This is a genomic window from Streptomyces sp. NPDC017940 (assembly GCF_044328435.1).
Lineage (GTDB): Bacteria > Actinomycetota > Actinomycetes > Streptomycetales > Streptomycetaceae > Streptomyces.
In genome coordinates, this window is record NZ_JBIRHJ010000007.1 from 173,014 (window position 1) to 399,144 (window position 226,131).

A 226,131-nucleotide genomic window follows, 5' to 3' on the forward strand; every position below is an offset into this window, starting at 1 on the left:
GGACGCGGTGCGGACGGACAGGGCGAAGCCCGCATCGCGCCAGGCCGTGCGGTCCGACGCGGACAGCTCCCACCACGCCAGTTGGGCGCCGTGCCCCGCCTGGGCCATCGTCTTGCCCGCCGACATGGAGACGTGCGGGTTCAGCCAGAGGACGGGCGCCGCCGGGTCGGGTTCCGGTACGGGGTCCGGGTCGTCGAGCTCGGTGCCGGAGACCTGGAGGCGGGCCAGGTCCTTGGGCCAGCCGTCCAGGGGCACCGGCGGGAAGACACGTACCTCGGCCGACTTGCCGGTGACCGTGATGCCTGGGAGCGCCTCCGCACGCCGCCACTCCGCGCCGCGCGCCCTGCGCACCACCTTGCGGATGCGCGCGTCCTGCCAGTCCCGCATCGCCCGGGACCACACGCCGTCGCCGAGCGACCGCTCGTCACTGAGGATCGTGAGGACCGCGCGGGCCGCCGTCTCTACAGCGTCCGTACGGGCCGGGGGCGCCGCGCGCTCCATGCGGACCACCAGGGGCAGGACGAACTGAGGGGCGTCGTCGCGCGGGTGGGCCGAAGCGGGCGCGGACTGCGCGGGGCGGCTGCCGGGAGCGTTCGGCGGGGCTTCCTCCGGACCGTCCTGCGGGACGCCACCGGAGGCGGTGGAACGGGGCACGTTGCTGGTCACGCGCCCAGTCTGCCAGGGCGCCGGCCGGGTCTGCGGGGTGGCTGCCGGGCGGCCGAGGGGGCGGGGGCGGCCCGGGGGCGTGACCTTCGCGGTCGGAGGACCGGCCCCTGTCCGCCCGCGACGTCAGCCCGAGCACGCCGAGCGCTCCGCCTCCTGCCACTCGCAGACCGGACACAGGGTGACGCCCCGGTACGACTCCGGGTACTCCGTGGGCTTCCGGCACAGCACGCACTCCGCGAACGGCGGGCCGCCGGCCACGGGAGGCGGGACGGGCGGACCCGGCGGCCCCGGCGGGCAGTAACCGTCGGCGGTAGCGTCAACGGCGTCCGTCTCAGCGGTGGCGTCAGTGACGGCGGTGTCGTCCGGAAGCTCGGCCATGACCGCCAGCCTAGTTCGGGGTGGCGGCAGGGGGCCCGGCCGCCACCCCGTCCCGCCGGGCGTCGGACGCCCCCCGCGCGGCGCCGATCTGCTCCGACACCCGGACGAAGCGGAAGCCGCGCTTACGCAGTTCAGGGACGATGATGCGGACGGCGTGCTCGGTCGCGGGCGCGGCGCTGCGGGTGCAGTGCAGGACGACGACCGAACCCGGCCGCACCCCCTGGAGGACCTGCCGCGCCACCGCCTCGGGGTCCTTGGCGAACGCGTCGCCGCCCACCACGTCCCACTGCACCGCCGTCACACCGGTGGGCGCGAGCTCCCGCAGCGCCCGCTGGTCGTGACAGCCGCCGGGGAAGCGGAAGTACGGCACCGGACGCTCCACGCCCGACTCGCGCAAGGCGGTGAAGGTGCGCTCCACCTCGGCGCGCATGCGGTTGGGGGCGACGGTGGGCAGGCCGTAGCAGCGGGGGGTGAAGGCGTAGTGGCTGTACGAGTGGTTCGCGACCTCGAAGAGGGGATCCCTGCCGATGTCCCTGGTCTGCGCCGGGTACTGCTCGGCCCAGCGGCCCGTCATGAAGAACGTCGCGGGGACCTTCAGGTGGCGCAGGGCGTCCACGAGGGGCGGGTTGTCGAAGTGTTCGCCCGCCGCGGCACGCGGGCCCTGGTCGGCCGTCATGTCCGCGTCGAAGGTGAGGGCGACGGTGGGCGCCGCCCTCGCCGAGCCGCGGGACGCCTGCTCGGTGCGCGGCGCGCTGGTGAAGACCGGGGTCAGGCCCTGCGGGCCGGGGGCCAGGGTCGGCGCCTGACGCCCGGCGGGCGCGGTCCGGTCCTTCGGGGTGGCCGCGAGGCGCTGGTGCGGCGTGGGGGAGGGGGCCGCGGTGCAGGCCGCCAGGGAGAGGGTGGCCGTGGCCAGGAGGGCCAGGGCGGTACGGGTGTTCCGGGTCCGTGCGCGAATGATCACGCCGCGAAGATATATGGGTAAATAGGATTAATGGGGTAGGCGGGTCCTCGAACTCACCCGTACACCGGACAGGCCGGGGGCCGGAGCGCGGGCCGTAGCGGTGACGATCCGCCGGCCTCGCCGACCCGCGCCGGCGCGGTGGGGCCGGGTTTGCCAGGGGGGACCGGCTGTGGAATCGTCCTGAGGCGCTTCCCGGTCGCCGCACGTCTCCGGGCCCCGCCCACCGCGACCACCGAGAGGTTGACGAGCCGTCGATGTCCGAGCCCGCCGACACCCCCGACACCCCCGGCAAGGCCGACACCTCCGGCGTTCCCGGCAGCGCCGACGCCCCCAGCAGCGCCGATGCCACCGGGAGCGCCGACGCCCCCGACATCACATGGTCCGAAGACGTCCGTCCCCCGGGGCGGGCGAGGCGAGGGGACAAGGCGGCCCCGGGGGACGGCCCCCGAGACGCCCACGCCGACACGGAAGCCACCCCCGCCCCCCTCACGTACACCGCCCACTGGCACTCCGAGAGCGGACTGCCCGCGTCCCGTCGCGTCACCGTCGCCGACGACCGCATGAAGGCCGCCGTGGCCTACCGCCTCGTCTGTGAGGGCACCGCGCTGCTGTGGCGCGGCGACTACCAGGGCGCCCGGCAGCTGCTGCGCGCCCTCGGCAGCCGCCTGGACCGGCTCGCGCCGAAACCCGGCGCCACCCCTGCCGAGACGTTCCACCGGCACCGGCAGGCCCGCGGCCACCGGGCCAGGGTGCTCGGCATGCTGCTCGTCGTCCTGGAGGACGACCACGGCCTCGCGCTGCGCCGCGCCCCCGACGTGCGGGCGGCCTGCACGGAGGCCTACGGCACGCCGCGGCGGCGCACCGTCGTGTCGCTGCGCGAACTCCTCGGGGTGATCGGCGCCCACGAGTGGCGCCGCAAGGGCGTACCGGTACCGGCGGTCGACGGCCGCATCCACCCGCACTACGGCGTGTTCTCGCCGGTCCGGGGCGAGTACGTGGACCTCGTCGCCGCTGCCCCGCTGCCCCCCGCGGCCCACCGCGCCCCCGCGGCGGCCACCGCCTTCGACCTCGGCACCGGGACCGGCGTGCTCGCCGCCGTCCTCGCCCGCAGGGGCATCGGCCGGATCGTCGCCACCGACAGCAGCCCCCGCGCCCTCGCGTGCGCGCGCGACAACGTGGCGCGGCTGGGCATCGGCGACCGGGTGGAGGTCACGGACAGCGGTGCTCTGTATCCCGCGGGCCGTGCCGACCTGGTCGTGTGCAACCCGCCGTGGCTCCCGGCGCGCCCGACCTCCGCCGTGGAGCAGGGCGTGTACGACCCCGACAGCGCGATGCTGCGGGCCTTCCTCGCCGGGCTCGCCGACCGTCTCAAGCCGGAGGGAGAGGGCTGGCTGATCCTCTCCGACCTCGCCGAACACCTCGGTCTGCGCTCCCGCGACGAGCTCGACGAGGCCTTCCGCGCGGCCGGTCTGCGGGTCGTCGACCGGCTCGACGCCAAGCCGCGCCACCCCCGCGCGAGCGACGCCTCGGACCCCCTGCACGCGGCTCGCGCCGCCGAGGTCACCTCCCTGTGGCGGCTCGCCCCGGCAGGCTGAGCCGCCGCCCCGCACGCAGGTTCCGTGACGGGGCGGCGGACGGACGCTACCTGCGCCAGGGCCCCGTCACCGCGAACGTCGTACCGGGCGTGTAGCAGTTCACGTACATCGTGTCCTCGTCCGGCGAGAAGGTGACGCCCGCGAACTCGCCCCACTCCGGCTTGTCGGGTGTGCCCGTGTTCTGCGCGTTGCGCGCCATCGCGTAGACCTCGCCGCCGCGCGTCACGCCGTACACGTGCTGGATGCCGCCGCCGTCCTCGCACACCATCAGGCCGCCGCCGGCGGCGAGGCAGATGTTGTCCGGAGACTCGCCGGGCAGCTGGACGTCGGTGCCGGGGCCGAACACGATCACGAGCGTGAGGCGGCGCCGCGCCGGGTCGTACCGCCACACCTGGCCGTAGTGGTCGGCGGCCGAGCCCTCCGCGCTGCGCGCGTAGCTGGAGACGAAGTACACGCAGCGGCCGCCCCAGTAGCAGCCCTCCAGCTTCTGCGCGTGCGTGATCCCCTTCGGGCCGAAGTCCTGGTGGCGTACGGGGGTCTCGGCGGCCAGCGGGTCCGGTACGTCCGCCCACGTGACGCGGTCGAACGACGTGCCCGGCTCCTGTACGGCGGACAGGTCCGCGACGCCCGGCACCCGCATCGCCTGGAGCCTGCCGCCCGCGCGCAGCGAGCCCCTGCCGCCCCCGGGCCTGTCCGGCAGGAAGCGGTAGAACAGGCCGAAGGGCCGCTGGAAGGCGTCCTCCGTCTCGTAGACGACGCCGCGCCACGGGTCGACCGCGACCGCCTCGTGCTGGAAGCGGCCCAGGGCGGTCAGCGGAATCGCCCCCGAGCGCCGCGGGTCCACGGGGTCGACCTCGAAGACGAAGCCGTGATCCTTGGTGTAGCCGTTCGTACCGGCCTTGTCCTCGGTCTCCTCGCAGGTCAGCCAGGTGCCCCAGGGGGTGGGGCCGCCCGCGCAGTTGACGGCGGTACCGGCGATGGCGACCCGCTCGTCCACCACCCGGCCGCGCCGGTCGAGCGCGAGCGCCGTGCAGCCGCCCTTGGCCGCCGGGTCGTAGGTCAGGCCCTTGACCGTCGGGACGCCGAGCTTCGCCGTCGCGCGGTTCTCGTGGTTGCGCACCAGGTGCACACCGCCGCGCCGGCCCGCGAACGCGGCCATCCCGTCGTGCGCGCCCGGCACCTTGCCCTCGCCCGAGCGCAGGTCGTCCCCCTCACGGGAGAGGACCCGATAGCGGAAACCTTTCGGCAGATCGAGGAGGCCGTCCGGGTCGGGTATGAGCGGGCCGTAGCCGCCGGTGCCGCGGGTGGCCGCGGTGGCGGTGCCCGTGAAGAGTTCCGAGAGGGTGCCGGTGAAGGCGATGGACGCGGTGATCGCGCCCGTGCGGGCGAGTACTTGGCGCCTTGTGGCGGACGGCTGGCCGGGGGGCCTCTCCGTCGAGGACGTTCCGGTCGCGGACGTGTCGGTCGCGGACGTGTCGGTGTCGGGCATGGCAACCTCCTGCTGGCGGACAGGAACTGGTCGCATGTGTGTACCACGCAGGGCTGCCTCGCACGAGGGTTTGAACGCGGGCCCGGTTCGGGGCGTTCCTTTCGCCTGCGGGCGCGTCGTGGCTGGTCGCGCAGTTCCCCGCGCCCCTTCGGGGCGCGTCCGGTCGGGCCCCGTCAGGGGCGCGTTCGGCCGGGCGGTGGGTGGCGGGCCCCGTCAGGGGCGCGGGGAACTGCGCGACCAGCCTTAGCGGATCCGCACCCGAGGAAGGTGCGCACCTTGTGCCCCTTCGGGGGACGGCTCGGGGGTGGGTCTTTCGCCTGCGGGCGCGTCGTGGCTGGTCGCGCAGTTCCCCGCGCCCCTTTGGGGGCGCGTTCGGCCTGGCGGTGCGTGGCGGGCCCCGTCAGGGGCGCGGGGAACTGCGCGATCAGCCCGAGCGGGTCCGCAGCCGAAAAGGGTGCGCACCATGTGCCCCCTTGGGGGCGCGGGGAACTGCGCGGCCAGCCCGAGCGGGGCCGCAGGTGGAGGAGAGTGCGCGCCCCCCGGGCCGGGGCCGGGACGGGGCCGGGGTTCAGGGGGCTGTCAGGGGCTTTGCGTCGCGTGCCAGCGCGGTCAGGCGGGAGATGGCACGGAAGTACTTCTTCCGGTAACCACCGTTCAGCATCTCCTCGCTGAAGAGCTCGTCGAACGGCACACCCGAGGCCAGCACCGGCACCTCACGGTCGTAGAGACGGTCGGCCAGGACGACCAGGCGCAGCGCCGTCGACTGGTCGGGCACCGGCGTGACGTCCGTGAGGCACACGGCGGTGAGGCCGTCGGTCAGGGCGCCGTAACGGCTGGGGTGCACGCGCGCCAGGTGCCCGAGCAGCTGCGGGAAGCCGTCGAGGCTCGCGCCCCGCGTCGCGTACGCGGCCTTGGTGACCTGCTCCTCGGAGTACGGGGCCGGAGCCGCGGGAAGCCCGCGGTGGCGATAGTCCTCACCGTCGATGCGCAGGGCCTTGAAGTGCGCCGAGAGCCCCTGGATCTCGCGCAGGAAGTCGGCGGCGGCGAACCGGCCCTCGCCCAGCTTGCCCGGCAGCGTGTTGGAGGTCGCGGCGAGCGCCACCCCCGCGTCGACGAGCTTGCCGAGCAGGGACGACACCAGGACGGTGTCGCCCGGGTCGTCCAGCTCGAACTCGTCGATGCACAGCAGGCGGTGCCCACTGAGCGTACGTACGGTCTGCTGGAAGCCGAGGGCGCCGACGAGGTTGGTCAGCTCCACGAACGTGCCGAAGGCCTTGAGCGCGGGCTCGGCGGGAGTGGCGTGCCACAGGGACGCGAGGAGGTGGGTCTTGCCGACGCCGTAGCCCCCGTCGAGATAGACGCCCCGCGGCCCGGCGGGCGCCGACTGCTTCGCGCGCGCGAACCAGCGCCGCTTGCCCGCGCCCGTCGCGTGCGCCCCGCCGAGCCCCTCCGCGAAGCCGCTGAGGACGCGCACGGCCTCGGCCTGGCTCGGCTGTCCCGGGTCCGGTATATAGGTGGCGAAGCGGGCCGAGTCGAACCGCGGCGGCGGCACCATCTCGGCGACGAGACGGTCCGCGGGCACCTGCGGCTCGCGGGCGCTCAGGGACGCGGGGACCGCTTCGGGTACGGTGCTCTGCCCGGCGGCAGGGGGGGTGGCTGACACGGTTCTCCACTGTAGAGCCGTATCGGCGCCGTGTAAGACTGCCCGGCATGCGACGCCTGTTCCCTGTGACCGACCACACACCCGCGCCGACCTCGGCGGAGAGCGCTCCGGACGCCGCGCCCGAGGGCCGCGAGGGGGCCCCGCGCGGCCACGGGACGTCCCGGGACCGGGGCGGACGGTCCCTGGACGACCGCGAGTGGTCCCTCGACGAACTCGCCGACGCCTACGCCTACCCCGAGGCGGGACCGGCCGGGCCCGCCGCCTGGCTGCGCGCCAACATGGTCTCGTCCCTCGACGGCGCGGCCCAGCACGACGGCCGCTCCCAGCCCCTGTCCAGCGACACCGACATGCGGATCTTCGGTACGTTGCGCTCCCTCGCGGACGCCGTGGTCGTCGGTGCGGAAACGGTACGCCGGGAGGGCTACCGTCCGGCCAGGGCCCGCGAGGCCTTCGCGGCGCGCAGGGCGGCTGCGGGCCAGACGGCGGCCCCCGCCATCGCGATCGTGAGCGCCGGCCTCGACCTGGACTTCTCCCTGCCCCTGTTCACCGCCCCGCTCACGCCCACCCTCGTGGTGACCGGCGCCGCCGCGCCCGTCGACCGGATGGACGCGGCGCGGCGGGCCGGGGCGGAGGTGGTGATCGCCGGCGAGGGCGCGGGGGCGGACCCCGGGCGGGTCGTCGGGGAGCTCGGCGCGCGGGGGCTGACCCGGCTGCTCACCGAGGGAGGGCCGCGGCTGCTCGGTCAGTTCGTCGCGGCCGGTGCGCTCGACGAGCTGTGCCTGTCGGTGGCGCCGCTCCTGGCGGCGGGGAGCGCCCAGCGCATCGCCGGCGGGCCCGGGCTCGCGGTGCCCGACCGATTCGTACTGACGTCCGTGCTCGAAGAGGCCGGGTTCCTCTACACGCGGTACCAGCGGGGCGGCCGACAGGACCGGCGGGGCATCTGACAATCGCATCTGACAATCAGCGGAATATCCCGTTCCGTTTCACTTCCGCGGGGCACACTAAGTCTCGCGACCCCGGCCCGGGCGGGAGAAGGATGGTTTCCGCAGGTGCCGGCCGCGCGGCTACGGAAGAGAAGGACGGACGCCTGTCGTGTTCACAAGCGTATTGATGATCGAGAAGGCTCTCACGTCCGCCGACGTGGAGTTCGTCAGCACCCTGCACGGCGACGAGCCGGTCACCTTCCAGGTGCTGCTCCAGCCTCGCGGCGACCAGGCGGACCGACTCCTTCGGGCCATCGACGACGTGGCCCTCGGCGAGCTGGACGAGGCGGTCCGCGAGGGTGAGGTGCCCGAGGGCGAGGACGCCGTGGGCCCCGCGGAGCGGGCGCTCCAGGTGTCGCTGATGGCCCTGCGGGCGACGGGCAGCTCGGCGGAGGGGCGGCTGATCGAGCGGCATCCCCTCGACGTCCTCCAGGAGCTGGTCGACGAGGTGGGCGCGGACGAGGTCATCGTGCTCACCGAGCCCCACCTCGTGGAGGAGTTCTTCCACCGCGACTGGGCCTCGCGGGCACGACACAAGGTGGGCGTCCCGGTCCTGAAGCTGTTCGCACACAGTTCGTAGTCCGGCCGGAGGAGATCCAGTCCAGCCGGGAGCGATCCAGCCCGTCCGGCGTTTGAGGACGAGGCCGCCAGGCCGAAAAGCTTGAGCCTCAGCCGAGAAGGCGGCCACGGGACGGATGGGACGCGGGAAGGACGGGGGACGCGGGCCGGGTGGGCGGCTCGCGGGGCGGGCGGCAGGCCCGGTGGGTGGCCGAGGCGACCGGGGGAGACCCGGTTAGGGTGGGCCCGGTACGTACCGTCGCACCCTCTCGGGAGAGAAACATGGCCCCCGGCCTTCCCACCGCCATGGACCGACCGCACTTCATCGGCATCGGCGGCGCCGGAATGTCGGGCATCGCCAAGATCCTCGCCCAGCGCGGCGCGAAGGTCGCGGGCAGCGACGCGAAGGACTCCGCCACCGCGAACGCCCTGCGCGCCCTCGGCGCCCGCGTCCACATCGGGCACGCGGCCGACCACCTCGCCGCCGACGCGACCTGCGTCGTCGTCTCCTCCGCGATCCGCGCCGACAACCCGGAGCTGGCCCGCGCCGAGGAGCTCGGCATTCCCGTGGTGCACCGCTCGGACGCGCTCGCCTCCCTCATGGACGGCCTGCGCCCGATCGCCGTCGCGGGCACCCACGGCAAGACCACCACCACGTCGATGCTCGCCGTCAGCCTCGCCTCCCTCGGCCTGCACCCCTCGTACGCGATCGGCGGCGACCTGGACGCGCCCGGCTCCAACGCCGACCACGGCACCGGCGAGATCTTCGTGGCGGAGGCCGACGAGAGCGACCGCAGCTTCCACAAGTACGCGCCCGAGGTCGCGATCGTCCTCAACGTGGAGCTGGACCACCACGCCAACTACGCCTCGATGGACGAGATCCACGAGTCCTTCCAGACCTTCGCCGACAGGATCGTGCCCGGCGGGACGCTGGTCGTCGCCGCCGACCAGGAGGGCGCCCGAGAGCTCACGCGGCGGGTCGCCAAGAGCAGGCTCGAGCTGCGCGTGGTCACCTACGGCGAGTCCGCCGACGCCGATGTGCGGATCACCGCGGTGACGCCGCAGGGCCTCAAGAGCGAGGTCACCGCCGTCGTCGACGGCACCGAGCTGCGCTTCACCGTCTCCGTGCCCGGCAGGCACTACGCCCACAACGCCGTCGCCGCGCTCGCCGCGGGCGCGGCCCTCGGCGTCCCGGCCGCCGAGCTGGCCCCGGCCCTGGCCTCGTACACCGGTGTGAAGCGCCGCCTCCAGCTCAAGGGCGAGGCCGCGGGCGTGCAGGTCGTCGACTCCTACGCGCACCACCCGACGGAGATGACCGCCGACCTGGAAGCCATGCGCGCCGCGGCCGCGGGCGCGGGCCACGCCCGCCTCCTGGTGCTCTTCCAGCCGCACCTGTTCTCCCGCACCCAGGAGCTCGGCACGGAGATGGGCGCCGCCCTCGCCCTCGCCGACGCCTCCGTGGTGCTCGACATCTACCCGGCCCGCGAGGACCCGGTCCCCGGCGTGACCAGCGACCTCATCATCGCCGCCGCCCGCACGGCGGGCGCCGACGTGCGCGCCGCGCACGACAAGGAGGCGGCGCCCGCGGTGATCGCGGGAATGGCGGAGCCCGGTGATCTCGTTCTCACCATGGGAGCGGGCGACGTCACCGACCTCGGCCCGCTGATCCTGGCCGAACTGTCGAAGTGAGCCGCCCCGGCCCCCACCGGGGCCGGACCGCACCGGAAGGGGACATGTCCCATGTCGTACGACGTCGAGAAGCCCGACGAGCAGTGGCGTGCGGAACTGACCCCCGCCGAGTACCAGGTCCTGCGCCGGGCCGGCACGGAGCCCGCGTTCCGCGGTGAGTACACCGACACCACCACCAAGGGCGTCTACTCCTGCCGCGCCTGCGGAGCGGACCTCTTCACCTCCGAGGAGAAGTTCGCGTCCCACTGCGGCTGGCCGAGCTTCTACGACCCGAAGGACTCCGACGCCGTCGAGCTGATCGAGGACCGCACCCACGGCATGGTCCGCACGGAGGTCCGCTGCGCGCGCTGCGGCTCCCACCTCGGCCATGTCTTCGAGGGCGAGGGCTATCCGACGCCCACCGACCAGCGGTACTGCATCAACTCGATCTCGCTGCGCCTGTCGGAGGACGGCAGCTGACGCCGTTCAGTCGGCAAGCCGCACGGGCAGTGTCTTGAGGCCGTTGATGAAGTGTGAGACCAGGCGGCGCGGCGCCCCCGCGGGGCGCAGGACGGGGGCCGCTGCCAGCAGCTCCTCGTAGAAGATGCCGAGTTGCAGGCGCGCGAAGTGTGCTCCCAGGCACAGGTGCGGGCCGTCGCCGAACGACACGTGCGGGTTCGGCGTCCGCGTCAGATCGAGCCGGTCCGGCTCCGCGAACACCCGCTCGTCCCGGTTCGCCGCGGCGTGGAAGACCACCACCTTGTCGCCGCGCCGGATCCGGCGCCCGCCCAGTTCCGTGTCCCTGGCCGCCGTCCGCCGGAAGCTCAGCACCGGAGGGTGCCAGCGCAGGAGTTCCTCGACGGCGCCGGGCAGCGGGGCCGCGCCCGTCCGCAGCCCGCGCAGCTCACCCGGGTGCCCGGCGAGCGCGAGGGCGCCGCCGGGCGCCGCGCCGCGCACCGTGTCGTTGCCCGCGACCGTCAGGAGGAAGAAGGACATCTCCAGTTCGGCGGTGGTCAGTCCGGGCGTGGTCGCCAGTGCCGTCATCACGTCGTCACCGGGGTGGCGCCGCTTGTGCGCGGCAAGGCGACCCGCGTACGCGAGCATGTCGGCCAGCATCGCGGGCGACCGCGGGTTCACCGGCCGCCCGTCCCGGCCGAGCACCGTCCCGCCCGCCTCCGCTGCCTCGTCGGGGTCCTGGTAGCCGATGACGCGCCGCGTCCAGTGCAGCAGCAGGCCGCGGTCGCTCTCCGGGACGCCCAGCAGATCCGCGAGGTTCAGGAGCGCGTAGTCGTCGGTGACCGCGGCGACGAGGTCGCAGGTGCCGTCCCCGGCGCGGGCCTGCGCGACGGCGGCGGTCAGCAGCTCCCTCGCGCGCTCGCGCGCGAGGTCCGCGAACCTGGCGACACGGCGGGGCGTGAACGCCCCGCCAAGCAGGGTGCGCAGCCGGTGGTGTCCGGAGGGGTTCCCGCCGTGTGCGCGGGAGCGCGCGCCGGGGCGCGGGTCCTGATTGAGCATCATGCGGCGGATGAACGGCAGGTCCGCCGGGTCCGGGTCGCGGATCTGGGTGGCCCCCAGGTACGAGGAGAACGTCGTCGCGTCCTTGAGTACCGCCGTCACGTCCGCGTGCCGCGTGACCGCCCAGAAGCCGGGCCCGGCGGGCCAGCCGAGCACGGCCGCCTCCGCCTGCCGGGCGACCGGGTGGTGGTCGCGCAGGGTGCGGTAGCGGTCGTACGGGACGGAATCGGCGTAGACACGAGGGTCGAAGACGTCGGGTACGTCGGGTACGGGGACGGTGGCGGGGGCGCGTGCGGGGGCGGCGGCGGAGTCCTGGCCGGGCGTCGGCTCTTCGCCGGGCAGAGGCAGGGGCAGGGGCATGGCGGGTGGGCGCCGGGTCAGGAGGCGTGCCGTGCCGGTGCAGGCTCCGGCGTGCCGTCGTCCGCCCGCAGGAAGTCCTCGACGGCGCGGATCAGGTCCAGCGGCGCCTCGTCCATCGCGTAGTGCCCGGCGCCCGGCAGCTCCACTAGCTTGCCGCGCGCGAACCACGTCAGCCACGTCTGCCGCATCACCTCCGCCGAGAGCACCGGGTCGAGCGCGCCCGTGACGGCGAGCGCGGGCACCCGACAGCCCCGGAGCCGCTCGTGGAAGTCGTCACCCTGGACGGCGAAGACCTTGTGCGCGCCGTCGCCCACCAGTACGTGCGGCAGGATGAATGAGGTCACGTCGGTCACGATGGCCGCGCGGTCCGGGCCGCGCAAGGGCGCGTGAGCGCGGACGCCGCGGACACCACAGACGTCACCGTCATCCGGGGGTGCTCCCCGCGCTGTCCGGCGGCCCGTGCGGGTCCGGGCGCTGGCCTTCCTCGGGGCCCGCGGTGGAGGCGACCACGACCCGGGCGGGGCGCAGCACCTGCCCCTGGTAGCGGTACCCGCGCCGCACCACCTCCAGGACCTCGTCGTCCGCCACGCCGGGCGGTGCGGGGCGCATCTCCACGATCCGGTGGGTGGCCGGGGCCGCGCGCTCCCCGGCCTGCCCGAACACCTCCAGGCCCTCCGCGGAGAGCGCCGATTCCAGCTGCCGGGCGACGAGTTCGATCCCGTGGTGGTACTCCGCCGGGTCCCGCCGGGTCCCGTCCGCGAGCAGTTGCCCGCAGGCGTCCAACGCGTCGGCGCACACCAGCAGCAGCCGCTCGATGTGCGCGCGGTGTGCGGCGTCGCGGGCGGCGAGCGCCTTGGAGCCCTCGTACGCGGCCAGCGCGGCGACCGCGTACGGGACGTCGGGGTCGGGGTCCGGGGCGGGCGGCTCCGGCGGGTCCATCGGGTTCATGGGCCTGCTTCCTGTCACGGGGGGTGTCACCTGCCGACGGCAGGCGGTGACCGGATCCGCAGCCTAGAGGGGGTGTCCGCGCGTGTACCGGAAATCCCCGATCTCTCACCCGTACCGGAGGCACCATGCACTATTTATCCGGAATAGGGCATTCACGGAACTCTGGTGGGAAGCGGGGAGTCTTTCCGGGTGAAGGATGTATTGCAGGGGAAAGTGGAAGCAGGGGAACACGGGGGTGTTCGACCATGACCGACGTCCGCATCGACCCGCACACAGACACCGGTACTGACCCGCACACAGGCACGTACGCAGGCCCATACGCAGACACAGACGCAGGCGCAGGCGCCTATGCAGATTCAGACACAGACACAGACACAGACACAGGCACAGACACGGGAGCGTACGCAGGCACAGGCGTCCGCGAACTCGTGCCGTACGTGGCGCCTCTGACCGTCCCTCCGGTCCTGCGCCCCGCGGGCGGCGACGTGCGGGAGGAGACCGAGATAGCCGTCCGCCCGACCTGGGTGCGCATGCACCCGCAGCTGCCGCCCACCCTCATGTGGGGGTACGAGGGCTGTGTGCCGGGCCCCACCATCGAGGTGCGGCGCGGCGAGCGCATACGCATCGCCTGGACCAACCGCGTGCCCAGGGAGAGCGAGTTCCCCGTCACGGCCGTCGAGGCGCCCCGCACGACACCGCCGCCGAGCACCCGCCCGGGCCGCGACGGCGTCGAGCCCAACAAGGACGTGGCCGCGCTGCCCGCGTGGACGGTGACGCATGTGCACGGCGCGCAGACGGGCGGCGGCAACGACGGCTGGACGGACAACGCCGTGGGCTACGGCGACGCCCAGCTCTCGGAGTACCCGAACGACCACCAGGCCGTCCACTGGTGGTATCACGACCACGCCATGAACATCACCCGGTGGAACGTCTACGCGGGCCTCTACGGCACCTACCTCGTCCGCGACGACGAGGAGGACGCGCTCCAACTCCCGTCCGGCACGCGCGAGATCCCGCTCCTGATCGCCGACCGGAACCTGGACACCGACGAGGAGGGCCGCATCACCGGCCGCCTCCTGCACAAGACCACGATCGTCGACCCCAAGAACGCGGAGACGGGCAAGCCGGTGTCCCTGCCCTTCACCGGCCCGTACACCACGGTCAACGGCCGCATCTGGCCGCACGCGGAGGTGGCGCCGGGCTGGTACCGCTTCCGCCTGGTCAACGCCTCCAACGCCCGTACGTACGAGTTGGTCGTCGTCGACGAGGACAACAAGCCCGTGCCGGGCGTGCTGCACCAGATAGGCAGCGACGGCGGGCTGCTGCCCCGGCCCGTGCCCATCGACTTCGACGCGGCCATGCCCACGCTGACGGTGGCGTCCGCGGAGCGCTTCGACCTGCTCGTGGACTTCCGCAAACTCGCGGGCAAGCGGGTCCGCCTGGTGAACAAGGGCCCGAACGCGGCGCCCGGGGTGCCCGACCCGGCGGGCGACGTGGCCTATCCGCACGTCATGGAGTTCCGGGTGGGCCGGGGCGGCGGCGCGCCCGAGACCTTCCGGCTGCCGGAGGTCCTGTCAGGATCCTTCCGTGCGATCGGCCACGGCGTTCCGCACGGCCACCGCCTGGTGGTGCTGACCCCGCCCGCGACCAGGGGCGGCGGCGGTCACCCGGAGATGTGGGAGATGGTGGAGGTGAAGGACCCCGGCTCCGTGCGGATCCCCGCCGACGGCATCATCCAGGTGCGCGGGCCGGACGGGGTGACGAAGACGTACCGGCGCATCGCCCGTACGTTCAACGACGGCCTGGGCTTCACCGTCGCCGAGGGCGCGTACGAGCAGTGGAGCTTCCTGAACCTCGCGGTGAACCCGAACGTGACCCACCCGATGCACGTCCACCTGGCCGACTTCCAGCTCCTCGGCCGCGCCGCGTACGACGCGTCCGGATTCGACGTGACGATCGGCGGCACCCGCGCCGGGGCCCCGGTCGCCCACGACCCGGCGCCGATACCGACGGCGCCGAACGAACGCGGCTGGAAGGACGTTTTCCGTGTGCCCGGAGGCCAGATGCTGCGCGTCATCGGCAGGTTCGACGGCGCGTACGGCCGCTTCATGTACCACTGCCACCTCCTCGAGCACGAGGACATGGGCATGATGCGGCCGTTCGTCGTGATGCCCAAGGAGGCGCTCAAGTTCGACCACGGCGGACACGGCGGCGGGCACGGCGGCCACGACGGGGGGCACGGCGGCGGTCACTGAGGAACGTTTCGGCGGCGCCCGGGGCCGCGTGGTCCACCGGGAGGTCCCCGGGCCCGCCGACACGTTCGTCGCACGCCTGGACATCACTCTTTCGTGAATCGTCGCGCGGGGTCACGGCGGGTAGAGCTGTGGCCGGAGGCGAGCCATGGAACAGACCGCGTTGCGTCCGAAGCCCCTGCCGGGTCACGAGCCGGGCCCCGGCCGATCACCCGCCACGTCCGCCACGTCCCGTACCCCTCCTGGGGCCCGCGCGTCCGGAAGGGATGCCCGACCGCACGCGGTGAGACGCCGGGGCAGACGGCTCCGCACGTTCCTCCTCGGCGTGGTGTGCGCGACGGCCCTGGTGCTCGTGGGCGTGGGCCTCGGCACCGTGGGGGTCACCGTCATCAGCATGAGCAGACTCGCGGAGATGCAGAAGCAGGCCGGCGCGCAGGGGGTTCCCGGTGCGCACGGCGCACAAGGTGCGCGAGGCGTGCCGAGTGCGCAAGGTGTGCAGGGGGCGCAGGGCGTGCCGGGTGCGCAGGGTGTGCAGGGGGCCGCGGCGCCCGGCCCCGCACGCGGGGCCGCCACCAGCGAGGGCGTCGCGCCCGCCCGGCCGCCCGCCCTCCGCCCCGCCATCGGCGTCGAAGCCGTCGACGCCGCAGGCCGGGGCGGAGCCCGGCTCACCGGCGTGCACCAGCCGGGCCCCGGCCTGGCGGCGGGCCTGGTCCGGGGTGACGTGCTGCTCGTGTTCGACGGGACGCGGGTGCGCTCGGCCGGTGACCTGGCGAAGGCGGTGGCGGCGGCACGGCCGGGCCGGGACGTGGCGGTGACGGTGCGTCACGCGTCCGGAGTGCAGGAGACGGTGACGGTCAAGCCGGGGCTCGTCACGTGACCACGCGGAAGTGCGTGGTCAGCCGCCGCTCGTCGTCCAGGACGTGGAAGGCGAGCCCGGGGGGCGGCGCGAGGTCGACCAGGCCCTCGCCCTCCCACGGCAGACGCAGCGTCGAGACCACCCCGGGCCCGACGATCAGCGGCCGTCCGGCGAAGGTGGTGGCCGCCGGGGTGTGCGCGTGCCCGATGATCAGGCCCACGATCTCCGGGTGCCGCTGCACGAGCGCCGCGAGCGGCCCCGGTTCCCGCAGCCGCCAGGTGTCCAGGCGTGGATGGTGCATCCGCACGGGGTGGTGGTGGAAGGAGAGCAGCACCGGCACGTCGTCACCGCCGCGGGCGATCCGGGCGAGCTGCTCCTCGAGCCAGGCGTACGTCTCCTCGTCGAGCAGCCCCTCGTCGCTGCCCGGCAGGCTGGAGTCGAGCATCAGGATCTCGGCGCCGCCGACGCGGTGGGCGCGGTTGATCGCGGCCTCCGGGGCGGCGGGTTCGGCGCCGGGGGACCCGGAAGCGGCGGGCTCGCTCTCGCCGAGCAGCGCCGTGCGGTAGGGGCCGCGCACGTCGTGGTTGCCCGGGCAGGTCAGGACCGGCCAGGGCGCGTCGGTGAACAGCAGGCGCGCGGCCTCCTTGTACTCGGCCTCCTCGCCGTGGTCGGCGATGTCACCGGTGACCAGCAGGGCGTCGAGGGGCCCTGGCAGCGCCCGCAGGTGGTCGAGGACCCGCTCGGCGCGCTCCGTGGCCCGTGCCGTCCCGTCCAGGTGGAGGTCACTGATCTGCGCGAGTACCAGCATGCCGTACGCCCCTCTGCTCCTCGGTCGATGGCCGGAACGCATCCAAGCATCAAGGCCTGATCGGGGGGAACGGCCACCGGAAGTCCGGTGGCACCGGAACAGGTAGGCGATACGCGCTCGCGCGGGACGGGGCCGACGTGCAGGATGCCGGGGGGAGATCCCCATGCCCACGCACCAGGCTCAGGAGGCCTCATGACCACGCCCGCGCCGGCTCCGTTCACCGCCGACGACTACCGTGCCCGCATGGACCGCGCCGCGCGCGCCGCCGCCGACGCGGGTCTCGCGGGCGTCGTCGTCGCGCCCGGACCCGACCTCGTGTGGCTCACCGGCTACCGGGTCCCCGCCGACACCGAACGCCTGACCCTCCTCGTCCTGGCCGCGGGACAGGACCCGGTCCTCGTGGTGCCGACGCTGGAGGCTCCCGACGCCGAGCGCGCGACCGGTGCGCCCGCGCTGACCCTGCGGGACTGGACGGACGGCGTGGACCCCTACGCCGTGACCGCGCCGCTCCTCGCCGCGGGCGGCCGGTACGGCGTCAGCGACAACGCCTGGGCCCTGCATCTCCTCGGCCTCCAGCGGCAGGTGCCCGGCAGTTCCTACACCGCGCTCACCGAGGCCCTGCCGATGCTCCGCGCGGTCAAGGACGCGGCCGAGCTGGAGCGCCTCGCCGCGGCCGGTGCCGCCGCCGACGCCACGTACGAGGAGATCAAGAAGGTGCCGTTCGCGGGCCGCAGGGAGACCGACGTCGCCGGTGACCTCGCGGACCTGCTGCGCCGCTGCGGGCACGAGCAGGTGGACTTCACGGTCGTCGGCTCCGGACCCAACGGCGCGAGCCCCCACCACGAGGCGGGCGACCGCGTCATCGAGCGGGGCGACATGGTCGTCCTCGACTTCGGCGGCCTGCGGCACGGTTACGGCTCCGACACCTCCCGCACGGTGCACGTCGGCGAGCCGTCCGCCGAGGAGCAGCGCGTCCACGACGTCGTCCGCGAGGCCCAGGAGGCCGCCTGCCGCGCGGTCCGTCCCGGCATGGCCTGCCAGGACGTCGACCGGGTGGCCCGCGCGGTCATCACCGAGGCCGGGTACGGCGAGTACTTCATCCACCGCACCGGCCACGGCATCGGCGTCACCACGCACGAGCCGCCCTACATGATCGAGGGCGAACAGCAGCCGCTCGTCCCCGGCATGTGCTTCTCCGTGGAGCCCGGCATCTATCTGCCCGGCCGCTTCGGCGTCCGCATCGAGGACATCGTCACGGTGACGGAGGACGGCGGCCGCCGCTTCAACACCACCTCGCGCGAGCTGGCGATCGTCGACTGAGCCCGGGCGGTGGCGGCGCGGCGCGCCCGGGCGATGCGACAGCCGGGCGTTCGGCGCACCCATGCGGTCCGTCAGCCGTGCGGCCGCTCGTCCGTGAAGTGGGCGAGCAGGTCGTACGGATACGGCAGCGGCCGCGCGCTGGCCTCCGTCAGGCGCCGCTCCTGCTCCGCCGTCAGCCGCCAGCCCACCGCGCCGAGGTTGTCGGTCAGCTGCTCCACCGAGCGCGCGCCCACGATGGGCGCGGTCACCCCCTGCTGCTGGAGCAGCCAGCGCAGCGCCACCTGCGCGGGCGTGCGCCCGCTCTCCTCGGCGACGGCGGCCACCGCGTCCACGACCCGCCAGGTCTCCTCGGTCGCCCGCGTCTCCCAGTCGCCGCTGCCCCGCGCCCCCGCGGGCGGCGCCGCCAGGTCCCGCCGGAACTTCCCCGACAGCCAGCCCGCCTGGAGCGGGCTGTACGGAATGACGCCGACCCCTTCGGCCGCGCTGAGCGGAAGCAGCTCCCACTCGACCTCGCGGGCGAGCAGGTTGTAGCGCGGTTGCAGGGACACGTACGGCTCCCAGGCGCGGGCCCGGGACAGGTCGAGGGCCCTCTGGAGCTGCGCCGGGCTGACGTTGCTCGTGCCCAGGTAGCGGACCTTCCCGGCGCGCACCAGAGCGTCGAGCGTGGACAGCGTCTCCGTGAGCGGCGTACGGGCGTCCCACACATGGGTCTGGTACAGGTCGATGTAGTCCGTGCCGAGGCGGCGCAGGCTCGCGTCCACCGCCGACAGGATGTGCTTGCGACTCAGGCCGCGCGCGTTGGGGCCCTCGCCCATCGGCAGGAACACCTTGGTCGCGATCACCAGGTCGTCGCGGCGGCGGCCCTTGAGCCAGCGGCCGAGCACCTCCTCCGACACGCCACCGGCGTAGGCGTCGGCCGTGTCGACGAACGTGCCGCCCGCCGCCGTGAACGCGTCCAGCATGCGGTGCGCCGTCGCCTCGTCCGCGCCCCCGCCGAACATCATGGCGCCGAAGCACAGCTCGCTCACCCGCAGCCCGGTCCGTCCCAGGTACCGCTGCTCCATCAAACCGTCCTCCTCGTAGGGTCCGCGTCAGGCACGCTAGAACGTGAAGTGCGGTGCAGGTCAAGGGCCGACGGCGACCCGACGACCCCGCCCCCGGGGCGCCGCCCCCCTCACCCCGAAGCCAGCAGCACCGCGCACGACTCCGCGGGCAGCCGCAGCGCCCCGTCCGCCCCCGGCGCCTCGACCGGCTGCCACGTCGCGAGGACGCGTGCGTGCGGCGCCCCCGTCAGGACCACGGCGTCGGCCCCCGACAGGTTCACGGCGATCCGCAGGTCCCCGCGCCGCACCACGCACCAGCGCGCGGCCTCGTCGTACGTGACCCGCACCGCCGCCAGATCGGGGTCCGTCAGGTCGGGGCGGGCGCGGCGCAGCGCGATCAGGTCGCGGTACCAGGCGAGCACGCGCGCGTGGGGCTCCCTGCGCGGCTCCGACCAGTCGAGGCAGGAACGCGCCCGGGTCGCCGGGTCCTGCGGATCGGGGATGTCGTCCTCCGCCCAGCCGTGGGCGGCGAACTCCCGTCTCCTTCCCCGGCGCACCGCCTCCGCGAGCTCCTGGTCCGTGTGGTCGGTGAAGAACTGCCAGGGCGTGCCCGCCGCCCACTCCTCGCCCATGAACAGCATCGGCGTGAACGGAGCGGTGAGCGTGAGGGCCGCCCCGCACGCGAGCAGCCCCGGGGACAGCGTCGCCGAGAGCCGGTCCCCCTGGGCGCGGTTGCCGACCTGGTCGTGCGTCTGGGCGTAGCCGACCAGGCGGTACGCGGGGGTGCGGGCGCGGTCCACGGGGCGCCCGTGGCCGCGGCCGCGGAAACTGGAGTACGTGCCGTCGTGGAAGAAGCCGTGGGTCAGCGTCCTGGCCAGCGCGGCAAGGGGCGTCACGGCGAAGTCCGCGTAGTAGCCCTGGGACTCACCGGTGAGAACGGTGTGCAGACAGTGGTGGAAGTCGTCGTTCCACTGCGCGTGCAGACCCAGGCCGCCGCTTCCGCCGCTCCCGCGCGGAGCGATCAGGCGCGGGTCGTTGAGGTCGGACTCGGCGATCAGCGAGAGCGGCCTGCCGAGTTCCTCGGAGAGCCCGTCCACGGCCGCCGCGAGCTCTTCGAGGAAGTGCAGCGCACGGGTGTCACGCAGCGCGTGCACGGCGTCCAGGCGCAGCGCGTCGATCCGGTAGTCCCGCAGCCAGGCCAGGGCGCTGCCCACCAGGTACGCGCGCACCTCGTCGGAACCCGGCGCGTCCAGGTTCACGGCCGCGCCCCACGGCGTGTGGTGGGTCTCGGTGAAGTAGGGGCCGAACGCGGGCAGGTGGTTGCCGGAAGGCCCGAGGTGGTTGTGCACCACGTCGAGGACGACGCCGATCCCGTGCGCGTGCGCGGCGTCGACGAATCGTTTCAGTGCCTCGGGTCCGCCGTACGGCTCGTGCACCGCCCACAGCGACACGCCTTCGTAGCCCCAGCCGTGCCGCCCGGGGAAGGGGCAGAGCGGCATCAGCTCGACGTGGCTCACGCCGAGTTCGACGAGGTGGCCGAGGCGCTCCGCGGCCGCGTCCAGGGTGCCCTCCTCGGTGTACGTCCCCACGTGCAGCTCGTACAGGACGGCGTCCCGCAGCGCCCGCCCCGCCCACGGCTCCCGCCATGTGTACCGCCCGTGGTCCACGACCGCGCTCGGCCCGTCGGGCCCGTCCGGCTGCCGGGCCGAACGGGGGTCGGGCAGCGCGGGCCCGCCGTCCACCGAGAAGCCGTACCGCGTGCCGTCGGAGCCCTCCGCCGCCACCGCCCACCACCCCGGGCGCTCCTCGGCACGCGCCATCGTGTGCGCGGTGCCCCCGAGTACCAGATCCACGCGCTCCGCGTGCGGCGCCCACACCTCGAACCTCACGGTTGTCCCTTCGTCGCCCATTGCCGTACGGGGCACCCGTACCCCACGCGCGTGCCGGTCAGTGGGCCGTTCGCCCGGTTGACGCGTCTTCGGCGGACCGCCGTTTTCTGGACACCCGGCCGGACCTGGCCGACAATTGCGGGCGTGACCTCGCCCTTGCCGCTCCCCTCCGAGCCCGCAGCCGTCCCGGCGCGGCTCACCGACGCCGAGCGGGAGCGGGCCCTCGCGGTCCTCAGAGAGGGCGCGGCACTGGGCAGGCTCTCCCACGACACGTTCGTGCGGCGCATGGAGCTGGCCCTCGCCGCCCGGTGCCAGGACGAACTGGCGGCGCTCACCGCCGATCTGCGCACGGAGGGCCGCTGGTCGAAGCTGGTGCTCGGCTCGGTCGGCGCGGTGTCCGGGTTCACGGTGAAGCTGCGCAGGGCCTGGCAGTCCGAGCGGCTGCCCAAGCTGCTGCTCCCGGCCCCCGGCGCGTACCCGCTGCGGATAGGCCGCGACCCGGCGAACGGCCTGCGGCTCAGCCACGACACCGTCTCGCGCGTGCACGCCGAACTGACCTTCCAGGGCGGCCTGTGGGTCCTGCGGGACCTCGGCTCGACCAACGGCACGGCGGTGAACGGCCGCCGGGTGATCGGCGCGGCCGTCGTCAGGGCCGGTGACCAGGTCGCCTTCGGAAGCATCACGTTCTGCCTCTCGACGACCTGAGCGGGGCGCGCGCCCTCGCGGCCCGGCCTCAGCGGAGTGCTTCCAGGAGCACCACCGGCAGTTCCGCGAACAGCTCCGCCACGCGTGCGTTGCCGGTGAACTGACGCCCCGGAGCCAGCAGATCGCGCCAGCCGTCCCCGCCGAGCGGCAGCTCGGTGTCCCCCCAGCCGCCCGCGTCGGCGAGCAGCAGGGACAGCCGGGTCACGGCCACCACCACGTTCCCCGAACGCCGGTAGGCCAGGCAGTGGCCGGCCGCGGCGCCCACCGCGGGCAGCGGCTCGTAGGTGCCCGCGCCGCCGAACAGCTCGGGCCGCCGGGCGCGCAGCCGGAGCGCCGCCACCGTCACCGCCAGCTTCTCGTCGGAGAGCCCCCGGGCCTTTCCGGGCCCGTCCAGCCCCTCAAGGACGGCGGGGTCGAAGGTGACGCGGTGCCGGTTGTCGGGGTCGACCAGGGCGTGGTACTCGCGTTCCGTGCCCTGGTAGAGGTCCGGCACTCCGGGCATCGTGAGGTGCAGCAGGGCTCCGCCGAGGACGTTCGCCCTGATGTGCGGGGCGAGTTCGGCGGCGAAGTCGGTCACCGCGTGCAGCGGCGGCCCGCACGGTCCGGCCTCCAGGAAGGCCGCCACCGCCTGCTCGTACGCCTCGTCGGGCTCCGTCCAGTTGGTGTGCAGACCCGCTTCGCGGACGTGCTTCAGGAGCGCGCCTTGAAGACGCTGCGCGTACGGCCCCGCGGCTTCCGCTGCTCTCGTCGCTTCCGGCGCACCGGCCCCTTCCGCCGCTCCTTCAGCTTCCGCCGCTTCCGCTGCTTCGGCCGCTCCCGTCACACCGGCCCTTTCCGCTACTCCTTCAGCTTCCGCCGCTTCCGCCGCACCGGCCCCTTCCGCCACGCCCGTCACGCCCGCCGCCCCCGTCGACAACGCGGCCGGGGCGAACCCCATCGCGGTCTGCCACGCGGCCCACGCCAGCTGTGGGTCGGGCGCCCGCCTGCCGCCCGCCTCGGTCCTGCGCGTCACCTCCGCGAGGAGCGCCGCCCACCGCGCGGGCGTCTGCGACAGGACGCTCACACCCGCCCGCACATCGGCGCTCCGCTTGGTGTCGTGCGTCGTCATGACGGTGCCCGTATAGGGCCAGTCGCGCTGCACGCGCGCGCAGTACGCGTGGAACTCCGCCACGTCCACGGCGGGACGGTCCGGCGAGCCGCCCACCTCGGCGGCCGACAGGAGCGGCGCGTGCCGGTAGAACGCGGTGTCCTCCAGGGACTTGGCCCGCAGCGCCGCAGCGGTCTGCGCGAACCGGGCCCCGAACGCCTTCCGCGCCCCGTCCACCCCGGCGGGCACGCCGTCCCCCCGCCCCGCGGGCACGAGCCCGAGCACGAGCCCCCGCACGGCGTCCACCGCCCCGGCCTCCTCCCGGACCGCGAACACCGTCTTGGCGTCCGCCGCCGCCCCGGGCGTCAGGACCGTCTCGGGGTCGGCGCCCCCGGTGGCGTACGGACGGTAGACCTCCAGGCGGACGAGCAGCTCGCGCAGTGCTGCCCGCAGGGCCCACGGCGCGTGGTCGCGCAAGGCCGGGTCCGCCGCGCACAGCGCCGCCGCCTCGCGCGTGAGGCGGTCGATCTCGGCGGCCAGCTCGTGCGTGACCACCTTGTACGCGGCCCGCCGCAGCGTCGCCGCCCAGTCGCCGCCGCGGTCGGCGGGCGGGGCGGCGAACCTGCGGTACCGGGCGCGGAGCTCACCGCTCCCGGACTCGTCGGCGAGGACCCCGTCGACGTGCCGCAGCGCGTCGTAGCCGGTGGTGCCCGCCACCGGCCAGGCGGCGGGCAGCCGCTCGCCGTCGGCGAGGATCTTCTCGACGACCGTCCAGCGCCCGCCGGTCGCCTCGTGCAGGCGGCGCAGATACGCCCCGGGGTCGGCGAGTCCGTCGGGGTGGTCGACGCGCAGGCCCTCCACGACACCCTCGTGCAGCAGCCGCAGCACCGTCGCGTGCGTCGCGTCGAACACCTCCGGGTCCTCGACCCGTACGGCGATGAGGTCCGAGATGGTGAAGAAGCGACGGTAGTTGACTTCCGTGCGGGCCAGGCGCCACCAGGCGGGCCGGTACCACTGGGCGTCGAGGAGGCGGTCGAGCGGCAGCTCCTCGGTGCCCTCGCACAGCGGGAACACATGGTCGAAGTAAACGAGGTTGCCACCCTCGACACGCAGGTGCGCCAGCTCACCGCCGAGGGGGTCGCCCAGGACGGGAAGCAGCACCTTCCCGCCGCCCGCCGCCCAGTCGATGTCGAACCAGCGGGCGTACGGAGAGCGCGGCCCCTCGCGGAGCACCTCCCACAGCGCCCGGTTGTGCCGCGGCAGGGCGGCCATGTGGTTCGGCACGATGTCCACGACGAGGCCGAGCCCGGCGGCGCGCGCGGTGTCCGACAGCGCCCGCAGCCCCTCCTCGCCCCCCAGCTCGGCGCGCACGCTCCCGTGGTCCACGACGTCGTACCCGTGCGTCGACCCGGGGACCGCGTCGAGGACCGGCGACAGATGCAGGTGCGAGACGCCGAGCGAGGCCAGGTACGGCACCGCCCGCGCGGCCGCGGCGAACGGGAAGTCCGGCTGGAGCTGAAGCCGGTAGGTGGCGGTCGGCGGCGGCGGAACCACGGATTCGGAGCGCTGTGGCGTCATGCGAACGTACGTACCCTCCTGGCGGTCTTTCGTGCCTTCGACGCGAGCGCGCCCCGGCGGGCCCGCCGCTACCGTCCAACGATGGCTGAGAAGGTACGTGACGGGGGAGCCCGGGACGACGGGGCGCGCGACGCGAACACGCGCCCCCCGGGGACGGCACAGGACGGTACCCGGGCCGCCACCGGCCGTGGGCGCCCCGGGGTGCGGGCCACACCGGAGGTGTACCGGCAGGGGGAGCCGCGCGAACCCCGGCCCCCCGGCCGCTCCCTCAGCCGGGGCGCTGCAACACCGTCAGGCTCCGGTCCACGAGCGTGACCCGCTCACCGGCCCGCACCTTCATCCCCGTACCCGGTGGCACCCCGTCCTCCCGGGCGGTGTCCACCACCACCTGCCACTGCGCCCCCTGGTTGACCGGCACCACGAAGTCCAGGGGGTCGGCGGAGGCGTTGAACATCAGCAGGAACGAGTCGTCGCTGATCCGCTCGCCGCGCTCACCGGGCTCGGAGATCGCGTTGCCGTTGAGGAACACCGTCAGCGCCCGCGCCTGCGCGGCGTTCCAGTCCTCCCGGGTCATCTTCTCGCCCTCGGGCGTGAACCAGGAGATGTCCGAGAGGTCGTCGTGCGTGCCCTCGACGGGACGGCCGTGGAAGAAGCGGCGCCGCCGGAACACCGGGTGGTCGCGGCGCAGCCACGTCATCGCGCGCGTGAACGCGAGCAGCGTCGTCTCGCCGTCCGGCCAGCGCACCCAGGCGACGTCGTTGTCCTGGCAGTAGGCGTTGTTGTTGCCGCCCTGCGTGCGGGCGAACTCGTCGCCGTGGCTGAGCATCGGCACGCCCTGGGACAGCATCAGCGTGGCGATGAAGTTGCGCAGCTGCCGGGCGCGCAGCGCGAGGACGTCGGGGGCATCGGTCTCGCCCTCCGCGCCGCAGTTCCATGAGCGGTTGTGGCTCTCGCCGTCCTGGTTGTCCTCGCCGTTGTCCGCGTTGTGCTTCTCGTTGTAGGAGACCAGGTCGTGCAGCGTGAAGCCGTCGTGGCACGTGACGAAGTTGATCGACGCGAGCGGCCGCCGGCCGTCGCCCTGGTACAGGTCGGACGAGCCGGTGAGCCGGGACGCGAACTCCGCGAGCGTGCGCGGCTCGCCCCGCCACAGGTCCCGCACCGTGTCGCGGTACTTGCCGTTCCACTCCGTCCACAGCGGCGGGAAGTTGCCCACCTGATAGCCGCCCTCGCCGACGTCCCAGGGCTCGGCGATCAGCTTCACCTGGCTGACCACCGGGTCCTGCTGCACCAGGTCGAAGAACGACGAGAGCCGGTCCACCTCGTGGAACTGGCGCGCCAGCGTCGCCGCGAGGTCGAAGCGGAAGCCGTCCACATGCATCTCCGTGACCCAGTGCCGCAGCGAGTCCATGATCAGCTGGAGGACGTGCGGACTGCGCATGAGCAGTGAGTTGCCGGTGCCCGTGGTGTCCATGTAGTACTGCGGATCGTCGGTGAGCCGGTAGTACGAGGCGTTGTCCAGGCCCCGGAAGGACAGCGTGGGGCCCAGGTGGTTGCCCTCGGCCGTGTGGTTGTAGACCACGTCGAGGATCACCTCGATGCCGGCCGCGTGCAGCGCCCGCACCGCCGACTTGAACTCCAGGACCTGCTCGCCCCGGTCGCCCCAGGAGGCGTACGCGTTGTGCGGGGCGAAGAAGCCGATGGTGTTGTAGCCCCAGTAGTTGTTCAGGCCCATGTCGACCAGGCGGTGGTCGTTGACGAACTGGTGGACCGGCATCAGCTCCAGGGCCGTGACGCCCAGCTGGGTCAGATGGTCGATGATCGCCGGGTGCGCGAGGGCCGCGTAGGTGCCCCGCAGCTCGTCCGGCAGCTCGGGGTGCAGCATCGTGAGCCCCTTGACGTGGGCCTCGTAGATGACCGTCTCGTTGTACGGGGTGCGCGGCGGACGGTCGTCGCCCCAGTCGAAGTAGGGGTTCACCACCACCGACGCCATCATGTGCGGCGCCGAGTCCAGGTCGTTGCGCCGCAGTGGGGTCCCGAAGTGGTAGCCGTAGACCTCCTCGCCCCAGTCCACCCGGCCGCTCACGGCGTGGGCGTAGGGGTCGAGGAGCAGCTTGGCGGAGTTGCACCGCAACCCGCTTGCGGGGTCGTAGGGGCCGTGCGCGCGAAAGCCGTACCGCTGGCCCGGCATGACGCCGGGGAGGTAGGCGTGCCGCACGAAGGCGTCGGACTCGCGCAGCTCGACGGCGGTCTCCGAACCGTCGTCGTGCAGCAGACACAGCTCCAATCGGTCGGCGGCCTCGGAGAAGACCGCGAAGTTCGTTCCGGCGCCGTCGTACGCGGCACCCAGGGGGTACGCCTGCCCAGGCCACACCTGCATGTCTAAGACTCTTCCACGATCGCCGCCGATCATGACCGGAGATGTCCCGGAGTCTGCGCGAAAGTGGGGCAACCCCAGTGGAGTCGGAGCCGTCTAACCGACTGTCCACATACTCGACATGCCCCAAAAAGGGGCTGGAACGGGGAGATAGGGGGAGGATGTGCGCAAGCTAGTCAGACGTCACCTGGGGAAGGTGGTCGCCGGCGGCGCCCTTGCGGTTGCCGCCACCGCGACCATGGTGGCCGTCACCCTGCCCGACCAGGCAGGAGCCGGGGACGCAGGGGAGCGGAGCACCGCCGCGGGCACGGCCGCGCAGGACGCGGTGGGGCGTGAGGGCGTGGTGGAGGCCGCTCCCGAGGAGAAGGACCGGGGCATAGGCAGCGACCCGCTGACCGACGCCGAGACCGAACGGGCCCAGAAGGCGGCCCTGAACAGCAACGGCCTGCGCTCCAGCGCGCGGGACGTCGAGGGGGACAGGGGCCCGCAGCGGCTCTCCACGAACCTCGCCGAGAGCGAGCCGGGCGAGAGCGGCGCCGGTGCGCCGCGCCGCGCCCAGGTCGTCTACTACGACTACAAGAAGGACACCGTCGTCACCAAGACGGTCAATCTCGCCACCGGCAAGGTCGAGACGACGCAGCAGGCCCAGAACGTCCAGCCGCCGCCCAGCGCCGATGAGCTCACCGAGGCCGCGAGCCTGCTCATCGCCGACGAGCACGGCAAGGGCCTGAAGCAGGACTTCAAGAAGGCCACGGGCAAGGCGCTCGCAGGACCGGGGGACCTGGAGCTGAGCGGTTTCGTCTTCCGCAAGGAGACGATCAGGAGCGTGCCGTCCGACCTGGCCGAGTGCGGCAAGCACCGCTGCCTCCAGGTCGTGGCGAAGGTCAAGAGCGGGCCGTGGATCGACACCCGGTCCTTCGTCGTCGACCTGAGCGCGCGCAGCGTGGGCCGTCTCGCCTGAATCCGGCAGGACACCACCCGCTCTCCCCGCGAGCACTCTCCCGAAGAGCCCATCTCCTGGAGAGACCCTTTCCCAGCGAGCCACTCTCCTCAAGAAGGAGCCATTTCCGTATGCACGTCTCGCACGGCAAGAGACTGACGCGCGCCCGCAGGGGGGCCGGTACGGCCCTCGCGGTGACCGCGCTGCTCGGGGCCGCGATAGCGGCGTCGGGCCCCGCGTCGGCCACCGACAAGGCCGCACCCAGGGCCGCAGCCAAGGCCGCGCCCAAGGCACCGGCGGCCGCCGCGGCCGACTGTAGCGACGCCTACAAGATAGAGAAGACCGTCGACGGCGGTACGACCTGGCGCATGTGCTGGCACTACAACACGCTGTCGGGCCTGATCCTCGACAAGATCAGCTACCAGCCCAAGGGCGAGGCCAAGCCCATCCCGGTCCTCACCAGCGCCCGGCTCGCCCAGGTACACGTCCCCTACGACGACGGCCAGGCCGAGTTCGACGACATCACGGGCACCGACTTCGGCAGGGCCCTACAGACGCTGAAGACCAGCGAGTGTCCCGGCGGCACCATCAAGACCGTCAAGGTGCCCGACCGGGGGAACGTCTCCGGTCTGTGCGTCACCACGCGCGCGCGGGGGCACGCCTACCGCCTCAACAACGACGCGAGCACCGGCGGCACCGGCAAGGTCTACACCGGCCAGGGCCGGGACCTGCTCGTGTACACCGTGAACAAGGCCTCCTGGTACGAGTACATCACCGAGTGGCGGTTCTCCTCGGACGGCACCATCTCCTCCAACGTGGGCGCCACCGGCAGCCTCTCGCCGTACGACTTCGACGGCGGCGACAGCCGTGGCTGGCCCATCGGCAAGGGCGACCAGGCCAAGGCCGAGAGCCACTCCCACAACGTCTTCTGGCGGATGAACTTCGGCCTCGACGGCTCGCCCAAGGCCAAGGTCGAGCAGTACGACTCCAAGGTCACCCCGCCGCCCGCCGGCGGCGGCAGCCCCACCACGAGGACCACCCGCACCCCGGTCACCAAGGAACTCGCGGGCGACCGCAAGGACATGCGGTGGTGGCGCGTGGTGTCGACGGCGGGAAAGAACAAGGACGGTCACCCGCGGTCGTACGAGATCGTGCCCGGTCCGAGCCAGAAGCACGCGGGCCGGCCGTACACCAAGCACGACGTGTTCTTCACCCAGTACAAGAAGTGCGAGCAGTACGCGAGCAACAACCCCTCCTGCGGCAACAACGTGCCCGCGAGCGTCGACAAGTGGGTCGACGGCCAGACCCTCACCCACCCCATCACCTGGGTGAACATCGGCTTCCACCACATCGCGAGGGACGAGGACCAGCAGCCCATGCCGGTCCACTGGCAGGGCTTCTCCATGGCACCGCGCGACGTCACCGCCATGAGCCCGCTCACTCCGGGTGACCTCGCGGGGCAGAACGGCAAGCCGCCGCTCGGCGGTTGAGGCACGACCCTGTCCATCCGGCTGCACCGCCCGCCGCTCCCGGAGTACCCTTCCTTGATCGTTGACTGGGGAGCGTCCGGGGAGCGGAAGGCGGTGCGTGGGTGAGCTCGACCGGGCGGGAACTGCCCCCTGGTGACGAGAGTCACGAGGGCTCCGCCGACATCCCGGCGTCGGCCGTGTCGCTGGCGCGGCCGGTGGACGCGGGATCCCAGATCGGACCCGAGCTGGACTGGGGGGCCGACGCCTGGCGCGAGGTGCGTACGCGCGCCCAGCGCGCCGGGCGTGCCTATATCTGGCTGAACCTGGTGGAGCAGCGGCTGCGCGCGGTCGTGGCCGCTGTTCTCCGTCCCGTCTACGAGCCCGTCCACGCCGACGAGTGGGTGGTGGCCGCGGCGGGTCCCGCGGGCCAGGAGTGGGTGCAGCGCGCGGTCGCGGTCCGCGAGGTGAGCCGCCGCAAGGGCTATCTGCTCGACCCCGCCGACGACAACGTCCTGAGCTTCCTGACGCTGCCACAGCTGCGCGAGCTGATGGTCCAGCACTGGCCGTGCTTCGAGCCCTACCTCGACGACCGGCGCGAGGTCGAGCTGGCCCTGGACGAGCTGGAGGTCACGCGCAACGTGGTCTCCCGCAACCGCGCCCTGTCCCCGACGGTCCTCGCCCAGGCCGAACGCGCGTCGGCCCGGCTCCTGGAGATGCTCGGCGCGGGCTCCGACGTCCCCTCCGCGCGCCGGCTGCCCGTCGACGCCGTGGAGGAACTCGTCGGCGACCGGTACGCGGACGTGGTCGGCGTGCACAGCGACCGGGTGCGCCTCCTGCGGCAGTTCCCCGCCGAGGACCTGTTCGGCGAGGCCCGGCGCGTCGACGCCATCGGGATAGGCCTGAACCTCCTCGTCCAGAACTTCTCGGGGCGGCGCCTGGTGCGGCTCGCGGAGTCGGGCTGCCGGACGCGCCTGCTCTTCCTGAACCCCGCGAGCAGCGCCGTCAAGCGGCGCGAGCGCGAACTCGGCATGAAGCGGGGCGAGCTGAGCCGTGCCGTGGAGTCCAACATCCTGCACATGCGGCGGGTGCGGGCGCGGCTGCGGGACCCCGGCGCCTTCGAGATCCAGGTCTTCGACGAGACCCCGCGCTTCACCGCCTACCTCGTCGACGGCGACGGCGCGGACGGGATCGCCGTCGTGCAGTCGTACCTGCGCCGCACGCGCGGCATGGAGGCACCCGTCCTGGTCCTGCGCGGCGGCGGCCGAGTCGTCAAACCGGGCGATCACGGCGAACACGGTCTTTTCCCGACGTACCGGGAAGAGTTCGAGACGGCGTGGGCCGACTCGCGGCCGGTGTCGTGAACACCGGCCGCCCCGGGGGGAAACGGAATCCGGCCCTCTGATTGTCAGTGGCGCATGCGATCGTGGGGACAACTGGGGGAAAGCACCACGACGAAGGGGGCGGCCATGGGCTGGCACCGGGAGCTGCTGATCGGCTTCGACCTGGAGACGACGGGCACGGATCCGCGCGAGGCGCGCATCGTCACCGGGGCGGTGATCGAGGTCAGGGCCGGGCAGGAGCTGGGCCGCCGCGAGTGGCTCGCCGACCCCGGCGTGCCGATCCCGCCGGACGCGGTCGCCGTGCACGGCATCACCGACGAGCGGGCCGCCGCCGAGGGCAGGCCCGCCGCGGAGGTGGCCGACGCGATGGCCGGGGTCCTGGTGTCCGCCTGGCAGTCGGGCGTCCCCGTCGTCGCGTACAACGCCGCGTTCGACCTCAGCCTGCTCTCCGCGGAGCTGCGCAGGCACGGGCTCGCGTCGCTGCGGGAGCGGCTCGGCGGCGCGGAGCCCGCGCCGGTCATCGACCCGTACACCATCGACCGCTCCGTCGACCGCTATCGCCGCGGCAAGCGCAACCTCGAAGCGGTCTGCAAGGAGTACGGCGTCGCCCTGGAGTCGGCCCACGACGCCTCCTCCGACGCCCTCGCCGCCGCGCTCCTGGCCTGCGCGATAGGCGCGCGTCACCCCAAGGTCGCCGAACTCGGCGTGGCCGAACTGCACCGCCGACAGGTCCGTTGGTACGCCGAGTGGGCCGCCGACTTCCAGTCCTTCCTTCGCCGCAAGGGGGACGACACCGCCGTGGTGGACGGCACGTGGCCCTTGCGCGACCCGGCGAACGCCCCCGCCTGACCCGGGAGTCCCCGATCGCCGGACGGGTTTCTCCCACCCGCCCGCCCTTTTCTCCACCCACAGGGGGGTGCGAGGAGAAGGTGCGCCCAGCCGGGGCTGTTCAGCCCGTCCGGCGTTTGAGGACGAGCGGGGAGCGCGATTTCGAGCCCGTCCGGCGTGTGAGGACAAGCGGGGAGCGCGATACTGAGCCTGTCCGGCGATTGAGGACGAGCGCGGAGCGCGATACCAAGCCTGTCCGGCGGGTGAGGACAAGCGCGCAGCGCGAAATCGAGCCCGTCCGGCGATTGAGGACAAGGCGCGGAGCGCCGGTGCAGGGACGTCGGGCGGGGGAGGGCGGCCCGGTTAGAAGGGGCGCCAGCGGACGGTGGTGTCCCCGTCCCGGAGGGACGCCACGCGGCGGCGGAACTCGGCCAGCGCAGCAGGGTTGCCCGGCGCATGCTGGGCAACCCACGCACAGCTGGCCGTCTCCCGGGCCCCGCGCAGCACCCCGCACCCCTCCCACTCCCGCACATCCCACCCGTACCCCCGGGTGAACGCGCCATAGGCCTCGTCCTCGAGCCCGTACCGATCCCGGGAGAGCGCCATGACCACCAGGTCGTGCTCCCGCAGGTCGCAGGAGAACGTCTCTAGGTCGACGAGGACGGGACCGTCGGGACCCACCAGGACGTTGCGCGGCAGCGCGTCCCCGTGGACGGGCCCGGGAGCGAGGTGCGGCACCAGCGCGGCCGCCGCCGCGTCGAACCCGTCGCGCCGCTCGCGCAGGAAGTCCGCGTCCTCGGCGTCGACGGCGTCCCCGGCGAGCCGCAACCACCGCTCGACCCCGCCGAGCAACTCCCGCCGCGGCAGCGCGAAGGGCGGAGCGGGCAGCGCGTGCACCAGGCGGACGAGCCCCGCCAGGTCCCCCGCGCCCGCGGGCCGCACCGCGTCGGGCAGGCGGTGCCAGAGCGTCACCGGATGCCCGGCCACCCGCCGCGGCTCCGGCTCGGCGGCCCGCACAGCCGGCACGCCGCAGTCCCGCAGCCACCCGGCGACGGCCAGCTCACGCCGCGCCCGTTCCAGAAGCTCCGGCGCGTCCCTGCCGACCTTCACGACGAGGTCGTCCACGGCGAACACCGCGTTCTCGCCGAGCGCGAGCAACTCGGCCCGGCCCCGGGCGGCCGTCCCGACACCCGCCGCGTCCAGGACGTCCCGCGCCCGTGCCTCGTCCATCCATCGCCTCCGCACTCCCGCGGCCACGCACTGCCGCGCACCCGCACCCTGTGGCCCACCCGCGGCCGGGGCCGGGGTCGTCCGACCGCCGCACAAGTCTCGCATTCGCACAGTCCGGCCCCGACTTCCGGCGTGCGCGGTTGCTTGACGTAGCCAGGTCACATCAGCACGATGACGGGGGCCGCCTGGGCGGCCGCACCCCGAGCAGCCGCCCGAAGGAGCCGATTCCGTGACGTTGGCGACCGCGAAGAAGCGGTCCGGCAAGGGCAGACGCAAGGCCGAGGGCAGGGGCAGGGGCCCCGGGAGCGGTGCTCCGCAGGGCGGGGTGCTCGACCACGGTGCCTGGTTCCTCGTCCTGCCCGCGCTCCTGCCGATCCTCGTGCTGAGCGTCGGCCCGCTGCTCTACGGCATCTCGCTGGCCTTCACCGACTCCCAGTCGGGCCGTACCGAACCCACCGAGTGGATCGGCCTGCTCAACTTCCAGGACCTGCTGCACGACACCCTGTTCTGGGACTCCTTCCGCATCGGTCTGCTGTGGGCGGTCGGTGTGACCGTGCCGCAGTTCCTGCTGGCACTCGGCCTCGCGCTCCTTCTCAGCCAGAACCTCCGCTTCCGCTGGCTGGCCCGGTCCCTCGCGATCGTCCCGTGGGCGATGCCGGAAGTGGTCGTCGGCATCATGTGGCGGCTCGTCTACAACCCGGACGCGGGCATCCTCAACGAGACCCTGCGCGATCTGGGCCTCGGCGACGGCCGGGACTGGCTCACCGGCATCGGCTCCGCGCTGCCCGCCGTCATCGTCGTCGGCGTCTGGGCGGGCATGCCGCAGACGACGGTCGCGCTGCTCGCCGGACTCCAGAACGTGCCGCGCGAACTGCACGAGGCCGCCGAGATGGACGGCGCGGGCGCCTGGCGCCGCTTCCGCACCGTCACCTGGCCCGCCCTGAAGCCCATCGCGCTCGCCGTCACGGCCCTCAACTTCATCTGGAACTTCAACTCCTTCGCCCTGGTCTACGTCCTGACCAGCGGCGGCCCCGGCGGCCGCACCCGGCTCCCGATGCTGTTCGCGTACGAGGAGGCCTTCCGCTACGGCCAGTTCGGCTACGCGGCGGCGATGGGATGCGTGATGGTCGCACTGATCTCGGTACTGCTCGCCGTGTACCTGGTGGGCCGCCTGAGGGGAGGCGACGAGCGATGACCTCCCGTATGAGCCGTAGAAGTGGGAGCCGTGGCGGTGGGAGCTCTACCGGTGGGCGCCGGACCGGTGGAAGCCGTACCAGCGGCCCCGCCCGCGCGGGGCAGTACCTCGCGCTGCTCGCCTACCTCGTCTTCCTCGCCTTCCCCTTCCTCTGGCTGATCTCCACCTCCTTCAAACCGGCCCGCGAGCTGGGCAGCCTGCACCCGACCTGGATTCCCGAGGACCCGACCCTCGCCAACTACCGGCAGGCCTTCGACGAGCAGCCGCTGCTCGAAGCCGCCGGGAACTCGCTGGTCGCCGCCGTGAGCGCGGCTCTCGTCGCCGTGGTCGTCGCGACCCCGATGGCATACGTGATGGCACGGCACCGCACGCTGCTCGCCAGGGCCGCGACCGGCTGGGTCGTGGTCAGCCAGGCGTTCCCGTTCGTCCTGGTGATCATCCCGCTGTTCCTGGTCCTGAAGAACCTGCACCTGATCAACTCGCTGCCCGGACTGATCATGGTGTACGTGGTGTGGGCGCTGCCGTTCGCGCTGTGGATGCTCGTCGGGTACGTCCGCGCCGTGCCGACCGAGCTGGAGGAGGCCGCGGCGGTCGACGGCGCGAGCAGGCTGCGCACGCTCGTCTCGGTGACCGCGCCGCTGCTCGCGCCCGGCATCGTGGCGACGGCCCTGTTCGCCTTCATCACGGCGTGGAACGAGTTCTTCTTCGCCCTCGTCCTGCTCAAGACCCCGGAGAAGCAGACCTTGCCGGTCGTCCTCACGCACTTCATCGGCGCGGAGGGCGCGGCCGACCTCGGCCCGCTCGCCGCCGCCGCGTTCCTCGCGACCCTGCCGTCGCTCGTCGTCTTCGCCGTCATCCAGAAGCGGATCACCGGCGGGATGCTGGCCGGGGCGGTGAAGAGCTGATGGGCGCCCGGGCGCGCGCGCTCGGCGCCGTGGCCGGAGCGCTCGTCCTGCTCCTGGCCGCCTGTTCCGACGGCGGTGGCGACCGCGACTCGGGGGGCCGGATCACGCTGCGCTTCCAGTCGCTCGCCTGGCAGCAGGAGTCGGTCGAGGCCAACAAGGAGTTGGTGGCACAGTGGAACGCCACCCACCCGGACGTGCGGGTGGAGTACGTCCAGGGGAGCTGGACGAGCATCCACGACCAGCTCCTGACCTCGTTCGAGGGCGGTGAGGCGCCGGACATCATCCACGACGCCTCCGACGACCTCGCGGACTTCGCGTACGGGGGCTACCTCGCCGACCTCGGGGAGCTCCTGCCGGGGCGCCTCAAGGCGGACATCCCGCAGGCGAGCTGGGAGACGGCGACCTTCGGCGACAAGGTCTACGGCGTGCCGTTCCTCCAGGAGCCGCGCGTCCTGATCGCCAACGCCACCTGGCTCAAGGAGTCCGGCGTCCGCATCCCGACCCCGCGAAAGCCCTGGAGCTGGGCGGAGTTCCGGGCGGTGACCAAGGAACTGAGCGCGGGCAAGGACAAGTTCGGGGTGGCGTGGCCGCTGAAGGAACCCGTGTCCGCGACGCTCAACCTGTCCCTGTCGGCGGGCGGGAAGCTGTTCCACCGGGGCGCCGACGGCAAGGTCGACATCCGTTTCGAGGAGGGCGACGAGGTGCTGCCGCGCACCGTCCACGACCAGGTCAACGTGGACGGCAGCGCTTCGGGGAGCACCCTCGGCATGGGCGGCTCGGATACGCTGCCCGGGTTCTTCGGCGGCAAGTACGCCATGGTGCCGCTCGGGTTCTCCTACCGTCAGCAGATCGTCCAGCAGGCGCCGGAGGGCTTCGACTGGCAGGTGCTTCCCGCACCCGCCGGGCGGGACGGGCTCACCCAGGGCGTCAGCCCGCAGACCCTGTCGGTGGCCGAGGACAGCCCGTACAAGAAGGAGGCCGCCGCGTTCATCGACTTCTTCCTGCGGCCCGCCAACATGGTGCGCCTCGCCCGCGGCGACTGGATGCTGCCCACCGGCACGACGGCCCTGAGGGATCCGGCGCTGCGTACGAAGCGACACGACTGGGCGACCGGCACGGCCCTCGCCGGGCATCTGCGCCCGGCGCCCGCCCAGTCGGTGCGCGGCTACCCGGAGTGGACGGACAAGATCGCGACACCGGCGCTCCAGGAGTACTACAGCGGCGCGATCGGCATGGACGAACTCCGCGACCGCCTGGTGAAGGACGGCAACCTGGTCCTCAAGCGCTACCAACGCTGAGGCCGCGGCGTACGAAGCCGGGGTCCGGCCCCGGAAAGAGGCTTGCACGAGACGTCTCGTCTCGCTTATGGTCGGGGCATGACCACACGCAAGCGTGCCCACATCGCCATGTTCTCCATCGCGGCCCACGGGCACGTGAACCCGAGCCTCGAAGTGATCAGGGAACTCGTCGCCCGCGGCCACCGCGTCACGTACGCGATCCCGCACGCCTTCGAGGAGAAGGTCGCAGAGACGGGAGCCGAGCCGGTGCTCTACCCCACCACCCTGCCGGGCGCGGACGACGACCCGGAGGCCTGGGGCGACACCCTCATCGACAACATCGAGCCGTTCCTCGCCGACGCGATCAACGCACTGCCGCATCTGCGCGCCGCGTACGAGGGCGACGAGCCCGACCTCGTCCTGTACGACATCACGTCCTACCCCGCCCGGGTCCTGGCCCATCAGTGGGGCGTCCCCCAGATCTCCCTGTCACCGAACCTGGTGGCCTGGGAGGGGTACGAGGAGGAGGTCGCGGCCCCCCTGTACGAGCCCCTGCTCGAGACCGAGCGCGGGCGGGCGTACTACGCGCGTTTCGACGCCTGGCTCAAGGAGAACGGCATCGACGAGCACTGCGACCCGTTCATCGGCCGCCCGCCGCGCTCCCTCGTCCTCATCCCCAGGGCGCTCCAGCCGAACGCCGACCGGGTCGACGAGCGCGTGCACACCTTCGTCGGCGCCTGCCAGGGCGACCGGGCCGCGCAGGGCGACTGGCAGCGGCCCGCGGACGCGGAGAAGGTGGTGCTCGTCTCCCTCGGCTCGTCGTTCACCAAGCAGCCCGGCTTCTACCGCGAGTGCGTCAAGGCCTTCGGTGACCTGCCCGGCTGGCATCTGGTGCTCCAGATCGGCAGGCACGTCGACCCCGCAGAGCTGGGCGAGGTCCCCGCGGGCGTCGAGGTGCGCGACTGGGTCCCGCAGCTCGCGATCCTGCGGCAGGCCGACGCGTTCGTCACGCACGCCGGAGCCGGCGGCTGCCAGGAGGGGCTCGCCACCGCGACCCCGATGGTGGCGGTGCCGCAGGCCGTCGACCAGTTCGGCAACGCGGACATGCTCCAGGGCCTCGGTGTCGCCCGGCACCTGCCGATGGCGGAGGCCGACGCAAAGTCGCTGCGCGCGGCGGTGCTCGCGCTCGTCGACGACCCGGAGGTGGCGCGCCGCCTCGAGGAGGTGCGCGCGGGCATGGCGGGCGAGGGCGGCACGAAGCGGGCTGCCGACCTGATCGAGGAGGAGCTGGTGCGGGCCCCCGGGCGGGCGTGATGTGACGCCGCGTACGGCCTTTCGGTGACCGCCGCGTCCACCCGTCGCCTCGGGCGCGCCCTCGGCTCCTTCGAGGCGCGCGGGGCGGTCGCGGCCGCCAGGCCCCGGCGCCGACCGGGCCCTAGGCGATCCAGCGCGGCCCGCGGTCCCCGCGACAGGGCGGAAGGCCGTCGGCGAGGGTGGCTGCCAGGCGCTGGACGGCCTCGCGCAGGACGGGCGGGGCCGTGGTGTACGGGATGCGCAGGCGCTGTTCGAACAGGCCGGGGTCGGGGGCGAAGAAGGCGCCGCCCTCGATCCGGACGCCGTAGTCGAGGACGCGTTCCGCGAGGGCGGAGGCGATGGGCTCACCGAGGTCGACCCAGAGGGAGAGGCCGCCGGGCGGCGGCCGCCAGGCCCACCCGGGGAGTTCGGCGGCCAGCGCGGCGGCCAGGGCGGCGCGCTGCGCGCGGAGCGCGTCGAGGCGGGGCGGCAGCAGCGCGCCCTCGCGTGCGAGCAGCGCCAGCGCCAGGAGCTGGTCGAGGACCGAGCCGCCCATGTCCGTGGCGACCCGCTGCCCCGCGAGCTCGGTGACGAGCCGGGACGGCGCCCGCAGCCAGCCGATGCGCAGGCCGCCCCAGTACGACTTGCTCATCGAGCCCACCGTGATGACCTTGCCACCCGAACCGGGCGTGCCGTGCGCGGCCAGCGGCGCCGGGGCGGCCACGTCGAGGGCGAGGTCGACCAGCGTCTCGTCGACGACCAGCCAGGTGCCGGAGCGGTGCGCGGCGCGCAGCACCCGGGCCCGTTCCCCGGCCGGCATGAGGCAGCCCGTCGGATTGTGGAAGTCGGGTATCAGATAGGCCAGTTGCGGCACCGCCTGCCGCAGCGTCGCCTCCATGATCTCGACGTCCCAGCCGGTGTCGGTCACCGGCACCGGCACCGTGCGCAGCCGGGCACGGCGCATCGCCTCCAGTGCGTTCGGGTACGAAGGGCTCTCGACCATGACCCGGTCGCCGGGGCCGCTCAGCAGGCCGAGGACGAGCGTGAGCGCGTGCTGCGCGCCGGAGGTCACGAGGATCTGCTCCGGCGTGGTGGCGAGGCCCCGGCGGGTGAAGCGGTCCGCGACGGCGGTTCGCAACTCCGGGAGGCCGTAGGGGTGGTAGCCGGGTGTGTGCGCGTGCTCGGCCAGCTGGGGCGTGACCTCGGCGAGCGCGTCGGCCAGTGCCCGCTCCGGCAGCGCGGGCGCCGCCCTCGCCAGGTCGATGGCGCTGTCCCGCGGCCGCAGCAGCCGGGTGATCCCACGCGGCGTACGGCCCTCGGGCAGCGCGGTCCAGGTTCCCGAGCCCTGGCGGCTGCGGGCGTAGCCGCTCTCCCGCAGCAGGTCGTACACGGCCGTGACGGTGGCCCTGCTGATGTTCAGGGCGGCGGCGAGCTCCCGCTCGGCGGGCAGCCTGACGTGCAGCGCGATCCGGCCGTCGAGGATCAGCGCGCCGATGGCCCGAGCCAGTTGGCGGTACGCGGGCCGGGCCGCCGCAGGATCGGGCAGCAGGGCGGCCAGCGCGCGACTCCCCAGGGCCCGGTCCCTCGGCGCCCGCTCCTCCATACCACTCTCCCCGGATTGGCCGTGTGAGCCAGGCCAAAGACTCTACAGACTCACGCCCATTGGCCTGGCGCTGCCCGGGAACCATGGAGCCCGGAGCACGTAGCCCGGAGCCCGGAGCCCAGAGCCCGTAACCCGGAGCCGGAACCCGGCGCCCGAGCCCAGGCGCGCACACGAGCACCTAGGAGGCACCCCCGATGCGGCAGCACGCCGACCCCCTCGACCTCACCCGCGTACCGCTCGGCGAACGCCCCCTCAGACGGCTGCCGCAGCTCTTCGCCGGGCTCGCCCTGTACGGACTCAGCATCGGGGCGATGGTCCGGGCCGGACTCGGCATCAGCCCCTGGAGCGTGCTCAACCAAGGCGTCGAGCGGCACACCGCGCTGAGCTTCGGCACGGTGAGCGCCCTCGTCGGCGCTCTCGTCCTGCTGCTGTGGATCCCCCTGAAGCAGCGGCCCGCCTTCGGCGCCGCGGCCAACGTCGTCGTCGTGGCCTACGCCTCCGACGCCGGCCTGTGGCTCGTACCGCAGGACCTCGGGCTCGCCGCGAGGGCCGGGCTGCTGCTCGCCGGGATCCTCGTCAACGGCCTCGCCGTCGCCGTCTATGTGGGCGCGCGCCTCGGCCCCGGCCCCAGGGACGGCCTGATGACCGGACTCGCCGCGCGCACCGGGCGTTCCCTGCGCCTGGTGCGCACCCTCATCGAGGTGCTCGTGCTCGCCGCGGGCTGGCTCCTCGGCGGGAGCGTGGGGGCGGGCACCGTGCTGTACGCGCTCGCGATGGGGCCCGTCACCCAGCACTTCCTGCCCCGGTTCGCGTACGGCAGGAGCCCCGAGGACCCGCCGCCCCCCACGTTCCGGCGCCCGCGCGGGCCGGCCGGAATCCGGTCGAGGAGGCTTCGCACCTGCGAGGTGTCCGAACTGTGACGGCGTCCCCTTTTTGGTATTACGGAACCTTGTTGAACAAGTCACAGGCGCAGGAAGGTATTGATCTGCGCCCGTCATTCAGACAAGGTTTCGTCCCAACGCCCGAAGATCTTCAGTTCTTTCGGAGTGAACCGGGTGCCGCAGCCATGGCTGCACAACAGCACAGAGGCTTTGCAACCCCCCACATCCCCCCACAGGAACCACGAGGAGACCCCTCTTCATGGCAACTCACCAGCGCGCCCGCACGATGAAGCTCACCGCTGCGATAGCCACCGCCGCCACCGCGGTGGGCGTGACCGTCTTCGCCGGTTCGTTCGCCGGGGCGACCACCCCCGCCGAGGGCAGGATCTACGGCGCGGACGCCGAGGGCGCCGTCGAGGGCAGCTACATCGTGCTGCTCGACGAGAAGGCCGACAAGGGAGCCAAGTCCGACCTCGCCGAGGAGTACGGCGGCAAGCTCAGCCGCACCTACTCCTCCGCCGTCAACGGCTTCGCCGCCAAGAGCCTCACCGAGACCGAGGCCAGGCGCCTCGCCGCCGACCCGGCCGTCGGCAAGGTCGTGCAGAGCAAGAAGTTCTCCATCGACGCCACCCAGGACGACCCGCCGTCGTGGGGCCTGGACCGCGTCGACCAGGCCGACACGGCCGGCGACAAGAAGTACACGTACCCCGACGGCGCGGGCGAGGGCGTCACCGCGTACGTCATCGACACCGGTGTCCGCGTCAGCCACAAGGACTTCGGCGGCCGGGCCGCCTCCGGCTTCGACGCCGTCGACAACGACGACGACGCCGACGACGGCAACGGCCATGGCACCCACGTCGCGGGCACCATCGCCGGTGCCGCGCACGGCGTCGCCAAGAAGGCGAAGATCGTCGGCGTCCGCGTCCTCGACGACCAGGGCTCCGGCACCACCGAGCAGGTCGTCGCCGGCATCGACTGGGTCACCAAGAACCACCAGGGCCCCTCCGTCGCCAACATGAGCCTCGGCGGCGGCGCCGACGAGGCCCTGGACGAGGCCGTCCGCAAGGCCATCGCCGCGGGCATCACCTTCGGCGTAGCTGCGGGCAACGAGGCGCGGGACGCGAGCCAGGGCTCACCGGCCCGCGTCGAGGAGGCCATCACGGTCGCCTCCTCCACCAAGGACGACCAGCAGTCGGACTTCTCCAACTTCGGCTCCTCCGTGGACATCTACGCCCCGGGCTCGGACATCACGTCCGCCTGGAACACCGGCGACGACGCCACCAGGACCATCTCCGGCACCTCGATGGCGACCCCGCACGTGGTGGGTGCCGCCGCCGTCCACCTCGGCGCCCACAAGGACGCCAAGCCCGACGCCGTCGCCAAGGCCCTGACCGACGGCGCCACCGCCGGCAAGATCTCCAACCCGAGCGAGGGCACCCCCAACAAGCTCCTGAGGATCGTCGAGTGATCACGGCCCCCTGAAGCCGGCGGCCGTCGTGCCCACCCCCACGGGGCACGGCGGCCGCCTTATTGTGTGCGCATGGCGACGAAGACCTACGCGGCACTGCTGCGCGGCATCAATGTGGGCGGCAGCAGAAAAGTTCCGATGCCGCGCCTGCGCGCGCTCCTCGAAGGGCTCGGCCACGGCGACGTACGGACCCACCTCCAGAGCGGCAACGCCGTCTTCACCGCGGACCGCGGCGACGAGGACTCCCTGGCCGCCGGGGTGACCGCGGCCCTGGAGCGGGAGTACGGGTTCACGGTCGACGTCCTGGTGCGCGACGCGGCGTACCTGAAAGCGGTGGCGGCGGCCTGCCCCTTCCCCGCGGACACGCTGGAGGGCAGGCAGCTGCACGTCACGTACTTCTCGGCGCCCGTCGACGCCGACCGGTTCGCCGCCCTCGACCAAGGGGCCTATCTGCCGGAGGAGTTCCGGCTCGGTGATCGTGCCCTGTATCTGTACGCTCCCGAGGGCCTCGGGCGCTCAAAACTCGCCGAGGCCCTCGCGCGCCCGTCGGTCACCAAGGGCCTCGTCGCCACCAGCCGCAACTGGAACACCGTCACCAAGCTCGTGGAGATGACCGATGGCTGACACGCCCGTACCCCCCGGGCGCACGCCCGCCGTCGAAGCCGCCATCGAGAACGAGCTGCGGCTGCTCGACCCGGAGGTGCGGGCGTCACCCGCCCTCTTCGGTGCGCTGCTGCACCCCGAGTTCACCGAGTTCGGCGCCTCCGGGGCACGCTGGGACCGCGAGTCGATCGTCGAGGTCCTCATCGGCAAGCCGGGGCCGGGGGACCGCCCCACCACCACCTCCCGCATGCGGGGCGTCCAGCTCGCCGACGACGTGGTGCACCTGACCTTCGACACCGACACCAACGGCCGCCACGCGCACCGCAGTTCGCTGTGGCGGCGCACCGGCGACGGCTGGCTCCTCTGGTTCCATCAGGGCACGCCGTTCACGCCGTGACGGGCTCCAGGACGACCGTGCGCGTCCCGAGGTAGGTGGCGTGCGAGACGACCTCGCCCGGCACGGCGATGCGCGGGTCCGCGAGGAGCCGCCGCACCCCGTCGGGCCGCCGCGGCGCCGTCGCGCCGCCCGCCGCCGACGAAACGGCCGCCACCGCGTCCAGCAGGGCCAGCTCCTCGTCCGTGACGTCCGCGTCGTCCTTCTCCATCAGGCCCCAGCCGTCCCACGGCAGCGGCTCGACGCCTCCGAGCGCCGCGAGGTCGGCCACCACGTCGGCACGCACCAGGCCGAGGCCCCTGATCTCCGGGACCGTGCTCACCCCGAACGTCCGCGGGTCCGCCCGCCCCTCCCGGCACGCCCGCCACGCGTCCCCGGCGACCAGGAACTGGTCACGCGGTACGTCCATGGGGTCGAAGCGGGCGTGTTCGTACAGACCGCCGAGCAGCTGTGCGTCCGTCAGGACCCACCCGCGCCCGTCCCGCCAGTACTCCGTCACCCAGTGGTTGTCGTGGAAGCCCGGCTCGAAGTACGTGCCGTAGCCGCACCGCAGGCGCGCGGGCGTGCCGGTGGCGCGCAGCAGGGAGCAGAGCAGCAGCGCGAAGTCCCGGCAGGTGGCCACGAAGCGCGCGCCGGGCTCCCGGGGTTCGGTGAGCACCGTGCTGCCGCGCTCGCCGAGGATGCGCAGGGTCTCGCGGACGTACCGCGACTCGGCGTCCCCGTGCAACCGGTCCTCCGGCACGGTGTGATCGAACCTGCCGCCCTCCTCGCGGTGCAGCAGCACACCCCGCACGACGGCGGCGAGCGCGGCCGGGTCGCGGGGGAGCGGGGCCCCGCCGAGCAGGGCGTCGAGGCGGGGGCCGGGGTCGCTGAACGGGCTCTGGGTCAGGTAGTCGCTGTCCATGGCGGGAGCGTGCGGTCTGCCCCAGGGGCAAGGTCAAGGACGGCTGGATGCCGAGGGGGGCCGCCTGCGGAGGCCGGCGACGCGGGCTGACGACGCGGGCCGCCGCGCACGGACTGCCGCGCACGGACTGCCGAGCACGGGCCGCCGGTGATAGCCGCCCGCAACGGCTCTCGAATCCCTGACCGTTCGGTGATCCTCTGTGCGAGGCTCCCCCTATGCGCTACATCATCATCGGAGCGGGGGCCGTCGGCGGCAGTGTCGGCGGGCGCCTCGCGGAGGCGGGGCACGACGTCGTCCTGGTCGCGCGGGGCGCGCACCTGCGGACCCTGCGGGAGCGCGGGCGCACGCTCACGACGCCCGACGGCACCCGCACCCACCGGCTGCCCGTCGTGGCGCGGCCCGCCGAACTCGGCGAGCTGCGCCCCGACGACGTGCTCGTGCTCGCCGTGAAGACACAGGACTCCGAGGCGGCCCTGAGCGCCTGGAGCACCCGTCCCGTCGAGGGCGGCACGACGGCCGCCGAGTCACTGCCCCTCGTCTGCGCGCAGAACGGCGTCGACAGCGAGCGGATGGCCCTGCGCCGCTTCGCCCGGGTGTACGGCATGTGCGTATGGCTGCCCGCGACACATGTCGAGCCCGGCACCGTCGCCGCGGCGGGCGCCCCCTGCACCGGCATCCTGCACATCGGCAGGTACCCGACGGGAACCGACGCCACCGCCCACCGCATCGCCGCCGACCTGGAGAGCGCGAAGCTGCTCTCCCCCGTCGTCCCGGACGTGCTGCGCTGGAAGTACGGCAAGCTCCTCGCCAACCTCGCCAACGCCGTCGAGGCACTCACTGGCCTCGTGGTCGAGGAGGCCGCCCTCGCGGTGAACCGCCTGGCCCGCGCCGAGGGCGAGGCCGTGCTCGCCGCGGCCGGGATCGCGGCGGTCGGCGAGAAGGAACAGGGGGAGGTCCGCGCGGGGCGGCTCGTCCTGAAGCCGCTCGACGGCAGCACCGGCCCGCGCGGCGGCTCCTCCTGGCAGAGCCTGAGCCGCGGCACGGGCACCATCGAGGCCGACTACCTCAACGGCGAGATCACCCTGCTGGGACGGCTGCACGGCGTGCCGACACCGGTGAACGACGTGCTCCAGAGGCTCACGAACACCTTCGCGCAGGAACGCAGGGCTGCCGGGTCGCTGCCGGTCGCGGAGCTCCTCGCCCACGTCCGGCGCGTCACCGGCCCGGACCCCCGCCCCGCGACGTGAACTGGAGCGTCGTCCCTCCGTGGTCCTCGCGCACCTCCCGGCCCTGGGTGTAGCCGAGGCGCTTCAGGACGGTGATGGACGGCGTGTTCAGCGCGTCCACGGTGGCGTGCACCTCGGCGAGGCCGAGGGTGTGGTGGCCGTAGTCCGTGAGCAGGCCGGCGAGTTCCGTGCCGAGGCCGAGGCCCCAGCTGTCCCGGGACAGGCCGTACACGATCTCGTGGCCGTCGAGCCAGGGCTCCGGGGACGGCTTGATCTCGGCGTGGCCCGCGTACCGCCCCTCGTGGCGCACCGCCCACACCGGGAACCGCCGCTCCGCGTACACGATGCCGAACAGGCGCGCGAACAGCGCCCTTGTCTCCTCGGCGCTCCCCGTCCCGTCGCCGAACCAGCGGCCCACGGCGTCGTCCTGGAACAGCGCGACGAAGTCCGCCCGGTCCGACGCGACGTACGCGGAGAGTACGAGGCGCTCGGACCGCAGTTCGGGAGCGAACGGCTCGAGGGTCATCCGCGAGACGCTATGCGGGCCCCGCGAAGCCCCGCAAGCGGTTTCCGGCCGAGGCCCTGAGCAAGATCAGGCCGGGCGCGGGAGGGCGTTCCCGGCCGTGGCGGGCGCGGGGGCGCGGCCCTCGGTGAAGCGGCGGCACGCGTCGAAGCGGTCCAGGAGCACCCGGGCGACGAGCGGCGAGTCACCGAGCACGTCCGCGAGCACGTCGGCGCCGGCCGCCGCGGCGCCCCGGGCGATCCGGTCGGGCAGGAATCCCGGCGCCAGGACATAGGGCGCGACGGCCACCCGCCGCACCCCGGGCTCGGCCCGCAGCAGGCGCACCGCCTCCGCGGTGGAGGGGTGGCCGGTGGCGGCGGCGGAGGCGGACGCAGGCCGCACGGCGCACCAACCGGTGTGCCGCCACTCCCGCGCGATGTCAGCGATCACTGCGCCCGCCTCCGGATCGGTGGAGCCCGCCGAGGCCAGGACGACCCCGGTCGTGGCCCTGTCGGCGGGGTCGAGCCCCGCCTCGTGCAGCCGCCTCTCCAGGGCGGTCAGGAGCAGCGGCGCGGGACCGAGCACCCCCGCCTGCCGCACCCGCAGGCCCGGCGGTGCCTGGCGCAGCACCGCCGGGATGTCGGCCTTGGCGTGGAAGGCGCGGGTGAGGAGGAGCGGCAGTGCGACGACGTCCCGTACGCCCTCGTCGGCGAGGGAGGCGAGCCGGTCGGGGACGGAGGGGGCGTCGAAGTCCAGGAAGCCCACCTCCACCCGCAGCCCCGGCCGCCGCGCACGAACCCTGCGCAGCAGGGCCCGTACGGTCGCGGCGTGCCGGGGGTCGCGGCTGCCGTGCGCGACGGCGAGGAGGACCGGGTCCCGGCCGGTGCGGCCGGGGCGGTGCTCGGCACGCTCGGCAGGGGCGTCGTGTGTGCGGTGGCGCATGGGATCAGCTCTTCACCAACAGGCCGCGGCTGCGCAGTACCCACCGCTCCAGGGGACTGAAGACGATCAGGTCGATGGCGATGCCGACGATCAGGATGAGCAGGATGGCGAGGAAGACCTGGGACATGCTGCTGTTGGTGCGGCCCGCTTCGAGGAGCTGGCCGAGCCCCATCCCGAGGTCGGGGGACTGGGCGATGATCTCGGCGGCCATCAGGGACCGCCAGGAGAACGCCCAGCCCTGCTTCAGGCCCGCGAGATAGCCGGGCAGGGCCGCGGGCATGACGATGTGCCAGGTCCCGCGCAGACCGGTCGCGCCGAGGGTGCGGCCCGCCCGCAGGAACAGCGGCGGCACCTGGTCCACGCCCGCAACCAGGCCGTTGGCGATCGAGGGCACCGCGCCGAGCAGGATCACCGCGTACATCATCTTGTCGTTGAGCCCGAGCCAGATCACCGCGGGCGGCACCCACGCCACCGACGGCAGCGACTGGAGTCCTGACAGGATCGGGCCGATGGCCGCCCGCACGAACTTGATCCGCGCCACGACCAGGCCGAGCGGCGTCCCGATGGCGAGCGCCATCAGGAAGCCGAACATGCCGCGCGAGACGGACGTCCAGATGTACTCCAGGAGCGTGCCCTGCCGCCAGGCGCTCTCGACCTCCTGCCACACGGCGTCCGGCGCCGGCAGCTTGTAGCTGTCGGTCACCTCCGCCCACACCAGGATCTGCCACACCACCAGGACGAGCACGACGGCCGTCACCGGCGGCAGGACCTTCTGCACCAGCGTCTCGCGCAGCGGCGGGCGCCGCGTCTGCACGGTGTCCAGGGCGTCGAGGCCCGCCTCCAGGCCCGCCAGGTCCTGGGTGTCCCGTTCCTCGCCCTTGCGTGGGGCGGGCGTCGTCGTCTCAGTGCTGCCCATGTCGGCGGATCTCCCCACGCAGTTCTTCGGTGATCTCGACGGACAGCTCCGCCACCGCCGCGTCCTCGATGCGGCGCGGCTGCTCGATGTCGACGGTCCACTCCCGCGCCACCCGGCCGGGGCGCGAGGACAGCAGGACCACGCGCTGGGCGAGCCGCACCGCCTCCCGGACGTTGTGCGTGACGAACAGGACGGAGACGCCGGTCTCGCGCCAGATCCGGCTCAGCTCGTCGTGCAGCACGTCCCGGGTGATCGCGTCGAGCGCCGCGAACGGCTCGTCCATCAGGAGCAGCTTGCTGTCCTGAGCGAGCGCCCGGGCGAGCGCGACGCGCTGGCGCATGCCGCCGGACAGCTCGTGCACCCGCTTGCCGTACGCGCCCCCGAGGCGGACGAGCGCCAGCAACTCGTCGGCCCTGGCGCGCCGTTCGGCCTTGGGCAGGCCGCGCAGCCTCAGGGCGAGCTCGATGTTCTTGCCCGCGGTCAGCCACGGGAACAGGGCGTGCTCCTGGAACATCAGGGCCGGGCGGCCGTCCGTAGCGATGGCGCCCGCGGTCGGCCTGTCGAGTCCGGCCACGAGGTTGAGCAGCGTCGACTTGCCGCAGCCCGAGGCCCCCAGGAGGGTGACGAACTCCCCCTGTCCGACGTCCAGCGTGATGTCGTCGAGGACCAGCTGGTGGCCCGCCGGTGTGGCGAAGGACTTCGAGACGTGCTCGATGCGCGCGGCGACCCCGGCCGCGGCCACGGTGTGTGCGGCGCTTTCGGGTGCCTTGGTGAGCGTCGTGCCCATGGTCGTCACCTCCTGAGAACCTGAACTGTGGGCGTGATCCGGCTACTTGACGCCGAGACCGGCGTCCTCGACCGCGGGCTCGCCCGCCGCCTTCAGGACCTTGTTGAGCGGACGGAGGTCGTAGATGCCCTTGAGGTCGGGCTGCTCCAGGAGGCCCGCCTGCACGGCGTGCTCGGCCTCGGAGTCGAGGGTCGCCGCCAGCGGGTCGTTGATGAACTGGATCGACTTCCAGGCCGGGTCGATGACCTTCGCGGGCAGTGCCTTGCCGGAGTGCTGCTTCAGCTTGGCGTTGGCCGCGGCCTTCGCCTTCTCCGGGTTGTCCTCGATGAACTGGTTCGTCCGCACCGCGCCCCTGAGCACGGCCTCGACGACCTTGGGGTGGTCCTTGAGGAACTGCTGCCGCACGATGATGTTGGTGATCACGAACTTCTTGTCCGGCCACAGGTCGGCCTCGTCGAGCAGCACCTTGGCGCCCTCGGAGACCAGCTTGGAGGCGGTCGGCTCCGGCACCCAGGCGCCGTCGATCGAGCCGGACTTGTAGGCGTCCGGGGTGATCTTGTTGTCGGTGCGGACCACGGAGACGTCGCCCTTGCCGCTCTGGGCGTCGACCTTCCAGCCCTTGCCCTTGATCCAGTTGAGGAAGGCCACGTCCTGGGTGTTGCCGAGCTGCGGCGTCGCGATCTTCTTGCCCTTGACGTCACCGAGGGACTTGATCTTCTTCGGGTTCACGACGAGCTTCACGCCGCCGGACGCCGAGCCGCCGATGATCCGCAGGTTCTTGCCGTCGGACTTGCTGTAGCCGTTGATCGCGGGCGACGGGCCGATCCAGCTGATGTCGATGGACTTCGAGTTCAGCGCCTCGATCGCCGAGGGGCCCGCGTTGAACTGCGAGTACGTCGCCTTGGTCGCCCCCAGCTCCTTCTGGAACAGGCCCTCCTGGTCGCCGACGAGCGCGGTGCCGTGGGTCAGGTTCGGAAAGTACCCGATCTTCACCTGGTCCAGGCCCTCGATCTTCTTCGCGTCGGCGGCGATCTTCGCCTTGCCGCCGTCGTCCTTGTCGGAGTCCGAGCCGTATCCGCAGGCGGAGAGCGTCAGCGCGAGCAGGGGCAGGGCGGCTGCCGCGGCCACGCGGCCCTTGTGACGCGCACGGGGAGTACGTGCACCGGGGAGGCCGGGGATGGCGGGAATGCCGGGGATACGGATGGCAGGCACGGGAGGTGTTCCTCTCGTTGGCCCGGCGGTGCGCACCGTCAGGGCGCGGCCGGGTGGATGTCGGCGGATCTTCGTCTGCGTGCGAAGGGACGGCGGGGGGTGAGGGCGCGCGAGCGGTGCGCGTACGTCATCGCACACATCGCGTCACGCCGCCCGAACCCGCCCCGAGGGCGCCGCTGCCGACACGGCCGCCTTCCTTGGCGAACGTCGCGTACACATCGAGGGAGGCCATGGTCAGAAGTCCCAGCCCTCGTCGTCGGCGGGCACCGCGGTGCCGGTGACGGGTTTGGCGAAGGCCTCGCCCGCCATGCCGGCCGCCAGCGTCGTGCCGTCCGCCGGGTCGATCAGGAGGAAGGAGCCGGTGCGCCGCGAGTCGGCGTACGCGTCGAGCGCGAGCGGCTCCGCGGTGCGCACGAGGACCCGTCCGATGTCGTTGGCGACGAGCCGGCCCGGATTCGGGTGCTGGGACAGGTCGTCCAGAGTCAGCCGGGACGGTATCTGCTTCACGATCGCCTTGACCGTGCGGGTGGTGTGCTTGAGCAGCACCCGCTGGCCCACGGTGAGCGGCTGGTCGGCGACGTGGCAGACGGTGGCCGCGATGTCCTGGGTCGTCGGCGGCGTGTCGCTGCTCGGGACGATCAGATCACCCCGGGAGACGTCGATGTCGTCCTGGAGGAGCACGGTCACCGACTGCGGGGTCCAGGCCACGTCCACCGGCTCGCCGAGCAGGTCGATGCCCGCGATCTTCGAGGTCCGCCCCGACGGCAGGACGGTGACCGATTCGCCGACGCGGAAGGTGCCCGCGGCGATCTGGCCCGCGTACCCCCGGTAGTCCGGGTGCTCGGCGGTCTGCGGCCTGATCACGTACTGCACCGGGAGGCGGGCGTGGCAGCTGGTCAGGTCGTGGCTGACGGGCACGGTCTCCAGGTGTTCGAGGACCGTCGGGCCGCCGTACCAGGCCATGTTCGACGACGGCTCCACCACGTTGTCCCCGGCGAGCGCCGAGATCGGGATCGCCGTGATCTCGGGGACGCCGAGGTCGGCCGCGTACGCCGTGAACTCCTGCGCGATCCGGGCGAACACCGGCTCCGCGTACTCCACGAGGTCCATCTTGTTCACGGCGAGCACCACGTGCGGCACCCGGAGGAGCGCGGCCACCGCGGCGTGCCTGCGGGTCTGCTCGATGACGCCGTTGCGGGCGTCCACCAGGACCACCGCGAGGTCGGCCGTGGAGGCGCCCGTGACCATGTTGCGGGTGTACTGCACATGGCCGGGGGTGTCCGCGAGGATGAAGCGGCGCCGGGGCGTGGCGAAGTAGCGGTACGCCACGTCGATGGTGATGCCCTGCTCCCGCTCGGCCCGCAGGCCGTCGGTGAGCAGCGCCAGGTCGGGGCCCTCGCCGCCGCGGCTGCGCGAGGCGTGCTCGACTGCCTCCAGCTGGTCGGTGAGCACCGACTTGGAGTCGTGCAGGAGACGGCCCACGAGGGTGGACTTGCCGTCGTCGACGGAGCCCGCGGTGGCGAACCGCAGCAGGGTGGTCGCGGACAGACCGGCGAGTTCTCCGGCGGCGGTGTCGGTGGTGCTGGTCATGGCTAGAAGTACCCCTCGCGCTTGCGGTCTTCCATCGCGGCCTCGGAGAGCTTGTCGTCCGCGCGGGTCGCCCCGCGCTCGGTGAGCCGGGACGCGGCGATCTCGGCGATCACGGCGGCCAGGGTGGTCGCGTCGGAGTCGACGGCGCCGGTGCAGGACATGTCGCCGACGGTGCGGTAGCGCACCAGGCGCCGCTCGACGGTCTCGCCGTCCTTGGGGCCGCCCCAGTCGCCGGCGGTCAGCCACATGCCGGAGCGCTCGAAGACGTCCCGCTCGTGCGCGAAGTAGATCTCCGGCAGCTCGATGGACTCGCGGGCGATGTACTGCCACACGTCAAGCTCGGTCCAGTTGGACAGCGGGAACACCCGGACGTGCTCGCCGGGCGCGTGCCTGCCGTTGTACAGCTGCCACAGCTCCGGGCGCTGGCGGCGCGGGTCCCACTGGGAGAACTCGTCGCGCAGCGAGAACACCCGCTCCTTGGCGCGCGCCTTCTCCTCGTCGCGCCGGCCGCCGCCGAAGACCGCGTCGAACCGCTCGGCCTGGATCTTCTCGGTGAGCGGCAGCGTCTGCAAGGGGTTGCGGGTGCCGTCAGGGCGCTCGCGTAGCACCCCGCGGTCGATGTAGTCCTGCACGGACGCCACGTGCAGGCGCAGGCCGTGCTGGGCCACCACGCGGTCGCGGTAGTCGATGACCTCCGGGAAGTTGTGCCCGGTGTCGACGTGGAGGAGGGCGAAGGGCACCGGGGCGGGCGCGAACGCCTTCAGCGCCAGGTGCAGCATCAGGATGGAGTCCTTGCCGCCGGAGAACAGGATCACCGGCCGCTCGAACTCGCCCGCGACCTCGCGGAAGATGTGTACGGCCTCGGACTCCAGGGCGTCCAGGTGCGAGAGCGCGTAGGGGCTGTCGCCGGTGTGATTCCCCTCGGAGTCGCCGGAGTCCCCGGAGCCGTTGGAGTCGCCCGCGGCCTCGACGCTTGCGGCGGTCGTCATGCCAGACCCCTCTCGGTGAGCAGCGCGTACACGGCTGCGGCGGACTCCTGCACGGTCTGGTCCTGCGACTCGATGCGCAGATCGGGTGACTCGGGCTCCTCGTACGGGTCGTCGACGCCGGTCAGCCCGGAGATCTCCCCCGCGGCCTGCTTGGCGTACAGGCCCTTCACGTCCCGTACGGAGCAGACCTCCACCGGCGTCGCCACGTGCACCTCCAGATAGGCGGTGCCGCCCGCCTGGTGGCGCTTGCGCACCGCCTCGCGGCTGTCCGTGAACGGCGCGATGACGGGTACGAGGGCCAGCACGCCGTTGCGGGCGAGGAGTTCGGCGACGAAGCCGACGCGCTGGACGTTGGTGTCGCGGTCGGTGCGGCTGAAGCCGAGGCCGGCGGAGAGGAACTCGCGGATCTCGTCGCCGTCGAGCACCTCGACGCGGCGGCCCTCGGCGCGCAGCGTGTGCGCCAGCTCGTGCGCGATGGTGGTCTTGCCGGCGCTCGGCAGGCCCGTGAGCCAGACGGTGGCTCCGGTCACAAGGGTCTCCTGGGATATCTGGGGGTTCGTCATCCGTGCAGCCCGCACTCGGTCTTGGTGCGGCCCGCCCACCGTCCGGCGCGCGCGTCCTCGCCCTCGAGGAGGCGCCGGGTGCAGGGGGCGCAGCCCACGGAGCCGTAGCCGTCCATGAGCAGCGGGTTGGTGAGGACGCCGTGCTCGGTGACGTAGGCGTCCACGTCGTCCTGGCTCCAGCGGGCGATCGGCGAGACCTTGACCTTCTGCCGCTTCTCGTCCCAGCCGACGACCGGGGTGTGCGCGCGGGTGGGCGACTCGTCGCGGCGCAGGCCCGTCGCCCAGGCGGCATAGCCCCGCAGGCCCTCTTCGAGGGGCTTGACCTTGCGCATCGCGCAGCACAGGTCGGGGTCGCGGTCGTGCAGCCGCGGGCCGTGCTCGGCGTCCTGCTCGGCCACGGTCAGCCGGGGCGTGAGCGTGATGACGTGTACGTCCATGACGGCGGCGACGGCGTCACGGGTGCCGATGGTCTCCGGGAAGTGGTAGCCGGTGTCGAGGAACACCACGTCCACACCGGGACGTACGCGTGCGGCGAGGTGGGCGACCACCGCGTCCTCCATCGAGGAGGTCACGCAGAACCGCTCGCCGAAGGTGTCCGTCGCCCACGTCAGGATGTCGAGCGCGGAGGCCTCCTCGAGGTCGCGCCCGGCCTGCTCGGCGAGGGCCCGCAGCTCGGCCGCCGCGGCGGTGTCGAGCTCCTGAGTCGTCGTCATATCTTTTCCCCTCCCGTGTCGTCGCGCCGGAGTCCGCGGGCGAGCAGCCCGAGGAACTTCAACTGGAAGGCCCGGTTGCAGGCCGCGCATTCCCAGGCGCCGTGGCCCTGGTCGCTCGGCCGCAGGTCCTCGTCGCCGCAGTAGGGGCAGTAGAAGGGGGCCGCGCGCTCGCTCACGAGAGGGCCTCCGCCGAGGCGCGCCCCGCCCAGGTGGCGAAGCGTTCGCCGTCCGTGCGCTCGGCCTCGTACCGCTTGAGCACGCGCTCCACGTAGTCGGGCAGCTCGGCGGCGGTGACCTTCAGGCCGCGCACCTTGCGGCCGAACCCGGCCTCGAGGCCGAGTGCGCCGCCCAGGTGCACCTGGTAGCCCTCGACCTGGTTGCCGTCGGCGTCCAGGACCAGCTGGCCCTTCAGGCCGATGTCGGCGACCTGGATGCGCGCGCAGGCGTTCGGGCAGCCGTTGATGTTGATGGTGATGGGCTCGTCGAAGTCCGGGATGCGGCGCTCCAGTTCGTCGATCAGCCAGGCGCCGCGCGCCTTGGTCTCGACGATCGCGAGCTTGCAGAACTCGATGCCCGTGCAGGCCATGGTGCCGCGCCTGAACGGCGAGGGGCGCACCGTCAGATCCAGCGCCTCCAGGCCCTCGACCAGCGAGTCCACCTGGTCCTCCGCGACATCGAGCACGATCATCTTCTGCTCGACGGTGGTGCTGAGCCGGCCCGAGCCGTGCGCGGCGGCCAGGTCGGCGATCTTCGTCAGTACGGTGCCGTCGACGCGGCCGACGCGCGGGGCGAACCCGACGTAGAACCTGCCGTCCCGCTGCCGGTGCACCCCGACGTGGTCGCGCCAGCGCTGCACCGGCTGGTCGGGGGCGGGGCCGTCGGCGAGCTTGCGCAGCAGGTACTCGTCCTCGAGGACCTGGCGGAACTTGGCCGTGCCCCAGTCGGCGAGGAGGAACTTCAGGCGGGCCCGGTTGCGCAGGCGGCGGTAGCCGTAGTCGCGGAAGATCGAGATGACGCCCTCGAAGACGTCGGCCACGTCCTCCAGGGGCACCCAGGCGCCGAGCCGCTGACCGATCTTGGGGTTGGTGGAGAGTCCGCCGCCGACCCACAGGTCGAAGCCGGGCCCGAGCTCGGGGTGCACGACGCCGACGAACGCGATGTCGTTGATCTCGTGCGCCACGTCGAGCAGCGGCGATCCCGAGATCGCGGACTTGAACTTGCGCGGCAGGTTCGAGAAGGCCGGGTTGCCGATGACGCGGCGGTGGATCTCCTCGACGGCGGGCGTGCCGTCGATGATCTCGTCCTCGGCGATCCCGGCGACGGGCGAGCCGAGGATGACGCGCGGGGTGTCGCCGCACGCCTCCGTCGTGGACAGGCCCACGCCCTCAAGGCGCCGCCAGATCTCCGGCATGTCCTCGATGCGGATCCAGTGGTACTGGATGTTCTGCCGGTCGGTGATGTCGGCGGTGCCGCGGGCGAACTCCTGCGAGATCTCGCCGATGACGCGCAGCTGGGCCGTGGTGAGCCGGCCGCCGTCGATGCGCACCCGCAGCATGAAGTACTCGTCGTCCAGCTCCTCCGGCTCCAGGATCGCGGTCTTGCCGCCGTCGATCCCGGGCTTGCGCTGGGTGTAGAGCCCCCACCAGCGCATCCGGCCGCGCAGGTCGTTGGGGTCGATGGAGTCGAAGCCGCGCTTGGAGTAGATCGTCTCAATGCGTGTCCGCACGTTGAGACCGTCGTCGTCCTTCTTGAACTGTTCGTTGCCGTTGAGCGGGGTGAAGTGACCGGCAGCCCACTGGCCCTCGCCACGGTGGCGGCTCGCCTTGCGCCCGGGTGCGCGAGGGGCGGCGGTCGCGGGGTCTTCGGGGTTGGCAGCCATGGGTGTATGTCCTTCACAGCGGGCTGGAAGCGGCTCTGACCTGCACACTCGCGCAGAGGGCGCGGTGGTGTGCGGGGTGGGTCAGACAACGGGGAGGAAGGGGGGAGCGGCGGGGCTGGGGTGCTCAGCTTGCCGGACACATGGCGCTGGACATGCGGCCGAGGTCGACGTGGCGTCGACTCACCAAGGCGGTTCCAGCTCGAGACATGACGGAAGCGTGTCACGCGCCTTTCGGCGCAGTCCACCTACGTCCACAGTGTGGACGGAACCGTCCCGCATCGTGGGCACAGCTACCCTCTGCCGCCCCCCGCCCCCGAGGACTTCGCCCCCTTTCCCCCTTATCGGCCCTCCGGCCCTCGCCCTCAACCACCGGACGGGCTGATTTCCCCACCCACCCGCCCTTCCCGGCCTGACGGCCTTGTCCTCAAACGCCGGACGGGCTATTTGCCCACCCACCCGCCCTTTCTGGCCTGCCGGCCTTGTCCTCAAACGCCGGACGGGCTGATTTCCCCACCCACCCACCCTTCCTGGCCTGACGGCCTTGCCCTGAAGCGTCGGACGGGTGTTTTCCCCCGCCCGCCTTTTCCGGCCTGACGGCCTTGTCCTCAAACGCCGGACAGGCTTTTTCCCACCCGCCCGCCCTGGTGGCCTTGTCCTCAAACGCCGGACGGGCTATTTGCCCACCCACCCGCCCTTCCTGGCCTGACGGCCCTGTCCTGAAGCGTCGGACGGGGTGTTTCCCCCACCCGCCTGCCCTTTCCGGCCTGACGGCCTTGTCCTCAAGCGCCGGACGGGCTGAAATCAGCCCGTCCGGCGTTTGAGGACAGAGGGGCGGGCGGGTGGGGGAAAAGCCTGTCCGGCGATTGAGGACGAGCGCGGAGCGCGATGGAGGGACGGCGGCGCGGTGGAAGGGGGGCGGCGCGGTGGAGGGGGGCGACTGGTGGGCGTCAGGCGGGGTGGGCGTTGGGCCATGGGCCGGGGGGCGGCTGCTCCTGCTGGTGGGAGACCTCCGTGTCGAAGAGACGGAACCCGCGCCGCAGGTAGTTGCCCATGGCGTGCTCCCCGTCGAGGCTGCACGTGTGCAGCCACACCCTCTTCGTGGCCGCCCGCCCGGGCCACCGCTTCGCGAGATCCCACGCGCGAGCAACCCCGTACGACAGGAGATGACCCCCGATGCGCCGCCCGCGGAACGCCGGGATCAACCCGAAGTAGACGATCTCGACGACACCGTCGTCCTGCGGGTCCAGCTCCACGTACCCCGCGGGCGTCCCCCGGTCGTAGGCGACCCAGGTCTCCACGCCGGGCCGCGCCAGGTGCTCGAGCCACTGCCCGTGGCTCAGGGAGAGCCGGTCCACCCAGGTGATGTCGCCGCCGACCGCGGAGTAGAGGAACCGGGAGAACTCCGGCGACGGCACCTCGGCCCGGACGATCCGGACATCGCCCTCGGGGACGGCGGCCGGAAGCAGGTCGGCGGGCGAGGTCTGTTCGAGAGACCAGGTGGTGACAGTGATGCTCATGCCGGTCAGGCAATCACGGGCGGCTCCACCCGGCCAAGGGGGGCCGGGGGAGACGCCGAGGGGAGGAAGGGCCTGGCGCGGACCGGTGCGTGACCGGTGAACGACCGGTGTGACTCGTGTCAGCCGGCCAGGGCGGCCCGGACCCGGTCAAGGCACCGCGGCGGCCCGGGCGCGCACCACCGCGGGGGCCACCGACTGCGGCAGCAGCCGGGACGGTTCGGCGGGCAGGACGAGCTCGACGTCGGCGTCCTCGTGGAAGCGGTACGGGCGGTGCGCGAGCAGCCCGCCCAGATAGCGCCGGACGCGGGACAGCTCCGCGCGGACCGTCACCGTGCGCCCCGGGTCGCCGAAGAGGTCCTCGGCGAGCCCGGCGGCGGTCCGCCCCGCCCGGCTCACCGCGAGGAGGTAGAGCAACTCCGCGTGCCGGGGAGTCAGCTCGTGCGTCCAGCAGCCCGCGCTGCCGGTGACCGTGACCGTCCAGCGGTGCGAGCCGCCGACGTCCACCACGACCCGCGTCGCCACGGGCACCGCCGTCCCGTGCGGCGCGGCGGAACCGGCACCGCCGCCGTCGTCGAAGCGCAGCAGCCAGCCCCCGGGCAGGGGCGCCACCGCGCACCCGCCGAGCGTGGGCAGCCAGACCCGGCCGTCCGCGAAGGACTTGGGCAGCGTGACGCGCCCGGGCGGCGGCATGCCGGTGACCGCGGCCGTCCAGCCGTGGGTGTCCACCGCGACCGCCCGCCCGCCGAGGCGGGCGAGGACCGGCGCGGCCACCGAACGCAGCCGGTCGAGGGCGGTCAGATGCTGCTCGCGCAACCGCGCCTCCGCGAGCTTGGCGACCGAGCCCACTAGGGCGAGGGTCGCCGGGTGCATGGTGTCGAGCGGTCCGCTGATGTCCACGACGCCGAGCAGCTGCCCGTCCCTCGGGTCGGTGATCGGCGCGCCGGTACAGGTCCACAGGTGGTGGGAGCGGACGAAGTGCTCGGCGGAGAAGACCTGGAGGGGCCGCCGGGCGACGAGGGGCGTGCCGATGCCGTTCGTGCCGACGATGCTCTCGCGCCAGTCGGCCCCCACCTCGAAGCCGTGCCCGTCGGCCATCCGCAGCACCGACCTGTTGCCCTCGCGCCACAACAGCCGCCCCTCCGCGTCCGCGACGACCATGATGTGCTGGGCGACGTCCGCGACCGACAGCAGGCCCTCGCGCAGCACCGGCAGCACGTGCCGCAGCGGTGACGTCTGCCGCCGCCGCTCCACCTCGTCGGTGCTGAGCATGCCCGCGCGGTGGTCGTGCTCGGGGTCGACGCCGCTCGCCAGCATGCGGTCCCAGGACGCGCCGATCACCGGCCGGGGGCCGACGCGCGGGGGCCGCCCCGCGATCCTGGCGTCCCGCACCTCACGCAGCAGCCGCGCGGCCTGCGCGGCGTTCACCGCTGTCAGGCGTTCGAGATCGAACGTCGCCTGCGTGTTCCTCACCGGTTCCTCCCGCTCCGAGCCCGCCGACAGAGGGGGACACGTCATCCATCGTGCCCTTCCCCGACGTGCGGAAGGACCTGCTTCCTTCAGGTGGTGCAAACCCGGACCGCGTAGGTCACGCGGGGTTGCAACCTTCTGCAACTCTGGCGAACAGTCGTGCGGTGTTTGAAACTTGGCCGTACGCCGCTCCGCGTGGCGTGCGTCCCGACGGGACCTGAAAACCGGGGGTGGTGCCGTGTCGGCGCGGCACCACCCCTGTGACAGCGCCCCGCACGCCCGGAGCGCTCCCGTACGTCACAGCCGTACGGCGGCCCGCTCCACCACGGCTCCCAGGTCCAGGCTGTGCGGCAGCGTGCCGAACGCCGTGCCCCAGTCGCCGCCGAGCCGGGAGGCGCAGAACGCGTCGGCCACGGCGGGCGGCGCGTACCGCACGAGCAGCGAGCCCTGGAGGACCAGCGCCATCCGCTCCACGAGCCGCCTGGCCCGCGCCTCGATGCCCTCGAGATCGGCGAGTTCCGTGAGCAGCGCCTTGATCGCACCGTCCAGGCGGTGGTCGGCGCCGCGCGCCGCACCCACCTCCGCCAGGAAGGCGTTGAGCGCCTGCGGCTCCCGCTGCAACGCGCGCAGCACATCGAGCGCCTGTACGTTGCCCGAGCCCTCCCAGATCGAGTTCAGCGGCGACTCGCGCAGGAGCCGCGGCATCCCGGAGTCCTCCACGTAGCCGTTGCCGCCGAGGCACTCCAGGGCCTCGGCCACGAGCGGGGTGCACCGCTTGGTCACCCAGTACTTCGCGGCCGGCACGGCGAGCCGCAGGAACGCCTGCTCCCGCTCGCCCCCGTCGTCGTGGGCGGCGGCGAGGCGCAGCGCGAGCGTCGTCGCGGCCTCCGACTCCAGGGCCAGGTCCGCGAGGACGTTGCGCATCAGCGGCTTGTCGACGAGCTTGCCGCCGAACGCCTCCCGGTACGTGGCGTGGTGCACGGCCTGCGCGACCGCCTGGCGCATCAGGGCCGCGGACCCGATGACACAGTCGAGCCGGGTCGCCGCCACCATGCCGATGATGGTGCGCACCCCGCGCCCCTCCTCGCCGACGCGGCGCGCCCAGGTGCCGTCGAACTCGACTTCACTGGAGGCATTCGACTTGTTCCCGAGTTTGTTCTTGAGGCGCTGGATCGCGAACGCGTTCCGTGTTCCGTCGTCGAGGACCCGTGGCACCAGGAAACACGTGAGCCCGGCCTCGGCCTGCGCGAGCACCAGGAATCCGTCGGACATCGGCGCGGAACAGAACCACTTGTGCCCGACGAGTTCGTACGTGCCGTCCTCGGCGAGCGCCCGCGCCCGCGTCGTGTTCGCACGGACGTCGCTGCCGCCCTGCTTCTCCGTCATGCCCATGCCGAAGAGCGCGCCCGCCTTCCGCGCGGCGGGCCGCAGCCCCTCGTCGTACACGGTCGAGGTGAGCCGCGGTTCCCACTCGGCGGCGATGCGGGGGTCGGCGCGCAGGGCGGGCACCGCCGCGTGGGTCATCGACACCGGGCAGCCGTGGCCGCCCTCGGCCTGGGTCCACACCAGGAAGCCCGCCGCGCGCCGCACGTGCCCGCCCGGCCGGTTCCAGGCCGAGGTGAGGCCCGCGGCCACCGCCTTGCCGAGCAGCCGGTGCCAGGCGGGGTGGAAGGACACCTCGTCGACGCGGTTGCCGTACCGGTCGTGCGTGTGCAGGACGGGTGGATTCTCGTTGGCGAGCACTCCCCACTCCTGGGCCTGCGCGGAACCCGCGGTGCGCCCGAGGTGGGAGAGCTCCCCGCGGGCCTCTTCGAGCAGGCCCGGGTCCAGGTGCCGCTCGACGCCTTCTACGAGGGCACGGTCGCACGTGAAGACGTCATATCCCACCAGGGGCGGAGCCTGGTTGGTCACTGTGTGGGTGGTGGCTGCCATGCCGCTACGGTAAGGAGGTGCACCAGGCAAAAGAAACACCCGGGCGGCCACACGGCCGCTGGAACCGGGCCCGCGCGCTGTACCGCAACGTCTCCAAGCGCAGGACCGCCTGGCTGCTGCTGAAGGACACCGTCAACTCCTGCATCGAGTACCGCGTCCTCGGGCTCGCGGCCGAAGCGGCGTTCTTCACGCTCCTGTCCGTGCCGCCGCTGCTCCTGAGCCTCATCGGCCTGCTCGCGTACGTCGACCGGTGGACCGGCACCGACACCATCACCAGCGTCCAGAACAACATCCTGGAAGCGTCCCGCACCATCCTGTCCGACAAGGGCGTCCGCGAGATCGCGCAGCCGATCCTGGAGGACGTCATGAAGGTCGGGCGCCCCGACGTGATCTCGATAGGGTTCCTCTTCGCCCTCTGGTCGGGCTCGCGCGCCGTCAACGTCTTCATCGACACCATCACCGTCATGTACGGGCTCGACGGCGCCCGGGGCATCGTGCGGACCCGGCTGCTCGCCTTCGGCCTGTTCCTCGTCGCCCTCGTCATCGGCTCCGTGGCGCTGCCGCTGATGGTGGCGGGGCCCGACGCGGTGGTGAAGCTCGTGCCGGGTTCGGCGACGGTGGTCCAGGTCCTGTACTGGCCGGTCGTCATCCTCCTGTCCGTCGTGTTCCTGACCACGCTGTACCACGTGTCAGTACCGGTGCGCTCGCCATGGGTGGAGGACATGCCGGGCGCGCTGATCGCCCTCGGCATGTGGGTGCTCGGCAGCTTCCTGCTGCGCATCTACCTCACGAGCACCGTGGAGGGCCCCACCATCTACGGCTCCCTCGCCGCGCCCGTCGCCGTGCTGCTGTGGATCGGGGTGTCGGCGTTCGCGGTGCTCGTCGGCGCCGCGGTGAACGCCGCCATAGACCGGGTGTGGCCCTCTCTCGCCACTGCTTCGGCCAGGGAGGCCAATGAGCGGGTGCGGGAGGCCCGGGCCGCGGAGTTCGTCGCCCGGGCTGCCGCCGCACGGGCCGCCGAGGACCCCGACGATCCCGACATGCCCTCGGAGTTCCCCGAGCGGTGGTCCCGCTTTCTGCCCCCCGACGACGTCACGTCCCGCCTTCGTACCCACCACCACGCCAAGCGCCACGACGACGGCCCCCCAGCCTGACCTCCCGCCCCCACCCGTCCACCAGGAGCTTCTCCACGCCATGCCCGGGTTCGGCGCCGAGCACGGGCGCGGGCCGGGTTCGGCCGAGCTAGCGGCTCGACTCGGGCTTTCCCCGGTGCGCTCAGCGAGAGGCAGTACTGCCGGCGGACTGGCCCAGGAGCGTGAGCAGCCCGGGAAATCGTTTCTCGATGTCCGCGCGTCGTAGTCGGATGCCCTTGCGGTTGCCGTAGTCGATCTCGTCGATGAGGCCTGCCTCGCGCAGGACTCGGAAGTGGTGGGTCTGGGTCTGCTTCGAGATCGGCAGATCGAACGAGTTGCAGCCCCGCTCGCTGTCGCTGCGGTCGGCGGCCAACTGCGTCATCACCGAACGACGGTGCTCGTCGGCGAGGGCGCGGAACACCGCACCCAGATCGAGCGCGTCGACCTCCGGGCCGACCAGGTTCCTCCCGGCCATGCCGCACCTCCTCAGGTATGACTTGCATCGTACCTGAAGGGCGTGCTTCCCTAAGGTACGAAAATGATCGTACCTAGGTCCGGTTGCGCCTTGCCGTGCCGCCGCTCCCTCCGGGCCCGGCCCGACACTCGCCGGGGACCTGGTCATCGACACGCGACTCTCCGAGAGGTCATCGTCATGAAGAAGCCCGAGGTGCTGATAGTCGGTGCCGGGATCGCAGGGCCCGCACTCGCGTACTGGCTGTCCCGGAGCGGATACCGGCCGACGGTCGTCGAACACGCCCGGGAGCTGCGCTCCGGTGGTAGCGCGATCGTCGTGAAGGGGCCCGCGATGCCGGTCGCCGAGCGCATGGGCGTCCTCCCGCAGCTCCGCGGGCTCGCCACCCGCAATCGGTCGCTGACCCTGCTCGACCCGGACGGCAGGCGCATCCTCAAGCTCCCGCTCACCTCGGACAAGGCGCCGACGGTCGAGGTGACCCGGGCCGACCTGTCCGAGGTGCTCCACCGGACGGCGCAGACCGAGGCCGAGTTCTTGTTCGACGATACGGTCACCGCTGTCGACCAGGACGAGGGCGGGGTGGACGTCACCTTCCGGCGGTCCGCGCCACGGCGCTTCGACTTGGTGGTCGGTGCTGACGGGATGCACTCCACCGTACGGCGCCTGGTGTTCGGCCCCGAGCGGCAGTTCGCGGGCGACCTGGGCCTGTACGGCGCGACCGTCCCGCTGGCACCCGACGCCGTCGAGGACCCGACCGAGATGACGATGCTGACCGTGCCGAACCGGATGCTGGTCCTGCACCCCTCGCGGACCACCCCGCTCGCGATCTTCACCTTCCGGGCCGCACCGCCGGCGCCCCACGACCGCAAGAACATCGCCCTGCACAAGCAGACCGTGGCCGACGCCTACGCCGACGTGCGGTGGCGGGCACCGGAACTCGTGGCAGCCTTCCTCGACCACCCGGCCCCGTACTTCGACCCCCTGACCACCGTCAGGGTGCCCTCGTGGTCCCGCGGACGGGTCGTACTGCTCGGGGACGCGGCGGCGGCGACAGCCCTGCTGGGCGACGGGTCCAGCATGGCGATGGCGGGCGCGTACGCCCTCGCGGACGAGCTCGCCGCCCAACCCGGTGAGCACGCCCGCGCCTTCGCCGCCTACGAGTCACGGCTCCGCCGCGAGGTGGGTCCGCGGCAGCGACGCGTCGGCCCGCTCTCCAGGCTCATGGTGCCCCGCACCCGGCCGGGCCTCGCGGTGCGCAATACGGTGGGCCGCGCGGTCGCTCGCACGAACCGGACCGCCCCTCGCGAAGCCGCGAACCGGTAGACCGGGGCCCACCCACCTTTCCCGGCGCTCGCCACGACAAGGCCGCTGCGGGCGCCGACCGGGTCACCGCCGCGTCCAGGTGCCCGCGGTCACCGCCTCGTGGACGAAGTCCACGAACTCCCTCGGGCCCCGCCCGAGCACCTCCCGCACCCCGTCGGAGACATACGCGTTGCGACCGTCGAGATTCGTCTCGAACAGCTCGACGAGGAACGCCACCTCCCCCTCCGGCACCCCGAACCCCCGCAACGCGGCCCCGTACTCCGCCGCGGGCACCGGCACGTAGGAGAACTCCCGCCCACCCGCGCGGGATATCTCGGCCACCGCGTCCCGGAAGGACAACAGCCGCCCCCCACTCACCTCCAGGACCCGCCCCGCATACCGCTCACCGGCCCCGAGCACCGCGAGGACCACATCCGCGATGTCCCGCACGTCGACGAACGGCTCAAGGACCTCGCCCCCGGGAAAGACCAGCTCCCCGCTCTCCCGCATGCCGTCGGCCAACGGCCCCTCGCTGAAGTTCTGCGCGAACCACGCGGCCCGTACGACGGTCCAGCGCACCCCGGCCCCCGCGAGCGCGTCCTCCGTCGCGAGCGCCTGGTGCTCACCGCGCGCCGACAGCAGGACGAGGTGGCGCACCCCCAGCTCCCCGGCCCGGCGGGCGAACGCGCCCACGGCCCCGGCGGCGCCGGGCGCGCCCACGTCGGGCTGGTGGGCGAGGAACGCCGCGTCGGCGCCCCGCAGGGCGTCCGCCCAGGTGGCCGGGTCGCTCCAGTCGAAGAGGACCGGGCCCGAACGCGCCGCGGCCCGCACCCCGTGACCGGCGGCCCGCGCCGCCTCCGCGACCCGGCTCCCCACCCGCCCCGTGGCCCCCGTGACCAGGACCGTCATCGCGCTGCCGATCGCCCCGCCCGCAGCGTCACCCGTCGTACCGTCCGTCGTGTTGTTCGTCATGGCCGCAGTCAACTGCCGCCACCCGCACGGAGGCCATCCTCCAAGGGCTCACCCCCATACGCGCGCGTCTACGCCTACGCATGCGCTTACGCTGCCCCCATGGACGTACTCGCCGGTCTCCTGGAGGGCCCACGGGCGCGCGGAGCCTTCATGATCCGTGCGTGCTTCGAGCCGCCGTGGGCGGTCCGCATCGCGGACGAGGCGCCCGTCTCGGTCATGATCATGGTGCACGGCGAGGCGTGGATCGTGCCGGAGGGCGCGGGCGGGGAGGAGGCCCGGCTGGTCCGTCCCGGCGACGTGGCCGTCGCCCGCGGCCCCGGCCACTACGTCGTGGCGGGCGACCGGAGGACCGAGCCGTTCGCCGAGATCGGGCCCGGCCAGTCCTGCACCCCGCTGAACGGCGCCCCCGCGGGGCACTACGCGGGCCTCGGCATGCGCGCCTGGGGGCAGCCCGGCGGGTCCGTGCAGATGCTGATCGGGACCTACCAGATGCGGGGCGAGATCACCGGGCGGCTCCTCGACGCGCTGCCGCCGCTGCTCGTCCTGCCCACGGACGTGTGGGACTGCCCCCTGACACCGTTCCTCGCCGAGGAGATCAACAAGGACGAGCCGGGCCAGGAGGTCGTCCTCGACCGGCTCCTTGACCTGCTCCTGATCGCCGCGCTGCGGGCCTGGTTCTCCCGGCCGGAGGCGGCGGCCCCCGCCTGGTACCGGGCGATGGGCGACCCCGTCGTGGGGCCCGTCGTCCGGCGGCTCCAGGACGATCCCGCGCACCCCTGGACCGTGGCGTCCCTCGCCGCGGAGGCGGGGGTGTCCCGGGCGGCGCTCGCCCGGCGCTTCACCGAGCTGGTGGGCGAACCGCCGATGACGTACCTGACCGGCTGGCGGCTCGCGCTCGCCGCCGACCTGCTGCGCGACAGCGAACTGACCATCGCCGCCATCGCCCGCAAGGTCGGCTACGGCAGTGCCTTCGCGCTGTCCGGCGCCTTCAAGCGGGTGTACGGGGTCAGCCCCCAGGACCACCGCACGGGCCCGTCGTAGCCTGGCGGTATGGGCGGCGGCAGGAGCGGCGGTACGGCCAAAGGCGCGACGGGCGCGGGCCAGGGGCCCGCGCCCCACGGCCCGCCCGGCGACGCGTACACCGAGCGGCCCTCGCACGTGCTGCCCGGCGCCGTCGTGTGGTCGAAGTCGGCCCCGGCCGCCCCGTCGGCCGCGGGCGCGCCCGTCCTGCCCGACGGCTGCATGGACCTGCTGTGGACCGAGGGCCGACTGTTCGTCGCGGGCCCGGACACGCACGCCTACCTGGTCAGGGCCTCGGCCGGCGGCGCCGCCCGGCGCCACGTCGGCATCCGCTTCGCCCCCGGCACGGCCCCTGCCGTCCTCGGTGTCCCCGCGCACGAACTGCGTGACCGTCGTGTGGAGTTGACCGACCTGTGGAGCGCGGCCCTGGTGCGCCGGCTCACCGCCCGCGTCGACGCGGCCGACGACCCCCTGGCCGCCCTGGAAGCCGTCGCCAGTGAGCGCGCCGCCGACCGGCCGCCGCCCGATCCGCTCCTGGCCCGGGTCGTGCGGTCCCTGAACGCGGGGCACGGCGTCGCGGAGACCGCCGACGCCGCCGGTGTCGGCGCCCGCCTGCTGCACCGCCGCTCCCTGGCCGCGTTCGGGTACGGGCCCAAGACCCTCGCCCGAGTGCTGCGCTTCCAGCGGGCGCTCGCGCTGGCCCGCGCCGGACGGCCGTACGCGGACACGGCGGCCGCCGCGGGCTTCGCCGACCAGGCCCATCTGGCCCGCGACGTGAAGGAGTTGACGGGTATGCGGCTGAGCGAACTCCTCGCCCCGCCCACAGGGTGAGGCGGGGGGCCGACTCAGGCGAGCGGCGCGAACAGGTCGGCGCCGTTGCCGTCGGGGTCGAGCACGGTCGCGTACCGCTGCCCCCAGACCGCGTCGAACGGCTTCAGCTCCGATCGGTACCCGGCGGCCACCAGCTCCTCGTACACCGCGTGCACCCCCGCCGGCGTACCGCAGTGGAAGGCGAGACCGATCCGCCCGGCGCCCGGGACGGGCCGCCAGTCGGGGGCGAAGGAGCGGACGGTCTCCTCGGTGTCCAGGGCGAAGCGCAGGCCGTTCGGCAGGGTGGCCTCGGCGTGCGGCAGGTCCTCGGACCCGGCGGGGAAGTCGAGGCCGAGCCTGCGGTAGAAGGCGAGCGACGCCGCCAGGTCGGACGTGACGACGCCCACCATGTCGAGGCGGGGTGTGACACGGGTCGGGGCGGCGCTGGTGGGGTGCGTGTCGTTGCTGTTCATGCCGTGAGCGTAGGCAGCGGGGCGGCGCGCGGTCTTGAAGGAATCGGACGCGCACGGGCGCGCGGAAGGGGCGCGGACGGTGTCCGTGGCAGTCCCGGACCCCGAATCCTCGCTACGGTGGTGGCACGGGTATCCCTGGCGAGAACCCTCTGGCAGCAGCCGTCGTCGCCCACCGGGGCAAGGTGCTGCTCGTGCGCCGCAGCGAGACGGAGCGGTTCCTGCCCCGCGTGTGGGGGGCCCTGTAAAAAGCTCGAACCGGGCGAGAGCCGGTCGGAGCCGTCGAGGACGGCCAGCTCCGCGTGCAGGGTGCGGTGCGTCGCGGCGGCGAGCGCCGGGAACGGGCCGGGAGCCCGTGCGCGAGCCGTGGGCGGAACCGGTGGCGCCGGGCCCCGCGGCTGTCCGCCGCGCGCCCGGCGCACCGGAGGGCGGCGCGTGAGTTGCCGTCCCTCCCAGTCTAAGGGGCCACCACCGTGTTTCTCCGGGTCAGGAAGGGTCCGTGCCCCGGCGGTCGGGGTCCGCGCCGCCGCCCTCGACCCGCCCTCACCGCTCCCGTGGAGCCGTCGTGAAGGTGAACGCGAACTCCGCGGGGGCCACCCGCAGTTCGTGCCGGGGCAGCACGCCGGGCCCGCACGACTGCGAACCGATGCCGCGCTGCCCGTGGTCGAGGTGCACCCACACCGTGTCCCCCGGCCGCAGATCCGTGCGGTGGGCCGCCGCGTCCAGCTGCTCGGTGCTCCAGGGCCGGGCGGTGAACCAGAACGCGGGGTCGCCGACGATCCGTACGCCCTCCCCGCGGGCGTCCGGGCGCAGCTCGGCCCAGCGCACGTCGGCGCGGGCCCCGTTCTCCTGCGGGCGGACGTACGGCGTCTGCATGTGCTCGACGTCCATGCCCCAACGGGCCACGCAGGAAGCGGAGCTGGTGTCCGGGTACGCTTCCCCGGGGCCGCCGCCGAACCAGTGGGCGTACCCCAGGGACGCGGGCAGGCCGAGGCGGATCCCGAGCCGGGGCAGCGGCACCTGCCAGTCGCCCTCCGGGGTCACCGACACCGCGAGCCGCAGGGCCGTGCCGTCGGACGTCCAGCGGTAGACGGTGCGCAGCGCCAGATCGCGGGCCGCGGGCGCCACCCGGGTGCGGACGGTGAGCCCGCCGTCGCCCGGCTCCACCGCGTCGAGGCGGTGCTGCATCCGGTCCAGGCCGAGTTCGCGCCACAGCGGGCCGTAGCGGACGTCGGGCTGCCAGGGCGCGCCGTCGTCGTTGTCCGTGGGCGCACGCCACACGTCCAGGCGCGGCGCCGCCTTCAGGGTGAGGTCGCCGAGCGCGCGCAGCTCACCGGCGCGGACGTCGAAGCGGCCGGGGCCGACGGCGAGGTCGTAGCCGCTGCGGCGGGGCCGCACACCGTCGGCGACGGGCACCGGCGGGCGCGGCGTGACGGCGAAGTCGGCCCGCGCCACCACATGGTCGAGCGACGTCCAGTTGGTCTCCTCGCAGACCGTCGCGCTCACCTGGAGCCGGGTCTCGGCGCCGCGCGCGGCCGGTGGCGGCTCCGGCAGCTTCAGCTCGACGCTCTCGCCGGGGCCGAGCTCCGGCGGCACGTCGAGAGGCCCCGACACCGCCCGGTCCGGGCCGTCCATGAGGTACGTCCACTCGAACGCGAGCTCCGACAGGTCCGCGAAGTCGTACAGGTTGGTCACCGAGACCGTGCCGGACACCGGGTCGTAGGTGAACCGCACCGGCTGGATCACCTGCTTGTAGTCGAGGAGGCCGGGGGAGGGGCTGCGGTCGGGGAAGCACAGGCCGTCGCAGACGAAGTTCCCGTCGTGCGGCCGGTCGCCGAAGTCCCCGCCGTAGGCGTAGCCGAACTCGGGGTGGCGCAGGCCGTGGTCGATCCACTCCCACACGAAGCCGCCCTGCAACCGCTCGTACCGCTCGAAGAGGTCCTGGTACTCGCGCAGGCCGCCGGGGCCGTTGCCCATGGCGTGCCCGTACTCGCAGAGCACGAACGGCAGCAGCCGCCGCTCCTCGGGACCCTCGTCCTCACCCCGGCCGACGCGCTCGACCTCGGCGTGGTCGGCGTACATGCGGGAGTACATGTCGGTGTCCCGGCAGGAGGGGTCGCCCTCGTAGTGCAGCAGCCGGTCCGGGTCGCGCTCGCGGATCCACGCGGCCATCGCGCGCAGCCCGCGCCCGGTGCCGCACTCGTTGCCGAGGGACCACACGACGACCGACGGATGGTTCTTGTCCCGCTCGACGGTACGGGCCGCGCGGTCGAGGAGGGCCGGGGTCCAGCGGTCGTCGTCGACGGGGTTGCCGCGCCCGCCGAGGGCCGTGAAGCCGTGCGTCTCCAGGTCGCACTCGTCGACGACCCACAGGCCCAGCTCGTCGCACAGGTCGAGGAAGGCCGGGTGCGGCGGGTAGTGGGCGGTGCGGACGGCGTTGATGTTGTGCTGCTTCATCAGCAGGACGTCCGCGCGCATCGTGGCGAGGTCGAGGGCGCGGCCGTGCTCGGGGTGGAACTCGTGCCGGTTCACGCCGCGGAACAGCAGCGGCCGCCCGTTCACGGTGATGAGTCCGCCGGCCAGGGCGACCGTGCGGAAGCCCACCCGCAGCGCGACGCGCTCGCCCGGCGTGGCGAGCACCGCGTCGTAGAGACGGGGCCGCTCCGCCGTCCACGGCTCGACCGGCACGCGCACGTCGACGCCGGTCGCGACGTCCACACCCAGCTCCGGCACCGTGACCCGGCCCGGCACGTCGGAGTCCACCCGGAGCGTGCCGGTGCCGCTGTCGTGGTCGTACGAGGCGTGCGTGAAGAAGTCCCCCGCGGCGCCGTCCGGCCGGTGCAGGAGCGTCACGTCCCGGAAGATCCCCGGCAGCCACCACTGGTCCTGGTCCTCCAGGTACGACCCCGACGACCACTGGTGCACCCGTACGGCGAGGACGTTGTCGGCGGGCCGCAGCAGCTGCCCGACCGCGAACTCGTGCGGCAGCCGCGAGCCCTTGAAGTCGCCGAGCAGGGTGCCGTTCAGCCACACCCGCGCACACGACTCGACGCCGTCGAACCGCAGCACCGCGTCACCGGCCGCGGGCCAGGCCTCCGGCAGGTCGAAGCAGCGCAGGTGGTCACCGGTCGGGTTCTCCGTCGGCACCCTCGGCGGGTCCACGGGGAACGGGTACTGCTGGTTGGTGTAGTGGGGCGCGCCGTGGCCCTGTAGCACCCAGTGTCCCGGTACGACGACCTCGTCCCAGGCGGCGGCGTCGAACCCCGCCGCGGCGAACGACTCGTCGGGACCGCAGCCGCCCGGCGAAAGGCGGAACCGCCAGCTTCCGTTCAGCGACAGCGAGGCGGCGTCCGAACCGGCGTACCAGGCCCGCGGCGGCAGACCGCCGGTGCCGGGGGACACGTCCTCGTGGTAGGGGAGCTCCATGACTCCATCAGAACGTGTACGGGTGGTGCCGCTCAATTCTTTGCGCCGGAGGGTTGTTGGATTCTTGATGAACGGATGGGACGAATGAGGGGCCGGTGGCCCGTTCGGGTGACCCGGGTGGCCGGAACGGTGCACGGGCGGGTGCGGGGCCGCGGGTTGCGGACGGTGCCGGGCCGCCGTCCAAGACGGTTGCCGGGGCGCCGATTAAATAAGTGGCGGGCCCTCGGAGGCGAGGGCTACAGTTCTGATCGTTCCACGGCGGCGCACGACCGCCGTGGCCGGTCGAGCGGATTCTTCGGGGGGTGTGATTCATGGCTGTCGTTGCGAGGGGTGCTGTCCGCATCCAGACGTTCATCCACATCACCCCCGTGGTCTCCGGCTGACCTCTCCTCTTCGCCGCGCCCCTCCGGCGCGCGGGCCGGGGCCACCCTTGTGAAGGGTTCCCCTTGACCTCCTCCGCTTCATCTCCGTCCGCTTCTTCCGAGTCCCGGTACTCCTTTCTCGCCCGCTACGGCTGGGACGAGGAGTGGGCCGCGGCCTTCGCCCCGTACGCGGAGCGCGGACTGCTGCCCGGGCGGGTCGTCCGCGTCGACCGCGGCAGCTGCGACCTGGTCGTCACCGAGGAAGGCATCGTCCGCGCCGACACCACGTACGTCACCCCGCACGACCCGCTCAGGGTCATCTGCACCGGTGACTGGGCGGCCGTGGACGCGCCCGGCGGCGACCCACGCTATGTGCGGGACTATCTGCCGCGGCGCACCTCGTTCGTGCGCTCCACCTCCTCCAAGCGGTCCGAGGGGCAGATCCTCGCGGCCAACGTCGACCACGCCGTGATCGCGGTGTCCCTCGCGGCCGAGCTGGACCTCGGGCGCGTCGAGCGGTTCCTCGCGCTCGGTTGGGAGTCGGGCGCCCAGCCCGTCGTCGTCCTCACCAAGGCCGACCTCGTGCCGGACGCCACCGCCCTGTCGTACCTCGTCGAGGACGTGGAGACGAGCGCGCCCGGCGTCCAGGTGCTGCCGGTCAGCGCCGCCACCAACGAGGGCGTCGACGTGCTCGCCGCCGTCGTCTCCGGCGGCACGTCGGTACTGCTCGGCCAGTCGGGCGCGGGCAAGTCGACCCTCGCCAACGCCCTCGCGGGCGCCGACATCATGGAGGTGCAGACCATCCGTGACGTCGACGGCAAGGGCCGGCACACCACCACGACCCGCAACCTCCTGGTCCTGCCGGGCGGCGGTGTCCTCATCGACACGCCCGGCCTGCGCGGCGTCGGCCTCTACGACGCGGGCACGGGCGTCGGACAGGTCTTCGCCGAGATCGAGGAACTCGCCGAAGGCTGCCGCTTCCAGGACTGCGCGCACGTCGCGGAGCCTGGCTGCGCCGTCCTCGCCGCCCTCGACGACGGCACCCTGCCGGAGCGCCGCCTCGACAGCTACCGCAAGCTGATGCGAGAGAACCAGCGCATCGTCGCCAAGACCGACGCCCGCGTCCGCGCCGACCTGCGCCGCGAGTACAAGCGGCGCGGCGCCGAGGGCAAGGCGGCCATGGAGGCCAAGCGGGGCCGGGTGCGCTGACCGCCGCGCCGGCGCCGGGGCGGCGGGGACGAACGCGACGTCCGATTTCCGCTGGCCCCGGCGCCCGGTGCGACCCACACTGGACGCGTGAGCGACCAGGACACCAGGTACGAGGCCGTGCGCAGCCGCGACGCCCGTTTCGACGGCGTCTTCTTCTTCGCCGTCGCGACGACCGGCATCTACTGCCGGCCGAGCTGCCCGGCCGTCACCCCCAAGCGCCGGAACGTCCGCTACTACCCGACGGCCGCGGCCGCGCAGAGCAACGGCTTCCGCGCCTGCCGCCGCTGCCGCCCCGACGCCGTGCCGGGCTCCGCCGACTGGAACGTCCGCGCGGACGTCGTGGGCCGGGCCATGCGGATGATCGGGGACGGCGTCGTCGACCGCGAGGGCGTCGGCGGCCTCGCCGCCCGCCTCGGCTACAGCGCCCGCCAGGTCCAGCGCCAGCTCACCGCCGAACTCGGCGCGGGCCCCGTCGCCCTCGCCCGCGCGCAGCGCGCCCACACCGCCCGCGTGCTGCTCCAGACCACCGACCTGCCGGTCACGGAGATCGCCTTCGCGGCGGGGTTCGCCAGCGTACGGCAGTTCAACGACACCATCAGGGGCGCCTACGACCTGACACCCACCGGACTGCGCGCCGCCGCGCCCAAGCGGGGCGGCAGCCGCGCCACCCCCGCCGCGGGCATCCCGCTGCGCCTCGCGTACCGCGGCCCCTACCAGGCCGCCGCCGTCTTCGACCTCCTCGCCGAGGAGGCCCTGCCCGGTGTGGAGGACGTCAGCGGCGAGCGCGGCGCCCGGACCTACCGGCGCACGCTGCGGCTTCCGTACGCCTCCGGGATCGTCGCCGTCGAGGAACGCGATCCGCGCCGGGGCGGCGACCCCCACCGCTGCGGTTGGCTCGACGCCCGGCTGCACCTGGGCGACCTGCGCGACCTGACCACCGCCGTGCAGCGCCTGCGCCGGCTCTTCGACCTGGACGCCGACCCGTACGCCGTGGACGAGCGCCTGGCCGCCGATCCCCGCCTCGCCCCGCTCGTCCTGGCCCGCCCGGGGCTGCGCTCACCGGGCGCCGCCGACCCGGAGGAGTTCGCGGTGCGGGCGGTCGTCGGGAGCGCCGCGGCCCGCCGCCTCGTCGTCGAGTTCGGTACGCCGCTGCCCGCGCCGTGCGGCACCCTCACCCATGTCTTCCCCGCCCCCGAGGCCCTCGCCGGGCGGGTGCCGCTGGCCGCCGCTCTCGCGGACGGCGCCGTGTGCCTGGACGCGGGGGCCGACCGCGAGGACGCGGAGCGGCATCTGCGCGCGGTGCCGGGGGTGAGCGCGCCGGTGGCCGCGCTCATCCGGATGCGTGCCCTCGGGGACCCGGACGTCACCGTGCCCGGTGCGGTGTCGTCCGACGGGTGGCGGCCCTGGCGGTCGTACGCCCTGCGGCACCTTCGGTGTGCGCCGCGGGGCGTCGCGGTGCCCGAACCGCCGCTGCTCTCGGCGTGAACCGGTCCCTCCTTCCGCCGCGCCGCTCCGCTGCGGGCCTCGTCCTCAGCCGCCGGACGGGCTGCGGCTTCGCCGTGCCCGCGCCCGACGGATCGCGTACCAGCCCGCCGCCGTCAGTGCCGCGGCGAGCACCGCGGTGCCGGTGACGGGCAGGCCGGTGGACGCGAGGCGGCCGGGTGGGCCGGGACTTGCCCGCGGGGCGGGGGAGTTCGGGTCGCCGGATCTGCCGCCGCCTGAGCCTTCGCCGCCGGAGCCGGAGCCGGATCCGGAGCCGCGGATGTCCACGCCGCGCACTCGCCACGGCCGCCCGCTCACACCGTCGCGCTCGGGCACCGGCCCCTCACCCACCGCCCCCGACCACCACCGCCCCCACCCACGCCCCCACGATCAGCAGGCACGCGAACAGTTCCGCGAACACGTTCCAGCCCCCGGCCCGCAGTGCCGTCCGCACCGCCGTCACGGCCTCGCCGCGCCCCCCGAGCCGTATCCGCTCGGACAGGTAGAGCCCGCCGATGAACCCCGGCAGCGCGCCGAGCACCGGCACCAGGCAGAACCCGAGCAGCGCGCCGCCGCCCGCGAAGACGGCCATGCGGTGGGTCGCCCCCGACTCCCGCAGCCGCCGCGGCGGCAGCTGCCAGCGCACGGCCTGGGACAGCAGCAGCACCAGCGTCGCGCCCACCAGGACGCCCCAGGCGAGCCCGTTCGGGTCCTGGAGCGCCCACCACAGCACCCCGGCCCACACGAGCCAGGACCCCGGCACTCCGGGCACAAGCACTCCGCACAGGCCGAGCAGCACGACAACGCCGACCAGCAGGAGTTCCCACGCTCCCATCTGTTCAGAGTGCAGGAACGGCTACGGAACCGCAGGTCGGCGTCAGTCCCGGGCCACCGCGGGAGCCACCGCGCCGGGTCCCGCACCGGTCGCCTCACGGGCCACCCAGCCCCGCTCGTAGGCGTGCCAGCCGAGCTGGAGCCGCGTCGTCACACCCGCCAGCTCCATCAGCCGCTTCACCCGGCGCTGTACGGTGCGCAGGCCCAGGTCGAGCTGTTTCGCGACGCTCGCGTCGGTCATGCCGGCGAGCAGCAGCGAAAGCACCTCGAGATCGGTGCCGTCCGGTCCTTCGGCGTCGCTCTCGCGCACCGTGCCGCCCTCGCCGATGCGCAGCGGCAGGGCGGTGCGCCACACCGCCTCGAACAGGCCCGTCAAGGACTCCAGCAGGCCGCTCGCGTGCACCACGAGCGCCGCGGGTTCCGCGGTGCGCGACGTCAGCGGCACCATCGCCAGGGTGCCGTCCACGACCACCAGCTTGGTCGGTACGCGGTCGGCGACCCGGATCTGCTCCTCGCGCCGCATCGCCGCCGAGACCTCGAGGAGGCCGGTGGGCGCGGTGAGCACCTCGCGCTCGATGACGACACGGTAGCGCACGCCCCGGCTCGCGGCGCGTTCCTCCGCGTCGTTCTCCACGCCCGTGACCGCGACGGGCCTGCCCGTCACCAGGGCGCACACCTCGCGGCTCGCGCCGAGCTGCAACTGCAAGAAGCGCTGGGCGACCGCGGGGCCGCCGGTCACCACCTCGACCAGGTCGTGCGCGGTGGGCTCGGCCGCCCGGGCCCGGTACTCCTCCGCGAGGAGGGTCGCCGCGAGCTCCGCCTGCTCCAGATCGTGCCGGTGCTGGGTGAGCAGCGCCCCGAGCGCCACCCCGGGGGGCGCCGCCACCCAGCGTCCCGCACGCCCCGAGGCCTGCGCGGCCAGGCCGTGCCGCTCCAGGCGGCGCAGCGCGCGCTCGGTCTCCCGCTCGCCCAGGGTGAGCCGCCGCGCCAGGTCGGGCACGTCGGCCGCGCCCACCGACACCAGTGCCCGGTACGCCGCCTCGTGCGTCTCGTCCAGACCTATCGCTGCCAGCATGCGCAGCCGTCCCTCCCCGATGGCCCTCCCGCGGGCGCGGCCTCCCGATGGTCGTGGCGCGTTCGCCCGCCCGTGGCGGAAAAGAGCCACGGCGTAAACCCGCCGTGAGCATCATCCCCGCTGGACCCGGCGGTCTGCCAAGGTGTCCCCGCGCCGGGCGGTCCTCCCGTGGGGGGTGGGACCGCCCGACGCGTCACCCGCCCCGGCTCGGCCGTGAATTTCCCGACGCACCGTTTTCGTACGGGCTGTGCGGTGGACAATGGGGGGATGAGCCAGCAGGGGGAGAGGCCCACCGGCCACGGAACCGGTTCCGACCGGCCCGACCGGCCCGTCAAGTCCGACCACTCCGACCCCTCCGTTCAGGAGGACGACTGGTGGGGCCAGTTGTACGACGAGTCCGAGGACGACGCGGGCCCCACGGCGGCGGCGGACACCCTGGACGACCGCTTCGCCTCAGCCGCGGGCACGGTGGGCGCCGTGAACACGGCTTCCGGGGGCGGGGGTTCGGCTCCCGGTAGCGCGTCGTACGGGGTTCCACCGCAACGGGACGGGGCGGCGGGCGAGGTGCCTTCCACTCCCGTGGACGGGCCCCGGGACGGTGCCGAGCGCGAGGCCACGGCTAGCCGGGCGGCGGCTGCCTCGGGTGAGGGTGACGGGGTGCCGGGAGGCGGCGACGCTGTTCCGGGGCGTCCGGATTCCGACTCACCTTCCGGGCCGGGTTCCGACTCACCCTCCGGGCCCGATTCCGGGCCGGGTTCCGGTCAGGACGGCTCGGGGCGGCGCGACGTGGGGTCGGGGGGCGGTGGTTCCGCCTCGGGTCGCGGGGACTCCGGGCAGGGTCGTTGGGGCTCCGCATCGGGGCGTCACGGTTCCGTGTCGGGGTGGGTGGGTCCTGTTCCTGGGCAGGCGGAGCCCGTTCCCGGGCAGACAGATCCCGTCCCCGAGAAGACAGGCCCCGTGCCTGAACAGGCGGAGCCCGTATCCAGGCGGACGGAGCCCGTGTCCGGGCAGGCGGACCCCGTCGCATACCGGCGGGACCCCGCCCCCGGCCGACGGCAGGCCCTCCCGGACTGGTTGACGTCACCGGAGCACCGGCCGCCCCCTCCCGTCACCGAGCCTCCACAGCCCCTCGGACCACCACCGTCCACACCGCCTCGGCCCCCGGAGTCGGAGCGTCCGGCCCCGGAATACCCCGGCGAGGCCCCGGCACCCCCCGGCCCGGCCCCGCGGCCTTCGGCCCGAGCCCAGGAGCCCCCGGGCCCCCCGACGGTAGACCCCGGCCCCCCGACGGCCCCGGGGACTCCGCCGCCCCCGCCGCCGTCCCGGGAAGCCTCCCGCCCCTCGGCCGAAACGCCTTCGACGCACCGGCCTAGCACCCCGCCCCGCCCGGCAGCCGCCCCGGCCCCGCCCCTGCCCCCGGCCGCTCCGACCGGACCTTGGCCCCCGGCGGACGCGGCCCGCCCCGAGGCAGGCCCTGCCCAGTCCCCGGCGGACGCGACTCGGCCCCCGGCGGACGCGCCCCGTCCCGAGACGGAGGTGCCCCAGCCCCCGGCGGAGTCACCCCGGCCCCTGGCAGACGCGCCCCGACCTCCGGCGGACGCGCCCCGCCCCCCGGCGGAGTCACCCCGCCCCCCGGCGGAGTCACCCCGCCCCCCGGCAAACACGACCCACCCCAAGGCAAACGCAACCCCGCCCAAGCCCGCCCCCAACCCCCGCCGCCCCGAGGCACCGCCCCCGGGGCCACCCACCGTCCCCGCCCCGCCCGAGGGCTCCTCCCGCAGTGGGCCGTCCCGCCCCGTGTCGCCCGCCCCCTGGCACCCGCCCGCCGAGCCCCCGCTCCCACCCCGCACCTCCGCGACGCCACCCTCGAAGCCACCGAGCCCCACAAGCTCCACCGCCCCCACAGGCCCCCTCGGCCCCCCGGCAGGCACCACCCCCACGAGCCCGACCGTCGCCCACGACGCCACCACCCCCACGGGCCCGACCGTCGCCCCCGACGCCACCACCCCCACCGTCCCCCACAACCCCACCAGCCCCCTGCCCCAGGGACGCCCCGCACCTCACATGCCCGGGACCGGGGTGCCCGGCGCCCCGACCTACCGTGCTCCCGACCCCTGGGCGCCCGCCCACGGCCCGGTGCAGCCCAGGACGTTCCCCGGCGCGCGAAGCGGTGACGCGGGTGGGGTGGCGGTCGGGGGAGGGCAGGTGGCCGGTGCGGGGGGCGCGGCGGGGCGGGGGGTGCCCGCGTATGTGGGGGACGGGCCGCCGACGTACGAGGCGGAGCCCACGGGGCTGGCCGCTGCCGACCCGGACGCCCTCGGCGAGCTGGTCGCGGACACCGTGCTCGACGGCGCCCGCTACGGCACAAGCACCCTGCGGGCGGTGTCCATGCGCGGCGACTCGGCCAGGTACCGGGGCGAGCCCCGCCGCGACGCCCTGCTCACGGCCCGCTTCGGCAGCGGCGACGACGCGCTGCTGCTCGTCGCCATGGCCACCGGCGCCCGCGCCACCGCAGGCGCGCACCGGGCCGCGGCCGACGCCTGCGCCTGGATCGGGCGCGCGGTGGGCCGCAGCCACCACCGCCTCGCCCAGGACCTCCGCGCGGCCCGCCGCGGCGACCTGAAGTCGGGCCTGCACCGCCTCACCGACCGCAGCCTCGGCAAGCTCCGCGCCCGCGCCGCCGAACTGGGCCTGGAGCCGGACGAGTACACGGCATCGCTGCGCTGTCTGCTGCTGCCCGCCGACCCCGAGTGCCGCACCCGGGTGTTCTTCGGCGTGGGCGCGGGCGGCCTGTTCCGGCTGCGCGGCGGCGAGTGGCAGGACATCGAGCCGCGCGTCGCCCGAAGCGCGGGCGAACCCGTCGTCGGCTTCGGCTCCCCGCCCGCCGAGGCCCCCGACGGCGACCGCCTCACCATGGACCTGGGCATACCGACACCCCCGAGCCCGTACGAGCCCGCACCCGCGGCGGCGTCGGGCGCGGGCGCGGGCCCGCACCACCGCGACCCCGCCCGCGACCCGTTCCGGTTCCGGGCCTCCGTCGCCCGCCCGGGTGACACGCTCCTGCTGTGCAGTGCGGGCCTCGCCGAGCCCCTGCGCGGCGAGCCGGAACTCGCACGCCACCTCACCCGCAGGTGGACCGGGGGCGGCCCGCCCGGCCTCGCCGCGTTCCTCGCCGACGCCCAGGTACGGGTCAAGGGATACGCCGACGACCGCACGGCCGCCGCCGTGTGGGAGGCATGAGCGGCGCCCCCGCGCATTCTGTGACTTCATGGACCCCGAGAGACACACCGCACGACATCGTTGACCTCGCATGCTCGAAGGGGTGCATGAACAGATGGGCAAGAAGAACGTCGCCGAGCAGTTCGTCGACATCCTCGTCCGCGCCGGAGTCACACGCCTCTACGGAGTCGTCGGCGACAGCCTGAACCCCGTCGTGGACGCCATCCGCCGCACCAGGGGAATCGACTGGATCCAGGTGCGGCACGAGGAGACCGCCGCGTTCGCGGCGGGCGCGGAGGCCCAGGTCACCGGCTCCCTCGCGGCCTGCGCGGGCTCCTGCGGCCCGGGCAACCTGCACCTCATCAACGGCCTCTACGACGCCCACCGCTCCATGGCCCCGGTCCTCGCCCTCGCCTCCCAGATCCCGTCCAGCGAGATCGGCCTCGGCTACTTCCAGGAGACCCACCCCGACCAGTTGTTCCGCGAGTGCAGTCACTACTGCGAACTGATCTCCAGTCCCCAGCAGATGCCGCGGCTGCTCCACACGGCCATCCAGCACGCCGTCGGCCGGTCGGGCGTCAGCGTCGTGTCGCTGCCCGGCGACATCGCCTCCGCGGCCGCGCCGGACAAGGCCGCCGAGACCGCCCTCGTGACCTCACGCCCCTCCGTGCGGCCCGGCGACGCCGAGATCGACGAGCTCGCCGCGATGATCGACGAGGCCGACAAGGTCACCCTCTTCTGCGGCAGCGGCACCGCGGGCGCCCACGCCGAGGTGATGGAGTTCGCCGAGAAGATCAAGTCCCCGGTGGGGCACGCGCTGCGCGGCAAGGAGTGGATCCAGTACGACAACCCGTACGACGTGGGCATGAGCGGCCTGCTCGGCTACGGCGCCGCGTACGAGGCCACCCACGAGTGCGACCTCCTGATCATGCTCGGCACGGACTTCCCGTACAACGCCTTCCTGCCCGACGACGTGAAGATCGCCCAGGTCGACGTGCGCCCCGAGAACCTCGGCCGCCGCTCCAGGCTGGACCTCGCCGTCTGGGGCGACGTACGCGAGACCCTGCGCTGTCTGACCCCGCGCGTCGCAGCGAAGCGGAACCGCAAGTTCCTGGACAAGATGCTGAAGAAGCACGCCGACGCGCTCGAAGGCGTGGTGAAGGCGTACACGCGCAAGGTCGAGAAGCACGTCCCGATCCACCCCGAGTACGTGGCGTCCGTCCTCGACGACCTCGCCGACGACGACGCCGTCTTCACCGTCGACACCGGCATGTGCAACGTCTGGGCCGCCCGCTATCTCTCGCCGAACGGCAAGCGGCGCATCATCGGCTCCTTCAGCCACGGCTCGATGGCCAACGCGCTGCCGCAGGCCATCGGCGCCCAGTTCACCGACCGCAAGCGGCAGGTCGTGTCGATGTCGGGCGACGGCGGTTTCACCATGCTGATGGGTGACTTCCTCACTCTCGTGCAGTACGACCTGCCGGTGAAGGTCGTGTTGTTCAACAACTCCTCGCTCGGCATGGTGGAGCTGGAGATGCTCGTCGCGGGGCTGCCCTCGCACGGCACCGGGAACCACAACCCCGACTTCGCCGCCGTGGCCCGTGCCGCCGGGGCCTACGGCGTGCGGGTGGAGAAGCCCAAGCAGCTCGCCGGCGCGCTGAAGGACGCCTTCGCGCACAAGGGCCCCGCCCTCGTCGACATCGTCACCGACCCCAACGCCCTCTCCATCCCGCCCAAGATCAGCTCCGACATGGTCACCGGGTTCGCCCTGTCCGCCAGCAAGATCGTCCTGGACGGCGGGGTGGGGCGCATGGTGCAGATGGCCCGCTCCAACCTGCGCAACGTGCCGAGGCCCTGACCCACGCGGGGCGCCCCGGTCCCGCCCCTTCCCGAACCAGGGGGCTGCGCCCCCTGGACCCCCGCTTTATCGGCGCTCCGCGCCTCGTCCTCAAACGCCGGACGGGCTGAAAATCTTCGCCGCACCGGAAGACGCTGCCGCACCGGCGACCATCTGAGCCCGTCCGGCGATTGAGGACGAGGCCGCAGGCCGACAACGGGGTCTGGGGCGGAGCCCCAGGATCGGAGAAGGGGCGGGACCGGGGCGCCCCGCGAGGGCTACGCCGGGCGCAGTCGCAGGGTCAGGATCTGGAACGGGCGCAGGGCCAGGGCCAGACCCGCGCCGGTGGTCTCGGCGGGGTGCAGGGGGCGTTCCAGGAGGTCGGTGACGTCGGCCCGGGTGACGGGGAAGGACGTCGTCAGGACGGCACGGGCCCGCCCGCCCCGGGACTCGTACAGCCGCACCACCACGTCCCCGCTGCGATCCTCGGCCAGCTTGACCGACTCCACGGTCACCCCGGGGTGATCGACCCGCACGAGGGGCGCGACGGCGGGCGCGTCGGCGACCCGCAGGGGGAGGTTCAGGGCGAGGCCCTCGGCGACCGCGTCGCCCGTCTCCGCGCCGGGCAGCAACGCGTACGTGAAGTGGTGGGTGCCGACGTCGGTGTCCGGGTCGGGGCTGTGCGGCGCGCGCAGGAGGGTGAGGCGGACGGTGGTGCCGAGCCCCTCGGCGTGCGGGGTCCGGGTCACGTCGTGCCCGTACGTGGAGTCGTTGAGGACGGCGATCCCGTACCCCTCCTCGGCCACCCGCAGCCACCGGTGCGCGCAGATCTCGAAGCGCGCCGCGTCCCAGGAGGTGTTGGCGTGCGTCGGCCGCTGCACATGCCCGAACTGGATCTCCGCGGCGGACCTCTCCGCCTGCACGTCGAGGGGGAACGCCGCCTTGAGGACCTTCTCCGACTCCCGCCACTCCACCTCGGTGACCACGTCGACGCGGCGGCTGCCCGCGGCGAGCCGCAGCTCCTGCGTGATCCGCGAACCGGCGCCGAAGACGCGGACGACCCGCACGGACGCCCGCAGCGGCCCGTCCTCCACCAGCTCCACCGACTCCGCCCGGATGAGGTCGGTGTGGCGGTGGCGGTAGTGCTTGTCGAGGTCCCAGGCGTCGTAGTGGGTGGGGTGGTCGGGGTGCAGCTGGAGGAGGTTGCCGCGGCTGCCGGGGGCGAGGACCTCGCGGTCGGCGGCGCGGTCGACGACGGAGGCGAGCAGGCCGTCCGAGTCGACGGTGACCCGCAGGTGCTCGTTGGACAGGACGATCTCGTGGCCGGTGCGGGTCGCCGTGGTCACCGCGCCCGTCTCCCGCTCCTGCCCGGCGGCCTCCGCGAGCCCGCGCGCGCCGAAGCCGCCGACGTCCACGTGCACCAGGTGCCCCTCGTGCGCGACGACCTCGCTGCGGGCGTACGGCGACGCGTTGAGCACCGAGGCCTCGCCGCCGCCGAGGTGGCGCACCGCCTCCGCGGTGAGCGTGTCGAGCTCGGCGAGCACGCGCGCGTAGGTGTCGCGGGCCTCGCGGTGCACCCAGGCGATGGAGGAGCCCGGCAGGATGTCGTGGAACTGGTGGAGCAGGACCGTCTTCCACAGGCGGTCCAGGTCGTCGTACGGGTAGGCGTAGCCGGGGTCCTTCACGGCGGCCGCCGCGCACCACAACTCGGCCTCCCTGAGGGCGTGTTCACTGCGGCGGTTGCCGCGCTTGGTGGCGGCCTGCGAGGTGTACGTGGCGCGGTGCAGCTCCAGGTACAGCTCACCGGACCAGACGGGGGCCCGCTCGCCGTACTCCGCCTCGGCCGCCGCGAAGAACGCCGACGGCTTCTCGACCTCGACGCGCGGTGAGCCCTCCAGGGACCGCAGCCTGCGCGCCCGCTCCAGCATCTCCCGGGTGGGTCCGCCGCCGCCGTCGCCCCAGCCGAACGGCACCAGGGAGCGCGTGGCCCGCCCCTTGTCGGCGAAGTTCCGCTCGGCGTGGGCGAGTTCGGCGCCGTGGAGCTGGGAGTTGTAGGTGTCCACGGGCGGGAAGTGGGTGAACACCCGGGTCCCGTCGATGCCCTCCCACCAGAAGGTGTGGTGCGGCATCTTGTTGGACTGGTTCCAGCTCAGCTTCTGGGTGAGGAACCACCGTACGCCCGCGAGCCGTGCCAGCTGCGGGAACGCGGCGGTGTACCCGAAGGAGTCCGGCAGCCAGATCTCCTCGGTCTCGACCCCGAACTCCTCCTGGAAGAAGCGCTTGCCGTGCACGATCTGGCGGGCGAGCGCCTCACCGCCGGGCATGTTGGCGTCGGACTCCACCCACATCGAGCCCACCGGCACCCAGTTCCCGTCCGCGACGGCCTTCTTGATGCGCTCCCAGATGTGCGGCTGGTGCTCCTTCACCCAGGCGTACTGCTGCGCCTGCGAGCACGCGAACACCAGTTCCGGGTAGTCGCGCGCGAGTGCCGTCACGTTGGCGAAGGTCCGGGAGGCCTTGCGCACGGTCTCGCGCAGCGGCCACAGCCAGGCCGAGTCGATGTGCGCGTGTCCCGTGGCCGAGACGCGGTGGGCGCTGGCGTGGGCGGGCCGGGCGAGCACCTCGGCCAGCTCGGCGCGGGCCGCGGCGGCGGTGCCGGACACGTCGTGCAAATCGAGCGTGTCGAGCATGTCCTCCAACGCGCGCAGGATCTCGTGTCTGCGCGGCCGCCCCGCGTCCAGCTCCCGCATGAGTTCCGCGAGGACCTCGATGTCCAGCGTCAGCTGCCAGACGTCCTCGTCGAGTACGGCGAGGTCGGCAGCCGCGAAACGGTAGGCGGGGGCATCGCCCGCCGTCAGGACGTCCCCGAGCGGGGTCGGCTCGAAGTCGTGCAGGACGGCGGGGTTGGCGGCCGCCTCCAGGAGCAGCCGCACCGGCTCGCCGCCGCGCGCGCGGGCGGCCACGGGCACGTGCCGGTTGCGCGGGTGGATGCCCTTCAAGGGCACACCGGACGCGTCGTACACGAGCCCTTCGGCCTGGAACCCGGGCCCCTCCCCGGTGAACCCGGGGTCGATCACCGCTTCGACACGCCGGCCCTCCCACTCCCGCGGCACCTCGCCCTCGAGGCGGAACCAGCTGGTGGACCAGGGCCTTCCCCACTCCGCACCGGTCTCGAAGGGTGCGTACGGCTCCGCGATGGCCTCGGCCACCGGCACCGGCTCACCGGGCGCATGCCACACGGACAGGGTGAGCGGCACCCTCGCTGCGTACTGGGCGGGCCGGATGAACTGCCGCAGAGCGCGCTCCAGGCGCTCCTCCACCAGCAGTCGGTCGTCGTGCACGGCGGCTCCTTCGTGTGGTCGTTCGATGCTCGGCGGTACGAGGCTCCACTTCCCCCCGAGCCATCGGACCATCCTTGTCACCGATTGACGAATGGACATGAGTGCGGCCAGGTGAGGCGGGCATGCATTCCGTGAGCACGTTGGACACGTAGGGCCGGGCGGGGGCTCGACCACAGGGTGGCGGGGGTCATGACGAGACACTTACGAGGTGCCTCCATCGAAACCACGGGGTTCATCGGATCCGCCGGATCCATGGAACCCACAGGATCCGTGGAACCCGAGGGATCCACGGGATTCATCGATACGGAGGCTTCCATTCCGAAACGACCTGACGAGGCGTCCGGGCACGCGGCGGGCACCGGACCGCCGCAGCTGAGCCGCAGGCTCGACCGCCGTGACCTGCGGGCGGTGTCCGAGGTCCGGGGCGCGCTGCGGGAGCTGCTGCGGCACTGGGGGTTGCCGGGGCGCGCCGACACGGCGGAGCTGCTCGCCAGCGAACTGGTCACCAACGCCCTGGTCCACACCGACCAGGCCGCGGTCGTGACCGCCACGGTGGGGCCGGGGCGGCTGCGGGTCGAGGTCCGCGACTTCGTGCCGCGGCGTCCGCGGGTGCGCTCCTCCGAGGAGGGCGAGGGCACCCATGGGCGGGGGCTCGTGCTTGTGCGGTCCCTGGCGGATGCCTGGGGGGTGCGGGTGCGGGGGGTCGGCAAGGTGGTGTGGTTCGAGCTCAACGCGGGGTGAGCCCTGCTCGGGTGCGGGTGTCCTGGTTGCCCTGCACAGGGGGTTGCCGTTCCACCGGGCTCGGGCCCTGTCGGCCTGCGGCCTCGTCCTCAAACGCCGGACGGGCTGAATCATCCTGCCGGGTGGGGTTTGCGGCCTGCGGCCTTGTCCTCAAGCGCCGGACGGGCTAGATCATCCTGCCGGGTGGGGTTTTCGGCCTGCGGCCTCGTCCTCAAGCGCCGGACGGGCTGAAAAAACCTGCCCGGCGGGTTCTTTGGCCTGCGGCCTCGTCCTCGAACGCCGGACGGGCTGAGATATCTGCCCGGCGGGTTCTTCGGCCTGCGGCCTTGTCCTCAAGCGCCGGACGGGCTGAATCAACCTGCCCGGTGGGGTCTTCGGCCTGGGGAGCCGCTCGGGTGGGGGGGTGGGTGGGGGAAAGAGCTGGCCGCAGGCCGATGCGGTGAGTCAGCCGAATTGTTGCTCCAGGTCCTTGAGTTTGCGTTCCAGGGAGTCCAGACGCGGCAGCGTCTGGGTGTCGTCCTCGGCCGTGAGGTCCACGGTCACCGGACCCGCCGCTTCACTCGGCACGGCCTGGAGGGTGGGCCTGGACCGTACGGGCACCTGTTCCTGCGGGGGCGGCGACGGCGGCGGCGTGCCTATGGCGGGGTCCGCGCCGACCTGCGCGGACCCGCCGGAGGACGCGACGGCGGGCACGTCCACCTGCCGCCCGGCGCGGTGATAGCCGCGATGCCCCCGGCTGATGGCCTTGAGCTGGGCCCGGGACAGCTTCTCCTGGTCCCGCCGCCGCGTCCGCGCCTGCTCCTTCTCGCGCCGGTCCTCGCGGACCTCCTCGACGGCCTCGTCGAGGGTGCGTACGCCTTCGAGCAGCATCAGGGACCAGGCGCCGAACGTCTCCCGGGGCGCCCGCAGCCACCGCACGATGCGGATCTGCGGCAGCGGCCGCGGCACGAGCCCCTGCTCGCGCAGCGCCGCCCTGCGGGTCTGCTTCAGCGCGCGGTCGAAGAGGACCGCCGCCGACAGCGACATCCCGGCGAAGAACTGCGGGGCGCCCGCATGCCCGATGCCGCGCGGCGCGTGCACCCAGTTGAACCAGGCGGCGGCGCCCGCGAACGTCCACACGAGCAGGCGCGAGCCGAGCGCCGCGTCGCCGTGGCTGGCCTCGCGCACCGCGAGGACGGAGCAGAACATGGCGGCCCCGTCGAGGCCGAAGGGGACCAGGTACTCCCAGCCGCCGGTGAGGTTCAGGTTCTGGCGGCCGAAGCCGACCAGGCCGTGGAAGGAGAGCGCGGCGGCGACCGCGGCGCAGCAGAAGAGCAGGACGTAGGAGGCGGTGCCGTACACGGCTTCCTTGCGCCTGCGGCGCTCCTCGCTGCGCTCCCACGAATCGTCGCTCGCGGTGGCCGCCTTCGCCTGGGCCTTCCTGCCCCGCGCGAGCACCGCCACCGCCACCGCCATGCCCAGAAGAAGAATGCAGCCGGGCAGCAGCCAGTCCAGCGATATGTCGGTCAGTCTCATCTGCCGTCCCTTGCGTCGCGATAGGGCGTTTTCGGGCGCCATAGTGGCCCACGCCGCACGGCGCCCACGGCGGTTTTCCGGCAAGAGGACGCCAAGGGGGTGGTGAGGGCCGCGCCGAGCGCCGCATACCTCGAACGCACGTAAGAAGGACGGCAAATGAGTTCGATTAAACGGGCACGAACGGATGGTTCAACGCGTGAGGGCGGGGAGGGAAGGTGTCAGGGGTGACCTGAGAGGCCGCCGGGGCAGGGGCGGGCGGGGCGTCAGCTCGCCGCCGCGGCGTCGGCCGTCAGCCGGGCGACACGGTCCGCGTCGCACATGCGCGGGCAGGTGACGCAGGTGTCAGCGGGGCGCAGGGTGTAGAACATGCAGCAGCTCGCCCGGTCCCGGGTGGGCAGCTCCTCGCCGTTCGGACCCGAGAGCGTACGGAACGCGGCCGTGCCGACGTACGGCTTCGTGGCGCCCGGGAGCAGCTGCTCGAGCTCGGCCGTCGCGCGCTGTTCCGCACCGAGCAGATGGGCGACGTACCACAGCCCCTCCACGATCTCGTCGGTGGCGACGGCCCACAGCGCGCGGCCCCGGCGCCGCATGCGCGGCCCGAAGCCGTCGAGCAGCGGGCCCATGTGCTCCGCCACCGCGGCCCGCACCTCACCGCGCAGCGCCTCCTCGTCCGGCACCACCCGGGCGCCGGGCAGCGCGGCCGCAGGGTCGTCGGGGAGGCAGGCGAAGGAGCCGGGGCGCACGGCGAACCTGCCGAGGGCGCGCTGGAAGGCGACGTCCTGGACGGGGTAGCGCGGTACGCGGCGCTGGAGGAACCACGGCACCGTGAACAGCAGGGTGGCTGGCCAGGCGTAGCGGTGCAGGGCGAAGCTGGCGACGACGTCGGGGCGGGCCCGCAGGCCGTAGTCCTCGACGACCTGCGCGTCGTCCCAGGCGAGGAACTCCTCGAAGTCGGGTCCCGCCGCCGCGAGCCGGTCCGCGCTCACCCAGCCACCGCCGCGCGGCAGCTGATCGCCCGCGGTCAGCTCCTGGACGCGCAGCCCGGGGAACACCTCGGTGAGGCGGGCGTAGGCGGCGGTGACGGAGCTCTCGGCGCGCTCCGTACGTCGGGCGCCGCTTTCCAGGGTGGGAACGGACATGCGCGGGGACCACCGAATCACGATCGATTACAGGTAAGCCTAACCTTACCCAAGTTGATCGAGGTTTCAACTGGGGTCCTGTCCGCCTATGGTGCTTCTCGTACGTTTCGGGTCGGTGGCACGCGGCAGCACAGGAGGCGAAGGTGGAGCGGGTGAGCGCACGAGCGGCGGACGGTGCCGCGGGCTGCGCCCCCGTGCGCGTACCGGAGCAGCCCCGGGTGGAGCATGTGGACCGGGTGGCGCGCGGTGCCGCGGTTCCTTCCGGGGGCAGGGGTGACGACCCCTCCGCCCCGGACGCCCCCACCCCCCGCCTCCCCGCCCCCCGCAGGACCGTGCGGCGGTCCTCCGTGCGCGCGCAGGTGCTCGACGCGTTGCGGGCCGCCCTCGTGGGCGGTGACCTCGTCCCGGGGGAGGTGTACTCCGCCCCGGCCCTCGGTGAGCGTTTCGGGGTGTCCGCGACGCCCGTGCGCGAGGCCATGCAGCAGCTCGCCCTGGAGGGCGCCGTGGAGGTGGTGCCGAACCGGGGCTTCCGGGTGCTGCGGCGCGGGGCCAGGGAGCTGGCGGAGCTGGCGGAGGTACGGGCCCTGATCGAGGTCCCGGTGATGCTGCGGCTCGCGCGGAGCGTGCCCGCGGGGGAGTGGGCGCGGCTGCGCCCGCTGGCGGAGGCCACGGTCGCGGCCGCGGCGGTCGGCGACCTGGCCGGGTACGCCGAGACGGACCGCGCCTTCCACGCGGCGCTGCTCGGCCTCTCCGGCAACAAGCAGCTCGTCCACGTCGCCGACGACCTGCACCGGCGCTCCCAGTGGCCCCTGGACACCGGCCCCGTGAGCGGCCGCCGCGCCGACCTGGTGGCCGACGCCGCGGAGCACCTGGCCCTCCTCGAGGCCCTCGTCGCCCGCGACCTGCCGGTGGTCCAGTCCCTGGTGCGGGAGCACTTCGCGGGCGGCGAGGGCTGAACCGGCGGCGAGCGCAAACCGCCGGATCCGCCCGAGCCGACCCCCCCGACCGTCAAGCCGCAGGCGCGGGAGGTGTCAGCTGTGCCGCCAGCCACGCGGGCACCCCGCCGAGCAGCCGGAAGAGCCGCGTGGCCTCCGCGCGGAGCCGGGAGGCCTCCGGCTCGGGCTCGGCGTCCGCGAGGGCGGCGAGGGCCGGGGCCGTGCCCACCAGGAAGCCCAGCTCCTCGCGGAGCCGCAGGGACTCGGTGAAGCCGTGCCTGGCCTCGGCCAACTCGCCCTCGCGCAGGGCGATACCGGCCAGATGGCGCCAGGTGAAGGAGAGCAGGAGCGGGTCGTCGTGGGCGGTGGCGCCCGCGTGGGCGCGCCGGTACGCGGCCCGCGCCGACTGCGGCGAGTCCGCGAGGTGCTCGGCGATCAGTCCGCGCCGGAAGTCGAGGAGGGGCCGCCCGGCCGACCCCGGCGCGAGCAGCGCGGCCGCCCTGCCGAGCGCGGTGCGCGCCTCGTCCGCCCGGTCCCGTACCCCCAACACGGTCGCCGCGTAGGCGAGTTGCCCCCGCTCGCAGGCCGCGGCCCCGCGCGCCTCGTCGTCGTCCGCGACCGCCTCGGCCGTCCGCAGGCTGTCCTCGGCCTCGTCCCAGCCGTCCCCGGTGAACAAGCAGCGCTCGACGAGGAGCGAGGTTCTCTGGACGGCGGCGTCCGCACCCTCCCGGGTGGCGAGCAGCGCTGCCGCGTCGGTCCAGCAGCCGCGCGAGCGCAGCCGCCATACCGCGGTCTGGAGTGGATCGATCCCTGAGTGCGTTCCGGTACCAGACATGGCGGTATGCGCCACGTTGCCCTCCCCTAGCGCGCCGTCGAGCTGTGAGTCGTGGGCGAATCTCAGCACGGATCGGCGGGCCCGGCCAAGGGGATGGGTGAAAGATTTCACAAACGAGGGGGAAGGGGAACGGGCGCCGCACGGGGCGTCCGCGCCGCCCGGGACCCGTGGGCAGGCCCTTTCCGCCTCAGCTCATGCGCAGGGCCAGGAAGAAGTCCAACTTGTCCTCCAGGCGCGAAAGATCACGGCCCGTCAACTGCTCGATACGCCCGACCCGGTAGCGCAGTGTGTTGACGTGCAGGTGCAGCCGCGCCGCGCACCGCGTCCAGGAGCCGTCGCAGTCGAGGAAGGCCTCCAGGGTCGGGATCAGCTCGGCCCGGTGCCTGCGGTCGTACTCACGCAGCGGGTCCAGGAGCCGGGCGGTGAACGCGCGGCGCACGTCGTCGGGGACGAAGGGCAGCAGCAGGACGTGGGAGGCCAGTTCCTGGTGGCCCGCGGCGCACACCCGCCCCGGCCGGGCGGCGGCGACCCTGCGGGCGTGCCGCGCCTCCTCCAGGGCGCCCCGCAGGCCCTCCGCCGAGTGCACGGACGCGCTCACGCCGAGAGTGAGGCGCCCGTCGTCGGCGAGGCCCGCAGCGAGCGGCTCCCGCACGGCGGCGAGCAGCGCGTCGGCGAGCAGCCCCGGCTCGGCTCCCCCGGCCTCCGCGGACATCGCGGGCAGCGGCACGAGCGCGACGGCCTCGTCGCCGGTGTGGGCCACCGCGATCCGGTCCGAGGGGTCGGGCCCCGCCGTCCCCGGGTCGACCAGGATCTCCTCGAGGAGCGACTGGGCCACGGGGCCGCCCGCGATCTCACCCGCCGTCCCGCCGTCCCACTCGACCCGCGCCACGACCACCTGCCAGTGCGGCGCCGCCCCGAGCCCCGGGAGCAGCACCGGCGCGGCGACCCGGAGCCGGGCCGCGATCTCCGCGGGCGCGGCACCCGTCTGGACCAGTTCGAGGACCTCCTGGGCGAGGCGCCTGCGCACCGTGCGCGCGGCGTCCCTGCGGTCCCGCTCGACCGCGATCAGCTGGGTGACGCCCTGGAGCAGGTCGAGGCGCTTTTCGGGCCAGTCGCCGGCGTCCGCCTCGACCGCGAGCAGCCAGTCCGAGAGGACCGTCTCGCGCACGTCCCTGGAGGCGTTCGCCGCGCCCCGGCCGCTGGAGCGGATGGGGAACAGCGAGTACGTCACGCCGTCCACGCCCACCCGGTGCGGGCCGCGGCGGCCGGTGCGGGCGGCGGCCAGGTGCTCCCCCGAGAGGCGGGCGCAGACGGCCGCGGGCAGCGCGGGCCCCGCCGTGCTCGCCCCGGCGATGGGCCGCCCCGCGGGGGAGAGGACCCAGGCCCGCAGGTCCAGGTCGGAGCCGAGCAGGTCGAGGACCACGTCGGGGCCGCCGCCCGCGGGGCCCGACGTCATCAGGCGGCGGTGCCGGTCCACGACGGCCGCGAGGTCCCCGGCGCGCTCGCCGGACACCTGCCGCACGACGTGCTCGGTGATCGTCGCGAACGCCACCGACTCGTTGACGGCGAACAGCGGCAGGCGGTGCCGCGCGCACGACTCCGCCAGGTCGTCGGGGACGGCGCCGAGCTCCGCCTCACCGGCGGCGAGGGCCGCGACCCCGGCCGCCGCGAGGATGCGGACGAAGGGCTCGCTGTCCGCGGCGTCCCTGCGCCAGGCGAGGCCGGTGAGCACCAGTTCGCCGCCCGTGAGGTAGCGGCTCGGGTCGCGCAGGTCCGTGGTCATCACCCCGCGCACCGTGCGGTCGAGCTCGTCCTCGCCGCCGAGCAGCCTGAGGCCGAGGGCGTCGGTGTCAAGGAGTGCGCGCAGCCGCATGGGGTCGTCGCCGCCGATCTGTCTCGATTTCACGTGTGGCCGAGGGCCCGGTCGGTCCGGGGCCGCAGTGGTCCGGGGGGCACCGCGGTTTCCGGGGGGAATCCGCGAGGCTACCCGGGCCCGTTCTTCATACGAATCTACAAGACTTGCAGCTTGGCCAGCCAACTCCTTCATGGTTTCGGTGACTGACCCCTTTGGCGGAGCGGGCGGTGTACTTGGCCCCACTCCGCGTCAACAGCACATGAACGAGTAGTCGAGAGGCGAAGGGCCACCTTGGCCGGAACGTTCGCCCCGGCCCATCAGCCCCATCAGCCCCGGTCGGATCCCCTGGGGGACCCGGCCGTCAGGCACGATCACGAAGAGAGAGCCACTCATGGACTTCCTTCGCCCCGCCAGCTGGGAGGAGGCGCTCGCCGCGAAGGCCGAGCACCCCACCGCTGTGCCGATTGCGGGTGGCACCGACGTCATGGTCGAGATCAACTTCGACCACCGCCGTCCGGAGTACCTCCTGGACCTCAACCGCGTCGGTGAGCTGCGGGAGTGGGAGGTCGGTGCGGACACGGTCCGGCTCGGTGCCTCCGTTCCGTACACCCAGATCATGGAGAACCTGCGCACCGAGCTGCCGGGCCTCGCCCTGGCCTCGCACACGGTCGCGTCCCCCCAGATCCGCAACCGCGGCGGCGTCGGCGGCAACCTCGGCACCGCGTCGCCCGCAGGCGACGCCCATCCGGCCCTGCTCGCCGCCGACTGCGAGGTCGAGGCGGAGTCCGTGCGCGGCTCCCGCCTGATCCCGATCGACGCGTTCTACACCGGCGTGAAGCGCAACGCCCTCGCCGCGGACGAGCTGATCAGAGCCGTGCACATCAAGAAGGCCGACGGGCCGCAGCAGTACTCGAAGGTGGGCACGCGCAACGCGATGGTCATCGCCGTGTGCGCCTTCGGCATCGCCCTGCACCCCGAGACCCGCACGGTGCGCACCGGCATCGGCTCGGCCGCGCCGACGCCGATCCGGGCCACGGCCGCCGAGGAGTTCCTGAACGCGGCGCTCGAGGAGGGCGGCTTCTGGGACAGCGGGAAGATCGTCACTCCCTCGATCGCCAAGCGGTTCGCCCAGCTCGCCGCGGGCGCCGCCAACCCGATCGACGACGTACGCGGCACCGCGAGCTACCGCCGTCACGCCGTCGGCATCATGGCCCGCCGCACGCTCGGCTGGACGTGGGAGACCTACCGCGGCAACGGCCGCACCACGGAGGGAGTCGCGTAATGCGTGTCAACTTCACGGTCAACGGCCGCCGGCAGGAGGCCGACGACGTGTGGGAGGGCGAGTCCCTGCTGTACGTGCTGCGTGAGCGCATGGGCCTGCCGGGCTCCAAGAACGCCTGCGAGCAGGGCGAGTGCGGTTCCTGCACGGTCCGTCTCGACGGCGTGCCGGTGTGCGCGTGCCTGGTCGCGGCCGGGCAGGTGGAGGGCCGTGAGGTCGTCACCGTCGAGGGCCTCGCCGACTTCGCCAAGCAGCGCGCGGAGCACGGCGGTTGCGCGTCCGGCGCCTGCGGCACGTCGCTCCAGGAAGCACAGCGGTGGCGGGCGGACCCGGCCAAGGGGGCGATGGACTCGGGGACCGGCGAGGTCGGCGGCGGCAACCCGGACGCGGCGCTCTCCCCGATCCAGCAGGCGTTCATCGACGCGGGCGCCGTCCAGTGCGGCTTCTGCACCCCCGGCCTGCTGATCGCCGCCGACGAGATGCTGGAGCACAACCCGCAGCCCACCGACGCGGACATCCGCGAGGCGCTGTCCGGCAACCTCTGCCGCTGCACCGGTTACGAGAAGATCCTGGACGCGGTCCGCCTCGCGGCCGCCCGCCAGGACCGTCAGGGACTCCAGGAAGGGGCGGTCTGACCATGGGATCCACACGGACGACCGGCGCACCCACCAAGATCACCCAGGGTTCGCAGACCAAGGGCGGCATCGGCGAGTCGACACTGCGGCCCGACGGGACCCTGAAGGTCACCGGCGAGTTCGCGTACTCCTCGGACATGTGGCACGAGGACATGCTCTGGGGCCAGACGCTCCGCTCCACCGTGGCGCACGCCGAGATCGTGTCCATCGACACCTCCGAGGCGCTCGCGCAGAGCGGTGTGTACGCGGTCCTGACGTACGACGACCTGCCGGCCGAGATGAAGAAGTACGGCCTCGAACTCCAGGACACCCCGGTACTCGCGCACGGCAAGGTCCGCCACCACGGCGAGCCCGTCGCCCTCGTGGCCGCCGACCACCCGGAGACCGCGCGCCGCGCCGCCGCGAAGATCAAGGTCGAGTACCGGGAGCTGCCCCTCGTCACCGACGAGGCGTCGGCGACCGCCCCCGGCGCCGTCCTCGTCCACGAGGGCCGCGACGACGAGTACATCAAGCACGTCCCGCACCCCAACATCGTGCACCGCCAGCCCATCGTCAGGGGCGACGCCGCCGAGGCCGCGAGGAGGGCCGACGTCGTCGTCAGGGGCGAGTACACCTTCGGCATGCAGGACCAGGCCTTCCTCGGCCCGGAGTCCGGCCTCGCCGTGCCCGCGGAGGACGGCGGTGTCGACCTCTACGTCGCCACCCAGTGGCTGCACTCGGACCTGGGGCAGATCGCCCCCGTCCTCGGCCTGCCCGAGGAGAAGGTGCGCATGACGCTGTCGGGCGTCGGCGGCGCGTTCGGGGGCCGCGAGGACATCTCGATGCAGATCCACGCCTGCCTCCTCGCGCTGCGCACCGGCAAGCCGGTCAAGATCGTCTACAACCGCTTCGAGTCCTTCTTCGGCCATGTGCACCGCCACCCGGCGAAGCTGTACTACGAGCACGGGGCCACGCGCGACGGCAAGTTGACGCACATGAAGTGCCGCATCGTCCTGGACGGCGGCGCCTACGCCTCGGCGTCCCCCGCAGTCGTCGGCAACGCGTCCTCCCTCAGCGTCGGGCCGTACGTGATCGACGACGTCGACATCGAGGCCGTCGCCCTCTACACCAACAACCCGCCCTGCGGCGCCATGCGCGGCTTCGGCGCCGTCCAGGCCTGCTTCGCCTATGAGGCCCAGATGGACAAGCTGGCCGCGAGGCTCGGCATGGACCCGGTCGAGCTGCGGCAGCTCAACGCCATGGAGCAGGGCACGCTCCTGCCCACCGGGCAGGTCGTGGACTCACCGGCGCCGGTCGCCGAGATCCTGCGCCGCGTCAAGTCCCGCCCGCTGCCGCCCGAGCGCCAGTGGGAGAGCTCCGAGGGCGCGGACGTCCGCCAGCTCCCCGGCGGCCTGTCCAACACCACGCACGGCGAGGGCGTCGTACGCGGTGTGGGCTACGCGGTCGGCATCAAGAACGTCGGCTTCTCCGAGGGCTTCGACGACTACTCCACCGCCAGGGTGCGCATGGAGGTCATCAACGGCGAGCCCGTGGCGACCGTGCACACCGCGATGGCGGAGGTCGGCCAGGGCGGCGTCACCGTCCACGCGCAGATCGCCCGCACCGAGCTGGGCGTCACCCAGGTGACGATCCACCCCGCCGACACCCAGGTGGGCAGCGCCGGTTCGTCGTCCGCGTCGCGGCAGACGTACGTGACCGGTGGCGCCGTCAAGAACTCCTGCGAGCTGGTGCGCGAGAAGGTCCTCGCACTCGGCCGCCGCAAGTTCGGTACGTACCACCCCGCGTGGGCCACCGCCGAACTCCTCCTGGAGGGCGGCAAGGTCGTCACCGACGGCGGCGAGGTCCTCGGTGACCTGGTCGACGTCCTGGAGGACGAGAGCGTCGAGGTCGAGGCCGAGTGGCGGCACCGCCCCACCGAGCCCTTCGACCTGCGCACGGGGCAGGGCAACGGCCACGTCCAGTACTCGTTCGCCGCGCACCGCGCGGTCGTCGAGGTCGACACCGAGCTCGGCCTGGTCAAGGTCATCGAGCTCGCCGTCGCCCAGGACGTCGGCAAGGCGCTCAACCCGCTGTCCGTGCTCGGCCAGATCCAGGGGGGCACCACCCAGGGCCTGGGCGTCGCGGTCATGGAGGAGATCATCGTCGACCCGAAGACCGCGAAGGTGAAGAACCCCTCCTTCACGGACTATCTGATCCCCACCATCCTCGACACGCCGACCATCCCCGTCGACGTGCTCGAACTCGCCGACGAGCACGCGCCGTACGGGCTGCGCGGCATCGGCGAGGCCCCGACCCTGTCGTCCACCCCGGCCGTCCTCGCGGCGATCAGGAACGCGACGGGTCTCGAGCTCAACCGGACGCCGGTCCGTCCCGAGCACCTCACCGGCACGTGAGGGCGCCGGGGGACACCGTCTCCCGGCACCTTCCTCCCTGTTTCCTCCCTGTTTCCTCCCGTTTTCTCCCCGTAGTTCGCCTCGGGCCGTCCCCCGGGTCGTGCAGCCAACGCACCATCCCAAATCCCGCGGTCTCCACAGGCGCGTACGCGTGTCTGGTGCGGGTGCCCCTATGAACCTTGGGAGTAGGCACCATGACCCAGCAGTCACTGGAGCCGAGGACCACCGCCGAGGACGCGGGCTCCGGCTCGCGCGTCCCGGCCGGGCGGTCCTGGCTCGACCGGTACTTCCACATATCCCGCAGAGGATCGACGGTCGCGCGTGAGGTGCGCGGCGGCATCACCACCTTCATGGCGATGGCGTACATCGTCCTGCTCAACCCGCTGATCCTGTCCGGCAAGGACGCGGCGGGCGACACCATGGGGCAGAAGGCCCTCATCACCGCCACGGCGCTCGCCGCCGCCGTCACCACCCTGCTCATGGGCTTCGTCGGCAAGGTGCCGCTGGCCCTGGCCGCCGGACTCTCGGTGTCCGGAGTGATCTCCTCGCAGGTCGCGCCCGAGATGACCTGGCCGCAGGCCATGGGCATGTGCGTGCTGTACGGCGTCGTGATCATGCTCCTTGTCGTCACCGGGCTGCGCGAAATGATCATGAACGCGATCCCGCTCGCCCTCAAGCACGGCATCACCATGGGCATCGGTCTGTTCATCGCCATCATCGGCCTGGTCAAGAGCGGCTTCGTCCACCAGGGCAAGGCGACTCCGCTGACCCTAGGCCCCGGCGGCGAGCTCCAGGGCTGGCCCGTCCTGCTCTTCGCGGGGACCCTGCTCCTGATCTTCATGCTCCAGGCCCGCGACACCCCCGGCGCCATCCTGATCGGCATCATCACCGGCACCGCCGTCGCCGTCGCCCTGAACGCGATGGACGTCATCGACCCCGAGCAGTGGGCCAACGGAGCGCCCGAGCTGCACGGCGGCGCGGTCTCCTCGCCCGACTTCTCGCTCTTCGGGGACGTCGAGTTCGGCGGCTGGGGCGAGGTCGGCGCGATGACGGTCGGCATGATCGTCTTCACTCTCGTCCTCGCGGGCTTCTTCGACGCCATGGCGACGATCATCGGCGTCGGTACCGAGGCCAATCTGGCCGACGACAAGGGCCGCATGCCGGGCCTGTCCAAGGCACTGTTCATCGACGGTGCCGGCGGCGCCATCGGCGGTGTCGCGGGCGGCTCGGGCCAGACCGTCTTCGTGGAGTCCGCGACCGGTGTCGGCGAGGGCGCCCGCACGGGCCTCTCCTCCGTCGTCACCGGACTGTTCTTCGCGGCCTGCCTGTTCTTCACGCCCGTCACCGCGATCGTCCCGCAGGAGGTCGCGTCCGCCGCGCTCGTCGTCATCGGGGCGATGATGATGATGAACGCACGGCACGTCGACTGGGCCGACCGCGCCACGGCGATCCCGGTCTTCCTGACCGTGGTCCTGATGCCCTTCACCTACACCATCACCACCGGTGTCGCGGCGGGCGTCATCGCCTGGGTCGCCATCAAGATCGCCCAGGGCAGGGCACGGGAGATCGGGGCCTTCATGTGGGGCCTCACGCTGATCTTCCTCGTGTACTTCGCCCTGAGTCCCGTCGAAAGCTGGATGGGCGTCCACTGAGGCGCCACCGTCCGCCCCGTACCGCGGAGCCTCTCGGGGAGGCTCCGCAGACTCCCCGAGGAGACCGACATGCTGGACATCGCCGAAGAGCTGGACCGGTGGGTCGAGCAGGGACGCGCGTTCGCCGTCGCCACCGTGGTGGCGGTCGGCGGCAGCGCGCCCCGGCAGCCCGGCGCCGCCCTCGCCGTCGACAGCGAGGGCACGGTGATCGGGTCGGTCTCGGGGGGCTGCGTGGAGGGCGCGGTGTACGAGCTGTGCCGGCAGGCGCTCGACGACGGCGAGACCGTCCTCGAACGCTTCGGCTACAGCGACGACGACGCCTTCGCCGTGGGTCTGACCTGCGGCGGTGTCATCGACATCCTGGTCGCACCGGTCCGCGCGGACAGCCCCGCGCGGCCGGTGCTCGGCTCCGCGCTCGCCGCCGCCGCCCGGGGGGAGGCAGCGGCGGTGGCGCGGGTCACCGAGGGCCCCGCCGAGCTGATGGGGCGGGTGCTGCTCGTCCGCGCGGACGGCGGCGCCGGACCGGAGGGAGTCGCGCACGGCGACGGCCCCCCGTACGACGAGGAGGCTCCGCACACGGCGGCGGCCGGGTACGAGGGCGGGCTCGGCGGCCATCCCGATCTGGACCTGACCGTGGCCGCGGAGGCCCGGGCCCTGCTCGACGCGGGGTGCACCGGGACCGTCGTGATCGGTGCGCGGGGGTCGCGCTGCGGGGAGCCCCTGACCGTCCTCGTCGAGTCCTCCGTGCCGCCGCCCCGCATGATCGTCTTCGGGGCCATCGACTTCGCGTCCGCCCTCGTACGGGTCGGCAAGTTCCTCGGCTATCACGTGACCGTGTGCGACGCCCGGCCCGTCTTCGCCACCCCCGCCCGCTTCCCCGACGCCGACGAGGTCGTCGTGGAGTGGCCGCACGAGTATCTGGAGCGCACCGGGACCGACGGCCGCACCGTCCTGTGCGTGCTCACGCACGACGCCAAGTTCGACGTGCCGCTGCTGCGGCTCGCGCTGCGGCTGCCCGTGGCGTACGTGGGCGCGATGGGGTCCCGGCGCACGTACCTGGAACGCAACCGCCGACTGCGCGAGGTCGGCGTCGGCGACGTCGAGCTCGCGCGGCTGCGCTCACCCATCGGGCTCGACCTGGGGGCGCGGACGCCGGAGGAGACCGCGCTGTCCATCGCGGCGGAGATCGTCGCCGTCCGGCGGGGCGGCCAGGGGCGTTCCCTCGCCGGGGGGCACACGCCCATCCACCACGAGGGCGGCCCGGTGGTCGCGCTGCGCGCCCGTCCCGAGGCGCCGGACGTACTCCCCACCGCGTCGCGCTCCGCGGGCGTCCTCAAGCGCCGGACGGGCTGAGACCGCCGCGCGTTCCTTCCCGGCCGCCGGTCGGCAACGCGTAGCGTACGTCGGTCAGTTCCTCCGAGAGTTCCCACAACAGGCGGGCGGTCTCCGGATCCGTCGCCCGGGCCGCCAGCGCCACCCGCTCGGGAGCGCCGCGGAGTTCCGCGACGCCGTCGGGCCCGAAGAGGTCACCGCCCGTCGCCTCCGCGGCCGTCGCCGCGTACAGCTGGGGGAGGGCGCCCCGCTCGGGCTGCTGGGCCAGGGGCTTGAGGGGCGTGCCGAAGAGGAGTCTGGGCAGGCCCGTGGGGGAGCTGGTCTGGAGCCGGGTCGCCGTGTAGCCGGGGTGGGCCAGGACACTGCGTATCCCGCTGCCCGCAGCCGTCAGACGGCGGTGCAGCTCATGTCCGAAGACGGCGTTGGCCAGCTTGGACCGGTGGTAGAACGCCATCGGCCTGTACGTGTGCCCGCCCGTGAGGTCGTCCGTGAGGTCGTCGAAGGACAGGCGGGCCTGCCGGTGGTTGACCGACGTCACGGTGACCACGCGGGAGCCGGAGCCGTCCGGCAGCAGGCCGAGCAGCAGGCCCGTCAGCGCGAAGTGGCCCAAGTGGTTGGCCGCGAACTGGAGCTCGTGGCCCTGGGGGCTGAGCGTCCGCGGAGGAGCCATCACGCCCGCGTTGTTGACGAGGACGTCCAGCCGGGGGTGGTCGGCGCGCAGTCCGGCGGCGAACGCGCGGACCGAGTCCAGGTCGGCCAGGTCGAGCCGGCGCACCTCCAGGCGGTCCGCGAGGCGGTCCGCGACGCGGTCGTCGAGGGGGTCGTCGGGGCTGTCGTCGAGGCCTGCCCGTGGCTGCTCCGCCGCGAGCGAGGCGACCGCGGCCCGTCCCTTCGCCTCGTCGCGCACCGCGAGGATCACGTGCGCGCCCCGGTGGGCGAGTGCCCGGGTGGTCGCCAGGCCGAGGCCGCTGTTGGCTCCGGTGACGACGCACACCCGGCCGGTCTGGTCCGGTATGCGGCCTGCGTTCCAGCCGTGCTGCTGCCGTTGCGTCATGCGGCACACTCTGCCTCTGGTGGCATCGAGTGTCAACGCGGCAGTAAGTGTCAACGCGGCAGTAAGCGCCAACCTGGCAGTAAGTGCCAACTTGGTAGTGAGTGCCTATCTGGCAACGAGTGTCATGCGAGGCATGGCGTGTAGCATGGCGCGGTGAGTTCCCGCAGTGACACCAGCCTCGCCGAGCGCAAACGGCAGCTCGTGGCGGACGAGTTGACCGAGGCCGCGCTACAGGCGCTCGCCCGCAAGGGGTTCGACGCCGTCACGGTCGACGAGATCGTGACCGCGGCGGGCGTCTCCAAGCGGACGTTCTTCCGGTACTTCGCGTCCAAGGAGGACGTGGTCGTCCAGTTCCTCGCGGGCATGGGCACCGACATCCGCGCGGAGCTGGCGGCGCGCCCCGCCGCCGAGCGCCCGTCGGTGGCGCTGCGGCACGCGGTCTGGGTGCCCCTCGGGCAGTGCGCCGACCACGGCGAGCGGGCGCTGCGCGTCGTCCGGCTCATCCTGCGCACGCCCGCGCTGTACGCCCGCTTCCTGGAGCGCCAGGCCGAGTGGCGCGACGAGTTGGCTGCGGAGCTGGCGCGCCGCCTCGGCCTCGACGGCGAGGCGGAGCTCTATCCGCGCCTCGCCGCCGCCATGGCCCTCGACGCCTTCGACGCCGTGCTGCACCGGTGGAGCGCCGACGGCGGCGCCGAGGATCCCGCGGCGCTGACCGACCGGGCGTTCGCCGTCGTCGCACCGGCCCTTGACGCGGGCGCCGGACGGGGCGCCTGAGGCGCGGGCGCCCCGGCGGGGCCCGCTCGTGCCCTTTCGCCGGGGGGCCGCGGTCGGGCACCATGAGGAGGGTGGACCGGCAACAGCACGCCAGGCTCGACGAGTTGATGCGCGACCCGTATCCGCTGTACGCCCGCGCCCGGCGTGCCGAAGGCCTCACCTACGTACCGGAGTTCGGCGCCTGGCTGGTCGCCAGGGACGCCGACGTCCGAGAGGTCCTGCGCAGACCGAACGTCTTCTCGTCGGAGAACGCCGTGCGCCCGGACGCAGCCCTCTCGGGCGCGGCCCAGGCCGTCCTCGGCCTCGGCACCGGTGCCCGCCGCCGCGTCGTCATCACCGCGGACGGCCCGGCGCACCAGCGCCTGCGCACACCCATCGTCCGCGGCCTCACCCCGACCCGCGTCGCCGCCGTCCTTCCGTACGCGGCCGAACGGGCCGCCGCGCTGGCCGACGCCTTCGCGGGACCGGGGCGCGACCGGCACGTGGACGTGCTGGACGCGTACGCGATGCGCCTGCCGGGCCAGGTGATCGGGCACGTCCTCGGCTTCGACCCGGCGGACGTGCCGCTCGTCGTGCGCGGCGGCCACAGCATCGAGCAACTGCTGTTCCGGCCGCTCTCCGAGGACGAACAGGTCGCCGCCGCCGAGGACATGGTCGCCCTCCAGCGCCTTCTTGAGGGCTACGTACGCGACCGCCACGCCGCCCCGCGCGACGACCTGTGCAGCGAGATGGTCACCTCGCTCGCGCCCGACGACGGCGAGCCCGACGAGTCCGACCCCGCGGGTGACAACCCGGGCCACGCGGACGCGGGACCCGAACTCACCGTCGGCCAGCGCGGCGAACTCGTGTCGCACCTACAGAACTTCCTGCTCGCCGGGCACCTCACCACCACGGCCCTGATCGGCACGACCCTGCTGCACCTGCTGCGCCACCCCGCGCAGTGGAAGCTGCTGTGCGAGGAGCCCGAGCGGATCCCCGCGGCCATCGAGGAGGCGGCCCGCTTCGACACCGCGTTGCAGGGCTTCCGCCGGATCACCACCCGGGCCGTCACCCTCGCGGGCACCGAACTGCCCGCGGGCGCCGAGGTGCTCGTCGGCTTCGGCGCGGCGGGCCGGGACGAGGCACGGTACGCGCGCCCCGACGTCTTCGACATCACCCGCACCCCGGTCGCCCGGCACGTCGCCTTCGGCCTGGGCGCCCACGCCTGCCCCGGCGCCCTGCTCGCCCGCGAGCAACTGCGCCTGACCCTGGAGCTGTTCACCCGGCGCTTCCCGGGGCTGCGGCTCGCCGGGGACGGGGCGGCGGTGCGGATGCGGCCGACGCTGATCCACCGCTCGCCTGAGGCGCTGTACGTGACGTGGTGAGCGGAGGGGCCCCGTCCGCCGCCGGGTGCGGCCCGGAGCGGAGAGGCCCTAGCGGTAGACCTTGCCCGCCTCGGCCTTGCCGGGGGCGAGCAGCTGCGGCACGGTCACGAAGACGTACCCGCGCTTCTTGAGTTCGTCGATGATGCCGGGCACCGCGGGGACCGTGCCCCGGTAGATGTCGTGCAGCAGGATGATGCCGTCCCGGCTCGACTGTTCGAGGACCCGCTTCCGTATCAGGGCCGGGTCGTTCGTCGTGTAGTCCTTCGCGGTGACCGTCCACAGGATCTCGGAGAGCCCGAGGTCGCGCGAGATCTTGTTCACGGTGTCGTTGGTGCGGCCCTGCGGCGGCCGCATCAGCGTGGGCTTCTTGCCGATGAGCTTCTCGATCGCCTTGTTGGGGCGCTCCAGCTCGGCGCGCGCCTCCGCCGGGTCGATCTTGGTGAGGATCTTGTGCGACCAGGTGTGGCTCGCGACCTCGTGCCCCTCCGCGTCCATCTGCTTGACCAGCTCGGGGTACTTCACGATGTGGTTCTTGCCGAGCGTGAAGAACGTCGCGGGCACGGCTTTCTGCTTGAGGATCTTCAGCAGGCGGGGCGTGTTCTCGCTCGGGCCCGCGTCGAAGGTCAGCGCGATGCACTTGGCCTTGCGGCAGTCCACCGTGCCGAACGCGCCCCGCTCGGCGGGGCCCGCGTGCGCCGCGTCCTTGCGGACGGTGCTGGGGGAGACCGTCTCCAGCTTGGTGCAGCCGGTCAGGGCCACGGTCGCGGCCAGCGCGGACAGCCCGAGAAGGGTCGTACGGCGGCGCAACCTCGGCACGGGCTTCCGCATCTTGTGTAGGGCGAGCATGGGTGCACTATACACAGGGTGTATAGCCGGGATAGCGACCGCTCCCGGGTCCGGACGGGGTGCGTGCGCCGCAGGGGGCGCGTGCGGTGCCGTACCCCGGGAGTGGGTGACGGCGCCACGGGGACGAGGGTGTGAGGCGCGTTCGGCTGGGCACTCGACGCGGAGCGGACAGACAGGAAGATTCCGCCCTATTGCCCCACCGATCCGACCAAGGAGAACCGGAGCGATGAAAGACGCAGGCCGCCCCGACGACCCGACGACCGCCCACCCCCGCCCCGACTTCCCGCAGCAGGAACAGGAGCACCCGGGCTGGACGGGACCCATGGACCCGCCGCCGGACCACGGCGAGGACTCCTACCGGGGCAGCGGCCTCCTGCGGGACCGAGCGGCGGTCCTGACCGGCGGCGACTCCGGCATCGGCCGTGCCGTCGCCCTCGCCTACGCCCGGGAGGGCGCCGACGTGCTGTTCACCCACCTGCCCGAGGAGGCGGATGAGGCGCGCGAGACGGTCCGCCTGGTCGAGGAGGCGGGCCGCACCGCCGTGGCGGTGCCCTGCGACCTGCGCGAGGAGGAGCAGTGCCGGGCGGTGGTGGAGCGTGCCGTCGCCGAGTTCGGACGCATCGACGTCCTGGTCAACAACGCCGCGTACCAGATGTCGCAGCCGGACGGGATCGGCGCCATCACCACCGAGCAGTTCGACCGCGTCGTCCGCACCAACCTGTACGCGATGTTCTGGCTGTGCCGCAGCGCCGTGCCGCACATTCCCGCGGGCGGCTCCATCATCAACACCACGTCGGTGCAGGCCTACAAGCCGAGCCCGCACCTGCTCGACTACGCGATGACCAAGGGCGCCATCGTCACCTTCACGCAGGGCCTCGCCCAGATGCTGGCCGAGGACGGGATCCGCGTGAACGCCGTGGCGCCGGGGCCCGTCTGGACGCCCCTGATCCCCGCGACCCTCCCCGACACCGCGGAGTTCGGCAAGCAGGCGCCGCTGGGGCGGCCCGCCCAGCCCGCCGAGATGGCACCGGCGTACGTCTTCCTCGCCTCGTCCCAGGCCGGGTTCATCACCGCCGAGATCCTGAACGCCACGGGCGGGACCCCGCTGCCCTGACCGGTGCCGTGACCGGTGCCCTGACCGGGCCGACCGGGCCTCCGTCCGGCCGCCCGCCGCCCTCGACGCGCCCGCCGCCCCCGACGCCGCTCGCCCACCCGCTCAGGAGGCGATGCCCAGGGCCTCGGCACGCACCTTGCGGCACGACTTGGTGATGAGGCGCGAGACGTGCATCTGCGAGAGGCCGAGTTCCTCGGCGATGCTGCTCTGCGTCATGTCGCGGAAGAACCGCAGGTAGAGGATGGTCTGCTCGCGCTCGGGCAGTCGGCGCAGACCGTCCCTCGCCCCCTGTCGGTCCACGACCAGGTCGAACCCGGGGTCGGAGTCGCCGAGGGTGTCGGCGAGGCTGTAGCCGTCGTCCCCCGCGACGGTCATCTCGGCGTCCAGGGACAGGGACCGGTAGGCGTCCAGGGCTTCGAGGCCGTCGCGGACCTCCTGGGGGGCCAGCGCCGTGTGCTCGGCGAGCTGGGTGACGGTGGGTTCGGGGCTGCCCGGGGTCTGGGTGAGCTCGCGGCGCGCGTAGCGGATGCGGTTGCGCAGGTCCTGGACGCGGCGGGGCACGCGGACGTCCCAGGTGTGGTCGCGGAAGTGGCGGCGCAGTTCACCGGTGATGGTGGGCACGGCGTAGCTCTCGAAGGCACCGCGCCCCGGCTCGTAGCGGTTGACCGCCTTGACCAGGCCCATGGCGGCGACCTGGCGCAGGTCGTCGAGGTTCTCGCCGCGGTTGCGGAACTTGTTGGCGATGCGGTGGGCCATCGGCAGCCAGGCGGCGACCAGTTCCTCGCAGAGCAGCTCGCGCTCCTGGCCCTCGGGCAGGCCCGCCAGGTGCTCGAAGGCCTTCTCCGTGTCCGGGCGGTCGTCGTGCGGGTGCCGTGCGGCTGTGCCGGTGGGCTTCGCGGCTGAGCGGGTGGGCTCGGGGGCTGTGCCCGTCGGCTCCGTAACCGCGTCAGCGGGCTCCGTGGCTGTGCCGGTGGGCTTCGTGGTGGGCATGGATTGCTCCTCGGCCGTGTCGACGTAAGTGGTGTCGCGGCACGGCCGTGCGCACAGCCCGACAGGGGGCGGTACGCGAGCGGTGATAACCGTCCCGCGAACGCGCCTCCTGTCCGAAGCACAATGATCGCCTGCCCCTGGTCCAGCACGGCAAACGGGTGAGCTTGCCACCGATCCTGAACGTCCGGAATCGCCGCCTCCCGCGTCACCGCCTCACTGCCCACGGGGCTGGGTGAAGCGCAGCATGTTGCCGGAGGGGTCGCGGAAGGCGCAGTCACGGACGCCGTACGGCTGGTCGACCGGTTCCTGGAGGACTTCGCCGCCCGCGGCACGGACGCGCTCGAAGGTGGAGTCGCAGTCGTCGGTCTGGAAGATGACCCCGCGCAGCAGGCCCTTGGCGAGCAGCTCCGCCATGGCCTGCTTGTCGGCGGCGGACGCGTTCGGGTCCGCGACCGGCGGTTCGAGCACGATGTTCACGTCGGGCTGCGCGGGGGAGCCCACGGTCACCCACCGCATGCCCTCGAACCCCACGTCGTTGCGCACCTCAAGGCCGAGTACGTCACGGTAGAAGCCGAGCGCCTTGTCGTGGTCGTCGACGGCGATGAAGCACTGCGAAAGCTTGATGTCCATGCGCCTCACGCTACGGGCGGCGGCCCGGGACGCGCTTCTTCGATCCTGACCGAAGTCGGCTCCTCGGCGCCGGGCGCGGGCGTCCTGACCGGAGGTGGCTCCCAGGCGCCGCTCGGCGGCGTCCTGACCGGACGTGTGTAGATCTTGGCGACGCAGGCCGGGATGCCCGCGCCGTCGCCGTGGTCCCGGGACCGGTACGCGCTCGGGCTCTCACCGACCAGCTCGGTGAACCGCGAGCTGAACGACCCCAGTGACGTACAGCCGACCGCGAAGCAGACCTCCGTGACCGACAGGTCGCCCCGACGCAGCAGCGCCTTGGCCCGCTCGATCCGCCGCGTCATCAGATAGCTGTACGGCGTCTCCCCGAAGGCGGCGCGGAAACTGCGGGAGAAGTGTCCCGACGACATCAGGGCGGCACGCGCGAGAGCCGGCACGTCGAGGGGCCGCGCGTAGTCGCGGTCCATGCGGTCGCGGGCCCGGCGCAGCCGGACGAGGTCCTCGAGCGATGTCACCCGAGCAGGATCCCACAGAGGCTCCAGGCGGTCGCTGGTATCCTTTACTGAGTCATTACGCTCCATTGAGCGGAAGTGCGCTCATTTTGCGAGCGTGCGAGGCGTACGGACGGACGTCCCGTACCGGCGGGTGGAGGGGGCATGGACATGGGGGCACATCTCCCCGTCCTGGACGTCGTGCCCGCGCCCGTCCGCACGGTCCGCCGCCCCGAGGTGCGGACTCCCCGGGCGGTGCGTGCCGACAACGCCGCCCGCGACGGCGTTCCTGAACCCGACGGCCGCGGTCGCCGCATCGGCGCGCGGCGCCGCTGACGCCTCCGGGCTCCGTTCGCGAGGGCTCTACGGCTTGCGGTGCCCGGCGCCGCTGCCCGGTGCCCGGCGCCTTCGCCCGGCGCTCACTGCCCCGACGTCCGGCACCCGTTGCCCGGTCCCCAGCGCAGGAGCGGCACGCGGTCGTACCCGCCCGGGCGGCCGGTGCCAGGCACCCGGCCCACAGCAGCAAGACCGCCCTGCCCGGGGACGGCACCAGGGAAGGCGTGGACGCCGCCGCCGAACTCATCTGTGGAGGAGAGAGAACCCGTGCACGACACCACTGCCATGCTGATCGAGCTCGGGGCGATCATCCTCGGCCTTGGCGTCCTCGGGCGCCTCGCGGGACGGGTGGGCTTCTCGCCGATCCCCCTGTACCTGCTCGCCGGGCTCGCCTTCGGCCACGGCGGCATCCTGCCGCTGCGGGCCAGCGAGGAGTTCACCGCCACCGGCGCGGAGATAGGCGTCATCCTGCTCCTGCTGCTGCTCGGCCTCGAGTACAGCGCCTCCGAACTCGTCGACAACCTCCGGACGCAGTACCCCTCCGGGGCGGTCGACCTCGTCCTGAACGCGGTGCCCGGCGCCGCCGCCGCCCTCGTCCTCGGCTGGGGTCCCGTCGCGGCCGTGGCCCTGGCCGGAGTCACCTGGATCTCGTCGTCCGGCGTGATCGCGAAGGTCCTCGGCGACCTGGGCCGCCTCGGCAACCGCGAAACCCCCGTCGTCCTCGGCGTCCTGGTGATCGAGGACCTGGCCATGGCCCTCTACCTGCCGATCCTCACGGCGCTGCTCGCGGGCGTGAGCCTCGCGGGCGGCGCCCTCACCCTGCTGATCTCCCTGGGCACCGTCGGCGCCGTCCTCTACCTGGCCCTGCGCCACGGCCGCCTCATCAGCCGCGCGGTGTCCTCCGACAACGCCGAGATGCTGCTCCTCGTGGTGCTCGGCCTGGCCCTGCTGGTCGCGGGCATCGCCCAGGAGCTCCAGGTGTCGGCGGCGGTAGGGGCGTTCCTCGTCGGCATCGCGCTCTCCGGCGAGGTGGCCGAGGGCGCGAGCACCCTCCTCACCCCGCTGCGGGACCTGTTCGCCGCCGTCTTCTTCGTCTTCTTCGGCCTGTCCACCGACCCCGCGGACATCCCGCCGGTGCTGCTGCCCGCCCTCGCCCTGGCCGTCGTCACCACCCTGACCAAGATAGCCACCGGCTGGTACGCGGCCCGCCGGGCGGGAGTGGGCCGGGCAGGCCGCTGGCGCGCGGGCGGCACGCTCGTCGCCCGGGGCGAGTTCTCCATCGTCATCGCGGGCCTCGCGGTCGGCGTGGAACCCCGCATCGGCCCGCTGGCCACCGCGTACGTCCTGATCCTCGTCGTACTGGGCCCGCTCACCGCCCGCTTCACCGAGCCGCTCGCCCGCCGCGCCTCCCCCCTCGTCACCGGCCTGGTCACCGGCCGCCTCACCGGTCGCGGGGCGCCGACGCGGTCCGCGGTGGTGGCGGCCGGGAGGCGACGGGAGGGGCCACCGGAAGGTCCGCGGGAGGGTCCACCGGATGGCCGTCCGGTGAAAGAATCCATCCGCTCCCGGGACCGGCGCGAACGCCTGCCGGTCTCGCCCGCGGGTGAGGGAGCGGCAGGCGCAGACGGCAGGAAGGACCGCGAGCATGATTGAGTGGGTGCGGCTCAGTACGGGCGCGAGGGCCGTTCCACAGCCCGTCGCCACCCCCTTCGTCTGGTCGGCGGCGTTCGTCGGCGCCCTCTTCCTGGTCTCCCTCTCCAATCACCTGGGTGGCCACGGAGAACCCACGGCCGCCCTCGTCGCCCTGTCCCTCCTGGCGGCCCTCCTCGGCCTCTGCGCCCGCTTCACCGCCGCCCCCGGCACCGCCGTCCTGTGCTGGCTGTTCCTCAACACCTTCGGCATCCCGCCCGCGGGCCGGCTCACCTGGGCGGGCCACCGCGACACGGTGTGGCTCGCGTGCCTGCTGGCGGCGACGGTGGTGGGGACGGTGGTGGGCCGGTTGATGAACGCGCGGGCCGCGTACCGCAGGGTGAGTTAGGCGTGCCCTGCACCCCGGTGGGGGAGCGGGGGACGTGGTCATCCGACAGGCGGCGCTGAGGCGGGGGAGCCCCGGAAGACTTGGCGGGTGTGCCAGGCGCGGTGGGGCGCGGCGACGGGCCGGCTGCCGGGCCGCGGGCCCAGGAGGGGCCGTCCGGCCAGTGCCGTGACGTGTTCGTGGGCGGCGGCGCTGCGGCCGGCGAAGCTCCGGGAGACCAGGACGCGGTGCTCGTCGCCTATGCCGAGGACGCCCCGGTCGAAGAGCTTGTGGTGCAGGGAGCACAGGCACAGCCCGTTGTCGACGTCGTCCGGCCCGTCGAACGCCCACCAGCGCACGTGCGCGGCCTCCAGGCCGACGGGAGCGGAGTCGAGCACGCCGTCGTAGCCGCAGAAGGCGCACCGGTACTCGTAGGCGGTCAGTACGACCTCCCGCATCCGCCGGTCCCGCTGCCGCCTCCCGGCAAAGGCCAGTGCCTGCGTCTCCGCCAACTCCAGTTCCAGGCCCGCCGCGTCGCACAGGTCCTGGTGCAGGGAGGGCGGGAAGTGCAGGTCGAGCAGGACCCTGGCCATACGGCCCAGCAGCGAGGGGTCCCGCCCGAGCACCGCCCGCAGGTCCGGGGCAAGACGCCCGGCGGCCCCGCTGGCCCGCAGCTCCCGTACCCCCGTGCCGGGGCTGCCGCCACCGCGATCGGTCCGCACCTCCCACACCCCGTCGCTGACCAGGTGGTGGAAGGGGTAGGCGGGCGTGGTCGTGCGCCCAGGACCGTACTCCGCGAGCAGACGCTTCAGATCCGCCTCCACCGCCGTGTACGCCAACTCGCCCTCGGCGTCGGCCTGGAACCGCCCCAGCGCGTACAGCAGCAGCAACGGCTTGTGCGGCGCCCGCGCACCGTCCCGACTCCACTGCCGCAGCCTCGCGACGCGCTCCAGCCAGTCCATGACGGTGATCCTAGACATGGCCGAAGGCGGACGGGCGGGGCGGTGCGGGCTGCCTCCGCCTCCGCCGCTGCCCCCGCCTCCGCCTCTGCCTCCGCCTCGAAGACGGTGCGTCGCCGCCTCGAAGGGACGAGTGCCGTACGTCAGTCAGCGATCCACCCGGAACTGGCGTTCACGCCCTTGAACTGAAGGTAGTACTTGGCTCCGGGCGTGGTGTTCTTGAAGATGACCGTCCACTGCCCCTTGACGGCGCGCTGCCATCCGTGACAGACGCCGGGCCTGCATACGCGCACGTCGCGGGTGTAGTTGGTCTTGATGTTGATGTCGTCGCAGTACCCCAGGACCGTGCTGTAGACACCCCGCGCGGGCCAGTAGGCAGGGTCGTCCGGGCCCGTACCGGGGTACCCCTGGTACGGGGACGCGTGGTCGTAACAGGCCCGGGGGCCGCGGTCGGACGCGGGCGCGTCGGAGGCCGCGTGCGAGGGCGCGGCCAGTGAACCGAGGGCTGCCGCCGTCGCGACCAGCACCGCTGCTGTTCGCCTGGTGTTGCTCACTGTTCCCCCCTGTGCGCCGCGGTGGACGGGGACGAGGATCGCATGGCTTTCTCTCCTGACGTGGTGACCGAGTGGTGGTGCCGGTGCCGGTGCCGGTGCCGGTGCCCGCGTGCCGAGGTACCGGGACGCGAGGGATGACCTCGTACGGCGGCTGGGGCGGCCGGGGCGGCCTTGTGATGCCGGGGCAGCCTCGGCAGCCGGGCAGTTCGCCGTCCGTACCGGCTCGGTTGCTGCCGGGAACAGCGTCCATGCCGTACGGCTCGTACCGCGACGTGATTCGGTCTGGACCGAACCACGACATTTCCCGGAGGATCGACGGGAACGTGCTTCCTGTGACGCGGGAGAGAGCATGGTCTACCGCATCCACTTCACGGTTGAGGACCTGGCGCGCACCCGAGTCGCGCAATCCCCGCCGCCGCTGATGGAACTCGCCGCCTCGGTACGGACCTTGCAGACACGCGGTCACCCGGCTCGCTTCGGAGCGTGGAAACGCCACGTGCGCACCGGTCTCGGCCCCCAGGCGCGGATGGTGCTGGATCTGATCCCGCCCAGCGGCTGGGCTCCCACCTTCTTGACCCGCACCGACGCCGGCAGTCCGAGGGAAGTGCTCCAGCGCGTTCGTGCCACGCCGCGTTCCCAGATCCGCAAGGACCTCGCCCACGTGGCGCAGTCGCACCCGCTCCCGGCGTGGACGAACCACCTGCCGAGCGACTCCACCCTGCTGAATCAGCTCTTCGACAGCTTGGAGCACGTCTGTACCGTGCTGTTGCTCGAGCACTGGCAGCAGATCGTCGGCGATACGTCGGCCGACCGGACGATGAGGATGCGCCAGCTGCTCGACGGCGGTATGGAACGCCTGCTCATGGGCCTGTACCCGCGGCGTATCCGGTGGAACCCACCCGTCCTGGAACTGGCGACGCTCTCCGGCTTCGACGGGGACCTGCATCTGGAGGGGCGCGGTCTTCTGCTCACTCCCTCGGTCTTCGCGCTCGAGTCACCGAGCATCGACATCGACGCCCGCCCCCAGCCCGTGCTGAGATACCCCATCAGCGAGCAGGCATCGGGGTCGTTCCGGTGCGCCTTGCCGGAGTCGCCGCCCGAGCGCCGGGCCCGTACGGCCGTGTCGTCGTTACTGGGACCCACCCGGGCCGCCGTGCTCGAAGCCATCGCGGACCACCCCGGCTGCACCACCAAACAACTCGCCACCCTCGCCCGCATCACCAGCCCCAGCGCCAGCGAACACGCCACCACCCTGCGCTCAGCCGGCCTGATCCATACGACGAGGCACCGCAACACCGCCCTGCACAGCCTCACCACGCTCGGGGCCGCGTTCTTGAACGTTCCGCCGGAGACGACGGGGCAGGGCCGGTGAGGGAGAGCCCCTGTCCACGCCGTCGCGCACCCTGCCGCTACGGTCGCGGACCGTCCTGTGATCGCTACTCCGCGTACGAGGGGGTTCGGCATGGCGGCGGGTGATTCGACTGCGCGACGAGCGCAGGAGGCACGGCGGCAGGAGCGGCTGCTGCGTGAGCACGAGGTTGGCCCGCGTTGCTGTCGGAGTGCCGCCGACTGTGTCCGGAGATGGTCCGTGCCATAGCCGACCATCTGGAACGCGTCTTCCCCCGACTACGAGGGGTCGGCGGTCGAGCAGAGGACGCCGTCGGCGGTGGAGCAACCACAACAGTCGGCTTCCGACGGGCTGTTCGACCTGGAAGGTCTGCGGGACGCGGCCCTGGAGGAGGCACTGCGGGCCCCGATCGAGCAGTGGATGACCTTCCTCCATCCTGATCAGGTAGCGCTGGTGCGCCGCAACTGGTCGGGTCCGGCTCGCATCAGCGGCCCGGCGGGCACGGGAAAGACCGTGGTCGGGCTGCACCGCGCCGCCTACCTCGCCAGGCGTACCGGTGGCCGGATCCTGTACGTCACGTTCGCCAACAACCTGCCCCGCGTGCAGGGAACCTTCCTCAGGGCCATGTCCCCGGCGGTCGCGGACCGGGTGGAATTCCGCAGCCTGCACTCCTGGGCGCAGGAGTTCCTACAGGCGCGGGACGTCCCGGTGCGACTGCTCCGCAGTCAGCTGTTCGTGGCGATGACTCGAGCACGTGACTTGCTGTGGCTGGGCAGTGTGGCTCGGTAGCGGCGGCACGCCCGTGCGGGTCGACCCGGTCAAGAACGAGACATGTCACCGCGCTGCGTCGACTACCGCCTGCGGGGGCCGGTGGCGGAGCGAGTGACGCTGTACACGGCGCCGGAAGGGTGACCGACCTGTCGAAGGGTCGTTCACGGAGCGGGCGACGATCGAGCCCAGAGCCCATGAAGGGGACCCGATGGACACGACCACCGCCAAGCGCCACATCTTCACCATGCTGGACACGGACGGCGACGGAGTCATCTCCCGCAAGGAGTACCTCGCCCGCCCCGAACGTGCGGCGGCCGCGCTGGGGCGTGACGGGGATGACCGTCTTCTCTCCCTCGCCCGCACGGCTCATGAACGGGTGTACGCGTCGATGGACGTGAACGGCGACGGGAAGGTGACCTTCGAGGAGTACGCCAGGTGGGCGGGCGCTGAGGCATTCGATGACGTCTGTAGGCAAGCGCTGGGGTCGTTGTTCGACCTGGCGGACGTCGACGGGGACGGCGTCCTGGACCGGGCCGAGTTCACCAGGCTGCGTTCGGCGCTGGGCAACCAGAGCGAGAACGCCGAGGCGGCGTTCGACGCACTGGACGCCGACGGCGACGGGCTCATCGACCGGGACGAGTACTTGAACTCGATCCGCTCCTACGTCTCTGAGGGAACGTCACCCATGAACGAGGCCCTGCACCACAACCCACGGTGACCACGGCGACCACCGCGCGTCCCGCGCATACCGTCCGCACCCGCAGATTCCTACTGTTATCGGATTCCCCCGACGGACACTCCCGGCACGGCGTACCGTGGTAGAGCGCCCACGAGCACGGACAGAGAGCCCCGGAAGGGGCCTGACCTGGTGATACGAGGAGCTTGGCCATGGTGCCATCAGCACTTGCCTCGGCCGTGGCGGCGGTTGTCCTCAGCGCGGCCGGAATCAGCGCCGGAAGCGCGGGACACAACGCCGGAAGCACTTCCCCCCACGGTTCGGGTAACGGCAAGACCGACAACGTCCAGGTGCGCGCGGAGGGACGGTTCGTGCCACCCGGCGCGCCCACTCCGTCGTCCGCGATCACGTACGTACAGCAACTTGTCCCCGTCGGCTCCTGGGCCCAGGTGTCGCAGCGCAGCGATCAGCGCGGCACCCGCGTCGACCTGCGTGTGAGGGGACTCCAGCCGGGTTACAAGTACGGCGTGCACGTGCACCAGAAGCCCTGCGGTCAGAAGCCGACCGACGCGGGCGGGCACTACCAGAACAAGCCGTCCACCGACCCCCACGACACCAACCCGGACAACGAGGTGTGGCTCGATTTCACCGCCCGGAAGGATGGTTCGGGCAAGGCGTCCGCCTCTCACACCTGGGGATTCCGGCGCGGTGAGGCGGCGGCGATCGTGATCCACCGCGAGCAGGGCGGCGCCGGAGAACGACTCGCGTGCCTCAGCGTGCCGTTCGCCCCGCCCCCGGGGTCGTAACCGACCGCAGACGCCGAGGGCGCCCCCTGCCGGTGCCCGCCGCGGCCCGCGCAACAGCGGTCGCTGGGATTCGTGGCGCCGATGGAGAAGGCGCTGCGATCAGTACGAGCAACTGTCTGGTCCACCCGGCGGGACAGTGCCCCTTGACCGCACTCGGCATCGCAAGGTCACGTCAGTTGCGCAGGTCGGCGCAGAGTCTGTCGATGTGTTCGCCGGTGACGTGCGGCATGGCGATGAGGTGGGCACGGTCGCCGACCGTCAGCAGGTTCCAGCGTCTGCACAGGGCGGCGGTGGGCATGTCGAAGAGCACGGTGTTGCTGCCGGGGGCGCGTTCGGGGTGATGACCCTCCTCGCGCAGGCGTTGTTCGGCGTATTCGGCGGTGGCCAGGCAGTGGGCGACTCGGCGCTGGAGGCCGGTCCGGCCGAGCCTGCGCAGTTCGTACCACAGGAGCAGGGGGGTGAAGGCGTCGCGGGAGCCGGTGATGGTGTCGTCGTCGCTGCCTACCGCGATGCCCGGGCGGCGAATCGCCTCGACGTGTTCGGGCCTGGTCAGGGCGATACCGCAAGGGAAGGGCGCGCCGAGCATCTTGTGCCCGCTCAGGGCGACACTGTCGGCGCCGGACTCGAATGCCCACGGCCTGGGCTCCGGGGCGAGCGCTGCGATCAAGCCGCCGAACGCGGCGTCGGAGTGGATGTGGACCTGGTCGGTCCCCGCGTCCGCGAGCGTCCCGCGTACGCCCGCCAGGTCGTCTTCGGTACCCCCGGTGGTCGTCCCGATCGTGGTCACCACGACCGCGGGACGGCCGCTGTGACAGGAGTGGTGTCGGCGCAGGGCAGCCAAGTCCATCGCACGGTCGTGCCCCACCTCCACGGCGACGTAGTCCATCCGCAGCAGGCGGGCGATCTTCGGCAGGGAGTAGTGAGTGATCTGCGAGGCGTACAGCACGGCTTCGGGGAACCGCTCCCGCCCTACGTAGCAGCCGTAGAGGTTGCTCTCCGTGCCGCCGGTAGTGACGTACCCGAAGGCATCCTCCTGGCCGGCCAGACGGGCGAAGAATGACACCACCGCCCGCTCGAACACCTTGCTGTGCAGCTTGTATTCGCTGGTAGTGGGCGGTCCGCCGACGTTGTTGCCGTGCACTTGGAGAAAGTCCGCCAGCGGACGGTAGTCGAAGTCCATGTTCACCGGGAAGCCGAGCATGTGATCGCGCTCGCCCAGCATCTGCGCGGCCATCTCCTTCAGGAGCGCCACGTCCCGATCGGAGCCACTGCTGCTCCCGGTCGGGTCGTCAGGTATCCGCACGTCGTCGGCCAAGGGGTGGTGCACCATGAGGAATCCTCTCGATCGTGCCTGCTTCTCTGCGGTGGTGGATTCTCTTCTGCTGTTCTGGCGGTTTCTCGGCAGCGGCCCAGGTGCGAGGGCGGGGCTACGGCGAGTGTCGGATGATGCCGCGCCGCATGACGAAGTCGACGGCACCCATCACGTCGATGTCGCGCAGCGGATCACCCGGTACGGCGACAAGATCGGCTTGTGTGCCCGGTCCGATCGTGCCGAGGTCGGGGCGCTGGAGGAGTTCGGCGGCTGGTATCGCTCAAGGGAGCTCCTGCCTGCCGAGAGCTGCCGGACAGCGGACCTCCGGCGAGGAACCACACGCAGAGAGGTTCCTCGGTTCGCCCTGTTCCCTGGAAAACAGGGCGAAAAACGCTCTCACGGCATGACTCATACACTCGCCGTCTGCCTCGCCGGCGGACGCCCGCTCAAGGTCACCGTGCTCGACGATGGCGAGGGAGAACCCGGCGGCGACGAACACGGCGCAGGCGAGCGTGCGGAGCAGGGCCGGGAGCAGCAGCAGGACCTCGGGCACCGTGCCACCCCCGTCCCCGTCCACGTCCACGTAAGGGATGGCGAACCGCTGCGACAGAGGCTGTGAGCCCGTCACACGTCGCGGCGGCGCAGCCTCCGGGCGGCGATGGCCAGCAGGATCAGGGTGTACGTGGTCACCAGCGCGAGCGAGGGCCAGGCGCCGAGGGAGCCGACCGCCTCCGGGCTCGCGTCGGAGGTCTGCGTGAGCTTCTCCAGGGCGGCGGTCGGGGTGGCGCCCGCGATCCACCGCTGCGTGTCGCCGAGGAGCGGGCCGAACAGCGAGGGCAGCAGCAGGACGGCGATCACCGCGGTCACGGCCCCGGCCGAGTGCCGCACCAGGACCCCGATGGCCAGGCCGAGGACGCCCACGACCGCGAAGAGCCCGCCGATCCCGAGCAGCGCGGGCATGGGTTCCCCGCGCCCGTACTCGCCGTCCTCAAGGATCGCGCCGCCCAGCAGGTAGGCCGCCGTGCAGGAGACCAAGGAGAGGCCGTACAGCAGCCCGGCGAGCAGTACGGCCTTCGCGGCGAGCACCCGGCCGCGGCGGGGCACGGCGGCGAGTGTGGAGGTGACGGTACCGCTGGCGTACTCGCCGCACACCGTCAGCGCGCCCACCACCGCGGCGATCATCAGCGACACGACGCTGAGGGTGAGGCTGCCGCCCAGGACCGTGTCGTCGGGCTGGAGGCTGCCGCTGAGCCCCACGAAGACGGCGCCGACCACGGTGGTCGGGCCGATGGCCGCCGTCGTCCAGCGGGTCGAGCGGAGGCTCGCGAACTTCGTCCACTCGAAGGCCAGGGCCTCGCGGAAGCCCGGCCGCCGTGCGGTGAGGATGCTCATGGGATCAGCTCTTTCACGTCCTGTGCGCTGCCCCGGTACTCCACCGAGGCCCGTGTCATCGCGGTGTAGATCTCCTCCAGGGAGGAGAACAGCGGGGTCAACTCGTGCAGGGCGATGCGCTGTTCGCGGGCCAGCTCGCCGATCGCGGCGGGCGCGAGTCCTGCGACCCGCCAACCACCGCGCGCATCGAGCTGCACCGCCGCGCCCGACCGCTCCAGCAGGGCACGCATCCGTTCGGCCTCGCCTTCGGCGGTACGAACGAGCGTGGTGCCCTGCGAGTGGGTCTCGATGAACTCCCGCATGTCGGTGTCGGCGAGCAGCCGCCCCCTGCCGATCACGATGAGGCGGTCCGCGGTCAGCTCCATCTCGCTCATCAGGTGGCTGGAGAGGAAGACCGTCCGCCCCTGTGCGGCAAGGGACTTGAGGAGCGCGCGGATCCAGCGGATGCCCTCGGTGTCCAGGCCGTTGACCGGCTCGTCGAGGATCAGTACCTCGGGGTCGCCCAGCAGCGCGGCCGCGATGCCGAGCCGCTGGCCCATGCCGAGGGACAGCCCCTTGGCCCGCTGGTCCGCCACGTCGCCGAGCCCGACCATCTCCAGGACGGCGTCCACCTGGCCCCGGGGGATGGCGTTGGACCGTGCCAGGCCCAGCAGGTGCTGCCGCACACCGCGCCCGCCGTGCACGCCCTTGGCGTCCAGGAGCGAGCCGACCTCGCGCAGGGGCGCGGCGAGGCGGTCGTAGCGGCGGCCGCCGATCGTGACCGTGCCCGCGCTGGGAGTGTCCAGGCCGAGGATCATGCGCATGGTGGTCGACTTGCCCGCGCCGTTGGGGCCGAGGAAGCCGGTCACGAGGCCCGGCCGCACCGTAAAGGTCAGCCGGTCGACGGCGGCCCTGTCGCCGTATCGCTTGGTCAGTTCCCGTGCTTCGATCATGCCACTGACGCTACGGACGCCAGGCGTACCCGGGCATCTGCCGCCGGGAGTCGGCTGCTGCTCCCACGGGAGTACGAGTCGTTGGGAGTTGGCCGCTGCTCCCACGGGCCACGAGTCGTCGGGAGTTGGCCGCTGCTCCCACGGGAGTACGCGCCGTCGGGAGTCGCCTACTGCTCCCACGGGGGAGTGCGCGCCTCGCCCCGTGCGCTTCAGCCCTCCCCGGGCCGCACCAGACCGGTCTCGTACGCGAGCACCACCAACTGTGCCCGGTCCCGCGCGCCCAGCTTGGTCATGGCTCGGCTGACATGGGTCTTCGCGGTGAGGGGCGACATGATCAGGCGCCCGCCGATCTCGTCGTTCGACAGGCCGCGCCCGACCAGGGCGAGCACCTCGCGCTCCCGGTCGGTCAGCGGATCGAGGCGCTCCCGCGCCTCGGCCTCCGGCCGCTTGAGCCGCGCGAACTCCTCGATCACCCGCCGTGTCACCGCCGGCGCGAGCAGCGACTGCCCGGCCGCGACGGTACGGATCGCGTCCCGCAGATCGTCGGGGTCGACGTCCTTGAGCAGGAAGCCCGCGGCCCCGGCGCGCAGCGCCTCGAAGACGTACTCGTCGGCTTCGAAGGTCGTCAGGACGAGGACGCGCACCCCGTCGAGGACCCGGTCGGCGACGATGCGGCGCGTGGCCTGGAGCCCGTCCGCCCGGGGCATGCGGATGTCCATGAGCACCACGTCGGGCCGTGTGGTGCGGGCCAGCTCGACGGCCTCGACGCCATCGGCGGCCTCGGCGACCACGACCAGGTCGTCGGTGAGGTCGAGCAGGGCACGGAAGCCCGCCCGCACGACGGTCTGGTCGTCGGCGAGCAGCACCCGGATCACGCCCCCTCCAGCGGCAGAACCGCCCGGACCCGCCAGCCCCCGCCCGACACGGGCTCCGCCTCGACGCTCCCGCCCGCGGCCGCGGCCCGCTCCCGCATGCCGATCAGGCCGTAGCCGTCCCCCGTGCCCGCGCTGTCGGCGGGCGGCCCGTCGTCCGTCACCTCCACCACCAGGGCGTTCCAGATCAGGCCGACCCAGATGGCCGCGTGCCGCGCCCGCGCGTGCTTGATCACGTTGGTCAGTGCCTCCTGGACGATGCGGTGCGCGGCCAACTCCACCACCGGGGGAACCGCACGGCCACCTGTGTCCTGGCGCAGCGAGACCGACACTCCCGCCGCCCGCACGTGCTCGGCCAGCTCCCCGAGTTGTTCCAGGCGCGGCGCCGGGTCCTTCCCCGCCTCGCTCCGGTCCTCCCGCAGCACCTTCACCGTCGCGCGCAGCTCCCGCACCGCCTCCTTCCCCGAGGCCCGCACCTGCCGCATCGCCGCCCGGGCCACCTCGGGCCGCTTGTCCAGCGCGTCGAGCGCGAGCCCCGTCTGCACGGTCATCGCCGTCACGGTGTGCGCCACCACGTCGTGCAGTTCCCTCGCGATCCGCACCCGCTCCTGCTGCACCTTGCGCCGCGCTTCGCCTTCCCGCTCCGCCTCGGCGCGGGCCGCACGGTCGGCGTACTCCCGCATCAACTCCTGCCGCCCGCGCACCACTTCACCGAGAAGCAGCGGTACGAGCGGCCAGAGCATCTCCAGCAGTGGCGCCCCCTGCGGCTGCGCCACGTCGATGCCCGCGACGAGCGACACGACCCCCGAGGCCAGGGCTGCGATCACCGCCGTCCGCGACGTCCGCCGCCGATCCCCCTGCACGGCGAGGGCGTACAGCGCCACCATCACCGGCAGATTCAGCAGCTCCCCGATGTGCCCGTACAGCGCCCAGCCCGCACACGCCCCGCCCGTCACCACGCTGACGGCCACCGGCCACCGGCTGCGCACCAGAAGGGCCGCGACGGAGACGCCGTACAGGAGCCAGGTCAGCCAGTCGGCCTGCCGGTGGCCGGGATCGTTGACCGCCGCGTCCGCGCCGGTGAAGACGGCCACGACCGATGCCACGGCCAGATCCGCCAGACGCGGGGGCAGAGGCCACGGAACCCGCCGCGGACGAGGTGCAGGAGTCGTCACCTTCCTCACCGTATGCGGCCGATGCGCGCGACGCGTACGCCACAAGGAGTACACACCCCCGCCGCGCGTTCCCCAGCGGCCCCTCCCGGCCCTGTTCTCCTTCTACAACCCTGTAGACCGAGGGTTCCTGAACATCACTCATACGAAGGAGCGGACGCCACGTCCCGGTCTGCGACCTGGAGGCGATCACCTCAGGCGACGGCACGCCCGGGCCGACGACCGGCTGACGCCCAGGAAAGGGCCCAGCCGCGGAGTCGATAAGAACAGGACGAGCTTTCACCGGTCGGGATTCCGCGGGCCTGTGGTGTGTGAGGCGCGAGGTGCCGAAGGGGGCGAAGGGTTGAACGGCTTCCAGGTCATACCCGGCATATCCAGTACCAAACATGCCAGAGGGAAGCTTCCCTGTAGGTTCAAAAAGCTTCCGTGGCCAACGATTTCGTTGACCCGTCTCCCATGAGCGTGTCAGTCTTCCAATGTCACCTCTGGTAAGGGCTGGCCTCCTTGTGAACAGGACTCACTTACCTCTCCTCCGAAGTCCGTCGCGCGCCAGGAAGAAGCCGACCTCTCATCGGCTACCCGGCAACAGAAGAGGACTCATGTGGACCTGGAACTGTCGTCGCGTATATGAAGAAATCCGAGCGCCGCACGCGTACGAACGAGTCCGCTGCGTTTGGCGCGCGGGCCGTGAATGAATTCCCGCTGTCCGGCTGAGGAATGTGGCGGGGCAGAAACCCGCGACGCCGGGGCACGCCCTATTCCGTGAAAGGCACGCGCAATTCCCGGTCGAGCCGTTCGCCGGCCGGGCGCCCGGCGGCGCGAATACGGTAAGCGCCGGGCGGACGCACGTCATCTGCGTAGCACGTCGTCGCCCAGTGCGGGGTGGGCCCCTCCCGCCATGCCCACAACGCGCTGTCGGGCCCGGTCACCGCACCGCGGTGCACCACCTCGTCCTCCCGTGTGACGCCGTACCCCCCTCACCGACCCGGCCGCGTCCTGGATCGAGGGCGTCCCCGGACCCGTAAGCACACCAGCCGACCGCTTCCCCACCCGAGGCCGACCGCTTCGCACCCGAGGCCGACCGCTTCGCCATCCGAGCCCGACCGCTTCGCCATCCGAAGGGAGCCGGACCATGAGCGAGCCGCTGGAGCGGCACGCCCCACCCGTGCGACACGACAGACGTCCCGCCAGAAGCGCCGTGGAGGTCGGCACCCGTGACTGGGCCCTGCCCTTCGGGCGGCCCCGCCACGACGAGCGCGAGGTCTCCGCGGTCACCGCGGCCCTCCGGGCGGGAGACCTGGCGACCGGGCGGACCACCGCCGAGTTCGAAGCCGCCTTCGCCATGCGCTTCGGCTTCCGCCACGCCGTGGCCGTCACCTCGGGCAGTACCGCCAACCTCCTGGCCCTGGCCGCGGTGGCCGAACGCCACGGGCTGCGCCCCGGGGACCGGGTGGTGGTCTGCGGGGCCACCTTCATCAGCGCGGTCACCCCCGTGGTCCAACTCGGCCTCACCCCGGTCTTCGTGGACGCCGAGCCGGGAGGGGTGAACGTCGACCTCGATCTGGTGGCCGACGCCGTCCGGCAGCACGGCGCGAGGGCGGCGCTCCTCCCGCACGCCCTCGGACAGTCGTTGGACTCCCGGCGGCTCGGCGACCTCGTCCGACAAAGCGGCGCCGTCCTCATCGAGGACTGCTGCGAATCCCTGGGCGCCACCGACGGGCGGGCCCGCGTGGGCACCACCGGGGCGCTGGCCACCTTCAGCTTCTACGCGGGCCACCACCTCACCATGGGGGAGGGCGGCGTCATCGCCTGCGACGACGCGCAGGACGCGGACCTGCTGCGCAGCCTGCGTGCCTTCGGCCGGGACTTCGCCTACAGCGGCGGGCGGATGCGCTACCCGGTGGGCGGGCGCCGACTGGGCGGGGAGGAGCGGTACATCCACCTGCGGATCGGCTACAACGGCAAACTGACGGACTTTCAAGCGGCTTTCGGGCTTGTGCAGTTGACCCGTGAGTCGGAGATGGCCGAGGAACGCAGGGCCGCCGCCGGGGCGCTGTGCGAGGTCCTCGCCGACTTCCCGCGCTGGCAGGTCCTCGGCGACCCCGCCGGCCCCGGCGCCTCGCCGTTCGCGGTTCCGCTCCTCGCCCCCGCCGGCGCGTCCCTGGGCGACATCGCCGACGTGCTCGCCGCCCACTCCGTCGAACCGCGCGGCTTCCTGGGCGCCTCACTGCCCGAGCAGCCCTGCTTCGACGCCGTGGAGCACGTGGTGCACCAGCCCTACGCGCACGCCCATGACCTGGCCGCACGAGGGCTCCTCATCGGCTGCCCGCCCGGCCTCGACCTCACGGCCGCAACGACCGCACTCGCCAAGGCCCTCCGGGAGACGACATGAGGATCACCCTGATCGCCGAGAAGTACCCCCCGGTCGTCGGCGGCGGTGAGACCCATGTGCACCAGGTCGCCGAAGGACTCGTGGCCGCGGGCCACGAGGTGACCGTCGTGACGGAAGCGGTCCCCGCGAGCGGCGAACGGGACCTCTACCGCACCGGGAACGTCGCCGTCAAAGAAGTCACGGGGCTCGTCGCCGCCTGCCGGCGACTCGACTGCAAGGACGCCGTCGCACACCTGCACACCGAGCTGAGCACCACCGACGCCGACATCGTCCATGTCTTCAACTACGTGCCCGCGCTCCTGGTGAGCTGGCTGCGGCCCAGCGTCCGCGGCAAGCTCGTCGTCTCCCTCTTCGAGACCTTCGTCCCGGGCGTGCGCGTCTTCGACCTCTGGGCCGACTACCCGCTGGAACGAGCACTCCAGCGCGGCCTGGTCGACAACCTCCGCCCCGACCTGCTGCTGTGCGGATCGAAGGCCTACGAACGCTGGGCCCGTGAGGCGGGCTTCACCGAACCGGCGACAGTGGTGGAGTTCGGCACCGACCTCACCGCCTTCGGAACCTTCCCCGAGGCCCGTACGCGCTGGCGCACGGAGCGCGGACTCGGCGACGAGCCGGTCTTCCTCGTCCCCGCCCGCCCCGTGCCGCGCAAGCGCATCGAGGACGCCGTCGCCGCGCTCGCCGACCTGCACACCACCCACCCGGACGCCCGGCTCGTCCTGACCACCCCCACGGGCCGCTCCGACTCCGGCTACGTGGACGGCCTCGTACGCCGGGCCGAGGAGCTGGGCGTGGCGCGGCACGTGCTCTGGGAGGAGGGGCTGAGCTGGCAGGACATGCCGACGCTGTACGCGGCGGCGGACGCGATGGTGCTGCCCTCCTCGCACGAGGGCTGGGGCATCGCCCTCACCGAGGGCATGGCGAGCAGCCGCCCCGTCATCACCACGGACGTGGAAGGCCACGACGAGGTGGTGACCCACGGGCAGACCGGACTGCTCTACCGGCCCGGCGACGTCCCCGCGCTCGCGAAGGCGATGCGCACCGTCCTCGACACCGACACCTCCGCGCTCGTCGAACGGGCCCGCAAGGAGGCGCTGGACCGGTTCTCGATCGAGGCGGTCGTACGGAACCACATCCGCGCCTACGCGTCACTGCTCGACGGCGCCTGACCCCGCGGGCGGAACCCTGCCCGGCCCCCGCCCGCCTCGGCCCGAGGAGGTTCGGCCACAGATGAGCACCCGCACCCCGTCCCCCGGCACCTCGCCCACCGGCGCACCAGCCACCGGCCCGCGATCCACCACCGACCCACCCGCCGCCGACGCCTCCCGCGCGGCCTGCGCGCGTGCCGCCGCCGCGCTGAGCCGGTGGCTGGCGTCCGGCGCCACCCAAGCCCCCTCCGGGGCGTTCTGCGGCTGGCGTGACGAGGAGAGCGGGGAACTCTCCGCGCCCTACCCCGAGATCACCGGCTACATCCTGACCTTCCTCGCCGGCGTCGGCCCCACCGCCGCGGCCCGCGCCACCACCGCCGCCGACTGGCTCGCGGCACGGGCCGAAGCAGGTGACTTCTCGGCCCGCCCGGAGAAGACCCGGGGCGCCGTCTACACCTTCGACGTCGCGATGGCCGCGCACGGTCTGCTGCGCCTCGGCCGGACCACCGCCGCACCCCGCCTGGTGGACGCCGGCCTGGCGTACGCCGACGTGCTGGTGCGCGCCGCCGCCCACGGCCCGCTGCCCCCCGTCGTCCCCGGCACCGAGCCGGGACCCCTGCCCGCCGCCTGGTCCACTCGCGGCCGGGTCCACCTTCTGAAGGCCGTCCAGGCGCTGCTGGCCGCCGCGGACGAAGGGCTCCCCGGAGCCATGCGACTGGCCACGTCGCTCACCGACGAGGCACACACCTGGCGGGAGCCCGACGCGTTCCCGCCACCCACCCAGCCCGGCAGCACCCTCGTCAGCCTGCACGCGCTGTGCTACGCCGCCGAAGGCCTCTGGATGTGGGCCGACCGCACCGGGGACGCGCGCGCCCTGGACCGGTCCCGCGCGCTCACGGCCTGGGTGTGGAGGCGGCGTCTGCCGACAGGCGGCTTCCCCGGCTTCGTCGACCGGGCCGAGGGGACCCCCGCACCCGTCGGGCAGCGGCAGTCGGACGTCGTCGCCCAGGCCCTGCGGCTCGCCCTGCTGCACCGGCTGCCCGACGCGGACACCGCCGCCGAGGCCGCGCTGCTCGTCGAAGACCTGCGCCGGGTCGCCGACGGCCAGGCAGCCGTCCCGTACCGACCCGGCGCCCCGGAACGGCACCTCAACACCTGGGCGTCGATGTTCGCCGCGCAGGCCCTCGGCCTCGCCGCCACCCACCACCCCACGATGAACTGGCAGGAGCTCGTGTGACGATCCCTCTTTCCGCGGCAGGCCCCGACCCGTCCGCGCAGGCGGCCGCCCCCGCGGCCCAGACAGCCGACCACCAGGACCGGGACCGCCTGTTCGCCGCGCGCCAGTCCCTCGCGCCCCTGCCCTTCGCCCGTGCCGAAGGCTCCTGGCTCCACCTGACCGACGGCCGCCGCGTCCTGGACGCCGCCAGCGGCCTGATCTGCGTGAACGTCGGCCACGGCCGTCCGTCCGTGGTCCGCGCCCTGACCGAACAGGCCGCCGTCGGGGCGTTCGCGTCGCCGGGAGCACTCCGTCCCGGGCCCCAGGAGCAACTGGCCCGCCGCCTCACCCGCCTCGTGGGACGCCCCGACGACCGCGTCGTCCTCGCCTCCACCGGGACCGCCGCGGTCGAGATGGCCATCTCCCTGGCGCGCCTCGCCCAGCGGGCCCGCGGCGGCCACCGCCGCCACCGCGTCCTCACCGCCTCGCTCAGCTACCACGGCAACAGCGCCCTGACCCTCGGCCTGTCCGGCCACCGCAGGCGCCGCCCCCACTCCGACGACGCCATGGGCCTTGCCCCCGCCTTCGACCCGCCCTACCCCGGCATGCACCGCGGCTGCCGGTACGCCCAGTGCCGCGCCGACTGCGCCGACGCCGTACGGGACGCCCTGGGCGAGGACCCCGAAAGCGTCGCCGCCGTCCTCCTGGAGCCGGTCAACGGCACCACGGGCGGCGCCTACGAGGCACCCGACGGCTATCTCGCCCGGGTGCGGTCGCTGTGCGCGGACCAGGGCGTGCTGACCCTGCACGACGAGGTGCTCACCGGGCTCGGCCGTACCGGCGGGCCGCTGGCCGCCGACCACCGGCCGGGCGCGAGCGCCGACATCACCGTGCTGTCCAAGGGGCTCGGCGCGGGCTACCTGCCGATCTCCGCGGTTCTTGTGGCCCCGCACCTCGCGGAGGACGTCCTCGCCGCCGGGACACCGCTGCCGATGATGGGCACGATGTCCGCCACCCCGCTCCAGGCCGCCGTCGGCCTCGCCGTGCTCGACGTCCTCGAGGACACGGGCGCGCTCACCGACGCCCAGGGCCTCGGCACCCGCCTCGGCAGGGACCTGCGCCGCACCCTCGCCACCGTGCCCGCCGTCACCGACGTACGCGGCCGCGGCCACTACTACGGCGTCGAGCTGGCCCCCGGCACCCTGCACGAGGCCATGCGCCGCACCCGCGAACGGGGCCTGCTGCTGTACCCCTTCAACGGCTACCGGCACGACGGCGGCGGCGAAGGGCTCATCGTGGCGCCCCCGCTGACGGCCTCCGCCGACGAACTGGACTTCCTGACCGAGCACCTGCGCCCGGCACTCGCGAACCTGCCAGGACCGACCGCGCCACCGCCCCCGGCACACCCGGGCCCCGCGACCGTGCCGTCACCGGCCCGCCCAACGACGCACTCCCCAGCGCTGTGAGGGCGGCAGGCATGGAGTGGAGCAACCACCCGGTCCTCGTCACCGGGGCGGACGGGTTCGTCGGCTCCCACCTCACCGAGGCACTCGTCGACCGCGGCGCCCGGGTCACCGCCGTCGTCCGCAGGACGTCGCGCTCCCAGGTCACCGCCCGCTTCCGGAACCTGTCCGAACGCACCGTGGCGGGCCTCGGCGCCCTGCTCCACGTCGACCTCGCCGGACCCGACGCCGTGCCGGCCCTGACCGCGTGCGACGCCCGCACCTGGTTCCACCTGGCCGCGGACGCCTATGTGCCCGCGTCCCTCACCCAGCCCGCCACGGTCGTCCAGACCAACATCGCCTCCACGCTGAACGTCCTGGAGGCGGCCCGGGCGGCGGGGCCGCGACACCTGCTGGTCACCAGCTCCAGCGAGGTCTACGGCACCCACCCCGGACCGATCGCCGAGGGCGACCCGCTGGAGCCCGCGACCCCCTACGCGGCGTCGAAGGTCGCCTGCGACCGCCTCGCCCGCTCCTACCACGACGCGTTCGGCCTGCCCCTGACCATCGTCCGCCCCTTCAACTGCTATGGGCCACGGCACGTCTACGACGTGGTGCCGCTCTTCCTCGCGCGCGCCCTGCGCGGCCGTCCCCTGGTGGTCAACGGCGACGGGGCCCAGACCCGCGACCTGACCTACGTCGCCGACACGGTCGAGGCGTTCCTGCGCCTGGCCGAACTGCCGCCCGAGGGCAAGCCGTACAACATCGGCACCGGAGTCGACCACAGCGTCGCGGACCTCGCCCGGCAGGTCCTCGCCCTCACCGGGTCGGCCTCGCCGCTGCGGCACGGCCCGGCACGGCCCGGAGAGGTCCGCAAGCTCCAGGCGGACGCCACGGCCCTGCGCAAGGCCACCGGCTGGGAGCCACGCCACTCACTGGCGGAGGGCCTGCGGCTCAACCTGGAGTGGACCCGAGACAACCTGGAGTGGCTGTGACGCGCGGGGCCCTGCTGGTGGACGCGGGCGGAATCCTGTTCAACAACGTCACCGAGGAGTCCGGCTTCCTGCCCGAACTCGCCGAACGGTACGGCGCCGACGCCGACCGGCTGCGCGCGGAGCTGGACCTGCGCGACGCCGCGTACGAGACGAACGCGCGCAGCGTCTTCGACGTGCTCCGCGACGCGCTGACGGCGGCCGGGGCACCCCGCTCCACGGACCTCGACCGCGAGCGGATCACCGCCCTGTACCTGGCGGGCGTCCGCGCCCACCGCCCGGTGTTCGACGCCCTGGAGCGCCTCCGCGCCGAACACCCCGGGCTCGTCCTCGCCCTCGCCAACAACGAGGCCGAGGCGTGGGACCGGGCCAAGAACGCCGAGTTCGGCCACTTCGGGTACTTCGACGTGCTCGCATCCTCCTGGAAGCTGCGGGCGGTCAAGCCCACGAGCGTCTACCTGGAGCGCCTGCTGGACGCCTGCGGCTGCTCCCGGGCACAGGCGGTGTTCGTCGACGACAACCCCGACGTCGTCTCCGCGGTACGGGACTTCGGCCTGGCAGCGGTGCACCTGACCGACCCGGCACGGTTCGCCACCGCCGTCCCGGCGGCGCTGCGCGCGCTCGCCGGGCCCGAGACCGGGGCGGGAGCGGGATGAGGGCCGAGGCGCCGATCGACGGCCGGGGCGGAGCGCCGGCCACCCCCGTGGAAACGGACACCGTGCCGTCGAGCGTGGGCCTCGACGGGGAGGTGAACCCGCCCCCGGGGAACGACGGCATAGCGATCGTCCTCGGCACCCGCCCGGAGATCATCAAACTGGCGCCGGTGATAGAGCTCCTCGGCCGCCGGGCCCACGTGGTGCACACCGGCCAGCACTTCGACGCGGCCATGTCCGACCGCGTCAGCCTGAGCATGGGCACCCGCCGCTACCGCCTGCGCCTCGACGTGGGCGGCAAGAGCCGCGGCGGCCAGCTCGGCATGGCCGTCGCCGCACTGGACCGCTTCTTCAGCGGCTGGCGTCCCCGCGCGGTGGTGGTGCAGGGCGACACCACCTCCGCGCTCGCGGGCGCGCTCGCCGCCAACGCGGGCGGCCACCCGCTGGTGCACGTCGAGGCGGGCCTGCGCAGCTTCGACCGGCGCATGCCCGAGGAACACAACCGCGTGCTCATCGACCACCTCTCCGACCTGTGCTGCGCGCCGACGTCGATCAGCCGGGACAACCTGCTCGCCGAGGGCATCGCCACGGACCGGATCGCGGTGACCGGCAACACCGTGGTCGAGGCCGTCGCCAAGGTGCTCCCCGACACCGCCGCGCGTGCGGCCCTCCAGCGCGCGCACGCCGTCAAGGAGAACCAGTACGTCCTGGTGACCCTGCACCGGCCGGAGAACGTGGACGCCGCCGACATGCTGCGGACGCTGCTCACCGAGCTGAGCCGGGCACCCCTGCCGGTGCTGTTCGTGGTGCATCCGCGCACCCGCTCCAGCATCGTCCGCTTCGGTCTCGGCCCGCTGCTCGCCCCCTTGCGGATCGCCGACCCCCTGGACTACCCCGAGTTCCTCGCCCTGGCCTCGGGAGCCGCCCTGCTGGTCTCGGACTCCGGGGGCCTCCAGGAGGAGGCCAGCATCCTCAAGAGGCCCATCCTCGTCGTCCGGCAGAGCACCGAACGGCCCGAGATCCAGGGCACCTTCGGCGCCCTGGTGCCGCCCGGCGACCGGCTCGGCCACACGATCCGGCACTGGCTGTCGACCGCCGAACAGCGCCGCCTGCGCCTGGCCGGCCTCCACTGCCCCTTCGGCGACGGCCACGCCTCCCACCGCATCGTCGAGGAACTGCGCAAACTGCTCCACGACTCCGAGGACGCGGCGCGATGACGGGCTCCACCACTGCCGTGCCGGCGGCGTCCGCGACCGCCGCACTCCTGCCGGCGGACGATGCGAGGAGGACAACGTGAAGGACATCCCCGTGGCCGTGGTGGGCAGCGGAATGAGCGGTGGCGCCGTCGCCGCCGCGCTGGCCCGCGCCGGTGTCCCGGCCGCCGTCCTGGAGGCCGGCCCCGACCGGGGCCGCGGCCACGTGGCGGCGAAACCGGAGTCGGCGGCCCTTGCCGACCCGGAGGCGGACGAGACCTTCGCCCCCTTCTTCGCCCCGGCCCCGGGACCGCACTACGACCGCCGCTGCGGGCTGCGCAGACGCGTCGGCGGCAGGTCCCTGTACTGGCGCGGCATCAGTCTGCCCATCGAGCCCTACGCCCTCGCGGACTGGTCCGCGGCGGTCCGCGGACGCCTGGGCGAACCGGGCGGCAGCGGGCTCTACGGCGAGGTGTGGGAGGAACTGGAGCGATGGACCGGCCGCGCCCTGCTCACACCGCTCGACGACCGTGAGTCCGCCCTGCTCGACACCGTACGAAGCCGGGGATACGGCGACGCGACCGTGACCCCGAGAGCCGTACGCGTCCTCGGCGACGGCCCGAGCGGAGAGTCCGCCTGGGAGGCGTACTCGCCCGTGGGCGGCTTGCCCGCCGCCTCAGTACGCGACCGGTGGCCGGTCGAGGACCTGGTGCCCGCGCCGGACGGAACCGTCGAGGTGCGTGTGGCCGGGGGAGCCGAGAGCGTGCGGGCCCGCGCCGTCGTGCTGTGCGCGGGCACGGTGCACAACGCCCGGCTCCTGGCCGGGGCCGGTCGCCGCGCGGGAGTGGCGGTGCCGGACACGTTCGCCATCGTCGACCACCTCGTCCGCGGCTGGGTCGCCGCGGTGCCGGGTGACGGGCCCGTCGACGCCTCCGTGCTCGCCGTGCGCGACGCCGGTGCGCGCTCCAACGTGATGGTCGAGGCCACCGCCACGGACGGCGTCCGACTGCTCGACGTGTGGGCGATGGGGGAGCAACTGCCCTCACCTGAAAGCCGGTTCGGGTTCGACGGCGAAGGGCAGCGCCCCCACCGCACGGCGGGCCACAGCGTCGCCGACCGTGAGGTGCTGGAGCGTCAGCGAGAACTACTGCGCGCGCTCGCGGACGCCCTCGGCGTGGCCGGCGGCGCGGACCTCGCGGCCGCCCGGGACTGGCCCGACTTCGACACGGCCGTGTCCCGCGCGCGGCGGTCCCCGGGACGTGCGGTCCCCTACGGCTGCCCCCTCGGCAGCCTCGACCACGAGTCGTGCTCCGTGCCGCTCGGCGGGCCGCTCGTCGACGACACGGGACGCGTGCGCGGCCTCGGACCGCTGTATGTCGCCGGACCGTCGGTGTTCCCGCGCGCGGGCGCCGCCAACCCGTCGCTGACCACGCTCGCCCTGAGCCGGTATGTGGCGGAGAACGTCCTGCGCGAGCTGTGAACGCCCCGGCCGGGCCCGGTCGCACCGGGCCCGGCCGGGACGGGGCGTGCCCGTCGGAGCAGCGGAGTCGGTTACCCGCGGGCCCGGGTGAGGAGTTCCGCCACGTCCCGCACACTGACCGACGTCATCAGCTCGAACTGCGCCGGCAGCGGGCCGCCGCTCACTTCTTCGAGCCGGTAGATCAGGGCGATGATCTCCACGGAGTCGAGGCCGAGGGCCCGGTCCCCGTCGTGCGACCACAGCAGGCTGTCCGCGTCCAGGACGGAGCGGTTCACACGGCCTTCGGTGACGGCGACGACGTACTCACAGACCTCGCTGGTCACGGCGTCAGCGGGAGGCGTCGCACCAGTCGTCGCACCAGTCGTCCCACCAGGCCTCGCGTCGGTTGTCGGCGTGGCACCGGTCTGCGTCCCACCGGTCGTGTCAGCCATGTCGGGCTCCCTCCCGCTCGTCGGCCCGGACGGTGCCCGCGCCGTGCTCCGCGTCCGGCGTCCCGGCCTCCGACAGTGCCCCCACCGCGTTCGCCAGGTAGCTCTCGACCCGCGCCTGCGGATAGCGGCCGCTGCTCGTGTACCAGCGGATCTCCAGCGCCCCGGAGTCCAGGACGAAGTCCACCTCGTGCAGGTTGTCCCGCTCACCGCCCAGGGGCAGGTCGTCGCCGGAGGACTCGGGCACCTCGCGCAGCACGGTGAGCCGGGAGGGCAGCCTCCGCCCCACGTAGTTGGCGGTGATGTCACCGATGGGCAGACGGCGGAGCCGCTCGCGCACCCGCGGCTCGCCGAGGTACTTCAGCAGCCCGAAGGTGATCCCGGCCGACGGCACCCGGTCCAGGTGACGCTGCGCCGCCTGGAGCTGGTCGACGACGGGGGCGTTCGTCGCCAGCTCCACCGTCACCGGATACAGACAGGTGAAGTCGCCCACGGTGCCCGACAGATTGGGCATGCCCGGGATGCCGCGACGGCCGCTGCCGATCAGGTTGACGGTGGCCCGCAGGTCGTCCCGGCCCGGGAACAGGGCGTTGAGTACGGCGACCACGGCGACGGCGTTGATGGTGACCCGGGCGCCCCCGGCCAGCGGGCCGAGCAGGCTCCGCACATCCGTCGCCGGGAGCCGGGCGCACGTCAGCTCGGTCAGCCCGACGCTGTTGGGTCCGCCCGCGGGCCCCGGCTCCACAGGCAGGCCGGTACCGACGAGCCGCTCCCACGCCTCGGCGTCGGCGGCCAGCTCGGCCGAGCACGCCCGGTCGGCGAGCCATCGTGTGGCGTCGTGGTAGGAGACGGCCGGGGGCTTGAGCTCCGCCTCCCGCAGCGCGGCGTCCAACTGGGCCTGGAGCAGCAGCCACCCCACCTGGTCGACGACGAAGTGGTGACACAGGAGCAGCAGCCGCGGTGCGCTCGGGTGCGGATAGTGGACACAGCGCAGCAGCGGGCCCTGTTCGAGCACGAACTGCCGATGCAGCTTCTGGGCGTCCGCCGTGACGAACGCGGTCAACTCGTCCGGGGTGAGGCCCGCGGTGTCGCGGACGGTGGCATCGAACCGCTCGTCCGCGGCGAGCAGGGTGTATCCGTCCCCGTCCAGCCGCAGCCGCAGTACGTCGTTGCGGGCCACGACGGAGCGGACCGCGGCGCGGACACGGTCGAAGCCGAGCTCCGGAGGCACCGCGTACAACTGGCTGACGTTCCAGTGGTGCGGCTCGGGCAAGTCGCGTTCGAGGAAGCGCGCCTGTTCCGGCAGGAGAGGGCCCCTGAGCGGACCGCTCGTGACCGACGACGGCTCAGGCATGACTGCACCGGCCCGCGCGCGCCACGGTGACGTACCGCGGGGGCCGGGCGGTGGGCGAGGGCGGACGGGGCGGGCGGGCGGATGTCGGCGGTGACGCGGTGGCGGTGGCGGTGGCGGACATGGACTGGTGACACCCCTTTGCGCGACGTGGCCACCCCACAGGGGGGCCATAGGACAGCAAGGTGTTTCCCTAGATGTGCTCGGTTCTCCTGTGACGGCATGCTCCGCCCGGGTACGGACGGCGCGATCCCTCGCACGATCGGCTGATTCTGTCGGGGAGATTCCTCACCGGGTCGCCGGGAGGTGGCCCTCCGGTGACCGGCGGCGAGCACGGCGGCAACGCCGTACGCCCTTTGTTCGAGGGCGTGTTGACCGTGTCGGAGGTGTCTGCGCGGGCCACTAGGATCGGCGCATGCAGATCACATACGAATGGCGCGGTGACTTCGACGATGACACCCTCAACGCCCTGCACAGTCAAGGGTTCGGTCAGTCCGCGCTGTCCGTCGGCTGGTGGGAGCAGGTACAGCGGCACAGCCTCGGGTGGGTCGTGGCCAGGGAGCCCGGGGGAGCCGGCGAGGGCGGTGCGCCCGGGGCGGCCGAGGCGGCCGGCCGGCTCGTCGGGTTCGTGAACGTCGCCTGGGACGGCGGCGTGCACGCCTTCGTCCTGGACACGCTGGTCGACAAGGAGTTCCAGCGCCGGGGCGTCGGCACCAGCCTCGTCGCCGAGGCCGTACGCGGCGCCCGGGCAGCCGGATGCGAATGGCTGCACGTGGATTTCGACGAGGAACACCGAACGTTCTACTTCGACGCCTGCGGATTCCAGCCGACGGACGCCGGACTCATTGCCCTGTGGCCCGACAGGTGAAACCATCATCTCGTTGGCCATGATCCACGCCGGGTCGCTGGTACGTGCAACCGGATGAAGAGGGAAGTTATCGCAAGCCGGGAGTCCCGGCAGTTTTCCTGTGGCGCGTAATCGCCCTGACGCTCCGTCTTCCCCTTGTGCATCAGGCGTTCGGCCCGGGGCTTCGATCTCGGCGCAAAGAGTGCTGTTATGCGTGGCCACAGCAAGCGACCATCGAACAATGCGACAGCCGACCGCAACTGTGGGGTCCTCGCATACCGCTGACCCCTCCGAGTCCACTCGACACTCGATTCCCCTCATTTTCCTGCGCCACGTGCGGGAGACCCCGCATCACTCCGCACTGATCACCGCGCGGGGACACCTCCTCACCTATCAGGAGCTGGACGAGAAAGCGCGTGCGGTGGCCGCGGCGCTGACGGCGGCCGGCGTGCGCCCCGAGGACGCCGTCGGCGTCTCGGTGACCGGTACGGAACACATGGTCGTCGGCGCCCTGGGCGCCCTGCTGGCCGGCGGCAGCTACGTTCCGCTGGACGCCGGGTACCCCGCGGCCCGCCGAGCCGCGATGATCGGCGACGCCGGAGCCGACGTGGTGCTCGTCGACCCCACCACCTCCGCCGGGTACGGCGACGTGGCGTGCCGTCTCCTGGACATCGACGAGGCCATGACGCACGACCCCGTCGCGCCGGCAGCCGTGCACGACGCCGACCCGGCCGCGCTCGCCTACACCGTGTTCACCTCGGGCACCACCGGCGGCCCGCGCGGCGTGGCCACCACGCACGCCGCCGTGGTGAACATGGTCACCCACCAGCCCTACGCGACCATCGACGGCACCAGCAGAGTCGCCCAGGCCGCCAACCACTCCTTCGACGTCTGCGCGTGGGAGATCTGGGGAGCACTCCTGAACGGCGCCACGCTGGTGGAGGTCGACCGGCGTGACCTGCTCGACCCGGAGCGGTTGCGCGCGGCGCTGCAACTGCGCGGCGTCACGGCCATACTGGTGGTCACCGCGCTGTTCCACCGCCTGGTCGAGCAGGATCCGACCTTGTTCGCACAGGTCGACACGGTGCTCTTCGGCGGCGAGGCGGCCGACCCGCGCCGCGTCGCCGACGTGCTGGCCACCCGGCCGCCCCGGCGCCTTGTCCACATGTACGGACCGGCCGAGACCGCCACGTACGCGTCCTGGCACGAGGTGCGGAACTGTGCCCCCACGGACGACACCGTCCCCATCGGCACACCGCTGCGCGGCTACGAACTGCACGTCCTTGACGAGCGGTTGCGGCCGGTGCCCGCGCCGGGCAACGGGGAGCTCTACATCGGGGGCGCGTTCGCGGCCCGCGGCTATGCCGAGCGGCCCGGCGAGACGGCGGCGCGCTTCGTGGCGGACCCCTTCACCCGCACCCCGGGGGGTCGGCTGTACCGCACGGGTGACCTGGTCAGACGCCTCCCCGACGGGAACCTCGCCTTCGTGGGCCGGGCCGACCTCCAGGTGAAGGTCAGCGGATACCGCGTCGAACTCGGTGAGATCGAGGCAGCCGTCGAGGAGCGGCCCGACGTCGGCGACGCCGTGGTCCTCCAGGACGAGCAGGACGGCGTGCGCACGCTCGTCGCCTGCGTGCGGCCCCGAGCGGGGGGCACGGCCGACCAGGTCGACCAGGACGCCCTGCGCGCCTGGCTCACCGAGGCCCTGCCCGCGTACATGGTCCCCCGTCGCACGGTCGTCCTCGACGCGTTCCCGCTGAACCCCAACGGCAAGGTCGACCGCCAGGCCCTGCGCCGTCGGCTCCGGGACCGGCCGGTGGAGCGGCGCGACGGCGACACCGGCGTGACGGGGCGGCAGGACGACACCTCGGACGTGACGGAGCGGCTGCTCGCCCTGTGCGGCGACGTCCTGGGCGTCGACGCCCTCGACCCCGAGGACTCGCTCCTGGGGGCCGGGGGCCACTCGCTCGCCGTCATGCGCATCATCGGCCGGGTCAAAGAGGAACTGGGAGTGCGCCTGCGCACCTCGATGCTGCTCGATGCGAACACCCCCCTGCGTGATATCGCGCACCACATATCCGAACGCCGCACCACTACGAAGAACCGCACCGCGAGTATTTCCGAAAGCCATCCCGCCTGAGCGCGTGCGCCCGAAAGAACACCGCTTCCGTTCCGGCCGTCATCCGCGTCGCCCCACCCGTTCCCGTCCTGCCCGCCGTCGCTTTGCGCGCCGCCGTCTTCCGCACCTCGAGTCGCGCCCGCAGGAGAACTACCGCTGTGCGGGCGGCGATTGCCGCCGCCCGCCCGTCGGACACGCCGCAAGCGCTTGAGGGCGATCACCCTGCCGTGGAGAGGACCGTTCCATGAACAGCCCGTTACTTGTTTCCCGGATCGGTATTCCGTGCTGAACCTCACCGAGATCGAACAGCAAGCCCTCGACGCCCCCATCAACCTGTCCGACGGCCACGCCAGACAACAGCCGACACCGGCCCAGAGCGCGCTCGTCGCCCGCCTGCCGCAGTGGTTCGCGGAAGTCCGCGACGCGCCGTTCGAGGAACTCGAACGCAGGGCCCAGACCGCGTTCCTCTCGGCCCTGCACCAGGACCGGGCCCCCGTCACGGCGGGCCGGGTCCTGAGCGTCTACTCGTCATCCGTGGCGACCATGGCCGTCGGCCGGCTGCTCCAGCGCAGGTCCGGCCGTGTCGCGCTGATCCACCCCACGTTCGACAGCATCGCCGACCTTCTGCGCGGCCATGTGGACCTGGTGCCCATCGCCGAGCAGGTGCTCGCGGAAGGCGACTGGGAGCGGGCCGTGCCCGCCGACGTCAGCTGCCTGTACCTGACCGTCCCCAACAACCCGACCGGCTGGCGGCTCGACGAGGCGGCCCTGAAGGACCTGGCACGCTGGAGCGCCGAGCGGGATGTGCTGCTGTGTGTCGACACCTCCTTCCGGGGGTTCGACCAGCGCACGCAGTACGACATGTACCGGGTCCTGGAAGCCGCGGACACCGACTACGTCCTGTTGGAGGACACCGGGAAGCTGTGGCCGATGCTGGAACTCAAACTGGGCTTCCTCGCGATCAGTCCGCGCATGGAGCGGCCCATCAAGAAGATCATGAGCGAGGTGCTGCTGAGTGTCTCGCCGCTGGTGCTGCGCCTGGTCGAGGAGCTGTCCAAGGACTACGCGGCCGGTGGCATGGCCCAGTTGCACGACCTGATCGACACCAACAGGCGCCTGGTCGCCGAGACGGTCACCGACCTCGACGGCGTCACCCTGCTCGACCCCGACTCACGGGTCAGCGTCTGCCGGCTGCGCCTGTCGTCCGCCGACAGGAGCCTGTCCGCCCGGCGGGCCCTGAGGGAGAGCGGCGTGCATGTGCTGCCCGCGGGCCAGTTCTACTGGGCCGACCCCTCCGCGGGCACGGACCAGGTGCGGATCGCCCTGGCCCGCGACCCGCACGTCCTCGCCGAAGCCCTGAACCGTATGTCCGACGTGTGGGCGGGACAGCGGCAGCGGCAGCGGATGCACGTGCTGGACTGACCCATGATCACCCCGGACCCACGGACGGCGTGCCCCATCGGCGGAACGCCGGGCATCGCGCAGGTCGAGTCGGACGACGGACTCGACCTCCGCGTCGGCCAGCCCGCCCCGGCACTGCTCCCCACGGACCTCGTGGCCCGGCACCAGGCCGTCGCGCTCGACCGGTACGGTCCTGCCGCGCTGGCCTACGGCGCCAACGCGGGGCCGCTGCCGGCGCGGGAGGCCCTCGCGGCCTGGACGGCGGGCGCCGAGGACGGCCACTGGACGGCACGGGACGTCTTCGTCTCCGCCGGTGCCAGCCACGCGCTGGCCCTGCTGTGCGAGGAACTGGGTACCCCGGACGCCCGCGTCCTCGTCCAGCGGGCGAGCTACAGCGTGGCGCTCGACCTCTTCCGCCGGCACCGTCTGCGGCCCCTGCCCGTCGGCGCGGACGACTGCGTGCCCACCGCTGCCGAACTCACCGCGGCGGTGCGCGCCGCCCGCCGCGCCGGTGAGCGGATCGCCTTCGCCTACCTCCAGCCCACCTTCCACAACCCGACCGGGCGGACCTGGACCACCGCCCAGCGCCAAGCCGTCGTCGAGGCCTGCGCGAACCTCGGTGTGACGGTCGTCGAGGACGACCCCTACCGCGAGGTGCACTTCGGGGACCGGCCCCCGCCCTCGCTGGCCGCCCTGGGGACCCTGGGACCCGTCATCGGTGTACGGACGCTGTCGAAGGTCCTCGCGCCGGGGCTGCGGGTGGGCTGTGTCGTCGGCGGTGCCGCGCTGAGGGCCCGTCTGGAGCGGGCCCCGCTGTTCGCCAGCGGCGGCGGCATGGCCCATATCGGCGCGCTGACGGCGGCCTCGCTCCTGGCGTCGCCCGCCTTCCCCGCCCACCTCCGGCACCTGCGCGTCGCATACCGCGAGCGACGGGACGCCCTGTTGGGCGCACTGGCCCCGGCAGCGGGGGCCGGCGCCCGCTGGGAGCGTCCCGACGGCGGCTTCTTCGTGTGGCTGCGGCTCGGCGGCGGCGTCCTCGCCGACACCGTCGAGAAGCTCTCGGTCCGGTACGGCACCCAGGTGCTGCACGGCGCGCCGTGCCGGGCCCGCCTCGGCGACGGCCGCCAGGCGGTCCGCGTGTCCTACTCCATGCACCCCGTCCCCGCACTCACCACCGCCGGGCAGGCCCTCGCCCGGGCCGTCACCGAGGCATCCGGAAGGAACCCCAGCCGATGACCATCGCACCGAACGGGCAGCAGACCGCGGCGGCGGCACGACGCCCCGAGGCGACGCCCCCGACCGCCGGGCTCGCCACGGCCCCTGACGGGCCGACGGGCTACACGCTGCCGCTGTCGCCCGACGGCCGCTCGTCCCTGGTGCCGTCACCGCCGTGGCACTTCTCCGGCGACGTGCTCTACGTCGCGTTCCGCACCGACCCGGAGGTGGTGCGCGCGTTCCTGCCGCCCGCGCTCCGGCAGGGAGAGATCGACGGCACGGCGGCGGCCGTCTTCGGCGACTGGCAGTCGTGCTGCGACGACGGCGCGGAACTCGAGGACCCGGTGCGCGCCCAGTTCCGGGAGTTCTCCCTGTTCGTCGCCTGCACCTGGCGGGGCAGGCCTGCCGTGCGCTGCCCCCTCGCCTGGGTGGACGCCGACTTCTCCCTCGTACGCGGCCTCGTCCAGGGATATCCCAAGAAGCTCGGGGACATCGCGATGACCCGCAGCTTCGGCATCGGCAGGGCCGGGGCGCCGCTCGCCGCGGGCACCGCCCTCGCGGGCACCCTGGCGGCCGGGCACCGCCGGCTGGCCGAGGCCCGCGTGGTCCTCGACCGCCCCGCCGACCTGCCACCCCTGATGACCCACCCGATGGTGCACACCCGCCGCTTCCCGGCCTGGACCCCGGACGGGCCGGGGGAGACGGAGCTGGTGACCGGCGGCAGCACCGACCAGACGTACGCCGATGTGTGGGCGGGGCGGGCCGAACTCGCCTTCTTCGACTCCCCGGTCGGCGACCTGGCGGCCTTCGCGCCCCGGGAGGTGCTCGGCGGATACCGGTTCTCCTTCGCCGAGACCCTGCTGGGCGGAGAGCGGGCCGAGGCGTGACACCGGTCGGGGCGGCCGCCGTCGGCTCATGTCACCAGGTCGCCGACGACCCGGGACACCGTGTCGAGGTCCAGGTCGGTGAAGCGCGGACCGCGCCGTGGCCGCATGGGTTCCACCCGCACCGGGCGCGTCCACCGCAGCCGGTCGCGCAGCCCCGCCTCGTCCTCGGTCACCACGACGACCCGCGTGCCCTCGGGCACCACGTCGGGGTCCCGCAGCGGTGCGCACCCGGCATTCGCCTCCCAGACCCGGTACATGCCGTGCACGATGCGGGCCGCGGCGTCCTCGCCCACGCCCTTGCGGCGAAAGACCTCGGCGAGCCAGGCCAGGCGCGTCGCCCGGTCCGCGGCCCGGAACATCGGCCACGGCGGCCGGTGCTGCTCGGGGATCTGGTCGAAGGCGAAGGCGGCGACGTTGTCATCGCCGCTCGGCTCGTCCGGGCCCGGGTCGATGAGGACGAGCGCGGCGAAGCGCTCCGGGGCCCGGGACGCCATGGCAAGGGCGATGCCGTACCCCATGCAGAAGCCGAGGGCGACCGTCGGCCGCGGCGGCCCGGCGGCGTCGAGCTCATCGACGTAGCGGGCGGCCATGGCCGGAAGGGACGTGTCGGGCGCGCCGCCGGACAGGCCGTGTGCCTGGAGGGTGAGCAGTGCGGCCGACCGCGGCAGCCGGCCGATCAGGGAGCGCGCGAACAGCGACACCCCGCCGAAGGCGTGCGGCACCACCACGGTGCCGGTGCCGTCGGGCGGGGAGACCAGGAACGCCAGCGAACGCAGCATCGCGGGCGGGGTCCGCGCGGCCGCGGTGTTCGCATCCGCGGTGGTGCGGTGCTTGCGGTGCTCCTCCGCTTCGGCATGGGATCCGTCGGAAACCGGGATGTCCGTCGTCATGTCCTTCGCTTTCTGCTGGGTTTCGCCGGTCTCGCGGGACATTTCCGTCCGCGCTTTCCGCCCCCGCCCTCCGGCCGCTTTTCCCGTGCCTCTTTTTTCCGCGCCCTCCGAGAGGCCGTCACCGCTCTCCGGGACGCCGACATCCATCATTGCCGAGTTCGTTGGAACAAGCACGTAGAATGTCAGCCATCTCTTACGGATATATCGGTGGCGTGTCGTCCATGCCACGTACACGTGCATGAACATGCACATGAACACGCGTATGAAAAGGGAGCAGTGTGCCCCGCGTCCTGGCGGCTCGAACCGGATGGCGGAAAATTGACGAACTGCCCGCACCCTTGTCCTTGTTCCGCGGAGCCGCATAAACTCCGACGTAAACTCCGCCCCCGAGTTGTGGCCACCACGCGGGCCCTCATCGGTCCGCACAAGCGAAGGTAAGAGCTGTGTTATCAAGAACGCTGATCGATTACGGCTGGCAGCCGTCGCGCGACGGCGAACTCCTGGAGGACCTCACGCCCGGCCGCGTGGTCGCCGTGCACTCGGGCGCCTTCGACGTGGTGACGGAGGACGGCACCATCCGCACGCGCCTGCCGCGGCGGCTGCTCAACGACGGCGTGGACGTCGCCGTCGGTGACTGGGTCGGCATGGGCGAGGAGCTGATCCGGCAGGTGCTGCCCCGCACCTCCGCGATCGTGCGCAACGCGGCGGGCCGTGCGACCACCGCCCAGACCCTGGCGAGCAACGTGGACATCGCGTTCGTCGTCACCTCGCTCGGCCCCGACCTGGAACCCAGGCGGCTGGAACGCTACCTGGTCGCCGTGTGGTCCAGCGGCGCCGTGCCCGAGATCGTGCTGACCAAGGCGGACCGCTTCGACGACGTCAGCGAGATGCTCGCCGGAGTCGCCGAGGTCGCCGTCGGCGTCCCCCTGCACGTCATCAGCTCCCACACCGGCCTCGGCTGCGAGGAGTTGCGGGCGCGGATCGAGCCCGGCACCACGGCCGTGCTCCTCGGCTCCTCCGGCGTCGGCAAGTCCACCCTCGTCAACCGCTTCGCCGGGCGCGAGGTGATGGCCGCCGCGCCCACGCGTGCCGGCGGTGACGAGGGCAGGCACACCACCACCCACCGCGAGCTGCTGCTCCTGCCCGGCGGCGGCCTCCTCATCGACACCCCCGGCCTGCGCGAACTGCAACTGTGGGACGACGAGGGCCTCGACGACGCGTTCGCCGACATCGCGGAGCTGGCCGAGGAGTGCCGCTTCCGGGACTGCACCCACACCTCCGAGCCGCACTGCGCGGTCCTCGGTGCCGTGGACGGCGGCACGCTCACCTCCGAGCGCCTGCGCAGCTGGCGCAAACTCCAGCGCGAACTCCTGGTGGCGCGGGCGCGGCAGGACGTCCGCCTCCAGCACGAGGAGAACCGCCGCTGGGAGGAACACCGCCGCGAGGCCCGGGCCAAGGCCAGGCGCCGCTGACCACGGCCGCACCCACCGGGTCGGCACACGCGTCGGGTGGGCGGCCGCCGAGCCGGCGCCCGCCCACCCTCCCGCCAAGGCCTCGTCACGCCCGACAACTCCTCATCACGCCCACCGAGTACACGCACAGCGCTGCCAGGGGCACCGGCGTCGATCCCCGCTGCCTCGTGTGACCGGACTGCGAAAGAGGTGCTGCGCCATGGCCGTAGATCCCGAGGACCCTCCGGTGGAGCACGTGGCTCCCCTCACCGGCGTACAGGAAGGGATGTGGTTCCTCTCCCAACTCGAAGGACAGCCCGCCTACATGTTCCAGGCCTGGCTGAACCTGCGCGGGCGGCTCGACCGTGACGCGCTCCGGCGTGCCCTGGACGAAGTGATCCGCCGGCACTCCGCACTGCGCACCACCTTCGCCACCGACCAGGGCCGCCCCCACCAGCGCGTGCACGCCCCCGTACCCGCGGCGATCGAGGTCCGATCCGTGGCCGGCCTGAGCGAACGGGAGCGGCAGGACGCCTACGACCGGGCCGTGCGCGAGGTCGTCACCAGGCCGTTCGACCCCGCCCGGCTCCCGCTCATCCGCTGGACCCTCTTCGAAGTGGCCGAGGACGAGCACCGCCTGCTCCAGAGCGAGCACCACCTCATCCACGACGGCGGCTCGTTCGTCATCTTCGCCGACGAGTTCGTCCGCCTCTACCACGCCTACAGCCACGGGGACCCCGACCCGCTGCCGCCGCCGAGCACCCAGTACTGGGAGTACGCCCACCAGGACCGACAGGAGCTGGCGGAGCGACTGCCCGAGGGCCTGGAGTACTGGCGCAAGCAGCTCAGCGACCTGCCCGGTAGCCTCGCCCTGCCCCTCGACCGGCCCCGCCCCGCGGTCCAGCGCTTCCACGGCAGCACCCACGACTTCGTCATGGATCCCGAACTGAGCCGCCGAATACGCGAGTCGGCGAAGGACCGGCAGGTCACCCTGTTCGGCTACATGCTCGCCGCCCTTGCCGTACTGCTGCGGCGCTACAGCGACGAGACCGACCTCGTCATCGGCAGCGGCGTCGCCAACCGTTCGGACCCCGGCGCGCAGCGCATGATCGGCATGCTGGTCAGCACCGTCATGCTGCGCATACCCCTGGCGGACGACCCGACGGTCGGAACGCTCCTGGAGCGCACGCACACCGTGCTGTGCGACGCGCTCGACAACCAGGACATCCCCTTCAGCAACGTGGTGCGCGACCTGCGGATCAGCCGCAGCCTCTCCGTCAACCCCGTGACGCCGGTGCTGTTCAGCTTCCACGACCTGCCCATGGCGCGGATCGACGACGACGCCCTGACCATCGACGTCCACGAAGGGCTGAACGCGGGCGCCGCCAAGGTCGACCTCGACATCGTCGTCATCCCCTCCACCCGGCGCCGCATCCTCGGCCCGCCCACCGACGAACCGGACAGCATCCGGCTCATCTGGGACTTCAGTACGGAACTGTTCGACCGCACCACCATCGAGCGGATGGCCACCCACTACTGCGGCATCCTCGCGCAGATGTGCGCACTCGGCCCGGACGGCCGCGTCTCGGGCATCGCCCTGCGCGATGCCACGGTGGAGCAGGCCCTCACCGACTTCAGCGGTACGAGCGTCACGCGCCCCGAGGGCCGCACCGTGGTGGACCTCTTCGAGGCCCAGGCCGCCCGCACCCCGGACGCCGTCGCCCTGGAGAGCGGTGCCCGCCGCGTCACCTACGCCGAACTGAACCGCTGGGCCAACCAGCTCGCCCGGGAGCTGCGGGCCCGGGGGGTCGGCGCGGAGGACACCGTCGGCGTCTGCCTGCACCGCTCTCCCGAACTCGTCCTCGCCCTCCTCGGCGTGCTCAAGGCCGGCGCCGCGTACGTCCCGCTCGACCCCTCGCTGCCCGGTCAGCGCCTGACCTGGCTCGCCGCGGACGCCGCCGTGAGCGCCGTCGTGGGGCGGGCGCCGGGCGAGGCACCGCTGACCCCGCCGCGGGGCGCGGTGTGGGTGAGCCTGGACGACGAGGCCTGGACCACGCACGACGGGGACGATCTGGACGGGCCCCGCTACGAACGCGCCCTGTGCCACGTCCTGTACACCTCCGGATCCACGGGCACCCCGCGCGGCGTCGGCATCGAGCACCGATCCCTGGTGAACTTCGTCGAGGCCACCGCCGACGACTTCGCCATCACGCCCGCCGACCGCGTCCTGCACATGGCGTCCTTCGCGTTCGACACCCACGCGGAGGAGATCTTCGTGACCCTGACGCGGGGCGCCACGCTCGTGCTCGGGGTCGAAGCGGCCGAGCCCCGCACCTTCCTGCGGCAGGTCGACGAGGCCGCCGTCACCGTCATGGGCCTGCCCACCGCCTTCTGGGGCGAGATCGTGCGGTCCCTCGACGCCACCGGGGCACCGCTGCCGGAGCGGGTGCGGCTCGTGCCCGTGGGCGGTGAGGCGGCCAGCGCCGTGCTCGCGGCCGCCTGGCACCGGGTGACCGGGGGCCGGGTGCGCCTGCGCAACGGCTACGGGCCCACGGAGACCACCGGCGTCGCCACCGCCACCGACCTCACCGCCGACGACCTCCTCTGCGGGCGACGGCCTCCGATCGGACGGCCGCTGCCGAACGTGCGGGTGTACGTGGTCGACGACGCGCTGCGCGCACTGCCGGTCGGCGTCCCCGGCGAACTCCTGATCGGCGGCGTGGCCGTCGCCCGGGGATACGCGGGCCGCCCCGGCTGGACCGCCGAGCGGTTCGTGCCCGACCCGTTCGCACCGCGAGCGGGGGAGCGGGCCTACCGCACCGGGGACCGCGCCCGCTGGCTGCCCGACGGGCGGCTCGAGTTCCTCGGCCGCAGCGACGACCAGATCAAGATCCGCGGCTACCGCATCGAACCGACCGAGGTGGAGAAGGCGCTGCGCGAGGGCGGCCTGGCCGAGGACGCGGTGGTCGTGGTCCGTGACGACGACCGGGGACAGCGCCGCCTGGTGGCGTACCTCCTGGGCTGGGACGGGCAGGCGCCCACCGTCACCGAGATCCGCGACACCCTGCTCACCACCCTGCCCAACTACATGGTCCCCGCGGTCTTCGTCCCCCTGGAGCGGATCCCGACAACCGTGCAGGGCAAGACGGACCTGCGGGCGCTGCCCAAGCCCCCGACCGACCGGCCCACGACCGAGCGCGTCGCACCGGAGTCCGATCTCGAGGCGGCCCTGGTCGGCATCTGGCAGCGCGTCCTGGGGGTCGAGACCGTCGGCTGCACCGACAACTTCTTCGACCTGGGGGGCGATTCGCTGCTCTGCATGCAGATGATCGCGGCGGCCGACGACCACGGCATCAGCCTCACCCTCACCCACGCCTTCGAGCACCAGACCATCAGGGGCCTCGCGACGGCGGCGTCACGTCCCTGACACCGGCGCGACGAGAGCGGTGGGCGAGGAGTGCGCGGGGTTCTCCCGACGCTGCCGCCACCTGCGTTCTCCCGCCGGGCAGTCGCGCCCCGAACCGACGAAGTCGCTACGTCCGAGGAGTTTGCCCCGTGGTCCCTTTCCCCCAGGAAACAGGTGGCGAGGCAGCGCAGTCAGCTGCCTCATCCGCTGCCGCCCCCACTGTGTCGTGCGCCGGCCCGTGCGCCGGTCTATCCACCGCCGCTCTGCTCGCCGCCGGTACTCCCCCCGTCGGCGCCATTCGCCGAGGCCGGAGGCCGCGCACGGTCACCGGCGCGGGCGCGTGACGCGCATGGCGACGGAGAAGGGGCTCGGCCGGCCCTTTTACGCGCTGTTGACGGCCGCGGCGATATCCACTCTCGGGGACGGCGTGCGAGCGACCGCCGTTCCCCTGCTCGCCACCGAGTTCACCCACAACGCGTTCCTGGTCAGCATCGTCAATTTCGCCGGCTGGCTGCCGTGGCTCACGGTCGCCCTCTTCAGCGGTGTGCTCGTCGACCGCTGGGACCGGCGCCGGACGATGGTGTACGTCGACGGGGCGCGCGCCGTCCTCGTCCTGGTGCTCGCCCTCCTCGCGATCGCCTCGCCCGAGTCCTGGAAGTGGCTCCTGCTCGTCGCCGTGATCGCCTTCCTCCTCGGCGTCGGCGAAACCCTCTTCGACCCCGCCTCCCAGGCACTGCTGCCCGCGGTGGTGCCCCAGCACAAGCTGACCGTCGCCAACAGCCGCTTCCAGTCGCTCCAGCTGACCGGCAGCGAGTTCGTCGGCCCCCCGCTGGGCAGTCTGCTGTTCGCCGCCGCCGCGACCCTGCCGTTCCTGCTCGACTCGGCCAGCTTCCTCCTGGCCGCCGTCCTGGTCGCCGCCATCCGGCTGCCCCCGGGCCTCGTCGAGCACCACGCGGCACAGGAGCGGGAGGAGGAACGCATGATGGAGGCCGTGAAGACGGGCCTCCGCTGGCTCTGGAACGAGCGCCCCATCCGGACGATGGCTCTGATCCTCGGGGCGTGGATGGTGGTGGACGGCGGCGTCTACGCGGTCCTCGTCCTCTTCTCCCTCGAAGAACTCGGCCTCGGCACCGCCGGGTTCGGCCTGCTGATGACCGCGAGCGCGGTCGGTTCCATCTTCGGGTCCCTGGTCGCCCCCCGCGTGACCCGGCTGATCCCCGGCGGCTACGCGCTCGTCGTGTCGCTCGCCACGTTCGGCCTCGGCTACCTGGCCATCGGCTCCGTGCACCACCTGGCGGTCGCCCTGGCGGGATTCACCCTGGCGGGCCTGGCCAGCGGTGTGTGGAACGTGGTCACCGTCACCTTCCGCCAGGCGTACATCCCCCAGCACCTGTTCGGCAGGGTGATCAGCTCCTACCGCGTCATCGCCTGGGGCGGCACCGCGCTCGGATCGCTGGTGGGCGGCGCGCTGGCCCACGTCTTCGGGCTGCGGGTGCCGCTGCTGATCGCGGGGACCGCCGTCATCGGCCTGGCGTTCGTCGCCTTCGTCGAACTCCGGCACATCGTCATGCCGTCCGAGGCCGACCCCGACGACGCCCCCGTCGCGGCCCCCGCCGAGACCGACCCCGACAGCCACCGCGCGGCCGACTGACTACCCAAGGAGCACCCCCCATGGCTGGCACACCGCCACTGCGCCTCGACGCGACCGACGAACTGCTCTCCCGAGGGCAGCGGCACGACGCCTGGATGGCGACCTTCACCCAGGGCCTCGACTTCGACACGTTCACGTGCGGCACCTACCCCCGCTTCGCCGCGAAGGCCTCCGGGAGCCGCCTGTGGGACCCCGACGGCAACGAGTACATCGACTACATCCTGGGATACGGCACGGTCCTGCTCGGCCACGCCCACCCCAAGGTCCTGGACGCGGTCACCCGGGAGCTGGCGAACGGAACCTGCGCCTCCCCGCTGTGGCGACCGGTCCAGGTGGAGCTGACCCAGCTCCTGACCTCCGTACTCCCCAACGCCGACCTGGCCTACCTGATGCGCACCGGCTCGGACGCGACGGCGGCGGCGGTCCGGCTCGCCCGGCTGCACACCGGGCGCAAGAAGGTGCTCCAGTGGGGCTACCACGGCTGGCACGAGTGGTCGACGCCCCGCACGGAGGGCCTGCTGCCCGCGGTCCGGCGCGAGACGCTGACCTTCGAGTACAACGACCTGCCCGGCGTGCGGGCGGCGTTCGAGCAGCACGGCGACGACATCGCCTGCGTCATCATGATGCCCTTCGAGACCGACGCCCCCGAGTCCGGGTTCCTGCACGAGGTGCGGCGGACAGCGCACGCCCACGGGGCGCTGTTCATCCTGGACGAGCTGCGCTCGGGCTTCCGCATGGCGCTCGGAGGCGCCCAGGAGTACTTCGGCGTGGACGCCGACCTGGTGACCGTGGGCAAGGGCATGGCGAACGGGCACCCCCTGTCGGCCGTCGCCGGGCGCGAGGACGTCATGCGGGGCCTGTCGCGCACCCACATGGAGTCCACGTTCTTCACCAACAGCGCCGAGATGGCCGCGGCGCTGGCCACGGTGTCGGTGGTGCGGGACACCGACGCCCTGCGGCACGTGTGGCGCATGGGCGAGCGGCTCCTCGACGGATTCCGCGTGCTGATCGCGGAGCTCGACGTGCCGGTGCGCACCGTGGGCTACGCACCCATGCCCTTCCTGGAGTTCACCGACCCCGACCCCGACCGGCGGGCGGCGGGCCGCGAGGCCTTCTTCCGCGCGGTGGTGCGCAGGGGCGTCTTCTTCGAGCCCGACCACCACTGGTTCATATCGGCCGCGCACACCGAGGACGACATCGACCGCACCCTGGAGGCCTGCCGCGAGGGCTTCCTGACGCTGCTCAAGGCGAGCGGGGCATGACCCGCGCCCGGCACCGCCCCGCCACGGAAGGGACGTACCGATGGACCGGGTGATCGAGGAACTGCGGACGTTCGCCGCCGAGACCGCCGACCTGGAGAAGGCGGGCTACCTGCTGGTGTGGGACGAGGAGACCCACATGCCGGCCGGCGGCGGCGAGGAGCGGACGCACCAGCACGCCGCCGTCGAACGCGCGGTGCAGGACCGCTGGGCCTCCGACGAACTCGCCCGGCTCCTGGAGCGCGCCGCCCCCCTGGTGGATCGGCTCGACCCGGAATCCGACGAGGCGACTCTGATCCGGGTACTGCGCCGCGACAGCGACAAGGCCCGGCGCGTCCCCGAGGGGATCCGCCTGGAGATCGCGGCATGCCAGGCGCGCAGCTTCGGACTGTGGCAGAAGGCGCGGGCCGAGCGGGACTTCGGGGTCCTCGTCGGCGAGTTCGAGCGGGTCGTGGACCTGCGGCGCGCCTACGCGGAGGCGTTCGGCGCGCTCACCGACCCCTATGACGCGCTCCTGGACGACTACGAGCCCGACATGACCGCCGCCGAAGTCGACGCGGTCTTCGCCCAGGTGAAACCGGCTCTGGGGGAGGTCCTCGCGAACCTGCGCGACGCCGCCGACGACGGCACCGACGTACTGCGGGGGCAGTTCGACCCGGACCGGCAGCGCCGCTTCACGCTGTGGCTGCTCGGCCACTGGGGTTTCGACGAGGACTCGTGGCGGCTCGACCGGTCGGTCCATCCCTCGCAGCTCTCCCTGGCCGCGAGCGACGTCCGCGTGACGGGCCGCTTCGACGGCGACGGGCTGCGCGGCATCTTCGGCGTGCTGCACGAGTTCGGGCACGGCCTCTACCGGCGGCAGGTGGCGGGCTCGCTCAGCCGCTCCCCGCTGCGGGAACCGCCCTCCTCGGCGCTCGACGAGTCACAGAGCCGCCTGTGGGAGAACGTCGTCGGGCGGCGCATGTCCACCTGGAGGTACGCCTACCCGCGCCTGCGGGAGGAGTTCCCCGAGCAGTTGCGGTCCGTGCCCCTGGAGCGGTTCTACCGCGCGATGAACAGCGTGCGGCCCACCGCCGTGCGCACCGTGGCGGACGAGGTGACGTACGGGCTGCACATCATCCTGCGCTACCAGCTCGAACGGGAGCTGCTGGCCGGGACGGTGGCGCCGCGGGACCTGCCGGACGCCTTCGCCGCGGCCATGCGCGACACGCTCGGTGTGGAACCGCGTGACATCACCGAAGGGGTGTTGCAGGACCCGCACTGGTTCGATCTGGGCTTCGGCTACTTCCCCACCATCACCCTCGGCGACGTGGTGGCCCTCCAGATATGGGAGCGCGCGGAAGCGGAGCTGGGCGACCTGGACGAGCGCTTCGAGCGGGGAGAGTTCCACGACCTCGTGGAGTGGCTCGCCCGGGAGGTCCACCGGCACGGCCGCAAGTTCAGTGCCCCGGAGACACTGCGGCGTGCCGCCGGAGGACCCCTGGACGCCGGCCCCTATGTGACCTATCTGCGCAACAAGTACGGCGTCGACGAGTCCTGAGAGAGGCTGAGTGCGGCAGCCCGCCCTCTCCCCGCCCAGCATCTGAGCGGCCCACCACGGAAGACCTCATCCGGACCGCGCGCCGGGGGCCGACCGCTGCGAGTGGTGGACCCCGGGCGCCCTCCAGCGCCTTCCTGACGTCCGGGGCGGCATGCGAGTGCCCCGGCGGATCGAACTTCCGCCGGGGCACTTCCGGGACGGCTCGGGAACTACCTCGTGCTGCTGCGGGGCGCGGCCTCCTCGACCTCGTCGACGGCCGCCGTGCCGCTCGTGGCGGTCGACGCGACGTCCTCCTCCTCCGGTACGCCGGTCCTGGCCTCGCCTTCGCGCCCTGATGTCCTGGATGGGGCGGCCCGCCTCGATCTGGCGTACGACCTGGAAGACGGCCGTGGAGCGCCCCCAGGCAGAGCCGCGCGATCGGGTCGAGACACGCCACTCCCACCCGTACGCCCCCCGGCCGGGTGGACCGCTCCTGCTGTCCGGGTGTGTCGGTGAAGCGCTCGCTGGTGCGAGCACCAACGACGCGTGCCGTTAGGTATGCAGGTTTACCTCACCACCCTAACCACTCACCTATCGATTAACGGTTGACGCTCCTCGCTCCTAACCCCTAAAGTTCGTTTCAACGGTTACAAGACGGACTTGTGACGACGACGAGTGAAGGCATGTGATGGACCATGGCTAAGGCAAAGACCCTGACGACCGGTCATGTGGGAGTGAACGTCACCGACCTCGACCGTTCCCTCGCCTTCTACCGGGCCGTCTTCGACTTCGAGGTGGTGGCGGAGGGCAAGGAGGACGACCGTCGCTGGGCGTTCCTCGGCCGGGAGAACCGGATGCTGGTGGCGCTGTGGCAGCAGAGCACGGGCTCGTTCCCGACCGACAGGCCGGGCCTGCACCACCTGTCGTTCCAGGTGGAGAGCGTCGACGAGGTGAAGGCCACCGAGCAGGTGCTGCGCGAGTTGGGTGCCGAGTTCAGCTACGACGGTGTCGTCCCCCACGGCGAGAACGGCACGTCCGGCGGCATCTTCTTCACCGACCCCGACGGCATCCGGCTGGAGATCTACGCGCCTACCGGTGCCGACCCGGCCGATGCCCCGACCCCCGGCGCCCCCACCTGCGGGTTCTTCTAGGAAGCCCTTGTCTGTCCGGGTGCCGGGAACCGGTACGGGCCCGGCACCCGGACAGACCCTCGAACGCAATCGCACGCTCGAAAGGACCTGCCGTGGCCACGTATCACAGCGGCGAGATCGCGGTGCAGCGGCGCGCCGGCCTCGCTCAGCAGGCGGACTTCTCCCTGGGCGGGATCGGCGAGACGATTCCGCCCGTGGCGAGGGACTTCCTCGCCGAGCAGCCGCTGATCGTGCTGGGCGGCACCGACCCGGACGGCCGCGTCTGGGCCAGCCAGCTGACGGGCGAGCCGGGATTCCTCAAGGTTCCCGACCCCCGCACCCTGGTGGTCGACGCCCTCCCCCTGCCGGACGATCCGCTGGCCGGAGTACTGACCGGCGGCCCGGCCGCCCGGATCGGGATGATCGCCATCGAGCCGGCCACCCGGCGCCGGATGCGCATCAACGGCCGGGCCCACCGGCAGGACGACGGCCTGCGCGTCGACCTCGACCAGGTCATCGCGAACTGCCCGAAGTACCTCCAGAAGAGGAACCGCGGCAGGACCGGTCAAGGCGGGGCAGGGGCCGCGGCCCCCGTCGCCACCGACGGCACCGAGTTGAGCCCGGCCCAGCAGCGGGCGGTGCGCGAGGCCGACACCTTCTTCGTCGCCACCGCCTCCGACCGCGGCGACGCGGACGCCTCGCACCGTGGCGGCAACCCCGGCTTCGTCCAGGTTCTCTCCCCCACCCTGCTGCGCTGGCCCGACTACGTCGGCAACGCCATGTTCCTGACCCTGGGCAACCTGCTGCTCAACTCGTCGGCCGGCATCCTCGTCCCGGACTGGGAAACGGGCACCACCCTGCATCTGGCCGGCAGCGCGCACACCGTGTGGGACGCCGACGAGGTCGCCGAGGTGCCCGGTGCGCAGCGCCTGGTCGAGTTCTCCGTCGAAGCCGTACGGGAGATCACCGCCGCCTCACCGCTGCGGTGGAGCAGCCCTGACTACTCGCGCTTCAACCCCGCGGTCGCCTGACCTACGGGCGCACCGCACACACCGACACCGATCACACCATCCCTACGGAGCGACCATGCAGATCACCGTGGACATGAACCGGTGCGAGAGCCACGGGCAGTGCGTCTTCGCGGCGCCGGAGATCTTCTCCTTCGACGACGACTACCTCGTGTACGAGGCCGCCCCGTCCGACGCGCTGCTCGACAAGGCCCAGAAGGCCGCAGCCGTCTGCCCGGTGCGCGCCATCACCGTCCTGCCGGCCGCCTCGTGACCGCCTTCGACCGGCACGGACTGGTGATCGTCGGCGCCTCGCTCGCCGGACTGCGGGCCGCGCAGACTCTGCGCGAGCGGGGTTTCACCGGCGCCCTGACCCTCGTGGGCGACGAACCGCACATGCCGTACGACCGGCCACCGCTGTCGAAGCGCTTCCTGACTGACGCCGACCGACCGTCCGGCTCCGAACTGCCGGTGCCGGAGACGCTGGAAGCCCGGTGGCTGCTCGGCCGGGCGGCGGTGGGGCTGGACCCCGCCGCGAGGACCGTCACCCTCTCCGACGGCGCACGGCTGTCCTACGACGGACTGCTCATCGCCACCGGATCGGGCGCCCGCCGCTGGCCGGTCTCCCAACCCCCGCCGCCAACCGGCGTCCTCACCCTGCGCGGCCGGGACGACGCGCTGGCCCTGCGGGCCGGCCTGGCCTCGGCGGAGCGGCTCGTCGTCATCGGCGGCGGCTTCCTCGGAGGTGAGATCGCCGCGGCCGCGCGGGAGCGCGGACTGGACGTCACACTCGTCGAGGCGGCGACCCAGCCCCTCGAACAGGCCATCGGCACCACCGCGGGCGCCTACGTCGCCGCCCTCCACCGCGAGGCCGGCATCACGGTGCGAACCAGCACCGTGGTGGAGGGCTTCCTGCCCGGGCCCGACGGATGCCTCGCCGGTGTCCGCCTCTCCGACGGCACCACCGTCCGGGCTGATCTGGCCGTCCTGGCGCTCGGCGGAGTGCCCGCGACCGGCTGGCTGGCCCACTCCGGCGTCGTCCATGACGGCGGCGTCCTCTGCGATCCCTGTCTGCGCGTGCTGCGTGCCGACGGCTCGGTCGTGCCGGGCGTGGTGGCGGCCGGCGACGTGGCCCGCGTGCCCCAGCCCCTGGCGGACGGCGAGCCCCTGGCGCTCGGCCACTGGACCAACGCCGTCGAGCAGGGCGCGGCCGCCGCCGAGACGCTCCTCGCCGAGCGGGAACACGGAAGGACACCCACGCCGTTCATGTCCGTGCCGTCCTTCTGGTCGGACCTGCACGGCGCGAAGATCCGCTCGGTGGGCCTGCCGTCCGCCTCGGACGACGCGCGGGTCGTGGAGTACGACCTGGCGGGCCGACGGCTCGAGGTCAGCTACCACCGTGCGGGCCGGCTGGTCGGCGCGCTGACCGTCGGACGGACGGGCCGCCTCGCACCGTACCGCCGTGCGCTCCAGGAGCGCCTGGCTCCCCCTCTCCCCAGACTCTCCCCAGGGGGTCAGGAGTGACCCTGGCAAGCCTTCGCGTACACGAAGTTGACCGACAGTTCGGAGTCCGCTGCTACAGCCAGTCCCGCCGCTTGAAGATGAAGTACAGACTCACGCACACCACCGCCATCAGCAGGATCGCGAACGGATACCCGAGCCCCCACCCCAGCTCGGGCATGTTCTCGAAGTTCATCCCGTAGATCGTTCCCACCAGCGTGGGTGCGAACAGAATCGCCGCCCACGACGAGATCTTCTTGAAGTCCTCTGCCGAGCCCCGTTGACCAGGTCGTTTGACCTGTGGAGGGTCTCTGGCCTGGGGTGGTGCCGCTTTCCGGGTCTTTCACACTCGTGCAGCTTTGCGCGGTCGATTCTCCCCAGACGCTCCCCACGGGGCTCGATTCTCCCCAGATCCTCCCCGGCGGGCTTGCTGGGGAGCGGTGCGTCTGAGGGGCCGGGAGTTGGTCGTCTGGTTACTGTACGTAGCGACTGGGCCAGATGTTCGTGCCCGGCCAGGTCCTCGGAGCTGGGTGCCTCAACCTGCTTCCGATGACGCATCATGTTGAGTGCGTCGCCATCCTTGAACCGGTCACAAAGGGCGCCTGACCTGCGGTTTTGCCCGTGCGCATTATGTGCGGGGTGGGCGTTACGGGCGATATCTTGACGCTGAAATGACGCTCGTGACGCTCATCTGACGCTCGTTCTGATGGGGTGTCAGGCAGCCTGTTGGGCAGGTCGGGTCCTGCCAGGGTGGCGTATAGCGATGGAGCGCCGAGGGTGGGCGGCGCTCTGCACGGAGCTGCTGGTTCCTGATGGTCAGATGTCCCGGAGGAGACCAGTGCAGGCGGTGAGCTGCCGTGATCGGTGGCTGCTTGTGGTCGCTGATCTGCGCGGGTGACCTTTCAGTTGATCCCGTTCCCTTGCATGTGTCCATGGCTCGCGGTGGAGCCGCCGTTACCTCCCCTTCTGTGCCGCAGGCGTAGCGGCGCGGACACGGAACGCGGTTGATGTTCTGCACGACCGTTGCTCTTCTGGGTGATGCGGTGATCTACTACATGCTCCGAAGTGGCTTATGGGGGAACTGTGCAAACAGGCCATTTTGTCGTAGATCGAGAGTCCGGTGCTGTGCGTCAGCGCGCGAGAGGCGGCCGTGGCTCTCGCGCCTGCTGACGGCGGCCGTCGGAGCAGGCGCGGGTTCGCCTACCAGGATGCCGTCACGTTGCTGGACTGCCTGGACATGCTCGAAGGCAGGTGGGCAGCGGTCTCGTGGGAGGACCTGGAGGACATCCTGTGTCATCGGGATGGCGCCCCCGTATACCGGCAGGTTAAGACGATCGAGGAAGCCGGGACGCGGCACAGTATCGCCAACGTTTGCAAACCGGAGGAGAAGAAGGCCGCAGACAGCAGCTATCTGGGCAAACTGTTCCTGGGCAAGCCGTTGCCGGACGGCACACGGTTCACCTTCATCGTCAACGAGACGCCCCAGCGGGACTTGTACGCGTTCGTCGCGGAACGTGACCGCCCTCGCGGCCCGGTGAGCGCGGACGCTCGCGCGGACATCGTCAAGAGGCTCCAAGGGGTTCAGCTGCCTGACGGCAGGGACATCGGATGGTGTGTTGACCGCCTGGACGTCCTGGTGGAGGCGCGCACCATCGACCAGGTTGAGGCGGAGGCCATGGCGCGGTTGGCGCCGCTGGTGGAAGCGCGTCTGGGCGAGAAACCGCTGTACGGGGAAGTCGAGGAGGTCATGATCTGGCTGATCTCCAAGTACATAGCCCGCAGCGCCCTTGAGCTGCGACCGAGAACCTTTACCATGGACGACTTCGGCGCGGCCCTGGACGACAGCGTGCGCAGAGCAACCGGTCGGCGACGGGACGGTTCCACCGAACTGTTGATGAAGCTCAAGCTCAAGCTGCGGGCTGCCGAAATACCGGAGCCCGAGGCGGAAGCCCAGCACGATGCCATGCTCGCCTACCGTCGGACGTACCGCGCCAGTGTCGGCACCCGGCGCCGCGCGTACGACGATCTGGCCGATCAGATCAACGCCATCTGCACGCTCACGATGGCGAAACGACGCGCCGGACGTCTCGCCGCCGGCTCGGCGGCGTACTTCGAGACGCTCGTGACGGTGAGCGAGCTGCCCGAGGTGAGCAGCCGGCAGTTCACCCTCGCCGAGGCCCACGCAGTGCTTTCCGACATCACGGCACGCTGCCAGAACAGGTACGCCGATGCCTCATAAGATCGGCAGTAGCGTGGTGCCCCCGCTGTATCGCGCCTGGGACCCGGACGACTCCCCTGACTTCCACGCAACACGGCTCCTGCTGCTGATCTACCTCTGCGGCGAGGAGCCCGGCCCCTACATTGAGGGACGGACGAAGTTCGCCAAGCTTGATTTCTTCGTGCGCTATCCAGGATTCCTGGAGCGGGCCCACGCTGCGATGCCGGAAGCCGTCGATGCCGAAACTGCGTTTCTCGCCCCCGATCCGTCCGAGGTCGAGGCACCGATGATCCGCTATCGCTACGGGCCCTGGGATCAGCGCTACCGGCAGTTCCTCGCCTTCCTTGTCTCTAGGGGCCTCGTGACCATCACCACCCACCGGGTCGAACGAGTGAAACTCAAAGCCGTCGGCAAGAGGACCGCACAACGCCTCACCGAGGCCCCGCAGTTCCAGCCGCTGGTCCGGCGCTGTCAGGCCATGCGAGGAAATCTGGCCGCCATGTCGGGCACCGACCTGAAGAACCTGATCTACGACCTGTTCCCCGACGAGGTCGGCAACGCGTCCTTCCGCCAGGAGATCCGGCCATGACAAAGCCCGTGACCGCCCACCCCGACTGCGGGATCAGGATCGACTCCGTCAAGCTCGTTCACAACACCGCAGAGATCGACGAGTACACCTTCGGAACCGGCATGCTGAACATCCTCAGTGGGCCCCGCAACACCTCCAAGACCACCACGCTGAAGGTCATCGACTACTGCTTCGGCGACCGCGGCGGGATGATCGACGCTCTTGGTGCAGCCGTCTCCGACGAGTACATAGAGGTCTCCACCGCGATCCGGCTCAACGGCCACCCCCGCACCCTGACCCGTCTCCTCCAGCACGGACGTATGAACAAGGTGTACGTAGACGGAGACGAGATGACCGACGCTGACTTCTCCGACTGGATCCTGCGCGAACTGGGCTGGCCCAACCTGCGCATCCCCAAGGGCCTCCACCCGGCCACAGCCAGTGAACTGACGCCCTTGTCCTTCCGGAACCTCCTGCGCCACATCTACCGCAACGAGGAGTCCTGGACGAGCTTCGCCAACAAGGAGCAGGAATTCATCCGACGCGGCGTCGTCAGCATGCTCCTGGGCCTCGCCCCCTCCCGCTATGACACCAAGGACTTCGCCGTCGCCCAGGCCAAGCGGCGCCTTGCCGTAGCTCAGGCAGTGGAGCGGGACGTGCAGGACAGCACCTTGCAGGCCGTTACCGCCATCTCCGAACGGCTCGGCATTCCCGTCGCCCGCACCCTCGACCAGGTAGCGACCGCACGAGAAGAGGTCACTTCCCAACTCGACGGGGTTCGCCAACGACGTCACGAACTGACGCGAGAGATCAACAGCCTCCTGCAGGGAACGTCTACCACCGAGACGGCAGCCGGATACGACTCCTCTCTGACGAGCGTCTACGAAGACGTATCCAAGCGGCTGCAACTCGCGGTCGACGAGGTAGTCGCGCTCGAACAACTTGGCAGCGAACACGCCTACTCGGCCCAGACGGTCACCTCCGAGGTGACCCGCATGGAACGCCTCGTTGCTTCCGTGGAGATCTTCGATGCCCTGCCCGTACGACTCTGCCCGGCGTGCGAACAACGGGTCGACCCACGCCGAGATCACGACGAAGGCGCCTGCTATCTGTGCTTCCAACCGGTTGACGACGACCAGCGCCGCCGACGGGCACACGTGGAGATACGGTCGCTCAAGTCGGAACTCGCCGACCTGGACGACGTCACCGCCCGCACTGCCGCCGATCTGCAAGAGGCCCGCACCCGCCGGGCGAACCTTCAAGAGGAACAGACACGGCTCGCGCACCGCATCAACGAACAGCGCGCCGCGCAGCTGGCGCCCTTCATGGCCACCCTCGAAAACCTGGCTGCCCAGATTGCCCAACTCGAACAGAAGATGACAGCCTTTCCCGCCATCGAGGAGATCCTCCAACGCCGCGCTGTGGCCAGCCAGGCCGTCACCGTTGCACAACAAGCCGTTGACGCAATTGACCAAGAGCCTGCCGCCGTCGCCACAGCTACGCTCACCTCCGTTGAACGATGCGCCTTGTTCGCCGAGCGCATGAACGAATTTCTTCACCGCTACCGCGAGCGCGGCTGGGTCAAGGGCACCATCACCATCAACGACAGTGACCTCACCTTCTACGTAGGCACCCGCCCCTGGGATCAAGCCCTTGGGGCAGAGCCGAAGGTGCTCTTCTTCCTGGCCTACAGCTACGCCACGCTGTTCCTGGCATCCGACCTCGACGAAGAAGCTGCATTCCCCGGTCTGCTGCTCCTGGACAACCCGTACCAGCAGGGCATCGGAACCACCGTGGTCGACGATGTTCTGCGAGATCTTGCAAACGCAGCCCAGAGCACGGGTGCGCAGGTCATCAGTACCCAGGCCGTTCCGGTACCACGAGACCCGGGCACCATCCGAGAGATCCACATGCCCACGGAGTACGAAGCGCCATAGACGGACTCGCAGGGGTGTTGGTATCCCCTGGGTAGGCCGAGAAGCGCGATCCCAACGACGGGAAACGGATCAGGGTTTGGTCAGGACAGTCCGTCCGCGGCAAAGAACAGTCGTTAGAGGCATCGATGAACGGACCACGCAGAGCACGTAATAGAGCAGGCGCTTAGAAGGCACCTGCTCTATCCACTGAGCTACGGGGGCTGACCTGCGAAAACGCAGTCTTCCTAGCGCTCGTCCCAGGAACCTGTGGGACGTATGTGGGATGAGTGGATCCCTGGGACGCTAGCGCGCCGCGGTGGCCCGGACGTAGCTTCTCACACCACCTTCACAGGTCCGAAGACCCTCGCGGAAACAATCCTGCCCTTGCTGTCCGGTACGACTTGACCTTGCAGATGTCAGCTCTAGGTTGCATGCGATCTTGCACACGTCAGCGTGACCTTGCACCGAGGGGCGGGGTTAGCCGTACATGGCGTATGCGTTAGAGATCCTTCAGGGTGGTTCCGCCGGGCCGCTGACGGCCGGGTTTGAGGGGGCGTACGTCGCCTCGGACGGGTTGGAGGTGCGGTGCCCACTGGCAGACATATGGGCCGTGCGGTTCGAGGACGTCGCTCCCGTACGCGCCTTCGCCTCGTACCGCGGCCAGCGTAACTTTCCGGGCCTGTGGTAGTCGGCGACGGCGGGCGGGCACATCGGTTACGAGTCCTGGCTGGAGCGGGACCACGCGATGCTGCTGGACTTCGATCCGGCGGTGGTGGGCATCTCCTCGCAGCCGTTCTGGCTGTTCTGGCCCTCCCCGGCGGGCAAGCCCATCTCGCACGCGCCTGACTCCTTCGCCCGCCGGGGCGACGGCTCGGCGACCGTCGTGGGCTGCCGCCGGGGCCGAGCGCCGCAGGGCCATAGATCGCGTGAAGTTCGAGGCGACCCGGACGGCCTGCGATCAGGCGGGGTGGGAGTTCCATTTGCTGGGGGCGCCGGATGCGGTGAGGGTGCGGAACGTGCGGTGGCTGGCGGGCTACCGCCACCTCCGCCACCGGCTGGAACCGGTGGCCTCCAGCCTTCGGTCCGAGGGCCTACTGACGAGGTGGGGTGCGCGGGTGCAGGGCGGGCTGGTGTCGGGGGCTGGCCAGTAACTTGGGTGATGATGCCGGCGGCGACGTCGCGGAGTTTGATGTTGCGGTTCTGAGAGGCCCGGCTGAGGATCTGGAAGGCGCGCTCGGCGGTGCAGCGTTGCTGGCCCATGACGATGCCGAGGGCCTGGTCGATGAGGGTGCGTGGGCTGAGGGCGACTTGGAGGTCCTGGCTGAACTGTATGTGGCTGGAGATCTTGAGGGCGATGCCGAGGGCACCGGCGGCGTATCCGGCGCAGACGGGGGCCTGGTCGCGCACTGTGGGCGGGAAGCTGCTGGTGTGGGCGGCGTAGAGGTTCATGACGCCGGCGGTGCTCTGGCTGGGCGGGGCCAGCGGCAGGACGAGCATGCTGTGGATGCCGTGAGCCTGGGCGCTGGTGGGAAAACTCCCGAACCGCCTCTCGCGGCTAATGCCGTCGATGTGGTGCGGCTGACCAGTGCGCAGGGTTTGGACCTGGTCGGTGCCGGTGACGGCCAGCACCCGGCGGGCCAGAGGGGGCGCCAAAGCTTGAGTCGAGGTGCGTGATGCGCTGCTCCACGCGGCGCTGATCCGCCCGGTACACGTCCCCAGTCACGAGCTGATCAAAGGCGTGCCGTCAGCCGCGCGAGGTCCCCACGAAGGACCTCTCATAGTTGTGAGACGGCACGGTGCAGTTCCCAGAGCGTCGGCTCGGCGCTGGGAGGCATGGACACCGCGATCACTCATGAACCGCCCCGAGCCCTACCGTGATCGTACGGGGGCGAAGGGTGCGGCAGCTCTGACTTCGGCATGGCTTGCGCAGCGAACTGAGCAGCGCGCAAGCCTGACGGTCGTGTCGCCTGGAACCTGTGCGCGACACGCGTGACTTCAGGCCGCCGCCTGCGGTGGGTCCACCGGTGGTGGCAGGTGGTCGAGGATGTCGAACCACAGTTGCAGGCTCGGATGGCGGAGGAGCTGGAGGAGCACGGGGGCCGTACAGATCAGGCGCAGTCGCCCTTCTCCCTGGACGCGGGCACGGGCCCGCGTCAGGACGCGTACGCCGGAGCCGTCCATGAACTGCACTTGGCGCAGATCGATCAGGAGATCGGCGGATCCGGCGTAGGTCAGGGTGTCGAGGTAGTCGGTGATGTCGGGTGCGGTGGCGATGTCGATCTCGCCGCGGAGACAGACCAGGACGGCGGAGGCATGGGCCTGTACGGACGCGATGCAAGAGGCGGCGGGCAGTGGGTATGACATGACTCTCGTTCGGCAAGTGCGGTGGCCCCTACGGAGCGCGGTGGCTCTCGGGCGGGGAAGCGGCTGCCGACGGGGTCTTGGCCGACACTGCACGGTAGGGCAGTGCGGGTCCGTGTTGAGCCATTTCGGCTGATATCTTGCCGTGCCCGTGCGCACCTGCTAAGGAGCTGTGGAACGCGCGATGCACGCGTCGGAGCGCGCGACCGGCCGTGCTGCGCTTGAGCGGCCACGGTCGCCGCGGGCGCGGTCCCGGGCGACCGGACCTCAGAGCCCGGCGGGGTCCGGCGGGGGCAGGTGCAGGCCCCGGTGGACGATCGCGTGGGCGAGGTCGGTCAGGTCCGCGTGCCGGCTGTGGGCGTGGGCGCGCATCAGCGCCAGCGCCTGGCCCGGGGTGAGGGCGTGGCGTTGGCTGATCATGCCGGTGGCCTGATGGACGACGGCGTCGGCAGACATCAGCCAGGCGTCGGCGGCGTCGCCCTCGTGCGGAGCAGGGCCGGCCAGGAGCAGCAGTTCGGCGGCGCGCAGATGGCTGCCCGCGGTGTCCAGATCCGCTGCGGGCAGCAGGCCGGGCCGGTCGCGGTAGAGGCACAGCACGAGTCCCGGCTGGGCGGCGGCGTGGCCGGGGTTGCCGGCGGGCAGTGCGAAGACGGCTCGTATGCCGTGGTCACGGGCCTGCGCCGCGAAGACCGGCCAGGCCTCGATGGTGCTCGCGTCGTCGAGGTCGCAGGCGAGAACCGGCGCGTGCCGCGCCAGGGCCTGGACGCACGGGCCTTCGCCCAGATTGATCTGCAGAATTTCGCCTTTGTCGGCCAGGGGGCCGACAGCGGCCAGACAGACGCGCTGCGCCAGGGCCGCGTCCGCCGCGAGCGTCAGACCCACCGAGCAATCCCGGCTCAGTGCGGTCCGGCAGGCTTCCATGAGGCTGCGCGCGGGGTCGGCCCGGTCCAGGTGGAGGGCGGCGAGTTCGACGGCTACCGCTCGGGGGCTCGTCATGAGCGACGGACCAAGGACGCGGGGCGCGAACGCCCGCCGGTGGGTGTGCGCATGGCCGTGCTTCCGATCTCTGGCACTCAACCACCGATGCTGCCCATGATCGGAAGCCAATGTCACGATTACCGTGCGGGGCGATACCGTCCGTGCGAGTACGGGCAACTCTCTCCACCATACGCTTCTGGGGCGGCCACGCGATGGCGCAAGCCCAAGGTGCCCCCGCGCCCCCTAGACTGGAAGGGCCGTTTCCCGGCCGGGTTCGGCCGGGTGGGAGGTGACAGACCGTGGTCCCCGAGGGCGACCTTGCCTCAGTCCTGGCCGACCTGCGCCCGGCGTCCGGCAGCGGGGGTCTGCTGGCGGCCGACGCGACCCGGTGCGCACGGGCTCTGGGAGTCGACGGTGTGGCGGTGTCGGTGACCGGCGGTGGTCTTAACGAACTACTGTGGTGCACCCCCGGCGCCAGCGCCGAGCTGGAGGACCTGCAGTTCACGCTGGGCGAGGGGCCGGGCCCCGAGGCCGCCGCCTCGGGCACGGCGGTCATGGTGCCCGACCTGGCGCGTGAACCGGCCGACCGGTGGCCCGTCCTGCTGCCCGAGGCCCTGGCCCTGGGCATCCGAGCGGTGATCGGCCTCCCGCTGCTGGTCGGCAGGGTGTGCCTGGGAACCATGACCATGCAGCGTGCCGGCCCCGGCCCTCTGGAGGGCGCGGCGCTGACCGATGCCCGGATCGTGACGCGCGCGGTGACCGCCACGCTCGTGCGCGACAGCGGGCGCTGGGATGCCTTCGCCACCGCGGAGGACGGCTCGCACTTCTACCGGGCCGCCGTGCACCAGGCCGCCGGGATGATCAGCGTGCAGGCCGGTGTCTCCGTGGCCGAGGCGCTGATCCGGCTGCGGGCCCACGCCTTCCGCCACGGTCGGCCGTTGATCGAGGTCGCCGACGACGTGGTGGCTCGGCGGGTGCAATTTCCCCATGATGATGGAGACGAGCCGGGCGGCTTTGCCGTCGGAGGGACTGAAGGGCCATGACGCGAGAAGAACGCCTGCTGGCGGCCGTCATCGACGCGGTCGACACGCTCGTCGACGACTTCGATCTGATCGACTTCCTGCACACCCTGTGTGACCGCTGCACCGAGTTGCTGGACGTGTCGGCGGTGGGCGTCATGCTCGAAGACCCCAGCGGCAAACTCCAGTTGATCGCCGCCTCCGACGAGCACACCCGCCTGCTGGAACTCTTCGCACTCCAGCACGACGAAGGCCCCTGCGTGGAATGTCACCGCAGCGGCACGCTCAGGCTGAACATAGACCTCACCTGCCCCGTGGAGACCAGCCCCTTCCCGACCTTCGCGGCCCGCGCGCGCGAGGCCGGTTTCGTGGTCACCCACGCCCTGCCGATGCGCCTGCGCGCGAAGGTCATCGGCGCGCTGAACCTCTTCGACCCCCGCCCGCAGAACCTCTCCGCCGCCGATGTACGGGTGGCCCAGGCCCTGGCGGACGTGGCGACCATCGCCATCCTCCAGCACCGCACCGTCGCCCACGCCAACCAGCAGCGCGCCCAGATGCGCGCCGCCCTGATCAGCCGCGTGGTCATCGAACAGGCCAAGGGCATCCTCGCCGAACGCTGGAACACCGGTGTCGACGAAGCCTTCGACGCCCTGCGCCGCCACGCCCGCTCCCACCAGCTCGGCCTGACCCAGCTGTGCCGCCAGATCATCGACGGACACCTCGACACCGACACCATCACCCGCCCCTGACCGCCCCCGCGCCACCCGCCTTCCAGGGCCACCGGCTCTCCGGCCGCTCCCCCTCCCCCGGGACACTCCATGAACGACGACCACGCCGCCGCCTGGCGCAGGATCGGCGCGGACGGCGGGGACATCACCCTCGCCACCGCCTCCCGCGCCTGCGCGGCCGACCTCCAAGCGGACTGCCTCGGCGTGACCCTGGTCATCGCGGGCGAACTGCGCCTGATGGGACACGCCACCGACGAACGCGCCCGGCGCCTGGAGGACGCCCAGCTCACCACCGGGGAAGGCCCCTGCACCGATGCCTACGTACGCCGCGCCCTGGTCGAAGAAGCGGACCTCCACCAGGCTTACGCCCGCTGGCCGGCCTTCACCCAAGCCGCCGCGGGCCAGCAGATGCGCTCCGTCACGGCCCTGCCCCTGACCACCGGCCATCTGCGCCTGGGCGCCATGGACCTCTACCGCACCACGCCGGGCCTCCTCGACGACCGGCACAAGCGCCTCGCCCGTGCCTACGCCCGCATCCTCGCCCTCCTCGCCCTGGACGAGCACCCCCACCTGCTCACCGCCGAACACCGCCGAACACTGCCCGGCCCTCAGGGATACCCGCCCAGTGTCCACATGGCCGCCGGCGTCCTCGCCGAGATCTACCAACTGGCCCCCGACGACGCGCTGGCCCGTATGCGCGCCCACGCCTTCCACCACGACCAGCCGCTGCACCAGACCGCCGACCACGTCCTGACCCACCGGTCCCTCGACTGAGGCGTGCGGTCCCCACCGCCGGGCGCCGAAGCCGAGTGCCGCATGAGGTCGCCGGGAACGTGGGGACGTACGCACCGGAGGCAGCCACAGCCCCCTGCGACCATGAGTCCCCGAGTGCTTACAGGCCCGTCAGAGCCATCCTTCACCCCTCCGTGCCGTACCGGATCGGTTGCTTCCTCTCGGCCGAAAGAGCACCCACTCCGAGCGCCGGTGTGCCTCAACGCGCCGCTTCTGCTCCATCCGACCGTCCCGCGCTCTGGTCGCGGACGCCGATGCGGCCTACGGTGTGCAGCGAAGACCAGGCCCGAGCTGACGCCCCGCACGGTCGCCGCGTCTTTCTCGGCTCCCAGACCCCGGGCCGCTGGCAGGACAGAACGGCCCGAGACGGCCGGGCCCTCGCAGCGGACGCAGAGGGGCCCCGGCTCTCGGTCCTCCACAGTGGAGCGAATCCCGCGTGCTCCGTCAGGGAGGACCATGACGCGGGGACATATGCGGAGGGGAGCCCTCTGTCCCCGCGCCGCGCGGCCACCGTCGATCGCCGACTACCGGCGGTGGCCGCGCCCCAGGACGGCGCCCCCGCCCCCATGGGGGGACTGGGGACGGGGACGCTGCCGGACAACGGCTGCCCTCACCTCCAGCCTGCCCCCGGACCACCTGCCCTGAGCCAGCCTCGCGGCAAGGGGTCGAATTCGCTCAACAGGCCGTCAATAACGGATGCACGTTGGGCAGGTGAACTGGGCGAGCAATCATCGGCCGGCAGGTTCCCCGAACGCTCCCAAAAGTCGGTCATCCAGGCCACCGGCTTCCGCGAGGCGGTCGACGACTACGCCGAGTACTGCGCCGACATCGTGGGCAACGCCTACCCCGCCGACACCCCCGTCGGCATCCGCGAGCTGCTCGACGACCTGTACGCGCAAACCGAACAGGAGCCGTTGCCGGTCGACGACGCCGAGTGAGGCCTAGACACGGCGGCCCTGCACAGCGCCATCGTCACCTCGATGTACACCGCCGAGGAGCAGTGGGAAGCCCTGCCCCGCGCTCTGAGCGAGGCGGCCGAGGGTGATGGAACGCGGCTCGACAGGATCGCCGCCGGCAGCGGCGACGAGCAGCAGAAGGAGCGCACGTGGGGGCCAGTTCCTCGTGCTGGATCTGGCCGGGGTGCCGTTCTGCGACTCGGCCGGGTTGAACGTGCTGATCGGAGCATGGCGGCAGGCGGATGCGGTCGGGGCTGTGCTGATGCTGGCATGTGTGCCTAAGCCGCTGCGGCGCATCCTTGAGATGACCGGAGCGGATCAGTGTTTGCGGGTCTGTGACACGGTCGCCGACGCAGAAGCCGCCTTCGGCTGCTGAGACCCCTCATCGGCATCGAGTTCCACGAGGTCGCGAATGTGGAACCCGGCTTCCGCGGGCGGTGTCCGAGAGGCTGGTCGAGGCTGACGATGTACTGGTTGCACCGTCCGGCCCGTCATCGGCGCAGATAGCCGACCTGTTCGGGATCGGTGGTGATCGCCTGCACCGTGCGTTCGGTGATCTGGCAGACGGCAGTGATGGTACGCAGCGGCTGTTTTACCGCGCCCAGCAGCCTCTCACTCCGTCTCCTGGAGCAAGCACGTACCCGGCGGGAAACGCCGGAACTTCTATCACCCCAGAGCAGCGAGGTTGCGGCACCAGCGAGCGCAAGATGCAAGATCGGACTGGACAGTTCCGGCTGACACCGACCAACGCGTTCCTTCACCATCCAGCTAGCGTCGGCACGCAGATGCAGCGACGGGGAAGAAGGGACAACTGTCTAGTACGGGTTGGCCTTGCAGATGTCAGCTCTAAGCTGCATGCGATCTTGCATAGATCAGCGTGACCTCGCATCAAGGGGCGGGGTTAGCCGTACGTGGTGCATTCGTTGGAGGTTTATGGAGGGCGGGTCTGTAGGGCCGCCGACGGCCGGGTTCGAGGTGGCGTACGTTGCCCCTGACGGGTCGGAGTCGCGGCGTTTGCTGGCAGATGCGTGGGCCGTGCGGTTCGAGCACGTCGCCCCTGTACGCACGTTCACGTCGTACCGCGGCCAGCGGAATTTGCCGGGCCTGTGGTGGTCCGCCACGGCGGCTGGGCGGCCACCTATGACGCGGTGCTGACCGCCCTCATGATCTGCGCGCACATCTGGGCCGACGGCCGCCTGCCAGGCGAGGAGTTCCACGTCTGGCACACCTGGGTCAGCCGGACGTACGCCCTTATCCCCTATGACCACGCCGCCAAGTCCTACACGTCCTACAGCACGTCCAAGCTGTTCGCCGCCCTCTATCCCGAGGCCGTCGGCCTGGCACCGCTGATTGCCTCTCCCCACTGGCGGCAGCTGGCTTGCGGTACCAGCACGGAGCAAGCCCAGTTCTTCGCCGAGGTCGGCAAGCGCGTCACCTACCCCTACAGCAAGGAGGAGCATGGCGACGCCGTCGCGCACTGGGCCATCGCGGATGCCTGGCGCCCACCCTCGACACCGCTGACGATCTACACGCCGGGCCAGGTTCGCGGAAAGCTCTCTCCGTTCCACGCCAGTCGGGCCGCGCGGCACGCGAACAGCGTGAAGTGGTACAGCCGCATCAACCGGAACCAGGGCCGCACACTCCTGTTCCACAACCACCTCAAGCCCGTCCTTCTGCGCGAGAGGACACCGCAATACGTGAAGTGGGAAGGCGCCATCTGGCACAGCAGCCGCACCGATGACCTCATGAAGGAAGAGGTCGCGCGGCGGTGCAAAGAACTCCAAGCTGGGGCGGCACGCTTGAGGCTCCAACGAGCGGAAAATACACAGTCGGACTGGGCAGATCCGGCTGACGCCGATCAACGCGAGTCTTCACCATCCAACTAATGCCAACACGCGAATGCGCCGATCGGGAAGAACGGGTCTGTCAAACGAAACGTTTTACAGACCCGGGCCGTGTCTCTGATCAGTGGGTCTACGTTAGGCGGCGTGTTAGGTGATGAAGACAGTTGAGGGAGGTAGCGATGTTCCAGGGGCGCGCGGGCCGGCGCATGCTGGTGATCACCGCAGGGGCCGCAGGTCTGTTGGGGGCCGCGGGTAGCCCAGTGTGGGCTGGTGGTATCGGTGTCATTGGCAGTCCGGCTTTCGACAACACGTGCGTGATCGATTCTGTGGGCAGTTTCGCCGTCGGGGCCACGGTCAGCGACGGTGGGCTACTGGGCGGTAACGCCAGTCAGGCGCCAATGGATCTGTCGCGCAACCAGTGCGGCGGCGCAGACCTGGTCCCGGCTGAGAATGGGCTATTTCCGTGGCTTTATGTCGCCCCGGAATGATCTCCGATGTGCTCGCTGATCTACTTGCTTCTTTTCCAGTTCTGCGAAGGCGAGGTTGCGCAGGGGGCGGTGCCGAATATGGGGTGGTGGACGGCGTCGTCGCCGGCGCGGGACCGGGGTGGATTGCCTGGCTGAAGACTCCGGGCCCTCGTGCCTGAACTACAGGCGTGAGGTGGCCGCAGCGCCGCAGGAGGGGGCCGGGTCAAGGTCGAGCATCGCCTGGTAGAGCGGCGCCTTGTCTGCTGCTTCTCGGTAGGCTGCGGCCAGGTCGTCATGGACGGCGTCCAGATGTGCGTCGCTACGTCCCACCAGCAGCCAGCGTTGACCTATCGGGTCGCCTTCTATACGGCGTGGCACCCTGCCGCCGCTGCCGACGCTTGTGGCCTGGCACAAGGTGACGGCTTGACCGGCATCGACCAGCAGTCCGGTGGTGGCGTAGTCGCCGTGCAGCAGCCGTGGTGTCAGACCGGCCGGCAGCGCGCGGAGCAGGCCCTCCCATTCGCCGTCGGCTGTCTTGTCCAACATCCATTGCTCGTCCATCAGGTCCTGGAGCCGGACGGTGTGCTGGCTGGCGGCCGGATGGTGCTCGGAGATGAGCACAAACACGGGCTCGCGTTCAATCAGGACCCGCGATCGCAGGCCGGGCGGGATGCGCAGGTGCGTGCCTTCAATCTCGTGCACGAAGGCAACGTCGAGCTGACCGGTGGCCACCATCCGCAGCAGGGTGCTGGAGGACACATCGGTCTGGACGCTCGGAATAGTCCCGGGATACCGGTCGTGCAGTCGGCGCAGCCATGGGGGTACGGCGGGGCTGGGTGTGGAGCCGATGCGCAGATGTGGCCTCTGAGCAGCGCTGGCTGCCGCCCTCATCTCTGTAGTCAAAGTGGTCATTTCGGCCAGTACGGCGCGGGCGCGGGCGAGGAGCTGGAGTCCGAGCAGGGTGGGGCGGCAGCCCTCGGGCAGCCGGAGGAACAGCTCCCCGCCGAGTGCCTTCTCGATCCGCCGCAGTTGCGCGGTCAGGGTCGGCTGGGCCACCCCGATCGCGCGTGCTGCCTTGTGCAGGCTGCCGGCATCGGCAATGGCGCACACCGCCCGCAGATGACGTATCTCCAGTTCCATGGCGTGAGGTTAGGGCCGCGGTCGGGTTCGACCAAGTAGTTGGCGGGTGCGAACTTGTCTCGCACCCTCACCGGCGTCATCGCGCCAGCCCGATAGTGCCGGGCTATCGGACGGTAGCAGCCTCCCCGCCTGCCCCTCCCAGGGCAGACACTCATGCGCACCACCCCCCTTCCCCCACGAGAAACAGCCAGGAGACCCCCACCATGCAGGTTCGCAAACTGTCCGTACGCGCAACCGCCTGCGCCGCCGGTCTGGCAGCTACCGCCATCCTGGGCGCCACCGGACAGGCCAGCGCAGCCCCCGCTCCCGCTGACACCCCCGCACGCATCGCCACCGCGCAGCCTGCCTCCGGCAGCGCCGCCGCTGGCGCGGCAGCCGCGTCACCGAAAAAGACCGGCGCGCAGCCCATCATCGGTGGCAATGAGACGAACGCTCAGCCCTACCACGCCCGTGTTCTCCAGGACGGGCGGGGGATGTGCACCTCTACCCTGGTGACGTCCCGCCACATCATGACGGCCAGGCACTGTGTCGAGAAGTCCGCGCGGTACACGTTCCGTATCGGCAGCACCTACGCCGAAAGCGGGGGCACCACGGCCGCCGCCGCACGCATCAACCTGCATCCGTCGGCCGACCTCGCCGTGGTCACGCTGGACCGCGACGTGAGCCACGCGCCCGCCAAGGTCGCCAACAGCTATCCGCAGACAGGCTCCAACGTGTCCGTCTACGGATGGGGCGCCACCTGCCAGCAGAACGAATCCTCCTGCCAGTCCCCTGTCCTGAAGAGCGCCACCATGCGGATGACCGGCACGGCCACCGACTCCTATGGCGGCACCGCACTCGCCCTGAGCGGAGTCAACGGTGTCGCAGCTGGTGGCGATTCCGGCGGTCCGGCGATGGTCAACAACGTCGTGGTCGGCGTGGCCTCCACCAGCGACCGGCAGTCCCGCTCGCAGTACACCGCCACCGCCCGATACGTCGAGTGGATAGTGTCCGCGACATCCAACCGCTGACCCGCAGCAAGCAGTCAGGGGCGGCAAACACCGCTATCCCTGCCGACCCCCACGGCGGCCAAGGGCCTCTGCGGAGGACACCCGGCTCCGTTTGGTGCCTGGCTCCCCCCGGGTGCCGCTCCTGGAGGGAGCCGGGGCAGGCCCCCGCGATCCGCCGCTTCTCCACCATTCACACACCACTGCCCCGGCCGACGCCATGGGGCGGCGCAAGCCGCCCTCGTGCGGTGTGCCGGGGCGGGTTCCCCTCGTCGGCACCAGTCCCTCGAACCCAGTCAAGCCCCCCATGAAGAGCGGATTGAAGCTGTACGTTGCCGGGATCTCGCGGGTTGAAGAGGTACCCAGCGGCGAGGGGCGAGGGTAGGCGCCGAGGAACAGTTCGAGGTCTCAGTCGGCCCCGGACGGGACGCAGTCACGGCCCCCTGCCGGAGGCGTGGGCCGTGCCGTTCGAGCACGCCTTCCGCGTACACGCCTGCGCGTCGTACCGCCAGCAGCGCCGCAATACGTCAAGTGGGAAGGCGCCATCTGGCACAGCAGCCGCACCGACGACCTCATGAAGGAAGAGGTCGCTCGGCGACGCCGCGAACTCCAAGCCGGTGCAGCGCGGCTGCGGAACCAACGCGCCGAAAATGCAAGATCTAACTGGGTACATCCGGCGGACACGGCCCCACCCGTTCTTTCACCATCCAGCTAGCGCAGACGCACGAATGCAGCGACGGGGAAGAACGGACACCTCATCGGCGTTGGTGATCTCTGAGCCGAGGAGGGGAAGGTGTCGGGCCTGAAGCTGTTCAACACGAAAGGCGGCGTGACCGAGGTCACGCCGCGTCTTGCTGGGGTCGAGGCTGACGTACAGGACCTCGTCGAGGCGCACATGGAGACGATGCTGGGCGTCACGTTCCTCGCGAGCGAGTACGTCATCGACTGCGTCGACGGCGGGAGGATCGACTCGCTGGGCCTCGACGAGAACGGGGCACCGGTGATCGTCGAGTACAAGCGCGGTACTGACGCAGGCGTGATAAACCAGGGCCTCTATTACATGGCCTGGCTCACGAACCACAAGGACGCCTTCCGGAACCTGGTCCGCGACCGGCTCGGGGTGAGGGCCGCGTCCCAGATCCTGTGGAGCGCACCTCGGCTGATCTGTGTGGCCGGCGACTTCACCCGCTACGACGCGCACGCCGTACGCGAGCACCGGCGCTCGATCGACCTGGTCCGCTACCGGTATTTCGGCAACGACCACTTCGGCCTTGAGACCGTGGCCTCGGTCACGGGGCACTCGGCCGAGGCCAAGCGGGCACGGCGCCGCGCGGCCGGGACGCCGCCGTATCGGAGGCAGGACGGTGCGATGGCCGAGCTGGCCCAGGCGGTCGACGAGGTCCTTGTCGGGCTCGGGGACGGCGTCACACGGGTGCAGCGCAAGCAGTACCGCGCCTACCAGCGACTGCGGAATTTTGCCTGTGTGTGTCCGCCGCAGCAGACCAAGCTCCTCGTCTATCTCAAGGCGGACCCAAAGGAGGTCGACCTCGTCCCTGGTTTCACCCGGGACGTGACGGGGCTGGGTCACCACGGCACGGGTGACCTGGAGCTGCAGCTGCGTACGGAGCGGGACCTGGAGCGTGCCCAGGACCTGTTCCGTCTCAGCTACGCCGCGGCGTAGAGGTCTCGCGCGGGGCGTTGTTCAGCTTGGTGTGGAGTTGTTTGGTCGTCGTGGTGCTGCCTTTCGCCGTGACGGGCAGGGGTTGGCGGTGGACCACTAATGGTGCGGAGGATCCCCGGTTTTGCTAACCGGGGATCCTCTGCTATGTAGCGCGCTGCCGATGGGCGGCTTGGTCTACGAAGCGCCGCTCCACAGCACGTCGATATTTGCTGCTCCCGGTTCGAATCCGTCGGGGTGTGCGGCTGTCGCTCGTTGTGCAGCATCGGAGAGTCCTCGCGGCATGTGTTGGGGCGTGCCGATGCGGCCTTGGGTGATCCGCGCAACCGGCACACGGGACGCACACATCTCGCACATCTGTCCGAATCCCGCTCTACTGGCATCTGTTGGACGCGGGTTAACTCAGACCTTCGCCCGGATCTGGGCGGTAGCGGCTGAGAGGAGAGCGTCGATGGCAGACAGGGCGTCCACACAGGTTTCGGGGACCAGCCCCGCGCTTCTGATCGCTGTGGAAGAACTGGCGACGGCGCACGACCGCAGCGAGTCCGAGCGGTCCGACGTCACCAGCTCGCAGAACAGCGCGGGCGATGACGGCGACAACCGTGACCTGAACCTCCCGAAGGAGTAAGGGGAACCCATGGAGCACCGGCTCGTCGCCCACATCGAGAAAGCTCTCGGCTGGGACGGGCCGGGCTCCGTGGGGACCGCGTTCGCACGCGGTCGTCTCACGGACCCGGATCTGCCCGCACGATTGTTGACCCCGCACAAGCTGCTGGACCTGATCAAGCGCCGCCACCTGGTCAATCCGCAGCTGCGCTGCTACGCCGAGGGCAGGGAGATACATCCCTCCACGTTCCTGTCCACCAACGTGAACCGGCGCAGGCAGGCCGTCAGCCAGGCGGACATGGCGGCCCTTGGACGGATCCTCAAGGACGGTGGCACCGTGGTCCTGGACCACGTGGACTTCTTCGACCCGACTCTGGAAGTCGCATGCCGGGCCCTGGGCTGGTGGTCCGGCGAACTGGCCTCCGCCAACGCATACCTGGCGGTCGGTGAAACCGACGGATTCCACCTGCACTGGGACGACCACGAGGTCATCGCCGTGCAGCTTTCCGGCGAGAAGTCGTGGGAGGTGCGCGGCCCGTCCCGGCCGGCGCCGATGTACCGCGACGCCGAACGTAATCGCACGCCCTCAAAGGAAGTGCTGTGGAAGGGCACCATGCGGGCCGGGGACGTCATGCACATCCCCCGGGGCTTCTGGCACACCGCTACCCGCCTCGGCTCCGACAGCGGTGGCCACTCGCTGCACGTGACGTTCGGTTTCACCAAACGGACCGGCGTCACGTGGGCCAACTTCCTCTCTGACGCCGCACGCGCCGACGAGGCGTTCCGCCGCGACCTGGAAGGCGCCGAGGCAACCGATCACCAGCTGCTGACAGATAAGCTCAGCGCTCTCGCCGCCAGCTACAGCCCCGAGCGGTACTTGGACGAGCTGCGATTCAACACCCCGCCCGCACGCCATATGCCCGATGTGAGCGCCTTCGGCCGACCGGAGGGGGTCGCGGCCGTCACCGAGTTCGCCCCCTCCATCGTCCGCGTCGGCGACACGATCCAAGTCAGCGGTGGAGGCAAGCGGCTGACCCTCCATGAGCGCGCCGAACCGGGTCTGCGCGCGCTCCTGTCGGCTCACCCCGTTTGCCTGGACGGCGCCGATGAGGACACCACCACTCTGGCCGACCTGCTGATCACGGAGGGGCTGTGCGAACCGCTGACGGAAACATCGTCCTTGGGCTATACCGGTCTGGTCACGCCCGTGACGTACTCGAAGCAGCCGCCGATGTCGGCGTAGCACGCCTCGACACCGCCTCGAACTACCTCCGCCATCGCTCTCACGAGGTCCTGAAGACGGTGGCCGGCGACCTCCTGCCGAAGTTCTCGGTCTCCACCAAGGTCGGATACTTCCCCGGGGAACACTCCCTTGCCCCCGCCCGGCTGCGCGCCGCAGTGGTGCAGGCCGCCAAGGATCTGGGACGGGAGCCGGACGCGGTACTCCTCCACAACCCAGAGCACTCCCACCCAGACGCCGAGACGTTCACGCAGGCGTGCGCGGTCTTGTCCGACGCCACGCAGACGGGACTGTGCGGGGGGTGGGGGATATCCAGCTGGGATCCCCGCCCGCTCGTGGACCTGGACGCACCCCGCCCTGATGTCCTCATGGTCCGGGCAGGGCTGCTGGTGGGCGTCGACGTCCTTGAAGCGGCCGAGGCCCTGGTGGCGCGGTGGCGGCCGTCGCAGGTGTGGGGCATGAGCCCCTTCGGCGGCAGTACGACCGAGGCGGTGTGGGGGAAGTTCGACCCGCAGATCTTCCTACGGGGCTCCCCGCCGATCACGAGGGTTCAGGCGGCATTCCGCTCCGCCTACGGCCTGCCGAGGGCCGACGCGGTCGCGGTCGGCACGGACAACGTCGATCACCTGCGGGAGCTGGCCGGCGCCCTGGCGTACGAGGTCGACGACCAAGTGGTGCGGGAGTACCGGCAGCTCCTCCGGGCCCGCCGTCAGCCCGCCTGAAGTTCCCTCACCACTCGCTGCGCGGTCTCCCGGGCGGCCCCCAGCCGAGGGTCGTCCGGGTCGGCGTAAGGGCCGAGGACTTTCGCGGCGACGAACAGCGTCATCAGCTTGCCTTCCCGGCTCTCCAGATCGTCACGCCGCTCGCGACGGACGCGGTCGGCCAGGACCGGGACGGCGAGGGAGGCGCCCCACAGATTCGCCGCGTCCAGGCCGCGCGGGGCCATGCCCCAGTCCTCCCAGTCGAACAGACAGAACACAGGCGCCGTCACGTTCGCCCAGTTGAAATCGGCATGGGCCGGACGCCATTCCACGACGGCCGTATCGACACCGGGGAAGACGCTGTGGATCGTTCCCCTGATGAGTTCCTGCGTGAGCGTCTCGGTATCCGGTGTCGCGATCCGGTTGGTGTGCTGCGCAGCGAGGGCATCCAGAGAAGCGTTCATCGCGGCCCACCATTCCTCGGCCAGGCGCGGATCTTCCGTCACCACGGCGCTGCCCACCGGCGCCGCGGGCAGCAGCTCCGTCTCGTCCGCTCGCCACATCACCGGCTCCGTCTCGTCCCGCCACGCGACGCCGGCGAGCCAGGCCGGCTTCGCGATCCCGAGCAGGGCCTCGGCGGACGCGGTGCCATCCCCGCCCTGAACCCCGATCCGGTCGAGCCCACGCCGCTCGATGCGCACCCACGTACCGCGGTCCGTGCGTGCCCCAACGGAGCGGCGCTTACGCACCACAAGCTCGTGATCCAGGCGTACCCCGAGCGACCGCTCCACACGGTCCAGTACGGCTTCCACGGGCTCTTTACGCAGATCCACCGAACGCAGCGTCATGCGCCCGAAAGTACCGCGTCTGTGCCGCAACGCGCCGAGTCCCGGAGTGGGCGTTGATCGAAGGTGCCGTCGTACGAGGGTGCTCGCCTCTGCCGGTCGCGCCCTTGCGCGCTACAGGCGGAGTCGCACCCTCCTTCTGAACGGACATTCGGCAAAAGGTAAACGGGCTTCATCCGCTTGTGAAGATTTCCGGATTGGGGGATGGTCTCGGCTCTCCTTTGCGCGCTGTATGCACGTTGTGGCGCGCTGAGCGCGCAATCCAACGGCCCTTACGGCTACATATGGGGGAAGGACGGCGATTTCAGACTTCTCGGGAAGGCGGCTCTCTGGTTCGGTCGCAAGGCATATCGTCGTCTCTGTGATGTCGGCCCGTCCGGCGTGCAACTCCAAGCAGCGGCAATTGAGTTCGTGGCCAAGCCACTCCCATTGGTGTATTGGAGGCACACATGAACGACGGGGAGTCTCGCGACAAGGGGAAGGGACCAGCAAAGGTCTTGCTCACCTTCCTGTCAGCACTGGCCGGTCGAGCTGTTGCCGACTGGTTCAACGACTGGAGGAGGCGCCACGGCCTGTAGCTGGTCCCTGACCACCCTTCGCTGACCGCATACGCGGCCAGCTGGCCGGGTCTTACGAACCCGTCCTTGCGGGGTCACGCCTTCGCGGGGCGTGATCCCGCACTTTCGTTGGCGGCAAACTATGAACTCGACACCGCCCGTTCAACGGTCAGGCATGCGTCAAGTTAATAGGGTCACCACCTCAAGCACTGTAGCGCGCTCCCCGCACGCGTGGGGGTGGTCCGCGCTTCTTGCCGTTAATCCGAACCTAGCCAGGTCGCGACGGGCGCTCGCCGCACGCGCGGGGCTCGGCTGCACTCCCCACTCCGGTCCAAACGCACAATAGTAAACCCAAATAAGCAATGGTGGTGGCACTCGGCGGTCCTGCCAACCGCCGCATCTGGACCATTTATGCCGCCGACTGGACTCCGCCGAGGCGGTGCGGCGCCCTCTGGCTGCCAGCGATCAGTGTGTACGGCCGGCCGCGGGGCTGGCTGGGACTGCCGGGATGACCGACGGGGCGGTGTCGAGGCTCGTCCTGTGTTCGCGGCTGGTCGTCTGCCTCCGGCGGGTGCCGGTTGCGTGGGCGAGGTTCTCAGCGAGGTCGGCGAGTAGCGAGCTGGGGGTGTGCGGGGACGCGGTGAGGGCCCAGGTGGGGTGGTCAGGGTTGGGGCCGGCCCAAACGGTCCAGGTCGCGAGGGTCTGGTTTGAGTGCTGGGCGGCGAAGGCATCGAACTGGAATCCCGCGTCTGCCGCGGGGGATGTCCAGCGGATCCATCGCCCGTCCACGGTGTGTTTCCACCCGGCGTCGGAGAGGGGCTGCGTGGCGGCGGCGATGGTCTTTTCGTCCAACGGGGCGCTGAGGGCTGTGTCCCAGCCGTGGCCATCGGCGAGGTGGTCCAGCAGTTCCTGCAGCACGGGGCAGGAGTGGCGCCGGTCGCGGTGAGAACCCACATACGGTCGGAGACCGGCGTCTCGTACGCCGCCAAGGTCCATGCGGTCTCGTGGATGGGGCTTCGTGGATGCGCTCGATGCGCAGGGTCTGGGATTCGTGGATGACGTGGGTCGTCTCATCGGACCAGGTCCTCCACTTTTCCCAGTCGCGGTGGGCATCGAGGAACGCCTCCAGGAGGGCATCGTGGTCGCCGGCGTCGGCCGCGTATGCCGGGACGGTTTCCGGTTCCGAGCGTGCGGGCTCAGGTTCGACGGCGAGTAGGGCGAGGGATGCCCGTGCCGTGGCGGCGGCGCGCTCGGTGTCGGTCATGGGCGCCGGTCCGGGGCGCATGGCGGCGCCGTGGAGCTTCTCGAAGGCGACCATGGCCTGGGCCGGCGAGTCGAAGGTGTCGGCGACCTGTCGCAGGTGATTCTCGCCGTGGAGGTAGACGCTCTTGCCGCCGCTGAGGTAGCTGCCGACGGCGACGGTGGTGTGGCCGTCCTCGGCGTGGGCGTGGATGAGGAGGTGGCCGTGGCGGATGTCGTCATAGATCTTCTGGGCCTCGTGGGAGACCTCGCGGATCTCGCTGCGGGTGCACCAGGGCATCGGGTAGTCGGCCCAGGTCCATTCTTCGTCGATCGCTGCGCGCAGCCTGGGGGTGATCTCGGTATCGATGCCTTCGGCGTGAGGGCGTCGGCGGCCTTGTCCGCCCAGTAGGGCTCCTCGTGGTCGATGCGGACGAGGAGCATCGTGTCGTCGCTGACCGGCCGGAAGCCTTTTGAGGCGAGGGTGGCGCGGGTGGTGTACGGCGTGCTGCCGGTGAGGGTGGCGACGACGGCGCTGGGGTGCTGTGGGTGCAGGGCGAGATGAACGTGTGCGTCGGGCGCGGTGTCGGGCATAGGGGCTCGTTTCGCCGGTCCGGGCCGGTGGGGAGGTCGGCCCGGACCGGGGGTTCTAGCGGGTGGCTCGGACAGGGGTGGGGACGATCCGCGGTGGCGGCCCGGCCCGAGGGGCAGCCGGGGTTCGGGCCGGGCGGGCGGTACGCGGTACTGCTGGGCTGGTGGCTTGCTGCCAGCGGGAGCGCAGAGCGGTGAGGTCGGCCAGAGCCCGCCGGCTGCCGGTGATCAGCTGGTGGGGACTGTTGGCCGGATCGTCGGTCAAGGCGGCGATGCTGACGGCGACGGTCTGCGCTCGGGTGAGCAGAGCGCGCTGCAGGACCTTCTCGCCCCAGTGTTCGGGTGAGCCGACCGGCGTGGAGAGCAGAGTCAGCAGGTCGGCGGGGGCGATGTCGTGTGCGAGCAGGCCGCGGTGCTGGGCTTCCCAGAGCACGGTGATCGGGTCTACGGCCTCGCCGCGGTGCGTGAGCGCGGCCAGGCACTGCCACAGCGCCGCGTGCAGGGGGAGAGCGAAGTCTTCGGAAACGAGCCAGCGCATCTGACTGGTCTCGGCGGGGTACGCGGTCGCGGTGGCGAGCAGGAGGCGTTCCTCGTCGAGGGCTTCCTCGCTCGTGTCCCTGGCGGGTGCCGGCGGCAGCGCGGTGCGAGGCAGGGAGCCGGGGTGCGAGGCGAAGCGGCCGGAGAGGTCGTCCAGGAACCGGGCGAGGGCATCGGCCTGCTGCACGGTGGCCTTCGCGCGGTGGGGCACGGTGGTGTCCACCGCGGTCTGGGCCAGGTGCTCGGCGTGCAGGCGCAGGCTGCGGCGGGCGTGGTCGGCGCGGATCATCCGGGCGTACGTGGCCGCGTGCTGGGGCCAGGGGCAGATCTGGATGAGGGTGTGCAGGTAGGAGGCGGTCAGCCCGGGAGCGTGCGGGCGGGCCGTGTCCAGGACGGTGTTCAGCCAGGCCGGGCTCGTGCGGTGCTGCTCGGCGTCGGGGGCCGGCGCCGTGCGCATGGCGCGGAACAGCTCGCCGTGCGTGTGGTTGGAGAAGTGGCCCGGATCCAGCGACCCGATCTCGTCGCGGCGGTGAGGCTCCAGCAGGAGGGCGCCGAGCAGGGATTGTTCGGCGTAGTGCACGGGTGGGGGCGGCGGAAGGCCGTCCAGGTCATCGTTCTCGTCGGAGAGGGAGTGGGGCATTAGGCGGCCAGGGTGAAGTCGTCGGGGGTGAGGTACTTGCCGAGGTGCGGTGCCAGCAGGTGGGCTGCGAGCCGGGGCGGGACCGCGTTGCCGACCTGGCTGAAGATCTGGCCCTTGTTGCCCTGCCAGGGATAGTCGGCGGGGAAGGTCTGCAGGATGCCGGCCTCGGCGGCGGTGATCCGGATCGGATCGGGGGCCGGGTCGGTGCCCGGTGGTGTGGGGGTGACCGGCTCGGCCTGCCACACGCACTCGTTGGCCCGGTGGCCGAAGAACAGGGTCCCGGCCGGCTCGTCGATGGTGCGGACGGTGGCGTTGGCCTGGTTGTTGTTGCGCAGGGTCCAGCGCCACGCCGTAGGTATGGCTCGGGCGGTGGGGTGCTCAGCGTGGACGGCCCTCGCCTCCCGGCCATCCGCTGCAGCGATGGCCGAGTTGCCGGGCGGGTGCGGTTTCCAGGTGCCGCGGTCGCGGGCGTCGCTGAGGGTCTTGCGGGAGCCGGAGGGGAACGGTTCGGGCCCGCCCCCGGGTCCGCCTCCGGCGCAGACGGTGGGTACGGGACGGTCGGTGGCGCCCCAGCCGAGGGCTTCGGCCATGGATATCCAGCGGGCGCGGCCCGGGCCGAACAGCGAGTCGGGCTCGGCGAGTTTGGCGTGTGTGGGCGGCGGCGGCTCGGCGGTCCGCGTGCGCGAGGCGAGCAGGATCGCCCGCCTCCTCGTCTGCGGCACCCCGTAGTCGGCTGCGTTCAAGACGCCCGTCCAGACCGAGTACCCCCAGGTCCGCAGGATCGCGGCGTACTGGCGCCACAGGGGCAGCACGTCGGGGACCTCTTCCATCGCGACCCACTCCGGCTGGCCGTGCTGGTGCAGGGCGTGCAGGTAGCGCATGGGTTCGGCGGCAAGCAGGGAGCGTTCGTCGCGGCAAGCGGCGAGCAGCTTGGCGCGGGTGTCCAGACCCTGAGCGAGATCGGCAACGACCTGGTGGACCAGGGGCTGGTCGACGAGCCCGAGGCGCTTGCCGGCCATCGACCATGCCTGGCACGGCGGGCTTGCGATCAGCCCGGTGATCCTGCCGAGGAACGGCCAGAGAGGATAGGCGGCGACATCGGTGCGGATCGTCAACTGACCTGCCGCTGAGCGGGTTTTGCACGCCCACTCGTCCCATTCCAGGCCCACGTCCCGCACACCGAGCACGGTCAAAGCCTGGCTCCATCCCCCGGGGCCGGCGAACAGGTCGAGTATCAAGAGGCCAGTCCGAAATCGTCCTGAACCGGCTCGGCTCCACCGCGGCAGGCCCACGGGGAGCAGCCGTCGATAACGCCGTCTTCCAAATCCTGGGCGTCTGCTTCGCTGTCGCCGAGTTCTTGCTGTAGGGCGGCCCATTCGGCGGCGGTGACATGGTCGATCGGCGCCTGGTCGAGCGGCACGCGTGAGCGGTGGAGGAACGCTTCGCCCAGTAGCCGGTTGCCTGTGGCGTTGGCGCGCGCATTTCCATTCCGGATGGCCGCATCGAAGGCCACCACGTCCGACCACTCCTGCGGCGAGGAGTCCCGGATGGATCTCCACTGCGCGTTTCCGTGAAACGGGCAACCCAGGCAGCTCGATTTGGGTGTGTCCGCCAGCCCGAGCGACGTCAAGTACCTTATGCAGTCGGCCCTTGACCAGCCCATATCGATGAGTGGATGGCGGTTGCGCATGTATTTGACGTCCGCGTCCTTGGCCCGGTGGAATTCATCGGTCGAAATGCCGACCCACTGCTCCACATAGACGTCTCTCGGGATGCGAGCCGGATAGGGGTACTCGAGTAGTTCGCGCACCTTCTTCTTCAGTGGCTTAATTTTGTACTCGCCAGTACATTGGCGCCTGGTCATCCCGGGCTTGCCGTCCTGGTTCAGGATGTACAAAGGCATTGAAGCAAAGCGGTGTTGCGGGTCGAGTGCGTCTTTTCTGATGTTTCCGGAGGAGACGCGCAGAATGGGAATTCCGGCTGGTGCGGCTATCTCCCGCTCCAGTCGGTCGAGATGCCGGTAAACGGCCTGCGGTTCCCAGCCGGTATCGGCGAATATCGCGTAATCGACCCTGGGGAGGGCGCCCTTGGCAGACAGGGCCAGCATGGCGCTGGATTGAACTCCAGCGCCTAGAGAAATGCATTTGAAGGTGGGGGATTCGGAAATGGTGCGTCCTTGGGGCGTCACGGAAAGAGGGGGAGTCAGCGCCGGGCCGGTGTCGCAGACGGCGCGACGGGCCGCGCGGGGACAGGCGCCGCCGCGGGAGTGGTGCGAAGGTCTGCGGGCGCGCGGCCGATGCCGTCGGCGAGTTCGTGCACCGTCGTCGTGGCGCTGGCGAGTTGGGCGTGGATGCCCGGAGGCATCTGACGCCAGTGGGACCAGTCCCGGGCCCAGGCGAGGATGTCGCCCGCGCTGTGCAGCTGGCCGGAGAGCCAGAGCAGGGCCGCCTGCTGCTGGTCGTCCGTGGCATGTGAGGCTCGGCCCAGCTCGTGCCAGGGCTGCGGCGGGGCGGATGCGGCTTCCAGACCGTGGAGCCGGGCGTGCAGCAGCGCGCCGAAGACCGGTGCGGGCGCTGTCCTCGCCGTGATGCGCCCGCTGGTGCGCAGGTGAGGGGTGAAGTCGAGGAGGACGTCGTCCGGCGCGATCTGAGGCGAGATGAAGTCGGCCAGGACGCGGGTGATGTCCTCCGGCGTGGGGTCGGCGCCGTCGGCCACCGCAGGCGGGATGCTCGTTTCCGCCGCAGTGCCGGCCACGGGGAGGGCGGAGGTGGGGCTCAGGTGACTGACCCGGATGGCAAGGTGTCGTAGCGCGGTGGCGGCGTCGTGCAGCCAGGCGCGGGTGTACCCAGGAAGATGCGGAAAGTCCCCTGCCCGGTTGAGGTAGTTGGCTGTGTGGGGCAGTTGGGTGGCGAGGTGAGCGAGAAGAGCCGCCCGCTGATGTCCGTCGGCGCCGGTGAGGGCCGTCAGCCGCAGTTCGTCCAGGTCGGTCGGTAGCGGACCGGGATCCGCAGATGAGCCGTAGAGCCGGGTGTGCAGCGTTGTGAGGTAGTGGTGGATGGATCCGCCGCCGCGGTGGTTGAAGCGGGAGGCGACTCGCGGGCGGGTCTTGTAGCCGATGAGGACGTCACGGATCGCGATGTCGGGCGCGATCATGTCGGCCAGCGCGCGGGCGAGTTGATATCGAGTGGGGTGCGTGCGGCTCTCCAGGGCGAGCAAGGGACAGGGTGAACGGCGGGACAGGGCTGGGCGTCATCGGGAGCGCGGGGGAGCAGCCGTGACCGGGGGCAGTGCCGGGCGGGCTGTCGATGGCTTGGTCGCGACCTGCTGCTGGGCGGCCTGCGGTGGGCGGGGCGCGGCTGTCGGAAGGCTGTTGGTGATGCTGGTGGCAAGGTAGAGGCAGGCGGTGGCCCCCACGTCGAGCTGCAGGGCGGCGTCCTTGAGGTGGCCGTTCATGCGGGGGATGGCGTCGGCGTGGCGAGCCGCGCGGACCTGGGCGTCGCCAGCCGGGGACCCCTCGAAGGACGCTCCCTCGTATGGGTTGGCGGAGATGGCTTCGGCGAGGTCGGTGCAGGCCAGGGAAGCGCCGGCGACGGTGGCGGACAGCGCTTCCCGACCCGCGCGGGTGCCGGTGAGGCGCGTGTACGCGCTGTTGTCCAGCGCCGTCAGGTGCCCGAGCGCGGTGGCGGTCAGTTCCTGGGCCTTGAGTAGAAGCGGAGTGATCTGGTGCAGCGCGTTCGTACCGGGGGAGTAGGAGAGGTCGCGCACGCGGTCGTGCAGTTCCTCGAATCCCTGGGCCAGGGAGTGGAGTTGCTGGATCTGTTCGTTCAGGTCGGGTGCGGGCATGGGGCTCCGGGAGGGGTCAGCGGCTTCGGGTGGCCGTCTGCGTGCTGGTCACGGGGCGGGGTGAGGGGCCCGCTGGGGCGGCCGGGGGCAGGGTGAGGACGGTGGCGAGGACCGTGGCTCCGGTGGGGGTGAGGTGCACGCGGTCCTGGGGCGGGCCGCCGATATATGCGGGCGCGGCGGAGTTGGCCTTGCGGGCGATCAGGCCCTTCGCTTCCAGGGACCGCAGCGTGCTGATCAGCACGCGTGCCGTGCGGTGGTGGACGTACTGCCGGTCGGCGGAGCCGGTGACCACGACGTGGCCGCGGGCGATCTCGTGCAGGGCCGTGTGCTGCGCGGCGGAGAGCGGTTCCTCGGGCGGCGCGGTGTTGCTCAAGCGCCTTCGCCGTATCTCTCCGGCCACGCGCGTCGCGCTGTCCAGGACGGCTTCGGGGGCCAGAGCGGTCAGCTCGCGCGCCAGATGAGGGCCATGGCCGGCGGAGGCCGTGCTCAGGTAGGCGAGCTGTTTGAGCCGGACGACGGCGTCGGACAGCTCGGCGCTCTCATAGAGCCGTTCATCGCGTATGGCCTGGATGACGGCGAGGGTCTCAGCGGCCAGGCCCTGTGCAGCGGCGACGTGCGTCGCCGGATCGGGCTCGGCGCTGTCGGCGAGCAGTAGGTCGAGCATGTCGTTGTGCTGGCTGTAGTGGCCGGCGAGGGTGAGCAGACGCTCGACGGGCGTCGGCGGTGGCGGCACCTCGAACAGCAGCGCGTCGGCGGGTGGCTCGGTCATGCCCGGGAGCGGGGTCGAGGGGCGCGTGCGGAGGTCGGCGCCGGCGCGGTGGTGAGCATCGGCGGCTCTGCCGGAGGTTGCGGCGCGGATGCAAAGGAATCGAGGACGGCGTCAACTTCCGCGATGTGCCTGGTGCAGGCGAGGGCCTGCTGGTTCGTTGCGGGGTGGGTGATGGCCCGCAGCGTGACCTCGGGGTCACTGTTGCCGCATTCCAGGCAGCAGCGATGGCGGGGGTTCCAGTCGTCGGGGACTTCGTGGAGCTGTGTCATAGGCGGTTCCAGGTGTGCTGACGGGCGGTGCGCAGATCGGGATGGACGGCGCGTGAAGCCGAGCGGCTGAGGGAGAAGGGCGAGGTCTACGCGGCGGTGTCGAAGTCGGACTGCCTGGGGGCGGCCTTGGCGACGGCCCGGTCGGTGATGCCCTTCGACGCGCGGGCGGAGGCTGCGGACAGTTCGTCGGCGCCGGGCTCGAGATACCAGGGGCGAAGGTCGAGCATCGCGGCGCGCATGCCGGTGGCGAAGCAGAGCGCGGTGCCCTTGGGCAGGGCGCGGATGGCGTCGGCGGCCAGGATCCGCTCCTGTCGCATCGACACCGAGGTGCTCTTGCCGGACTCCGAGTGCGAGGTGGAGGTGGTCTCGACGTCGTGGTCGCCGATCAGCCGGGAGAGCTTGTCGGCGAAGTCCGGGTCGTCGATGCCGGAGCCGATCACCTTGATCGTGGAGGCGGACCACATGGCGTCCATGCCGGCGTCCCCCCAGACTTTCTGGCCCTGGCGGTAGCTCTGCAGGATCGTGATGGGGATGATCCCGCGGCTGCCCAGGTGGGAGTACAGGTCCGGCAGGTCACTGATCTTGCACACGTTCGCGGCCTCATCCAAGATCGCGAGCATCGGCGGGTCCAGGCGCCCGCCGGCGCGCTCGGCCTGCGCGGTCGCGGCCCGCATCACGGAGTCCGCGCACGCGGCGATCAGGGCGCTGGCTCCGCCGCCGCCGTCCTTGGAGAGCAGGTACAAGGTGTCGGTCGAGGTGACGAACGCCTCCGGGCGGAACTCCTCGATGTCCTTCTGCGGGGTCACCCACGCGGCGATCTCCGAGTTCAAGAGTGCGGCGGCGTACTGCCTCGCGGTCTCGTAGATGCCGTCGCGGGTTTCCGGCGGGCCTTCGACGGTGCCCTTGAGCTGTGAGGCGACGGCGGTGAAGCCGTGGTCGCGCAGGATGTCCAGCGGGGTGCGGTCGGCGGGGAAGGCCAGCCACTGCATTACGTCGGTGATGGGGCGCTCGTCGAGGGCGGCGGCGAGGAAGAGCTGGGAGAGGATGTTGGATCCGGCCTTGGACCAGAAGTCGCCTTGCTGGCTCGCGTCCACGCTCGCGGCGAGGAAGTGGCCGGCGAGCCTGCCTGCCCCGTCGAGGGTCTTGGCGGTGGCCAGCGGGTTCCACCACATCTCGCGCTGGGCGTGGGCGATCTGCTGCGGGTCCATCGACCAGGTCCGGCCGACGGCCGCCCGCGCGTCGAGCGTGGCGGTAAAGGCATCGCCCGCCGCCTTGTTGGAGGTCAGCAGGACCGGGCCGGGCGCGTTCAGGATGGAGGGGATCGCCAGCGACGTGGTCTTGCCGGAGCGCGGCGCCATGATCGCGACCGCGACGTCCTCGTACCCCATGCGCACCTCATGCCGGGTGCCTTGCAGGTTGCCCAGGAGGATGCCGGTGTCCTTGGCTTCGATGTGCTTGGCGTCCTTCAGACTCGGGCGCAGCGAGCGGGCTTTGGAGGTGATGGCCTTGGACATCAGGGGCTCGATGTCCGTGTGCTTGGCCATGCCGTCGATGCGCTTCTTGCGCCCGCCGTTGCCGCTCTTATGCCGCTTGTAGAGCACGGCGGCGGCGATGCCGAGGGCGAGCAATACGGCGCCGGGCAGGACGCGCGTGCCGATCAGGAGGGACGTTTCTCCCAGGTCTGGCCAGAGCTGGTCGGGGTGCAGGAGGGCTTGAACGGGCTGGTAGGGGGCGCCGGGCTCGGAGTCGGTGGCCCAGGCGGTGATCTGGCCGCCGAGCCAGGCGAGATTGGACAGGGGAACGCCGACGGCGATGGCCCCAAGAAGGATCTTGAAGACGATGTCGGTCGCGTCGGTGGACTTGGTGGAGGAGGGCTGGGGCAAGAGGGCGGTTCCAGAAGGGGGGTTGGGTGCTGGCTGGTCAGCGGGGCCGACGCGGCTTGGGCACGTTCGGCGAGGAGGGCGCAGCGGCCGGTGGCGGCGGGGTGCGCCGCTGAGCGAGGGAGGTGGTGCGGCGTTCCAGCGCGAAGGCGAGGGTGTCCGCGCTGACCTGACCGGAGCTGGTGCGCCCCTGGGTGGAAGCCAGGTGGGGGACGCGGTGCGGTTCTCGGACCAGGGGCGTCTCGTCGGCCAGCGCGCCGAAGAGCGCCGAGACGAGGTACGGTGGGGTGTTGCCGTCCACGTATGCGCGCCAGACCGCGGGGAGCTGGTGGACGGAGGTCTCGGCGATCCAGTTGGCGGTGCGGCCGTCTTCGTGGATGGTGCGGTCGACGCGGGCCATGCCGTCGGGTGCGGTCATGCCCTGGGGGGAGGTGTGACCGTCGTGGTGGCGGGGAGCGTGCCAGCCTGCCGCGTGCAGCACCGCGTACGGGTCGCCGGACGTCATCGGCGGTGGGGCGGGGTCGGTGAGGGCGTCGGTGACTGCGGCGATGATCTCGACCGGAGTGTGGGCGTCGAAGGTCATCGACCAGGCCCGTTGGTCACCGTGGTGGGCGTGGCGCAGGGTCCACCACGGCTCGGCTGGGTCGGGGTCGGGGGCGATGCGCAGTTGGGCGAGCTGGTCGGGGCTGGTCAGGATGACTCGGGGTACGAGCGGGTCCTCGGCGGTGCTCCAGTGGCAGGCGCGGTGGAGCGGGACGGTGACCCAGGTGGGGTCGCCGGGGCCGGCGAGGTAGCGGGGTGCGACCAGGACCACGTCGATGTCGTGCGGCACGCCGGTCACCTCCGGACCACGGAGGACGGCGGCGCGCTGGGGGCCGCGGGGCGTGCGTGCGTCGTGGCTGAGGTCAGAGCCGGTGAGCGCGGTGGGGGGTTCTGGGCGGCGGCCTGGATTTCGAGGAGAGCCTTGCCGTGGTTGGACCAGTCGTTCAGGTAGGACCAGGCTTCCTCGTTGCGTTCGGCGAGCGCGTCGTCGTACGCGAAGCTGCCCGGCCTGGCGGTCAGGGGCAGCGCGTCGCGGGCTTCGAGCCATTCGTGCTGAAGCGTGCCGAGCCGCTTGAGGGCGTAGTCGAGGACGCCCAGCTGCCAGGGCCAGCGTGACTGGATGTGCGCGGGATTGAGCTGCTGCACCTGCACTTCGGCGGTGGCCAGCAGTTCCTTGGCGAAGGAGCGGACGCGGTTGAAGGACCGCCAGGTGTCCGCGTCGCGTTTGACGGCGCGCCGGCTGTGCTCGTCGTCGTCGAGCGGCCAGCCTTCGAGGTCACTGTGCTCCTCTCGCCAGGCGTCGAAGTCGGCGAGGATCTGCTCGCTTTCACGCAGGAAGGCGGCGAGCTGGTGCAGCCGCTCGCGGTGGATCGCATCGGGCGTTTGGGCAGGCGGGGACAAGAGCGCTCTCAGACGGAAGACGGATAGGGGGCGGTGAGCCGGGCGGACGTGCCGCCCGGCTCGGTCAGCGGATCCGGCCGATGGGGGACGCGGCGCGGGGCGCTGGCGGGGGTGTGGCGGGAGCGGCGTTCAGATGGTCCTCGCGCGTGGCAGCGAGCGGTGCCGCCTGGGGGCCGAGCTGCTCGCGGGCCAAGGTGTTGATGTCGAGGACGGCCTGGCCGTGGTCGGCCCATCGGTCGAGGTGGGGCCGGGCTTCGGCATAGGACTCAGTGAGCAGCGCTTCGTGGGCCCTGCCCCCGGCGCCGTCCGGCAGGGCGTCGCGACGGTCGATCCAACGGCGGTGCACGGCGTACAGCTGCTGGGTGCTGGTGCGCAGCTGTCGAAGCTGCCCGGCGAAGTGCCGCGTCTGCTCGGAGTCGGGAAGCTGGTCGAGCTGCTGATGCGCGGCATCCACCAGGGTGTCGGCGTGGTAGTACACCGTGCCGAAGGCGGACAGGAGGTCCGAGTCCCGTTGGGCCTGTCGGCGGTTGTAGGCAACTTCGTCGTCGGGCCGGCCCGTGTCGGGGTCGCAGTGATCGTGTGAGTAGGTGGCCCACCGGGAGTGGATGAACCTGCTGTCGCGGAGGTACAGGGCGAGTTGGTTCAGGTACAGCTGGTGGGCGTGTGCGGGCAGTGTGTACGTGGGCAAGGCGGGGTCCTAGGGAGCGATCGCGGACCCGGGACGGGGGGGCCGGACGGGTGGAGCTGCCCGCCTGTGTTCACCGGCCCCGGGCAGCGGCTGAGGGAACCGCGGCGGGAGGCGGGCCACCCCGCGTGGCCAGTGCGGCGGTGCGGCGGGCCTTTCGGGCGGCTGCGCGGATGGCTTTCAGTCGGGCCTCGTGCGCGGTGGCGAGTTCCTCGCCCTGCGGGCCGCGCTGTTCCTGGGTGACCAGGTGGGTGTGCGGCACGTCGTACATGCCGCGCTGGACGGGCTCGTCGCTGGCCAGCGCGCTGGTGAACGCGGCGATCAGGTGGGGCGGCATCTGGTCGTCGAGGTAGGCGTGCCAAATGCGGTGAAAGCCACCGCCGCCGTTGGGCACGGCGGCCTGGGCCCGCCAGTGGAAGGTCTCACCCGGCAAGACGGCCCACCGCTCCAGGCTGAGGATGCCGTCGGGGTGGCGGGCGATCTCGTTGCCGCGTTCGTCGCGCTCGTAGGACCAGCCCGCCGCGGTAAGGGGCGACCAGGTCGGCGGCGTCTGCTCTGGGGCGGGCTCGAGCAGCGCGTCGGTGAGGTGGGCGAGGATCTCCACGGGGATGTTCGCGCCGAACTCGGTGTACCAGCGCCGGCCGTCTGCTTCCTGGCCGCGGACGCGCCACCATGCCCCGTACGGTTCGGGGACGGGCTCCAGCACCACGGTGTGCCGGTGGTCGGGGCCGACCAGCAGGACGTGGGGGAAGGCCGGGTCGGAGCGGTTCGCCCAGCCCGCGGCCCGCAGTGCCTGGGTGATGTGCCGGGGGTCGCCGCGTCCGGCGAGATGGCGGGGTTGGGTCTCGAACCAGATGATGTCGTGCGGGGAGTTGGCGCGGGTGGGCAGGTAGGGATCGCTCATCGCTCCGAGGCGCCGGTCTGCGTACGCAGCCGCTGGACGTCCCAGTGCAGAACATGCCAGTACGTGGCCTCCTGGGCGGCTTCGCGGAAGGCTTCCGTGCTCAGACGGAGTTCGTCGCTCAGGGGGAACGCGGCCTGCTGGCCGATGAGGTGCTCGCTGCAGCGCAGGATGTTGCCGAGCTGGATCGGGACGCCGTCGTCCTCGTCGAGCAGTGGCGCGAGCAGCGGCAGTACGTCCTCCAGCGGGGGATGCGTGCGGAGGTAGGCCGCGAGATCGGCGAGGGTGCTCGTGGCCTGACGGATCTGGCCGGGGGTGGGGGCATCGGGTGCGTGGTGGGGCAAGTCGGGGTGCTTTCAGCGCGAGGACAGGGGGCGGCCGGAGGGCCAGGGGCCGGTCAGCGGCGGGCTCGGGAGCCTGCCTGCGCGTATGGACCGGCGGTGGGCGTCTGGTGTCGGGGCCGGGTGGAGGCCCATGAGTTGCGGGCCCAGGTGGCGGCGCGGGCAGCTCGGATGCGGGTCTGCTGCCAGGCGGACATCTCGTCGGGCCGCACCGACACGGACGTGGTGCGGATGCGGGTGGACGGCGGTACATGCCCGCGCGGACGGATGACCTGCTGCGGGTCGGACAGCGCGGTGCTGAATGCCTGGATGAGGTGCATCGGCGTGGAGGCGGTGAAGGAGGCGTCCCAGATCCGGCCGTGCTCGTTGCGGGCCCCGGCCCACCACAGCGCCTCGCCGGGCTCGGACTGGTGGAACTGCATCCAGGCGCCGCCGTCGGGGCTCATGGCGGTGAAGTGCTGGCCCTGCTCGGTCTTCCAGCGCTGCTCTTGCAGGGGAGCCCACACGTTGGGCGCGTGCGCGGAGCGGGGGCGGGTGAGCGCGTCGGTGAACCCGGCGACGATCTCCACGGGCACCTGGCGCGTGAATGTGGCGTGCCAGGCTTCCTGGCCGGGGGCGGTCTTCCCGGAGATCGTCCACCCGCCGGGCTGGGTGAAGGGGTCGTATCCGATGCGGACGGACTTGTCGGGGCTGTCGAAGACCAGCGGTCCGCCGGTCTTGGACTTGTCACTCCAGCCGGAGGCGCGCAGGAACTCGCTGACGTAGCGGATGTCGCCGCCGCCGGCGAGGTAGCGGGGCTCGATCAGGTAGTGCTGTTCGGCCTGCTGGGCGCCGGGGCTCCAACCGGTCCACTGCTGCTGCTTCTTCACCGGCTCCTCCTGACGACCATGGCGGAGGCGACGGGATTGGGCGGCGTGGTGCTTACCGCGGCGGGTGGTGTCCCGAGCTGCTTGATGGTGGCGGTGTGCTCGTCAAGATCCGTGCCGACGCTGTGGAGTTCGTTGGCGGCCCGGCCCATCGCGAGCCATACCTCAGGCGGGAGCATGCCGCGGTGGGCCTGGCTCTGGGCGAACCGGGAGCCGGTCTCCACTAGGTGGGTCACCCCGGTCAGGAGTCCGTTTTCGATGTCGAGAACCTCGCTGAGGATCTCGGAAGCGTGGCGCGGGGTGGCCTCGGTGAGGTACTCGTCCAGGACCCGCAAGCGGAAGGCGATGTCCTTTGCGAGGTTCACGGCGGAGTTGGACGGGTCGGTCATGGGCCTCCTGGGGCAAGGGAGAGGGGTGGTCAGCCGCGTCGGCCGAGGCGGCGGGCTTCGCTGAGGGTGGCTTCTGGCCGGGCGCCGGCCAAAGGGATGGGGCGCTCTGTGCTGCCGACGGCGACGGCGCGCAGGTAGTGGCGGAACAGGGCTGCGGCCAGGCGCGGCTTTCTGCTGGCGGTGATGGGCGGGGGCGTGTGGTCGGGTGCGGGGATGTGCGGTCTCACTCGGGCGGCGGGGTCGGCCCCTTTGCAAGGGCCGACCGAAGACGGTGGTTAGGGGGAGCGGCGGCTTCCTGCGGAGGGTGGTGTCGCAGGGGCTGGGGCCGGTGGCGACGGTCGTGTTGCGGCGCGGGCGGCTTGGTGGGCGGTGCCGCCGACGACGGTGTCGATGGAGATGCGGTATCCGGCGCGGGTCAGCAGGAGGACTGCGCGGTCGGCCATCTGTTTCACGGCGATCTCGCCCCAGTGCTCGGGGACTTGATGCCACTCGTCGTCTTCCTCGGGTGCGCAGTGGCGGTCGAGGCCGAGGCCGTCGAGCAGTTCCAGGAGGCGTTCGGGGGCGCCGGTGCGGCTGTCGACGTAGATGGTGCCGTCGCGGTGGTACATCAGTACGTCGACGTCGTGCTCGTCGGCGAGCGTCATGGGCGGGGGCTCCGGGGCGTTGTGGTTCACCGCCGGGCAGGGGTGGCGGGGCTGGGGGCCTTAGGCGCGGGCCGGGTGCTGGCGGGCGGTGCGGCGGTGGGGTGGCGGTGCTTGCGGATCTCCGCGACCGCTTCCTGGTAGGCGGTGGGGTCGAAGAGGTCGTCGGGGATGTTGACGACGTATCCGGCCAGGAGCAGGGAGGGGATGGCCCGGGTGGCGGCCTGCTTCTGCTCGGCCTCGCTGAGGTGGCCGGGGACTTCGTGCCAGGTGTAGACGGGGCCAGCCGTCACCGTGGTCTTGCGTTCCAGGCCGAGGGCGTCGAGCAGGGCCAGGAGCTGCTCGGGCGCACCGGTGGGGGACTCGGCATAGATCGTGTCGGTCAGGGGCTTGCGGTAGATCTCGACGTCGCTGCCGTAGTCGTCGGCTCTGTTGCCCACGGGCGGGGTTTCTCCCTTCTTATGGGGGCTATCGCCGCCGGGCAGGCGACTTGGACGGGGCCGCGACGGGGGTGGTGTCCAGGCGGGCTTGGTCTGCGGAAGCCGCACGCTGATGCCGATGCCGAGTTGAACGAGCTGAGCTGCTGCCCGCTGGATGGCCTCGGCCTGGGCTGCGGTGTCCTCGCCGGGCAGCATGAAGGCGTCATGGTCCTCGTCGTAGACGCAGCCGTTGTCGGCGAGGATCTGGGCGGCATCGGCCCGGTCGGGCTTGGTGACGTGGAAGTCCCGCCCGCTCAACGTGATCACCACAAGTTCTGGGGGCACGGCCGGGGTGAGGCGGGCGGCATTGTCGTGGACCTGGGCGAGGGCCTTTTCGTAGCGGGGCAGCAGATCGTTGGTGATGTCAGCGGTGGCCTGGGCCGGGTCGTCGGGGACGGCGATGCCGTCGGGCTCTCGTACGGCGTGGAAGGCGTCCGCGTGGATGTCGGCCGGGGCGATGGCGCCGACGAGGAACTCCTCGCCGCTGCGGGGGCGCGCGATGACATACAGGCGGGCGCCATCGTCGCGGGTGAGGACCGCGTCCTGGTCCAGGACGTGCTCGGCTATCGCGTGCGCGACCAGGTCCATGTCCCAGACGTGTTCGGCGCGGGCGAACTGGTCGGGGTAGTGCGCATGCTTCTGGTGCTCACTGGTCCAGTTGCCGGGGAGTTCGTCGGCGAGGGCGATGGCGAAGGACGCGAGATCGGGGGCGGATTCGTGGTCGTGCATGTGTTCCTCGGGGATGGGGGTCAGCGCCGCCGTCCGGCGGGCGCCGGGGCAGTGGGCGGCGGGCTGGGTGTTGTGGTGGTCCGGGGCGGGGGCGGGCAGCCGCAGATGGCGGAGGCTTCGCGCTCGGTGGGGCCGACTTCGGCGCTGCACACGCTGCGCTGCGGGTGAGGTTCGTGCCGGTCGGCGAGGTCGGCACGCACCCCGGCGAGGCCGGTGCGGATGACGTCAAGGCGTCCTTCGGCGAGGTAGCGCAGCCGACCGGCGATGGCGATGTCGGCTGCTCCGCCGAGGCCCAGGTGGAACTCGATCGTTGCCGCAAGGACGTCGTCGAGGGCAGCCAGGACACCGTCGTGGGCGGCGGTGAGTTCGGTCAGGGCGTCCGCGACCTCTTCGGTGGTGGTCGCCTGCGGATGCGTTCGGCCTGATGGGCGACCAAGGCGCCGAGGGGGAGGGAGTGCGCCTCGCGCAGTTCGGTCTCGAACGCCGCGTCGCAGTTGACGTGGTAATGGACGGCGCGCAGCCGGGCCACGGCCCGGGTGGCGAGACGTTCCTCCTCGGCTTCGTCGAGGCCGGTGGGCAGCCGGTGGTAGCGCTCGTGGACGCGGACGATGGGGATGAAGCCGGTGCGCTGAAGGATGCTGTGCGCTTCCGGGTCGCCTCCGCGGGCGAGGACTTCGCCGGAGTGCACGTCGCGTTGCAGGGTCAGATAGCGGTCGGCAAGGGCCAAGGGCGGTTCTTTCTCGGGGGTGTTCAGCGGGAGCGGCGTGCCGGCGCAGGGCGGGGAGCGGCAGGTGGGCGGGTGGCCAGGGCGGCGCGCTGCTTGGCGCCGGGCAGATCCGCGGCGGTCGCCTCCAGGTCCTGCTGGATGCCGTATAGACGCCGGGCGATCAGCTCCAGCCGGTGCCCCGCCTCGGGCCCGTAGGAGTGGGGCAGCTCCTCCAGCCGGTGCGCGGCCTGTTCGACCAGACCGCGCACCGAGGCGATAGGCCCGTTGGTCTCGTCGGCTAGCTGGCACATCATCGTGGCGAGCTGCGCGGCCACCGCGGGTGGGGACTGATCCGCCACCGTCCGCGGCAGCCCCGGGCGTTGGGCCGAGAGACGCGCGGTCAGCGGGCGACCACCGTGGGGCTGGGCGGGCACCAGGTCCAGATCGGCCTCGATGCGGCGGCACTCTTCCATGAGCGTCCGGGCGAGGGGGTAGGGCTGCCGGGTCCAAGCGCCGTCGCCACGGATGAGGTTGGCGATCACGTCGAGTCGTCCGGGGCGGGCCTGCAGCGCGACCCAGCGGCAGGCGTCTTCGTCCCCGGCGGGTGCGAGGCCGGCGACACGCGTCAGCCGCTGAGCGATCTCCGCCCACTCCGGCGGACGCAGTTCCCGGTCGGCGGGGTGCAGCCGGACCGCCATATGGAAGATCTCGGGGTCGTTGGCGTTCGGCCCGGCGGCGTACGGGTGGAGATCCTGTGGCGCGAGGAGGTACTCCTCCCAGTCGGCGAACATCCACTCCTGCGGGCCGCCCTCGGCGACGCTGGAGTCCAGGGGCGAGCTGGCCACCACGAGATCACCCAGCACGTCCTGCTCGGCGACCGGACGGTCCAGCGCCGCGGACAACGGGATGGAGGGGAAGAACTCCGCCTCGTGGATGTACGGGATCACCGGCCGGCCCGGGCATCCGCGATGTGCACGACCTGGTTCTTATCGGTGGTGAAGTACCACCCGCAGTCGATCACGGTGCCCGCGTCAGCGAACTTCGGGATCAGGTAGTCCTCCAGAGCGCGCAGGTAGATCAGGCAGTCGGGGCAGCGCCGGGAGAGGTGGACCAGATAGCGGGGGTGGGCGGTGACGAAGGTCTGCTGCCCGCCGTTGGGGTCGCGCAGCCGCCACCCGTCCTCCTCGGTGGGCGTGTGCCAGGACGGGGTGACCACCGTCATGGCATCGCCCCACAGCTCACCGCCGGCGACGCCTTTGAGGATGACGACCTGGTCGCCGGGCCGGAAGTGGCCGTGGGCCATGTCCCTCTCGGGCGTGAGGATGTCGGCGGGAACGTACGGCGGGCGGGCGGGTTGGGGCATGAAAGGGGTCCTTCCACGAACGGCACGGGTGGCGGTGGAAGGACAATGGTCCGGACGATCCCCGGTTTTGCTAACCGGGGATCGTGGGGTATAACGCGTCGCGCGGTCCGGCCCGCAGCGCTCGCCCGGACCCTCAGCGGAACGGGTTCTCGGTGCCGAGGTCGGCTTCGGTGGCGGCGTCGAGAAGTTCGGGAAGATCGGTGCCTTCGGCGTCCCGCTGGTCGATCCACCATCCGGCGCGGGTGATCGTGCGGATCTTTTCTTCGAGTGCGGCCCAGTCCGCCTCGTCCCAGGTGCCTTCGGTGACCAGCGCGGTGTAGGCGGCGGTGACCAGCTGGTGGCGGGAGCGTTCGCCCCAGTCCAGGGCCTTCTGGGGGCCTTCGAGCGGGGGCATCTCGAACTGGTTGGCCCAGTCGGCGGCGGCCTGCTGTTCGGCGGCGCGCTTGGCGGCGAGCCACTCCTCCTTGCTGGCGCTGTCGTTGTCGCGGGCGGCCTTCCAGCAGTCGGTGCACTCCTTGGAGGCGAGCCAGCGGGCGAAGGAGGCCCGCTTGTCGGCGGGACGGCCGGACAGATCATGCGGCTGGGTGTGTCCACAGCTGTGGACGACTTCGAAGGATGTACGGACAGCCATGTTCTGGGTGATCTCCTTGCCGTGGCGGGCTGTGCAGGGGTTAAGGCCGGGTATGTGCGGTCGAGTGGGCTGATGGTGGGGTTCAGCGGCGCGCGACATGGGCTGGCCTGCGGAGGTGGTCTGGAGTGCTTGGCGGTGGTCTCGGGGACGCTTCCGCCTTCTGCGCCGTCTCAGCGTGTCTTGCGGATGGCGTCTGTGGCCGCCGTGGCGATGGCGACGGGAGCGCTGGAGGGCTGGGGCAGGTGCAGCAAGGTGGTCCCCGGCAAGTGGTGGGACTTCGCGGTGAGGGTGAGCTGGAGTACGGCGCAGCCGGCGGTCGTGAGCTGCTTGACGCGGGTGACGGCTTGAGCGGTTTCGTCGCTGTTGTAGTGGGCGTCGGTGACGATCACGAGGAGGCGGCCGGCGCCGGGGCGGCTGAGTTCGAGGCCGTGGTCGAGTGCGTCGATGGCGTCGCCGAGGTTGTGGTGGCCGCCGGTGGCATCGAACGTCGTCACGCGCTCTGGTGCTCGGTGGGTGGGCCGGATCAGTGCGGTCAGGTGCCTGTCGTAGGCGATGGTGGCGGTAAGGGATTCGGGGTCGGTCAGGGCTGCTGCGCGTGCCACGATCCAGGCAGCGGACGCGACGGGCGCGCAGGCGGCACGCATGGAGCCGGAGACGTCGACGGCGATACCCACCCGCAGTGGTGGGGTGGGGGAGTTCCGGCGGCGGGTGTGGGTGAACGGTTCCGCTGTCGGTATCGATCCGGCTGCGCGCTGAGCGTCGCGGGCGAGGGCCGCGCGCATGTTGAGGCGGCCGGGCGGGGTAGGGCTGGTGGTCCGCTCCTCGGTCCGCTCGCGGTAGGCGGCGGCACGCAGGGCGCGGCTCAGGCGCGCGGCGGCACTCTGCTCGGCGGCGGTGGGCCTGCGGGTGCCGGTGACCGGGTTGCCGGAGGGCCCCGGTGTGCCGTCGGGGTTGACGGTGGTGCCACGAGCGTTGAACACCGACTTGGCGGTGGCGGCGGCTTTGCGTCGCTGGCCGGCTCGCTGGGCGCGGTCCTGAGCCTGCGCCTTGGACCGCGACGCCATGGCGTTGGCCGCTGCGTCCTGTGCCGCGAGGTCGGCCGCGTCGGTGGCTGCCGCGTGGTCCATGACGACCCCCACGGCGCCGGACAGCAGATCGGTGAGGCCCTGCGGCACGGGCAGGGCGGGGGCCGCGGCGTCCAGAGCGTCGCACCATTCTTGACCGCGCGCGAGCATGGTCGTGGCGTCGTGGTCGGCGCACTGGTGAGCTGCGGTCCAGATGCGGGTGAGGGTGGTCAGCAGGTCTGCGCCCAGCACCTTTTCGCATAGATCGGCGACGGCCCGGGTCTCGCCGGCGTCCAGGATGCCGACGTCACGGCGGCCGAGGATCAGGGCCGCCACGGCGGCGGCGTGCCCGATGCCCTTCAGGGTGGGGTGGGCGATGTCGGGCATGACCAGGGTTCGGGCACTTGTGCGCAGGTACGTGCGGTCCGTGGGCCGCGTGATCAGATGTGCGCCTTCGACGCGGCTCTCCTCCAGTAGGAGCGCGGCCTCGACGACACGGGGGTCCGCTCCGGCAGGCGCCGTCCAGAGGGAGTGGGCCGCGTGCGCGGCCTCGTGGACGAACACTCCCCAGGCGGCGGGATAGCGCTCCTCGTCGCCCACGATCCGCGGATGGATCTCGTGGGGCTCAAGGGGGGCGAACAGGCGGGCGTCGACCTCGACCTCGCCCAGAGTGGGGAAGAACGCGGCCGGTGCGCCGCTGCGCGTGCCGGGGCGGCAGGTGACGAGGAGGTCCTGGCGGCCGGAGAGGGCGACCAGCCGATCGCCGAGTTCGGCTCCCACGCGCAGCCACGCGGCCGGGGAGGAGCGGGGTTGTGCGGGCGGGGCGCCGTCGTCGTCCCAGCGCGCGAGGTCGGCGTCGTCGTCCGGCGTGGTGGCGGGGGACTGGACGTGGTGGTGGGCGCTCATCGCGGGCGGCCCCGGTGTGCGGAGCCGGTGCTGCCCGGGGGCTGCCGGGCGGCCGAGGCGGGGAGCTGCTTGCCGAGGGTGAGAGGAGCGATCTTCTTGACGCCGACAGCCTTCATGACGGCGTCGGCGACGGCGTCGCGATCCTCCACAGGAGCGATGCCGACCAGGTTCGCGAGCGCGGCTTTGGTGCCGAGGACGGCCTCGGTCTTCTGGTAGCTGAGCAGTTCTCGCAGTTGGGGGGCCCAGCCCAGCTCGCCGAGTTCGACCTGGTGGGCGAGGTGTCGGGCGACCCGGACCACCCGGGCATCGATCCTCAAGGCCAGGGCGAGGTCATAGTCCGTGCCGATCTGGATCTGCACGCTGAACCGGCTCGCGAGCGCCTCCGTCAACACCGCGCCGTGGACGCCGGGATTGTGGCCCGCCACCACGTAGAAGCCCGGCTCGGCCTTGATGGTCTCGCCCTTGTGGGCCTTGACCTGGATCTGCCTGCGCCCGTCCATCGCGGGATACAGCGCCGCCAGGACCTTCGGTGAGATCAAGGTGGCATCGTCGATCAGCAGGGCGCGGCCCTCGGTCATCGCGGTGACCAGCGGACCGTACTGGAAGACGTAGCCTCCGCTGTCGGCCTGCGTGTACTCGCCGATCAAGTCGCCGACCGTGGTGTCGCCGTCACCGGCGACGGTGAGCAGGTCCGGGAACGCCGCCTCGACCAGACTCGTCTTGCCGGTGCCCGGAGGACCGTAGAGCAGCACCGGCACATCCGCGTCGCGCAAGCGATTCAACGCCTCGACGTCGGGCAGATCGGCCAGCTCCCGGGGGTGGTAGACCTGGCCCCCCGCGCGGCGGATCGGTCCGGTCTGCCTGGGCGTGGCTGCTGCGGGAATGGTCGTGCGGGCCCTGGCCGCCTGGGCGCGGGGAGAGTGGGTGCCCGGTGGGCTGATCACAGCGGTCTGCGCGGCTGCGGCGGTTATCGCGTTCGCACGGAACTCCGGTTGTCCGGTTCCGCCTTGGTCGGCCTCGCCGCGTCGCACCAGGGTGAGGGCAGCGTTGCGGACGGCGCCGTGGGAGTGGCCCAGCTGCCGGGCCATGTCCCCGATGGTGAGCGTGTCCGCCGCCCGGTCGGCCAGCAGTCGGGCCACCTTGGCCCGTAGTTCGCCGCCCTTGGTGCGCGCTGGACTGGTAGGCGGTCCGGGTGCGGTCAATACGAGGATCCTTCAACAGGTGCAGGTGCGGGCGGGGGTTGGCGATGTGCTGGAGAGGCTGGCCGCTCTCGGAGCGGATCACGGACTGTGCCGACATCGGCGACTGGGCCAACTGGGGCGTACCGTCGGCGCTCACCGGCCGACCGAGGGCTCGGTACAGGTGCACGGGATGGCCGGCGACGAGCAGCTCGCTGGCTGCCGAGCAGGCCCGTGCGTCCGCCCCGTACCGGGTTCCGTCGCCCGGCAGGCGCAGTCTGGTGTCTCTTCGAAGCCGACCTGGAACAGGATCCGCCGGGCGGCGGCGTTGTAGCCGGTGGTGGTGATCTCGCCGGTGATGGTGTGCCGGATCGTCATGAACGGCTCTGCTGGTGCTTCGGGCAAGGCGGATCTCCTATCGGTGGTGGCGGGAAAGTGGTGGGGTGTTGGGCGAAGGCGAGGCGGGCCCGGAGCTTCCAGCACATCAACGGTGCGTGGCTGGACCTCGAACGATGGGCAATGACTGCCGACATGCTCCAGGGCGGGCCTCACCGCCCCGCAGCTACCTGACTCGCCTTTCCGCACGTTCTGATAGCCGGGTGTACCAACAACAGCCAAGGGTGAATCTCCTTGTAGGTAGCGGGTGTTCAGCGGGCCGCGTGAGCCGGTATGCGGCGGTGCCTGCCCCCGCGGTGAACGGTGGCGCCGGGGACGGCGAGATGGCGGCGCGCGGTGAGCAGGACGGTCAGGGTGAGCGCGGCGCCCGCCGCGGGAAGAGCCGGGCCGATCAGGGGGTGCTCGGCGAGCGCGCCGGACAGGGCGGTCCCGGCGGCCTGGCCGGTGCCGACGGCGGCGATCAGCCAGGCGTACGCCTCGGTGGTGGTGCCGGGCGGGGCGAGGGCGTCCACGGTCAGGAACGCCGAGGTGATCACGGTGGTGAGCAGCAGACCCGGTACTGCCGTCAGCACGATGGCCGAGACGGGCCCGGTGACGGCCATGAGAGGGAGCCATCCGACGGCGAACAGCAGGGCCGCCGAGAGAAGTTGCGCGGTGAACGTGCCGGGCCAGGTGCGCCGCCCGTACAGGAAGCCGCCGGCGAGGCTGCCGGTGGACAGCGCGGCGGGGATGAGCCCGGACAACAGGTCAATCCGGAGCTGGTCGGCGAGGGCAACTGCCCACACGTTCATCGCTCCCAGGGCGAAACCGACGCCGCTCACCGCCACGAACAACCACCGCAGCCCCGCGTGCGTGAGGGGCCCAAGCGTCCCAGTGCGCTGGGGCGCGGGAGCCGGGCGCCAGCGGCGCGAGGGCGCGGCACTCAGCACCACGGCGGCGCCGAGCAGTCCGAGCACGGCGCTCACCACCATCGCGGTGCGCGGTCCCGCCGTCGTGGACAGCGCCGCGACCAGGGGGGGACCGGTGACGTAGATCAGTCCCTGGGTGCCGGTGTCGAGCGCGAGCGCGGCCCGGCGCCGCGCCTGGTCGGGCAGGACCGCGGGCCACAGGGCCCGCAGTCCTGCTTCTAGCGGCGGGGTGCTCAGCCCGGCGAGCGCGACCAGGGCGGCGGCCAGGCCGGGCCGGACGGCGACCTCGACCACCGGCAGGGCCAGCAGGCAGACGGTGGTGAGCAGGACCGCCGACGCGGTGATCAGAGTCTGGCCGCGACGGTCGACCATCCGGCCCAGCACCGGCTGCCCGACGGCGGAGGCCAGTCCGTACAGCGCACACAGCAGGCCGCCCGTCTTCAGCGATCCGCCCTGGTCGGCGACGAGGAGGAGGATCGCGACGGGCGCCATGCCGTTGGGCAGGCGTCCGATCAGCGTGCCGAGCAGCAGGCGGGCGACGTGGCGTTGCGCGAGCAGCGGGCCGGAGCCGGTGGTGGAGGTCAACGCGTGCTTTCTGGGGTGAGGCACCCCGGGGCCGGGGTGGTGCTAGCGGCGGCGGGCAGGGCCGGGGGGATGGGGTGCGGCCGGTCCGGCGGGCGGTGTGGTCGGCGGTGCCGGGGGCGTGGGGATGACGTGGAACACCGGGCGTGGAGTGCGGTGAGGCGGCAGGACGCCGACCCCGAGGCTCTCGGCGGAGGACTCGATTTCCTCTCTCAGCGCCCCCAGTTGCCGCGCGAGCACGGAAAGGCGGGCGGCGGAGTGCTGACCTTGCTTCGTCTCCAGGGCGTCGGCGAACTTCGCGGCCCGGTTCAGGAGTTCGGTCAGGCGGGGCAGCGGACCGCGGGAGAAACCGGAGTCGTCGACGGCGTCGAGCAGGGCCATGTAGACGTCCCCGGTGTGCCGCGCCTCGTCGACCTGCCGGACTAGCTTCGCAACGGGGGCCTCCGCTGCGGGAGCCTGGGGCGCGAAGGGAGCGATGTCCGGGTGCAGGACCCCTGCGGGTACCGCGGGCGGGGACGCTTTGACGGCCTTCTGCAGGGTGTCGTAGTGGCCCAGGACCCGCATCTGCTCACTGCCGAGTTCGCCCGCCAGGACCACCACCGTCTGCTCGCCCTGCTCGACGAGATACGCCAGAGTGATCAGCTCGTTGCTGGCGCTGTACCAGACATCGGTCGTGTCCAAGTCGCCGCGCTCCCACGCTGCTTGCACACGTCCCTGCCAGAGCCGAAGTTCGTCACCGCTCAGGGGCGGGGCGACAGGGCGGTGCTGTCCGGCGAGGTCACCGATGACGAAGGAACGCTCGGCCCAGGCCAGCACGTAGGGCCACAGCTGGAGGTGACGGACTCGGGAAGCATCGGGCTCATCCTGGCCGGCGGGCGCGGACCGGATGCGGTGGATCTGGTCGGCGGCGTGGGCCATGTCCTCGATCAGATCGCGCCAGGCGGCATGGTGCCGGGCCGACGGCATGGCATCCACGGCGCTCCGCGCGGCGGCCAGCAGCGTGTTCGCGTGCGGCAGTACGTGGCGCTCGAACGCCTCGGCGCCTTCTTGGCGCCTGCCGCGCGCAATGACTGCTGAGGCGTGCGAGGCATCTGCGGCATCGGCCGCTTGGGACCAGGCACGCTCGTGACGCCCGTGTATCAGTGCGAACTGCCTTTGAAAGGCGTGGAGTTCGTCGAGGGCGCTGCCGAGGTCTTCGGTGGGGATGTCAGTGATGAGGTTCTCCGGGACAGGGGGCAGTGCGGTGTCCGCTTGCCGGATTCAGCGGCGTGCGCCGGGGGCGGCGGCTACTGTCGGCGGGGGCAGTGCGGAGGTGGTCAGCGCCTTGGGCTTTGCCGGGGCGCTGGGCGCAGCGGGTGTGGCGGCGCGGGCCATTTCGATCAGCTCCTCGCCGTCGACGAGCCACAGCGCCCCCGCGTCGGCGAGGGCCTCGGGGTCCGGGTCGTCCAGGTCGTCGAGATTCAGGCCGTCCTCCATGCGATCAAGGAAGACGGCCTGTTCGGCCGAGAGCGGCGTGGTCTCGCGCAGAGTGGCGATGAACGCGATGGCGTGGGCGCGGAACCGGTACAGCGCCGCCTCCAGATCCACGGTGTCGTACGTCCCCGGTTCGTGTTCCTGAGCCCAGCGCAGGTCCTCCTCCGCTTCGTCCAGTCGCGAGAGATGGACGGCCCGCTCGTACTCGGGCAGCAGGCGCGTCTGGATGAACCGGGCGGCGAGCCGGGCATCGGACGCCATGACGCTGCGCGGAGCCGGGGCTGTCACGCGGACGTAATCGGGGCTCGGGGTCAGAGCGCCGACGATGTACGAGCCGTCCGAGGGCCGTTCGGCCAGCAGCAGCTCGGTGCCGCCACCATCACGGAGGATCGCCGCGAAGCCCAGACTGTTCGTCTCCAGGAGGCCGTGGAGCGTGCCGGTCTCCCACAAGTAGTCCCGCAGGTAGTACCGGTCCTGCTGCTCTCGCAAGGGTTCGACGTCCGCCATCCAGTGGCCGGGCAGCGCCGCCACGATCGCCTCTGCGATGTCGCCGAGGTAGGGGCGGGGGTGAGTGGCCACGGTCACCTGGCAGTCGCGGGCGGCCTGGTGCAGATGCGTGAGGGCTCGGCGGGCCTGGGCCTGGTCATCCAGCGCCAGGGTGTGGATCTGATCGTGGTTCTGGGTGAAGCCGGACAGGTCGAGAGCGGTCTCGGCCCACCTGCGGCCGTCCCCGCTCGGCAGGGCGATGATCTTGTCGCGAGCGCTGAGGTAGAGCGTGATCTTGGCGGATGGGGTCATGGTGCCTTGTGTCGTGAGCAGTCAGCGTCGGGGCCGCTGCGTGGAGTTGGGTGCGAGCTGCGATGTCATCGCGGCTGCGGTGCGTGGCGGCCACCAGTTCACCGGCGCGCGGTGCCCGGCGGCGGGGAGCAGGCTCGGGTCGAGGTCGACCTGGTAGCCCGCTGCGCTGAGCATCTGGGCGGCGTGGGTGGCCTTCTGGTTCTCGCGCGCCTGACCGGTGTCGAAGTGCAGTCGGATCCACACGCCGCTCAGGGTGGGGCGGAAGATGAACCCTGCGCGATCGAGGATCTGGGCGGCGAACTCGTCGACGGGGCCTTCGACTTCGACCTCACCGCCGACTTTGCGGGCGATGCGGATTGGCTCACTGCTCATGCTCACCGGCCCCGTCCCATCCCGGCGCCGTGGGTAGGTCCGGCGACGGGGACTGCGGCTGGTCGCGCAGAGGACCGCGCGGGGGCGGTGGACAGCGCGGGGGCGCGCTGCGGCGAGGTGGCCGCAGCGGCCTGAGCGATGTGCTGGCGGCGATCGAGTAGCCCGTTGCGCACGTACGGGCGGGCGGGCTCGGGGGTGATCGCGGGGTCCAGGGAGTAATCCGCCTGCACGGCGAAGCCGTGGGTACGCAGGTCGCGTACGGCTTGGCGGGCGCGGCGCTGGCCGTCCTGTTCCGGTTGGGTGAGCCGGTACAGGCCCGGGGCGTCGGGGACGGGCTCGAACTGCTCGCGGGTGAGGAACCACTCGGCCAGGTGCGGGGTGACCGCCGCGGTGGGGGCGGCGACGAAGCCGTGTTCGGGGTGGACGGCGAAGTGGAAGTGCTCAGACAGAAGGCGGATCCTTTCTGCGGGGGTCAGCGGTGCGCCGCGGAAGACCGGGGTACGGCGGACGGTGCCGGGCGGGCGGTGAGCAGGCGCGGGCTCGGCGCTGAGAGCGCCATTGGTCCGCCGGGGACTGCGGCACGGGCTTGGCGTTCGAACACCTCGCTGTTGGCCAGCCAGGTCTCGATCGCGGGCAGGGCGGCGAGACCGAAGCGGCTGCGGGCCTGCTTCCACCCGTCCCACGAGTACAGGACACCGCTCAGGGCTTTGTCCTCGTCCCGCGTCTCCTGGCTGTCGGCGAGCGCCGTGCGCAGGAGGTCCAGGACGGTGGCGTCCTGGGGCCAGGGGCTGCGGGCGGGGCGGCACCGGCTGAGCAGGACGGGGGCGTGTTCGAGGACGTCGCGGAAGCGGAGCCAGGCGTGGTCGGCGAAGGTGCGTTCCATCTCGGTCAGCAGCCGGGAGTCGGAGAGCGGCACACCGTCGCTGGAGCGGCCGGACTCCTTGATCGCCTGCAGCGTCTTGTGCTCCGGCCGGATGCGGTCCAGCGCGGTCAGGACCGTGTCGAGGCGGCGGTTGTGCAGGGAGCGGTTGTACTCGGGCAGGAACGTGGTGGCGACGGCATGTGCGGCGAGGGTTGGTTCGGAGGGCAGCACGATGCTGCGGGGCGCGTTGGGCTCCTCCCAGTTGTCGTCGTACTCCTCGGTGGCGAAGGCGCCCAGGAGGTATCCGGTGCTGTGCCTGGGGCGTTCGATCAGCAGCAGCTCGGTGCCCACCGCGTTCTTGAGGACGACCGCGCTGGGGACGTGGTCGTGGATCAGTGCCTGGAGGAGGTCTCCGTTGTCCCACACCGGGCCGATGAGGTCCTCTTGCACCACGGGGTTGTAATAGAGCTCCACCTGCGTGCTCCAGGTGCCGGGCAGCCGGGCGGCGAGGTCCTCGCCGAAGTCCGCGAGATAGGGGCGGGGGCTGGTGGTGATGGTCACGCCGTGCTCGTGAGCGCGGTGCACCAGAGCGCTGGCCGTCTGCCGATTTGTCGACCCGTTGGCCAGCGGGGCGGCGAAGGCGCCGCCGGAGATCCGGCAGAAACCGGCTTCTTCCAGGGCCCGGGAAGCTCGGTAGGGCTCCTCGCCGTAGGGGATGGCGACGAGCCCGTTGCCGCGACTGGTACTGAGGATGATCTGCGTGGGTGGTGTGGGCGACATGGGGTCCAGGTGGTCAGCGTGCAGTCCGCGACACGGGGACCGCGGGGGACGGGCACTGAGCGGGCGGAGGCGTCAGCAAGACCGTGGCCAGCCGGGGCTGCACGGCTGTGCCACCGGCCTCGGTGTGGAGCTGTGCGGCAGCGGCGAGCAGCTGGGTGCGGGCCGTGCTGCACTTCTCGGCCGCGATGATCCGCAGCGTCATGGGATCGCCTCGCAGATGCGAGGTCTCCACCCCAGGGTTAGCCTCCCGGTAGAAGCCGGTGTACACACAGTCCAGGGCCTCGGTGAGGTGGCCCATGGCGCTGGTGACGGCGGTCATCGACTCGGCGAGCCGCATCAGAGTGCGGCGCTCGGGGAGGCGGACCGTCTCGGGGCCGGCGAAGCGATCCTGCGCGCGTTCGCCGGCGTAGGTGAGGTGATGGGCGAGCAGGGCGATGCCGTCGGTGAGCGCCGCCGGGTCCACATCAGCATGGGTAGTGGGAAGTTGTGCGGCGACGTCGTTGAGACGCCGGGCGAGGTAGTCCAAGCTCGCCTGGGTGACGCCGGAGGCCATCAGGACACCAGCTCCTGCCCGTGAGCGTGTGAGTGGTGCAGCGCGGAGCGCAGTGCACGGCCGTGCCGGAAGGCGAACTCGCGCGAAGGGCCCCGAAGATCGCGGTAGGCGACGGAGCCGCCGGCGGTCATCTGGGCGGAGTGCTGCCGGTAGAAATAGACGACGTGCGGCAGCAGTTCGCCTGCGGCGAGGTTGGTCACGCCGTTGACCATCAAAAAGTCTTCCCCAGCGGGGAGCCCGCCGTGTCCGCCCGCGGCGATGACGAGGTCGGTCCGGGCAAGGAGCATGGTCTGGCCGAGCGGGATCTGGGCCTCGGGACTGGTCCAGTACCCGGTCACGTCGCCGGGCTGGTGCACGCCGGGGGGCGTAGGGCAGCGCCAGAGCGTGGTGGAGCCGTCGGCGTGAAGGTCGGCGCTCCAGCCCGCCACCCAGCCCAGACCGGTCTCGGTGATCCTCTGGTGCCGGATGGCGAGGCTGTCGTCCGGCACGAGATCGTCGTCGTCCATGTAGCACACCAGAGGGGTACGGACAGTGCGCAGGCCCAGGTTGCGGGCGGCGGCAGCGCCGACCGGGCGGGGCAGTTTGACCACGCGGATGCGGGCATCGGCGGCCAGCGGTTCGGGAACGAGCGCGGGGTCGGCCCCGTCGAGGACAAGGGCGGCCTCCCACGGCACGGTCTGGCGCGTCAGGCTGGTGTGCAGTTCGGCGAGGTAGCCCAGGCGTTCGGGCCGTAGCCTGGTGGCGATGACGACCGTGATGTCGGGGCGGGAATGCGGGGGCAGGACGTTCTCCAGAGACGAAGGGGGGCAAGAGGTCAGCGGTGGGTGGCGGACCGGGTGGCCGTGGAGGCGGGTCCCGGCGCGGCCGGGGCCGGCCGGGTGCCCGGCGGTCGGGTAGCGGGTACCGGGTGGCCGGGGAGCCACTGGTACGGGTGGTCGCTGAACCGCGTGCGCGGATCCGTGTTCCAGTCGACGATCGGTCCGCGGTCGGCCGCGTACAGGCTGATGACTTCGATCCCGGCGGGGTGCAGGACGTACCCCCAGGGCAGCGAACCGGAGTTGGCCTCGGTGATGACCTCGCGCTGGGGCGGGGAGCCGTCGGAGGTGACGATGTTGTCCATCTCGCGGCTGGGCCATCTCTCCCCACCGGTCAGAGCCTTGAGCAGCGTCTTGGGGGCGCCGTCGAGGAGGTCGGTGCCCAGCTCGTCCCAGGCGATGGTCACCTGGTCGATGAGGTGGGCGCTCATGACCTCGACGTCGCGGGCGAAGCGATGTTGGTAAGCGGCGAGGAGCAGCGGAAGGCGACCGCTGGGGTTGCCGTCGAAGTGGACGTATATGCCGGTGTAGCCGGTCTCGGTGGGGCGGGCGATGCAGGAACCGGTGGACAAGGGACCTCGGTGGGGCGGTGGTGGTCAGCGGTGGGCACTTGGACGGGCCGGCGCCGTGGCAGGTGCGGAAGCGGATGGCGCGGGGTGGCCTCGGAGGGGCACGGGTTACCGGCCGGGGGCAGGCCCGGTGGGAGGGGCGTGCGGCGGAGCCGGAGGCAGAGCGGGCGGCGTGCTGGCTGGGTCGTTGACCCGCGCCTTTGGCGCTGGCGCGGGGTCGTAGGCGGCGCGCAGGATGGCCAGGTCGGCTCTATGCGCGAGGGCCAGCACGTCAAGGCTGCGGCTGGCTGCCGCCATCAGCATCTTGGGCGGGGACTCTGGCTCCGCTCCGCGGTTCTGGCCGCGCCATCGGGCCGCGGACAGAAGGTAGTCGCTGACCGCCTGGAGCACGGGTTCGGCAGCGTCCAGGAGGTGCTGGGTGACGGCGCTTGCCTGCGCTGGTGTCTGGGCGGCGACGAGTGCGTCGTGATACGGGGCGAGGTGCGGGCCCGGCAGGGGGGTGTCCGGCAGCGGGTGTTCGCCCAGGAAGGGTTCGGCATCCCGTTTCGCCCAGCAGAGCAGGTCGCGGTCGGTGGCGACGCCGCAGCGGGCGGCGGCGATCTGGTCGGCGTCGCGGCCGACGTTGTAGTACAGCTCGAAGTCGGTGTCAGGCACGGGCTGTTCCAGGTGAGGTGCGGTGGAAGGCCGGGCTACACGCGGGGCAGGGAGGCGGAGTTCACGGGCGGGCCGGACGCGTCGGTGCGGGCGCAGGTGTAGGCCAGGAGCGTGGAGGGCGCGGCCTTCGCGGGGACGGTGGCGGCCTCGTTGCACACGAACGTGTACTTGATGCTCGTGCGTGGGATGTCGTGCAGCCAGGCCCGGTCGTCCTTGCCGGGGTTGATCTGCAGTCCGGAGCGGGCGACCGCGTCGGTCTGGGTGTGGGTGTGGGAGAAGAAGACCAGCGCGCCGCCGTCGGTGGTCTTGAGCGCGTACGCGTCGCGGTAGCGGTTGGCGGCGCCGGCGAAGATGCTGGTGCCCTGGCTGCCGTACTGCTTGACGGTCTCGTCGTGGACCTTGATCTGCTGGCTGCTCGCCTTGCTCGCGGCGAAGACCTTCTTCCCGCAGTTCTGTCCGCCGGTGGCAAAGTTGTCCAGGATGCCGCTGCGCAGCAGATCGGCCCCCGCGACCAGGTCCTTGTTGCCGTTGGCGGCGACGACGGTGGCGTATCCGTCGGCGTCCAAGGCGACCTTGGGCAGGTCCGTGCCGTACAGATCGGCGACGGAGACCATCTCCCACCGCTTGTGCTGCGACTGTTCGGCAAAGACGGCCAGCCGGTCGGGCACCTTGCCCTTGGTGCTGGCGAGTGCGGCGGCGAACCAGCGCGGCTGGCCGGACGCGATCCGCGGGATGTACAGCTTGGCGTTCTGTGTGTCGTACGACCACGGCTTGTACGCCTTGCGCTCGGACTTGGTCAGACCCTCGGTCTCCTTGTACTCGGAGACCGACATGGCATACAGGGGACCGTCCTCGATGGTGGTGAGCAGGTCGCGGTCGCGGTCGGCGTTGGCCCTGTTGTTGACCGTCGCATACCGGTCTATCTCGGCGAGGGCCTGCTGCTTGGTCAGCGCGGGTGGCAGCTCCCGTTCCTTCTCGGCGCTGGCGGACGGAGCGGGGTTCTTGGCCTCGGGGTTGTCGCTGCCGCTGTCGCAGGCGGTCGCGGCCAGGGCCACGCAGGCCGTGGCGATGGCCAGGGGGAAACGGTGGAGGGGGCGGCGGATGAGGTGCTCCTCAGGACGGGGGTGGTGGGTGATCCGCCTCTAGGGTCCGGACAATCCCCGGTTTCGCTAACCGGGGATCGTCCGCTATGTTGCCGCCTTCACCCGCGCGGTCACGCGGGCGCGAAGCTGCCCCGCAGCGGGGCATCGCGCGGTGTCTGCGCTGGTCAGCGGAGGGTTCTAGAGGCGGTCAGCGGCACGGGAGTGGGCACGGGCCGTGCGGCAGGTGTTCGGTTGCGGTGAGCGGGCGGAGCAGTTGGCCCGCGCCGTGCCCCGGATGCAGCCGCGACGAGCAGGTCGGCGTCCCGGTGCAGATTGCCCGCCGCGTCGGTCAGGTGCCGGTGGGCACTGAACAGCCGGTCGTCCAGGGCCGCGCGTGCCGTGTCGATGGCCTGGGCTCGTTCGGGGGTGCGTGGGCTGACGCTGACCTCCTGGAGGCGGCCGATCTGGGCGACGGCCTCGCCCAGCTTGGCCAGTGCCCAGCCGAGAGGATCGGCCGCCCGCGTCATCAGGGCGACCTTGCGGTGGGCCAGGGCATCTGCCGCGCCAGGATGCTGCTTTGCCGCCCGGCCGTGGACAGCGGCTTCATGCGCGAGCGAGGCGAAGACGCCTGCGATGACGCGGACTTGGTCCTCGACGTCCTCGCTGATGCTGGCGAGCGAGTGAGTGGACCGCGGGGCCGGCAGATCGTCGGCGGCGTGGTGAATGCGCTCGGCCAGCGAGTGCAGGTGCGCCGCCTGTTCCAGACCGGCGAGCGGACCGGGCGGCTCTTGTGCTGTCACCGAATGCGACCAGGCGTGGGCATCACCGCTGTCGGCAGCCGATGCTCGAGCCTGTGACGGTCGCCTTGGTGGCCTGGCGTGCGGGGGAGCGGGGAGCCAGGGCACGCATGCGGTCGACGACGTGCAAGTCTTCACCGAGCCCGCGCAAAGTGGACGCGGCGTCCTCCAGGTCGTAGTGGAGGTCGAACCCGTCGTCATGGTCGGCCTCCTTGGCCTTCTCGGCCGCTGCCTCGAAGAACTCGGCCAGCCGCTCCAGCAGGCCGTCGGTCGGCTCCAGGACCTGATCGGTAAGGACAGCGGCGTGCTCGTAGGACGTCGTGCCGTTGAGCTGGTCGGTGAGTGCGAGGACCTGGCGGCCGTACACGTAGCGGCCGTCGGGATCGGTGGGGGTGGTGACGCCCGCGGCGGGGATCGCGGGTGTGGCGGAAGACGTGGACAGGTGGGATCTCCTGAAGCAGGGGCGAGCCGCGATACCCGGCGGGGTCTAGCGGTGATGGGCGACGGGCGTCGAGCCCGGCAGCGGGGCGCGGGTGTTCAGCGCAGGCCGCGCGGATGGAGGCGGCGAGCTGTGCCGGAGGTTGACGCCGATGCCGTGGGCGGCGAGCCGCTGTGCCACGCCCTGGATGCGCGGGGCCTGGCCGGCCTCGCCGTACGCGGCGGGCAGCAGGAAGGCGCGTCAGCGCGTGTGGTGCGGGTACGGCGGAGAGGGCGGCGCGGGGCGGGGCGTGAGCGGGGTGCAGGGTGGGGTTTGCCGTGACCGATGCGGCTGCAACGGAGCGGTGAGAACCCGCATCCGGTCGGGGGCTGTATGCAGGTCTGCGCCGAGGCATCGGATTACAGCGGCTGCTTCCTCGAATTCGTCCACGAGGGAGTCCCCGTCCTCCTGCTCGGCTTCCTTAGCCTTCTCGCCTGCGGCTTCGAAGAACTCCGCGAGCCGTTCGAGCAGGCCGTGGGTCGGCGTCAGGATCTGTTGCAGAGGGCCGGTGGCCTCCGCGAACGAGCTGCTGTTGCTGAGTCGGTCGGTGAGGGCGTGGAGAGCATCGCCCCATACGTACTGGGAGGGCTGGGGTTCAGGTGCCCCGGTCTTTGGGATTGTGGTCATGGGCTTCCAGAGGGAGGGTCTTGCTGGGGCTAATGCATCCGGGCATCCGTATCGAATAGTGACAATTCGTGCGGATGTAGGAGATGTTGGACTATGAATGATCGTCCGGCGACCTTCCACAGGCCGCGTCCGCGGTTGAGGTGGGAGATGGCGTCGCTCTCCACGGAGGTGAGGCCCAGGAGGGCTGCTGCGGTGTGGAGTTGGTCGGTCTCTTGGCGGTAGATGATGCGGGTGGAGCAGTCGGCGAGCAGACCTTCGGCGAGGGCGCGTCCGCGGGATCCGGCGTCGCCCGCCGTGAGTAGGTCGGACAGGCGGTGGATGACCATCAGGTTGGCGATGCCCAGGCCGCGGCTGAGCTTCCACTGGGACTGCATGCGCTGGAGCAGGCCGGGGTGGCGCATCAGGCGCCATGCCTCGTCGTAGACGATCCAGCGCCGGCCGCCGTTCGGGTCGGAGAGCGCGGACTCCATCCAGGCGGAGGCGCAGGTCATGGCGAGGACGAGGGCTGTGTCGTCGCCGGATCCGCCCAGGCGGGACAGGTCGATGGTGAGCATCGGCGAGCTGGGGTCGAACGCGACGGTGGAGGGTGCGTCGAACATGCCGGCGAGGTCGCCGTGGACGAGGCGGCGCATGGCGTGGGCGAGGTCGCGGGAGGCATCGCCAAGGCGGCCGGACATCATGCCGCCGGCGGCGTCGAGGTCATCGGGGCTGTTGAGCATGGCGGCGATGTCGCCGAGCAGTGGGGTGTGTCCGGTGGCTGCTGCGCGGGTGACCACGGCATCCAGGGCGACGTCGAGGCCGGTGTGCTCCATCGGCAGCAGGTCCCGCCCGAGCACGGTGCGGGCCAGGGAACCGAGCAGCAGCAGGCGCCGTTTGCGGATCTCACTCGCCCAGTCCGTCTCGGAAACTGACGGCGGGCGCGGGGCCGCGTCCAACGGGTTCAACTTGCCTGGCAGGCCGGGGCCGAGCGCGATGGACGTGCCGCCGAGCGCGGCGGCCACCGGGGTCCATTCCCCCTTGGGGTCACACGGGACATAGACCCGGTATCCGAAGGCCACCGAGCGCAGGGCGAAGGACTTCGCCAGGGCGCTCTTGCCCTGGCCGATCACCCCCGCGAGCAGCACGTTGGGGTTCGTGAAGCCTTCGATCTTGCCGTACAGGGCGAACGGATCGAAGCAGAACGAGGCTTCGGCGTGCACGTCGCGGCCGATGTAGATACCTTCGGCGCCGAGCCCACCTTCGGCGAGGAACGGGTAGGCGCCCGCGACGGTGGCGGTGGTCATGCGTTGCGCGGGCAGCTTCAGCTTGCCGCCGCGTGCGGAGGCGGGGCCGGGGCGACCGCCGGTTGGGAAGAGGGGCTGCGGCATCTCCTGCTCGGCCGGTTCGGTGCCGACGGGGTGCAGGGCTGCTTCGGCGCGGGCCTTGGCCGCGGCCTCGGCGAGCTGGCGGCGCGCGGCTTTGCGGCTGGCGCGGTCGGTGCCGTGCGGGGTGAACAGAGGAGAGGCCGAGGCGCGGCGGGCGCGCCGGGCGGGCCGGTGGGTCATGACAGGGCGGCTTTCAGATGACGGCGTCGGGGAGGCGGGTGGTCACACGACCGGTGAGGCGGCGAACTGGTGGTGCCCGTAGCCGTTGCCGTCGTTGTTCCAGTCCAGGTACAGCTCGCCGTCCGTGAGCACACGCGCCGCGCCGACCTTCGTCTTCATGACCGGCGTCGTGTAGTGGTTGTTGTAGTTGGCGTTGGAGTCGCTGTTCTCCAGCCGCGATTCGATGCCGTAGTAGTTGGCCGACTTCAGGACCGGGTCGGTGCCCGAGACGGACTTCTTGGCCTGCAGCTTGAAGTACGCGCCGTCGAAGATCGAGGGGTCGTCGACCCGGCCGTATGCCGGGCCGTCCCAGGAGATGGACGCGTAGCTGTAGAGGTAGTCGCCGGACTGCTTGGAGCACAGCTTGACGGTGAAGTCCCAGTTGTCGGCCCATATGCCGTCGTAGGCGGCGTCGTCGACGGACTTGGTGCTGGTCTTGCAGTGGTAGCTGGCGGCGGATGCCGGGGTGGCGGTGGCCAGGGCGGCGGTGCCGGTGAGCGCGGCGAGGACGAGGGCGGCGGAGGTGGATCGCTTGAGCGTGCGCAAGTCAGGGGCCTTTCGCGGGAGGGGAGTTACTGGGCGCAGGTGGTGCTGTGGCCGTGCAGGGGGCTGTTGAGGTCGGTGGGGGTGGTCGTGCGGCGCACGAGGTGGCCTGCGGCGAGGTGGCGCTGGCAGATGGTCAGCACCGGAGGGCCTTCGGGGAGCCGTTCGGGGTGGCACTCCTCCTCGTCCGCAGACGTCTCGTGGACGGTGGGCAGGAGGTGGAAGGCGTCGTGGAGGGCGGCGCCGGCCTGCCACAGCCGGGTGCCGGCGGTAGCCAGCTGCCGTCCTGCCGCCGGGTGCGGAGACCGGGTTGCTGCCTGGAGCTGGTCGACGAGGCGGTGCAGGGCGATCAGGTGCGCGTGCAGGACGTCGAGGTGGGTGCGGTCCGCGGGCACCGGCGCGGTGGCCGTTTCGGCGGTGAGGGTGCGGGTGTGGTGGCGCACTCCGGCACTGGCGGCCCGGAGATAGGGGTGCGCGTCGCCGACGGGGGTGGCTGAGGTCAAAGGGGAAGATCCTTCCTGCCGGTGCGGCAGGGCACGGGCCCCAAATGGGTTGGGGCCGAGGTGGATTACAGGGCGGTGCGGGCCAGGGGCAGCGCACCGAGGGTGAAGGCGTCGGGTTGCTGGTAGAAGAGGCGGCGCAGGTCGACCTGGGCGGTGACGGCGGCGGTCTCGATCTGCGCGCACGCGGCATCGAGCAGGGCGTCGGTCTCGGCCGAGACGGTGAGCAGGCCGGTCAGGGCGACGTCCGCGTGTCCGGCGATCAGCTGCCGCTCGCGGGTTTTGACGTCGGCGTACTCGACGCTGTCGGCCTCGGAGTCGACCTGCCCGCGCCGCGAGCGCTCGGCGGCATCCGAGATGATCGCGGCCTTCTTGCGCTGGACGTCGCGCATCGCGGACTCGAGCCCCTGGGGCACGTAGATAAGGGACAGGCTGCGCCGCACACCGGCGGTGAACATCAGCCCGTGCAGGAACCCTGCGCCGGTCTCCGTGCGGGGCCAGTCCTCGACCCAGTACGTGGCGTGCCGCGCGGAGTCGGTGGCCACGCGGTCGTACTCCTCGACCTGGACGACGGGCCCGGCGGCGGCCGGGTCGGCCTCGGCGCGCCCGCTCTCGGACCACTGCTGCAGGCCGGAGAGCGCCTTGGGGTCGTACGCGGTGCGGATGACGGCGGCGATCTCGCGGGCGGTCAGCCAGCCGGTCACCATCAGGCCCGCGCTGCGGGCGGCCTGGGCGATAGCGCTGGTGGTCTGCTCCATCACCGTGAATGCCCCGGGGAAGCCGCCGCCGGCCTGACTGATCAGGCGCTTGGCGGCCTTGAGGTCCAGGGAGATGGCCAGGTACGCCTCGTGCGGGGCTGCGGCCGGTCCGGCGGAGGCGACCAGGTCGGAGTACACCTGCCCGGCGACCGGTGTCTCGGGGCGTCCCTGCTGGGCCCAGTGGCGGGCGAGGGTGTCGCCGCTGTCGGGCACGGTGCGCTCCAGGACCTGCACGGAGGCGACATGCCCGGTCCGCGCGATGCCCGCCAGAGCGCGCCCCCACCCGGACACATTGTGGTTCTGGGTGGCGGGGTCGAGCAGGGCGAAGGCGCGGGAGGAGACGCGGGCGACTGCGGTCAGCGTCTGGTGGTGCGGGTCGTGCACCGCGGCGGCGCCGTTGGCCGAGTCCGAGGGCGTGACGACGCGCAGGGAGGCGGCGGTGCCGGGCAGGTGGAGGGTGCCGTCGTGGCGGGGGCGGGTGACCGGCCGGGCCAGCCACAGGGTCTGCCCGCTGCGCCGGCGCCTTGCGAAACGGACGACGATCGGCGCCCAGTCGATCAGGGACCGGCCGTTGCGGCGGATGGCGACCAGAGCGGCGACCGCGGCCCACAGCGGGGCGAGCACGATCGCGCCGAGCAGCCCGGTGCTGACGACGGTGACCAGCAGCAGCGCCAACGCCGAGGAGACCAGGACCAGTTGGGGAAGGGTGAGGCCGAGCAGGATGCCGCGCTTCGACCTGTGGGGGAATTTGACCGTGAGGGGGGTGATCGAGAGTTCAGACAAGGGCCGTTCCGGTGGTGCGCGGGCGGGGCCGGAGCGGCACACACGGGGGCGTGGTGCGTGCCGCTCCGGGGTGAGGGGCGGGGTCAGATGCCGGTGGGCGGAGGCGGCGGAGGCGGTGCTCCGGCGCCGCTGGCACCGGATGAGGAGGCGGAGTTCGGGGCCGGGGGTGCGCCCTGCGGCGGAGGCGTGGACGAGCCCGCCGGGTTGGACATGAACCCGCCGCCGGAGGGGGAGCCCGAGCCTGAGCCGGGTCCGCCCTGGCCGGGACCGCCGCCGAACTGGCCGCTGGTGTCATCGCTGGGGCGTGTGGGCGGAGGCTGGACGGCCTTCTCCAGCCCGTCCTTCATGCCCTGGCCACCGGAGGATCCACCGGAGTTGCCGGATTCCTGGCCGCTGCCGCCGGTGGGGTTGGCGGCGATGTCGCCGGGGAAGCCGCCGCCGGGCACTGAGTCAGGTCCCTGCGGGGCGGCGCCCGCTCCGGCTGCCGCGCCGCCGGTTCCGGCGGTGGCCGCCATCGCGGCGGCCTTGCGGCCTGCGCGCTCGGCGTGCTGCTTGGCGAGCTGGGCTCCGGCACCACCGGCGCGGTGGATGTCCTCGCCGGATGTGCCCTCTGCTGCCCAGTGCACGAACTTGAAGGTCGCGTACGGGCAGAGCAGCACCAGCACCATGATCACGATTCCGGACATGACGTCGGCGAGTGCGCCGAGGCCGTCCTTGGCCTCGGTTTTGCCCATGGCGGCGATGCCGAGCACGAAGATCACGGTCATCAGCAGTTTGCTGACGACGAGGGTGGCGGTGGCTTCGATCCAGCCGCGGCGCCAGCGGCGGGCGACTTCCCAGCCGCCGCCGGCTCCGGCGAAGACGGCCAGGGTGACCATGATGAGGATGCCGACCTTGCGGACCATCATCACGCACCAGTAGAGGAACGCTCCGATGGCGGCGCCGATGGCGGCGAAGACGGCGACGAGCCAGCCCAGTCCGGCGAGCGCTGGGATCTGGGAAACCTTCACGATGCGTCGCACGGCCGATTCGATCGACAGGTGGGATGCCTTGAACAGGCCGTCGGACAGGGCGTCGACGACTTCGATCGCGACGGTGGTCAGGGCGATGGCACTGAAGGCGAAGATCACGCCGCTGGCGGTGCCGGTGAATGCCTGGGTGAGGGCCTGGCCGTCGCGTTTCATCGCGGCCCGCACCATCTGGGCGCAGAAGGTGGCGACGAGGATGATCAGGCCGATCGGCAGCAGCATCTCGTAGTTGTCGCGGAACCAGCCGGCGTTGAGGTCGACCTTGGTGGTGGCGTTGACGGCCTTGGCGGCCAGGTCGGCTGCTGCGGCGGCGAGTTCGCCGGAGGATTTGGCCATCCAGTCGCCGATGACCTTGCCCGGATCGCTGGCGAAGTCGACGGCACCCTTGGCGGCGCCTCCGATGGCGCACATCTTGTCGGCGAGGGGGATGTCACAGAAACCCACAGGAAGTTGGACTCCTTTCTTGTGTCAGGCGCGGGTCACTGCGTGACGTTGGGGGCGATGGCGGCCAGGGTGCAGTCGCGGCTGGGGCGGCACTGGACGGCCAGGGTCACGGCTCGTTCCTCGGCTCCACCGCCGCCCTTCTTCCAGGCGATCTCCTGCTTGCCGTTGACGGTGACGACGTAGATGTACGCCTTGGTGATCGCGGAGGGGTCCTCGGCCAGGGCCGCCTTGAACGCGGACGGGAAGTGGCCCTCGGTCACCGTCGCCTTGGCGTGCTGGTCGTTGTCGACCATGCGCGACCACAGAGTTGGATCCGGCACCTGGCCGTTCACCGAGGACCAGTCGGCGTACTTGGTCTCCTTCGTCATCCACGCACGCATGCCGGCCAGTTGCTGGCCACGGGTGGTGTCACGGGTGTCGTAGGTCCACAGCATCTGGGCTGCGGCCTTGGCGAAGGCGACCGGCTCGGCGATCTTCGGCGGCTTGGGTACGGAGCCCGCGCCTGTGCCCGGCTTCGGCGCCTTCTCGGAGGGCGCGGCGCTGCCGGCGGCGGACGGTGAGCCGGAGTCGGAGTGACCGCTGTCGCGGCCGGTGAAGAACGCGACGGCGGCAGCGAGGGCCAGCAGGACGGCGAGGGTGATCGCGACGATGGCGATGCGGCGGTTGGCCGACCAGCCGACGCCGTAGGAGGACAGAGAGAGGGAACGTTTCATCAGTGGACCTGCGACCCCAGGGCGCTGAAGAACGCGACGATGCCGTTGGCGGCGCCGAGGCCGAGCGCGGCGCCGGCGGCGACGATGGCGCCCTTCTTGCCGTTGGCCTCGGCCTGGTGTCCGCCGGTGTGGTGGCCCCAGGCCCACACACCGAGCGAGACGGCCAAGGCCCCGACCACGGCGACGATGCCGAAGAGGTTGATGCTGTTGACGACGTTCTTCAGGACGGCCAGGCCGGGCAGGCCGCCGCCCTTGGGGGAGACGCCTGGGTCGTAGGCGAGCTGGATGACGCGGTCTGCGAGAGGTATGGGCATGGGTGTGGCGGGACTCCTTGCGTGCGCAGGCCGACTGCGGCCCGGCGAAAGGGGGGAAGAGATGAAGGGGGGATGGCGCGAGCGGCGCCGAGAAGCGGCCGGCCCGGCCCGCGCGGTGCGGGGAGTCGGGCGGCGGGCGGCGTCAGAGGACGCGGCGGACGGCGAGGATCGCCCAGTCCTTCAGAGGCGTGATCCGTACCGGTTTGCCAGTCTTTGGGGCCTCGATCACGAGACCCGCACCCATGAACATGCCGACGTGCTCCGGGCGTTGAGCGCTGCCACGGCTGAAGATCAGGTCGCCGGGCTGCAGCTTGCTGGCCGAGACGGCCTTGCCCTCGTTGACCTGGGTGTACGTGGTGCGGGTGAGCTTGATCCCGGCCTTGGCGTACGCCTGCTGCATGAGTGAGCTGCAGTCGCAGCGGCCCATCGGGTCAGGGCCGTGCGCGGCGGTGCAGCTGCCGCCCCACTGGTACATCGTGCCGAGCTGGTGCATCGCCCAGTCGATGGCCTTGCGGGCCTTGGGGTCGGCGTCCTTGGGGATGGTGTAGCCCTTGGGCACGCTGCCCTCGGGGATGCGTCCGTAGGAAGAGCCGTCCTCGGCCGGACCGCAGCCGGAGGCCGGGGACTCGGTGTCCTTGGACTTGTCGCCGTCCTTGGCGGGCTTGTCCTTGCCGCCGCCGGGGAAGGTCTTTGCGATGGCGGACTGGAGGGCGGTGGCCAGCGGCTCCCACTGCGCGTACGCGTCCGGGAAGCCCGATGCCTGCACGGCCTGGGCGGCCTGGGTGACCGTCATCTGCTGCCAGCCCTTGACCTTCAGCAGTGCCTTGTAGAACCGCTCGCTCGCGTAGACCGGGTCGCGGATCTGCTGGGCGGTGCCCCAGCCCTGGCTGGGCCGCTGCTGGAACAGGCCCAGCGAGTCGCGGTCGCCGGAGCCGAGGTTGCGCAGCCGTGACTCCTGCATGGCGGTGGCAAGTGCGACGATCTGCCCGCGCTTGGGCACGTCGAGCGAGAGACCGGTGGCGACGATCGTCTGGGCGTTGGGGACCTGCTCGGCGGGCAGGGACAGGCCCTCGACCTTCACATCCTTGCCGGACGCTCCGTCGAGGATCTTGGTCACCTGCTTGGTGACCGCGTCCGTGTCGACGTCATGCAGGCATCCGCTGAACCCGCTGGTGGTTTCGGCGGCTTCGCTGGAGGCGGCGGCGACCATCATGGCCGTCCCGGCGAGCAGCAGGGGGGAGAGGAAGACGACACCGATACCGGCGGCTATCGCCTTCAATCCGGCACGCCTCCCGGCGGCAGGGATTCAGGCAGGGGAGGGTAGGAAGTCGTCACAAGGGCGTCCTTGAGGGGTGAAGTCCCGGCCGCGCGGGCGTGCTTGAGGAAGGCCGCGGCGGCCGGCGGTGGATAAATAGGGAGCCCGACGCACGCGGCGAGTTGCACCTCGCTACTGCGCGCGTCGGTCAGGTTCAGGTGGGGCCGGGCATGGTGGACCTCGGTTTGTGTGGGCAGGCGGAGAGAGAATCGTCGGCGGAAGCTGCCGGGCTCCAAAACAGTAAGCGCCGATCCCCGGTCGGCGAAATAACACTCAGTCAGAAAACAATTCCACGGGAATTTTCCCAGCGGCACCGCTCCACCGGGAATCGTGCCCTACATTGATGACTCCTCCCCCTCGCACCCGCATCACGGGCCATTGGGCATCTTCATGCCCGGTCTTGGCCCGCCCGGGTTCTGTCCGAGAGTCGGAGCGTTCTACCTACCTTTCATCAATGCGAATTGGGGTATCCCCTTTGCCTTTTTCCCTGCATCAGGGCGACGCGCTGAGCGTCCTCGCCGAGCTGCCGGACCACTGCGTGGACTCCGTCATCACCGACCCGCCGTACAACAGTGGCGGCCGGACGGCCAAGGAGCGCACCAGCCGCAGCGCGAAGCAGAAGTACACCTCCGCCGACGCGCAGCACGCACTGCCGGACTTCACCGGCGAGAACATGGATCAGCGCAGCTACGGCTTCTGGCTCACCCAGATCATGACCGAGGCGCACCGGCTGACCAAGCCCGGCGGCACCGCGCTGCTGTTCACCGACTGGCGCCAGATGCCGACGACGACGGACGCCCTGCAGGCCGCCGGCTGGCTGTGGCGCGGTGTGCTGGCCTGGCACAAACCGCAGGCCAGGCCCCAGAAAGGCCGATTCACCCAGAACTGTGAATTCATCATCTGGGGCTCGAAGGGCGCCATCGACGGCTCCCGGAACCCGGTCTACCTGCCCGGCCTCTACTCCGCCTCGCAGCCCTCGGGCAAGAACCGCCAGCACATCACGCAGAAGCCGGTGGAGGTGATGCGGGAGCTGGTGAAGATCTGCCCCGAGCAGGGCACCGTCCTGGACTTCACCGCCGGATCCGGGTCCACCGGCGTTGCGGCCCTGCTGGAGGGGCGCTCGTTCATCGGGGTGGAGAAGACCCGCGAGTACGCCGAGGTGGCCGCCGACCGGCTGACCGCGACCGTGCAACAGACCCTGTCCCAGGACGACTTCGTTCTTTCTGCATAGGGACTTCCCGCCGCCCGGCACGGGGCGATAGCGGATCCTGGTTTGTCTTTCCCCCGTGCCGAACGATGCGTTATAGCACCGGTTCCCCGGTTAGTGAAACCGGGGAATCTCTGGATCGTGGAGCCGTCATTCCCACGCCATCGGCCGCGGCTTCAAGGAGAACCATTTCGTGCCCGAATCCATAGACCTCCCCGACGACGGGGAAATGGAACCTGTCCGGCTGTCGGACTCGAACCTGGAGAGCGTCGAGGCCAGCGTCCGCAAGCTCATGGAACAGCAGGCCGAGCAGGCCCGGCAGCTCGACAGCCTCTCCGCACCACCGGACCCCTCGCCCTTCGCGGCGTTCGGCATGCCCAGCCTTCCCGGGATGCCCGGAGCACCGCTCCAGGCGCCGCCCGAGCCGCGCCCGATCCTGGAACTGGAACTGGAGGGCGAGGAGTACGAGGACGAGCTGGACGCGCTCACCGACTGGGTCGACGGCTTCCTCATTGACACCTACGGCGCCGAGGTCACCACCGCGGCCCCGTGGTGCAAGCAGTGGCAGGAGCACGACGACGTCGTCGCCTGGCTCCATGCCCTGTGGATGGCCTACCAGCAGCACAAAGACCCCGAAGCCGGGCCGTCCGGGATGTTCGTGTGGCACCGCGACTTCCTCACCCACTGCCTGGCCCATGTGCGCGCCCCGGGCGGCCCGCTCTCGGCCTGCCAGACCGACCCCGACCGCGACGCGCACCGCCTGCTGCCCGGCCCCACCTCCTCGATCCGCTCCGCACGCTCGGCCTCCACGGACCAACCGGAGCCCGGCGAGCCGGACCAGGCCGCATGAGCGGGCCCGAACACCGGCCCGCCTTCGGCCTCTCCTTCGACCCGCGCGCCCTGACCGACCTCCTGGCGGCCCCCGGCGACATCCGCGACCTGGCCCTCGCCCAGCTCCAGGACGTCGTCAACGCCCAGCAGTTCGGCCCCAAACTGATCGGCGAACTCGCCGACTACCGCAAGCTGTACGTCGATCACCGCAAAGCCTGGCGCATCGTCTACGCCCAGCGCCCGGCCCCACCGGACTCGGCACACCGCACCGAGATCCACGTGGTGGCCGTACGCCCGCGCGACCGCCACGAGGTGTACAACGTCGCCCGCAAACGCCTGGGCATCACGCGCCGCCCGGTGAGCGCGCTCGCCCACGCCGCCCGCTCCCGCTCCCCGCAGCTGGAGACGCGCCGCCAAGTCCCCAAGCCGGCCCCGCCGCCGTACGCGGTGCCTGGTCATCCCCGCCCCGCCCTGCCCCCGACCCCGAAGGACCGCACTCTTTGACGACCCACTTCCCCTCCGGTCTCGACGACCTCACGGCCGCCATAGCCGGACTCGACACCCCACAGGAGAACCCGCACCACCGGGCAATTGTCGACACCTGCCGCCGAGTGCAGCAGTTGGATGTGCAGCTCCTCGCCGTGGCTGGCGGTGAGCCGACCGGCTGCCTCGCCGACACCCACGACCAGATGGAGCGGCTCACCGACGTCCTCATCCTGCGCCTGCTGGCCGGCGCCGAGCTGACCCGCCTGCTGAGCATCCAGTGCTGCTGCGCCCCCGTCGGCGGCGACGGCGAAGCGGACACCGCCGAGGACGAGGCGGGCTGCCGCTCCTGCCCGGAGACCGAGCACACGATCGTCCACGCGTGTCTCGACGTCTTCGCCGCTGACGGCGATCCGGACGCCATGTCCTCGGCCGATCTCACCGACCGACTACGCCAGTTCCCCGGCATGGCGGAGAGCCGCTGGTCGTACGCCGAACTCACGCCACTACGCCTGAGCCGTCTCCTGGCCACGCACGGCGCGCGGCCACGCAACATCCGCTTCGGCACCCGCCAGCTCAAGGGATACTTGCGCAGCTCCCTTGAGGCCGCGCTGCCCGGCTGCTCCTGCTGAGGCACCCCGCCCTCACCGCCCTTCGCCGCGTAAACGTCGAGGACTTCCCGCTCGTCGACGCCTTCCACCAGCGCTGTTCCCCCGCGCACCTGCTGCGCCGCTGGGGCCGTACGCACCTGCCGCACCGCACCCTTGGCCAGATGCTGGCGCATGCCGAATGCTGGCTGAGGCTCGGTGCCGGCGACGAGCCGCTCGCGCTGGTCTGTGCCGGTCCCGTCAGCCGGGAAGCGGGCGTCTTCGACCTCGGGCTCCAAGTCGCGGACGCCCACCAACGCCGAGGCATCGGCACCGCGCTGGCCCGGCACGCCGCCCAGTACGCCCACGCCCGGGGCGCCCACACCCTGAGCACCTACACCGAGGCATCCAACCGCCCGATGCTCCGCCTGCTCCGGCGGCTTGGCCCCGTCCGCGAAACGCGGCACGGACCGCACCTCGCCATACGCCTGCATCTCGGCGTGAGCGACCTCGCGCACCGGACCTCGCCCCACCCCAAGGAACCTCTCCATGCCCCGCACCGCTCCGGTCAAGAAGGCTCTGACCCAGCTTGACCACCGCATCGAGGCCGCCGTGGGCCACAGCATCGACCGGCTGTGGCAGCACCGCGACCGCGACCTGCTCGACGAACCGCACACCCACCTGGTCGACGCCCACCGGGCCCTCGTCCAGGCCGAGACCAACGTGACCTTCTACCGTTCCCAGCTCAACAGCCTTTCCTCCGGCGAGTACCCCGTCGATGACGCGTTGTTCGAGCGCATCGACCGGACCGTCGAGCTGCTGGAGGACGCGGCCCGCACCCGGGACCAGCGGCAGGCCCAGGCGATTGCCGCGCTCGAGCCCGTCGAAGCCGTCGCCCGGGACAAGACTCCCCGCGACGTGCCGGACCTGCCTGCGCCCGACACCGCCGCGCTGCTGGCCATCACCCAGGGCGCCAAGCTCCACCGGAACCTGCTGACGCAGCAGTTGTACGTTGTCACCGCTTCCGGCACCCGCGTCCCCTACAGCCAGTTGCAACGCCTCGAAGAGGACCGCCTGGTGGTGCGCGACACCTCCCACCCGGTCACGGCAGGCCAGCCCGTCACCCTGACCGACACCGGCCGCGCGGCCCTGACCGCCCCGCGCTCGCCCAGGGCACCCGGCGCCGTCTCCGTGCCCCGGCCCGGCACCTGGCCCGCTGCCACCCCCGCCCGCCGCTGAACCCGCATCGGACTGCGTGCCCCGTCTCCGAAAGCCCCTATGCCCTCATCCCCGGACTTCCGCCTCGATGGCTACGACGCTGTCAACGACCGTGTCGCCGAGCAGTACTCGTGGCACATCGACATCGGAGCCACTGACCTCACCGTGCTCGCCGAGCACCACACCGATGACCTACGGCACAGCTACTACGTTCTGCACGATGGCGCGGTGACCTGGGGCATCCCCGGCGAGCCGCAGCTGGTGGCCCTCCACCTGCAGCGCGACGTTCAGGCCCGCACCTTCCGCTTCCAGCACGAGCAGCTGCCCTTGGTGCCCATGGCGCAGAGCTGGCTTATCGCCCGCGGCTGCCCGAAGGACGCCATCGGCCTGCGCCCGGACATGGGCACCGACGCCGCCGACGAGGCCACCAAGGCGCAGGAGGCCCGCCTGGCCTCCGACGGCGACCACTTCGCCCTCGTCACCAGCTACACCTCCGACGACCCCGACCGCATGCAGGTCACGGTGCTGCTGGCCGCCATCGACGACAAGGCGCCGCTGCGCTTCCGGGTGCTGCTGCAAGAAGTCGACACGGAGCACTGGACGCACACCCTGCGCGAAGGCGGCTTTGCGACCTACGAGCAGGCCACCGCCTGGTTGGAGGCCCACTGGTCCGGCGAAGACGTCCCCCTGCCGACCGCCCAGACAGCGACCCGACACAGCGCACCGTCCGCGCTGCCCGGCCTTCCCACGGCCCACGCTCCGCGTATTGGCCCAACTCGCCGACCCTAACGCTGAATTCGCGCCGCACCAGGTCCTCCCGCGGCCTGAAACGCGAGGCGCCAGTGTCCGGCGAAGGGCGAAACATAGCAGCACATCCCCGGTTAGCAAAACCGGGGATTCTCCGGACTCTTGAACCCGACCCGCCCGGCGTCAGCCCGGGTGTGGATCCGTGTTCCGTTCCCTCTCCCTCTGAAGGTCCATTCCCCATGCGCGCAACCCGCATAGCTGTCTCCGCCGCCGTTCTCGGCGCGCTCGCTCTCCCGATCGTCGCTGCCACGTCCGCGAGCGCCGCCCCTTCGCAGGCTCCGGCCACTGCGCTGGTCAGCGGCCAGTGCGACCGGCTCGGCCCGTGGAAGGTCGGTACGAAGGCCGTGACGATCCGCTCCAAGGCGTCAGCCAAGTCCACCGCCGTCGGCGTGCTCTATGTCGGCCACAAGTTCACGGTCCACAAGACCAGCGGCAATTGGCACTACATCACCGACAAGAACACGGGCGTAAAGGGCTGGGTCTCCGGCTCGTACGTCTATCACGAGGTCTACACGGGCCTCCACTAGGCACCGCACCCCGGCGAATTCACCGGATTCCGCCGCTTTCTCTCGGTCGTCGCCGCTGACCAGCGCAGCGCGCGTTCTTGTCTCGCCCACGCATTTCCAAGGAAAGGAGCCACGTCGTGCCCGACGACGCCGATGACGTGATGGGCGTCATCACCCAGCAGATTGAGGCCCGCTTCCAGATGCCGCTGGCCGACCTGCGCCGGGCGGCGGCCGCCGCCCCGCACGCCAACAACGACGCCACCGTCGTCATGAAGTGGTACGGAATGCTCACCGAGGCCCAAGAGGTACTGGAGAAGGCCGAGGACGCCCTCGTCGCAGCCCTCGACAGCGCCCCTGGCGACGTGCTGGACGACCCGGTCATGGCGCTGGCCCACCAGGTCAATGCCGCCGTGGCGGTGCGTGACGGGCGGGCGATGGTCGTACGCCACTACACCGACCCCACCTCCCTGGGCAGCAAGGGCCCGGGAGCATGGCGGGGAGCCGAAGCGGCCCCCCGCCGCAGCCCGGCCCTGCAGACCGCACCGGCGCCGAGCGTGCCCACGCCCTCCGTCCCGGTGCGAGGAGCGGCGCGGTGAGCGTCGTGCGCAAGCCCACCAGCCAGGACGAGGCCCTGGCCCAAGCCTTCGGCGCCTCGCTGAGCGAGCTGTACGCGCAGGCCGCGCGCCCCGAGGCGTCCGCCGCCCTGACGCGCGCCCTGGAGCTGCGCTCCTGGCTGGCCTTGGCCGAGGAACAGGTCGCCCGGGTCCGCGACCGCATCCACGACGCCACCGCCGCCGCCCGCGACATGGGCGAACTGCCCGCCGACGACCTGCGGTTCGACGCGCAGTGGATGGAGGCGGCCCTGTCCGCCCGCGACGGATATGCCACGGCACTCGGCGAGTTGCTGCGCACCATGCCACCGCCCGGAGTACGCCCCGAGCGGCAGGTGCAGCTCGTCCAGCCCAGGCTCACCACCACGCTCCCGCCCGCCCCGGCCCCCGTCCCGTGCCGGGGCGGTGCGGGCCCGCCGACCGTGAAAGCCCCCGATTGCCCCACACCACCTCCCAGGCCATCGCCGAGCGCATCGAGGACCTGTACGGCCAGCCGATAGCCGCCCTCGAAGCCCACGCCGGCACCCACCCGACCGGCACCATGCTCGCCGCCCTGACGAGCAGCCACACCGATCTGCAGCTCGCCGAGCGCAACATCACCTTCCAGCTCCAGCGGCTGCGTGAACTGGCCCACCCAGAGCGGGAGATCGGCAAGTTCGAAGCAGGCCACCTGCTCGACTGCGCACGCCGGATCGCCGAATCCGTCGCCACCCGGGACGCCCACGCCAAGACCGTCAGCGCCGTCCTCGTCGGCCTGCACCGCGTCCCCGCCGCACCATCCCCGCCCTCGGCGGCCCCCGCCGTACCGGCCTCCGCTGCGGCGCCCGCTGCCACCCGCACTCGCTGATCCGCCCGCCCCGCCCTAGGAGTTACCCCCTTGGCCACCACCGGTCTGCCCCGCTCCACCCAGGTCGACGTCGCCCGCGTCACCGAGTCGCTGGAGATGATCACCCCGCTGTGGAGCGTGTGGATCCTGATGACCCTGTCCACTCAGCCCCTGCGCTACGCGGAGATCAAGCCGCGCCTGCCCTGGCTGAATGACGGCACGCTCCACCCCAAACTGCGCAAGCTGTCCGATGCCGGGCTGGTCGAGCGCACCGAAGTCACCCAGGGGCACGTCACCTACGGCCTGACCGGGCGGGGCGCCGATCTGCTGCCCGTCCTGACCGTGATCGCCGCCTGGGGCGAGGCGCACCTGGAAAAGCCCCTGGTGAAGAACAAGGAAACCGGGAAGCTGGAGCCGCTTGCCACGGTCGCGCCCGCGCAGAACATCGAAGACACCCTCGCGCTGATCGGCCCCCGCCACGCCACGCCGATCCTGTGGGCGCTCAAGGACCGCGGCGCCTCCAGCGCCAAGGCGCTGTCCGCCGCGGCGATGCCGAGCTACCGGCTCAGCAACATCTACCCCCAGGTGGACCGCCTGGTCTCCGACGGCCTGGTGCGCAAGGACGGCCGCGCCTACGAGCTGACCGCCAACGGCCACGCGCTCGCCCCCGTCTACCGGGCCCTGAGCGCCTGGGCCACAGGACGCCCCCTCGCCGACGCCGGCACCCACCCCCTGTGGGGCCAGGCCCCGGAGGCCAAGCAGGGGAAGTCCGGGCCGTGGCTGACCACCCAGCCCCGCGTATCGGCCCCTGCCACTGCCGTGCCCGCCGCCACGATCTCGGCTTTGTCCACCCAGTCCCCGGCCGCGCCGGCCACGGCCTGGAAGGGTGGCGACCTGTTCTCGCACCGGATGCCTGCGCGCCCCATCGCCCTTCCGCAGGCAGGGGGGCCGCGCCGATGAGCAGCCTCACCACCGCCGACCACCTGCAGGCACACCGGGCGATCAGGGCGCTGTCCCTGCCCGGACTGATCCGCCTGGTCACCGAGATCGACGACAACGGCCCCATCAGCCGCCGCCGCGGCAGCCTGCAGAGCACCTTCGATGACCTGACCGTGCCCCAACTGCGCCACGCCATCGACCGGGCCCGCGAGTTCGGCCTCGTCTACGGCGATGAGCACGAACGAGTCCGCTACCGGCTCACCGACAGCGGCGAGGAACTGGCCGAGGTGTACGACACGGCCGCCCGCTGGGCCCGCACCCACCAATTCCCCACGATGGCCGGTGATTTCGTCACCCGGGTCCAGCGCACCTTCGACCTGCTCGGTCACGCTGAGGCTCTCGTGCATCGCGCCGCCCGCATCTGCGACTCGAGCGGACTCGTGGTCTCCGGAGGTGCGGTCCTCGGCCGTGAGGCCATCACCGCCCTCGATGGCCCGCAGAACGTACTGACCGCCTGGCTTAAGGCGCATGCGTACCTCCTGCACCACACGGCCCTCCACTCCTCACACGCGGCGGATGAGTGGGAGCCCGCTGCGTGAGATCCCGTGTCGGACCCCGGCATGCCCGCCGGCCGGCCCCCACCCTGCTGCGCGGCATCTACCTGCCCCGCAGCATGGATGCCGGCGCCTTCGCGATGACGACGTACGGCATCCCGCTGCTGGTGCTCGCCACCACCAACTCCGCATCCCTGACCGGGCTGGCGTTCGCACTGGAGTGGGTGCCGCGCCTGGGCGCGTTCGCCGTCGCCGGAGCGATGGTCGACCGCCACGGCACCACCCGCATTCTCCGCACCGCCTCGGCTCTGCGGGCCGCGGTGGTCGTGGCCGCCGCCCTCGCACTGCCGCAGATGGAGGCCGGGCTGCCCACCACGGTCGCCGTCATGCTCCTCGCCGCCTCGACCGGCGTGCTCACCGAGTTCTCCTACATCGCCGCCGAGACGGCGGGCGGCGTCGCCAGCCGCCAGGCCGGCGACCAAGCCCACCGCGTGCAGTCGGTCCTCCTGGGCATCGACCAGGTCGGCACCCTGGCCGGCCCAGCCGTCGCCGGCCTGCTGCTGGAGCGGGCCGGGGCGGCCGGGATGCTGATCACGATCGCCGTCTTCTCGCTGCTGGCGTCCGCCCTCGCCCCTCGGCAGCACGCCACCAGGACCAAGATGCCGGAGCCGGCCCTTGCGGGGCTGCGCACCGGATGGACAACGCTGCGCTCGCTGCCCGCGTTGGGCTGGCTGGTCTGCGGACTGACCCTGTCCAACCTCGCCATCGGCCTGCTCCAGGCCGCAGCCCCCGTGATCGTGGTGCAGGAGTTCGGACACTCCAGCGCGGACGTGGGCCTGATCTGGTCGGTGGCCGCCGCCGCTTCCTTGATCACGGTCGCGGTGTGCCGCCGCGCTATCGACCGCTGGGGCCTGTGGCCCGTCGGCGCGCTCTCCGCCACCGTCGCGGCCAGCGCGTGCCTGGCCGTCTCCCTCACCCACACCTACACCGCCTACCTCGTGCTGATCGCGGTGCTCATGGCCGGCGAGGGCGGCATGACGGTGGTGCTGCGCACCCTGCGCTCCCACCTCATCCCGCAGCAGGTGTTCGGCGCCACCCTCTCCCTGACGATCCTGCTGCTCCTGATCCCGTTCCCGCTGGCCGGCGTCCTGGTCGCCACGGTGCCGCCCGCCCAGCTCGGCCATGTGATCACCGCCTGCGCGGTGCTGCAGGCCCTGGGCCTGGGCCTTGCCTTCGTACGCCTGCGCACGCTCCCTGGCCTTCACGCCCGTCTCGCCTGACACCCCCCCCGCCCTGCTGCCCTTTTCGCCCTGGAGATCCACCCGATGCCCATGCCCGCCGCCCAGGCCGTCATACCCGTCGCCCGCCCCTCCTCCCGCGCGGGATCCAGGCCCGCCATCACCGACCAGTTCCTCGCCTTCGGCGCCGCGCACCCCTACGTCTACCGGGCCCTGGAGAGGCTGACGGCCGAACGGCTGGCCGCCGGGGCCACCCGCATCGGGCTCAAGGAACTCTTCGAGGCCCTGCGCTGGCGACCTCCGCAGGGGCTGCGCGGGCTCAACAACAACTACACCGCGCTGTATGCACGGCAGTTGGTCGCGGACCACCCCGAGTGGGCCTCCGTCTTCGAGCTGCGCCGCCGCCGGGCCCCCTGAACCGGCATCACCGTACCCGAACTACTGCCTAGCTGCTTCCTCTTGGAGAGTCCTTGCCCACCATCCTTGTCGTTTCTGCCGCCGGTCCGGAGGCCGAGGCATACCGCGGCTACTGCCTCGAAGCCGTCGCCGCCCGGTACGACGTCGTCCTGATCACTCCCACCGCGCCCACCTGGGAGCGGGAGTTCATCGCCGACTTCGAGATCGCCGATCCCGACGACGCCCAGGCGCTGGCCGCCGCCGGCCGTGCCCTGGCCGGGCGGCACGAGCTGACCGGGGTGGCGACGTGGACCGAGTGGTATCTCGTCCAGACCGCGCGCCTGGCCCGGCGCCTTGGCCTGCCGTCGAACGGCCCGGAGGTGATGGAGGCCGCCCGCAACAAGGCCACCGCCCGCACCCTGTTCGCCCGCCACGGCGTGCCCTCGGCCGCCTCGATGACCGCCCGCTCCCTGCTGGAGGCGGCACTCGCCGCCGAAACGATCGGCTACCCCATCGTGCTCAAGCCCGCCGCCCGCGCGGGCAGCATCGGCGTCATCCGCGTCGACCGCGCCGAAGAACTCCCCGGCGGCTTCGCGTTCGCTGCCGCCGGCGCCCGCGACGGCATCGAAAGCACCAACGTCCTGGTGGAGGAGTACCTCGACGGACCCGAGGTCTCCGTCGAGTGCGTCACCCACCGCGGCCACACCACCGCCGTGGCCGTCACGCGCAAGACCCTCGGCGAGGCGCCGTTCTTCGAGGAAGTTGCCCACAGCGTGGATGCCGCCGACCCTCTGCTCGACCAGGTGGCATCCGTCGCCACCGCCGCTATCAAGGCGCTCGGTATCACCAACGGCGTGAGCCATGTCGAGATGCGCCTCGTGAACGGCCGCCCCCGCCTGATCGAGGTCAACGCGCGCCTCGGCGGCGACATGATCGGCCACCTGGTCCGGCTCGCCACCGGCGTGGACCTGGCCCGCGCCGCCGCCGACACCGCCTGCGGCCAGGCCCCCGATCTCACGCGCACGCGCCGCAGCGCCGCCGCGATCCGGCTGCTGTACCCGAGCGCCTCCGGCACCCTCACCCACTGCCACCTCGACGCCCGCTTCGCCGCCCGCACCCCGTGGCTGGAGCAGGTCACCTTCCAACGCACGGTCGGCGACACGGTCATCTTGGCGCCCGTCGGCGACATGTTCAGCGCCCGAGCCGGGTTCCTGATCACCACCGGGTCCACGGCCGAGACCGCTCAGGCCCGCGCCGAGGAGGCCCTCGGGCACCTGACCCTCGCCGTCGAACCCTTGCCATCCGCGTCCGTCGCGTAACTCGCGCGCTCCTCCTGCGCCCTTCACGACGTTCGCCGTGCCCGGCCCGCTGAACAGGAACCATCACCATGCCTCAGCCCTCCCACACCGCACCGCCCCAGCGGCGCTCGCTGCGCCTGAACGACGTCGCTCACATGGGCGCCGCGACACTCCAGCCGCTCCTGCAGGACAGCTTCCGCAACCTGGTCACGGCCGCCATCGCGGACGCGACCGGGCACCTGCCCCGCAGCTCCCGCAAACTGCTGCACGGACCGCACTTCCGTGACGACCTCGTCGACGCGCTGCGCTGGGCCGAGGGCGAGATACAGGTCGCTTCCGAACGCATGACCTGGACCGGCGACCCGCGGGCCGAGCGCACCCTGCGCCAACTCCAGCAGATCCGTACCGCCCTGGCCCAGGCCCGCGCCGAGGAAGCCGACCGGCGCCGCACCGAACACCTCGCCTCCGCCGGACACCAGGTGGACACCGACTCCGCCGCCACGGCCCGCCTCTGGCTGCGCAGCGCCTTCCCCGACCGCTTCGAGCAGGTCCTCGCCCAGGAATACGCCGCGGCCCAGCTTGAGCCACCCGCCAAACGGCTCGCTCCGGCCGACGTGTTCGACGCCATCGAGTGGGGCGCGAGCGAGGGCCTGCTCTTCGCCACCATGACCCCGGCCGTCCACGACTTGCTCGCCAAGAGCCCCCTCGCCTTCCGTAACACCGTCGCCGCAGATACGCGCGAGCAGGACGAGCGCACCGTCGAACTGCGTCACCCGCTCCTGCTGCGCCGCTGGCGCACCGCGCTGGACGAACTGGCCGAGATGACCGCGCCGCTCGCCGGGGCCACCAGCGCCACGGTGCTCGGCCCGCTCACCACCGACTTGGACACCATGCCGCGCCAGGCCGCCTTCGCCGTCCTCAACGCTCGCCGGTTCCTCGTCGCCGTCCACCAGCGCACCGCCGAGAACACCCGCGTCGCGCGCCAGTACGCCCAGACCATCACCCAGCGCGAACAGGGCGAACCCGACCACGCCGCACACCGCCGCGTCTTCGACCAGGCTCTGCACCGCCTGGCCGACGAGCACTCAGCAGGCTACGACCACATCCGCCATCGGCTGCGTCCCTTCGAGGCCAGCTCCGGGCGCCTGGATGTGTCCGTCCTGAACGCCGGCCAGCGCGGTGCACTCAAGCGCCAGGTCCTGGCCGAACTCGCCCCCTCTCCGGCGTCACCGCACCTGTCCACGGCCGTCGCTCCGGCGAGGCCGGCCACGCCCACCGCGCGCCCGGCAGCCGCTCGCTGACCTCCCACCCGACCCCGACGGATGTGCCCATGACCGACCCCACTCCGATCGAGGGAGATGTCTATGTCTCCCCGCGCTACCTCGCCGGCCTCGGCGGGATCGGCGATCCCAGCTTCGAGCCCGTCAGAGAGTGGCCGCACCACCACCTCGACGACGGACCGTGCCAGCTCCTCATCACCTCCCCGGACCACCGCATCAAGATCGGCTGGTTCGGCGACGACTTCGACGTGTGGAAGATCAGCGCCGCCGAGGACGCCGTCTCCGCATCCCGCTGGACGGCGAGCATCAGCGACAAGATGCCGCCGGAGATCGTTTGCGACTTCATCGACGCCCTGGCCGGCGAGTGGGATGAGGACAGCGAGAGCTTCCTGGCGGACCACTCCTACAAGTGGACCGAT

At 72.1% G+C, this 226,131-nt stretch carries 215 protein-coding genes and 4 pseudogenes (2 of these 219 cut by a window edge); 108 read left to right on the forward strand and 111 right to left on the reverse strand.

Annotated elements, in window-relative coordinates:
* The 3 genes from ACH4DX_RS24395 to ACH4DX_RS24405 all read right to left on the reverse strand — a co-directional run.
* A protein-coding gene (locus tag ACH4DX_RS24395; protein WP_398156987.1) for a peptidyl-tRNA hydrolase crosses the window boundary here: on the reverse strand, window positions 1–654 show its 5' portion. Its footprint begins 141 nt before the window's first position; 654 of the gene's 795 nt are visible here — the first part of the coding sequence; its start codon is at window positions 652–654; its stop codon lies off the left edge, out of view.
* Window positions 655–789: 135 nt separating this feature from the next.
* On the reverse strand, window positions 790–1,044 hold the full coding sequence (locus tag ACH4DX_RS24400; protein WP_398157005.1) for a hypothetical protein: 255 nt from the start codon (window positions 1,042–1,044) through the stop codon (window positions 790–792).
* A gap of 10 nt (window positions 1,045–1,054) precedes the next feature.
* Complete coding sequence (locus ACH4DX_RS24405) at window positions 1,055–2,005, reverse strand: polysaccharide deacetylase family protein (RefSeq protein ID WP_398156681.1); 951 nt, start codon at window positions 2,003–2,005, stop codon at window positions 1,055–1,057.
* Between the two features lie 254 nt (window positions 2,006–2,259).
* On the opposite strand from ACH4DX_RS24405, the gene ACH4DX_RS24410 reads away from it, so the two are divergent.
* Window positions 2,260–3,600 carry a methyltransferase gene (locus ACH4DX_RS24410; protein WP_398156682.1) on the forward strand — a complete coding sequence of 447 codons (1,341 nt, stop codon included), beginning with the start codon at window positions 2,260–2,262 and terminating at the stop codon, window positions 3,598–3,600.
* 46 nt (window positions 3,601–3,646) lie between these two features.
* Here the strand turns inward: ACH4DX_RS24410 and ACH4DX_RS24415 are convergent, their stop codons facing one another.
* Window positions 3,647–5,089, reverse strand: coding sequence for an alkaline phosphatase PhoX (locus ACH4DX_RS24415; protein ID WP_398156683.1), 1,443 nt, complete (start codon window positions 5,087–5,089; stop codon window positions 3,647–3,649).
* Between the two features lie 568 nt (window positions 5,090–5,657).
* Window positions 5,658–6,752, reverse strand: a complete 1,095-nt coding sequence (gene zapE, locus ACH4DX_RS24420) for a cell division protein ZapE (RefSeq protein WP_398156684.1) — start codon at window positions 6,750–6,752, stop codon at window positions 5,658–5,660.
* Window positions 6,753–6,799: 47 nt separating this feature from the next.
* Between zapE and ACH4DX_RS24425 the strand changes: the two genes are divergently transcribed.
* The 4 genes from ACH4DX_RS24425 to msrB all read left to right on the forward strand — a co-directional run bounded on the left by ACH4DX_RS24425 (window position 6,800) and on the right by msrB (window position 10,441).
* On the forward strand, window positions 6,800–7,696 hold the full coding sequence (locus ACH4DX_RS24425; protein WP_398156685.1) for a pyrimidine reductase family protein: 897 nt from the start codon (window positions 6,800–6,802) through the stop codon (window positions 7,694–7,696).
* Window positions 7,697–7,844: 148 nt separating this feature from the next.
* Window positions 7,845–8,315, forward strand: coding sequence for an indole-3-glycerol phosphate synthase (locus ACH4DX_RS24430; protein WP_398115557.1), 471 nt, complete (start codon window positions 7,845–7,847; stop codon window positions 8,313–8,315).
* 260 nt (window positions 8,316–8,575) lie between these two features.
* The gene (gene murC / locus ACH4DX_RS24435) at window positions 8,576–9,982 is read left to right on the forward strand and encodes a UDP-N-acetylmuramate--L-alanine ligase (protein WP_398156686.1); all 1,407 of its coding nucleotides are present in this window, start codon (window positions 8,576–8,578) and stop codon (window positions 9,980–9,982) included.
* A gap of 51 nt (window positions 9,983–10,033) precedes the next feature.
* Window positions 10,034–10,441 carry a peptide-methionine (R)-S-oxide reductase MsrB gene (gene msrB / locus ACH4DX_RS24440; protein WP_398115553.1) on the forward strand — a complete coding sequence of 136 codons (408 nt, stop codon included), beginning with the start codon at window positions 10,034–10,036 and terminating at the stop codon, window positions 10,439–10,441.
* A 6-nt stretch (window positions 10,442–10,447) separates the two neighbouring features.
* On the opposite strand, the gene ACH4DX_RS24445 is transcribed toward msrB, so the two are convergent.
* The 3 genes and pseudogenes from ACH4DX_RS24445 to ACH4DX_RS24455 form a co-directional block, all read right to left on the reverse strand.
* Window positions 10,448–11,836 carry a cytochrome P450 gene (locus ACH4DX_RS24445; RefSeq protein ID WP_398156687.1) on the reverse strand — a complete coding sequence of 463 codons (1,389 nt, stop codon included), beginning with the start codon at window positions 11,834–11,836 and terminating at the stop codon, window positions 10,448–10,450.
* Window positions 11,837–11,853: 17 nt separating this feature from the next.
* Window positions 11,854–12,111: pseudogene (locus ACH4DX_RS24450) on the reverse strand (alpha/beta fold hydrolase); the annotation flags it as partial.
* Between the two features lie 148 nt (window positions 12,112–12,259).
* Entirely contained in the window at window positions 12,260–12,784 is a 525-nt protein-coding gene (locus tag ACH4DX_RS24455) for a nucleotide exchange factor GrpE (RefSeq protein WP_398156688.1), read from the reverse strand.
* 245 nt (window positions 12,785–13,029) lie between these two features.
* On the opposite strand from ACH4DX_RS24455, the gene phsA reads away from it, so the two are divergent.
* Together phsA and ACH4DX_RS24465 are read left to right on the forward strand one after the other, a co-directional pair.
* Window positions 13,030–15,039, forward strand: a complete 2,010-nt coding sequence (phsA, locus tag ACH4DX_RS24460; protein ID WP_398156689.1) for an O-aminophenol oxidase PhsA — start codon at window positions 13,030–13,032, stop codon at window positions 15,037–15,039.
* A 280-nt stretch (window positions 15,040–15,319) separates the two neighbouring features.
* Window positions 15,320–15,913: a PDZ domain-containing protein gene (locus tag ACH4DX_RS24465; protein WP_398156690.1), complete on the forward strand. Its 594-nt coding sequence runs from the start codon at window positions 15,320–15,322 to the stop codon at window positions 15,911–15,913.
* Here ACH4DX_RS24465 and ACH4DX_RS24470 read toward each other — a convergent pair.
* Window positions 15,906–16,700, reverse strand: a complete 795-nt coding sequence (locus ACH4DX_RS24470) for a metallophosphoesterase (protein ID WP_398156691.1) — start codon at window positions 16,698–16,700, stop codon at window positions 15,906–15,908. The two genes, ACH4DX_RS24465 and ACH4DX_RS24470, sit on opposite strands and share 8 nt — an antisense overlap.
* A 192-nt stretch (window positions 16,701–16,892) precedes the next feature.
* Between ACH4DX_RS24470 and ACH4DX_RS24475 the strand changes: the two genes are divergently transcribed.
* The gene (locus tag ACH4DX_RS24475; protein ID WP_398156692.1) at window positions 16,893–18,020 is read left to right on the forward strand and encodes an aminopeptidase P family protein; all 1,128 of its coding nucleotides are present in this window, start codon (window positions 16,893–16,895) and stop codon (window positions 18,018–18,020) included.
* Between the two features lie 71 nt (window positions 18,021–18,091).
* Here the strand turns inward: ACH4DX_RS24475 and ACH4DX_RS24480 are convergent, their stop codons facing one another.
* Window positions 18,092–19,084: an aldo/keto reductase gene (locus ACH4DX_RS24480; protein WP_398156693.1), complete on the reverse strand. Its 993-nt coding sequence runs from the start codon at window positions 19,082–19,084 to the stop codon at window positions 18,092–18,094.
* A 110-nt stretch (window positions 19,085–19,194) separates the two neighbouring features.
* Window positions 19,195–21,018: pseudogene (gene treZ / locus ACH4DX_RS24485) on the reverse strand (malto-oligosyltrehalose trehalohydrolase); the annotation flags it as partial.
* 78 nt (window positions 21,019–21,096) lie between these two features.
* On the opposite strand from treZ, the gene ACH4DX_RS24490 reads away from it, so the two are divergent.
* Window positions 21,097–21,657, forward strand: coding sequence for an FHA domain-containing protein (locus ACH4DX_RS24490; protein WP_398156694.1), 561 nt, complete (start codon window positions 21,097–21,099; stop codon window positions 21,655–21,657).
* Window positions 21,658–21,685: 28 nt separating this feature from the next.
* On the opposite strand, the gene treY is transcribed toward ACH4DX_RS24490, so the two are convergent.
* Both treY and glgX read right to left on the reverse strand, forming a co-directional pair.
* Window positions 21,686–24,322, reverse strand: coding sequence for a malto-oligosyltrehalose synthase (gene treY, locus ACH4DX_RS24495; RefSeq protein ID WP_398156695.1), 2,637 nt, complete (start codon window positions 24,320–24,322; stop codon window positions 21,686–21,688).
* Between the two features lie 268 nt (window positions 24,323–24,590).
* Window positions 24,591–26,699: a glycogen debranching protein GlgX gene (gene glgX / locus ACH4DX_RS24500; protein WP_398156696.1), complete on the reverse strand. Its 2,109-nt coding sequence runs from the start codon at window positions 26,697–26,699 to the stop codon at window positions 24,591–24,593.
* A gap of 160 nt (window positions 26,700–26,859) precedes the next feature.
* Between glgX and ACH4DX_RS24505 the strand changes: the two genes are divergently transcribed.
* From ACH4DX_RS24505 to ACH4DX_RS24520, 4 genes are all read left to right on the forward strand, one after another.
* A complete protein-coding gene (locus ACH4DX_RS24505; protein WP_398156697.1) occupies window positions 26,860–27,657 on the forward strand; it encodes a Tat pathway signal sequence domain protein in 798 nt (265 codons plus the stop codon).
* A 110-nt stretch (window positions 27,658–27,767) separates the two neighbouring features.
* Complete coding sequence (locus tag ACH4DX_RS24510) at window positions 27,768–29,126, forward strand: copper amine oxidase (RefSeq protein WP_398156698.1); 1,359 nt, start codon at window positions 27,768–27,770, stop codon at window positions 29,124–29,126.
* 101 nt (window positions 29,127–29,227) lie between these two features.
* Window positions 29,228–30,466: an SAV2148 family HEPN domain-containing protein gene (locus ACH4DX_RS24515; protein ID WP_398115525.1), complete on the forward strand. Its 1,239-nt coding sequence runs from the start codon at window positions 29,228–29,230 to the stop codon at window positions 30,464–30,466.
* Between the two features lie 105 nt (window positions 30,467–30,571).
* Complete coding sequence (locus ACH4DX_RS24520) at window positions 30,572–31,294, forward strand: 3'-5' exonuclease (protein ID WP_398115523.1); 723 nt, start codon at window positions 30,572–30,574, stop codon at window positions 31,292–31,294.
* A 342-nt stretch (window positions 31,295–31,636) separates the two neighbouring features.
* Here the strand turns inward: ACH4DX_RS24520 and ACH4DX_RS24525 are convergent, their stop codons facing one another.
* The gene (locus ACH4DX_RS24525; protein ID WP_398156699.1) at window positions 31,637–32,503 is read right to left on the reverse strand and encodes a phosphotransferase enzyme family protein; all 867 of its coding nucleotides are present in this window, start codon (window positions 32,501–32,503) and stop codon (window positions 31,637–31,639) included.
* Between the two features lie 229 nt (window positions 32,504–32,732).
* Here ACH4DX_RS24525 and ACH4DX_RS24530 point away from each other — a divergent pair, with 229 nt between their 5' ends.
* From ACH4DX_RS24530 to mgt, 4 genes are all read left to right on the forward strand, one after another.
* A complete protein-coding gene (locus ACH4DX_RS24530; protein ID WP_398156700.1) occupies window positions 32,733–33,698 on the forward strand; it encodes a carbohydrate ABC transporter permease in 966 nt (321 codons plus the stop codon).
* 8 nt (window positions 33,699–33,706) lie between these two features.
* Entirely contained in the window at window positions 33,707–34,603 is an 897-nt protein-coding gene (locus tag ACH4DX_RS24535) for a carbohydrate ABC transporter permease (RefSeq protein WP_398156701.1), read from the forward strand.
* Window positions 34,603–35,901, forward strand: a complete 1,299-nt coding sequence (locus ACH4DX_RS24540; RefSeq protein ID WP_398156702.1) for an ABC transporter substrate-binding protein — start codon at window positions 34,603–34,605, stop codon at window positions 35,899–35,901. Before ACH4DX_RS24535 ends, ACH4DX_RS24540 begins: the two co-directional genes overlap by 1 nt.
* Window positions 35,902–35,979: 78 nt before the next feature.
* Complete coding sequence (mgt, locus tag ACH4DX_RS24545; RefSeq protein ID WP_398156703.1) at window positions 35,980–37,194, forward strand: macrolide-inactivating glycosyltransferase; 1,215 nt, start codon at window positions 35,980–35,982, stop codon at window positions 37,192–37,194.
* Between the two features lie 121 nt (window positions 37,195–37,315).
* On the opposite strand, the gene ACH4DX_RS24550 is transcribed toward mgt, so the two are convergent.
* Window positions 37,316–38,776 carry a PLP-dependent aminotransferase family protein gene (locus ACH4DX_RS24550; protein WP_398156704.1) on the reverse strand — a complete coding sequence of 487 codons (1,461 nt, stop codon included), beginning with the start codon at window positions 38,774–38,776 and terminating at the stop codon, window positions 37,316–37,318.
* Between the two features lie 194 nt (window positions 38,777–38,970).
* On the opposite strand from ACH4DX_RS24550, the gene ACH4DX_RS24555 reads away from it, so the two are divergent.
* The 4 genes from ACH4DX_RS24555 to ACH4DX_RS24570 all read left to right on the forward strand — a co-directional run bounded on the left by ACH4DX_RS24555 (window position 38,971) and on the right by ACH4DX_RS24570 (window position 42,125).
* The gene (locus tag ACH4DX_RS24555; RefSeq protein ID WP_398156705.1) at window positions 38,971–39,696 is read left to right on the forward strand and encodes a YitT family protein; all 726 of its coding nucleotides are present in this window, start codon (window positions 38,971–38,973) and stop codon (window positions 39,694–39,696) included.
* A 220-nt stretch (window positions 39,697–39,916) separates the two neighbouring features.
* Window positions 39,917–41,125 (forward strand): S8 family serine peptidase, encoded by a 1,209-nt coding sequence (locus ACH4DX_RS24560; protein ID WP_398156706.1) that lies wholly within the window; start codon window positions 39,917–39,919, stop codon window positions 41,123–41,125.
* A 72-nt stretch (window positions 41,126–41,197) separates the two neighbouring features.
* Window positions 41,198–41,749, forward strand: coding sequence for a DUF1697 domain-containing protein (locus tag ACH4DX_RS24565; RefSeq protein ID WP_398156707.1), 552 nt, complete (start codon window positions 41,198–41,200; stop codon window positions 41,747–41,749).
* Window positions 41,742–42,125, forward strand: coding sequence for a DUF4440 domain-containing protein (locus ACH4DX_RS24570; RefSeq protein ID WP_398115503.1), 384 nt, complete (start codon window positions 41,742–41,744; stop codon window positions 42,123–42,125). Before ACH4DX_RS24565 ends, ACH4DX_RS24570 begins: the two co-directional genes overlap by 8 nt.
* Here the strand turns inward: ACH4DX_RS24570 and ACH4DX_RS24575 are convergent.
* Window positions 42,115–43,026, reverse strand: a complete 912-nt coding sequence (locus ACH4DX_RS24575) for a transglutaminase-like domain-containing protein (RefSeq protein ID WP_398115501.1) — start codon at window positions 43,024–43,026, stop codon at window positions 42,115–42,117. The genes ACH4DX_RS24570 and ACH4DX_RS24575 overlap by 11 nt on opposite strands.
* A gap of 215 nt (window positions 43,027–43,241) precedes the next feature.
* On the opposite strand from ACH4DX_RS24575, the gene ACH4DX_RS24580 reads away from it, so the two are divergent.
* The gene (locus ACH4DX_RS24580) at window positions 43,242–44,273 is read left to right on the forward strand and encodes a ketopantoate reductase family protein (RefSeq protein ID WP_398156708.1); all 1,032 of its coding nucleotides are present in this window, start codon (window positions 43,242–43,244) and stop codon (window positions 44,271–44,273) included.
* Here the strand turns inward: ACH4DX_RS24580 and ACH4DX_RS24585 are convergent.
* The 15 genes from ACH4DX_RS24585 to ACH4DX_RS24655 all read right to left on the reverse strand — a co-directional run bounded on the left by ACH4DX_RS24585 (window position 44,242) and on the right by ACH4DX_RS24655 (window position 59,261).
* Window positions 44,242–44,778 (reverse strand): GNAT family N-acetyltransferase, encoded by a 537-nt coding sequence (locus ACH4DX_RS24585; protein ID WP_398115497.1) that lies wholly within the window; start codon window positions 44,776–44,778, stop codon window positions 44,242–44,244. The two genes, ACH4DX_RS24580 and ACH4DX_RS24585, sit on opposite strands and share 32 nt — an antisense overlap.
* A 66-nt stretch (window positions 44,779–44,844) precedes the next feature.
* Window positions 44,845–45,696, reverse strand: coding sequence for a sirohydrochlorin chelatase (locus ACH4DX_RS24590; RefSeq protein ID WP_398115495.1), 852 nt, complete (start codon window positions 45,694–45,696; stop codon window positions 44,845–44,847).
* A gap of 4 nt (window positions 45,697–45,700) precedes the next feature.
* Window positions 45,701–46,612, reverse strand: coding sequence for an ABC transporter permease (locus ACH4DX_RS24595; protein ID WP_398115493.1), 912 nt, complete (start codon window positions 46,610–46,612; stop codon window positions 45,701–45,703).
* A complete protein-coding gene (locus ACH4DX_RS24600; RefSeq protein WP_398156709.1) occupies window positions 46,599–47,399 on the reverse strand; it encodes an ABC transporter ATP-binding protein in 801 nt (266 codons plus the stop codon). Before ACH4DX_RS24600 ends, ACH4DX_RS24595 begins: the two co-directional genes overlap by 14 nt.
* A 42-nt stretch (window positions 47,400–47,441) precedes the next feature.
* A complete protein-coding gene (locus ACH4DX_RS24605) occupies window positions 47,442–48,527 on the reverse strand; it encodes an ABC transporter substrate-binding protein (protein ID WP_398156710.1) in 1,086 nt (361 codons plus the stop codon).
* Between the two features lie 318 nt (window positions 48,528–48,845).
* Entirely contained in the window at window positions 48,846–50,201 is a 1,356-nt protein-coding gene (locus tag ACH4DX_RS24610) for a sulfate adenylyltransferase subunit 1 (RefSeq protein ID WP_398156711.1), read from the reverse strand.
* A 2-nt stretch (window positions 50,202–50,203) separates the two neighbouring features.
* A complete protein-coding gene (gene cysD / locus ACH4DX_RS24615) occupies window positions 50,204–51,190 on the reverse strand; it encodes a sulfate adenylyltransferase subunit CysD (protein WP_398156712.1) in 987 nt (328 codons plus the stop codon).
* Window positions 51,187–51,753, reverse strand: coding sequence for an adenylyl-sulfate kinase (gene cysC, locus ACH4DX_RS24620; RefSeq protein ID WP_398115483.1), 567 nt, complete (start codon window positions 51,751–51,753; stop codon window positions 51,187–51,189). Before cysC ends, cysD begins: the two co-directional genes overlap by 4 nt.
* Window positions 51,750–52,466, reverse strand: a complete 717-nt coding sequence (locus tag ACH4DX_RS24625; protein ID WP_398156713.1) for a phosphoadenylyl-sulfate reductase — start codon at window positions 52,464–52,466, stop codon at window positions 51,750–51,752. The genes cysC and ACH4DX_RS24625 overlap by 4 nt, the downstream gene beginning before the upstream one ends.
* Window positions 52,463–52,642 carry a hypothetical protein gene (locus tag ACH4DX_RS24630; RefSeq protein WP_398115481.1) on the reverse strand — a complete coding sequence of 60 codons (180 nt, stop codon included), beginning with the start codon at window positions 52,640–52,642 and terminating at the stop codon, window positions 52,463–52,465. Before ACH4DX_RS24630 ends, ACH4DX_RS24625 begins: the two co-directional genes overlap by 4 nt.
* Window positions 52,639–54,345 (reverse strand): nitrite/sulfite reductase, encoded by a 1,707-nt coding sequence (locus ACH4DX_RS24635; RefSeq protein WP_398115479.1) that lies wholly within the window; start codon window positions 54,343–54,345, stop codon window positions 52,639–52,641. Before ACH4DX_RS24635 ends, ACH4DX_RS24630 begins: the two co-directional genes overlap by 4 nt.
* Before the next feature lie 124 nt (window positions 54,346–54,469).
* Window positions 54,470–54,553 (reverse strand): putative leader peptide, encoded by an 84-nt coding sequence (locus ACH4DX_RS24640; RefSeq protein WP_318657890.1) that lies wholly within the window; start codon window positions 54,551–54,553, stop codon window positions 54,470–54,472.
* A 739-nt stretch (window positions 54,554–55,292) separates the two neighbouring features.
* Window positions 55,293–55,862 carry a GNAT family N-acetyltransferase gene (locus ACH4DX_RS24645; protein WP_398156714.1) on the reverse strand — a complete coding sequence of 190 codons (570 nt, stop codon included), beginning with the start codon at window positions 55,860–55,862 and terminating at the stop codon, window positions 55,293–55,295.
* Window positions 55,863–56,009: 147 nt separating this feature from the next.
* Complete coding sequence (locus tag ACH4DX_RS24650) at window positions 56,010–57,332, reverse strand: GAF domain-containing protein (RefSeq protein WP_398156715.1); 1,323 nt, start codon at window positions 57,330–57,332, stop codon at window positions 56,010–56,012.
* Window positions 57,333–57,626: 294 nt separating this feature from the next.
* Window positions 57,627–59,261 (reverse strand): acyl-CoA dehydrogenase family protein, encoded by a 1,635-nt coding sequence (locus tag ACH4DX_RS24655; protein ID WP_398115474.1) that lies wholly within the window; start codon window positions 59,259–59,261, stop codon window positions 57,627–57,629.
* 17 nt (window positions 59,262–59,278) lie between these two features.
* On the opposite strand from ACH4DX_RS24655, the gene ACH4DX_RS24660 reads away from it, so the two are divergent.
* Entirely contained in the window at window positions 59,279–60,415 is a 1,137-nt protein-coding gene (locus ACH4DX_RS24660) for a YihY/virulence factor BrkB family protein (RefSeq protein WP_398115472.1), read from the forward strand.
* 121 nt (window positions 60,416–60,536) lie between these two features.
* On the opposite strand, the gene ACH4DX_RS24665 is transcribed toward ACH4DX_RS24660, so the two are convergent.
* The gene (locus ACH4DX_RS24665; protein WP_398156716.1) at window positions 60,537–60,869 is read right to left on the reverse strand and encodes an ArsR/SmtB family transcription factor; all 333 of its coding nucleotides are present in this window, start codon (window positions 60,867–60,869) and stop codon (window positions 60,537–60,539) included.
* 177 nt (window positions 60,870–61,046) lie between these two features.
* Between ACH4DX_RS24665 and ACH4DX_RS24670 the strand changes: the two genes are divergently transcribed.
* On the forward strand, window positions 61,047–62,189 hold the full coding sequence (locus tag ACH4DX_RS24670; RefSeq protein WP_398156717.1) for an FAD-dependent monooxygenase: 1,143 nt from the start codon (window positions 61,047–61,049) through the stop codon (window positions 62,187–62,189).
* Between the two features lie 63 nt (window positions 62,190–62,252).
* On the opposite strand, the gene ACH4DX_RS24675 is transcribed toward ACH4DX_RS24670, so the two are convergent.
* The gene (locus ACH4DX_RS24675) at window positions 62,253–63,140 is read right to left on the reverse strand and encodes an NmrA family NAD(P)-binding protein (RefSeq protein WP_398156718.1); all 888 of its coding nucleotides are present in this window, start codon (window positions 63,138–63,140) and stop codon (window positions 62,253–62,255) included.
* 99 nt (window positions 63,141–63,239) lie between these two features.
* Between ACH4DX_RS24675 and ACH4DX_RS24680 the strand changes: the two genes are divergently transcribed.
* Both ACH4DX_RS24680 and ACH4DX_RS24685 read left to right on the forward strand, forming a co-directional pair.
* The gene (locus tag ACH4DX_RS24680; protein ID WP_398156719.1) at window positions 63,240–64,181 is read left to right on the forward strand and encodes an AraC family transcriptional regulator; all 942 of its coding nucleotides are present in this window, start codon (window positions 63,240–63,242) and stop codon (window positions 64,179–64,181) included.
* A 9-nt stretch (window positions 64,182–64,190) separates the two neighbouring features.
* The gene (locus ACH4DX_RS24685; protein WP_398156720.1) at window positions 64,191–64,991 is read left to right on the forward strand and encodes a helix-turn-helix domain-containing protein; all 801 of its coding nucleotides are present in this window, start codon (window positions 64,191–64,193) and stop codon (window positions 64,989–64,991) included.
* Between the two features lie 14 nt (window positions 64,992–65,005).
* Here the strand turns inward: ACH4DX_RS24685 and ACH4DX_RS24690 are convergent, their stop codons facing one another.
* The gene (locus ACH4DX_RS24690) at window positions 65,006–65,443 is read right to left on the reverse strand and encodes a VOC family protein (RefSeq protein WP_398156721.1); all 438 of its coding nucleotides are present in this window, start codon (window positions 65,441–65,443) and stop codon (window positions 65,006–65,008) included.
* Window positions 65,444–65,574: 131 nt separating this feature from the next.
* Between ACH4DX_RS24690 and ACH4DX_RS24695 the strand changes: the two are divergent.
* Window positions 65,575–65,710, forward strand: a pseudogene (locus ACH4DX_RS24695) (NUDIX domain-containing protein); the annotation flags it as partial.
* Window positions 65,711–65,983: 273 nt separating this feature from the next.
* On the opposite strand, the gene ACH4DX_RS24700 reads toward ACH4DX_RS24695, so the two are convergent.
* Window positions 65,984–68,866, reverse strand: coding sequence for a glycoside hydrolase family 2 TIM barrel-domain containing protein (locus ACH4DX_RS24700; protein WP_398156722.1), 2,883 nt, complete (start codon window positions 68,864–68,866; stop codon window positions 65,984–65,986).
* A gap of 446 nt (window positions 68,867–69,312) precedes the next feature.
* Between ACH4DX_RS24700 and rsgA (ACH4DX_RS24705) the strand changes: the two genes are divergently transcribed.
* Both rsgA (ACH4DX_RS24705) and ACH4DX_RS24710 read left to right on the forward strand, forming a co-directional pair.
* Window positions 69,313–70,437, forward strand: a complete 1,125-nt coding sequence (gene rsgA / locus ACH4DX_RS24705) for a ribosome small subunit-dependent GTPase A (RefSeq protein ID WP_398156723.1) — start codon at window positions 69,313–69,315, stop codon at window positions 70,435–70,437.
* Window positions 70,438–70,524: 87 nt separating this feature from the next.
* On the forward strand, window positions 70,525–71,922 hold the full coding sequence (locus ACH4DX_RS24710; protein WP_398156724.1) for a DNA-3-methyladenine glycosylase 2 family protein: 1,398 nt from the start codon (window positions 70,525–70,527) through the stop codon (window positions 71,920–71,922).
* A 45-nt stretch (window positions 71,923–71,967) separates the two neighbouring features.
* Here ACH4DX_RS24710 and ACH4DX_RS24715 read toward each other — a convergent pair whose 3' ends face one another.
* The 3 genes from ACH4DX_RS24715 to ACH4DX_RS24725 are packed head-to-tail and all read right to left on the reverse strand — an operon-like array spanning window position 71,968 to window position 73,828.
* Window positions 71,968–72,255, reverse strand: a complete 288-nt coding sequence (locus ACH4DX_RS24715; RefSeq protein ID WP_398156725.1) for a hypothetical protein — start codon at window positions 72,253–72,255, stop codon at window positions 71,968–71,970.
* 7 nt (window positions 72,256–72,262) lie between these two features.
* A complete protein-coding gene (locus ACH4DX_RS24720) occupies window positions 72,263–72,754 on the reverse strand; it encodes a DUF456 domain-containing protein (protein ID WP_398156726.1) in 492 nt (163 codons plus the stop codon).
* Window positions 72,755–72,796: 42 nt separating this feature from the next.
* Window positions 72,797–73,828 (reverse strand): helix-turn-helix transcriptional regulator, encoded by a 1,032-nt coding sequence (locus ACH4DX_RS24725; protein WP_398156727.1) that lies wholly within the window; start codon window positions 73,826–73,828, stop codon window positions 72,797–72,799.
* A gap of 2,205 nt (window positions 73,829–76,033) precedes the next feature.
* On the opposite strand from ACH4DX_RS24725, the gene ACH4DX_RS24730 reads away from it, so the two are divergent.
* Together ACH4DX_RS24730 and ACH4DX_RS24735 are read left to right on the forward strand one after the other, a co-directional pair.
* Window positions 76,034–77,068, forward strand: a complete 1,035-nt coding sequence (locus ACH4DX_RS24730; RefSeq protein ID WP_398156728.1) for a protein phosphatase 2C domain-containing protein — start codon at window positions 76,034–76,036, stop codon at window positions 77,066–77,068.
* 94 nt (window positions 77,069–77,162) lie between these two features.
* Window positions 77,163–78,905: a pyruvate dehydrogenase gene (locus ACH4DX_RS24735; protein WP_398116103.1), complete on the forward strand. Its 1,743-nt coding sequence runs from the start codon at window positions 77,163–77,165 to the stop codon at window positions 78,903–78,905.
* A gap of 257 nt (window positions 78,906–79,162) precedes the next feature.
* Here ACH4DX_RS24735 and ACH4DX_RS24740 read toward each other — a convergent pair whose 3' ends face one another.
* Window positions 79,163–82,225 carry an alpha-mannosidase gene (locus tag ACH4DX_RS24740; protein ID WP_398156729.1) on the reverse strand — a complete coding sequence of 1,021 codons (3,063 nt, stop codon included), beginning with the start codon at window positions 82,223–82,225 and terminating at the stop codon, window positions 79,163–79,165.
* Between the two features lie 315 nt (window positions 82,226–82,540).
* Between ACH4DX_RS24740 and ACH4DX_RS24745 the strand changes: the two genes are divergently transcribed.
* Window positions 82,541–82,966: an ATP-binding protein gene (locus tag ACH4DX_RS24745; protein WP_398156988.1), complete on the forward strand. Its 426-nt coding sequence runs from the start codon at window positions 82,541–82,543 to the stop codon at window positions 82,964–82,966.
* Between the two features lie 444 nt (window positions 82,967–83,410).
* Here ACH4DX_RS24745 and ACH4DX_RS24750 read toward each other — a convergent pair whose 3' ends face one another.
* Entirely contained in the window at window positions 83,411–84,481 is a 1,071-nt protein-coding gene (locus tag ACH4DX_RS24750) for a DUF2637 domain-containing protein (RefSeq protein ID WP_398156730.1), read from the reverse strand.
* Window positions 84,482–84,744: 263 nt separating this feature from the next.
* On the reverse strand, window positions 84,745–85,620 hold the full coding sequence (locus tag ACH4DX_RS24755) for a (2Fe-2S)-binding protein (RefSeq protein WP_398156731.1): 876 nt from the start codon (window positions 85,618–85,620) through the stop codon (window positions 84,745–84,747).
* A gap of 143 nt (window positions 85,621–85,763) precedes the next feature.
* Between ACH4DX_RS24755 and ACH4DX_RS24760 the strand changes: the two genes are divergently transcribed.
* Window positions 85,764–86,576: a GntR family transcriptional regulator gene (locus tag ACH4DX_RS24760; RefSeq protein WP_398156732.1), complete on the forward strand. Its 813-nt coding sequence runs from the start codon at window positions 85,764–85,766 to the stop codon at window positions 86,574–86,576.
* A gap of 52 nt (window positions 86,577–86,628) precedes the next feature.
* Here the strand turns inward: ACH4DX_RS24760 and ACH4DX_RS24765 are convergent, their stop codons facing one another.
* On the reverse strand, window positions 86,629–87,405 hold the full coding sequence (locus ACH4DX_RS24765; protein ID WP_398115432.1) for a hypothetical protein: 777 nt from the start codon (window positions 87,403–87,405) through the stop codon (window positions 86,629–86,631).
* A gap of 172 nt (window positions 87,406–87,577) precedes the next feature.
* Window positions 87,578–89,263: a PucR family transcriptional regulator gene (locus ACH4DX_RS24770; protein ID WP_398156989.1), complete on the reverse strand. Its 1,686-nt coding sequence runs from the start codon at window positions 89,261–89,263 to the stop codon at window positions 87,578–87,580.
* Between the two features lie 373 nt (window positions 89,264–89,636).
* Between ACH4DX_RS24770 and ACH4DX_RS24775 the strand changes: the two genes are divergently transcribed.
* The 5 genes from ACH4DX_RS24775 (at window position 89,637) to ACH4DX_RS24795 (ending at window position 96,557) form a co-directional block, all read left to right on the forward strand.
* Window positions 89,637–90,527 (forward strand): FAD binding domain-containing protein, encoded by an 891-nt coding sequence (locus ACH4DX_RS24775; protein ID WP_398115430.1) that lies wholly within the window; start codon window positions 89,637–89,639, stop codon window positions 90,525–90,527.
* A complete protein-coding gene (locus tag ACH4DX_RS24780) occupies window positions 90,527–91,159 on the forward strand; it encodes a (2Fe-2S)-binding protein (protein ID WP_398115428.1) in 633 nt (210 codons plus the stop codon). The genes ACH4DX_RS24775 and ACH4DX_RS24780 overlap by 1 nt, the downstream gene beginning before the upstream one ends.
* Window positions 91,160–91,161: 2 nt before the next feature.
* Window positions 91,162–93,552, forward strand: coding sequence for a xanthine dehydrogenase subunit D (gene pucD / locus ACH4DX_RS24785; protein WP_398156733.1), 2,391 nt, complete (start codon window positions 91,162–91,164; stop codon window positions 93,550–93,552).
* A 194-nt stretch (window positions 93,553–93,746) separates the two neighbouring features.
* Entirely contained in the window at window positions 93,747–95,204 is a 1,458-nt protein-coding gene (locus tag ACH4DX_RS24790; protein ID WP_398115424.1) for an NCS2 family permease, read from the forward strand.
* A 69-nt stretch (window positions 95,205–95,273) separates the two neighbouring features.
* Entirely contained in the window at window positions 95,274–96,557 is a 1,284-nt protein-coding gene (locus ACH4DX_RS24795) for an XdhC family protein (RefSeq protein ID WP_398156734.1), read from the forward strand.
* Here the strand turns inward: ACH4DX_RS24795 and ACH4DX_RS24800 are convergent.
* Complete coding sequence (locus ACH4DX_RS24800; RefSeq protein ID WP_398156735.1) at window positions 96,538–97,590, reverse strand: SDR family NAD(P)-dependent oxidoreductase; 1,053 nt, start codon at window positions 97,588–97,590, stop codon at window positions 96,538–96,540. The two genes, ACH4DX_RS24795 and ACH4DX_RS24800, sit on opposite strands and share 20 nt — an antisense overlap.
* Before the next feature lie 153 nt (window positions 97,591–97,743).
* Here ACH4DX_RS24800 and ACH4DX_RS24805 point away from each other — a divergent pair, with 153 nt between their 5' ends.
* Window positions 97,744–98,364 (forward strand): TetR family transcriptional regulator, encoded by a 621-nt coding sequence (locus ACH4DX_RS24805; RefSeq protein ID WP_398156736.1) that lies wholly within the window; start codon window positions 97,744–97,746, stop codon window positions 98,362–98,364.
* A 71-nt stretch (window positions 98,365–98,435) separates the two neighbouring features.
* Window positions 98,436–99,728 carry a cytochrome P450 gene (locus tag ACH4DX_RS24810; RefSeq protein WP_398115418.1) on the forward strand — a complete coding sequence of 431 codons (1,293 nt, stop codon included), beginning with the start codon at window positions 98,436–98,438 and terminating at the stop codon, window positions 99,726–99,728.
* A 48-nt stretch (window positions 99,729–99,776) separates the two neighbouring features.
* Here ACH4DX_RS24810 and ACH4DX_RS24815 read toward each other — a convergent pair whose 3' ends face one another.
* Entirely contained in the window at window positions 99,777–100,556 is a 780-nt protein-coding gene (locus tag ACH4DX_RS24815; RefSeq protein WP_398116100.1) for a polysaccharide deacetylase family protein, read from the reverse strand.
* A gap of 244 nt (window positions 100,557–100,800) precedes the next feature.
* Between ACH4DX_RS24815 and ACH4DX_RS24820 the strand changes: the two genes are divergently transcribed.
* Complete coding sequence (locus ACH4DX_RS24820) at window positions 100,801–101,688, forward strand: SDR family oxidoreductase (RefSeq protein ID WP_398156737.1); 888 nt, start codon at window positions 100,801–100,803, stop codon at window positions 101,686–101,688.
* A 102-nt stretch (window positions 101,689–101,790) separates the two neighbouring features.
* Here the strand turns inward: ACH4DX_RS24820 and ACH4DX_RS24825 are convergent, their stop codons facing one another.
* The 3 genes from ACH4DX_RS24825 to ACH4DX_RS24835 form a co-directional block, all read right to left on the reverse strand.
* Entirely contained in the window at window positions 101,791–102,678 is an 888-nt protein-coding gene (locus tag ACH4DX_RS24825) for a SigB/SigF/SigG family RNA polymerase sigma factor (RefSeq protein WP_398115414.1), read from the reverse strand.
* Window positions 102,679–102,891: 213 nt separating this feature from the next.
* Window positions 102,892–103,308, reverse strand: a complete 417-nt coding sequence (locus ACH4DX_RS24830) for a VOC family protein (RefSeq protein ID WP_398115412.1) — start codon at window positions 103,306–103,308, stop codon at window positions 102,892–102,894.
* 5 nt (window positions 103,309–103,313) lie between these two features.
* On the reverse strand, window positions 103,314–103,820 hold the full coding sequence (locus ACH4DX_RS24835; protein ID WP_398156738.1) for a helix-turn-helix transcriptional regulator: 507 nt from the start codon (window positions 103,818–103,820) through the stop codon (window positions 103,314–103,316).
* Window positions 103,821–103,967: 147 nt separating this feature from the next.
* Between ACH4DX_RS24835 and ACH4DX_RS24840 the strand changes: the two genes are divergently transcribed.
* From ACH4DX_RS24840 to ACH4DX_RS24850, 3 genes are all read left to right on the forward strand, one after another.
* Window positions 103,968–104,132 (forward strand): hypothetical protein, encoded by a 165-nt coding sequence (locus tag ACH4DX_RS24840; RefSeq protein WP_398156739.1) that lies wholly within the window; start codon window positions 103,968–103,970, stop codon window positions 104,130–104,132.
* 267 nt (window positions 104,133–104,399) lie between these two features.
* Window positions 104,400–105,785 (forward strand): cation:proton antiporter, encoded by a 1,386-nt coding sequence (locus tag ACH4DX_RS24845; protein WP_398156740.1) that lies wholly within the window; start codon window positions 104,400–104,402, stop codon window positions 105,783–105,785.
* Entirely contained in the window at window positions 105,778–106,170 is a 393-nt protein-coding gene (locus ACH4DX_RS24850; RefSeq protein ID WP_398115404.1) for a hypothetical protein, read from the forward strand. Before ACH4DX_RS24845 ends, ACH4DX_RS24850 begins: the two co-directional genes overlap by 8 nt.
* A 38-nt stretch (window positions 106,171–106,208) precedes the next feature.
* Here ACH4DX_RS24850 and ACH4DX_RS24855 read toward each other — a convergent pair whose 3' ends face one another.
* The gene (locus ACH4DX_RS24855) at window positions 106,209–107,108 is read right to left on the reverse strand and encodes a phosphorothioated DNA-binding restriction endonuclease (protein ID WP_398156741.1); all 900 of its coding nucleotides are present in this window, start codon (window positions 107,106–107,108) and stop codon (window positions 106,209–106,211) included.
* Window positions 107,109–107,248: 140 nt separating this feature from the next.
* Window positions 107,249–107,659 carry a hypothetical protein gene (locus tag ACH4DX_RS24860; RefSeq protein WP_398115400.1) on the reverse strand — a complete coding sequence of 137 codons (411 nt, stop codon included), beginning with the start codon at window positions 107,657–107,659 and terminating at the stop codon, window positions 107,249–107,251.
* Between the two features lie 349 nt (window positions 107,660–108,008).
* Here ACH4DX_RS24860 and ACH4DX_RS24865 point away from each other — a divergent pair, with 349 nt between their 5' ends.
* From ACH4DX_RS24865 to ACH4DX_RS24880, 4 genes are all read left to right on the forward strand, one after another.
* Window positions 108,009–109,031: a winged helix-turn-helix domain-containing protein gene (locus ACH4DX_RS24865; protein ID WP_398156742.1), complete on the forward strand. Its 1,023-nt coding sequence runs from the start codon at window positions 108,009–108,011 to the stop codon at window positions 109,029–109,031.
* A gap of 294 nt (window positions 109,032–109,325) precedes the next feature.
* Window positions 109,326–109,796: a UvrD-helicase domain-containing protein gene (locus ACH4DX_RS24870; RefSeq protein WP_398156743.1), complete on the forward strand. Its 471-nt coding sequence runs from the start codon at window positions 109,326–109,328 to the stop codon at window positions 109,794–109,796.
* A 190-nt stretch (window positions 109,797–109,986) separates the two neighbouring features.
* Window positions 109,987–110,496, forward strand: a complete 510-nt coding sequence (locus tag ACH4DX_RS24875; RefSeq protein ID WP_398115394.1) for an EF-hand domain-containing protein — start codon at window positions 109,987–109,989, stop codon at window positions 110,494–110,496.
* Between the two features lie 170 nt (window positions 110,497–110,666).
* On the forward strand, window positions 110,667–111,260 hold the full coding sequence (locus tag ACH4DX_RS24880; protein WP_398156744.1) for a superoxide dismutase family protein: 594 nt from the start codon (window positions 110,667–110,669) through the stop codon (window positions 111,258–111,260).
* 172 nt (window positions 111,261–111,432) lie between these two features.
* On the opposite strand, the gene ACH4DX_RS24885 is transcribed toward ACH4DX_RS24880, so the two are convergent.
* Window positions 111,433–112,590 (reverse strand): histidine decarboxylase, encoded by a 1,158-nt coding sequence (locus ACH4DX_RS24885; protein ID WP_398156745.1) that lies wholly within the window; start codon window positions 112,588–112,590, stop codon window positions 111,433–111,435.
* Here ACH4DX_RS24885 and ACH4DX_RS24890 point away from each other — a divergent pair.
* Window positions 112,589–113,191 carry a hypothetical protein gene (locus tag ACH4DX_RS24890; RefSeq protein ID WP_398156746.1) on the forward strand — a complete coding sequence of 201 codons (603 nt, stop codon included), beginning with the start codon at window positions 112,589–112,591 and terminating at the stop codon, window positions 113,189–113,191. The two genes, ACH4DX_RS24885 and ACH4DX_RS24890, sit on opposite strands and share 2 nt — an antisense overlap.
* A gap of 5 nt (window positions 113,192–113,196) precedes the next feature.
* Here the strand turns inward: ACH4DX_RS24890 and ACH4DX_RS24895 are convergent, their stop codons facing one another.
* From ACH4DX_RS24895 to ACH4DX_RS24910, 4 genes are all read right to left on the reverse strand, one after another.
* A complete protein-coding gene (locus tag ACH4DX_RS24895; protein WP_398156747.1) occupies window positions 113,197–113,964 on the reverse strand; it encodes an ABC transporter permease subunit in 768 nt (255 codons plus the stop codon).
* Entirely contained in the window at window positions 113,961–114,896 is a 936-nt protein-coding gene (locus ACH4DX_RS24900; RefSeq protein WP_398156748.1) for an ABC transporter ATP-binding protein, read from the reverse strand. The genes ACH4DX_RS24895 and ACH4DX_RS24900 overlap by 4 nt, the downstream gene beginning before the upstream one ends.
* Window positions 114,897–115,105: 209 nt before the next feature.
* Window positions 115,106–115,771, reverse strand: a complete 666-nt coding sequence (locus ACH4DX_RS24905) for a response regulator (RefSeq protein ID WP_398156749.1) — start codon at window positions 115,769–115,771, stop codon at window positions 115,106–115,108.
* The gene (locus ACH4DX_RS24910; RefSeq protein WP_398156750.1) at window positions 115,768–116,874 is read right to left on the reverse strand and encodes a sensor histidine kinase; all 1,107 of its coding nucleotides are present in this window, start codon (window positions 116,872–116,874) and stop codon (window positions 115,768–115,770) included. Before ACH4DX_RS24910 ends, ACH4DX_RS24905 begins: the two co-directional genes overlap by 4 nt.
* 1,198 nt (window positions 116,875–118,072) lie before the next feature.
* Between ACH4DX_RS24910 and ACH4DX_RS24915 the strand changes: the two genes are divergently transcribed.
* The 8 genes from ACH4DX_RS24915 to ACH4DX_RS24950 all read left to right on the forward strand — a co-directional run bounded on the left by ACH4DX_RS24915 (window position 118,073) and on the right by ACH4DX_RS24950 (window position 127,453).
* Window positions 118,073–119,332, forward strand: a complete 1,260-nt coding sequence (locus ACH4DX_RS24915; RefSeq protein ID WP_398115378.1) for a DegT/DnrJ/EryC1/StrS family aminotransferase — start codon at window positions 118,073–118,075, stop codon at window positions 119,330–119,332.
* Entirely contained in the window at window positions 119,329–120,498 is a 1,170-nt protein-coding gene (locus ACH4DX_RS24920; protein WP_398156751.1) for a glycosyltransferase family 4 protein, read from the forward strand. Before ACH4DX_RS24915 ends, ACH4DX_RS24920 begins: the two co-directional genes overlap by 4 nt.
* A 61-nt stretch (window positions 120,499–120,559) precedes the next feature.
* Window positions 120,560–121,714, forward strand: coding sequence for a hypothetical protein (locus tag ACH4DX_RS24925; protein WP_398115374.1), 1,155 nt, complete (start codon window positions 120,560–120,562; stop codon window positions 121,712–121,714).
* Window positions 121,711–123,159 carry an aspartate aminotransferase family protein gene (locus ACH4DX_RS24930; protein WP_398156752.1) on the forward strand — a complete coding sequence of 483 codons (1,449 nt, stop codon included), beginning with the start codon at window positions 121,711–121,713 and terminating at the stop codon, window positions 123,157–123,159. The genes ACH4DX_RS24925 and ACH4DX_RS24930 overlap by 4 nt, the downstream gene beginning before the upstream one ends.
* An 11-nt stretch (window positions 123,160–123,170) precedes the next feature.
* Window positions 123,171–124,130 carry an NAD-dependent epimerase/dehydratase family protein gene (locus ACH4DX_RS24935; protein ID WP_398156753.1) on the forward strand — a complete coding sequence of 320 codons (960 nt, stop codon included), beginning with the start codon at window positions 123,171–123,173 and terminating at the stop codon, window positions 124,128–124,130.
* The gene (locus ACH4DX_RS24940; RefSeq protein WP_398156754.1) at window positions 124,127–124,783 is read left to right on the forward strand and encodes an HAD family hydrolase; all 657 of its coding nucleotides are present in this window, start codon (window positions 124,127–124,129) and stop codon (window positions 124,781–124,783) included. Before ACH4DX_RS24935 ends, ACH4DX_RS24940 begins: the two co-directional genes overlap by 4 nt.
* Before the next feature lie 47 nt (window positions 124,784–124,830).
* A complete protein-coding gene (wecB, locus tag ACH4DX_RS24945; protein ID WP_398156755.1) occupies window positions 124,831–125,997 on the forward strand; it encodes a non-hydrolyzing UDP-N-acetylglucosamine 2-epimerase in 1,167 nt (388 codons plus the stop codon).
* 76 nt (window positions 125,998–126,073) lie between these two features.
* On the forward strand, window positions 126,074–127,453 hold the full coding sequence (locus tag ACH4DX_RS24950) for a GMC oxidoreductase (RefSeq protein WP_398156756.1): 1,380 nt from the start codon (window positions 126,074–126,076) through the stop codon (window positions 127,451–127,453).
* 71 nt (window positions 127,454–127,524) lie between these two features.
* On the opposite strand, the gene ACH4DX_RS24955 is transcribed toward ACH4DX_RS24950, so the two are convergent.
* On the reverse strand, window positions 127,525–127,776 hold the full coding sequence (locus tag ACH4DX_RS24955) for a phosphopantetheine-binding protein (RefSeq protein ID WP_398115363.1): 252 nt from the start codon (window positions 127,774–127,776) through the stop codon (window positions 127,525–127,527).
* A 100-nt stretch (window positions 127,777–127,876) separates the two neighbouring features.
* Window positions 127,877–129,235, reverse strand: a complete 1,359-nt coding sequence (locus tag ACH4DX_RS24960) for a condensation domain-containing protein (RefSeq protein ID WP_398156757.1) — start codon at window positions 129,233–129,235, stop codon at window positions 127,877–127,879.
* A 412-nt stretch (window positions 129,236–129,647) separates the two neighbouring features.
* On the opposite strand from ACH4DX_RS24960, the gene ACH4DX_RS24965 reads away from it, so the two are divergent.
* The 5 genes from ACH4DX_RS24965 to ACH4DX_RS24985 all read left to right on the forward strand — a co-directional run bounded on the left by ACH4DX_RS24965 (window position 129,648) and on the right by ACH4DX_RS24985 (window position 135,701).
* Window positions 129,648–130,100, forward strand: a complete 453-nt coding sequence (locus ACH4DX_RS24965; protein WP_398115359.1) for a GNAT family N-acetyltransferase — start codon at window positions 129,648–129,650, stop codon at window positions 130,098–130,100.
* A 313-nt stretch (window positions 130,101–130,413) separates the two neighbouring features.
* Window positions 130,414–132,219 carry a non-ribosomal peptide synthetase gene (locus tag ACH4DX_RS24970; RefSeq protein ID WP_398156758.1) on the forward strand — a complete coding sequence of 602 codons (1,806 nt, stop codon included), beginning with the start codon at window positions 130,414–130,416 and terminating at the stop codon, window positions 132,217–132,219.
* A 261-nt stretch (window positions 132,220–132,480) separates the two neighbouring features.
* On the forward strand, window positions 132,481–133,620 hold the full coding sequence (locus tag ACH4DX_RS24975; RefSeq protein ID WP_398156759.1) for an aminotransferase class I/II-fold pyridoxal phosphate-dependent enzyme: 1,140 nt from the start codon (window positions 132,481–132,483) through the stop codon (window positions 133,618–133,620).
* Between the two features lie 3 nt (window positions 133,621–133,623).
* Window positions 133,624–134,835, forward strand: a complete 1,212-nt coding sequence (locus ACH4DX_RS24980; RefSeq protein ID WP_398156760.1) for a PLP-dependent aminotransferase family protein — start codon at window positions 133,624–133,626, stop codon at window positions 134,833–134,835.
* On the forward strand, window positions 134,832–135,701 hold the full coding sequence (locus tag ACH4DX_RS24985; RefSeq protein ID WP_398156761.1) for an acetoacetate decarboxylase family protein: 870 nt from the start codon (window positions 134,832–134,834) through the stop codon (window positions 135,699–135,701). Before ACH4DX_RS24980 ends, ACH4DX_RS24985 begins: the two co-directional genes overlap by 4 nt.
* Before the next feature lie 26 nt (window positions 135,702–135,727).
* Here ACH4DX_RS24985 and ACH4DX_RS24990 read toward each other — a convergent pair whose 3' ends face one another.
* A complete protein-coding gene (locus tag ACH4DX_RS24990) occupies window positions 135,728–136,591 on the reverse strand; it encodes an alpha/beta fold hydrolase (protein ID WP_398156762.1) in 864 nt (287 codons plus the stop codon).
* Window positions 136,592–137,034: 443 nt separating this feature from the next.
* Between ACH4DX_RS24990 and rsgA (ACH4DX_RS24995) the strand changes: the two genes are divergently transcribed.
* From rsgA (ACH4DX_RS24995) to ACH4DX_RS25035, 9 genes are all read left to right on the forward strand, one after another.
* Window positions 137,035–138,063 carry a ribosome small subunit-dependent GTPase A gene (gene rsgA / locus ACH4DX_RS24995; protein WP_398115347.1) on the forward strand — a complete coding sequence of 343 codons (1,029 nt, stop codon included), beginning with the start codon at window positions 137,035–137,037 and terminating at the stop codon, window positions 138,061–138,063.
* A 199-nt stretch (window positions 138,064–138,262) separates the two neighbouring features.
* A complete protein-coding gene (locus ACH4DX_RS25000; protein WP_398156763.1) occupies window positions 138,263–141,469 on the forward strand; it encodes an amino acid adenylation domain-containing protein in 3,207 nt (1,068 codons plus the stop codon).
* A gap of 217 nt (window positions 141,470–141,686) precedes the next feature.
* Window positions 141,687–143,099, forward strand: a complete 1,413-nt coding sequence (locus tag ACH4DX_RS25005; protein WP_398156764.1) for an MFS transporter — start codon at window positions 141,687–141,689, stop codon at window positions 143,097–143,099.
* A 20-nt stretch (window positions 143,100–143,119) separates the two neighbouring features.
* Window positions 143,120–144,361 (forward strand): aspartate aminotransferase family protein, encoded by a 1,242-nt coding sequence (locus tag ACH4DX_RS25010; RefSeq protein WP_398156765.1) that lies wholly within the window; start codon window positions 143,120–143,122, stop codon window positions 144,359–144,361.
* A 40-nt stretch (window positions 144,362–144,401) separates the two neighbouring features.
* Entirely contained in the window at window positions 144,402–145,898 is a 1,497-nt protein-coding gene (locus ACH4DX_RS25015; RefSeq protein ID WP_398156766.1) for a carboxypeptidase M32, read from the forward strand.
* A 674-nt stretch (window positions 145,899–146,572) separates the two neighbouring features.
* Window positions 146,573–147,028, forward strand: a complete 456-nt coding sequence (locus tag ACH4DX_RS25020; protein WP_398156767.1) for a VOC family protein — start codon at window positions 146,573–146,575, stop codon at window positions 147,026–147,028.
* Between the two features lie 92 nt (window positions 147,029–147,120).
* A complete protein-coding gene (locus tag ACH4DX_RS25025; protein ID WP_398156768.1) occupies window positions 147,121–148,038 on the forward strand; it encodes a pyridoxamine 5'-phosphate oxidase family protein in 918 nt (305 codons plus the stop codon).
* 55 nt (window positions 148,039–148,093) lie between these two features.
* Window positions 148,094–148,288: a ferredoxin gene (locus tag ACH4DX_RS25030; RefSeq protein ID WP_398156769.1), complete on the forward strand. Its 195-nt coding sequence runs from the start codon at window positions 148,094–148,096 to the stop codon at window positions 148,286–148,288.
* Window positions 148,285–149,538, forward strand: a complete 1,254-nt coding sequence (locus ACH4DX_RS25035; protein WP_398156770.1) for an NAD(P)/FAD-dependent oxidoreductase — start codon at window positions 148,285–148,287, stop codon at window positions 149,536–149,538. Before ACH4DX_RS25030 ends, ACH4DX_RS25035 begins: the two co-directional genes overlap by 4 nt.
* A gap of 52 nt (window positions 149,539–149,590) precedes the next feature.
* On the opposite strand, the pseudogene ACH4DX_RS25040 reads toward ACH4DX_RS25035, so the two are convergent.
* Window positions 149,591–149,782, reverse strand: a pseudogene (locus ACH4DX_RS25040) (CorA family divalent cation transporter); the annotation flags it as partial.
* A gap of 882 nt (window positions 149,783–150,664) precedes the next feature.
* Here ACH4DX_RS25040 and ACH4DX_RS25045 point away from each other — a divergent pair.
* From ACH4DX_RS25045 to ACH4DX_RS25055, 3 genes are read left to right on the forward strand one after another with little or no spacing between them, the layout of a single operon-like run.
* Window positions 150,665–151,753: a dsDNA nuclease domain-containing protein gene (locus ACH4DX_RS25045; RefSeq protein ID WP_398156771.1), complete on the forward strand. Its 1,089-nt coding sequence runs from the start codon at window positions 150,665–150,667 to the stop codon at window positions 151,751–151,753.
* A gap of 13 nt (window positions 151,754–151,766) precedes the next feature.
* A complete protein-coding gene (locus tag ACH4DX_RS25050) occupies window positions 151,767–152,321 on the forward strand; it encodes a hypothetical protein (protein WP_398156772.1) in 555 nt (184 codons plus the stop codon).
* A complete protein-coding gene (locus tag ACH4DX_RS25055) occupies window positions 152,318–154,237 on the forward strand; it encodes a hypothetical protein (RefSeq protein ID WP_398156773.1) in 1,920 nt (639 codons plus the stop codon). The genes ACH4DX_RS25050 and ACH4DX_RS25055 overlap by 4 nt, the downstream gene beginning before the upstream one ends.
* Before the next feature lie 693 nt (window positions 154,238–154,930).
* Here ACH4DX_RS25055 and ACH4DX_RS25060 read toward each other — a convergent pair.
* Window positions 154,931–155,476, reverse strand: a complete 546-nt coding sequence (locus ACH4DX_RS25060; RefSeq protein ID WP_398156990.1) for an ANTAR domain-containing protein — start codon at window positions 155,474–155,476, stop codon at window positions 154,931–154,933.
* On the opposite strand from ACH4DX_RS25060, the gene ACH4DX_RS25065 reads away from it, so the two are divergent.
* Window positions 155,369–155,890: a hypothetical protein gene (locus ACH4DX_RS25065; RefSeq protein WP_398157006.1), complete on the forward strand. Its 522-nt coding sequence runs from the start codon at window positions 155,369–155,371 to the stop codon at window positions 155,888–155,890. The two genes, ACH4DX_RS25060 and ACH4DX_RS25065, sit on opposite strands and share 108 nt — an antisense overlap.
* A gap of 321 nt (window positions 155,891–156,211) precedes the next feature.
* On the opposite strand, the gene ACH4DX_RS25070 is transcribed toward ACH4DX_RS25065, so the two are convergent.
* Together ACH4DX_RS25070 and ACH4DX_RS25075 are read right to left on the reverse strand one after the other, a co-directional pair.
* Window positions 156,212–156,580 (reverse strand): STAS domain-containing protein, encoded by a 369-nt coding sequence (locus ACH4DX_RS25070; RefSeq protein ID WP_398156774.1) that lies wholly within the window; start codon window positions 156,578–156,580, stop codon window positions 156,212–156,214.
* A 264-nt stretch (window positions 156,581–156,844) separates the two neighbouring features.
* Entirely contained in the window at window positions 156,845–157,573 is a 729-nt protein-coding gene (locus ACH4DX_RS25075; RefSeq protein ID WP_398156775.1) for an ANTAR domain-containing protein, read from the reverse strand.
* Between the two features lie 281 nt (window positions 157,574–157,854).
* On the opposite strand from ACH4DX_RS25075, the gene ACH4DX_RS25080 reads away from it, so the two are divergent.
* The 5 genes from ACH4DX_RS25080 (at window position 157,855) to ACH4DX_RS25100 (ending at window position 161,426) form a co-directional block, all read left to right on the forward strand.
* Window positions 157,855–158,598 carry a GAF and ANTAR domain-containing protein gene (locus ACH4DX_RS25080; protein ID WP_398156776.1) on the forward strand — a complete coding sequence of 248 codons (744 nt, stop codon included), beginning with the start codon at window positions 157,855–157,857 and terminating at the stop codon, window positions 158,596–158,598.
* Entirely contained in the window at window positions 158,595–159,323 is a 729-nt protein-coding gene (locus tag ACH4DX_RS25085; RefSeq protein ID WP_398156777.1) for an ANTAR domain-containing protein, read from the forward strand. The genes ACH4DX_RS25080 and ACH4DX_RS25085 overlap by 4 nt, the downstream gene beginning before the upstream one ends.
* A 69-nt stretch (window positions 159,324–159,392) precedes the next feature.
* A complete protein-coding gene (locus ACH4DX_RS25090; protein WP_398156778.1) occupies window positions 159,393–160,076 on the forward strand; it encodes a GAF and ANTAR domain-containing protein in 684 nt (227 codons plus the stop codon).
* 584 nt (window positions 160,077–160,660) lie between these two features.
* Complete coding sequence (locus ACH4DX_RS25095) at window positions 160,661–161,032, forward strand: hypothetical protein (protein ID WP_398156779.1); 372 nt, start codon at window positions 160,661–160,663, stop codon at window positions 161,030–161,032.
* Between the two features lie 106 nt (window positions 161,033–161,138).
* The gene (locus ACH4DX_RS25100; RefSeq protein ID WP_398156780.1) at window positions 161,139–161,426 is read left to right on the forward strand and encodes an STAS domain-containing protein; all 288 of its coding nucleotides are present in this window, start codon (window positions 161,139–161,141) and stop codon (window positions 161,424–161,426) included.
* A gap of 115 nt (window positions 161,427–161,541) precedes the next feature.
* On the opposite strand, the gene ACH4DX_RS25105 is transcribed toward ACH4DX_RS25100, so the two are convergent.
* On the reverse strand, window positions 161,542–161,814 hold the full coding sequence (locus tag ACH4DX_RS25105; protein WP_398156781.1) for a hypothetical protein: 273 nt from the start codon (window positions 161,812–161,814) through the stop codon (window positions 161,542–161,544).
* Between the two features lie 342 nt (window positions 161,815–162,156).
* Between ACH4DX_RS25105 and ACH4DX_RS25110 the strand changes: the two genes are divergently transcribed.
* Both ACH4DX_RS25110 and ACH4DX_RS25115 read left to right on the forward strand, forming a co-directional pair.
* Window positions 162,157–162,936 carry a hypothetical protein gene (locus ACH4DX_RS25110; RefSeq protein ID WP_398156782.1) on the forward strand — a complete coding sequence of 260 codons (780 nt, stop codon included), beginning with the start codon at window positions 162,157–162,159 and terminating at the stop codon, window positions 162,934–162,936.
* A 137-nt stretch (window positions 162,937–163,073) separates the two neighbouring features.
* On the forward strand, window positions 163,074–163,382 hold the full coding sequence (locus ACH4DX_RS25115; RefSeq protein ID WP_398156783.1) for a hypothetical protein: 309 nt from the start codon (window positions 163,074–163,076) through the stop codon (window positions 163,380–163,382).
* 159 nt (window positions 163,383–163,541) lie between these two features.
* On the opposite strand, the gene ACH4DX_RS25120 is transcribed toward ACH4DX_RS25115, so the two are convergent.
* A complete protein-coding gene (locus ACH4DX_RS25120) occupies window positions 163,542–164,501 on the reverse strand; it encodes a LysR family transcriptional regulator (RefSeq protein WP_398156784.1) in 960 nt (319 codons plus the stop codon).
* A gap of 203 nt (window positions 164,502–164,704) precedes the next feature.
* On the opposite strand from ACH4DX_RS25120, the gene ACH4DX_RS25125 reads away from it, so the two are divergent.
* The 5 genes from ACH4DX_RS25125 to ACH4DX_RS25145 all read left to right on the forward strand — a co-directional run bounded on the left by ACH4DX_RS25125 (window position 164,705) and on the right by ACH4DX_RS25145 (window position 169,733).
* The gene (locus tag ACH4DX_RS25125; RefSeq protein ID WP_398156785.1) at window positions 164,705–165,511 is read left to right on the forward strand and encodes a S1 family peptidase; all 807 of its coding nucleotides are present in this window, start codon (window positions 164,705–164,707) and stop codon (window positions 165,509–165,511) included.
* A 769-nt stretch (window positions 165,512–166,280) separates the two neighbouring features.
* Entirely contained in the window at window positions 166,281–167,168 is an 888-nt protein-coding gene (locus ACH4DX_RS25130; protein WP_398156786.1) for an endonuclease NucS domain-containing protein, read from the forward strand.
* Window positions 167,169–167,616: 448 nt separating this feature from the next.
* Entirely contained in the window at window positions 167,617–167,793 is a 177-nt protein-coding gene (locus ACH4DX_RS25135; RefSeq protein WP_187645619.1) for a hypothetical protein, read from the forward strand.
* 9 nt (window positions 167,794–167,802) lie between these two features.
* Entirely contained in the window at window positions 167,803–169,014 is a 1,212-nt protein-coding gene (locus ACH4DX_RS25140) for a JmjC domain-containing protein (protein ID WP_398156787.1), read from the forward strand.
* Window positions 168,924–169,733 (forward strand): aldo/keto reductase, encoded by an 810-nt coding sequence (locus ACH4DX_RS25145; protein ID WP_398156788.1) that lies wholly within the window; start codon window positions 168,924–168,926, stop codon window positions 169,731–169,733. Before ACH4DX_RS25140 ends, ACH4DX_RS25145 begins: the two co-directional genes overlap by 91 nt.
* On the opposite strand, the gene ACH4DX_RS25150 is transcribed toward ACH4DX_RS25145, so the two are convergent.
* Window positions 169,721–170,560, reverse strand: a complete 840-nt coding sequence (locus ACH4DX_RS25150; protein ID WP_398156789.1) for a hypothetical protein — start codon at window positions 170,558–170,560, stop codon at window positions 169,721–169,723. The genes ACH4DX_RS25145 and ACH4DX_RS25150 overlap by 13 nt on opposite strands.
* Before the next feature lie 1,019 nt (window positions 170,561–171,579).
* Window positions 171,580–172,032, reverse strand: coding sequence for a DUF317 domain-containing protein (locus ACH4DX_RS25155; protein WP_398156790.1), 453 nt, complete (start codon window positions 172,030–172,032; stop codon window positions 171,580–171,582).
* A gap of 376 nt (window positions 172,033–172,408) precedes the next feature.
* On the opposite strand from ACH4DX_RS25155, the gene ACH4DX_RS25160 reads away from it, so the two are divergent.
* Window positions 172,409–172,765 carry a hypothetical protein gene (locus ACH4DX_RS25160; RefSeq protein ID WP_398156791.1) on the forward strand — a complete coding sequence of 119 codons (357 nt, stop codon included), beginning with the start codon at window positions 172,409–172,411 and terminating at the stop codon, window positions 172,763–172,765.
* A gap of 237 nt (window positions 172,766–173,002) precedes the next feature.
* On the opposite strand, the gene ACH4DX_RS25165 is transcribed toward ACH4DX_RS25160, so the two are convergent.
* From ACH4DX_RS25165 to ACH4DX_RS25245, 17 genes are all read right to left on the reverse strand, one after another.
* On the reverse strand, window positions 173,003–174,121 hold the full coding sequence (locus ACH4DX_RS25165) for a DnaB-like helicase N-terminal domain-containing protein (protein WP_398156792.1): 1,119 nt from the start codon (window positions 174,119–174,121) through the stop codon (window positions 173,003–173,005).
* The gene (locus ACH4DX_RS25170) at window positions 174,121–175,359 is read right to left on the reverse strand and encodes a DNA cytosine methyltransferase (protein ID WP_398156793.1); all 1,239 of its coding nucleotides are present in this window, start codon (window positions 175,357–175,359) and stop codon (window positions 174,121–174,123) included. Before ACH4DX_RS25170 ends, ACH4DX_RS25165 begins: the two co-directional genes overlap by 1 nt.
* Entirely contained in the window at window positions 175,356–176,228 is an 873-nt protein-coding gene (locus ACH4DX_RS25175; RefSeq protein WP_398156794.1) for a hypothetical protein, read from the reverse strand. Before ACH4DX_RS25175 ends, ACH4DX_RS25170 begins: the two co-directional genes overlap by 4 nt.
* A gap of 95 nt (window positions 176,229–176,323) precedes the next feature.
* A complete protein-coding gene (locus ACH4DX_RS25180; protein ID WP_398156795.1) occupies window positions 176,324–177,337 on the reverse strand; it encodes a hypothetical protein in 1,014 nt (337 codons plus the stop codon).
* A gap of 33 nt (window positions 177,338–177,370) precedes the next feature.
* Window positions 177,371–177,964, reverse strand: a complete 594-nt coding sequence (locus ACH4DX_RS25185; RefSeq protein WP_398156796.1) for a hypothetical protein — start codon at window positions 177,962–177,964, stop codon at window positions 177,371–177,373.
* A gap of 16 nt (window positions 177,965–177,980) precedes the next feature.
* The gene (locus tag ACH4DX_RS25190) at window positions 177,981–178,733 is read right to left on the reverse strand and encodes a hypothetical protein (RefSeq protein WP_398156797.1); all 753 of its coding nucleotides are present in this window, start codon (window positions 178,731–178,733) and stop codon (window positions 177,981–177,983) included.
* Entirely contained in the window at window positions 178,730–179,002 is a 273-nt protein-coding gene (locus tag ACH4DX_RS25195) for a hypothetical protein (RefSeq protein WP_398156798.1), read from the reverse strand. The genes ACH4DX_RS25190 and ACH4DX_RS25195 overlap by 4 nt, the downstream gene beginning before the upstream one ends.
* 86 nt (window positions 179,003–179,088) lie before the next feature.
* The gene (locus ACH4DX_RS25200; protein WP_398156799.1) at window positions 179,089–180,885 is read right to left on the reverse strand and encodes a TraM recognition domain-containing protein; all 1,797 of its coding nucleotides are present in this window, start codon (window positions 180,883–180,885) and stop codon (window positions 179,089–179,091) included.
* A 37-nt stretch (window positions 180,886–180,922) separates the two neighbouring features.
* The gene (locus ACH4DX_RS25205) at window positions 180,923–181,714 is read right to left on the reverse strand and encodes a DUF317 domain-containing protein (protein WP_398156800.1); all 792 of its coding nucleotides are present in this window, start codon (window positions 181,712–181,714) and stop codon (window positions 180,923–180,925) included.
* A gap of 5 nt (window positions 181,715–181,719) precedes the next feature.
* A complete protein-coding gene (locus tag ACH4DX_RS25210) occupies window positions 181,720–182,325 on the reverse strand; it encodes a hypothetical protein (protein WP_398156801.1) in 606 nt (201 codons plus the stop codon).
* Between the two features lie 64 nt (window positions 182,326–182,389).
* On the reverse strand, window positions 182,390–183,013 hold the full coding sequence (locus tag ACH4DX_RS25215) for a hypothetical protein (protein ID WP_398156802.1): 624 nt from the start codon (window positions 183,011–183,013) through the stop codon (window positions 182,390–182,392).
* A 70-nt stretch (window positions 183,014–183,083) separates the two neighbouring features.
* On the reverse strand, window positions 183,084–183,914 hold the full coding sequence (locus ACH4DX_RS25220; RefSeq protein WP_398156803.1) for a DUF317 domain-containing protein: 831 nt from the start codon (window positions 183,912–183,914) through the stop codon (window positions 183,084–183,086).
* Window positions 183,911–184,255, reverse strand: coding sequence for a hypothetical protein (locus ACH4DX_RS25225; protein ID WP_398156804.1), 345 nt, complete (start codon window positions 184,253–184,255; stop codon window positions 183,911–183,913). The genes ACH4DX_RS25220 and ACH4DX_RS25225 overlap by 4 nt, the downstream gene beginning before the upstream one ends.
* 53 nt (window positions 184,256–184,308) lie before the next feature.
* Window positions 184,309–185,121 (reverse strand): DUF317 domain-containing protein, encoded by an 813-nt coding sequence (locus ACH4DX_RS25230; RefSeq protein WP_398156805.1) that lies wholly within the window; start codon window positions 185,119–185,121, stop codon window positions 184,309–184,311.
* Window positions 185,118–185,507: a hypothetical protein gene (locus ACH4DX_RS25235; protein ID WP_398156806.1), complete on the reverse strand. Its 390-nt coding sequence runs from the start codon at window positions 185,505–185,507 to the stop codon at window positions 185,118–185,120. Before ACH4DX_RS25235 ends, ACH4DX_RS25230 begins: the two co-directional genes overlap by 4 nt.
* 275 nt (window positions 185,508–185,782) lie before the next feature.
* Window positions 185,783–186,151, reverse strand: coding sequence for a hypothetical protein (locus ACH4DX_RS25240; protein ID WP_398156807.1), 369 nt, complete (start codon window positions 186,149–186,151; stop codon window positions 185,783–185,785).
* A 26-nt stretch (window positions 186,152–186,177) separates the two neighbouring features.
* On the reverse strand, window positions 186,178–187,356 hold the full coding sequence (locus ACH4DX_RS25245) for a hypothetical protein (protein ID WP_398156808.1): 1,179 nt from the start codon (window positions 187,354–187,356) through the stop codon (window positions 186,178–186,180).
* A 164-nt stretch (window positions 187,357–187,520) separates the two neighbouring features.
* Between ACH4DX_RS25245 and ACH4DX_RS25250 the strand changes: the two genes are divergently transcribed.
* Window positions 187,521–187,781 (forward strand): hypothetical protein, encoded by a 261-nt coding sequence (locus tag ACH4DX_RS25250; RefSeq protein WP_398156809.1) that lies wholly within the window; start codon window positions 187,521–187,523, stop codon window positions 187,779–187,781.
* On the opposite strand, the gene ACH4DX_RS25255 is transcribed toward ACH4DX_RS25250, so the two are convergent.
* From ACH4DX_RS25255 to ACH4DX_RS25295, 9 genes are all read right to left on the reverse strand, one after another.
* Window positions 187,727–188,083, reverse strand: a complete 357-nt coding sequence (locus ACH4DX_RS25255) for a hypothetical protein (RefSeq protein WP_398156810.1) — start codon at window positions 188,081–188,083, stop codon at window positions 187,727–187,729. The genes ACH4DX_RS25250 and ACH4DX_RS25255 overlap by 55 nt on opposite strands.
* A gap of 23 nt (window positions 188,084–188,106) precedes the next feature.
* Window positions 188,107–189,009, reverse strand: a complete 903-nt coding sequence (locus ACH4DX_RS25260; RefSeq protein WP_398156811.1) for a hypothetical protein — start codon at window positions 189,007–189,009, stop codon at window positions 188,107–188,109.
* The gene (locus ACH4DX_RS25265) at window positions 189,006–189,425 is read right to left on the reverse strand and encodes a hypothetical protein (protein WP_398156812.1); all 420 of its coding nucleotides are present in this window, start codon (window positions 189,423–189,425) and stop codon (window positions 189,006–189,008) included. The genes ACH4DX_RS25260 and ACH4DX_RS25265 overlap by 4 nt, the downstream gene beginning before the upstream one ends.
* A gap of 133 nt (window positions 189,426–189,558) precedes the next feature.
* Window positions 189,559–190,056 carry a hypothetical protein gene (locus tag ACH4DX_RS25270; RefSeq protein ID WP_398156813.1) on the reverse strand — a complete coding sequence of 166 codons (498 nt, stop codon included), beginning with the start codon at window positions 190,054–190,056 and terminating at the stop codon, window positions 189,559–189,561.
* A 170-nt stretch (window positions 190,057–190,226) separates the two neighbouring features.
* Entirely contained in the window at window positions 190,227–192,026 is a 1,800-nt protein-coding gene (locus tag ACH4DX_RS25275) for a hypothetical protein (protein WP_398156814.1), read from the reverse strand.
* Entirely contained in the window at window positions 192,023–193,165 is a 1,143-nt protein-coding gene (locus ACH4DX_RS25280; protein ID WP_398156991.1) for an AAA family ATPase, read from the reverse strand. The genes ACH4DX_RS25275 and ACH4DX_RS25280 overlap by 4 nt, the downstream gene beginning before the upstream one ends.
* Window positions 193,166–193,360: 195 nt before the next feature.
* On the reverse strand, window positions 193,361–193,582 hold the full coding sequence (locus tag ACH4DX_RS25285; protein ID WP_398156992.1) for a hypothetical protein: 222 nt from the start codon (window positions 193,580–193,582) through the stop codon (window positions 193,361–193,363).
* Window positions 193,583–193,851: 269 nt separating this feature from the next.
* On the reverse strand, window positions 193,852–195,093 hold the full coding sequence (locus ACH4DX_RS25290) for an MFS transporter (protein ID WP_398156815.1): 1,242 nt from the start codon (window positions 195,091–195,093) through the stop codon (window positions 193,852–193,854).
* Between the two features lie 42 nt (window positions 195,094–195,135).
* On the reverse strand, window positions 195,136–195,771 hold the full coding sequence (locus ACH4DX_RS25295; protein WP_398156816.1) for a hypothetical protein: 636 nt from the start codon (window positions 195,769–195,771) through the stop codon (window positions 195,136–195,138).
* A 21-nt stretch (window positions 195,772–195,792) separates the two neighbouring features.
* On the opposite strand from ACH4DX_RS25295, the gene ACH4DX_RS25300 reads away from it, so the two are divergent.
* Entirely contained in the window at window positions 195,793–196,167 is a 375-nt protein-coding gene (locus tag ACH4DX_RS25300; RefSeq protein ID WP_398156817.1) for a hypothetical protein, read from the forward strand.
* 183 nt (window positions 196,168–196,350) lie between these two features.
* On the opposite strand, the gene ACH4DX_RS25305 is transcribed toward ACH4DX_RS25300, so the two are convergent.
* The 19 genes from ACH4DX_RS25305 to ACH4DX_RS25395 form a co-directional block, all read right to left on the reverse strand.
* A complete protein-coding gene (locus ACH4DX_RS25305; protein ID WP_398156818.1) occupies window positions 196,351–197,361 on the reverse strand; it encodes a hypothetical protein in 1,011 nt (336 codons plus the stop codon).
* 21 nt (window positions 197,362–197,382) lie between these two features.
* Window positions 197,383–197,733, reverse strand: a complete 351-nt coding sequence (locus ACH4DX_RS25310; protein ID WP_398156819.1) for a hypothetical protein — start codon at window positions 197,731–197,733, stop codon at window positions 197,383–197,385.
* A 472-nt stretch (window positions 197,734–198,205) separates the two neighbouring features.
* Entirely contained in the window at window positions 198,206–199,375 is a 1,170-nt protein-coding gene (locus tag ACH4DX_RS25315; protein ID WP_398156820.1) for a hypothetical protein, read from the reverse strand.
* Window positions 199,376–199,388: 13 nt separating this feature from the next.
* A complete protein-coding gene (locus tag ACH4DX_RS25320; RefSeq protein ID WP_398156821.1) occupies window positions 199,389–199,928 on the reverse strand; it encodes a hypothetical protein in 540 nt (179 codons plus the stop codon).
* On the reverse strand, window positions 199,928–200,746 hold the full coding sequence (locus ACH4DX_RS25325; RefSeq protein WP_398156993.1) for a glycosyltransferase family 2 protein: 819 nt from the start codon (window positions 200,744–200,746) through the stop codon (window positions 199,928–199,930). Before ACH4DX_RS25325 ends, ACH4DX_RS25320 begins: the two co-directional genes overlap by 1 nt.
* The gene (locus ACH4DX_RS25330) at window positions 200,743–201,315 is read right to left on the reverse strand and encodes a hypothetical protein (RefSeq protein ID WP_398156822.1); all 573 of its coding nucleotides are present in this window, start codon (window positions 201,313–201,315) and stop codon (window positions 200,743–200,745) included. The genes ACH4DX_RS25325 and ACH4DX_RS25330 overlap by 4 nt, the downstream gene beginning before the upstream one ends.
* Before the next feature lie 105 nt (window positions 201,316–201,420).
* Entirely contained in the window at window positions 201,421–201,966 is a 546-nt protein-coding gene (locus ACH4DX_RS25335) for a hypothetical protein (RefSeq protein WP_398156823.1), read from the reverse strand.
* 35 nt (window positions 201,967–202,001) lie between these two features.
* Complete coding sequence (locus tag ACH4DX_RS25340; protein WP_398156824.1) at window positions 202,002–203,021, reverse strand: hypothetical protein; 1,020 nt, start codon at window positions 203,019–203,021, stop codon at window positions 202,002–202,004.
* Between the two features lie 212 nt (window positions 203,022–203,233).
* Window positions 203,234–203,848, reverse strand: a complete 615-nt coding sequence (locus tag ACH4DX_RS25345; protein ID WP_398156825.1) for a hypothetical protein — start codon at window positions 203,846–203,848, stop codon at window positions 203,234–203,236.
* Between the two features lie 22 nt (window positions 203,849–203,870).
* Window positions 203,871–204,212, reverse strand: coding sequence for a hypothetical protein (locus ACH4DX_RS25350; RefSeq protein ID WP_398156826.1), 342 nt, complete (start codon window positions 204,210–204,212; stop codon window positions 203,871–203,873).
* A gap of 312 nt (window positions 204,213–204,524) precedes the next feature.
* Window positions 204,525–204,950, reverse strand: a complete 426-nt coding sequence (locus ACH4DX_RS25355; protein ID WP_398156827.1) for a hypothetical protein — start codon at window positions 204,948–204,950, stop codon at window positions 204,525–204,527.
* A gap of 29 nt (window positions 204,951–204,979) precedes the next feature.
* Complete coding sequence (locus ACH4DX_RS25360) at window positions 204,980–206,494, reverse strand: VirB4 family type IV secretion system protein (protein WP_398156828.1); 1,515 nt, start codon at window positions 206,492–206,494, stop codon at window positions 204,980–204,982.
* A gap of 42 nt (window positions 206,495–206,536) precedes the next feature.
* Window positions 206,537–207,079 (reverse strand): hypothetical protein, encoded by a 543-nt coding sequence (locus tag ACH4DX_RS25365; protein ID WP_398156829.1) that lies wholly within the window; start codon window positions 207,077–207,079, stop codon window positions 206,537–206,539.
* 26 nt (window positions 207,080–207,105) lie between these two features.
* Window positions 207,106–207,579, reverse strand: coding sequence for a DUF6238 family protein (locus tag ACH4DX_RS25370; RefSeq protein ID WP_398156830.1), 474 nt, complete (start codon window positions 207,577–207,579; stop codon window positions 207,106–207,108).
* A gap of 65 nt (window positions 207,580–207,644) precedes the next feature.
* Window positions 207,645–209,117, reverse strand: coding sequence for an SCO6880 family protein (locus ACH4DX_RS25375; protein WP_398156831.1), 1,473 nt, complete (start codon window positions 209,115–209,117; stop codon window positions 207,645–207,647).
* Between the two features lie 83 nt (window positions 209,118–209,200).
* Window positions 209,201–210,589, reverse strand: a complete 1,389-nt coding sequence (locus ACH4DX_RS25380) for an ATP-binding protein (protein WP_398156832.1) — start codon at window positions 210,587–210,589, stop codon at window positions 209,201–209,203.
* Window positions 210,590–210,624: 35 nt separating this feature from the next.
* Window positions 210,625–211,302 (reverse strand): hypothetical protein, encoded by a 678-nt coding sequence (locus tag ACH4DX_RS25385; protein WP_398156833.1) that lies wholly within the window; start codon window positions 211,300–211,302, stop codon window positions 210,625–210,627.
* A complete protein-coding gene (locus ACH4DX_RS25390) occupies window positions 211,302–211,616 on the reverse strand; it encodes a DUF6112 family protein (RefSeq protein ID WP_030359178.1) in 315 nt (104 codons plus the stop codon). Before ACH4DX_RS25390 ends, ACH4DX_RS25385 begins: the two co-directional genes overlap by 1 nt.
* Window positions 211,617–211,758: 142 nt before the next feature.
* The gene (locus ACH4DX_RS25395) at window positions 211,759–212,895 is read right to left on the reverse strand and encodes a C40 family peptidase (RefSeq protein ID WP_398156834.1); all 1,137 of its coding nucleotides are present in this window, start codon (window positions 212,893–212,895) and stop codon (window positions 211,759–211,761) included.
* Between the two features lie 511 nt (window positions 212,896–213,406).
* Here ACH4DX_RS25395 and ACH4DX_RS25400 point away from each other — a divergent pair.
* From ACH4DX_RS25400 to ACH4DX_RS25485, 18 genes are all read left to right on the forward strand, one after another.
* Window positions 213,407–214,162, forward strand: a complete 756-nt coding sequence (locus tag ACH4DX_RS25400) for a DNA-methyltransferase (protein WP_398156835.1) — start codon at window positions 213,407–213,409, stop codon at window positions 214,160–214,162.
* A 205-nt stretch (window positions 214,163–214,367) separates the two neighbouring features.
* On the forward strand, window positions 214,368–214,988 hold the full coding sequence (locus ACH4DX_RS25405; protein WP_398156994.1) for a DUF4913 domain-containing protein: 621 nt from the start codon (window positions 214,368–214,370) through the stop codon (window positions 214,986–214,988).
* A complete protein-coding gene (locus ACH4DX_RS25410; protein ID WP_398156836.1) occupies window positions 214,985–215,473 on the forward strand; it encodes a hypothetical protein in 489 nt (162 codons plus the stop codon). Before ACH4DX_RS25405 ends, ACH4DX_RS25410 begins: the two co-directional genes overlap by 4 nt.
* Window positions 215,470–216,084 carry a DUF3631 domain-containing protein gene (locus tag ACH4DX_RS25415; protein WP_398156837.1) on the forward strand — a complete coding sequence of 205 codons (615 nt, stop codon included), beginning with the start codon at window positions 215,470–215,472 and terminating at the stop codon, window positions 216,082–216,084. Before ACH4DX_RS25410 ends, ACH4DX_RS25415 begins: the two co-directional genes overlap by 4 nt.
* Window positions 216,081–216,632, forward strand: a complete 552-nt coding sequence (locus tag ACH4DX_RS25420; protein WP_398156995.1) for a GNAT family N-acetyltransferase — start codon at window positions 216,081–216,083, stop codon at window positions 216,630–216,632. The genes ACH4DX_RS25415 and ACH4DX_RS25420 overlap by 4 nt, the downstream gene beginning before the upstream one ends.
* The gene (locus ACH4DX_RS25425) at window positions 216,589–217,278 is read left to right on the forward strand and encodes a hypothetical protein (protein WP_398156838.1); all 690 of its coding nucleotides are present in this window, start codon (window positions 216,589–216,591) and stop codon (window positions 217,276–217,278) included. Before ACH4DX_RS25420 ends, ACH4DX_RS25425 begins: the two co-directional genes overlap by 44 nt.
* Before the next feature lie 39 nt (window positions 217,279–217,317).
* Window positions 217,318–218,046, forward strand: a complete 729-nt coding sequence (locus ACH4DX_RS25430; RefSeq protein WP_398156839.1) for a hypothetical protein — start codon at window positions 217,318–217,320, stop codon at window positions 218,044–218,046.
* Window positions 218,047–218,243: 197 nt separating this feature from the next.
* Window positions 218,244–218,591 (forward strand): SH3 domain-containing protein, encoded by a 348-nt coding sequence (locus tag ACH4DX_RS25435; protein WP_398156840.1) that lies wholly within the window; start codon window positions 218,244–218,246, stop codon window positions 218,589–218,591.
* A 116-nt stretch (window positions 218,592–218,707) separates the two neighbouring features.
* Window positions 218,708–219,166 carry a hypothetical protein gene (locus ACH4DX_RS25440; RefSeq protein ID WP_398156841.1) on the forward strand — a complete coding sequence of 153 codons (459 nt, stop codon included), beginning with the start codon at window positions 218,708–218,710 and terminating at the stop codon, window positions 219,164–219,166.
* Window positions 219,163–219,681 carry a hypothetical protein gene (locus tag ACH4DX_RS25445; protein ID WP_398156842.1) on the forward strand — a complete coding sequence of 173 codons (519 nt, stop codon included), beginning with the start codon at window positions 219,163–219,165 and terminating at the stop codon, window positions 219,679–219,681. Before ACH4DX_RS25440 ends, ACH4DX_RS25445 begins: the two co-directional genes overlap by 4 nt.
* Window positions 219,618–220,028 carry a hypothetical protein gene (locus ACH4DX_RS25450; RefSeq protein WP_398156843.1) on the forward strand — a complete coding sequence of 137 codons (411 nt, stop codon included), beginning with the start codon at window positions 219,618–219,620 and terminating at the stop codon, window positions 220,026–220,028. Before ACH4DX_RS25445 ends, ACH4DX_RS25450 begins: the two co-directional genes overlap by 64 nt.
* Window positions 220,029–220,058: 30 nt before the next feature.
* Window positions 220,059–220,967 (forward strand): winged helix-turn-helix transcriptional regulator, encoded by a 909-nt coding sequence (locus ACH4DX_RS25455; protein WP_398156844.1) that lies wholly within the window; start codon window positions 220,059–220,061, stop codon window positions 220,965–220,967.
* Window positions 220,964–221,545 (forward strand): hypothetical protein, encoded by a 582-nt coding sequence (locus ACH4DX_RS25460; protein WP_398156845.1) that lies wholly within the window; start codon window positions 220,964–220,966, stop codon window positions 221,543–221,545. The genes ACH4DX_RS25455 and ACH4DX_RS25460 overlap by 4 nt, the downstream gene beginning before the upstream one ends.
* Window positions 221,542–222,780, forward strand: coding sequence for an MFS transporter (locus ACH4DX_RS25465; protein ID WP_398156846.1), 1,239 nt, complete (start codon window positions 221,542–221,544; stop codon window positions 222,778–222,780). Before ACH4DX_RS25460 ends, ACH4DX_RS25465 begins: the two co-directional genes overlap by 4 nt.
* A 45-nt stretch (window positions 222,781–222,825) precedes the next feature.
* Window positions 222,826–223,155 carry a hypothetical protein gene (locus ACH4DX_RS25470; RefSeq protein WP_398156847.1) on the forward strand — a complete coding sequence of 110 codons (330 nt, stop codon included), beginning with the start codon at window positions 222,826–222,828 and terminating at the stop codon, window positions 223,153–223,155.
* Between the two features lie 62 nt (window positions 223,156–223,217).
* A complete protein-coding gene (locus ACH4DX_RS25475) occupies window positions 223,218–224,453 on the forward strand; it encodes an ATP-grasp domain-containing protein (protein WP_398156996.1) in 1,236 nt (411 codons plus the stop codon).
* Between the two features lie 68 nt (window positions 224,454–224,521).
* Window positions 224,522–225,733 carry a hypothetical protein gene (locus tag ACH4DX_RS25480; RefSeq protein ID WP_398156848.1) on the forward strand — a complete coding sequence of 404 codons (1,212 nt, stop codon included), beginning with the start codon at window positions 224,522–224,524 and terminating at the stop codon, window positions 225,731–225,733.
* 29 nt (window positions 225,734–225,762) lie between these two features.
* On the forward strand, window positions 225,763–226,131 hold the 5' portion of the coding sequence (locus ACH4DX_RS25485; protein ID WP_398156849.1) for a DUF317 domain-containing protein. The gene runs 474 nt beyond the window's last position; the window shows 369 of its 843 coding nt (coding positions 1–369); the start codon lies at window positions 225,763–225,765; the stop codon falls past the right edge of the window.

Excerpts from the sequence above, each read along its gene's own strand:
- ACH4DX_RS24400 (WP_398157005.1), bottom strand. The coding sequence starts at position 1,044 with ATGGCCGAGCTTCCGGACGACACCGCCGTCACTGACGCCACCGCTGAG.
- ACH4DX_RS24410 (WP_398156682.1), top strand. The coding sequence starts at position 2,260 with ATGTCCGAGCCCGCCGACACCCCCGACACCCCCGGCAAGGCCGACACC.
- ACH4DX_RS24415 (WP_398156683.1), bottom strand. The coding sequence starts at position 5,089 with ATGCCCGACACCGACACGTCCGCGACCGACACGTCCGCGACCGGAACG.
- ACH4DX_RS24425 (WP_398156685.1), top strand. The coding sequence starts at position 6,800 with ATGCGACGCCTGTTCCCTGTGACCGACCACACACCCGCGCCGACCTCG.
- murC (WP_398156686.1), top strand. The coding sequence starts at position 8,576 with ATGGCCCCCGGCCTTCCCACCGCCATGGACCGACCGCACTTCATCGGC.
- msrB (WP_398115553.1), top strand. The coding sequence starts at position 10,034 with ATGTCGTACGACGTCGAGAAGCCCGACGAGCAGTGGCGTGCGGAACTG.
- ACH4DX_RS24445 (WP_398156687.1), bottom strand. The coding sequence starts at position 11,836 with ATGCCCCTGCCCCTGCCTCTGCCCGGCGAAGAGCCGACGCCCGGCCAG.
- ACH4DX_RS24455 (WP_398156688.1), bottom strand. The coding sequence starts at position 12,784 with ATGAACCCGATGGACCCGCCGGAGCCGCCCGCCCCGGACCCCGACCCC.
- phsA (WP_398156689.1), top strand. The coding sequence starts at position 13,030 with ATGACCGACGTCCGCATCGACCCGCACACAGACACCGGTACTGACCCG.
- ACH4DX_RS24470 (WP_398156691.1), bottom strand. The coding sequence starts at position 16,700 with ATGCTGGTACTCGCGCAGATCAGTGACCTCCACCTGGACGGGACGGCA.
- ACH4DX_RS24475 (WP_398156692.1), top strand. The coding sequence starts at position 16,893 with ATGACCACGCCCGCGCCGGCTCCGTTCACCGCCGACGACTACCGTGCC.
- ACH4DX_RS24480 (WP_398156693.1), bottom strand. The coding sequence starts at position 19,084 with ATGGAGCAGCGGTACCTGGGACGGACCGGGCTGCGGGTGAGCGAGCTG.
- treY (WP_398156695.1), bottom strand. The coding sequence starts at position 24,322 with ATGACGCCACAGCGCTCCGAATCCGTGGTTCCGCCGCCGCCGACCGCC.
- glgX (WP_398156696.1), bottom strand. The coding sequence starts at position 26,699 with ATGCAGGTGTGGCCTGGGCAGGCGTACCCCCTGGGTGCCGCGTACGAC.
- ACH4DX_RS24510 (WP_398156698.1), top strand. The coding sequence starts at position 27,768 with ATGCACGTCTCGCACGGCAAGAGACTGACGCGCGCCCGCAGGGGGGCC.
- ACH4DX_RS24520 (WP_398115523.1), top strand. The coding sequence starts at position 30,572 with ATGGGCTGGCACCGGGAGCTGCTGATCGGCTTCGACCTGGAGACGACG.
- ACH4DX_RS24525 (WP_398156699.1), bottom strand. The coding sequence starts at position 32,503 with ATGGACGAGGCACGGGCGCGGGACGTCCTGGACGCGGCGGGTGTCGGG.
- ACH4DX_RS24535 (WP_398156701.1), top strand. The coding sequence starts at position 33,707 with ATGAGCCGTAGAAGTGGGAGCCGTGGCGGTGGGAGCTCTACCGGTGGG.
- ACH4DX_RS24540 (WP_398156702.1), top strand. The coding sequence starts at position 34,603 with ATGGGCGCCCGGGCGCGCGCGCTCGGCGCCGTGGCCGGAGCGCTCGTC.
- mgt (WP_398156703.1), top strand. The coding sequence starts at position 35,980 with ATGACCACACGCAAGCGTGCCCACATCGCCATGTTCTCCATCGCGGCC.
- ACH4DX_RS24550 (WP_398156704.1), bottom strand. The coding sequence starts at position 38,776 with ATGGAGGAGCGGGCGCCGAGGGACCGGGCCCTGGGGAGTCGCGCGCTG.
- ACH4DX_RS24555 (WP_398156705.1), top strand. The coding sequence starts at position 38,971 with ATGCGGCAGCACGCCGACCCCCTCGACCTCACCCGCGTACCGCTCGGC.
- ACH4DX_RS24560 (WP_398156706.1), top strand. The coding sequence starts at position 39,917 with ATGGCAACTCACCAGCGCGCCCGCACGATGAAGCTCACCGCTGCGATA.
- ACH4DX_RS24565 (WP_398156707.1), top strand. The coding sequence starts at position 41,198 with ATGGCGACGAAGACCTACGCGGCACTGCTGCGCGGCATCAATGTGGGC.
- ACH4DX_RS24570 (WP_398115503.1), top strand. The coding sequence starts at position 41,742 with ATGGCTGACACGCCCGTACCCCCCGGGCGCACGCCCGCCGTCGAAGCC.
- ACH4DX_RS24575 (WP_398115501.1), bottom strand. The coding sequence starts at position 43,026 with ATGGACAGCGACTACCTGACCCAGAGCCCGTTCAGCGACCCCGGCCCC.
- ACH4DX_RS24580 (WP_398156708.1), top strand. The coding sequence starts at position 43,242 with ATGCGCTACATCATCATCGGAGCGGGGGCCGTCGGCGGCAGTGTCGGC.
- ACH4DX_RS24585 (WP_398115497.1), bottom strand. The coding sequence starts at position 44,778 with ATGACCCTCGAGCCGTTCGCTCCCGAACTGCGGTCCGAGCGCCTCGTA.
- ACH4DX_RS24590 (WP_398115495.1), bottom strand. The coding sequence starts at position 45,696 with ATGCGCCACCGCACACACGACGCCCCTGCCGAGCGTGCCGAGCACCGC.
- ACH4DX_RS24595 (WP_398115493.1), bottom strand. The coding sequence starts at position 46,612 with ATGGGCAGCACTGAGACGACGACGCCCGCCCCACGCAAGGGCGAGGAA.
- ACH4DX_RS24600 (WP_398156709.1), bottom strand. The coding sequence starts at position 47,399 with ATGGGCACGACGCTCACCAAGGCACCCGAAAGCGCCGCACACACCGTG.
- ACH4DX_RS24610 (WP_398156711.1), bottom strand. The coding sequence starts at position 50,201 with ATGACCAGCACCACCGACACCGCCGCCGGAGAACTCGCCGGTCTGTCC.
- cysD (WP_398156712.1), bottom strand. The coding sequence starts at position 51,190 with ATGACGACCGCCGCAAGCGTCGAGGCCGCGGGCGACTCCAACGGCTCC.
- cysC (WP_398115483.1), bottom strand. The coding sequence starts at position 51,753 with ATGACGAACCCCCAGATATCCCAGGAGACCCTTGTGACCGGAGCCACC.
- ACH4DX_RS24625 (WP_398156713.1), bottom strand. The coding sequence starts at position 52,466 with ATGACGACGACTCAGGAGCTCGACACCGCCGCGGCGGCCGAGCTGCGG.
- ACH4DX_RS24635 (WP_398115479.1), bottom strand. The coding sequence starts at position 54,345 with ATGGCTGCCAACCCCGAAGACCCCGCGACCGCCGCCCCTCGCGCACCC.
- ACH4DX_RS24640 (WP_318657890.1), bottom strand. The coding sequence starts at position 54,553 with ATGTCTCGAGCTGGAACCGCCTTGGTGAGTCGACGCCACGTCGACCTC.
- ACH4DX_RS24645 (WP_398156714.1), bottom strand. The coding sequence starts at position 55,862 with ATGAGCATCACTGTCACCACCTGGTCTCTCGAACAGACCTCGCCCGCC.
- ACH4DX_RS24655 (WP_398115474.1), bottom strand. The coding sequence starts at position 59,261 with ATGGCAGCCACCACCCACACAGTGACCAACCAGGCTCCGCCCCTGGTG.
- ACH4DX_RS24665 (WP_398156716.1), bottom strand. The coding sequence starts at position 60,869 with ATGGCCGGGAGGAACCTGGTCGGCCCGGAGGTCGACGCGCTCGATCTG.
- ACH4DX_RS24670 (WP_398156717.1), top strand. The coding sequence starts at position 61,047 with ATGAAGAAGCCCGAGGTGCTGATAGTCGGTGCCGGGATCGCAGGGCCC.
- ACH4DX_RS24675 (WP_398156718.1), bottom strand. The coding sequence starts at position 63,140 with ATGACGAACAACACGACGGACGGTACGACGGGTGACGCTGCGGGCGGG.
- ACH4DX_RS24680 (WP_398156719.1), top strand. The coding sequence starts at position 63,240 with ATGGACGTACTCGCCGGTCTCCTGGAGGGCCCACGGGCGCGCGGAGCC.
- ACH4DX_RS24685 (WP_398156720.1), top strand. The coding sequence starts at position 64,191 with ATGGGCGGCGGCAGGAGCGGCGGTACGGCCAAAGGCGCGACGGGCGCG.
- ACH4DX_RS24690 (WP_398156721.1), bottom strand. The coding sequence starts at position 65,443 with ATGAACAGCAACGACACGCACCCCACCAGCGCCGCCCCGACCCGTGTC.
- ACH4DX_RS24700 (WP_398156722.1), bottom strand. The coding sequence starts at position 68,866 with ATGGAGCTCCCCTACCACGAGGACGTGTCCCCCGGCACCGGCGGTCTG.
- ACH4DX_RS24720 (WP_398156726.1), bottom strand. The coding sequence starts at position 72,754 with ATGGGAGCGTGGGAACTCCTGCTGGTCGGCGTTGTCGTGCTGCTCGGC.
- ACH4DX_RS24725 (WP_398156727.1), bottom strand. The coding sequence starts at position 73,828 with ATGCTGGCAGCGATAGGTCTGGACGAGACGCACGAGGCGGCGTACCGG.
- ACH4DX_RS24735 (WP_398116103.1), top strand. The coding sequence starts at position 77,163 with ATGGGCAAGAAGAACGTCGCCGAGCAGTTCGTCGACATCCTCGTCCGC.
- ACH4DX_RS24750 (WP_398156730.1), bottom strand. The coding sequence starts at position 84,481 with ATGAGACTGACCGACATATCGCTGGACTGGCTGCTGCCCGGCTGCATT.
- ACH4DX_RS24755 (WP_398156731.1), bottom strand. The coding sequence starts at position 85,620 with ATGTCCGTTCCCACCCTGGAAAGCGGCGCCCGACGTACGGAGCGCGCC.
- ACH4DX_RS24770 (WP_398156989.1), bottom strand. The coding sequence starts at position 89,263 with ATGCGGCTGCGCGCACTCCTTGACACCGACGCCCTCGGCCTCAGGCTG.
- ACH4DX_RS24775 (WP_398115430.1), top strand. The coding sequence starts at position 89,637 with ATGGACTTCCTTCGCCCCGCCAGCTGGGAGGAGGCGCTCGCCGCGAAG.
- ACH4DX_RS24780 (WP_398115428.1), top strand. The coding sequence starts at position 90,527 with ATGCGTGTCAACTTCACGGTCAACGGCCGCCGGCAGGAGGCCGACGAC.
- pucD (WP_398156733.1), top strand. The coding sequence starts at position 91,162 with ATGGGATCCACACGGACGACCGGCGCACCCACCAAGATCACCCAGGGT.
- ACH4DX_RS24790 (WP_398115424.1), top strand. The coding sequence starts at position 93,747 with ATGACCCAGCAGTCACTGGAGCCGAGGACCACCGCCGAGGACGCGGGC.
- ACH4DX_RS24795 (WP_398156734.1), top strand. The coding sequence starts at position 95,274 with ATGCTGGACATCGCCGAAGAGCTGGACCGGTGGGTCGAGCAGGGACGC.
- ACH4DX_RS24800 (WP_398156735.1), bottom strand. The coding sequence starts at position 97,590 with ATGACGCAACGGCAGCAGCACGGCTGGAACGCAGGCCGCATACCGGAC.
- ACH4DX_RS24815 (WP_398116100.1), bottom strand. The coding sequence starts at position 100,556 with ATGCGGAAGCCCGTGCCGAGGTTGCGCCGCCGTACGACCCTTCTCGGG.
- ACH4DX_RS24820 (WP_398156737.1), top strand. The coding sequence starts at position 100,801 with ATGAAAGACGCAGGCCGCCCCGACGACCCGACGACCGCCCACCCCCGC.
- ACH4DX_RS24825 (WP_398115414.1), bottom strand. The coding sequence starts at position 102,678 with ATGCCCACCACGAAGCCCACCGGCACAGCCACGGAGCCCGCTGACGCG.
- ACH4DX_RS24830 (WP_398115412.1), bottom strand. The coding sequence starts at position 103,308 with ATGGACATCAAGCTTTCGCAGTGCTTCATCGCCGTCGACGACCACGAC.
- ACH4DX_RS24840 (WP_398156739.1), top strand. The coding sequence starts at position 103,968 with ATGGGGGCACATCTCCCCGTCCTGGACGTCGTGCCCGCGCCCGTCCGC.
- ACH4DX_RS24850 (WP_398115404.1), top strand. The coding sequence starts at position 105,778 with ATGATTGAGTGGGTGCGGCTCAGTACGGGCGCGAGGGCCGTTCCACAG.
- ACH4DX_RS24855 (WP_398156741.1), bottom strand. The coding sequence starts at position 107,108 with ATGGACTGGCTGGAGCGCGTCGCGAGGCTGCGGCAGTGGAGTCGGGAC.
- ACH4DX_RS24865 (WP_398156742.1), top strand. The coding sequence starts at position 108,009 with ATGGTCTACCGCATCCACTTCACGGTTGAGGACCTGGCGCGCACCCGA.
- ACH4DX_RS24875 (WP_398115394.1), top strand. The coding sequence starts at position 109,987 with ATGGACACGACCACCGCCAAGCGCCACATCTTCACCATGCTGGACACG.
- ACH4DX_RS24880 (WP_398156744.1), top strand. The coding sequence starts at position 110,667 with ATGGTGCCATCAGCACTTGCCTCGGCCGTGGCGGCGGTTGTCCTCAGC.
- ACH4DX_RS24890 (WP_398156746.1), top strand. The coding sequence starts at position 112,589 with ATGAGGAATCCTCTCGATCGTGCCTGCTTCTCTGCGGTGGTGGATTCT.
- ACH4DX_RS24885 (WP_398156745.1), bottom strand. The coding sequence starts at position 112,590 with ATGGTGCACCACCCCTTGGCCGACGACGTGCGGATACCTGACGACCCG.
- ACH4DX_RS24895 (WP_398156747.1), bottom strand. The coding sequence starts at position 113,964 with ATGAGCATCCTCACCGCACGGCGGCCGGGCTTCCGCGAGGCCCTGGCC.
- ACH4DX_RS24900 (WP_398156748.1), bottom strand. The coding sequence starts at position 114,896 with ATGATCGAAGCACGGGAACTGACCAAGCGATACGGCGACAGGGCCGCC.
- ACH4DX_RS24915 (WP_398115378.1), top strand. The coding sequence starts at position 118,073 with ATGAGCGAGCCGCTGGAGCGGCACGCCCCACCCGTGCGACACGACAGA.
- ACH4DX_RS24920 (WP_398156751.1), top strand. The coding sequence starts at position 119,329 with ATGAGGATCACCCTGATCGCCGAGAAGTACCCCCCGGTCGTCGGCGGC.
- ACH4DX_RS24925 (WP_398115374.1), top strand. The coding sequence starts at position 120,560 with ATGAGCACCCGCACCCCGTCCCCCGGCACCTCGCCCACCGGCGCACCA.
- ACH4DX_RS24935 (WP_398156753.1), top strand. The coding sequence starts at position 123,171 with ATGGAGTGGAGCAACCACCCGGTCCTCGTCACCGGGGCGGACGGGTTC.
- ACH4DX_RS24960 (WP_398156757.1), bottom strand. The coding sequence starts at position 129,235 with ATGCCTGAGCCGTCGTCGGTCACGAGCGGTCCGCTCAGGGGCCCTCTC.
- ACH4DX_RS24965 (WP_398115359.1), top strand. The coding sequence starts at position 129,648 with ATGCAGATCACATACGAATGGCGCGGTGACTTCGACGATGACACCCTC.
- ACH4DX_RS24980 (WP_398156760.1), top strand. The coding sequence starts at position 133,624 with ATGATCACCCCGGACCCACGGACGGCGTGCCCCATCGGCGGAACGCCG.
- ACH4DX_RS24985 (WP_398156761.1), top strand. The coding sequence starts at position 134,832 with ATGACCATCGCACCGAACGGGCAGCAGACCGCGGCGGCGGCACGACGC.
- ACH4DX_RS24990 (WP_398156762.1), bottom strand. The coding sequence starts at position 136,591 with ATGACGACGGACATCCCGGTTTCCGACGGATCCCATGCCGAAGCGGAG.
- ACH4DX_RS25000 (WP_398156763.1), top strand. The coding sequence starts at position 138,263 with ATGGCCGTAGATCCCGAGGACCCTCCGGTGGAGCACGTGGCTCCCCTC.
- ACH4DX_RS25010 (WP_398156765.1), top strand. The coding sequence starts at position 143,120 with ATGGCTGGCACACCGCCACTGCGCCTCGACGCGACCGACGAACTGCTC.
- ACH4DX_RS25015 (WP_398156766.1), top strand. The coding sequence starts at position 144,402 with ATGGACCGGGTGATCGAGGAACTGCGGACGTTCGCCGCCGAGACCGCC.
- ACH4DX_RS25020 (WP_398156767.1), top strand. The coding sequence starts at position 146,573 with ATGGCTAAGGCAAAGACCCTGACGACCGGTCATGTGGGAGTGAACGTC.
- ACH4DX_RS25030 (WP_398156769.1), top strand. The coding sequence starts at position 148,094 with ATGCAGATCACCGTGGACATGAACCGGTGCGAGAGCCACGGGCAGTGC.
- ACH4DX_RS25055 (WP_398156773.1), top strand. The coding sequence starts at position 152,318 with ATGACAAAGCCCGTGACCGCCCACCCCGACTGCGGGATCAGGATCGAC.
- ACH4DX_RS25060 (WP_398156990.1), bottom strand. The coding sequence starts at position 155,476 with ATGGGCCAGCAACGCTGCACCGCCGAGCGCGCCTTCCAGATCCTCAGC.
- ACH4DX_RS25070 (WP_398156774.1), bottom strand. The coding sequence starts at position 156,580 with ATGTCATACCCACTGCCCGCCGCCTCTTGCATCGCGTCCGTACAGGCC.
- ACH4DX_RS25075 (WP_398156775.1), bottom strand. The coding sequence starts at position 157,573 with ATGACGAGCCCCCGAGCGGTAGCCGTCGAACTCGCCGCCCTCCACCTG.
- ACH4DX_RS25085 (WP_398156777.1), top strand. The coding sequence starts at position 158,595 with ATGACGCGAGAAGAACGCCTGCTGGCGGCCGTCATCGACGCGGTCGAC.
- ACH4DX_RS25090 (WP_398156778.1), top strand. The coding sequence starts at position 159,393 with ATGAACGACGACCACGCCGCCGCCTGGCGCAGGATCGGCGCGGACGGC.
- ACH4DX_RS25095 (WP_398156779.1), top strand. The coding sequence starts at position 160,661 with ATGGGGGGACTGGGGACGGGGACGCTGCCGGACAACGGCTGCCCTCAC.
- ACH4DX_RS25100 (WP_398156780.1), top strand. The coding sequence starts at position 161,139 with ATGGAACGCGGCTCGACAGGATCGCCGCCGGCAGCGGCGACGAGCAGC.
- ACH4DX_RS25105 (WP_398156781.1), bottom strand. The coding sequence starts at position 161,814 with ATGGTGAAGGAACGCGTTGGTCGGTGTCAGCCGGAACTGTCCAGTCCG.
- ACH4DX_RS25115 (WP_398156783.1), top strand. The coding sequence starts at position 163,074 with ATGTTCCAGGGGCGCGCGGGCCGGCGCATGCTGGTGATCACCGCAGGG.
- ACH4DX_RS25120 (WP_398156784.1), bottom strand. The coding sequence starts at position 164,501 with ATGGAACTGGAGATACGTCATCTGCGGGCGGTGTGCGCCATTGCCGAT.
- ACH4DX_RS25125 (WP_398156785.1), top strand. The coding sequence starts at position 164,705 with ATGCAGGTTCGCAAACTGTCCGTACGCGCAACCGCCTGCGCCGCCGGT.
- ACH4DX_RS25135 (WP_187645619.1), top strand. The coding sequence starts at position 167,617 with ATGGCAGACAGGGCGTCCACACAGGTTTCGGGGACCAGCCCCGCGCTT.
- ACH4DX_RS25140 (WP_398156787.1), top strand. The coding sequence starts at position 167,803 with ATGGAGCACCGGCTCGTCGCCCACATCGAGAAAGCTCTCGGCTGGGAC.
- ACH4DX_RS25150 (WP_398156789.1), bottom strand. The coding sequence starts at position 170,560 with ATGACGCTGCGTTCGGTGGATCTGCGTAAAGAGCCCGTGGAAGCCGTA.
- ACH4DX_RS25165 (WP_398156792.1), bottom strand. The coding sequence starts at position 174,121 with ATGCCCCACTCCCTCTCCGACGAGAACGATGACCTGGACGGCCTTCCG.
- ACH4DX_RS25175 (WP_398156794.1), bottom strand. The coding sequence starts at position 176,228 with ATGCTGGCCCTGTCTGCCAAGGGCGCCCTCCCCAGGGTCGATTACGCG.
- ACH4DX_RS25185 (WP_398156796.1), bottom strand. The coding sequence starts at position 177,964 with ATGCCCGCACCCGACCTGAACGAACAGATCCAGCAACTCCACTCCCTG.
- ACH4DX_RS25190 (WP_398156797.1), bottom strand. The coding sequence starts at position 178,733 with ATGACCGAGCCACCCGCCGACGCGCTGCTGTTCGAGGTGCCGCCACCG.
- ACH4DX_RS25195 (WP_398156798.1), bottom strand. The coding sequence starts at position 179,002 with ATGACACAGCTCCACGAAGTCCCCGACGACTGGAACCCCCGCCATCGC.
- ACH4DX_RS25220 (WP_398156803.1), bottom strand. The coding sequence starts at position 183,914 with ATGAGCGATCCCTACCTGCCCACCCGCGCCAACTCCCCGCACGACATC.
- ACH4DX_RS25235 (WP_398156806.1), bottom strand. The coding sequence starts at position 185,507 with ATGACCGACCCGTCCAACTCCGCCGTGAACCTCGCAAAGGACATCGCC.
- ACH4DX_RS25240 (WP_398156807.1), bottom strand. The coding sequence starts at position 186,151 with ATGACGCTCGCCGACGAGCACGACGTCGACGTACTGATGTACCACCGC.
- ACH4DX_RS25245 (WP_398156808.1), bottom strand. The coding sequence starts at position 187,356 with ATGCACGACCACGAATCCGCCCCCGATCTCGCGTCCTTCGCCATCGCC.
- ACH4DX_RS25265 (WP_398156812.1), bottom strand. The coding sequence starts at position 189,425 with ATGCCCCAACCCGCCCGCCCGCCGTACGTTCCCGCCGACATCCTCACG.
- ACH4DX_RS25270 (WP_398156813.1), bottom strand. The coding sequence starts at position 190,056 with ATGGCTGTCCGTACATCCTTCGAAGTCGTCCACAGCTGTGGACACACC.
- ACH4DX_RS25275 (WP_398156814.1), bottom strand. The coding sequence starts at position 192,026 with ATGAGCGCCCACCACCACGTCCAGTCCCCCGCCACCACGCCGGACGAC.
- ACH4DX_RS25285 (WP_398156992.1), bottom strand. The coding sequence starts at position 193,582 with ATGACGATCCGGCACACCATCACCGGCGAGATCACCACCACCGGCTAC.
- ACH4DX_RS25305 (WP_398156818.1), bottom strand. The coding sequence starts at position 197,361 with ATGACCCCATCCGCCAAGATCACGCTCTACCTCAGCGCTCGCGACAAG.
- ACH4DX_RS25310 (WP_398156819.1), bottom strand. The coding sequence starts at position 197,733 with ATGAGCAGTGAGCCAATCCGCATCGCCCGCAAAGTCGGCGGTGAGGTC.
- ACH4DX_RS25315 (WP_398156820.1), bottom strand. The coding sequence starts at position 199,375 with ATGTCGCCCACACCACCCACGCAGATCATCCTCAGTACCAGTCGCGGC.
- ACH4DX_RS25320 (WP_398156821.1), bottom strand. The coding sequence starts at position 199,928 with ATGGCCTCCGGCGTCACCCAGGCGAGCTTGGACTACCTCGCCCGGCGT.
- ACH4DX_RS25355 (WP_398156827.1), bottom strand. The coding sequence starts at position 204,950 with ATGACCACAATCCCAAAGACCGGGGCACCTGAACCCCAGCCCTCCCAG.
- ACH4DX_RS25360 (WP_398156828.1), bottom strand. The coding sequence starts at position 206,494 with ATGACCCACCGGCCCGCCCGGCGCGCCCGCCGCGCCTCGGCCTCTCCT.
- ACH4DX_RS25385 (WP_398156833.1), bottom strand. The coding sequence starts at position 211,302 with ATGAAACGTTCCCTCTCTCTGTCCTCCTACGGCGTCGGCTGGTCGGCC.
- ACH4DX_RS25390 (WP_030359178.1), bottom strand. The coding sequence starts at position 211,616 with ATGCCCATACCTCTCGCAGACCGCGTCATCCAGCTCGCCTACGACCCA.
- ACH4DX_RS25405 (WP_398156994.1), top strand. The coding sequence starts at position 214,368 with ATGGAACCTGTCCGGCTGTCGGACTCGAACCTGGAGAGCGTCGAGGCC.
- ACH4DX_RS25410 (WP_398156836.1), top strand. The coding sequence starts at position 214,985 with ATGAGCGGGCCCGAACACCGGCCCGCCTTCGGCCTCTCCTTCGACCCG.
- ACH4DX_RS25425 (WP_398156838.1), top strand. The coding sequence starts at position 216,589 with ATGCCCCGCACCGCTCCGGTCAAGAAGGCTCTGACCCAGCTTGACCAC.
- ACH4DX_RS25430 (WP_398156839.1), top strand. The coding sequence starts at position 217,318 with ATGCCCTCATCCCCGGACTTCCGCCTCGATGGCTACGACGCTGTCAAC.
- ACH4DX_RS25435 (WP_398156840.1), top strand. The coding sequence starts at position 218,244 with ATGCGCGCAACCCGCATAGCTGTCTCCGCCGCCGTTCTCGGCGCGCTC.
- ACH4DX_RS25460 (WP_398156845.1), top strand. The coding sequence starts at position 220,964 with ATGAGCAGCCTCACCACCGCCGACCACCTGCAGGCACACCGGGCGATC.
- ACH4DX_RS25470 (WP_398156847.1), top strand. The coding sequence starts at position 222,826 with ATGCCCATGCCCGCCGCCCAGGCCGTCATACCCGTCGCCCGCCCCTCC.
- ACH4DX_RS25480 (WP_398156848.1), top strand. The coding sequence starts at position 224,522 with ATGCCTCAGCCCTCCCACACCGCACCGCCCCAGCGGCGCTCGCTGCGC.